The following is a 230686-nucleotide window of genomic DNA, read 5'->3' as shown; positions in this document are numbered from 1 at the left end:
TTTTTTGATTAACTGTTCCTGCAAGGTGATGGTATTGGTAGAGATCACCACGCGGCGCCCGTTTTGCCACGCCCATAACGCCGCCGGGATTAAGTAGGCGAACGACTTTCCTGTACCGGTGCCGGCCTCCACCAGCAGATGATACCCTTCCGAAAGCGCTTGTGCCACAGCTCGCAGCATGGCGACCTGTTCAGAACGGTGCTCAAACCCGGGCATAAGACGTGAAAAGACGCCCCCTGGTTCTAATAAAGCCGCCGCTTCCTCGACATCTAATGGGACGGGTGACTCACGAGGTTCCAAAGGACGCGCCAACCACTCCGCATTAAGCGGTTGAAACCATCCACGCCCATCATCAGGTATCACCTTCGCCCGGATACCCTCACGCGCGCGCTGCTGAAGCACCTCGCTGAAGAACCAGTATCCTTTCCAGTCCAACCTTTCACTTAACCGCACCAATTCCTGCACAATGTCATCAGGAAGAGAGAGCGCCTTCTCATACAAACGATGATAAACCGCATGGGTCAGGCGTGCATCGTCCAGCGCTCGGTGTGAATTGGGCAGAGGAATGCCGAGCAACTGTCCTAATGATCCTAGGTTATACCGGCTGGCAGAGGGCATGAGAATCGCCGCCAGTTCATAGGTGTCCACCGCTTCGACCAGCATCAAGGCCCCCTGCCGCTGTAAGAATCCAAGATCAAACCCAATATTATGCCCCACAACGATGGCATCCCCCACAAACCGTTCCAGGCGCGGCAATACCGCATGCAACGGCGGCGCATCACGCACCATTAGGTCATTGATTCCGGTCAGTTGGGTGATAGCGGGAGGAATCGGTCGCCCGGGATTGACCAGAGTGCTCCAGGTCTCCTCCACCCGCGGACCGTTAAACCGCACGACGCCAATCTCAATAATGGCGTCGCGCGCCGGATCGGTGCCGGTCGTTTCCAAATCTAAAGCAACTAGTGCGGCCATCGCTTGGGATTATACCATCCCCCTTACGTGATGATCTCTTAAGCCATGGGTAGATTTTTCAAACATAAATTTTACATCTATTTTATGTCTATCTAACAGTGTTTTTATTTAAAGAGCAGAAACGTCATTTAATACTAAAAAGCAGATAAGAGATAGAGGCAAATATGGAGCTGAGACGTATCTCTTCTCCATCCTTATGGCGTCTTTTGCGTTGGGTTGACTGGTACTTCTGGATTCCCCTTTTCGTGAGCGCCTACATGATTTTCTACCTTGCCTGGCGTGCCATCGAAACCATCAATCCCGAGGTGCCTTTCCTTTCCTGGTTACTGTGGGGAGCCGAGGCGTTTAGCGTGGTCAATTACCTTCTCTTCTCCTGGATGACCCGCCGCATTGATCCCCCTGTCCCTTACCGCCCACCGCGTCCGGGGTTAAAAGTAGATGTCTTTATCCCTACTTACAATGAAGACGTGGAGATTTTAGAGGCAACCCTCACCGGTTGCCGTCTGATGACCTATCCTCATCGCACCTACCTGCTCGATGATGGGCGGCGCGAGGAAGTGCGTCAACTGGCAGAGCGGTTTGGCGTAGGCTACATCACCCGCCCGGATAACCGCCATGCCAAGGCTGGCAATCTTAACCACGCCCTCAAGCACACCGATGGAGATTTCATCGTCGTGCTGGATGCCGACATGGTACCACAGCCGGACTTCTTGGAACGCACGCTGGGTTATTTCGAGGATGAACGGCTGGCTTTTGTCCAACTGCCGCAGGAATTTTATAACCTCGACTCGATACAACACGACCAGAGCAAACCCACCTGGCACGAACAATCGCTTTTCTTCCACGTCATCCAGCCGGGTAAAAATTACACCAACAGCGCCTTTTGGTGCGGCAGTCCCTCGGTCATCCGTCGCAAGGCGTTGGAAGAGGTGGGTGGTGTCGCGACCGAAACGATCACCGAAGATATCCATACCTCAGTCCGCCTACATAGCCGCGGCTGGAAATCCCTGTTTGTTAACGAGTTCCTGGCTTTTGGCATTGCCCCACAGACCATCACCGCCTACTTGCTCCAACGCTTACGCTGGGCGCAAGGCACCATGCAACTTTACCGCAGTAAAGAGAGCCCGCTTTGGATCCCCGGGTTAACGCTTAAACAACGCCTTTCCTATTTGGCCAGTTTTTTGGCGTACATTGAATCGGTGCAGAAATTCATCTTCCTGATGATGCCGGTCGTGATCCTGCTCTTTAATGTGCTTCCAATGCGGGTTGAACTGCCGCGCTTTCTGCTCTTCTGGACGCCCTATTTCATCCTGAATATCGTTGCCAACCAGTTGGGAGGACGAGGCTATTTCCGTTATTTCAAGAGCGAAATCTACGCCTTTTTACGCATGGTCGTTTTTATTCAGTCCCTTCTGGTGCTGCTGGTCAACAAACCACTCAAATTCCAGGTCACACCCAAGTCGGTAGACCGCTCGGTGTACGAAAAAGAACGCAATGCCCTGCGCTGGCACTTTGCCCTGCTGGGCGCCATGATCGGGGCGCTTTTGTTCGGCAGTTTTCGCCTCCTGTTTTCAGGAATCACCGGCCTGAGTCGCGAGGCTTTCTGGATTGTGGTGTTCTGGGGGGGTTACAACGCCACCGTGGTTTATCTGGGGGTACGAGAAATACTCAGCCGCCGGCACGAACGCCGTCATTATCGCTTCTCAGTAAATCTTCAGGGGTGCCTGGAGCATGATAGCCACAAGTATCCTGCGAAAATCTACAATCTTTCCCTCAGCGGAGCAGGCTTTCGGGTTCAAGCGCCTTTTACTGCCCAAACAACCCTGTCAAGCGGCCGCTTGACCTTTAGCACCCCATACCATCGCCGCATTGATGTCATCCTGAAATCGGTGATGTTGCGCCGTGCCGATAAACAAGGATGGCTCGAAGGCGGCGCCGCATTTGATACCTTGGAACCCAAAGCGCGAGATTCCCTCTTGGAGTACCTCTTTGTTTATCGCCCGGGCGAACTTTTGCGAAAAGAGTTCAGCGCAGCCCAATCCGTTCGCACGCCCTCATTCCGGTCGCAAGGTTTCCCTGCTCCATCTCAAGAGGCCCAGTGAGTATCAAAGGATTAGAAAGGTTTCAACCATCTCGACGTTCAAGGTATAATACAGCCCGTCTCGATGGAAGGGAAACCCTCACTCACAAACGCTTCCTGGCACGCCTGGGTTTTGGCCAGCCGTCCAAGGACGCTCCCTGCCGCGGCGTCGCCGGTCATTGCCGCCACCGCACTGGCATGGGCGGAAGGGCACTTTCATTGGGGAGCAGCGTTGGCCGCGCTAGCAGGTGCGTTATTGCTACAAATTGGCGCTAACTTGGCGAATGATTACTTCGATTACCAAAAAGGCGCCGATACCGCGGAGCGCCTGGGGCCATTGCGCGTTACCCAAGCCGGGTTACTAAAACCACGCCATGTCCTGGCCGGCACCATGGTCGTGTTTGGCCTGGCGAGTCTGGTAGGTATTTACCTGATCGCGCTGGCTGGTTGGCCGGTACTGCTGATCGGTTTAGCGTCCATCCTGGCCGCCCTGGCCTATACCGGTGGGCCGCGCCCTTATGGTTACAGCGGATGGGGAGAGGTGGCCGTCTTCGTCTTCTTTGGCTTGGCCGCAGTTATAGGCACTTACTACGTTCAAGCGCGGCAGGTGAGCGCTGGGGCCGTAGCGTTGTCTATTCCCATCGGGCTCTTGATTGTCAACATCCTCGTCGTTAACAATCTCCGTGATATCCCCACCGACCGCGCCAGCGGTAAACATACCTTAGCCGTTCGCTTCGGTGAAGCCTGGACGCGGCGGGAATATCTCGTTTTATTGATCTTCACGTACCTGGTTACCATTGCTGCAAGTATAACCGGGGTCCTCCCTCTGGGTGCACTGCTTGCTCTGGCTTCACTGCCGCTAGCCGTTCGGGTCACCCGCGGGGTCTGGTCAAACCGGGGACGGGCACTCAATCATTCTCTGGCCGGGAGTGCACAGTTGGTACTGGTATTTAGCCTGCTGTTTTCCCTTGGAATCGTGCTCGAAAAAATCCTGTTTCTCTAGCATTTGTGAAGCAGATCAAGCGGCCGTCTGCCAGCGGCACCAGCGTTTCTCCATCCCATCCACCAAAAAATACAACCCTAACCCCAACACGCTCATGGCCACCACACCCGCATACATAGCGGGGTAGTTCAAAAGCGCGCTGCCGTTGAGGTAGATGTAATATCCCAGACCCTTCTGCGTCGCAAAGAGCTCAGCAACATAAAGCACGGCCACCGCTGTGCCAATGGATTGGCGCAAAGCCGTTAGAATTGCGGGCAAACTGGCCGGAAGATAGACAAAGCGAAACAGTGCTAGACGGCCTGCCCCCAGGCTGCGCACACTCAAAATTAGTTCCGGGCGTAAACCTGCCGCCTGATCGCGTACCAGCACCAAAATCTGGAAAAATAAAATTAAAAAGATCACCACGATCTTGGAAAGATCCCCAATACCGAGGAAAAGCAATACCACCGGAACAAAGACCACTTTTGGAATGGGGTAGAGAAGGTAAATAACCGGCGCAAAAAAAGCATTTAAGCGCCGCGACTGCCCCAAAATCAAGCCCACTGGCGCCGCGGTAAAAATGGCCAGCAGTGTACTGGCTACCACCCGCCATAGGCTGGCTAAAAAATGCCCGCCCAGCGAACCGTTCCGAATTTCTTGCCATAACGCCACTCCGACCTCTGTCGGGGGTGGCAAAACGGGTTGACGAACTAACATCGCCACTCCCTGCCAAAGCGCCAGCAACGCTAATCCGGCCAGAAGTAGATGACGCCGGCTCATACTTCCTCCAACCGGGCACGCAATTGACGGCAGAGGTCTTGATATGCCGATGAATCCCGGTAGCCAGACTGAAGCACTCCGGGATTTTCAATCACCCGGGCTGAGTGGTTAGGCATCCTCCCCAAAAGCAAGATGTTCTGCCCCATCAGCGCCGCCTCTTCGATGGAATGGGTAACCAAGACCAATGTTAAACCACGTTCTTGCCACAGATCCAGTACCAGTCGCTGTAGATTTTCGCGCGTTGGTGCATCCAATGAGGCAAAGGGTTCATCCATCAGCAAGATATCCGGATTCAAGACCAGGGTGCGAGCAATTGCCGTGCGCTGGCGTTGACCACCAGAAATCTGGCCAGGATAGTGCTCAGCGACCGAAAGCAACCTCAAACGTTCCAGCCAGGGTTCCACATCCAGCGTTGGGCGATAATCGCGGGGAGCGTGAACACCATCGGCACCATAGAAATTACGAATGCGTAAACCCAACCGCACGTTTTCGCGCACCGTTGCCCAGGGTAGTAATCCATAATCTTGGATGATTAACCCGGTCTGCGGACGTGGGCGGGTCAGTACTTGGCCATCAATGCGAACCACACCCCGCTGGGGGCGGAGTAAACCGGCTAGCAAGGAAAGCAAGGTGCTCTTGCCACAGCCCGATGGCCCCAGAATGACCCAGGATTCATTGCGCCCGGCGCGCCAGGTAAAATCCTCAAAGATAGGCGTACCGGGAGTATAGCCAAACGTGATGGATTCGACCTCGATCATCCTCTCAGGGCAGCAATTTTGGATTGACGCAATCGCTATAGGTCAGGTCTTTATCCAGATAGCCCTTCGCCTTCGCCCATGCCAGCGCATCGGTAAATTGCGCTTCGGTTGGCACCCCCTTCAAGGGGTAGGTGGGCACGCGAAAACTCTCGGCCAGGGGGGCGGGCACCATCTTTTGTTCGACCATCAGCCCACTGTATTTCTGGGGATCGGCATTGATGTGTTGGGTGGCTTCTTCTATGGCCGCCAAGAACCCTTTTACCGCTTGCGGATGCTGATCAATGAGTGCCTTGCGTACAGAAATCACACTGAAGGAATACCCCGGGGCAAGCCTATCATCAAAGAGCGGAACTGCACCTTGCTGCTCCGCCAGGGTAGCAAACGGTTCCGGCAACATAGCAGCTTTCAGTTCCCCACTGGCCAAAAGCGCCATGCGATCGGGAATTTTCGGCACCGAAATCGTCTGGATCTCGTCTGGCTGGAAGCCTTGAACTTCTAACAGGCGCTGGGTCAGATATTCGATGACTGTCGCTTGCGATACCCCAATCGGAACGCCCTTCAGATCCGCTGCCTTTTGAATATTAGCCCCCTTAGCCGCCAAAACACGAAAGAGAGCTTGCTCTGCTGTTGCCGTACGGGCAAACCGTACCGCCTGCACCTGTGGGGTTTCCTTATTGAAGAACATCACCGACGTTAACTCATTGATCATTGCATCTGCCTGCCCAGCAGCCACCAATTGATCCCGCTCAGGCCCCGAACTGACCGGAAGAATCTCAACTTTGACGTTGTATTTCTCAAACAAACCCTCTTGTTGAGCGACCACAATGGGCAGTCCATCCAAAATGGGAAGAAGAGCAACCCGAATGGTCACCGCCTCGGCTGGTTTAGTCGGTGCGCATGCGCTTAGGAAGAATAAGACAAATAAGAATAAACCCATCCACTTTTTCATACTTGATCTCTCCACAGAAGATTCCGCGCCTAAAGTATAACCCAAATGTCAGCCCTAACCATCGGTCAGGCAAAAAATAGTCGCCTGCCCGATAGACCGAACAGGCGACCAGAAGGATTAACCAGCCAGACCTAGGAAGAAAACTGGCGCAACATCCGTGAGATAGGTTTTTGCTGGAATAACCATGTATCCGTTCCGCGATAAGCCAAGAGGCGCAACCCATTTAGGACCACAATCACCGTGCTCCCCTCATGGCCCAGAACCCCTAAAGGCAATGGCAGGGTAGCACCAAACGTGCTCACCACCAGCACGACGATCATGACCAACGCAAACGAGAGATTTTGCCAAACCACCTGTTGCGCGCGCCGCGCCAATCCCAACGCATAGGGGATCTTGCGCAAATCATCCGACATCAGGATTACATCAGCCGTTTCAATCGCTACATCAGTACCTGCGCCCCCCATCGCAATCCCCAAATCGGCAGCCGCCAATGAAGGCGCATCATTGACACCATCCCCTACCATCGCCACCGAGCCATAAGTCTCACGTAATTCTCGCAAGACACGCACCTTGTCCTGCGGCAAGAGATTGGCATAATATGCATCCACACCAGTACGCGCCGCGATCCGCGCAGCAACGCGCTCATTATCTCCGGTCAGCATGACCACACGCTCAATGCCAACTTTCTTAAGCGCCTGGACGACCAAGGCTGCCTCAGGACGAAGGGCGTCGGCTACGGTCAAAAGCCCGACAAAACGGCCCACCCCGGCCTCGGGCCCGGAAAGGTTACTGGTGTAAGCCAGCATCACTGTCTGCCCCTCAGCCTCGAGTTGCTGAATCCGGGTTTGGAGTTCCGTAGGGATGGGAAGATTACGTTCGGCAAAAAAGCGGACATTTCCCACCAGCCAGTGACGTTCTTCAACCTGGGCTTCGACACCTCGCCCCGGAAAAGCACGGAAATTCAATGCCGTGGGCAAGGACAAGCCACGTTCCTGAGCCGCGCGCACAATGGCGGCCCCAAGGGGATGCTCTGAACGGGCTTCTACAGCGGCCACCTGTTTTAAGAGGGTATTTTCATCCAGGTTCTCCAAAGGATAAACACCTGTTAACTGAGGCACCCCATGGGTCAGCGTACCGGTTTTATCAAAGGCCACCACTTTGAGTCTGGCCGCTCGCTCCAAATGCACACCCCCTTTGAAAAGCACCCCGTTGCGCGCGCCGTTCGCAATGGCCGAAAGGATACTGGCAGGGGTCGAGATCACCAAGGCACAAGGCGATGCAACCACCAACCAGGTCATAGCTCGGTAGAACGTAGGGTAAAAGGGCTGCCCCAGGACAAAATAAGGGATCACAATCAACAGAACCGCAGCACCAAGCACGAAAAAGGCATAATACTGCTCAAACGTATCCAGCACCCGTTGCGTCTTAGCCTTATTGGCCTGTGCCTCTTCGACCATCTGGACAATGCGCGCCAAGGTGGTATCGTGTGCCAGGCGTGTTACCCGCACTTCCAGGCTGCCGTTGCCGTTAACAGTGCCGGCAAAGACCAAATCTCCTACCTGTTTGCTCACTGGCATGGATTCACCAGTAATGGTCGCCTGATTAACTTCTGACGCACCGCTGATGACCTCGCCGTCAATCGGGAAACGCTCCCCGGGGCGCACCACGATGATATCCCCGGGTACCAATTTTTCTACCGGTAGCGCGACTAAACGTGAACCCCGTCTCACGGTGGCTACTTTGGGACGCAAGTCCAGCAATTTCTCAATGGCCTTACGGCTGCGATCCATGGCATAGGCCTGAAGGGTATTAGAAAGCGAGAACAGGAAGAGAAGCGCGGCCCCCTCAGCGGGTGAACCAATAAATGCTGCCCCTAACGCCGCCAGGATCATGAGCAAATCCACATTGAGGGTTTTTTCCCGCAGAGCCTCCAAACTCGCCAACAGCCCAAACCAGCCCCCGGTGAGATATGCCAGAGCAAATAACCCGTTGACAATGGGTGCAGGCGTATCCCAACGTTGGAGCAACAACGCCGTTAATGTAAGAAATGCCGTGAGAATTGTGAATAGGCCCTGTATACGCCGCTCATCCAGGCGAGGGGGGGTGATCTCCCGCCCGGGTAAATGGGCCGAAAGTTCCTCTACCTCTGCCACAGGCTGAACCGCCTCAGTCCATGTCACCTCTAGGATACCGTTGCGAAATGCCACCCGTTCTGGATCTAACCCTAGCCCTTGTCCCAACTGCAGAGCACATAATGCACATGCCGCTGCGCCGTTTTCGCGGCGGGCAGCACATTGATTAGCACGCCCCGCCGCTAACCGGCCAGCTTCATTGACCAGGCTGAGGGCACGTTCGGGCGAGATCACCTCGGGGTCATAAATCAGACGCAGGCGCCCCTGGTTGTAGTCATAATGGACGGCTTTAACTCCAGCATATCCTCTCAAAGTATCGGCGAAAACATCGGTGCAACGCAAGCCCGAAGGGGGTACATTGGAGAAACGTTGCTCAGGCGTTGTCTCGGCGGTGATCATAATCGGTTTCCCTCCGTGCGATGGATGTCTTTTGCTGACATTCAGGGCAAAGCCCGTAGTACAACACGCGCGCTCCCAGCACCCGATAGCCCGAAGCGGCGCTGATCTCTTCGTCTAAAAACTGCACATATTGGCTTGGGAAATCCACAATCTTGTGGCAGGAGACACACGCCAGGTTAATGTGCGGATCGGTGTCGGCGTCATAATGCGCCATGCCATCCCCGGCATTTCCTAATACATTGACTGCACCGAGCCGCACCAAGACTTCTAAGGTGTTATAGACCGTTGCCAGGCTCAAGGATGGAAAGCGCGGCTTTAGGGTCTCATAGATCATGGTCGCGGTCGGATGGTCATGGCTGGTCGCCAGAAGTTCACAAATTGCCTGGCGTTGCGGGGTAATTCGCAAGCCTGCTTTACGTAGGGAGTCGAGAAGAATGGTTGTCTCCATTTTATTTTGTATTCACTCCAAAGTAATACTCTTTATAAATTTATAATCATTATAATTATCTGCCGCAAATTGTCAATCCCCCAACCCTCCCATCTCTTCATGAAATTGTCAATCATGCTAAAATAAGTCGAATTTTGCTGCCAAAGGAGGTATCCATCATGCTCAAACCCGGGTCTTTATGGGTTCTTCTTGTGGGATTGGTCGTGCTCGGATTACCTGCTCTGGCCTGTGGACTCCCAGGCCAAGTCGCTCCTACGGCTACGCGGCAGGTTGAGATCCTGTTCCAAGACGATTTCTCCGACCCGGATAGCGGATGGGATCGTCGCCAAGATAGCGACGGCGTGACCGATTACACTGGCGATGGGGCCTACCGCATTCGCGTGGACACCCCTAACCTGGAAGTATGGGCGAATCCCGGTCGGAATTTCAAAGATGTGCAAATTGAAGTGGATGCCACCAAGGTTGCCGGTCCGGATGACAACGACTTTGGGGTTCTCTGCCGGTATGTGGACACCCAGAACTTCTACTTCTTCCTTATCAGCAGCGATGGTTATTTTGGCATCGGCAAAAAGGTTAATGGTGAAACCCAGGTCATCGGGGCTGAAAACTTAGAATCACACACTGCTATTCGGCAGGGAACGACCACCAACCATATTCGAGCCGATTGCGTAGGCAATACCCTAAGCCTCCATGTTAACGGCACCTTGCTGCGCACCGTTAATGATGAGGCTTTAAAAGAAGGTGATGTCGGCCTGATAGCAGGTGCATATGCCGAGCCGGGGGTCGAGATCTTCTTTGATAACTTCATGGTGTATAAGCCTTAATTTGTCCTGCGCTTAACACCCAAATAACACTTTTGATCCAATCCCCCATCCACAGATGGGGGTATTTTTATATTCAGCATCTTGACCATCAACGGAGGTGATTCATGACGACAAAAATCTCAACCACAACTTCCTCCACGCCTTCGCGCCGCCTTACTCTGCTAACCAATCGAGTGGTGGAATTAGCTCCCTTACTGGCGCGCAGCCAAACCACTCGTCATTGGATTGTGCGTACTATCGAGAGCCAAATTCATGAACAATTCAACGCCCAGCGGCTAGCCGGGAATGACTTGCCCGGCCTGATTGCTGATCAAGAAGCCTTTGCTCTGGCTCTATTACGGGTTGCAGAGCGTGCACTCACCGAGTACCACCTTTCCAAGCCCTGGCTGCAAGGGCTGTTCAACACGCTGATCCGGGATCTGTTTCTGGAAAAACAACGCCGTCGCGAAGCGGCAAAAGCCTTCCGCGCACAATATGGTTATGATCAACCCTCTTTCCTCACCATCAGCCCCTTCAAAGGATGCAACCTACGTTGTGTGGGATGTTATGCCGATTCTGGCGCCAATTCCCAAAAATTAGAGTGGGAAATCGTAGACCGCCTGGTCACCGAAGCTGAAACACTGTGGGGAGCACAGTTTATTGTCATCAGCGGCGGCGAGCCTTTAGCATATCGTTCCCAAGGTAAGACCATCCTGGATCTAGCCGCCGCTCACCCTGAAACCTTCTTTTTGATGTACACCAACGGCACATTGATCTCCGACAAAGTCGCCCAACGCCTAAGTGAATTGGGTAACCTCACCCCGGCCATCTCGCTCGAAGGCTGGCGTGAGCAGACCGATCAACGCCGTGGTCATGGGGTCTTCGACAACGTCATGGCGGCTATGGACCGCCTCTATCAGGCTGGCGTTCCGTTTGGGGTTTCGCTCACAGCAACGCGACATAATGCCGAGATCATCCTCTCAGAAGAATTCATTGATTACATCTTCTTTGAGCGACACGCCCTCTACGGCTGGATTTTCCAGTACATGCCCATTGGGCGTTCTTTCACTCTGGATTTGATGCCCACCCCTCAGCAACGGTTGTGGATGTGGCAACAATCCTGGCGTCTCATCCGCGAAAAGCGCATCCTCCTGGCCGATTTCTGGAACCACGGCACGCTAGTCGGAGGGTGCATCTCCGCAGGAGGCTACGGTAAAGGCGGGTACTTTTACGTGGATTGGAATGGCAACATTAGTCCGTGCGTGTTTGTGCCGTATGCCGCGGTCAACATCAAGGACGTTTACGCGCGGGGCGGTAATCTTAATGATGTTTACCGCGAACCGTTTTTTGCCGGCATACGACGGTGGCAAGCAAGTTACCAGCACCAGAACCTTCTCGCCCCGTGCTTGATTCGTGATCATCATGATGTCCTGCGTCGGCTCATCAAAGAACACGAGCCCGAACCCAGTGATGAGAATGCCCGTGCTGCTCTACTTGACCCATCCTATGCAGAGGGTTTAATGAATTACGCACGAACGTACCAGGAAATGGCTGATCGTGTTTGGCAGCACACCTATGTCGAAGGTCATGCGCCAGAAACTACGGATATCCAAAACGCTCAACCCCACGTTCCAGAGGTGATTTCAACCCCATGACGCCCGGTTTCCTGGGTTATCGCTGGTTACGCCGGTTATTTAGCACTTCATCCCCCTCCACCCGCGGGCGGTTGCGAAGCATTCGCCTGCGGGTGGAAAACCCGTCCATGCATCGCACCCTCTTCACCGAGGGATTGGGATTGCCGTTGGTCTCCACCCCTTCAGACCAACAGGTCGTATTTTCGGTTGGAGAAGGTCTGGATTTAATTCTGCAAGATGCTTCAGCCTCATCTCATACCGAAATCGAACTCACGTTTGAAGTCCCCGACCTTGAATTTGCTCGAACCCATCTGCGACACAACGGCTATAATAATTTAGAGGAGCCCGAAGGGGATGATTGCTGGTGCCACCCCCAAAGCAAAATTGCCGTGCGGTTGAAGCCCATGACTAATAAGTCCTTGGGTGAAGGAGAGGGACAATGACATGTGTGTGGGTGGTACTTACAGGCTACCTGATTGGCTCACTATCGGGGGCTATTTTGGTCAGCCGTTGGTGGAGCGGGCGGGATATCCGCACCTTAGGTGACGCCAACGCCGGTACCGCCAATGTTGCCCGTCACTTGGGGATTAAACCGGCGGCCTTCGTGGCGATTGTGGATATTGCCAAGGGAAGCCTTGCTATCCTGGTGGCACGCGCTTCGCTTGCACCCGAGGTTTGCACGGTTTTTGCCGGTGTTGCCGCTGTGTTGGGCCATCGTTTCCCTCTCTACTTCCGCTTCCGCGGCGGCCGCGGGTTGGCCACCACGTTAGGTGTATTGCTCGCCCTCACCCCCAGGCAAACGCTGATGGCCCTTCCACTTTATGGGATGATTTACCTGGGCAGCGGTGGCAGTGGCATCCTAGCCACCTTACTGGGGTTTCCGGTGCTCATGTTGCTCATTTATTGGGATGGCTATGATCCCTGGATCATCGCCGCGCCGATGATCCTCGCACTCACCACCGCCGTATGCTCCCTACCCGAGATCTTAGCACGTTGGCGTCAGACCCGCAATGCACGTCGCTTGCTCTATGAACTACTTCATCCCCGCATCACTCCCCTACCCAAACCCACCACAGTGGTGCTCACCGACAGCGTGGCGTCCTTGCCCCCCGACCTTTGCCAACGCGAAGGCATCCATATATTGCCTTTGGCGCTTATCTTGCCCCAGGGGGTTGCCCGCGATGGTCTCGATGTGGACACCCGTGATTATTACCAGCGTTTACGCAGCGACGGTCTACTGCCGAAGACTTCTGCCCCAGCACCCGGAGAATTTCTGCAAGCCATCCGCCAGGCGGTTGGCTCAGACCAAACGGCTCTGATTCTAACTCCCCCGGCAGAACTCACCCAATGTTTCTTCAGTGCCAGCCTGGCTGCCCAAATGGCAGCCGAAGAAGGTTTGCAGGCTCGCGTGGTGGATACGCGCCTGGCCGGACCGGCGCAAGGGCTGCTGGCACTCGCCGCAGCCAGGATGGCCGCTAGCGGTGCTAGTGCCGAGCAGATCATTGACACCTTGCCCGCCCTGATCCCCCGCATCGGCATCATTGGCGTCCTGGATACTCTCAACTTCATCGCTCACAGCGGTCGGGTAAATGTGATTACTCCTCTTTTAGAATCGGCGCTCCGCCTGTATCCGGTGCTCTCACTCTATCAGGGGCATATCCGCCTGGAAAGCGTTGAGCGCACCCGCCGCAGAGCCATTGAGCGGATGGTTGACTGGATGCAAAAACATTTGAGCGGAAAAATTGTGGCTCTTATCTGTTTTCACGCCGATGCCTTGGAAGAGGGCGAGACACTTTACCAACGCCTCGTTGAACTCCTCCAACCCCATGAGCACTACTTTACGGAATTGACGCCCGTGATTGGAGCCCACGCTGGTCCAGGTGTCCTGGGTGCCGCATGGTGGCAGGAGGACGAGTAAGGCAAATTAACCTCTGTTTTATGGAATGCGAACAGATTTTTAGGATAATTTATAAGTAAAGAGAGACGAATCAGGGAGAGCAAAATAATGTTTGAGTGGAACTCCATCTACAGTATTGGGGTAGCACAGTATGACGACCAGCACAAACGCCTGTTCGCCATTGCCCAGAAACTCTATGAGGCAATGAGTTCCGGCCAAGGTCGCGCCGTTCTCAACGACATCTTTGATGAATTGGTAGAGTATACCCGCACCCATTTTGCCTCTGAAGAAGCACTAATGGTGCGCTACGGCTATCCTGATTACGCCATCCACCGTCAGCAACATGAAGAATTGACCCAACAGGTACTGGAGTTACGGGAAAAGTACCGCAGTGGCCAAATCGCCCTCTCCATTACAGTCATGAATTTTCTCAAAGATTGGCTGAGAAACCATATCTACGATAGCGATAAGCGGTATGGACAATTTTTAAACACCAAAGGCGTGCGCTAATATCACACGCCTTTGGTTCATTCAGTTTCGGAATATCTACCGAGACCATCCTAAGGGGTGTTTCCGCGCTCACGTTCAAGCAAGAGGCGAGTGGCGCGGGTGTTTTCTTCCACCGCGATCAATAGATCCAGCACTTCTCCAATGCCATAGAGAAAGACCGCACTGATCGCGCCCCAAAGCAGGATCCACAAGCTGCCCAACACCCCCAAGCCACGCATCATGAAACGCCAATCGCCCGGACCAAGCATGCGGGCCGCCCCGCCAACCAAAGCCGCCACCGCCGCAATCAGGGCTATCAGGAAAACAATCACCCCCAAAACCTTAAAGATAATTCCAATCACACGCAAAGCCCCAAAACGCTTCTCCATAGGTTTGACACCTCCATAACTAGGGATAGACATTCGACGTTCAAATAACTATAATCCCTTCTAGTCATGGCTGCCAAGGGTTAATCATGCACATCTTCTACTCAGACCATTGCGAGTTTCCCCTTCCTCCAGGGCATCGCTTCCCGGCGGAAAAATACCGCCTTTTGCGCGAGGCCCTGCTTCAGCAAGACATTATCCCCCCCGCAAGGTTCCATCCGGCGGAACCGATTCCGCTGGATCTTCTGGCTTTGGCCCACACACCGGCCTATATCCAGGCGGTCTTAGAAGGCACTCTCCCATCCCAAATTGAACGCCAAATTGGATTGCCCTGGAGCCCCGAACTGGCCCAGCGCTCGTTATTGAGCGTCGGAGGCACCTGGCAAGCAGCTCAACACGCCTTACGCGATGGCCTTAGCGGAAACCTGGCCGGTGGAACTCACCACGCCCTGGCCGACCAGGGGATGGGATTTTGCGTGTTTAACGATGCGGCAGTTACAGCGATAGCCTTACTCGAACACGGGTGGGTACACCGGATTGCGGTGGTAGACCTGGATGTGCACCAAGGCAACGGCACTGCTGCCATCCTGGGGCCATACTCACAAATTTTCACCCTTAGCCTACACGGGGAAAAGAACTACCCTTTTCGCAAGGTGCCTTCTACCCTCGATATCGGTTTACCTGACCATTGCGATGACGCTACCTACTTGGCTGCACTGGACGAGGGCATAAAAGCCGTGCTGAACTTTCGCCCTCAAATCGTGCTTTACCTCGCCGGCGCAGATCCTCTTGCTGCGGATCGCTTAGGACGTTTGGATTTAACGCTGGAAGGATTAGCCCAACGCGACCGCATGGTGCTAGACGCCTGTTCGGCACACAACATCCCGGTGGTCTTGGTCATGGCCGGGGGTTATGCACAACCGATAGAGCTCACGGTTGAGGCCCACCTCCAAACCTATGTTCTGGCACAAAATATCGTGGGCATGGCGTAAGGTCACCTCAGTTGCCGTAGGGTCGGACGGTATAAGGCCACCAGCCCACTAAACAGCAGTGAAACCAACGCGCCTATCCCAATCGCGGCGGGAGCGCCGACACGGTCTGCCATCAATCCTGCCTGCAAGCCGCCCAAACGCATCATTCCTTGAACGGTCATCGAATAAACAGCCATTACCCGCCCACGGAAGGCATCTGGGGTATGCAATTGAAGCAGGGTATTCGCCAATGCGTTTTGGAGGACGAAGAACCACCCGACTAAAAACATCAGACTCAATGAGAGCACAAACGATCGTGAAAAGGAGAAGGCAATCAGCGCACTTGGGAAACCAAGGCTACCTAAAGTTAGCCACATTCCCCGGCGAGTACGCGCCGGGAACGACGAAACCGTTAGTGCCGCCAGCACCGCCCCCACACCCACAGCCGTCAACAGCAACCCCAGCGGCAATGCCTCAGGCGCACGGCACGAAAAGGCATCCAGAGGCCCTTCACACATGGCTGCTATGATTGGACGCGCGCTTTCCAACAATATTCGCTGGGCAAAAACTGGCATCAAGGTAGTATAAGGCATGGAAAGTAAAGCGCTTAAAGCCACGAGGGCGATGAGTAAGCGGGGAACTTCCTGCCCTAAGGCGAAGCGCAAACCCTGCCATAGGTACTTCCCATCTTGCGCGCCCGAAGGATCTGCTTCGGGGATAGGCAAATCCCGCATAGCCAACAAACTGGCGATAACCGCTACAAACGTCAATCCATTAATCAAAAATGCGGTTGCCTCACCCGTTGTCGCCACCAGGCCACCCGCCAACGCCGGACCAACGGCGCGGGCCAGGTTGAACATGGCTGAGTTTAGGCCAATAGCATTGGTAAGATCCTCTTTGCCTTCCACCAACTCCACCGTCATCGCTTGGCGCGCTGGCATATCCACGGCGTTAGCGGCTCCCAGGATAAAAGCCAACACATACACATACCCGATACGAATCCAACCGCTCCAAGTTAGTCCGGCCAGGATGAACGCCTGCACCATCATCACAATTTGTGCTATCAACACCACTTGGCGCTTGGGCAAACGATCCGCAACCGCCCCTCCCCAAAGCGAAAACGGCACCAATGGAATCAAGGCCACAAAATTAACCATGCCCAGCGCCACCGCTGAGCCGGTCAGACGATAGACCAACACCTGCTGGGCAACTGATTGCATCCAGGTGCCGATCAACGAGATGGACTGCCCTGTAAACCAGAGGCGATAATTCCGATGGCGTAAAGCCCGAAACGTGCGATAAAAAACCCGCTGCACGCGATCTCGGTGACGTAGTGCCGTTATGGTCATTGTGGTACCCCAGGTTCAAAGCAGGCTCAATTCACCCCAAAATATCACGGCGTTGCCAAGGTGTTCCTTCAGCGCACCCGCCGCTTCCATTCCTCTTTGAGCTGTAACTGGCGTGGGCTCTCCCCGGACGGAAGGGCCAAAAAATCATTGGTCAAGCGGTTAAATTTGCTACTATCATCCAACATCGGAAAATGCCCAGCATTCTCAAAGTAGACCAGGTGCATGTTCTCGGGCATTGAATTAATCTGCTCATTGGAAGCTGGCTCGATCAAAGGATCATCCAACCCATAGACCAGCAAGCAAGGCAAACGGAACTCCTGCCAGAGGCTCACCAGATTTAACTCCCTTAAGTCATCCAATGAGGTGAGCACGGCTTGGGGATCGGTCTTAATCGCATCCGTCAACACGGGCTCAGTGAGAGGAGAGCCGCTGAGCAACCAGTGCGCCAAATCATCCGGGCTGGTGTTCCGCAGCCGATGACTGACCTGATCCCGGCCCAATGGCAGGCTAACCGCCATTAGACGATCCACTGCCTCGGGATAGCGCGCCGCAAAGCGCATTCCGACTAAAGCCCCTAGTCCATGCCCAATAAGTGCAATTTTGAGAATCCCGATTTTCTCCATAAAAGCGACCAGGAGTTCAACCTGATCATCCAACCGATAGCACCGGTTCTTGGCCGTGTCCCCAAAACCCCATAAATCCAGCGCATAGGCGCGATAATTCAATGAAACTGCCTGCATCATCGGAATCCAATAACGCCATGAACCTACCCAGCCATGCAGAAAGATGACCGGGCGGCCTCGCCCAAGGACTTCATAATGGACAATAGCGTCTTCCAGCAGGATCGCGCTCATGTTCCCATCGTTGGTGGACGTTTCTCCAACAATTCGCGCACACGCCGGGTCAGTTCATCCGGAGCAAATGGTTTAAGCAGATAATCTGTTGCCCCAGCAGCCAGCCCGGCTTGAATCTCAGATTCTTGACCTTTGGCCGAGAGAAAAACCACCGGGATGTCTTTCAGCACCGGGTCGGCCTTGAGAGCCTGGCAGGCCTGATAGCCGTCCATGCGCGGCATGCGCACATCCATAAGAATTAAAGACGGATGAAGCTGCGCCGCCGCCTGCACGGCCTCCTCGCCGTTGCTCACGGTTGTAACCTCATACCCGGCAAAGCGCAGGGTAAATGCAATCAGTTCCCGGATATCACGTTCGTCTTCAGCCACTAGGATGTGGGTCATTGAACTCCCTCAACGCTCCGCAATCGGTAAAGTAAACGAGAAGGTGCTCCCCTCTCCCGGAATACCACTGCTGGTGAACCAGATTCGTCCGCCCTGCATCTCGACCAGGATTTTTGCCAGAGCTAACCCTAAGCCGGTGCCGGCTTTCGCCATCACCAAGGGGTTATTACCGCGGTAGAAACGTTCAAAAATGCGCGGCTGATCTTCAATGGGGATGCCAATCCCGGTATCTCGCACATCCACTTGCACCTCGTGTTCGCTTATTGGGTAAACTCTGAGCATGATGCGCCCCTGATCCGGGGTGTAATGATAACTGTTGGACAGCAGGCTTTCCACAATTTGGCGCACCCGTTCTCGGTCGCCATAAACTGGCGGTAAAGTAGGCGCCAGGTCGAGTTCAAAAATCAGGTTACGGGATTCTTCCCGAGCACGCGCTTGCATCGCCTGCAAACCCTCTCTCACCACTTCAGCCAAATCAAAAGCCGCCCGATTGAGTTCCACGCGCCCAGCCTCAATGCGCGAAACATCCAGCAGGTCATTCACCACTCGAATCAGTCGCTCTGCATTCTCTTTGACGATGCGCAGGAATCGCTGTTGAGATTCGGTAATGGTTCCCGCCGCGCCCATCAGCATGACATCCACATAGCCTTTGATCGCGGTGAGAGGAGTGCGCAATTCGTGACTAACATTAGCCAGGAATTCTGACTTTAGACGATCCACCTGTACCTGATACGTCACATCACGGAAAATCGAAACCGTGCCCAAGAAGTGATCACGCCAGAAGACCGGGGCAACGTGTATGGCCACCACCCGCTGGTCTTCCAGCACCATTTGACCGGCAAACGTTTCGCTGGCATCTGCCGCCTCAGCCTGCTCCGACCAACGTTGAATCGTCTGCACCCAGGCATGGCCAGCTTCACCAAAAAGGCCGCTAAAACGCTCCAGGGATTGATTGAGCACCAGGTTTGCCTGCAAGCCCAATATACGCTCCGCCGAAGCGTTAAACAGCGTAATACGCAGATCAGCATCAGTCACCATGACCCCATCAGCCACGGCTTCGAGAATTGCCCGCGAGCGACTGGCTTCAATTTGCTGTTCGCGCACCATCTGCCCCAAACTCTCTGCCTGATCGCGGATCAGCCCAAAGAGTTCAGCATTGCTCAGGGTGATGCTCATCTGGCGCGCAATGGCCTGAGCTAAATGGATGTGCATTTCCCGGAAGTGTCCTGGTTGGCGGTGAATCAGGAACAGTGAACCAAGCACCTCTTCACCCAAAATCAGAGGGACGCTCAAAACGGCCTGCACGCCAATAGCGCGTAAAACGTTGGTCTCCTCATCCTCGCGCGCGCCAAGATTATCCCAATACAGAGGCGAGCGTTGATTCACCACACGCTGGTGTAGCGGTTTGACGGCCTCAATTAGGGCCTTCGGCTCCAGGCCCAGGTCAGGCACCATGCGCAGGAAACCTTCACCTTGCATCAACTGAACCAGGCTGGCCTCCACATCGAGGGCTTGATTGAGCACCTCTAGGGCCCGGGTCAACACCTGATGGATATCCAGGCTGGCCGAGAGTTCTGTGATCACACGCAAGAGAGTTTGCGTCTCCAGGTTCGCCTGTTGCAGTTCGGCCGTACGCAAGGCGACTCGTTGCTCTAGATCCTCTTTGAGGGCACGTGTTTCGGCAAACAAGCGGGCGTTTTGCAAAGCCACCGCGGCTTGATTGCAAATCGTTCGCGCCAGTTCCAATTCTGGCGAGGCAAAGCGATGCTCCTGAGCATAAGTCAACACGACCCATCCCTGCATCACCTGAGCACTCGCCAGGGGCACCATGATAAGAGAACGCATTGTTGCCAGTGTCGGCCATGCGCGAATCAACTCAATCATCTCCATCTCGCCGTGAATGTCCCCCACAATATATATCCCACGCGTTTCCTGCAAGCGTTCAAAAAGCAGGAGGTTGGGTAAGGGTTGAGGTAATGTCGCTTCCTCCGGCGGGGTAAGTAGCGCCAAAGAGACTTTTCCCTCCTCCCAAGTCAGCACTGCCCCCATGTCGGCGCCCAACGCATCTCGTAAGCGTTGCATGGTAAGGCTCAGGATGTGCGCCGAATCCAGGGAAGCCCCTAATTCATTGGAGAGGTTATACAGCAGTGCCAAACGTTCTGAACGTTGGTCTAATTCCACGGCGCGCCGCCGGCTATCTTCTAGCAGGCGCGCCTTCGCCAACGCCAACGCCGCTTGGCTGGCAAAGGTTGCCCCCACCTGCACATCTTCAGAGGAGTAATAACCCGCTTCAGCCTTCTCCAAAGCCAATACACCGATAAAGTCGGCCTGAACCAGAAGAGGCAATCCCAACCAACATAAACGCTCCGGCTCCAGAAAGCGCGGAAAGCGTTCGTCTCGACGAATATCTGCCACTAAAATTGGCTGCCCCTGCTCGCGCATCGCCTGGAATAGACGGCTATCTTCCAGCCGCACTTCCAAACCCACGCGTTGCTCATGATCAGCAAAACCCTGTGCCGCGACCAAGCGCAAAACATCACCCTCGCGTAGCCAGAGAGCAGCAGTATCATATGTGATCACGTCTCCCAATGCGTTCATCAGAGCCGAGATTGCCTCTTCTTCATTGAGACTGGCCGAGAGACGTGCCGAAGCCTGAGTGAGCGCCTGAAGTTGCTCTAAACGCCGCCCCGCTGCCTGGAACAGACGGGCATTTTCCAAAGCCAGAAGCGTTTGCTGCGCCAGGGAATGAGCTAACGTCTGATGCTCCGGGGTAAAAACCGCATTTTGGCTGAAGTTCTCAACGACCAGTACCCCTAACACTCGCTCTCCGCTACCTAAAGGTAACACCAGCGTGGATAACGGCAGTTTTCCCTGGTTGGCATGCCGATAGAGTAACAAATCCTCCCCGCTCAAGGCATAATCTCGGACAAAGTTAACCTCATCAATACACACCGCTTGCCCCTGCTGAAAGGCTTGGGTCAGGATGGCATCATTTTGATATTCAACCGCAAAGCGAACCTGCCTTAAGGCGGTCTCATCGGCATAACCACACACTGCGCGAGGGATTAACACCTCTTCCCGCGGCTCCCATAGCGCCACCCAAGCCGCCTCGGCTTCTGGAATGACCTCCAATACGGTTGTACATAGTGCCTGCAGTAAATCGGTTTCGCTTAGACTCCCCAATTTTCGGCTGTAATCCAAGAGCAAGTTAACCTCATGCAGACGACGACGCGCCCCTTCCAATAGTTCAAGATTTTGCAACGTAATGCTAATCTGGCGCGAGAATTGGGTGTAAAAGCCAATATCCTCTCCCTCAAAGGATGGCAATGGATGATCTATCAACACCAACACCCCTATTCGTCGCCCCGCGCTAGGTTCAAATACCAGCGTTAGAAAGGCTTGTGCCCCCCACCCCTGCAATAGTGGACTATTTTGCCACGCCGGTTCCTCGTGAACATCTGCTACCATTAATGGTATTCCTTCGTTCAAAGCCTGAAGGAGGGGATTGCGCTGACCTAACAGGGCTTGCGGATTCAAATTTGGTGGCTGAGTGCCAATGACCTCCCATAAATGGGGGCCAGAAGGGCGCTGTTCGGCAATTAAGGCTGCCATTCCCTCTAAACGCTCCAACCACTGATGAGCAACGCTACGCAATACGCCCTCAACGCTACTCTGACGAGAGGCCTCTTCCATAACCGTAAAGCCCTCTCGCACACGCCGCCATCGCAGGCTCTCACGCCGACGCGTTTCTTCAATTTGCAATGCCTCATAATGGGCCAAGCGTTGTTGTAAATCTTGAAGATGACGATGACGTGCGATCACTAATGCAGCCTGGGCGGCGAAAAGGCTCAAGGTGTCCAGAGCGGCGCGATCCGGGCGGCGACCATCACTAGGGTCATCCACACTGATTAAGCCCAACGGCTGGCCTGTGTCATCATAGAGCGGCGCCAAAAGCAAATCATCCGGGTGCCACATATCTTCCGTTACGGGCAACTCATCCTCAGGGCGCATAACATTGACCCAGTGAATAGAGTCGGGCAAGACCGGGGTTCTATCTGCCGGGATGTAGTAAAGTGTATCTAAACGAAACTCAGGACGGAGCACTGCCTCCAACGCCGACCAGGGCAAGGTGCGCTGACGAACTTCTTCCCACTGCTCTGGGGTAAGTCCACGGCTAATCTTGCGCACCAAATGTGCTTTCTCAGGATCATAGACGCTGATCAACACCGCACGGAAAGGCGTGGCTTGCGTAATCGCCCGCGCAATTGCTGCCAATGCATCTTCCAGAGATTGATCGGGCCAGAGAAACGACGATACTCGATAAAGTTCGGCAAAGGTCTCCAATTGCCGTCGCACCAACTCACTGCGCTGCACCTGTTCTTCGTATTGCAAGGCATTTGAGAGAACCACGCTGGCCTGTGCGGCCAACGATTGCACAACCTCAGTGACGGCGGATCCAAAATGATTAACCTGGCGGGCATGTAAATGGATCAAACCGGCTGGATATTGGCGATAGAAGATGGGCACAATCAACAGTGAAGTTATTCCCTCATGAAGAAGAGCAACCGTATCTGAGGAGATTTCTTCCCCATTTACATTAACTGGAAGTCCAGTTTGCAGTGCTTGTCGCTCCAATGCCCCCAGTTCCGTTGGTATCGGTTCACCCAGGTTCAAGCGTAACGGCCATTTATTGCCCTGAGATGCCCGCTGTAAATCAAACAATATCAGACTACCACAGTCAGCGCGCGTAATGCGCAAGGCTTCCTCATAAACAATTTCCATCAAGTGCTCAAGGTCAAGTGATGTGCTCAGTTCGCGTGTAATGCGATTGAGAGCAGTCAACTGCTCCAGCCGCTGGCGTAGGGTCTCATCGGTTTGAGCCCGCAGAGTGGCCTGCTCAACGACACCGGCTAACTGCCCCGCTGCCGTAAACATCAGTTGAAGATCCGCATGATCAAACTGCTCAGGACGCCGACTACCCACCCAGATTTCACCAATCCCTTCATTGCGCACCACCAGGGGCACAACCACAACCGATTCGACCTCCCAAGTCTGGCGCAGATGTTGATAGTAAGGGATTAAGGTGGTTTCAAAGGATAAGCGACCGCTGTGGAGTGCATCTTGACTACCCGTTACGGTAAAAGGAAACTGCGGATCATCTACCAACAGGCGCGGGATCACCCCTCCATCCCGTACAACTTCGCCGAAATATGAAAAGCGGTGTAATTCGAGTGCTGTGCGGTTGGTATTGAGCAAAAAGATAGCAGCGCAATCGGCACGAAGTAGACGCACTAGTTCCTGCAAGGAATACTTTAAAATCTCATCCAGCGTCGCGGCAGAACTGGCCAAACTGGCAATCCGACGCAACGCCTCAGCCCGTTGTGCTCGTTGACGGCTCTGCTGAACGAGAGTGGCATTTTCAATAATTGGTGCCGCTTGATTGGCAATAATCATCATTAAACGAATTTCATCCTGGGTGAACATTCCTCCGTTGAGGCGGTTGGATGCCTGCATATATCCTAAGATCCGCCCCACCGAAGCCAACGGCACCAGCACGGTCTCACGCAACCCAGCCGCCACCGCCAAATGGTGTAATCCCAATTCGTGCCAGCGTGAATCCTCCACAGCATTTTCGGTAATCAGAACATCTTGCTCCAGCAAAGCCCTCTCCAGGGGGGAGTTCGCTCCGACCGGCACTCGATACATGTCCAGGAATTCAGGTGGTAGCCCAATAAACGGTGCCTGGGCTTCCAAACGCCGCGTATTTTCATTGAACACCAGAAATCCCAAGATGTTGACCGGAAGCAAGGGGAGAATGCTGTTGATCAACCGCTCGAAAAGTTCCCGGGGATCGCGCACCGACCCAAACGCTTGAGCGAACTGCGCCAGCCCGGCCAGCTCTGTCGCTCGCCGCTGTTCCTGGCGATAAAGCAAGGCATGATGAATGGCAATTGCCGCCTGCCCCGAAATTAACCGCAGTAATTCAAGATCCGGGGGTTGAAAATGATCTGGCGTGAGAGAACCCAGTTCCAACGTCCCAATTAGTTCTTTGCCGACAATCAGCGGCACTCCCATATAAGAACGTAGAGGGTAAGACTGCCGATCAATGGCCTGATGCAAGTCAGAACGTTCCTCAACCCGTGAGAGAAGAAGAGGACGCCGGGTGCGTGCCAAATAGCCAGAATAGCCCTCATCCAGAGCATAGCCGCGAGGTACCCGCTCCAATCGATGTCCTGCCAGGCGCCGATAAGGCCACAGCACGCCTGCTTCTGCATCCCACAGGGTAATTTCCCAAATATCGGCCGGTAACAAGCGTTCCAGGCTGTCCAGAACGGCTTGTAACGTCTCATTTAAGTCCAGGCTAGCCGCAATCGCCTGGGTGAGTTGTAAAAATGTTTGCAAAGTCTGCGCCGGCAGAGCCGATTCGCGCGCAAGTTCACTAGCCAAGTTGGCTTCTCGCAACCACACCAGACGGTAGGCCTGCCCATCCAGAGGGGTGGCCAAAACGCGCACCTCAACCGTGCGTCCCCCCAAGGTTACCAAATCTTGCCCACCATGGGCACACAAGCCGAGGAAAAGTTCCGGCGGGCGCACTTTGCGCGCCAGCATTTCCAAGTTAGGATGAGTGTCCGCAGGGAGATCAAATAACGTTCGGGCAGACTCATTCAACCAAGTTACCCGACCACCGGGTTGGATCACGATGACCGCCTCGCTTAGGCCGTCACCACGCTCGTTTTCTATCGCAACAACAGACCTTGAAGTGAGTCGCGCTCCCGGCAACGTCCGCATTAACCAACGCGTTGCCCCCCAGGCTACTGCGCCTACAAGGACGAAGAGCACACCCCAAAACAAAGTCGCTGGTGACATGATCCGCCAAACCGCCTATCCGGCGGCAAGCAGAGCATCGCGACGACGCTCTTCAGCCGCGACCTCAGTGATCTCGCGAATATCGGTAAATGAATGCGTTGCAGGGGTCACCACACCAATAGCCAGGCTCATAAAAGGGGTCTTGACCATTTCGCCCCCCCGACCTGGGGCCAAGATATACCCCTGTTGGCGATCAATAAAGTTGTAATGGCTGAGAACAGCCTCGCCAAAGCGTTGTTTCAAGGCTTCTTTCAAGCGTGGGGCGACTTGGCTGGCCGTGAAGATGACAAAGTTATCTCCGCCTGCGTGTCCGATGAAGTCATTGGGAGTCCCCACGGCATCTACCACTTCGCTCAGCAACATTGCCGTGAAACGCACCACATCGTTGGCCGCAATTAAGCCGTAAACATCGCGGAAGGCATCAAAGTAGTTGATGCGAATATCCATAAACGCCCAATCGGGTTGGCGAATGACCTTGCGCAGTTGATCCTCGATCAGACGCCCGGACGGCAAGCCCGACTGCGGGTCGGTAAGGCTTTCGCGCTCTGCCCGCGCCAGGGCGTTTTGTACCCGAAGTTTAAGTTCCTCGATATCAAACGGCTTGGTAATATAATCATCCGCTCCCAATTCCAGGCCCTTGAGTTTATCACTACGTTCGTCTTTTTGGGTCAGAAAGAGAATGGGAATGTGACTGGTGCGGATGTTGGTACGCAAAGCACGGCACACCTCATAACCGTCAATATCGGGCAACATAATATCCAACACCAGCAAATGCGGCAGGCCCTGGCGGGTTTTTTCTAACGCCTCACTGCCGCGCATCGCCACATCCACATCATACCCCTGGCTTTTGAAGAAGAGCCGGAGCATATTTGCAATATCTACATCATCTTCCACAATGAGTAATCGGGCTTTGCTCATTCCGCCTCCTTAACAGGTGCGTGCTTCAGGTTATTAACGCACCAGGGATCACGATTCCCGCCTGCTCTCCACAGCGCCTGAACCGGTTGCTTAAATCTTATGTGAAAGATGATATTCTGACAATAGTCTGCCTGCCGTTTTGCCCCGAATTTGAGTTTACAAAATGGTAAGCCCCATATGATATAATGCCGCTTACCTCGTCATTTCCTGCCACTCCGTGGCCTGGTTCTTGCAACCTGACAGATACATGATGCCGTCCTTTACGGAAAATCCGATCCAACGCTTGAGGGCGCTTGCCCTGATTGTCTTTTTACTCAGCCTTTTCGTGTTTGTGCCGCTGACTCAGCCCATCCCGTCTCAAGCCCAAAGTGCAAGCGCTACATCGCGCCTCTTTTTACCCGTGATCTACCGCGATTACCAACCCACACCGTTGTTTGCCACCAGTTACTACATTCAAGATGAAACACCCGCCCGCATGTATGACCTGGGGTGTGCCCTGGGCAATCGTGATCGTACCCTCCCCGGCGCCCAGGACAGCCTGGTGGTGTTGAATTTCGGTCAGGGGTGGTTTGACGGGGGAGATCTTAGCAAACCCGGCGCCGGCCTTTTCAGTCCCTATTGGCACTATGTGCCGATCAACGCCATCGAAGCTGCCGTCAAAGCCTACATCCAGGGCTATTGGGTTTGCAGTGCTGAGGATCAGGAATCGCAGGTTATGGTTGCCATTGGTACAAATAACTACGGCGGCTATGGTTCTAACACCACCAATCAGAACACCCGCCGCACCTATGCCTATGAACACGGCAAAACCTGGGCCCAAATGGTAGTACGCCTCATCCAATGGGTATGGGACAGTGGCTACAGCCGTCAGGTAAGAATCGCCGGTGCCATAGATATCGAATGGGACTCTCAACTCACCGGTTGGAACACCCCTTATGTTACGTATGGGTGGGTAAGCGGGTTTGACGACAATGATAATAAACAAGCCATTTATTACAACTTTGGTGCTTGCGTTGGTTGTCCCACGAGTGTTAATTCCAATTGGGTTTATTCTTCAACCAACAACTGGACGCAATTCGATGTTTATTACGTTTCGTACGGTGCACCGCCCGCCTGGCCGTTGCCCGAAATCTACGCGACCAGCGGGGTTAATGCTCGACAGTGGCAAGCCATCAGCCGCTACGGCGCGATTACGTTCAATTTGCCGATGGAATTCGCAGGAGTGATGACACAATACCAAGCCTGTCAACAGCGCGGTGGCTGTTCTGGGATCAATAACCCCCCTGAATCCGGATGGAAGCAACTTTTCGACGCCTTGAATGCCGATCCGCTCACCCGCCAACCCATCTTGCGTTGGATCACCGATATTCGCTGGCAGATCCGATAAAACCTAATCCATAAAAATGGCGTAAAAAACTGCTGTCTAGGCATTGCACTTGCGATTAAATTCGCTATAATGAAAAGTATGCGGGGAGTTACACGCTATGCCGCCGCTTTAGTCTTGCTACTCTACCTGGCGATACTGACCAGCAGTGGGTATGCCCAAACGCCGACGCCCGAGTTTGAGTATCTCAATGGGCATGTGGTACGGGGGGCGTTTCTGGCGCAATATCGCAGCGTCGCCGATCCCCTGCGCCTGTATGGGTATCCCATCACGGGCGAATTTCAGATGCTCACCGAGCACGGCTGGGGTACAGTACAGTATTTCCAGCGCGCCCGCTTTGATCTTGTCCTCGAACCTAACGGGGTAGAACGGGTTAAGGTTGCCAATCTAGGCAGTTTGCTCTATGCAGGGCCGGGTCCCCTGGCGCCTGTGCCCACCGATCCACTGGCTTGCCGCCGCTTTGAGAATGGCAAATCCGTTTGTTATGCCTTCCGTCAGTTCTATGATGCAAATGACGGCCTGACCAATTTCGGCTTGCCCATATCCGATTTGGAAATCGCCGAGCGCCGCTACGTGCAATACTTTGAACGGGCCCGCTTTGAGTGGTGGCCTGAAAACCCACCCGGCGAACGGGTTGTCCTGACCGACTTGGGTAAACGTCATTTCGATCTGATCGTCCGTGATCCCGAACTCACCCGCCCCGAACTCCCTCCCAGCGCTATAATCGCTCAACTGATCCCCCACGCCCAGGCCTTTGTGACGCAAGCGTTAATCCCTTCTGGCGACCAGCAGACACTTTACGTGATCGTGCGCGATCAGTATAACCGCCCCATCGCCAACGCCAGTGTTTCAGTGACCTTGATCGGGCCAGAGGGGCTACGATTGACCTACCGCGCCGCCGAGACCAATGCCGACGGCATCACTCAACTAACGTTCTTCGCCGGACGTTTTGAACCGCAAACCGTGATCACATTAAAAATCAACGTGCAGGCGTTGGGTCAGGAAACCGAAACCCAAACCTGGTATCGCATCTGGTACTGAACAACCCAAGGATCAAAACATCCCCCCACCCGCTAACACCGATGGGGGGATGTTCTATTTGTTTGCTCAAGAATTGGCTGTCGCGGCCCGCAGATCGGCAGCACGCGCATGGGCTTCTAATCCTTCGGCGCGCGCCAATTGTGCCGAGACCCGTCCCACCTCTGCGGCGGTACGTGGATCTAGTGCTACCAGGCTAATCAGGCGCACAAAATCCCACACATTTAACGGTGAAGCAAAACGCGCCGATCCTCCGGTCGGCATGACGTGGCTGGGACCGGCAGCATAATCGCCCAGAACCTCATACGAATGTTCACCCACAAAAATTCCCCCCGCGGACTCAATTTTCTCCACCCAGCGCCAGGGATCGGCCACTACCAGATTCAAGTGCTCAGGCGCATACGCATTAGAGAGTGCGATTGCTTCCTCCAAGTCGCGGGTTAGCACAATACCCGAACGCCCAACCAAAGAAAGCGCCAGAATGTCCTTCCGCGGCAGTTGGGCCACCTGGCGCGCTACTGCCTGCTGCACCTGATACGCCAGGGTTTCGCTGGGGGTTAACATAATGGCTGCCGCCAGTACATCATGCTCTGCTTGCGCCAGCAAGTCCGCCGCTACCCACTCGGGATTGGCGGTTTCATCCGCAATCACTACTGTTTCGGTTGGGCCGGCCAAACCATCAATCCCTACCACACCAAAAACCTGCTGTTTAGCCAAGGTAACAAATAGGTTGCCCGGGCCGACAATTTTATCCACCCGCGGGATGGTTTCGGTGCCATAGGCCAGCGCCGCAATCGCTTGTGCTCCACCTATTACATACACCTCGCTAACCCCGGCAAGTGCCGCTGCTGCCAGAATGATCTCCGCTGGGCGGTCGCTCCCGCGCTGAGGTGGAGTGACCAGCACAATTTCGCGCACCCCGGCCACCCGCGCCGGAATGGCGCTCATCAACACCGTAGAGGGTAGAGGTGCCGAGCCACCCGGGACATAAATTCCCACCCGTCGCAAAGGACGCACCAGTTGTCCTAATGTGCCGCCTAAATCCTGCGTGATCCACGAGGTCAGAGGTTGGCGGCGGTGAAATGCCTCGATTCGTTCTGCTGCGGATTCCAACGCCTCCCGGAGGTCAGAGGAAAGATGAGCAAGGGCTCTTTGAAGTTCCGTTGGTGGCAAACGAAAATCCGAGGCAGTCCACCCATCAAGGTGCTGGCTCCAACGCCGTAAAGCCGCATCACCACCTGTACGCACATCGGCCAGGATGCGCGCCACTGCCTGAGCCGGCGTCAACGGTTCTCCGAAAAGCGCCTGGATTCGTTCGCGCACTGCGGCAGGAACGTCCTGCACATCCGGCGGTTGGCGCTGTAACAGAGTCTTTCGTGCTGTCTCGGGATCATAGATGCGCAAATTCATGGCTCCTCCATCCAAGTAAAATAACAAAACCCCCGCCGGTGGCGGGGGTTGGTTCTCAGTCAACATCGTGGTCGTTCAGGAAAGGGGCAGTGCCACCCGCTCCGGCTAGGGAGATAGGATGCGATGATGACGATGATGGTTATAAGCACGTCGTGGGAGCATGCCCCAAGTGTAGCATGGGCCACCTCCACTCGTCAAGTTTCTAGGGTAAAATTCACATTGTCCAAGACTCCCATCCTGTGAGGACGACATGCAAATCGAAATTGCCCGTGCTGTAACCGATGATATGGTCGAAGCCTTTGCACGCCTGATTCCCCAACTCTCCAGTTCCAGCCTGCCCCCCACGCGTCAAGAACTCGAAGAGATGGTCAACTCGGACGCCAGCATCCTCTTCCTTGCCCGTGATGAGGACGGGCAAATCGTCGGCACCCTGACCCTCGTGGTTTTTCGCATCCCCACCGGGCGCCGTGCCTGGATTGAAGATGTGGTCGTAGATGAAGCCGCACGCGGTCGCGGCATTGGCGAAGCGCTGACACGGGCAGCCCTCGAACACGCGGCGCAGTTAGGGGTCAAAACCGTAGATTTAACCTCCCGCCCCTCGCGTGAAGCCGCCAACCGCCTCTACCAGAAAATCGGTTTCGTACGTCGTGAGACCAATTTATACCGCTACACGCTTTAAACCCGCTTCATTCGCGCGTAGTGACTTTACCGATATACCTGAATTGACCCGGTTCACGTCCACTGGCTTCGGCCAAAACAACCGAAAGGGCTTGAACCGGCAGGATCTCCACTAAGGGTAGCGCAAGTTCTGGTACCGATGGCAAGGGCACCCAGGTTAATCCTTCAACCGGTTGCGTGCCAACCCAAGCGACTTCGCCACCGTACTGCTTGATCTCCAGACCCAGCGTACGGTTGAGTTCCACAGTTGGCTGCGCACCACCGAAAAGCCATACCGCAATACCCGTCTCAACGATCTCCAATGGACCGTGACGGAACTGTGCCGCACCCATCCCTTCGGCGGCAAATTTAGCCGCTTCCTTGAGCACTAAGGCGCCTTCTTGAGCGCTGGCGAAGGAGGCTCCACGTCCCAAAAGGAAAAGATGGCGCAACCGGTCGGCCATTTCGCGAATCGTATCCAGATGGTGAGACCACGCCTTAAGATAATCCGCCATCGCCATCTGCCCTTGCCACAGCGCCTCTTTACAGGCGGAAACCGGTTCATCCCGCAACACTGCTGCTGCCATTAAGGTCACGGCGAGGGTATTGATATAAGTGCGGGTTGAAACCGTGTGCTCGGCCCCCGCATGTAACGGAAGGACTACCTCCGCTGCCTTTCCCAGAGTGCTGGACGGATTATTCGTGACCCCAATCAGCAGTTTAGGGCGTTTCGATGCCAGTCGTTCTAGCAAGCGATGAACTTCTGCGCTTTCCCCCGATTGTGAGATTACCCACACTAGGGTGCGTGAAGTCACTTGACCCAGGGCATAGTGCAGCAATTCCGCCGTATCCCATAATACCACCGGCAGATCTAAGCCACACAACCTCAGCCAGGCCGGGTAAGCCCCGTAATATGAGGCGCCCATACCGGTCAAGATAATGCGATCACATTGGCCGGCGGTGACCACTTGGTGAACGACCTCTAATGCCCGCGGGTCAAAATTTTCTAAAGCATCCCTCAACCCTTCCGATTGGGACAGAATATCCTTCACGTAAGGCACCATCATTCGTAACTATCCCTCCACAATCAGTTTCGAAGCCGCGTAGGCCGCTCCCACAACGCCGGCTTGCCCACCCAGGCGTGCCATCACCAAGCGCACCGATTGTAAGGGGGCGACTACGCTATGCTGCTGAATGACCTGATGAATATAAGGGGCAAAAACTGGGTAAGCCCGCATTACCCCACCCCCCAGGATGACTACATCGGGTAAGTAAGCGATCATGAGATTGACCATGCCCAATCCCAGGTAGAAGGCCGTTTCCTCGATAATCTGCTGTGCCAGGACATCACCCGCTTGAGCCGCAGCCACCACCACTCGCGCATCAATGGCTTCCAAATTTCCCTGAGCCAATTCCACCATCAGGGTGGACGTGTCACGGGCTAAGGACTGCGCGCGGCGCGCAATCGCCGGACCGGAAGCCAGACTTTCCCAACAACCATGCGCACCACAATAACACAACGGCCCCCTCGGATCCACCACGATATGCCCGGCCTCGGGATGGGCCCCTTCTATCCCACGATAAATCTCACCACGATACACAAACGCGGTACCAATCCCAGTGCCCACGGTCACCATGAGCACCCGCTCATGATCCCGCCCAGCTCCTACCCATGCCTCACCCAGAGCCGCCGCATCGGCGTCATTTTCCAGTGCTACCGGTACCCCAAACCGTTCCTGCAACAACTGGACGACCGGCACATCTTCCCAGGTAGGCAGGGTGTAGGGGTTTTGAATGCTACCACGTTGGCGATCTATCGGCCCGGTCGCCCCCATGCCAATCGCTAGAGGCATGACCATTCCAACCGTGCCCAGGACCTGCTCAATCAGGGCCCCTATTCGCGCCAACCCAACCTGTGGCCCCCGTGAGGCTTCGATGGGTGCTTCGGCCCAGGCTAAGACGTCACCCTGTAGGTTAACGGCGCCCACGCGAACATTCGTGCCCCCCAAATCAATGCCAACTAACACCCCGGTTTTCATCCCTTTACCGCTCCTGCAGAAAGCCCGCTGACGATATAACGTTGAAAGACGAGCGCCAGCAGCACCGGCGGTAGCGCCGCCAAAACCCCACCGGTCATCATTGCTGTAATATCTACGGCATAGCGCCCGGTAAATTCAGCAATGGCTACCGGCACGGTTTTTGCCGCAATCGTGCTGGTAAATATCAAGGCAAAGAAAAATTCGTCCCAAGCCAGCAGGAAAGTGAACAACGCCGTTGAAACAATGCCCGGCGCCGCTACCGGTAACACTACCCGAAACAGCGTGCCCAGGCGAGAACTGCCGTCAATCAAGGCAGCATCCTCTAATTCCCGCGGAACGCTTTCAAAAAAGGTGCTCAGCATCCAGATAGCAAAGGGAAGCGCAAAGGATAGATAGGTAATGATCAGAATAATTGGCTTATTGAGCAAAGCCAAGCGAGCAGCAATGATATACAATGGCACAACCAGCGAAATCTCGGGCACCATGCGCACCCCTAGGATGCTCATAAACAAGGCATTGCGAAAGGGTAACCGTAACCGGGCCAAGGCATAGCCAGCCAACGAGCCGGTCACCAGGCAGATCAGCGTGGTTGAACCAGCCACAATGAAAGAATTGCGCAACGTCACGCTGAAAGTTCGCGCCACTTCTGAGACGGCGGTGCCCGGGATCAGGATATCCCGATAATTTTTGAGCGTAGGATGCTCAGGGATCCAGTGCGGCGGCACCGCAAGCAATTCCGCCCGCGTAGATATTGAAGAAAGCACCAGCCAGGCAATCGGTGCATAGATGAATAGCAGCACCAATGCCATCAATCCCAGCAGAATTGCCGTTGACACCACACGTCGCCACCGCTTCATCCTTGCGCCTCCGGGCGATAGAGCAATCGAATATACGCCAATGCCATGACCAGGGTAAAAAGCGTAATCAGGAATGACAATGCCGCACCGCTTCCCAGGTGACCATAAGAGAAAGATTCCAAATAGGTCAAATAAGAGATCGTTACTGTACCGAAGGCCGGCCCGCCTTGCGTGATAACATAAATAATATCGAAGACACGGAAAGCTTCGACCGTGCGGATCACCAGGGCCACAAGGATGGCCGGGCGGAGCAGCGGCAGGCGGATGAACCAGAAACGCTGCCAGGCATTCGCCCCATCCACCGCCGCGGCCTCATCCAGTTCCAGGGGCAAGGTGGCCAACGCGGCCTGCAGAATCAGTGCAATGAAAGGTACACTATGCCAGATATCGGCCAAGATGACTAAATTGAGCGCCCGCATCGGCTCAGTGAGCCAGGGACGGTACTTCTCAATCAATCCCAGGCTATAAAGTAAACCGTTCAAAGCCCCGTAATCCGCATTGTAGATCCAGCGCCACAGCGCGCCATTGACAATCGTGGGCACAGCCCAGGGAATAATCAGACTGGTGCGTAAAAATGCCCAGCCCGGCGGACGGGCGTGAATGAGTAACGCAATGCCTAATCCCAATAACAACTCCACCCCCACCGAGACTACGGTAAAGTAAACCGTACGCCAGATGGCTTGCCAGAATTGGGCACTGCGCAGGAACGCCAGGTAATTACTTAGACCCACAAAATTCTGAGGGGAAGGATTTGAGAGCGGGGTATCGGTGAAACTCAGGACAAACGTGAACAGGATAGGAAATAATGTAATGCCAAAGATCAATATCATCGCCGGCAAGAGGAATAAAATCCCCTCGCGGATCTCATACTGCAAGAGCGAATAGGATTTAGGCGGACGCAAGGTTGCCTGAGCCATGAACTTTACACCATGTTATAAGTCTGGCAGGGGGAAACTCCCCCTGCCAGAGAAGAATATTCGGATGAACTTACTTGGACTGCAACTCCACCCACTTGGCAGCGGCATCATTGAGGGCCTGGGCAGCCGTCTTCTGTTTGGTCAGGGCTTCCTGAAGCGCTAGTTGGAGGGCCTTGGAACCTTCCAGGTAATACGGCACCTTGGGACGCACATGCGCGTATGGGAATTGCTCTTTGAACATCGGCACAGTCACCGGGGTGGCCGGGTTGAGCGCTTTCAGAGCTTCCAACGCCTCGCCCTCATAGTTGGCACTCCAAATCGGCAGCAGGTGGGCGGCATAGCGCTTCTGCACGTCTTCACTGGTCAGGTATTTAACGTACTCCCACGCCGCCTCGCGGTTAGGCGATTTGTCCACCACCGAGAAGCCCATTGAGCCATTGATGGTCGCACTCTTCAGGCCCTGTTGAGCCATGGATTGAAATACCGGTACCAGGCTCATCTTCACCTGGCCGACGACCTGGGATTCCTGTTCGTTCAACGCCGCCAGGTCATACATGTAGAGCCAGTTGAGGGCAAAGGCTGCCTTGCCCTGAGAGAAAACGTTGCGCACATCCTCTTCTACGTAGGATACCGAAGCCGGATTGGAGATACCTTCGTCAATTGTCTTGACCATCCACTCTAATACCTGGACGCCCTTCTCATCGTTGAACGCTGGTTTGCCCTGATCATCTACAAAGCGGCCACCGTTGCCATAGAGCAAGGCCACGAAATCACAGATGGCAGCCTCAGCCTGCGCCCACGACCAGGCAATGGGATACTCAACCAACCCCTTTTCTTTAATCACCCGTGCCTGCTCCACCAGTTCTTCCCAGGTTGCGGGCGGATGGTCAAACCCAGCCTCTTTGAGGATCTTCTCGTTGTAGTAGAAGTATTTCGCATCCAGCAGCCAGGGCATACCGTAAATGCGCCCATTTACCGTAGTGATATCCCAAGCTGTAGCGAAAACCTTTTCTTTGGTCTGAGCATCAATTTTATCGGTCACATCCCACAGATAACCCGCCTTGGCAAATTCCGCATACCAAATATCATCCACCAGGATCACATCATAGGAAGGTGGGGTTGTCGCCATGGCGGTGACAATCTTATCGTGCAACGCATCATAGGAGACATATTCAATTTCGACTTTGATGTTCGGGTTCTTCTGGTTGAATTCATTCACGATCGCGTTCATTTCTTCAGGGGTTGGGCCGGCTTGCTGCATGGCCAGCACCTTGACCACCTTCGGGCCGGTCGCGGCTTGCCCCCCACAGCCAGCCAACGCCAGCACCAGAGCGACCAGCACCATCAACATCAGAAAACGACTTGAACTACGCATAGAACACCTCCTGACAAAAATTTGGAATGGGTTGGATGAGATGAAGGCACTACCTGATTTCAATTGCCGATATACTGGCGGCCAACATAGAACGTGAACCGCTTGCCACAATAGATGGATTTCACAAACTCAATAATTTCAAAACGCTCAGTATAGGTTTGGCGATAAGCGACCAGCACCGGCTCGCCGATTTTCATCCCCAGATGATGGGCTACTTCAGGCGAGGCAGCGCTAGCCTCGATTTCCGCCTCAGCCCAAGTTGGAAAAACACGATAGTGCTCCCGTAACACCGCATAAAGTGACGCATTGCTGAAATCAAACCGTTCCAGATCCGGGCATAACCGCACCGGTAGATAAGCGATCTCAAACGCAACCGGTTGGTCATTCGCCAGGCGTACCCGCTGCAGACAGTAAACCGGCTCTCCCACCTCCACACCTAACCGTTGGGCAACCCCTTCATCCGCTGGCAGGCGGCTGAAATCCACCACCCGCGAACTCGGCGTTAATCCACGCGCCCGGATATCATCACTAAACGAACGAAAGCCCGAAATTTCGCGAATGCGCGCCTGAGCAACGAACGTCCCTTTCCCCTGACGCGAATAGATAATGCCTTGCTGGCTGAGATCCTTTAGAGCACGTCGGATCGTGATACGGCTGACGCCAAACCGGCGCGAGAGTTCCGGTTCCGAGGGCAAACGATCCCCTGGTTTCAAGCGGCCCTGATGGATTTCTTCCAGAATTTGTTGTTCAATTTGATAGTACAGGGGAGTAAATGGTTGTGGATGGGGAATGATCATCTTCACCCTCACAACAAGGGGTTTTAATCATTATAACGATATAACAAGTTAAATGCAATACCTCAAAGTCCGGAATTTTCGCGCCCGGCGCGGTAATTTTCCCCCACTGATCTATTCGTGGAATTCTTCAACCTGATAGACAAAAACGTCCAGTTTTTTGGTGCGCCATAGATTACGAGGTGCTCCCATCTTCATACACAAATTATCCAGAAAGCGCACCGGATCGGGCAATTTTTCCCACACTTGGGGTAAGAAGGTAGCCCGCCGAAAGCCATCTCGGATGACCACCCCATCCACCCCGGGGCGCAGTTTGCGCACGAGTTCCTCAGGAGTTTCGTACTCCAAGGGCCGTAATGGGGTTAGCCGCGAGATTTCGATCTTTAACTCAGGTACTTCCTCCGGGCGCACTGGGGGAAAGCGAAAATCTTCAAGCGCCGCGGCAATAGCATGCTCGCGCACATCTTCAGCCAGTGGTTGATAAGCCTCCAACGCCCCAATACAACCGCGTAACTGACCCCGCCGTGTCAGGGTCACAAAGGTCGCTCCAGGCTCGCGCAGGCGTGGCGGTAACGTCTCCCAATCCAGGGGCGGCAACGGACGACGGTTGACCGCCGCCTCGATGGCTTCGCGCGCCAACCGTAACAACAGACGCTTCTCTTCGTCACTCAATGGTGCATCGGTCATCGCCGCAACTGGTAATAAGCCCGATTGTGATAGACCAATGGCCATCCCGGTTCACCCGTTTGGATCGCCAGAACTTCAGCAATGTAGAGCACCGAATCCGGCATGGGGTACTCAAACACAACCCGGCAGTCCAATCCAACCAACCCCGCTTTAAGCAACGGCACGCCCGTCACCAAGCTAAAAGTTTCCAACCCTGCCAAGCGATTTTCGGCCTCGAACTGGCGACCCGCAAAGCGTTCGGAGATGGCTTCCTGCCCTTCAGATAATATTGTAACACCAAAAACTCGGGATTTTGCTACCAGAGCCTGGGTGCGTGTTTGCTTGTTAAGAGTAACAGTAACTAGCGGGGGTTCTAACGAAACCGAGGTAAACGAGTTTACAGTCATCCCATGGCAAATCCCATCGGCACAACTGGTCACCACGCTCACCCCGGTCGTCCAATGACGCATGGCTTGACGAAGTAAATCGGCTGTGACTGGCATTGTGATTGCAACCTCCATAATACCGCTAATCCCTGCCGGCGGCATCACCGGCAGGCTCGGTTATAATCACTTACCACCACCGCGTCAAGAGGATACAACCGGATAATGTTTCTATCCATAAACCCTCGCCTCAAAATCAGAGGTGAATGGCCCGATTGCAGATATAATCATCTTAACCATGGTTCCAGGTGATTTACTTTATGGATGAAAATGCATTTGACGAGATTCCAGAATCCTCTACCTCGCCATCTCAACCAGCCTTCCTTTCAATTATCTGGACGGTGGTCAGCGTCGGGTTGATTATGGCGACCCTGCTGACGTTGTTCACACCGACCGGTTTATTCTCCAACCGCTCCCTGGAAGCCATGTTCCAGGCGCTCCAGGCCAATCCGGGGGCAGCCTATCCCACACCTACCCCACGCCCCATGCCGCGGGTGGGAATTGTTGCCGGCCATGCCGGGAATGACTCGGGTGCCGTCTGCCCGGATGGCTTGACCGAAGCCCAGGTTAATTTGGAAATTGCGTTACGAGTGCAACAACGCCTGCTCGCCGTTGGCTATCAGGTAGATCTGCTCAACGAGTTTGATGAACGCCTGGCCGGCTACCAGGCCCAGGTTCTGGTCTCAATTCACAATGACTCCTGTAATTACATCAACGATGAAGCCACCGGGTTCAAAGTAGCCGCGGCGTCCTCGAGCCTTTTTCCAGAGAAGGCTGAACGCCTCACCGCCTGCCTGGTGGATCGCTACGCCAAAGCGACCGGATTGCGCTATCATCCTAACACTATTACCCGTGACATGACCGAATACCACACCTTTAGCGAGATTAACAGCGAGACCACCGCCGCCATAATTGAGACCGGTTTCCTCAACCTCGACCGTCGTATTCTCACCGAGGAACCCGACCGGGTGGCACAAGGGGTTGCCGACGGGATTTTGTGCTTCCTGCGTAACGAACCCATTGGACAGAACGGAACGTCACCATGACCTCTACCGCGCGCAGCCTGCCTTCGGATTGGTTGGAGCGGGTTCGTCAGGCCTTACACCAAGGCCGTGCCGACGAAGCCAAGTCACTAGCTGAAGCCGCTGCACGCGAGTATCCTGATTTAGAAACGCCCTGGTTAATTCTGGCCGCCCTGTCTGAGCCGCAACAGAGCATTGCCTACCTAGAACGTGCGCTGGCCATCAACCCTCACAGCCGCGCTGCACGCCAAGGAATGCATTGGGCGGTGCGTCGTCTGCGCCAGACTCAAATCAAGCCGTCTTCCGCCTCGACTTACACATTTAACGCCCCCATAGCCGAAGCGTTGGCGCAAACCCAACCCGTGCCGATACGTCGGCCACGCCCCGCCGTTCGGACTACACCAACCGCACAGGCACAACCCCGCATTGGCTCGCGCTGGCGTCCCTGGCTCTGGTTAGCCTTGTCGGTTTTTGTCATTTCCGGTCTGGCGTTGGCCGCGTGGTCAATAAGCCCCCAACTGCGCATCGTTTTTGCCCGCAGTCCCTCATTGGCACGCCCGGCGGCGGCTTTGCCCAAACCCACCCTCACCCCAACTGCAACGGCCACTCCCACCCCGACACCGACCGCCACCCCGACACCGACCGCAACCCCCAGCCCTACCCCAACCGATACGCCCACCCCACTCCCTACAGACACCCCCACCACGCCGCCCCGCGCAGATGTAGCCACCTGGCCTGAAGTTGAAGGTGATGAGCGCTGGATTGATGTGGATTTGAGCGAGCAAATGGTCTATGCTTACGAAGGGCAAACCCTGGTCAACCAGTTTCTGGTTTCCACTGGTACCTGGCGCTACCCTACCGTTACCGGCCAGTACCGTATCTACGTCAAATACCGCTACGCGGACATGCGTGGGCCGGGGTATTACCTGCCCGATGTCCCTTACGTGATGTACTTCTACAAAGGCTATGGACTTCACGGTACCTATTGGCACAACAACTTTGGCACCCCGATGAGCCACGGCTGCATCAACCTGCGCACCGAGGACGCCGCCTGGCTGTTCAACTGGGCTTCCGTAGGCACACTGGTCAATATTCATGATTGAGGCATGCCGCCGTTGGATCTGCCTTCCCTCACACGTCGCGAATTTCTGCGCTGGTGCGCGGCAGGCTTATTGGCGCTGATCGGCAGACCGACCCCATCTTTTTCTCTCCTGACCGGAAAAATTTCTGATCCCCACACCTTCGGGCTTTCACTGGGACGAATTATCCCACCTAAAACTGAGGGGTACGACCGTCCCTCGTTTTCCGCCAACATCCGCAAAACCTACTGGCGTGACCTCGTTCTACCGATCACCGGGGTCACTTTGGGAGATGAAAACCCCAATCATAACCGCGTCTGGTATCTTCTCAGCGACGAGGCCTTTGTGCATTCTGGTGAAGTCCAGCCGGTGGCGTTACAACCTCAACCGCCCCAGACCGAGATCTCCTCCCAGGGCCGTTTATTTGAGGTGACAGTGCCTTACACCGACGCTTTATGGCATCCACGCCTGACGTGGAGCGTAGCCTATCGCCTTTACTATGGCTCCACCTTTTGGGTCACCCAGGCCGTGCAAGACGAACAAGGAGAGTGGTGGTATCGCATCGCTGATGATAAATGGCCGGTAGTCTTCTTTGCACGGGCGATCCACTTGCGCCTTGTCCAACCGGAAGACGTTTCCCCGCTCTCTCCACAGGTGCCGGCGAATGAAAAATGGATCGAAGTGCGTTTGAATTCACAAGTGGTCATTGCATGGGAAAGCGATAAACCGGTCTTTGCCGCTCGTGCCGCCACCGGCGCACGCTTTCGCGACGGAGATTTTCGCACCCCGCCCGGACGTTACCAGACCAACCGCAAGCGCCCCTCGCGCCATATGGCAGCCGGCGACCGCGCTGCTCCCAATTCGTATGACTTGCCCGGCGTGCCTTGGGTCAGTTACCTGATGGACAACGGTATTTCTTTTCACGGCACTTATTGGCACAATGACTTTGGGCGCCCCCGCAGCCACGGATGCATCAACCTGAGCCCACAAGATGCATTATGGATTTACCGCTGGACGCATCCCACCGTACCGCTGGACGCCAACTATGTAACAGCCGAGCGCGGAACCGCCGTCATTGTTGTAGAATAGTAACAGAGGAGTGCTCATGATGGAGTCTATTTTTGGTTATACCCACTACTTGCTCAGGCGCCAGGTACTTGCCCTGACCGGGACTGTGCGCATTTACACTCCCCAGGGTGAGATGGCACTTTTTTGTCGCCAACGTATGTTCCGCCTCAAGGAAGACATCCGTGTTTATCGCGACGAGAGCATGGCCCAAGAGGTACTCCAGATACGCGCCCGCCAGGTATTGGATTTCTCCGCCGCGTATGATGTGGTAGAAAGCGCCAGCGGGATGAAAGTGGGTGCGTTGCGCCGCCGTGGGTGGCAATCGCTGGCAAGGGATGAGTGGCAAATCCTGAACGCCAGCGATGAAATCATTGGCACGGTACAAGAAGACTCCCTGGGGCGCGCCTTACTACGGCGTTTTCTGCTTGGCTCTTTATTGCCCCAGCACTACCTTGCCACCTTGGGAACCACCCTCGTAGCCGAATACCGTCAGCGGTTTCACCTCTTCGGTTACGTCATGGAGATTGACTTCTCTACCGATCCAGCGCGGCAGTTTGATCGCCGTTTGGGGTTAGCGGTGGCCATCCTGCTTGCCATCATTGAGGGCAAACAAAGCAGTTAGATTCGGGAGAAACACTATGCGTCAACCTTTGTTTGCGGGTTTAGTTGTAGATGAGAACGATCAACCGGTTGAAGTGGCGTACGTCGGGGACGAACCCTGCTATGTCGTCAACGACCGCGGCTTCCGGCGACATATTCCTTCGGAACAGGTGGATCGCCAAGTACTGGATATCATGCGTCAACAAATCGAAGGGCACGAGGACCTGCTCAGTGAGCAAACCGCCAAGATGCTGGGCCAGGAAGATCCCTTCTCGCGTGCCATGATCTATACCCAACTGCGTAACCTGGATAAGCAATTTGAGCAATTACTGCAAACCGGCATCCCTGAAGAGGGTCGGGCTTACCTGGGCATGATGGGCTTTCGCATTGTCATCAATTTGCACGGCGAGGTGGTACGAGTTGAGCAACCCGGTATCGCGAGTGATGAGGGAGACGATGAGGGATGAATCAACATATTCCGACAAAAAATTAACAAAGGATGGGTACAATTTTGGATGTAAGCCAAAGGTAAAAAAAAACCCTGGGTAAAAAAAATAAGGAGTAGCCGATGATGAGCCCAGATTACATTGTGGACGTTAGTGAAGCCGATTTCGAATATGAAGTATTGGCCTTTTCGCAGAATGTTCCGGTGGTGGTAGATTTTTGGGCGGCATGGTGCCGTCCCTGCCGCGACCTGGGAGCCCTATTGGTGCGTTTAGCCGACGAAGCACAAGGGCGCTTCCGCCTGGCACGGGTTAACGTGGACGAAAATCCCAACCTGGCGTTGCGCTATGGGGTGCGCAGCCTACCCACGGTTAAGGCTTTCGTCAACGGGCAGGTGGTAGCCGAGTTTGTGGGGGCCATTCCCGAACCCCGTCTACGCGAGTTTTTGGAGCGATTGCAGCCACCCAGCCCAACCGCGCTGAAACTGGAAAAAGCCGAAAGTCTGCTCAGCGAGGGTGAGTGGGCGGAAGCCGAGAACCTCTTCCGCGAGGTTCTGGACGATGAAGGTGAAGACCCACGCGCCCTGCTTGGCTTGGTCAAGGCCCTGCTGGCTCAAGGTAAAGGCTATGAAGGATTGGCCATCTTAGAGGCCTTCCCACCCAGCCGCCAGTACGCCCAAGCCATGTTGCTCAAACCCTATGCCGAGGCATTGGTTGAATTGCGCCAGCATCGGGGCATCGAAGATGAAGGGGATGAGTTAGCCGCTGCCTACTGGAATGCCATCCGCCTGGCCAGCCGTGGCAATATCCTGGCTGCATTAGACGGCTTGCTGGATATCTTGCGCCAGGATAAGCGCTACCGCGAGGATCAAGCCCGCCAGGTGGTATTGAGCCTGCTCGAGATATTAGGTGAAGAAAATCCGCTCACCCGCCAGTACCGCAACGAACTGGCGTTGATCCTGTTCTAACCCCATCCGTTGGGCGTAAAAACGCACCGGGAGGCCGGCATGACCTCCCGGTGTTTTGTTACCGCGTCAGGGTCAGGATGCCCCAGGTTGTGGGATCGGTCAGACGGCGGAACGGCGCGCTGGAGACCATGCTCTGCTGCACTTTCTCGCCCGGCTTATCATTATCCGAGGCCGAAACGGCAAACCCAAATTGCTGATTTGTCGCCGGCTTGACTCCAAAGAGGCCCCAAGGCACGGCCACTTCCACGCGATAGAGCCCTTCCTGGGCGGCTACGGCGACCTTCACATCATCGCGGCTACCAGCCTTGGCGCGCGGGAACCATAAATAAACATCCTTGGTGCCCTCTGGATCCGGGCGGCCTAGTGAGATGCCCAACTGATAATCATCCCCGCTGAGCACCTGGGAGTTCCAATCGCCGTAGAGGTCGGCATCCAAAAGGATCTCCACGCTATCCCCTTTATAGAGGTCGGCGCCGCTGGCTTCTTGGACATAGGTATCATCGTAAATCTTATAGGCTACATAGAGGTAGGTGCTATCCCAGCCCACTCGGAACGAGCAACCCAAATCTTCGCGATTCTTACGTTCTTTGGCCCCAAACACCACATTCTCACAAGAGTAGGCACTTCCCGGCCACTCATCCCACACCCCATCCAGTTTGGGCGGCGTGCTGAAATAGACGGCCTTGAAACTGCCGCCGGTGCGTAGGAGCGGGGTGGCAGTGAGGGTGGGTTGGGGCAGGGTTGCGGTAGGTGAAGCCACCGCAGTAGTGGGGGTCGGTGGAACCGCCGTGGGTGGGGCAGCAGTCGGACTGGCAATTACCGGGGGTGGCGTCGTGGCTACCGGGGTCAACAGGGCAAAGAGCGCGGTTAATGTGGCGTTCGGCGTGGGTTGGGCCGTGGGTTGGCCACCACCTACCGGCAGGTTGCATGCCAAAGCCACCAGGATCAGAACACTCATCCCCACCCATAAGGAAATTTTATGCTTCATAGTTTTCTCCTCCTCCACAAGAAAAATCCAGGCCCAAGCCTCCGGCTCTGCAAGCCTGAAATAAAGACGCTCTCTCTTTATTCAAAGTTCCTCACTTATCTTTGCGAGTGGCGTCGCAATAATCGTGCCAGAACAAGAGCACGGCAAGGCTCTGGATATATAATATCACAGGACGATCTGTATCCATCTGCCATGGGGCTATCGGATCATGAGCACCGAGGTTCGCCTTGAAGTTCTGCTCGTTATCTTTACCCTTAAGGACGAAACGCTCCAGGTTTGGCTGCAGCCACCAGCCCACATTGATCTGGGCGGTTGGGTGTTGCCCTCTGCGCCGATGGATGCGTCCTGCTCGCTGACGCAAGCGGCTTACAAATGCCTGGAAGCCTGTTTGGGACTGCGCGAGGCCTACTTAGAACAGTTATATACCTACGGCGAAAGCGGGCGACATCCCGCCGGGTGCGTGATCTCGGTGGCCTATTTTGCCCTCATTGCCATGGATGCGCTTGCACAAATCGCCCCCGACGCCCAACATGGAGCCTGGTTCCCCCTCAACGCCCTGCCGCCCCTCGCCCTGGATCACGCCGACATCCTCGCCTATGCCTTGCGCCGCTTACGCTATAAACTGGAATATACGGCGGTGGGCTTTGAATTGCTCCCCGAACTCTTTACCCTGAGTGAGATCCAGCACACCTACGAACTAATTCTGGGCGAACGCCTGGACAAGCGCAACTTCCGGCGCCGCCTGCTCCAGGCTGGGGTGATCGAACCCACGCCTTATGTGCGCAGCGGCGAAGGTCGCCCGGCCCGTCTTTACCGTTACCGTCCGGACGCTATCGCAGAGATTAAGGCACGGCGTCTATTCCCTTAAACCCTCTTAGCGTTGAGGAGACACCATGAGCGAGACCCCACCCCTGATCACCTGGGATGACTTTGCCAAAGTGGATATGCGTGTGGGTAAAGTCATCCGCGTGGAAGATCATCCCAAAGCGCGCAAACCGGCCTACAAATTGTGGATTGACTTTGGTCCCTTGGGGGTGAAGACCTCCAGCGCACAACTAACGCGGCGCTACCGCAAGGAAGATTTAGTAGGACGGCTGGTGGTGGCGGTGGTCAACTTTCCTCCCCGCCGCATCGCCGATTTTATCTCCGAAGTGCTGGTGCTGGGCGCCATAGGCCCTGATAACGACGTCATCCTGCTCCAGCCGGACCAACCTACCCCGCTGGGCTGGCCGATTGGATAACCACCGGATTAGACCATCCACAAAGAGAAAAACCGGTCTATGCACCTCGCACAGCCCCGGGGTATGGAAGGCTCAGGCCGCCGGTTGAGGCGCGGGCGCCAACACTTGCGCCAGGAGCGGCGCGAGTTCGGGCAGATCAACCTCTTCGATCCGCCCGGCATCCCCTAACAGGGTCAGGTCCGGGCGGATGGGCAGGCGTACGATCACCTCACACCCTGCTGCCGCGGCCACTTCTGCGGCGTGGCTGGGGCCAAAAATCTCATGTGGCTCACCCGTTTGCGGGCACGGGTAATAAGCCAGGTTCTCGACCACACCTAACACCGGCACGCTCAAGTTCTTGAGTAGGTTGACCGCCTTACGCACGACCAGCGCCGCCAATTGTTGGGGAGAAGTCACCAGCACTGCACCGCGCAAAGGCATTTGACGCACTACCGTGAGCAAGGGATCCGAGGTGCCCGGCGGCAGGTCCACCAGAAGGGTATCCAGTTGTCCCCACAACACTTGCCCCCAGAACTGCTGAATCAGCCCTGTAATCAACGGGCCACGCCACGCCACTGCCGCGTCCTCTTCCGGCAGCATCAGGTTCGCCGAAACAACACGGATGCCAGTGCGGGTAATGGCCGGCAAAATGCCCAGGTCATTCCCACGTAAACCGCCCGCCGGCAGCCCAAACAATTTTGGGATGCTCGGACCGGTTATATCAGCATCCAGGACACCCACCTTCTGACCCTGGCGACGCAACGCCACCGCCAGCAATGCCGTCAGCGAGGACTTCCCCACACCCCCCTTGCCGCTCACCACCGCAATCACCTGCCGAATGCGGTTAAGTCCAGCCAGTTTAGGCGGTTGCGAAACCCCTGACCCCAGCACAGCCCGGCGCTCCTCTTCACTCATAACGCCCAACGTCACTTCAACGTCCCGGATGCCCGGCAGGCGCAGCAGGGCCGCTCGCGCCTCTTCGACCAGGCGATGACGCAGAGGACACGCCGCCGTGGTCAGTGCCAGGGTGAAGCGCACTCGTTCTTCCTGCGGATCAAAGGTCAAATCGCGCACCATGCCCAGATCTATGATATTGCGCCCCAGTTCAGGGTCAATGACCTGGCGTAGCACCTCACGCAAGATTGCGTCGTCAATAGCCATGATTTACTCCTGTACCGCGATGGAGCCGGCACCAGAGACAGATGCTGTCAGCGGCTGACGAAGCAGGGTCGCCCGTACCACATAGCGGTTGATGGCCCCAAAACGATATTTATAGTCCTCATCCCCGCGCATAAAATCGAACTCCAGCCTCCGCTGGTGGTTAGCCCACTGCAAAAGGTAAGAGAGCAACACCCAGCCTGGCGAGATCTCATTGAAGCGACGGTTGAACCCGGTGTTATAGACATAAATGCGGTTACCATAGTCGAAGTTGAAATATGCCGCTGCTTTTTCACCCTCAACATCGAGAAACGCCAGTTGTAGATAACCATGAGCCGCCGCAGCCAGCGCGATACGGCGCAGGGTCTGGCGCATCAGGGGGGTCAGGAAGGCCGCTTTATCCTTATCTTGCGCCATCAGGTCGAGGAATGCATCCACCTCCGCCTCAACATTGTCCTGAGCACAGTACCAACAGACCATGGACGTATGTCCCTCCGCCCGACGCAATTTACGGCGGATTTCATGGCGCTGCTTTTTATCTAAACTGGCCAGATATGCTTCCCAATCGCCCGGTAGTGGGACGTAAGGTGAAGGCTGCAGGTGCTCAACCTGAAACGATAAGGAATATTCACTGGCCAGTGCTGCGAGCATCGTCAGTGTCGGCGAGGTTTCGATCAGGTTGTAGAGATCCAAGGCCTGCCACTCCCAGGTCACCCCTCGCCCTAGAAACGACCACAGCCCACGCCCAAAGCGATCTAAATCTGCAGGACGAACGATGAAATCCAGGTAGTCGGAGATTTCGATACTGCCCAAGAAGAGCAAAGCCGGTCGCCCGTGATGGTTTGGGGTAAAGAAGAGCGGCGCAATCCCCACCAGTCGGTCCCCTTCATGAGCGGTTATAAGGGTTAATTGGGCTTGCGGCCATTCCCCGCCACCGCGCGTTTCCCACCAGGCCTCCAGGTACTCATAACGCAAAAAAGGCACATTGGTGATAGCCTCATCCAGGAGGGCGTTCCAGGCCTCCTTCAGGTGATATGGGAACTCGGTATGTAAGGTCCACTTCATCCTCAGCACCTCAACGGTGCGGATTATACACCACATAACTCTTTTATGGCACGCTCTATATAAGGCTATAGTTTTTGGGCAAAGCGAACTTAAATATTTCTCACACGATATTACGATTTATTGAATACCACTTGACAAATTTAAAAGAGTGACTACAATAAAATTGTAACACCGTGTTCGCCCTGCTGTCTTACAGCCGGGAAATGCATTTACAGGAGTGCGTTATGAATCCAATGCTTGAGCGCTGCCCGGTTTGCCGCAGCGAATTAGTGGTCACTCGCCTCCACTGTCCCAACTGTCAAACAACTATCGAGGGGAATTTTTACCCCGCCAGCAATCCTTTTGCGGCGCTTACCCCCGAGCAGGTTCAGTTTTTACTCACTTTTATCCGTTGCGAGGGACGCTTTACGCGTATGGAAGAGGAACTCGACCTCTCATATCCCACCCTACGCAACCGTCTAAATGAGGTCATTCGCGCGTTGGGATTGGAACCCGGACGCGAAGAAACCCCGCCTCGCCCGGGGAGCGAAGAACGTTTACGCATCCTGGAAGAACTTGCCCAGGGGTTAATAACCCCCGAGGAAGCACGGCGCCGTCTGCTGGGTAAACGCGAAGAAACGCCTTAGGAGCAGCTAGCTTATGATCTCACGGGAAGAACGCCTTAAAGTGTTGGAGATGTTGCAAGAGGGCAAGATCACCGCTGAAGAAGCAGCCCGCTTACTCGAAGCCCTGGAAGCCGCCCCTGGTCCTAAAGCCCCACCCCCGCCCCCACCGCCCCCGCCCGGTGGAAGCGGGCGTTGGCTACGCGTGCGCATCACCGATACCGATACTGGTAAAGTGCGCGCCAACATCCGCCTGCCGCTAAACCTGGTTTCGGCCGGGATCAAGATGGGGATGCGGTTCACCCCCGAAGTGGAAGGTTTGGACGTTAATCGCCTGATGGAGTTTATTCGCTCCGGTGAAACCGGCACCCTGGTAGATGTCTTCGACGAAGAAGACGGCGAGCACGTCGAGGTCTTTATTGAGTAACCGCTGAGGCTCAGCGCCTCGTTCATTGCCAAAAGCCCGGCCATTTGTGTGGTGCGGGAGAGTGATCCTTTTGCTGAGTTGAGGTCCAATGAGTATTCCCTCTCCTTCCCCTGATGCAGATCGCTACTGGTTGCGTCGTTTTGCTCCCATCTGGATTGGGCAGGTCTTTTCTCTTTTTGGCAGCGGATTAGCGCACTTTGCGCTGATCTGGTGGCTCACCCAAACCACCGGTTCAGCCGTCGTGCTCGCAACCGCCTCCCTTTTCGGCTTGCTCCCTCAAGTCCTCTTAGGACCGTTCGCCGGGGCCTTGGTGGATCGCTGGAATCGCCGCCGGGTAATGATGCTCGCCGATAGCGCCATTGCCATGGCTACGCTGGGGCTGGTCATCCTGTTTGCTTTTGAGCGCGCCCAACCCTGGCATGTTTATGTCGTGTTGTTTTTACGCAGTCTAGGCAACGCATTCCACTGGCCGGCGATGCAGGCATCCACGTCGCTAATGGTACCGGAACGTCACCTCTCGCGCATCGCCGGTGCCAACCAGGCCCTCAACGGCCTGATCAACATCGCCGCCCCACCGATCGGTGCCTTCTTGTTAGCCCTGTGGCCCCTGCCACACATCCTTGCCATTGACATCCTCACGGCTTTGATTGCCGTCAACTTGCTCTGGCTAGTCCACATTCCCCAGCCTCAACGCACGGATGCGGAATCGGCCGTGACGCCACGCTTGGTAGTGCGAGATGTACGAGATGGCCTGCGTTATATCGCCGCCTGGCCCGGTTTACTGGCTATTTTGCTCATGGCCACCCTGATCAACTTCTTACTCAACCCCGCTTTTGCACTCTTGCCCTTGCTCGTAACCCGCCATTTTCGTGGGGAAGCCATCCATCTTGGTTGGCTCGAATCCGGATATGGTATCGGTGTGGTCCTAGGCGGGTTACTTCTTAGTGTGTGGGGTGGTTTCCGGCGCAAATTATGGACCTCAATGACGGGCCTGTTTGCCACCGGCTTAGGCGCGATGGGGATGGGGTTTTTGCCACCATCAGCCTATCCCATAGCGCTGGGGTTGATGTTCTGGTTAGGGATAGCCAACCCTATCACCAACGGGCCGCTCTTCGCACTGGTGCAGGCACGAGTCGCACCGGAAATGCAAGGGCGCGTATTTACCGTGATCCACAGCCTGGCTTCAGCCATGACACCCCTGGGAATGCTTTTTGCCGGCCCTATTGCCGATTGGTTGGGGTTACAAACATGGTATATCATCGGCGGCTTGGGATGCAGTGCGATGAGCCTTATCGCCTTATTCTGGCCGGTCACCGCTAACCTGGAAAGTCAGCCTCTCTCCAAGGTTGCGTCTGCCGAACCCTCTTCGTAATGATCTGCTTGTCCCTGACATGCCATAAATCTAAATCCGCCTTCTTCTCACCCCCCGGATGATGGGTTTTTCATCCCATTGTTAACCTGAATCAGGCTAGACAAAACCCTCTAATTCCATAAAATTCAAATAGTCAATTTTGACTATTTTGAACACCTTGGTGATCTGCCATGCCCCTGCCTGAAGATGAGGCCAATGAATTGCTCTTGCTTGGATTACTCCGTCGCGGCCCTACGCACGGCTATGCCCTCAATGTTCTCATCGCTCATGATTGGGATACCTGCGCAGCCCTAAAGAAACCAACCGCCTACTATTTACTAAAGCGCATGGCCCAAAAAGGTTGGGTCACTTGGAACAAAGATCACCCCGCCCGCGGTCTCCAGCGGCGCATCTACCGTCTAACCCCCGAGGGCGAACATGCCTTCTGGCAGTTGCTACGCAAGAACTTGAGCGATTACCACCCCATCTATTTCGCGGGGGACATAGGCCTGAGTTTCCTGGATGCCTTATCCCCTCACGAAGCTCGTGACCTGCTTCAAAAGCGCCTCGCCCAGATCCAGGCCCGGCGCCTGGCGTTGGAAAACGCCCCAGCACATGCCGGGGCAGCTGCACTGGCCCTGGAACACCAACGCTATCACCTGGCCGCCGAGGCGCACTGGTTAGAACACGTGTTGGAAACCTTAACCACTTACATCTCTTCTCAGGAGGACATTCATGGATACCCTCAACCTGATTCTATTGAGCCTGCATAACCTGACACGCTGGGCGGTTTTAATCCTGGGCGGTGTGGCTTTCGTCCGTTCCATGGGTGGTTGGATCGGTCACCGCCCCTTTACCCCTGGGGATGGACGCGCCGGGATGCTCTTCACCCTGGCATTCGATTTGCAAATATTACTCGGACTCATCCTGTATCTAACCCGCGGCTGGGGCAGTGTGTTGATTGGTGACCTTGGCGCCGCCATGCGGGAAGCAGCACTGCGCTTTTTCGCCGTGGAACACATTTTCCTCATGCTGATTGCGCTCGGGATCGCCCACATGGCACGCACCTTGAGCAAGAAAGCCCCAACTGATGCACAAAAGCACCGCCGAGCCGCACTTGGTTTCGGTCTGGCCTTACTATTAACCCTGGCCGCCATCCCCTGGCCCTTCCTGGCCCAAAATGCGCGCCCTTGGCTCAGGTTATTCGGGTTTCAGATATAAATCTCAGCCGGGCGTGATCAGCGTATAGCCGCCATCCACCACAATCACCTGGCCGCGTATCATTGCCGCTTCCGGTGAGCACAGGAACCCCACCACCCCGGCCACATCCTCCGGTGTCACCAAGCGGCCGGCGGGGGTGTTGACAATTGCCCGCTCGATAACCTGGGGGTCACTGAGAGCGGCAAAATGCTTGAGCGCATCGGTCAGTACAATGCCAGGGGCGACAGCGTTGACGATAATATTCTTGGGTGCCAGTTCTACTGCCAAGTAACGGGTAAGTGCCTCAAGGGCGGCTTTGCTGGCCCCTACGGCAATGTAATCGGGCAGAACTCGTTGCGAGCCGGGGCTGGTGATCGCCACCATGTGCCCACCGCCGCGTTTTTCCATCAAGGGAACCGCTTTTTGGGCTGCAAAGAGGAAGGCGCGCGCGTTGACGTTCATGGTGTAATCCCACCCGCTCACCTTCTGCTGCATCCCAGGACGGTTAAAGCCGGTGGCAGCATTGCTGATAAAGATATCCAGAACCTCGAACGTTTCAGCAATGCGGGCAAACAGTTTTTCGATTTCCTCCGGATATCCGACGTTGGCTCGTACCATCAGCGCCCGCTGTCCCAGTGCTTCAACCTGAGCTGCCACCTCTTCGGCATGTTCCTGGTTGCGCACAAAGTTGATCACCACATCGGCACCTCGCGCGGCAAAATAAAGGGCGATGGCTCGCCCAATCCCGCGCCCTCCGCCAGTAACCAGAACAACCTTACCCGCAAACGGCTTAGATTCCATGTTATGTTCTCTCCCGCGCTACTCAGAGCTGATCATCGGAACAGGCTTGAGCAATTTACGATCCAGTTCATGGATGCGTGCCTCACCCAGTGCCCGTAACGCCACTTCTACCCGCCGCGCATCTTCCCGTAACTGTGGCACATCCACCCCCGAACACGGGCGCTCAAACGCTTCCAAGTTCGCCTGCGCCCGGGCAAACATTTTCAGCGCACCGGTGTAATTTCCCTGAAGGATGTGATAATAAGCCACCCCCACCTGTAAGATCCCCTGATAGAGCGCTCGCTGCGGGCCCTGGCTTTCACGCCAGGCTTCTTCCAAAGCCTCGTGGGCCTCAAAATACCGTCCCTCGGCAAAAAGCGCCAATCCCACGCGAGCCTGAGGGTGCAATTCTTGCTGACAAGGATCTGAGAAATTCTCTAGCGAAAAGGCAGAGAAATCAAAACACATTGTGCACTCCGTAAGCCAAGGTCGAGGGGATTATAGCATACCCACAACTTTTCTTAACAATTCTTTGGTAAAACGTTTACCTAAACTTAAGCCAATTTTGACCCTTAGGGTAACGTTTTTAATCCTGTTTTTAGTATAAAATAAAAATATCCCCCAAATTCAACCCTAAATAAGGAGGAAAAGAATTATGAAAGCCCTCACGTTGTCCCGCCTTTTCCGCTGGGTGAGTTTGCTTGTCCTGGTAGCCTTTCTGGCCGCCTGTGCGGGCACACCTACCGCGGCTCCCACCCAACCGCCAGCCTCATCCGGGGGTGAGAGCGGTGCGCTGGCCGACCTGATCGCTGCCGCCAAGCAAGAGGGCATGCTTACCACCATCGCGTTACCGCACGATTGGTGCAATTACGGTGAAGCCATTGAGACCTTTAAGCAAAAGTACGGGATCCAGGTCAATGAACTCAATCCCGATGCCAGTTCTGCCGAGGAAATTGAAGCCATTAAAGCCAATAAAGACAGCAAGGGCCCCCAAGCCCCGGATGTAATTGACGTGGGATATGCCTTTGGTCCGCAATTGGTGGACGAAAAACTGGCTATGCCTTACAAGGTGTCTACCTGGGACACCATCCCCGACAACCTCAAGCATCCAGATGGCTATTGGTATGGGGATTACTACGGCGTCATGGCCTTTGAAGTCAACAAAGACGTCGTTAAAAACGTGCCCCAAGATTGGGCTGACCTGCTGAAGCCGGAATACAAGAATCAGGTTGCCTTGGCCGGCGACCCGCGTCTCTCCGCTCAGGCGCAGATGAGCGTGTATGCCGCCGCCCTTGCTAACGGTGGTTCGCTGGATAACGTCCAACCCGGCCTGGAATACTTCAAGAAACTGAACGAAGTCGGTAATTTCGTTCCGGTGATCGCGAAGCAGTCCACCATTGCCAAAGGCGAAACCCCAGTGGTCTTCCGCTGGGACTACAACGCCCTGGCCGATAAGAAAGCCCTGGAAGGCAACCCCGAGATTGAGGTGGTCATCCCCAAGAGCGGTATCATCGCGGGCGTATACATCCAGGCGATCAGTGCCTATGCTCCCCATCCCAACGCTGCCAAGTTGTGGATGGAGTTCCTCTATTCCGACGAGGGACAATTGATCTGGCTCAAGGGCGGTTGCCACCCCATCCGCTTTGATGATTTGGTCAAACGCAACGCCATCCCGGCAGACCTCTTGGCTGAACTACCCCCGGCGGAATTGTATGCCAAGGCCGTTTTCCCCACCATTGAGCAACTGAACGCGGCCAAAGCCTACATTGCCGAAAATTGGGATAAGGTCGTCGGCGCCGAAGTCAAGTAAAATTAACCCAATGAGCGAAATCCGCCCCCCCGTCTCGACAATTCAATCACCTTCAGGAGGGAGGGCTGCCACAGTGCAGCCCTCCCCAGAATCACCTTTGCGCCGCACTCGTACTGGCACCGGATGGATGGTGTGGATCGGCGTAGCCCCTTTTTTCATCTTTGCGGCTTTGTTCATGCTATTGCCCTCATTGTCACTCTTGGTGGGCTCATTCCGAGATACCCAAGGGCATTTCACCCTCGATAACATCCGCAGTTTATTTACTCCCTCAATCCTGAGCGCTTATTCCATTAGCATTCGCATCAGCCTAGCCACGGCTCTGGGTGGCGGGCTGTTTGGCTTCCTGTTGGCTTATGCGGTTACCCTGGGCGGTCTGCCCCGTTGGGCGCGGGATGCCCTGCTCACCTTCTCCGGTGTGGCTTCGAACTTTGCCGGTGTGCCCTTAGCGTTTGCCTTTGTGGCCACGCTCGGGCGCCTGGGCATGGTCACGGTGTTGCTCAAAACCTTGGGGGTAGATATCTACGAGATTGGTTTTAACCTGTATTCGTTCTGGGGCTTAAGCCTGACTTACATGTATTTCCAGTTCCCGCTGATGGTCTTGATCATTGCCCCGGCCCTGGAAGGGCTTAAACGCGAGTGGCGCGAAGCTGCCGAGAACTTGGGCGCCAGCACCTGGGACTATTGGCGTATGGTTGCCCTGCCCATCCTGACCCCCTCAATCCTAGGTGCGATCATCTTGCTTTTTGGGAACGCCTTCGGCGCTTACGCCACCGCGCTTTCACTCACCGGTGGATTGATTAACCTGATCACCATTCTCATCGGCGCTCAAATCATGGGAGACGTGCTATACAATCCCGGGTTGGGATATGCCCTTTCGTTCGGGATGATTGTGATCATGGCGATCAATATGGCTATTTATTATGTGTTGCGACGGCGCAGTGAGCGCTGGTTACGCCGCTAAACCCTCTGGAGGCTGATATGGACCGCAATGCCCACGCCCCCCTGCGCCAGCGCTTGCTCTCCTGGTTCATCCTCTTTTTAGGAGGACTCTACTTTTTCGTCCCCCTTATCGCGACCATAGACTTCTCACTGCGAGCGCGCAAGGGTGTACTAAGTGCACTGGCATACCAGCGCGTGCTCAGCGATCCTCGTTTCGCTAGCGCCTTTACCTTTTCGCTTGAGATGGCATTACTCACGGTGGTGGTAGGAGTCGTTTTAGTTGTTCCCACTGCCTATTGGATCCGCCTCCGCCTGCCTCAACTGCGCCCGGTGGTGGAATTCATCACCCTGATGCCATTTGTTGTCCCAGCCATTGTGTTGGTCTTTGGGCTGATCCGCGTTTTCAGCCGCCCTCCTTTCTTGCTGACCAACTCATTCACCGGTACACAGATCCTGTTAGTGGCGGGGTACGTGGTACTGGTGCTCCCCTATCTTTATCGTGCCGTGGATACTGGCCTTCAAGCCATAGATATCCGCACCTTGACCGAAGCTGCCCAAAGCCTGGGTGCCGGTTGGTGGGTGATTATCACTCAAATCATCTTCCCCAACCTGCGCAGTGCTATTCTCAGTGGTGCCTTTTTGACCATTACCATTGTGATGGGAGAATTAACCATGGCCAGTTTCCTGGTCGGGCTGAAGGCTTTTGGGCCTTACATGTCACAGGTGGGACAAAATCGCGCCTATGAGGGTGCGGCGTTAGCCGTCATCAGTTTCGCCCTTACCTGGGCGTTCACGATGCTCTTCCAATTTGTGGGACGGCGCGCCCTGGGTGGTGATCAAGCGTTCGGTGCACGCTAAACTCATTCGCGGTGAAAGGACATATGGCCTATCTGAGTCTGCAAAACCTCTCCAAACGCTTCGGGCCGACTCTGGCCGTTCGGGACTTCAATTTGGAAGTAGAGCGGGGGGAATTTGTATCCTTCTTGGGTCCAAGCGGCTGCGGTAAAACGACCACCCTGCGCATGATCGCCGGATTTGAATTGCCTACTAGTGGCAAGATCATCCTGGATGGCAACGACATTACCACCCTACCCCCTAACCGCCGCCACATCGGCATGGTGTTCCAATCCTATGCTCTTTTTCCCAACCTCACCGTGGCTGACAACATCGCCTTCGGGCTCAAGGTAGCCAAGCGCCCGCCGGAAGAGATTCGCAAGACCATCAGCGAGATGCTCGATTTGATTCGCCTAACCGGTTTTGAAAACCGCTACCCCTATCAACTTTCGGGCGGGCAACAACAGCGGGTTGCATTAGCACGGGCACTGGCCATCCGCCCGCGCGTCTTACTGCTGGATGAACCCCTTTCAGCCCTGGATGCTAAAATTCGCGTCGAACTGCGCGCTGAAATCCGCCGCATTCAGCAAACTTTGGGCATTACTGCCATCTACGTTACTCATGACCAGGAAGAGGCGCTCTCGCTTTCGGACCGCGTCGTAGTCATGTACGAAGGACGAATCGAGCAGGTTGGAACCCCCTTTGAGGTTTACAACTACCCCAAGACCCGCTTCGTGGCCTCGTTCATCGGCCAACTCAATCTCATTCCAGTGATCGTTGAGGACCCCCAGCAGGGTAAAGTGCGTTTTGATAACAACGTGTTACAGGTTGAACCGCTACCTCACTTAAATCGCGGTCAAGTCGTTACCCTGGCTCTACGCCCGGAGGAGATGAACCTCGGCACGGTGGAAGGCCGCAATCATTTACAGGGACGCGTCCTGGATGTGATGTTCCTTGGCGCCATTGTGCGGGTGCGGGTGGATTTGCAGGGACGCGAAGTTTTGGCTGATCTCTTCAACGAGCGTCAGTTGACCTTGCCTCGCCCTGGGGATCAAGTCATCATCAACTTTCCCCCTCATGCCTGTTGGGTGATCAACGAAGCCTGATCAAATCCGTTCGTTACCCTTTAATCAACGCCCCGGGGTTTTCTCACACCGGGGCGTTGGTTTTTATGTCACGATTCATATAGAACGCTGATATTTTGTTTGCCAAATTCCTATACACCGCGCCTAAGATAAAAGCATCCAACATCCAAAGAGGCAGAATAGCCCAACGATTACAGGAGGTTGATTATGATGATGTACATGCGCATGCCCTACGGTCGCTGGATGATGCGGCGCTGGTTGGATCGTGCTCTCAACGAGGAATGGCCCGAAGAATCACCCACGGTCTGGGTGCCGGTGGACGTTCGCGTTAATGACGAAGGCTATGAGATCACGGCGTTAGTGCCCGGTGTGAAACCCGAAGAACTTCAAATCCAGATCCAGGACAATACGGTGACTCTCCAGGGCGAGCTCAAACCCGAGCATGACGAAAAAGCCACTTACATCCTCCAAGAACTCCCGCGCGGTCGCTTCATGCGGGTGATTCACCTGCCAGATGAACTGGACTCCGCGGCAGCCGACGCCAGCCTCAAGGACGGTGTGTTGACTCTACGGGTACCCAAAGCCGCTGCAGCCCGTCCGCGCACGATCAAAGTTGTAGCGCGCTAATCTAAACGCTACGTCCCCTACCCCTCCCACAGTTACCTGTGGGAGTTTTTTATTTTTCACCTAAACCCAACCTCTGCACCCACGGCTTGGGGGTAACAAGTATAATTACCTCATGATGGAATCTGCTGCACTTGAACATTGGTTGCGCGACCTAAATCTGCCTGCCTGGCAGTATTATGAAGAGGTGGGATCAACCAACGATATCGCTTTAGCCTGGTTGGATCAGGGTGCACCGGATGGGGCTTTGGTGGTGGCGGGTCACCAAACTCAAGGGCGGGGGCGGTTAGGCCGCACCTGGATCACCGTGCCTGAAGCAGGGTTAGCGTTTACCCTCATTGTGCGGCCTAATGCGCAGTTGCCGTTCCCGGTTGAACGTCTAACAGCGTTGGGTGCACTGGCCGTTGCCCAGGCTTTCAAGGTTGGTTTTGGAGTGGACGCCCACATCAAATGGCCTAACGACGTATTAATTGACAAACGCAAAGTGTGCGGCATTTTGGTCGAACTGGCCTGGCAGGAAGAGCAGTTGCAAGGGGCCGTGGTGGGCATCGGAATCAACGTGGGACGCGCCGCCGTACCCCCAGCCGAAGGGCTACACTATCCGGCAATCAGCCTGGAAGAGGTCCTGGGACACCCCATAAACCGTTGGGATGTGCTCCGGCGCGTCCTTGAGGCCTTTTTTGCCTGGCGCCATCGCCTGACCAGCCCTGAATTTATGATCGCCTGGGAAGACCACCTGGCGTTTCGCGGTGAATGGGTTCAGGCCAGCGATGGACACAATCCCCCCCTGATCGGACGCGTGAAGGGATTAAGTCCAGAAGGACATTTACGCTTGCGGTTAGAAGACGGCACTGAATATCGGCTAAACGCAGGGGAGATTCGCCCTCTCGCTGCGCCGTTTGCCGGATCCTCAGGAGGTGAGGATGCTTGACGATTTACGCAGTTCGATTGACGTATCGTTTTCCGAAGAAGAACCTAAGCCTTCCGCGACGCGCCGGCGACGTCGGCGACGGGAGTTTCTGGGGATGACGGCTGCCCAGCGGTTTGTGCTCTCGTTATTGCTGTTCTTGATGACCGTCGTCCTGGGGATGCTGTGCTTGGTGGTCACCGGGCGGATGATGTTGTTCTAATCACCCGCCTACACGTAGATCGGCGGCAGCGATACGCGCCACCGAGGCTACGGTATCACCTTTATCCAGTTCCATCAAGCGCACCCCGCGGGCTACGCGCGTCATGCGCCGAATATCCTTCACCTTGAGCCGCAGCATCACGCCACCGGCGGAAATGAGCGTGATCTCGTCATCTTCCTGCACTACCCGCGCCGCCGCCACCACGCCGCTGGTCTTCAATGAAGTTGCCGGCAATGCTGCCACGCCAGATTTGGCGCGCGAGTGGCGTGGAAAATCTTTGAGCGCGGTGCGCTTTCCATACCCCTGTTCGGTGACGATCAGCAAATCGGCGTTGGGATGTACCACATCCATGGAAGCCACGCGGTCACCAGCCTGTAATTTGATCGCAATCACTCCCGCCGCCTGGCGTCCCATTGGTCGGACTTCTTCCTCTTTGAAGCGCAAGGCCTGACCTTTCGCCGTCACCAGGATTAACTCATCCTTGCCGCTGGTTAGATGCACCCAGCCAAGTTCATCACCTTCTTCCAAGGTAATCGCTATCAGTCCCGAGGCGCGAACGTTGGAAAATTCTTCCAAAGCCACCCGCTTAATCTTGCCGCGCACCGTGGTCATGGTGCAGTACTGTGCCGCCGTAAAATCGGGTACGGCCACTGCCGCCGTGATGCGTTCACCGCTGTCCAATGAAAGCACATTGGTGATCGGCAAGCCGCGATCGGTGCGTCCAGCATCCGGGATTTGATAGACCTTCTCGGCATAGACCTTACCCCGGTCGGAGAAGAAAAGGATGGTGTGCAACGTGCGGGCAGCCAACAACATCAGCGTCTCATCTTCATCCTTTAAAGACTGACCGGTAACACCGCGCCCGCCACGGTTCTGGGTGCGAAACACCGAGGGTGACACCCGCTTGATGTAATTTTTCTGCGTCAGGATGATCAACACCGGCTCATCCTGTACCAGATCCTCTTCCTCAAAGTCCTCTTTTTCACCGACCACAATGCGTGTGCGGCGCTGATCACCATATTTCTCGGTCAGTTCTTGTAAATCGGATTTGATGGCTTTGAGCACTTTCTTGGGTGAGGCGAGCAAATCTTCCAAAGCCGCAATCTGCTTGAGCAGGGATTTATGCTCATCCTCAATTTTCTTGCGTTCCAGCGCAGCCAATCGCCGCAAGGGCATTTCCAAGATCGCCTGGGCCTGGGCTTCGCTGAGTTTGAAACGGTTTATCAGGCGCTTACGCGCCACATCGGCATCCGAGGACTGGCGGATCAGTTGTATGACTTCATCCAGGTTCGCCAGAGCAATCAGCAACCCTTCCAAAATATGGGCTCGCTGGCGCGCTTTTTCCAATTCAAAGCGCGATCGGCGGACGATCACCTCGCGACGGTGCTCAATGTAGATTTGCAGGGCACGCTTGAGCGAAAGCACTCGCGGCTCGTTGTCCACCAGCGCCAGAAGGTGCGCCCCAAAGGTGATTTGCAAAGGCGTGAACTTGTACAACTGGTTGAGCACCTTGCGGGGTTGTGCACCGCGTTTTAATTCGATGACAATGCTCATGCCACGCCGGTCTGATTCATCGCGTAAATCGGCGATGGCGTCAATACGTCCCTCACGCACCAATTCGGCAATACGTTCGATTAAACTGGCTTTATTCACCTGGAAGGGGATCTCGGTGATGATGATGGCGTAACGCCCACCGCGAATCTCTTCGATATGCGCCTGTCCGCGCACCGTCAGCCGCGCCCGCCCGGTTGAATACATCTGGCGGATGGCTTCTTGCCCCACGATCACCCCACCGGTAGGAAAATCCGGGCCTGGGAGATGTTTCATCAAGTCGTCTACGGTAATTTCGTCAATCTGATCGTAGTGGTCAATGACATAGGCAATCGCCGCACTTAACTCATTCAGGTTGTGCGGGGGAATGTTGGTCGCCATGCCCACAGCGATCCCTGACGCGCCGTTGAGTAGTAAATTGGGTAGGCGCGCAGGCAAGACCACCGGCTCTTTGAGCGAGCCATCGAAGTTATCGGTGAAATCCACCGTGTCTTTGTCAATATCGGCCAGCATCTCTTCGGCCAGGGCGTTCAGGCGCGCCTCGGTATAACGCATGGCCGCCGGGGCATCGCCATCCACTGAGCCAAAGTTACCCTGACCATCAACCAAAGGATAGCGCATCGAGAAATCTTGTGCCATGCGCGCCATGGCATCATACACTGCCATATCGCCATGAGGGTGATACTTACCTAAAACCTCGCCCACGATGCGGGCAGATTTCTTATACGGGGCATTCGAACGCAAGCCCAATTCATGCATGGCGTAGAGGATGCGACGGTGAACCGGCTTGAGGCCATCCCGCGCATCGGGCAGTGCCCGCGCCACAATAACGCTCATGGCGTAATCGAGATATGCCGAGCGCATTTGTTCATCAATATCTACCGGAAAAACAGTACCAACTTCCATGACCTTTTCTCATTCCAAAAAGTGAACCCAGTTTCAGGCAACGTTAGGATTATACCGCACCCTGGCCCAAAGCCGGAGCGGCAAAAAGATCTCCCGCGGACAAATGTCCACGAGAGATCTTCGCCTCAATGTCCGAATACGGCTAGGATGTGATCAACTTTCCAGCACCCGCCGGAAGAACTCCGGCAAGGCAAAGGCCGCGCGGTGCACGTCGGGGTTGAGGTAATTCATCTGCCCTGGCGGATAGGGTTTATTCAAACCATTCGTCCAGGGCACATCTGACATATACATGAACCCAATTCCGCCGCCGGGGTAGGTCGGCACCAGGGTATAGTAATATGCTGGGGCGCGGAAAAGCGTCTTGGCAAAGCGATAAATGTCACGAATCAAAGCCTGATCGAAGAACATCTGCTCGCTTTGGATTGCAATCGCGCCGCCCGGGTTGAGCGCTGCCGCCAGGCGACGGAAGAAATCAGGGCTAAAGAGTTTCTCCGCCGGCCCAATGGGATCAGTGGTATCTGAGACGATGACATCGAACTTGAGAGGCGGGTTTTCTAGATAGGTAAAGGCATCCTGGAAGACCACCTCTGCCCGCGGGTCACGATAAGGATCGCCAAAGGCCGGGAAGTGTTCGCGGCACACTTCCACCACACGCCGATCCAATTCGCAAACCACGGCCCGTTCCACCGAGGGGTAACGCAAGACCTGTTGCAGGCTACCACCATCACCGCCACCCACGATCAGAACTGTACGCGGGTTTTCTACCGCCAGCATGGGGATATGGGTGATCATCTCGTGGTAGCCGGCGTTATCATACTCGGTGAGCTGGATGATTCCATCCAGGATAAGCACCTTGCCGAAAAACTCGGCTTCCACCACCTGAAGGTGCTGGTAAGGCGTTTGCTCGTCCACCAGCACCTTCTTCACCCGCAGTGACTGGCGATAAAACGAATGTAGTTGCTCGGTAACCCAGGTCTCAGCCACGGTTAATGAACACTCCACTGAATTTTTTCGCGCGGAAGGTTTCCACGCAAAAACGGGTGGCAACTTCTGGATCAAATTCTTTGCACGAGAAAATATCCAGATAGGCCGCGTTGGACTGATTGGCAAAGTGCCCGGTGATGTTGCTGGTCTCGATGAGTTGCACCAGAGAATAACCGGTGACGCGCGGATCTTCACCAAAGTTGACGATCAGAGGCTCACCAAAGCGGCGCATGTGGATCAAATCACACAGGTCAATGACGAACTGCCGGATAACCTCCGCCGAAGTGATGCGCTCTGGATCGCACTCATACAGGTTCAACACCAGATGCCAGCCCCACGGCTTTTCACCCGTGGCGGGCACGCCGGGTTCTTCCATGATGTAACGCACCAGAGTGGGGGATTCCAATGAGGCGTTCATGCTGGGCACTCCTCCCGGCAAACCGCAGTGCGGCTGACTACGCGAATTTGGGCGTCTTGCGCCCCAAACAGGCTAATCAGTTTGTCCACCAATGGCTTGATATCAAGGTCCAGGTTACAGGTGAACAGGTCGATAGCGCAGTAACCATATTCCGGCCACGCATGCAAACTCGCATGGGACTCGGCCAACAAGAGGAAACAAGTGAAACCATGCGGGCTGAAAGGATAGTAGCCCTCGCTGACAATGGTTAACCCACTATCTCTCACTGCCTGGAAGAACAAATCGCGGGAACGCTCGCTATCGTAGAGCAGTTCTCGGTTGCAGTTTGAGAGATCACAAATATAGTGTTCCCCCAAGCGCAGCTGCCCGTCCAACTGTCCATAAACCTCCTTCTTTTTGGGATAGATGTGCTGCAACGTTCGGGGTGGTCAGCCAGCAGGTACCTCCACGCTCCCGGCAAGGCGGATAAAAGATAGAGGGGGCCTCAGCAGGTCAAGAACCCACCAAAACCCCTTCCCCTTGCCCCGCCGCTGCCCGAGCGGGGAGTGGGCAGCAGTGAGGTGAAATCACCCCTTATCGTCTGCAGTCAGTGGTTTATTTTCAACGATTTTGCCCAAAATGTCAATATTTTGGGGGCATTTTTTCACGGATTTAACCTTACCCTAACCCATTGTTTGATTTTTCTTAATTTAAACTGGTTAAAATCAAACTAGATCACGATAGAATTAAGATGATGACCAAAAGACGTGTTCTCTTCTTATGCACCGGCAATTCCGCCCGTAGCCAAATGGCCGAAGCGCTTTTACGCCACTATGGCGGCGATTGGTTCGAGGTTCACAGCGCTGGCATTGAACCTAAGGGGGTCAACCCGTTTGCCCTTCAAGTCCTGGCCGAAATTGGCATTGACGCCAGCCATCAGACCTCCAAGTCCTTAGATGTATACCGGGGTAAGATGACGTTCGACTACCTGATCACAGTATGCGCCGATGCCGAAAAGAACTGTCCCTTCTTCCCCGGCCAGGGTATCCGACTGCATTGGCCGTTTGAGGACCCGGCGGCATTTGAAGGCGAGGATGAGGCCAAACGAGCAAAATTCCGCCAGGTTCGGGATCAAATTTCCGCGCGTATCCGGGCCTGGTTGGATGAATTAGGGCTCCCGTCTCACCACCTCTGATTCCCTCCTAACCCAAATTCGCGTTGCCACAGGCTCGACAGCCCCACGCTCACTGCTCCAAATCGTGGTAAACTTACCCTGCGAGAATCTAGTGGTAGTGAGAGAGGCAGATCAATATGCCGGTGATTTATCCCTTTACAGCCATTGTGGGTCAGGAGCAGATGAAACGCGCCCTGATCCTGAATGCCATTGACCCGCGCATCGGCGGGGTTTTGATCCGCGGCGAGCGTGGCACCGCCAAATCCACAGCGGCGCGCGCCCTGGCGGCGTTGTTACCGCATATCAAGGTCATTGCGGACTGCCGCTTTGGCTGCGATCCCGATACGCCTGCCACCTGGTGCACCGAATGCCGCGAACGGGCCGCCCGAGGTGAGAATCTCCCGGTCACCACCCGCCCAATCCCGTTTGTCAACCTGCCCATCTCGGCGACTGAGGACCGCGTGGTGGGCACCCTGGATATCGAAAAGGCCATTCAGAAAGGGGAACGTCACTTCGAGCCGGGCGTGTTGGCTTCCGCCAACCGCGGTTTGCTTTATATTGACGAAGTAAACTTGCTTGATGACCATGTAGTGGATATTTTGCTCGATTCCGCCGCCATGGGTGTGAACATCATCGAGCGCGAGGGCATCTCATTCAGCCACCCGGCGCGCTTCATCTTGGTTGGCACCATGAACCCCGAGGAAGGTGAACTACGCCCGCAATTGCTCGACCGTTTTGCCCTCTCGGTTGAAATTCGGGGCATTCGCGATCCCCGCGAACGGGTGCTGATCATCGAACGCAATCTGGCCTTTGAAGCCAATCCCGAAGCCTTTCGCCAGGAATGGTTACCTAAGGAGCAAGAACTTTCACGCCAGATTGAGCAGGCGCGTCAGTTGCTGCCCCAGGTGACTTATACCTCGCGCGATTTACTCTCCATTGCCTCCCTAACCGCTTCTTTGAATGTGGATGGTCACCGCGCCGACATGGTCATCCTCAAAGCTGCGCGTGCCCACGCCGCTTTTGAGGGCCGCACCAGCGTAACCGGGCGCGATATCGCATTGGCCGCCGAACTCGCGTTGCCGCATCGGCTCAAACGCGCTCCCTTCCAGCAAGCCGAGATGACCATGGAAGAATTGCAGGACCGCATTGAGCAATTGCAAGGCGCCAGCAGCACCGGCAAACACACCGAACCGGTGCCCACCCGCGAGGAAGAAGCCGCCCGGCAAAAAAAAATTTAACTGATCAGACCCTCAGCCAAGAGACGCAAGAGCAGGCCCCACCTCAACCCACCCAACGCGAGGATATCTTCCGTCAAGATGGTGCTATGTGGTGGGACGGCGGTCAGGTGGTCCAAGCCACACAGCCTTTTGAACCGCGTCGCCTGGATACGCCGCTGGATAAGATGATGCGCCGCTTCGCCGGTCGCCGCTCACGCACCCACACCGAACGCAAACGCGGGCGTTACATACAGGCTCGACCTGCCCAGGGGCCAACAGATGATTTGGCTTTTGATGCTACCCTGCGCGCAGCAGCGCCTTTCCAGAAGGAACGTAGTGAAGAACGGCGCCATCTGGCCTTCGCCATTCATCGTAGTGATCTTATGCGCAAAGTGCGGGTGCGTCGTGCTGCCAACCTGATCCTCTTCGTGGTAGATGCTTCCTGGTCTATGGCTGTGGCCGAACGCATGCAGGCCACCAAGGGCGCCATCCTCTCCCTGCTCAACGACGCCTATCAGCGGCGCGACCGCGTCGGTCTGATCGTCTTCCAAAAAGACCGTGCCTCACTCGTGCTACCTCCAACGAACTCAGTCACCTTGGCCCAGACGGCGCTGGCCGATATCCCGGTTGGGGGTAAAACCCCCCTTTCTGCCGGGCTCAAGTTGGCTTTAGAGGTGCTCCAGCGCGAACGCCTCCGTCATCCCGACGTAATGCCGTTATTGATCGTGCTCACTGACGGTGCGGGCAACGTCTCGATTAGCCACCTCCCCCCCTTGGAAGAAGCCTATCTCTATGCCGATGAAATTGCCCGGGAAGGGGTACACAGCATTGTCATCAACATGGAACACATAGCCTTTGATCAGGGATTGGCCCAGGCTTTAGCCGATCACCTCAAAGCACCGTGCTACACCGCAGGCGACATTCGCGCTGAAAGTTTATATTACACGGTACGCCGGGAACTGAACGCGCGCACTCCACCCGCAACCCTGGAGGATCGCCGCTAAACGGCGCGCCCAACCCGGCATTTGACATTCGGGGTAGAATTGAAGGTATGAAGACCACAACAACCCTTCACATTCCCATGTCGTCGCCGGATCTAACCAACCTGGAACGCGAAGCCGTTGCCCAGGTCCTGCGCACCCCCCACTTAAGCATGGGGGATCAAATCGAAGCCTTTGAAGCCGCTTTTTGCCGTTATCTTGGTGTCAAACACGCGATTGGCGTTAACTCCGGCACTGCGGCCTTGCATTTATGTGTTTTAGCCGCCGGCGTTGAAGCGGGTGATTGGGTGCTTACCACACCCTTCTCTTTCGTGGCATCCACTAACGTGATCCTCTACGCCGGTGCCATACCGGTGTTTGTTGATGTGGATCCCCAAACCGGCAACCTGGATCTCCAACAGGCCATGCAGGCAGTCCATGACCTGACCACAGGTGGAAAAGCGGCTCAACGCTGGCTGCCACGCCGCGGTCAAGGGCAGCATCGCGGGCAATTGAAAGCCATTCTTGCTGTGGACGTCTTCGGTCAACCGGCGGATTGGGACGCCCTGCGTGAACTGGCCGACCAATACCATCTGAAACTAATCGAAGATTCTTGTGAAGCCCTGGGTGCCGAATACAAAGGGCGTAAAGCCGGTGTTTTAGGCGACTACGGGACGTTTGGCTTCTACCCCAACAAACAGATCACAACGGGTGAAGGGGGAATGATCGTCACCGATGATGATGCAGCCGCAGCATTCATGCGGGCCCTGCGCAATCAGGGACGTGCGCCGGGCGATACCTGGTTGCAGCATACCTACCTGGGTTATAACTATCGCCTGGATGAACTCAGCGCCGCGCTGGGGCTGGCCCAAATGCAACGGCTTGAGGAACTTCTGCGCCGGCGTGAACAGGTCGCTGCCTGGTATAACCAGCGCCTCAAAGTCCTCGATGGGGTTGAAATTCCCTATATCGCTCCAACAACCACACGTATGTCCTGGTTTGTCTATGTCATCCGCCTGGCGGCGGGCATAGATCGCGGACAGGTGGCAGCCCGCCTGGCCGAATTTGGGGTGCCGGTGCGCCCGTATTTCTTACCTATCCACCTCCAGCCGTATATGCAAGAGCGGTTTGGCTACCGCCGCGGTGACTACCCGGTCACCGAAGACCTGGGAGAACGCGGCTTAGCACTGCCCTTCTCCGGGGTCATGTCCGAAGAGCAGGTAGATTACGTTTGCCACGCCTTGCAAATGGTCTTGAAATCACTCTGATGGAAGAAAGTTCTCTCTGGATCTTTCATCCCCCGCGGCAGCGCGGAATCTGGATCAACGGAGCAGCCCTGATCGTAAGCCTGGCCGTGCTGGGGATAGCGCTGGTCCAATTAACCGAGCAGCGCCCTGGCCCGCGTTGGTTGTTATGGCTGGTCTTGGCGCTCCTGGGAGGTATCGCCAGCCTAGGGAGCGGTTACCGCCTGGCAGCACTTTGGCGCGCTACCTATACCATAGACCGTGATGGCTTACGCCTACGCTGGGGATTGCGTGTAGAGCACCTGCCCCTGGAATCCATCGAATGGATTCGCCCCGGCAATGAGGCGGGATTCCCCTTACCTCTTCCCCCTTTCGCCTGGCCAGGGGCCATCCTTGGCAGTCGCAAGGTACCCGAATTGGGCGATATCGAATTTCTGGCGGCGGAAACCACCACGCTGCTCCTTATTGCCACCCCCCAACGCGTGTTTGCCATCTCACCGGAAGATCCATCCGCCTTTTCGCGTGCCTTTCGCCAAGCCCTGGAATTGGGCAGTCTAAACCCGCTCCCCCCTTATTCAGCCCGCCCGGTAGCCTTCGTCGCCCATCTATGGCAAGACAGGATCGCTCGCGCCATGGTGATCGGCGGTATCCTTCTCCTGTTGGGGTTACTCAGCCTTGGCAGTCTACTGGCAGCCTCTCGTGCAACCATTGTCTTGGGTTATTCCCCCCCTGTTCAACCCACGTCCCCCTTACCAGCCCAACGCTTAATGCTCCTTCCTATTTTAGGCGCGCTAACTTATGGCAGCGGCTTGATCCTGGGTCTCTATTTTTACCGCCAGAAAGAAGGACAAGCCAAATCCTACTTGCTTTGGGGCGGAGGAGACTTGGCGTTGATTTTACTCACCATTGCCTGCGTACTGGCCGGTTTGAGATAAAAAACCAAACGTAAGATTTAGAACACGGTTTTTCCTAAGGAAACGAATATCATGGCAACGCCAGTGATAAATTCTTTACAAATTGGGCTGGGATTGGGCTTGGCTCTGATCATTAGCCTGCTGGCCTACCGCTTAGGCAGCCTGAGTGGGAGCGGCGCCATCGCTGCAACCTGCTTGGGCGGGCTCGTCTTTGGTCTGGGGGGCTTGCCCTGGGCAACCTTACTCCTGGGTTTCTTCATTACCTCAACCTTTTTCTCACGCCTGGCAAAAACACGTAAGACGAGCCCGGGAGAGAAGTATGCCAAAGATGATCGCCGGGATGCCTGGCAGGTGCTGGCCAATGGTGGGGTAGCCGCGCTGGCGGTTATCTGGCAGGCCACACAGCCAACCTCCCTGCTGCCTTGGCTGGTCGGTGCCGCTGCCTTGGCAGCGGCCAACGCCGATACGTGGGCAACCGAATTGGGCGTTCTGTCATCTCAATCCCCCCGGCGTATCTTGGGAGGGGAGCGCGTTGAGCCGGGTAGCGCTGGCGGTATCACCGCACTAGGTACCCTAGCTGCCCTGTGTGGGGCAATGTGGATTGCGTTGCTAGCCGCACTATTTCCACCCCCTCTGTTGCGGCCCCACTTTTCGGCGCTGGCAGTCTTGCTCGTGGTCACCCTGAGCGGGTTCGTGGGTAGCCTGGTTGATTCACTCCTGGGCGCCAGCGCTCAAGTGATGTATTACTGTCCCTCCTGTCACAAAGAAACGGAGCGCCACCCGCAACACCGCTGCGGTGGTACCACTACCTACCTGCGAGGCTATCGCTGGTTGAACAATGACGGCGTGAACGCTTTATGCACTCTCAGCGCAGCACTGCTGGCCGGGATCGCGGGGAACTTCCTTATCCCAACGCCACCCTTGCGCTCGGTATCACTGGTCACCCCCCAACCGGTAGGGTTCTCCCTCACCAGTCCGGCCTTCTCAGCGGGCGAAATGATCCCCTCCCAATACACCTGTGAGGGCGCTGACCGTTCCCCGGCGTTGGCCTGGGAAACAACTGCGCCCGAAGTAACCAGTTATGCGCTGATCATGGACGATCCGGATGCCCCCTTAGGCACATTCACCCATTGGGTGCTCTATAACATTCCCGCCGAACGGCGAGATTTACCCGAGGGGATACCCAATCAAGAGAACGTGCCAGGAATCGGTACGCAGGGACGGAACGACTTCGGGCGCGTGGGTTATGGTGGCCCGTGTCCCCCGCCGGGTAAGGCTCATCGCTACCGCTTTACCCTCTATGCATTAAACCTGCCCCCAACCTTACCCGCTGGGCTGGACAAAACCGCCTTACTCCAGGCCATCCACGACCATGTGCTTTTTGCGATGTCGCTGGAGGGACAATACGGACGCTGAGGAGAAAGCGTGACGAACCTCACGCTGCTCATAGTCGTTTGTCACCCCATAACACCCACAGAATCCTTATAAACGTCACCCGGTGCAGGGGCGATCACTCTATCTTTTTCACTATCGAGGAGCCAGCCTTGCCCCGTATAATAATCTTGCCAACCTTGTAATGGGAGAGAGGACTACCATGCCGGAAGAAGATCCTCGGATTTTGGAATTGCGCGCCATGCGGGAAAAGGTGCGCCTGGCTGGGGGCGAAGAGCGGATTGCCCGCCAGCATGCACGGGGAAAACTTACTGCGCGGGAACGAATTGAATTGTTATTTGACCCCGGTACCTTCCATGAACTAGAACCCTACGTTCAGCAACGGGACGACGTTCTGACTGGTCAGGCCGACAAGACCTATGGCGATGGTGTCATCACCGGCTTTGGGCAAATTGGAGGCCGGGTAGTTTATGCCTACGCCCAGGATTTCACGGTTCAAGGTGGTTCATTGGGCGAGATGCACGGGCATAAAATTGCGCGGGTGATGGATTTGGCTGCCGCCGCCGGCGCACCCATCGTGGGGCTGATTGACTCTGGTGGTGCGCGCATTCAGGAGGGGGTGCGCAGTTTAGGGGGCTATGCCCAGGTTTTTTTGCGCAATGCCCGTTACTCCGGCGTCATCCCCCAAATCAGCCTGATCATGGGGCCATGTGCCGGCGGCGCTTCTTACTCTCCCGCCGTCACCGACCTGATTATTATGGTCGAAAAACAATCCTACATGTTCCTTACTGGGCCAGATGTTATTAAAGCCGTGACCGGTGAAGTTGTGGATTTTGAAACTCTCGGCGGCGCCGACGTGCACCTGGGCATCAGTGGATTGGCCCATCTCAAGGCCGCTCATGATCAAGAGGCCATCGCCCTCTGCCGCCGCGTGCTATCTTATTTGCCCGCCAACAGCCTGGAAAACCCACCCTACGTTCCGCCCGAAGATGACCCTAACCGCATGGATGAAGCCCTCAACAGTATGGTGCCACTGGATCCCACCGTACCTTACAGCATGCATGAGGTCATTGCCCGCATCGTGGACCACGGCACCTTCATCGAACTACAACCGACCTTCGCTCAAAATGCCATCATTGGCTTAGCCCGTTTGGGTGGGAATGTGATCGGAATCGTAGCTCAGGAACCCGCAGTCATGGCAGGCGTGCTAGACATTGACTCTTCCGACAAAATCGCCCGCTTTGTCCGTTTCTGCGACGCCTTCAACATCCCCCTGATTACATTTGTGGATTCTCCCGGCTTCTTACCCGGCACCGACCAAGAGCACCGCGGTGTTATTCGCCATGGCGCCAAGGTTCTTTATGCGTATTCGGTCGCCACGGTTCCCAAAATCAGCGTCATTACCCGCAAAGCTTATGGCGGTGCTTATGTGGTGTTGAGCAGCAAATTTATGGGTGGAGATCTGGCCTTTGCCTGGCCTAGCGCCGAAATTGCTGTGATGGGTCCTGAAGGTGCAGTGAATATCCTTTTCCGTAAGCAAATCGAATCCGCCGACGATCCGGCTCAGGAACGTGCGCGCTTGGTGGAAGAGTATCGGCAGCGCTTTCTCACGCCCTACGCCGCAGCCAGCGCCGGTTATGTGGATGATGTGATTGAGCCGCGTGAAACCCGCCCTAAATTGATCGCTGCCCTTCAGGCACTACGTGAAAAGAGCACATCCCCGCTGCGCAAGCACGGCAATCTCCCGCTCTAAAGGAAAGGTTTCGTCGCTATGGAGACCCCGTTGAGCCAAGGATTACTGATCACGCTGGTCGGCATGGGATTAGTCTTTTTAGCCTTGATCATGCTATGGCTACTGATAGACGTTATGGTGCGCCTGTTTACTACAAAACACCACCCTACCAACAGCGAAACCCCCGAAATCACATCGCCATCCCCTTCCTTACCCTCGGAAGAAAGCGAGAATTTAGGCCGCCGCCGACGCGCCGCGGCTGCCGCCGTGGCGATAGCGCTGGGCTTGCAATCTCACCGCATTACACCGATTAAACCGCCCTCAAGCGCCCCAACCCCTTGGCAAATGGCTGACCGTTTAAACCGCTTTACCCTCATTGATGATGCGCGTGTGCGCAAACTACGAGGTGCTGCCCGATGAAATTCCGCATCAAGATAGAGGATCAAATCTTCACCGTCACAATAGACGACCTCACCTCCCGCCCGATCCGCGTTCAGGTGGACGGAGAGCTGTTTGAGGTTTGGCCAGAGGGTGAAACCGAATCACCCACCGTTCCAGTCGCCTTGCCGGTACCTCCCCCGCCCCCCATTACCACACCCTGCACATCGCCCCCCTCTCGCCCCACCGTTTCGACCAACCAAGGAGGTAGGCATTGTGTCAAAGCGCCACTCCCCGGGGTCATTACCGCTATCGCGGTACGCCCTGGCGACCAGGTGGAATACGGACAAGACCTGCTTACCCTAGAAGCGATGAAGATGAAAAATGCAATCCGCGCCACCCGCGCCGGCACCATTGCCGCCGTTCACGTCAATGTGGGGGACCAGGTTCAGCACGGGCAAGTGTTGCTGGAATTTACGGACTGAGGGAAAATTATGGACTTCAGCGAAATAGTTGCCCAGATTACGCGCGGATTTGCCGGGTTCACCTGGGGCAATGCGATCATGATCGCCGCTGGCCTGGGTTTGATGACCCTGGCGGTCGTCAAAGAATACGAGCCGGTCCTGCTACTACCCATTGGTTTTGGGTGCGTGCTGGCCAATGTGGGAATGTCCACCCAGCATGGCATCTTCAAGGTACTATATGACGCCGGTATTGCGTCTGAACTTTTTCCGCTGTTAATTTTTATCGGGGTTGGCGCCATGATTGACTTTCGCCCCCTCTTGGCAATGCCCCAAATGGCTTTGCTTGGCGCCGCCGGGCAGTTTGGCATTTATGGCACGCTGTTGCTGGCCTTGGCATTGGGTTTCCCGCTAAATCAGGCGGCTTCAATCGGTGTCATTGGGGCCATTGATGGACCAACCGCGATTTTTGTCACCACCAAATTGGCGCCCGAAATTCTCGCCCCGGTAGCAGTGGCAGCGTATTCCTACATGAGCCTGATCCCGATCATTCAAGTCCCGGTAATGAAATGGCTCACCACGCGCAAAGAGCGACTGATCCGCATGGAGTATGCCCCGCGCCCGGTTCCGCGCAGTGTGGTTATCGTTTTCCCCATTGCGGTGACTGTTGCCGTGAGTCTCATCGCCCCAGACGCGGCCCCACTCATTGCAACCTTGATGCTGGGCAACCTATTGCGGGAAAGCGGTGTGGTTGAACGGCTGAGTAAAGCCGCCCAAAATGAAATAATCAATGTAGCAACGCTCTTCTTGGGGTTGACCATTGGCGCCACGATGACAGCGCAATCCTTTCTCAATGCCCGCACGTTGATGATCTTGGGATTGGGTTTCATGGCCTTCGTTTTAGACACGGTTGCCGGATTGCTCTTCGGAAAGTTAATGGCTTTTATCACCCGCGGTAAGGTTAACCCCTTGATCGGGGCGTGTGGCATTAGCGCGTTTCCCATGGCCGGGCGCCTGGCCGCTCAGGTAGCCAAAGAAGAAGATTTCGACAATTTCATCCTGATGCACGCCATGGGCGCCAACACCGCTGGGCAACTAGGCAGTGTCATCGCCGGTGGGTTGTTATTGGCGCTGACGCTGGGCTTTTTACACTAAGAGAGCGCTTCATCTAAGGGCGCCCATTAGGGTCTTGGCCGTTTAATTGCACTGGATGAAGCACTTCAAGCGGGCGCGTATCCGGTTCGATATCCAGGCGATAGCCGATGCCGCGAATTGTCTTCAGGTAGCGTGGATTACGCGGATCGGCTTCAATGGCGCGGCGTAACCACGAGATGTGCACGTCCAGGGTGCGAGTGTCGCCCATATACTGGGTGTCCCAGGCCTGGGTGAAGAGCGTCTCGCGATCCACCACCTGACCGGGGCGCTCCATAAGCAAACGCAGCAAGGTCACTAACCGCGGGGTCAAGGGCGATTGGCGATCCTCACACCGCACAACCCGTTTTTCCAAATCCAGCGAAATCGGTCCCGCACGCAGAACCTTGCGTGGTTCGTGAGGCAAAAAAGGCCGAATCCGGTTGATTAGTTTTTGAAGCGTAAAGGGTAACTTGAGGACCACATTTGCGTCCGGAATCGGCTCATCGGATGCGTTTTCTTCCGCGATCAGGATAATTGGAATATCGGGGGCACTCTTGCGCAATGTTGCACAAATGCGCCGCCCACTGGTACGCATAGAAGCCGCATCCACGATGATCAAATGCGGCAAACTCTTGGCTAGGTAGGAAAGCGCTGCCGATCCATTGGCGACGCACTCGACCAGGAACTTCTTTTTCGTCAACCCCCCCGCAAATGAGGTCCGGTCGGAGCGTTTGCCTTCAATTAATAAGATCTTGACTTCGCTTGACGACATCACCACCGTAATCTCTCAAGCGCAGGAATTTTAACCCGTTAAGATACCTGGGAAAACACTAATCCGGATTGCCGGCATACATCTTCGGCCCGCATCTCTGGGTCGGGGAATCCGCCGCGACCATCCACACCTTGCTCCGCGATAGATGGTTCAATAAAGTAAAGAATAAAAAATAAATCCTCAGAACAGCGCCTCATCGCATTCCAGGCATTACCTAACGGCTTTATGGCATTGAACCGGCTTAACCTGCAGAGCACCCACCTTATCGCCGGCGTTAATACCCAATTCTATGCTGTAGGTGGGAGTCTAACCCTCGGTGCGAGATTTATTATACCAAGAGTCAGCCATCGCGCCACTTTTTAAGGGGATGAGTTTTTTAAGTTTTTATCCCGTTTTTATTCTCATAAGCGTGCCAGAGCCTGGTCAAAATCCGCGATGAGATCTTCCACTTCTTCAATACCCACCGAGAGGCGCACCAACCCATCACTGATCCCGCTCTTGCGACGATCTTCCGGCGACATGGCCGCATGGGTCATGCTGGCCGGATGCTGTATCAAGGTATCTACACTGCCCAGGCTAACCGCTAGGGTCATCACCCGCACATTGTTCAGCAACGCCTTACCCGCTTCCAGCCCGCCCGCCAATTCAAACGCGATCATGCCACCAAATGCACTCATTTGTTTCTGCGCCAACGCATAATCTGGATGCGAAGGCAGTCCCGGATAGTAAACCCGTGCCACCTTGGGGTGCGCTTCGAGGTAACGTGCTAGCGCCAATGCATTTTGGCAGTGTCGTTCCATACGCAACGCAAACGTCCGCAATCCTAAATCGGCCAGCCAGGCATCAAAAGGCGACGGGCTTGGGCCTAACCAGGTATAGAGGCGGTGCAAATCACCCCGCACCCAATTCACATGCCGGCTCACCACCACACCCCCCACGATGACTCCGTGCCCACCCAAATATTTAGTCGTGGAATGGATAACGACATCGGCTCCCAAGGTAAGCGGACGCTGACAATAGGGGGTGGCAAAGGTGTTATCCACAAAGAGCCAAGCCCCAAAACGATGGGCAATCTCGGCCAAAGCCTGTAAATCCACTAAGTTAAGCGTCGGATTAGCGGGAGACTCGGCATAAGCTACACGCGCCTGAGGATGGGCCTGAAACGCCTTTTCCCATTCCTCTGGGCGCAGATCATCCACCCAAACAATGCGAACGCCCCATTGCGTCGCAAACTGTTGCAAAAAAACGTAGGAAGCCGCATACAGCGTCCGCTGGGCAATCACCGTATCCCCCGGATGCACATAGGCTAAGAGAGCAGTAGTGACCGCCGCCATGCCTGAGGCGAAAATTTGCGCGGCTACAATGTCCTCCGGCGAAGAATCAGAAGCCTCCCTCAGGAGATCAAACCCCTCCAAGGCAGCATATTTCTGCGCCAGTAATTCGTGATTGGGGTTGCTCAAACGGGTGTAAATGTGGCCCTGGGCCTCACCTTTGAACAACGCCGCACCGGTGTCCACATCCGGAAAGCGGAAGGTTGAAGTCTGGTAAATGGGAAGCACATGCGCACCATAAGGATCATCATGCTCCCCCCAATGATTGACCAGCGTATTGAGACCCCAGGTGAAATCTTGAGTAGTCATTGTCACACCTCTTTGTGAAATTCATCTCGATTATAAACGGTTTTGGGACACCCTTATCTCCGATATAAAATTGACACAACTTCCATAAAATGAAATTATCAGGCTATTGTACAATTAGGAAAATTGAAAGGAGGTTAGCAATGTTAGTAGGCGAACGCATGTCTCACCCTGTCATTACCATTCCCCCCACCATGCCCGTCCAAGATGCTCTTGCCCAGATGCGCCGTGACCGCGTTAGCCGCTATCCGGTGGTCAATTCACGGGGCAAATTGGTTGGCATCGTGTCCAAATTGGACTTAATGAATGCCTCACCTTCTAAGGCCACCACGCTGAGTGTTTGGGAGATCAATTACTTACTGAGCAAAATCACAGTTGAACAGGTCATGACCACCAAAGTCATCACCGTCACTGAAGACACACCACTTGAAGAAGCCGCGCGCATTATGGCCGATAATAAGATTGGAGGGCTACCAGTCATGCGCGGCGATCGGCTGGTGGGGATCATCACCGAAACGGACCTCTTCCGTATTTTCCTGGAAATGCTTGGGGCACGGATCCCGGGAGTTCGCCTGACAGTAGAATTACGTGAAATGCCAGGCAAACTGCATGAATTAACCGGCGCCATCCAAAACACCGGAGGCAATATCATTGCCCTGGGCACATTTTTAGGGGAATCCACCGAAACACGCCGTGTGACGGTCAAGGTCAGCGGGGTGGGTTTGGAGGATCTCCAAAAAGCGGTGCAACCTGTGGTCGAAAAAGTCGTGGATATTCGCGAAATGAAGCCCGTATAAGTGTGATAGGCTACACCCGGTGCCTTGCAGTTTCCTTACAGGTGCCGGGCAATCTTTCACTTTTAGGGTATATTTTCAAGTGGTGCGTCAGTCCGAGTTTCCTTACCTCGCCGATTGGATTGCCATTCTACTGCGATGGGTGATGCTCATTGCCGCCACGTTAATGCTGGCCTTCAGCATTGGCGGCAATTGGGCCTTTGTCGTGCTGATCGCCCTGGGCGTGGGTTGGAATCTGGCCTCATCCTCACTGGCTATTAACAATCGCCGCCTGGTCTTTCACCGCCCCATCAATGTAACGGTAGATCTCTTAATCAGTTTGGGCATGTTCCTGGCTAGTGGGGGCGAACGTGGGCCTTTATTCTGGATCGGCCTCTATGCCCTGCTCTCAGGGGCGATTTATTATGAATGGCGGGGTAGCCTGGGAGTGGCGCTGCTGTTGAGCTTGCTTCAAGGCGGCGCATATTACTCTCACAGCGGTGGAAACCTGGAGGGTCTGCTGCTTTTGGGGCGCACGGTAGCCTTTAACCTTCTCACTGGCGCGCTGCTGGGGATGTTGAGCACACGCTTGATTGGAGCAGTGCGTAAACGCTATCAAGCCCAACTTGCGATCCGCCGTGAGGCTGAACGCAAAGCCCAACAGCGCGAACGGCGCCGTATCCAAACGTTTTATGATATGGTAGAAACCTTGGGAGGCACGCTGAATCACCAGGTGGTCCTGGATGCCGCGCTGGATCTGAGCCTAGCCGCCCTCAGTGAAGAAGCCGACATCCTATCATTAGTCAGCGTGGTTTTAATGTTTCGCGAGGAAGGGTTAGCCATCGCCACCGCCCGTGGGTTACCCCCGGTTGATCAGAATCTTGTCCTGCAAGCACGCGAGGGAACCCTGGCAGAGATTCTGCAGCGCGGCGAACCCCAGATTTTAACTCAGCCGGCGCAAGACCCGCAGTTGGGTCGCCTGGTCGCCCTGCAAAATTGTCGTTCCGCCTTCTGTCTGCCCCTGGTACGCGGGATGCAGGTCTTCGGCGCCATGCTCTTTGCTCACCCTGATCCTAACTTCTTCACCCCAGACCGTTGCGAACTCCTGGAAATCATCAGCCACCAAGTGACCATCGCGCTCCAAAATGCGCGCCTATTCCAACAACTGGAAGAGGAACGCCAGCGTCTAATTGAAACCACCGAAGAAGCCCACAAAAAACTCGCGCGTGACCTGCACGATGGCCCCACGCAATCCATTTCGGCCATCGCGATGCGCCTGAGTATTTTGCGCAAAACCCTGGAAAAAAGCCATATCAACGGCCAGGTTGCCGAAGAACTTCAACAGATTGAAGCCCTGGCCCGCCGCACCACAGAAGAGATTCGGCACATGCTGTTTACTCTACGCCCACTCATCCTGGAATCCGAGGGACTCATCCCGGCCCTGAAAGTCATGTGTGAAAAAATGTGGGCGTTGTATCAGCAGAAAGTGACCCTCGATGCCGACCCCGACGTAGTTAAGCACCTGGATCCTAATCGTCAGACCATTGTGTTTTACATCATCGAAGAGGCGGTTAACAACGCACGTAAACACGCTGAAGCGAGTGAGATCCGTGTGCGCATCCGTTTCTTGCCCCGTGAACAAGAGATCGCCTTTGTGGAGATCGCCGACAACGGCAAAGGCTTCGATCCCAAAGAGGTTAGCACGAATTACGAGCACCGCGGCAGTCTGGGCATGGTTAACCTGCGCGAACGCACCGAACTCCTCAACGGTTTGCTCTATATTGACTCTGCCCCGGGTAAAGGCACACGGGTCTATGTTGTCATTCCACTGACCGAAACCGCGGCCGAACGGCTTCACCGCGGGCTCATCGGCACCCGCGAGAAAGTTTAGAATCTCTTACATTGGAAGGAGGCATGCCCCTGACGAACACACTCCACTTCCTGTACTTTGAAGGGGGCGACCATCTCCATCCTATTCCAGTGCTTCTCATCCACGGTATCGGTCAAGAGGCCAGCATCTGGCCACCGGCACTACGCCGGCTGGTGGGTTTCCGCGTGATGGCCATTGACCTGCCCGGACATGGTCGTTCTGCCGGCACAGGGTTGCAGATGGTGGAGGCTTACGCCCAACAAATCATCGAATTCATGGCTAGCCTGAAAATACCGCGCGCAATCCTGGTCGGCACCTCATTGGGGGGAGCCATCGCCCTACACCTTGGCCTGGAATACCCAGACCTGGTGCGAGCCTTGGGCCTTATCAGTTGCTTCCCTTCCATCACCCTCCCGCCAATCTGGCTTGACGGTCTGGAAAATCCACAAACGCGGCCAAGCGTCTTGGAAAGCCTGGAACAACACCTTTTACCCCCGAGCACACCTCGCACGATCGCCGAAACGGTAAAGAAAACCTTAGCCCGTCAGCGCCCCGAAGTGCGCTACGCAGATTGGAAAGCACTTTCCCGCTTTGATGCCCGTGAGCGCTTGAAAAGCCTACAGGTGCCGGCGTTGTGGATCTGCGGCGCCAAAGACCCACTACTAACCCCTTCATCACTGCGCCTTTTGCGTCATCTAGCCTCTGACCGGCTCAGTGTCATGATTATGCCGGATGTCGGCCACTGGGCAATTTTGGAAAAGCCGATCGAAATCTGTACACATCTGCAAGCATTTCTTGCCCAAACCCTGGCCCCGGAACCCCCAACGGTAAAAACCCCCTGGCCCCAAAACGCCATTGCGCCCGATCACAATAACACAAACCCCTGAAGCCTTATAGGTATTCCTTCAATTGGCGAGAGCGTCGCGGATGACGCAGGCGGTGTAGGGCTTTACTCTCTATCTGACGAATGCGCTCGCGGGTCAGACCAAATTTTTGCCCTACCTCTTCCAGGGTGTAGGTGTGCCCATTTTCAAGGCCAAAACGCAAACGCAAAATACGTGCTTCACGCGGCGGCAGGGTGTCTAATACCGCTTCCACTTTCTCGCGCAAGAGTTTATCATATGCGCTCTGCATCGGCGAAGGGGTGTTTTGATCTTCCACGAACATCGCCAATTCGGTATCTTCTTCATCTTCCTCTACCGGGCTGTCCAGAGAGAGCGGAAGCCACGAGACACGCAGCATCCAATCCACCTTCTCCGGTGGGACGTTGAGCTCTTCGGCCAGTTCGGCCTGTGTAGGCGCCCGTCCGAGACGCTGTTCCAACTCATGTGCCACGCGATATAAATTGCGAATACGGTCTACCATGTGGACGGGGACGCGAATCGTGCGCCCCTGATCAGCAATGGCACGTGTAATGGTCTGGCGGATCCACCAGGTCGCATAGGTAGAGAAGCGGAAACCACGTTGATACTCGTACTTTTCCACGGCCTTCATCAGGCCCAAATTCCCCTCTTGAATCAGATCCAAAAATGGCACCCCTCGCCCAATGTAGCGTTTAGCAATAGAGACCACCAGACGTGTATTGGCCTTAATGAGATGCTCACGTGCCTGGATACCTTCTAAAACTTGCTGTTCGAGTTCCTGGCGCTGTTGAGGAGTAGCCTGGCCGTTCAGGTGCTCCAGAACACGCCGCGCTTGCCGTCCTCGCTCGATCCGCTGGGCCAGTTCTCGCTCTTCCTCGGCCGTCAGCAACGGCACGCGCGCCATTTCCTTGAGGTAAAGCCCCACCGTATCATCGCTGGTGATCCAGTCCACATCCAAAGGAATATCAGCGGCTTCAGGGGCGTCAAAGAGCGTTTCACTGTCCAGGGGCTCGCTCTCGCGATCAAAGAATTCAATTCCCTGACGTCGTAAAAGCCCCATAAGATTTTCCAGGCGTTCGGCATCCTGTTCCAGTTCAGGGCACACCTCGAGCATATCTTCGATGGTTAAGTACCCCTGGACCTCGGCCTTCTCCAGCAATAAATCCAGAATCTCTGCACTACGCTTGGGCCTGCCCGAATTAATCACACTTTCCCTCCTGCCTTTGCCTGGGCTGAGGTGAATTCCACGCTAATGTCAAGAACCCCCTTCGCCAAATCGCCATTTATCCATCTAACATGACCTGCATCTGATGCTCACACGTAGCCAGGTTAAGGTTCGTACCGCAATACATACATAGCCCGCGACAATCTGGGCGACAAATCGGTTTGATCGGCAGTTCCAAGATCAAATAATCTCGCACCAGAGGGGCAAGGTCAATATACCCATCATCGGGAACATAAAGATCGGTCGGGGCATTACGCCGATGGCGAAACGAGTAAAGTTCGGAAAAATGGGTCGTCAACGGCTGAGCATAGGTTTCCAGGCAGCGCACACACTCCAACGTCACAAACCCACTAAATTCGGATTCCACCAGAAGACCCTGTTGGGTACGGCTGATGTGCGCCGTGCCCTGAAAGGTCGTTAGTTCAAAATCCGCACCAAGTTGAATCAGTGGGAAATCAAACGTAAAATCGCGATTTGCCCCCACCGTTTGATGAACGAGGAAACCGACGTTAATGCGGAGCGGGAAACGTGGATGGGTCACAGTGGCTTCTTAACAATGCTATAATTTCAAGACAACTTGATTATAGCATCCTCAAATGGACAAGTCAAGTTATCTTCATTAATATGATATATTTGATAAAAACTATGCCCACATCGCTCTTAATCGCCACCAATAATCCCGGTAAGCGCCTTGAAATTCAGGCCATTCTGGCCGATTTGCCCCTCAAACTCGTCCTACCGGTTGAACTTGGGCTTAATCTCGAGGTCGAAGAAACCGGGCACACCTACCAGGAAAATGCTGTGCTGAAGGCAGTGGCGTTCTCTCGCGCCAGTGGTCTACCTAGTTTGGCCGATGATTCTGGGCTGGAAGTTGATGTGCTCGGGGGAGAGCCCGGCGTGCATTCCGCGCGCTACGCCCCTATTCCAAACGCCACTGATGCCGACCGCCGCCACTACTTGCTCGAACGCCTACGTCCCCATCCTGTGCCCGATGGCCTTCCGGGTTGGCCGGCGCGTTTTCGCTGCGTGGTTGCGTTAGCCCTGCCCGCGGGAGAAATTTATCTTGCTGAAGGCACTTGCCCTGGCTTTATCATTACCCATGAACGCGGACAGCACGGGTTTGGCTATGACCCAATTTTCTACCTGCCGGATTACAATAAAACCATGGCCGAATTACCACCTGAGGTCAAAAACCGCATCAGTCACCGTGCCCGCGCCCTTCAGGCAGCGCGTCCTTTCCTCCAGCGAGTCCTAAACCTCGCTCCCGACGATCCTCTTCCTTAACCATTCCGAACCGTGTCACCATCCTATCAAGCGAGGAAAAAAGAATGCGCATCTATATTACCGGCATCAGTGGCTTTTTGGGGATCAATCTGGTGCGCTACTTGTTGCAACAGGGTTACACCGAAATCGCAGGGATTGACCTGGTGGATTTCACTTACCCCGAACGTCCATTGATTCAATTCTTCCAGGGGGATATTCGCGATCCTGAGGCAGTGCGTCAAAGTATGGCTGGGGCGCAAATCGTGATTCACACTGCCGCCGCACTTCCCCTTTACACACCCGCCGACATTTTCAGCACCGATGTGGAAGGCACGCGACTGTTGCTTGAACATGCTCAACGCTTTGGGGTCGAACGGTTTATCCACATTTCCAGTACCGCGGTCTATGGCGTTCCGGACCATCACCCCATCTACGAAGACGACCCTCTGAGCGGTGTTGGGCCTTACGGGCAGGCAAAGGTTCAAGCCGAAGCCGTTTGCCTCGAATTTCGCCAGCGCGGCATGTGCGTGCCCATCCTGCGCCCCAAATCCTTCGTTGGCCCGGAACGATTAGGGGTCTTTGCTATTCTATACGAATGGGCTAGCGAAGGCCGCAATTTTCCGCTGATCGGTTCAGGCAAGAACCGCTACCAGTTACTGGATGTGGAAGATTTATGTCAAGCCATATTGGCCTGCATGACTCTGGACAAAGAAATCGTTAACGACACCTTCAACATCGGAGCCGCGGAATTCGGCACCATGCGTGAGGACTTTCAAGCCGTCCTGGATGAAGCCGGTTTTGGCAAACGGATTGTTCTCTTCCCGGCTGGCCCGGCCATCTTGGCATTGAAAGTGCTCGAAGCGCTCAAACTCTCCCCGCTCTATCCCTGGATCTATGAAACAGCCGCACGGGATTCGTTTGTTGCCATTGAAAAGGCCCAACAGCGCTTGGGGTTCCAGCCGCGCTATTCCAACCGCGAAGCCCTGATACGCAACTACCGCTGGTATCTGGCCAACAAAGCGCGCTTCAGCGGGAAAGCGGGAGTGACGCATCGCGTTCCCTGGCATCAGAAGGCGCTAAGATGGGTGAAGTGGCTCTTCTAGCAAGTAAACATTGTTTTGACAATCTTGATATTGTATGCTAAAATTCAATCAATGAATTTTGAGAAATTCGCCGGATTTCCGGCCACGTCTGGGGGTAGGCTGGTTGTGGTTGCCCATGGTAATTCAGCTTGCCCTCATGCGGCCCCGGTGAAAGGATAACCGGGGTTTTCGCTTGAATCTTAGACGCTTTGATTAGCGTTTGGAAAATTTTTAGGAAATTGGAGTAAGGTTTAGCAATGAAACATTCAAAGTTGCGCATCATTCCTCTCGGCGGTCTCGGTGAGGTCGGGCGGAATATGATGGTGTACGAGTACGAGCGCTCGATCCTCATCGTGGATACGGGGCTAATGTTCCCCAACGACGATATGTTGGGGATTGACTACATTATCCCGGACATCACCTACCTGCTGGACAAGCGGGATTGGGTTAAAGGGATTATTATCACCCATGGTCACGAAGACCATACCGGCGCCATTCGCCACGTTTTAGAGAACATACAAGCCCCCGTCTACGCCACCCCACTCACCAGAGGGTTGATCGAGGTCAAACTGGCCAAAGGCGGGCTGTTGCAACGCAGCGACTTGCACACCGTTCAGGCCGGCGAGACGATTCACATTGGGCCGTTTAAGGTTAAGTTCTACCACGTCTGCCATTCCATTCCCGATGCCGTAGGATTGGGCATCGAGACACCGGTTGGGTTGATTGTGCATGCCAGCGACTATAAATTCGATCAGACGCCGGTGGATAACTGGCCCACCGATTACGCCACCCTGGCCGAGTTCTCCCAGCGGGGTGTTTTAGCACTCCTGGCCGATTCGACCAACGTCGAACGCCCGGGCTGGACACCTTCGGAACGGGTGGTAGATGCGGCACTGGATCAAGTCTTCGCTGAAGCTCCGGGACGCATCATCCTGGCCAGTTTCGCCTCCCTGATCTCGCGCATGCAACAGGTAGCCAATGCTGCACAACGCCATAATCGTAAACTAGCCTTTGTGGGTACCAGTATGGTGGACAATATGCGCATGGCGCGGAAACTTGGTTACCTGGACTTGCCCGATGACCTTGTCGTCCCATTAGAGCAAGCCCTAGCCTTGCCACCGGAGCGCGTGGTTATCATGTGCACCGGGTCGCAAGGTGAGCCTACCTCAATCATGGGACGGCTTTCGCGTGGTACGAACCGCCAATTCGACATCATTCCCGGCGATACGGTGGTGCTCTCTTCCCATCCCATCCCGGGCAACGAGGAAAACGTCTATCAGACCATTAACCGCCTCTTCCAGTTAGGGGCGAATGTGATCTACGAGGCCATTGCCCCGGTGCATGTCTCCGGGCATGCCAGCCAGGAAGAAATGAAATTGCTCATCCACCTGACGCGCCCCAAGTACCTGGTACCGATACACGGCGAACCGCGCCACCTTTATCGGCATGCCATCCTGGCCCAGCAAATGGGCATTCCACGCGAGAACGTTGCCATCCTTGAAAACGGTCAGGTGCTCGAATTCGTCAATGGGCAAATGCGTCTGGGTGAGCGGGTACCCACGTCCTACGTCTTTGTGGATGGCTCCGGTGTGGGTGAAGTTGATGAAGAGGTGCTGCGCGAACGCGAAGCTCTCGCTCGCGATGGGATTGTCATGGTGCACTTGGTGTTGGACCGCTTCAGCGGCAGTCTGCGCCGTGAACCGGTGATCACCAGCCGCGGTTTCCTGACCGCCGGTGATGCAGATGAGGTCCTGGCGCGCGCCCGTAAGCGCGTGGCCGAGGTGGCAGCACGTGCCAACGGGAACCTCAATCGCGATGTTGAGCAGGCGCTCAGCAACTTCCTTTACAATGAAACCCGCCGCCGCCCGCTGATTTACGTCACCTCCGCCCGTGAGTAATCCCCAGGTGGATCTACGGCTTGACGCATAATTAAAAGCGGCTCTTCCACCCCGGCGTTCACCAGGGTCGTCACCTCAGGGCGGAAGAGCCGCCTTAAACTACGGGCGCTGAGCGGTGAGCCCATCCCGATCAGATCATATTCCCCGTTCCGGATCTCAGATCGAATCTCACGTACAACTGGCCCATAGCGCACCTTCAACTCACATGGCACGCCCAATTGGGCGGCTCTGTCTAATAACGCCTCAAAATGACGCGCTTGTGGGGTGTGAGTCTCAAGCAAGCGCAATTGGTGACGCTGGACATCCTGAGCCAAGGGATAATTCAATGTAATCGGCTCAACGACATGCAACACCGTCAGATGCGCGCCCAGGATTAGGCCCAGATCCAGCATGAAACGTTCCAACGGCACAGTATAATCCAGCCCCCCACTACAAACAAGCAAGTGCCGCCACGGCCAATTTACTCGCCGTACCCGTAGCAATGGGCCCGGCCAGGCCGCTTGCAATTGGCGAAAGCGCCCCGAATGCGCCCACCGCCGCCAGCGTGGACGATGGGTATCGCTGAAAATGAGGAGGATATCCACTTGAGGACGAGCCTGACCCAGAACGGCTTCCACAAACGGCTCCCGCCCCCAGATAAGATTCCCCATCAGTCCCGCCGCACTCAAATCGTTCGTATTACGATCCAAGTGCGCAACGAATGTCTTTTCAGAAGTGGGGTGGCCAATACACAAAATATCCACCGGCCAGCGGAGAGATTCGGCCAGGAGAACACCCAAATCTAACGCTGGAAAACTCGGCGTTTGTACTTCAATTGCAATCAGGATGCGTGCCTGGTCCATTCAACCGGGTATCCTGCTACTATAATAGCGCAGATACCCCACCCCCACAATATACTTGAAGCCACAACCGACACCTATGGGGCCACTTTTTGTCCCGCGCATTCACCCTCTCGGTGGAGGGGTGAAATCCGCTTCCAGACGCAAAAAAATTTCAACCACATGGGGGTCAAAGAGCTTGCCTGCCTGTTCACGGATATAATCACGGACCCGCTCCCGCGGCCAAGGGGGACGGTAGGGGCGCTGCGAGAGCAGTGCATCCCAGACATCCACAACTGCAAAGATGCGCGCCGCCAATGGAATCTGCTCCCCCTTTAGCCCGCGAGGATAACCACTGCCATCCCAGCGCTCGTGGTGGCAATAGGGGATGTCCAAAGCCGGACGCAGGAAGGGGATTTTGGAAAGAATGTCAAACGCCATAACCGGGTGCCGTTGCATGACTGCCCATTCTTCCGCGGTAAGGGGGCCCTTTTTGAGCAGGATAGCATCTGGCACACCTACCTTGCCGATATCGTGCAGCAAGGCCCCACGCCGGATGTGCACCAATTGTTCCTCACTCATCCCCATCTCGCGGGCAATCCGCAGGGTGAACTCCGCCACGCGGCGGCTGTGTCCTTCGGTTTCATCATCGCGCAACTCTAATAAACCGATCAGGCTTTCCAGAGTCTGGTCATAGGCTTGACGAAGTTGCCGGTTTACCGCGTGCAGTTCGCGTAAGATATGGACATTCTCGACCGCAATCGCCCCTTGTTGCGCCAGCATCACTAAAAATTCACTCTGGTCGCCGGTGAGGGTCAGCGGCGCACGGTGATAGATCTCTAACACACCACGCGGCTCACCTTGTACCAGTAAAGGCAAACCATAATAAGCCACAAACCCTTCTTCTTGCGCTGGGAAGGGGCAAGCCATCCCACGCAGCCTCTTGCTCAGATCTGCGTCAATGCGGAGCGGTTCACGCCGTTCAACGACCGCACCGGCCAGCCCTTCTCCTGGGCGACAGGTTAATTCCACCGGTAGGGGAGCCTGAAAGCCACTCCCGGCGCTCAAGCGCAGGACCTGCTCCTCGGGCCAGTAAATCCACACGCTGACCGCATCCACGGCAATGTGCTCGCGCGTCTCACGCGCCAGGACTTGCATAGATTCCGGGTTAAGGCCCTGGGAAAGAATGGCCAGGTCAATCTGACGCAGGGCATTCAACCGCCCTAATGCCTGCTGTAAGGCATGATAATGTAACCCCCGGTGCAAAGCGCTAGCAGCAAATTCGCTCAGGCTGATCAACATCATTTGATCAGCGGGCCTAAAACGCCGTTCTCTTCCTACCGTGATCGCACCAATGCGGTGCTCTCCTGCTACCAACGGCACGACCGCCATGCAAGAGGGATAACGTATCCGCGGATCTGGAAGGCGGTGGGGATCATCTAGAACATGGTCTAAATAAAAAGGTTCGCCATGAATGAACGCGTGACCCGTGATACCCTCGCCGGAACGAATGTCTCGCCCGGCCAGATCCTGCCATAAGCCAAAGGCATAACGCACCACCAGGACATCACGGTCAGCGTCATAGAGCGAAAGAGTCACGGCCGAGGCTTCCAGGGCATGCACAATTGTCTCACCGATGATCGGGAGCATGGTCTCCAGCACCTCGGTCCCGCGCAGGGCATTTGCCAAACTCAAGAGAGCCTCGCGTTGCTGTTCGTGATGTTTTTGCTCCGTGATCTCCCAAGCAACGACGGCGATATGACTGATCTCGCCCTGGGGACCCTCCACCGGTGAGATACTCACTCGGGCGATAAAGGGTTCGCCGCCTTTACGTAGCCCGCTACATTCGCCTTCCCAAGCCTCACCACGCTCTCTGACTTGCGTAAAAGCCAGTCCAATTTGCTGGGGTTGCCCACAGTAACGCAATAACGGCGTGCCCATTGCTTCTGACAAGGTATATCCGGTCAGACGGGTGAACGCCGGGTTCGCCCAGGTTAACCGACCGTCCAAATCGGCCAGCATGAGCACCACATCGGCTTGCTCCAACGCCCGAGTGAGCAAGCGCTGCATTTGTTCTGCTTGTACCCGGGCCGAAATATCGCTGAAAAACGTAGCAAATTGCCCCCGCCGCGGACTGATGACCGTGACCTCAAACCAACGCCCCAGATCACGGCTGAATTCTTCGAAATGGGCCGGCTGCCCTGTGAGCGCCACTCGACCATAGACCTGAATCCAATTAGGCTCCAGGTTTGGCAGAAGTTCACGCGCTGTGCGGCCGATCACCTGCCCTGCGCTCAGCCCGGTCAAACGCTCAAACGCCGGATTGACCTGCAAAAAGCGATAGTCATAAGGGTCACCCTGTTCATCCAGGATGATCTCATGCAGGGCAAAACCATCCAGCATCGTTTCAAAGAGCGTGCGGTAGCGTTCTTCACTAACGCGCAACTGCTGCTCCCACCGTTTACGCTCGGTAATGTCGCGATGAATAGCAATGATATGAGGACGCCCCGCAAAAGGCACGGTGAGGAAGGTGCTCTCGGTGGTCTTGTGCTGACCATCCGGGCGCAAGAACGTCAATTCCAACCGCCGACTGGAGTCAAGTTCAGCCCGGCCGGGAGGGATTTCTGTCTCCACCAGGGCGCGCGATTCAGGGCTAAGGTATGCCTGCCAATCTTTGCCTATCAGGGCCTGCGGCGCAGCCAACCCCAGCAGATGAGCCATCGCTGCGTTGGCTACAATGATCCGTCCATAACGGAGAATGGTCACTCCATCCTCCAGGCTGGTCATCAAACTCTCGAAAGTGGCTTCGCTATGGCGCAGGGCTTCGGCTAAGACGTGGGGCTCGGTATTTTCTTCGATATAAGCCAAAAAAGTAGTCGCCGAATCGAGTAAGGGCATCAATGACCAAGTCGTCCATACGATGCGCCCCAACTTGCTACGGCAGGCCAGAGCCAGCGTCGCAGGATCGCCCGACTCACGTGGCTGGTGAACAACCTCGCGCAGGCGTGCGACATCATCCTCTGAGGCTAGCAAAAGAGAATACACAGACTGCCCCTGGATGGCTTCGCGTTCCCATCCAAAGAGACGCTCCGCGGCGCGATTCCAGGCGATAACCTCAGCCCCCGCTTCCCCTTCCCGCCATACCACAACCGCCAGCGGTGAGGCATCCCACAGCGCTTCAGCCCATCCCATGAGGGCATTTCCCATTTTGATTCGGTCTGCTCTTGCCACAACCACCCCTAATCAACAATGAATCAACCCACCTACCAATATGTCTCTGATTGTACATGAATGCATAAAATACCGACCTTACAATCTCCCGAGTTTACAAAATTGTAAGGTTAAAAGATGCGCCTAGGGGGACAATGTTCGTTCCCCCGGGCTATTTTTTACCCCAGTTTAAGCCAGCGATACTGATAGGGTTCCAGGCAAACCGGAAATCCCGTGACGGGAACTTGACCGCTGCCGCTTTCGTTGAGCACCCCTTCCCAGTGCCAACCCTGGAAATCAGATAAAGGCAAGGTAAAGGCCAAGGGTCTTCCACTCAGGTTGTGCAAAGCCAAAATGGTTTCCTTCCCGTTCTGACGCAGCACACCCAGGAAAGACGGCAATGTCTCCCATTGGATCAGACGATAATCCCCTTGTCCCAGCGTGGGGTGGGCTTTGCGCACCGCAATCATGCGGCGCAGTGTGTGCCACAACGAGTCGGGATCTGCCTTTTGCGCTGCCAGGTTAACGCGGCGATAGTCAAACGGCCCTTCCTGGATCAACGGGGCATAAAAACGTTCTGGTGGCGCAGTAGAAAATCCCGCCCCGAGACCGGCGTCCCATTGCATGGGAGTGCGTACGCCATTGCGATCCGGTAGCCAGATGTTATCCCCCATCCCGATCTCATCCCCGTAATAAAGCACTGGCGAGCCAGGTAGGCTGAATAAGAGAGAGTGGAGCAAAGTAATCTTACGAATGTCGCCATCCAACAATGGGGCCAAACGCCGTCGAATACCCAAATTTAGGCGCATGCGGGGATGAGGGGCATAATAATTCCACAAAAACTCCCGCTCTTCAGGAGTAACCATCTCCAAGGTTAATTCGTCGTGGTTGCGCAGGAAGGTGCACCACTGGCAATTATCGGGAATGGGAGGGGTCTGAGCCAGAATGTTGACAATCGGCGTCGCATCCTCTTTGGCAAGCGCCAGATAAAGGCGTGGCATTAGGGGGAAATGAAACGCTAGGTGGAATTCATCCCCTTCACCAAAATACGGACGCAAGTCCCACGGCCACTGATTGGCCTCGGCGAGCAGAATCGCGCCTGGAAAATTCTCTTCCACAAAGTGGCGCATTCGTTTGAGGTAGGCGTGCGTTTCCGGTAAGTTTTCACAATTGGTTCCCTCGCGCTCAAAGAGATAGGGCACCGCGTCCACGCGAAAGCCATCCAACCCCATCTCCAACCAAAAGCGCATTACATTGAGCATCTCCTCCTGCACCGCCGGGTTGTCATAATTCAAATCCGGCTGATGAGAATAAAAGCGGTGCCAGTAGTACTGACCAGCCTGTTCATCCCACGCCCAGTTTGAGCGCTCGGTGTCCAGGAAGATAATGCGGGTGCCCTGATATTTTTGATCGGTATCGCTCCAAACGTAATAATCGCGATACGGTGAATTGCGATCCGAGCGCGCCGCTTGGAACCAGGGATGCTGATCAGAAGTATGGTTAATGACCAGATCGGCGATCACGCGTAAACCCCGCGCGTGGGCTTCGCGCAAAAAGACCTTGAAATCCTCTAAGGTGCCGTAATCCGGGTGGATGTTGTAATAGTCGGCAATATCATAGCCATCGTCTTTCAACGGGGAGGGATACATCGGTAACAGCCACAGACAATCCACCCCCAGTTCTTGGAAATAATCCAGCCGTTGCGTCAGGCCAATAAAATCGCCATGCCCATCCCCATTACCATCGGCGAAGGCACGGATATAAACCTCGTAAAAGATCGCGTTTTTATACCAATAGGATTCGCTCATGCAACCCTCGATGATAAATTTAGCCTTTGATCGCGCCTGCCAGCATCCCCCGCACAAAATAGCGCTGGAAGGCAAAGAATACCAGCATTGGTAGGATCATGGAAATGAACGCTGCTGCGGTGAGCAAATGCCAACCGCCACCCAACGAGGTCACCAAGTTACTTATCTGATAGGTTAACACCGGCTTGGTGCCTCCTAAAAACACCAAGGCCACTAAAAGGTCATTCCATACCCACAGGAATTGGAAAATAGCGAGCGAGGCAATGGCCGGCACGGTTAGCGGGATCGCTAGGCGGGTGAAGACCGTCCAATGCGAAGCACCATCGAGAAACGCCGATTCGAAAAGTTCTCGCGGAAGCGAGCCCATGAAGTTACGGGTCAGGAAAATGGCATAAGGCAGTCCGAAACCAGTGTGGAACATCCAGATGCCCGGGAAGGTGCCATTGAGGCCTAATTGAGCATACAAGCGTGAGACAGGAATCAAAGCCATCTGTAAAGGCACAATCTGTACTCCCACCAGCAAAGCAAACAGCCACTGCCGCCCGGGAAATTCCATCCATGAGAAGGCGTAGGCCGCAAAGGCCGCCACCAAAATAGGCAGGATGGTAGCCGGAATGGTCACAATTAGGCTGTTGATCAAAGCCCGTCCCATCCCGCGCGGGTTGCCCAAATCGCGCCAGTCACAGTAAAGATCCACCGATTGCACCCCTTCAGCACAGTCGGTGCGATAATTGCGCGTGCCACGATAACCTACAATCGCATCAATGTAGTTATCCAGGGTGAAGCGCGGGCGTACCTCAATCCCGGAGAGACGGCGCAGGTAAGTGGCGATCAGGGCAGCTTGGTTCTCGTTTGGGAGCGGCTTTTCGCCCAGGTGAGGTTGGCCGTTAATGTCCTGGTTCAAGACCGCCATCAGGGTAAACGAACGTCGGTAGCGCTGCACCAGATCGGGGTTGCTTAAGTCGGCATTAGGTAGGGCATCGCCGTGGGCCCCGTGGCAAGCGGCACAAAATTGCTGATACTCGCGGGCCCCTTTCGGTGGATCAAATACCTGCCACCACCCGGTTTCGTTAACATCCTGAAAGGGACGAAATGAGGTTACCAGCAACCCCAGCGTGGGCAATAGCCAGATGAAACACAGGCCCAACAGGACCACATGCACGGGAAGACTTCCCAGCCAGTGCTTGAAGCGTTCCAGGTTCATCGCATCGCCTCCTGTGCCCGAAAGCGGCGAATGTTGAAAACGATGGCCGGGATGATGATCACCGTGAGTACCATTGCAATGGCCGCTGCACGTCCGGTGTTGTAACTGGTGTACATTTCGATATATAGGCGATTGGCGATGACCTCGGTACCGTAGTTGCCCCCGGTCATCACGTACACAATATCGAAAATCTTGAGTACGTTGATGATCATCGTCGTGATCACCACTGCAATGGTGGGTAGGATGAGCGGCACCCGTATCTTCCAAAAGACCGTCCACTCATTAGCGCCATCCACTCGCGCCGCCTCAAGCAACTCAGCCGGAACGCCTTTGATCGCCGCCGAGAGCACGGTCATGCAGAACCCCGTCCACATCCAGATGCCAACTACGATCAGGGCTAAGGTATTAATCTGCGGTTCGGTCAACCAGGAAACTGGCCGCCCACCCAGGGCAGTGATAAGCGCATTCAGTAAGCCGATTTGCACCTGGCTGGAGCCGTAATCGTAGACAAACTTCCAGATCACGCCAGCGCCAACAAATGAGATTGCCATGGGCATAAAGATGATGGCTTTTGCCAGCGCTTCATAGCGCACCCGATCCGCCAGGGTTGCGATGAGCAATCCCAACAGGACAGTGCCGCTGACCATGAAGACAATCCATTTAAGATTATTCCCGAATGCCGTGCGCATGATGGAGGAGGTCAGCGCATAGCGATAATTTTCAAAGATGCCCCAGCACGGCTGGCCAGCCAGGCAAGTGGTATAGGCCCAGTCACTCCCGTTCTGATTCCGAAAACTGAGGTAAAGGGTATTCAGGCCGGGGTAAAGGATGAATATGCTCATCAGCACCAGGGCTGGCCCAAGATATAGCCAGGGCACCCAACGCCCCTGGCGGAGAATATTGGGAACGTAAGCCGCTTCCTTTGCCATGTCCACCTCTCGCGGGCAACTTCCCCGTGCCCCCCACTCGCGTGAGGGGCAACGGGGAAAAGCAAACGGTCAACGGTTAGGTTCGGCCCACATTACTTCCCGAGGGCTTCAGCCTGCACTTTGGCAATATCTGCCAGAACAGTGTCCAGGTCTTTGGTGCCGTTGATAAACTCAATGATCCCGGTCCACTCGGCTTTACCGAAACCGCCGGGGATGGTATCCCCGATATCGGGGGTGAAGCCCTGGGTATTCGCCAGCATCTCGCCCTTCTTCAGCAGCGCCGGATCGGTGTAGTTACCGGTCGCGCCCTTATTGGGTGAGAGATCAAAGCCAGCCTTCGCCCAGTTCGCTCCACCCAGCTCCGAAGAGAGGTAAGCCACCAACGCGCGCACGGCAGGAGTATCGCGGAACGCCATCATCCAGTCCGCACCACCCTGCAAGCCCTGAGCGCCCGGGACCATGAAGAAGTCATAATCTTCGCCATAGACAAGGTCGGGGTACTTGCGAGCAATCTCACCGCCGGCAAAACCGGATTGGCGCACCATCATGGCCTCGGGCGGATCCGAGAAGACCTTGTAAATGGCATCCAGGAAGCCGGTAGAGAGCGTACCCTGGGCACCACCCACGGTGTACTTCGGGTCCTTTGCCCATTTACCGTAAATCTCATAGGCCTCTTTTACGCCTGCATCATTGTAGGGCACCTTGCCATCAATGATATCCAGTACGTACTGAGGACCTCGTTTGACCAGCAAGATATCCTGAATGAAGTCAGATCCGGTCCAGCCGGTGGCATCGCCAGATTCGAAGCCCATGCTCCAGGGCACATCCCCATTGGCGACCATCTTCTCTACCAGGGCATCCAACTCCTCCCAGGTGGTGGGAACGGTGTAACCCTTGGCCTTGAAGACAGCCGGGCTGTACCAAATGATGGTCTTGATATCCGCTTTGACCGGCAGGCCCAGCCATTTGCCGTTGATGGTGCCGGGCTGGACGAAGAAATCGGCATAATTTTCACGATGCGCACCCAGTACGTCCATGGGTACCAGTTTGTCCTGGTACTGCACCAACTGGGCGACATTCCAGAACGCCACATCTGGGGGTGTGCCGGCCTGTACCTTGGTATCCAGGAGCGCCTGATCGCGGGTGGATTCGGGCTTGATCACAATACCGCAGGCATCCACCAAAGGCTTGAGAATCTCATTCAGGCGTGCTTCCTCTTGCCCTGACCATTGATAGAGCATGGTCAGTTCGTCACCGGGTTTTGCACCCATGCAGTCAATCCCACCCGTTGGCGCCTGGGTGGGTTCCGCCGGGGGTTGGGTAGGTTGCGCCGGCGGTTGAGTCGGTTCTGCAGGGGGTTGGGTGGGCGCCTGAGTGGGCGTTGACGCTGGCGCGCAAGCGGCAATCAGCAGCGCCAGACCCACCAGGACGACCATAACTTTCCAGATACGCTTTGACATCTCTTCCTCCTAGGTGTTGTTAGGATAGACAGACGAATCGAACAGCGACAAGCGAAAGAGCCACGATACTCATCAACCTGCACATCACCTCCTTTCAGAGTTGTACCTAGGATTTCCTGGGCGGAGCGCACGATTCGCGTTCCACCAGGTGGGTCGCCAATAGCCGATAAGGTGGGGTTGCCTCCTCGGCACTCAAACGTTGTAGAAGCATCTCAGCTGCTTCCCAGCCCAGGTTGAACGCCGGTAAGTGGATGGTGGTCAGTGGTGGATCCAAAAAGCCGGCCAGGGGGATATCATCAAAACCGATCAGAGAGATATCGGAGGGAATGCGTAATCCTGCATGGCGGATGGCCTGCAGTGCTCCCAGGGCAACCGTATCCGAAGCCACGAAGACCGCTGTGGGTAAGGGACGCACCTGAAGCAGCGCTGCCATAGCTTGATAACCGCTGTGAGGGGTGAAATTCCCGTAACGCACCAGAGTTTCATCAAAAGCTAACCCTGCCGCTTCCAGCGCCTGGCGATAACCGGAGAGGCGTTCCGCGCTTGCGGTGTAGGACAAAGGCGCGTTGGTGATCAGTCCGATGCGACGGTGCCCTTTTTGGATTAAATACTCGGTGGCCATACGGGCGCCGCCGATGTTGTCTACATCCACGTAGGGAATCTCCACATCTGGCAGTCGTCCAATCAGCACTAACGGTGCCCCTTCGCGATGCAGGCGCAATAAATCCTCATCATCAAAGCGCGGACCAGAAAGGATGATCCCATCTACATGGCGCTCATTGACCAAGCGAGAATACATCGTATTGGGTTGGTCGGGGGGAATGGGCTCAAACAGGACTTGGTAACCCTGGCGCGCTGCTGCTTGACTGAGACCGTTCAGTACCTGAGGCAGAAAGAGGTCAGCAAAGGCTTGCTCAGGGCTTTGGCGCAGTACAAACCCCACCACGCGCGTCCGTCCGGTAACCATGCGCCGCGCCACGGCATCGGGGTGATAGTTCAGCAAGCGCGCCGCCTCGAGCACTTTCTGGCGCGTTTCTTCGCTGATGCGCATGTCGGTCACGTTGTTTAATACGAAGGAAACGGTCGTTCGTGATACCCCCGCTAACCTGGCTACATCTTGCGCTGTCACCCGTTTTCGCGTGGCCATCGCACCTCCAGACGCTTGCTAACACGTGTTAGCAATTTCATCATACAGAAATTTCTTTCCGAAGTCAAGAGCCACTTTCGGAAATAAATGTTGCCGATTATTGCATCACGGCCTTTGTTAACCTCTTGTTAAACTCTGCTATAATCAATCCACATCGTCCGCACACCCAATCTGCGAATTCACCCCTCAGGACGCGAGCACATGAATCTGCGCAAGATTTTCACCCCCAAACCCGATAAATTCTTGCAATTATTGATGACTCAAACCGAACTGACGGTCAAAGGACTCCAATTACTGCGCAATTACATGGAGAAGCGCAACACCGAATTGGCGCGTAAGGTGGCTGAAGTTGAAAAAGAGGCCGATGAAGTGCGCCGCATTCTGATTGAAGAATTAATGCGCACCTTTATCACCCCCTTTGATCGCGAGGACATCTTTGCTCTTTCGCGCGAAATTGACGACGTCCTGGATTATGCTTACACCACCGTGGACGAAATGGAAATCCTGGATGTCCCCACCACCCCCTATATGATCCGCATGGTGTCATTGCTGCATGATGCGGCCCAGGAAATTGATCTGGCCATGCAGCGCCTGGGCACACGCCACTACGGCGTCGCCAGTGACCATGCCCAGCGCGCCAAAGCCCTGGAAAATCGGGTGGAAACCGTTTACCGCGAAGCCCTGGCCAGTTTATTCCGCGAGCCCAAGAACCTCAAACAGATGATGACCATTCTCAAGGTGCGCGAAATTTACCGCCACCTGAGTAATGCCGCTGACCGCGAGGATGCTGCAGCGAACGTTATCGCCGATGTCATCATGAAGATCTCCTAACTCCCATGGACTGGCTTACCCTTCTCATCGTCCTGGCGCTGGTCTTTGGCTTCCTGAATGGCTTCCACGACTCGAGCAACGTTGTGGCGACCATCATCTTTTCGCGGGTGATGAACCCACGCTGGGTACTTCTGCTCACCGCTCTGGCCGAATTTGCAGGACCGTTCCTTTTTGGGTATGCTGTTGCGAAAACTATTGGCGCCGATGTCATCCAAGCAGAAGCCATTCGCCCCCAAGTTCTTGCTGCCGCCCTGCTAGCAGGTATTGTGTGGAATGTGTTTACTTGGTATTTTGGCCTCCCCAGCAGCTCCTCCCACGCCCTGGTCGGCGGTTTGATCGGCGCCACCCTGCTTGCTGCAGGAGCCTCCGCGATCCGCGGCGTTGGCTTGATTAAAATCCTGGTAGCGTTATTCCTTTCCCCTTTAGTCGGGCTGGTTGTGGGGTTTTTAATCACCCGCCTGGTGTTTTACCTTGCCCGAAACGCCACCCTACGCATCAACTGGTTCTTCAAGAACGCCCAAATTCTGACCGGGGTTGCACTGGCACTCAGCCATGGCACGAATGATGCCCAGAAGACCATGGGAGTGATCGTCTTAGGATTGCTGGCGCAAGGTAGCCTGGCGCGTTTTGAGGTGCCGCTGTGGGTCGTCGCAGCTAGTGCGGGGGTCATGGCGTTGGGCACCTCAATTGGTGGATGGCGTCTGATTCGCACCCTGGGGCGGCGGTTCTACAAAATTCGCCCGGTGGATGGGTTTTGCACCCAGGTAGCTTCCGCCCTGGTCATCCTGGGCGCTGCGCTGTGGGGCGGGCCATTGAGCACCACCCAGGTGGTCAGCGCAACCATTCTGGGCGTTGGCTCAGCCCACCGCGTGAGCAAGGTTCGCTGGAACGTGGCGGGACAAATCGCCCTCGCCTGGGTGCTGACCATTCCGGTTACCGCGCTGCTCGCCGCAGTACTCTATATGGCATTTGGGCGAATTTAAACCAACGCGACCGCCGATGAGGCGGTCTTTATTAGCTTCTGGTGCCCCCAGGGGAATTCGAATCCCCGTTTTGGCCTTGAGAGGGCCACGTCCTAGGCCGCTAGACGATGGGGGCCTATTGGAATTCCGAGCGTGGCAAATTTTATCATGGGTGGAGGGGGTTGTCAACGAAAATTGAATCTGACCCTCAGCCAAACCCTTTTACAACCCGAAGGTTATGACCACCCACATAGAAAATGAAGGATCTCGATTTACCCCTTTAGGAAGTTTGGGGAACCAGAGCGACTGGTTCCCCAAACTCTTATAAGATTATTTTGTCCCACCCCATGCTTCGGGATATGTGGGCATTTCTTCGCATCCGCACATCGAGTAATGCTGGGGTGGCATATTATAGCGGATGTACTTATCCAGCGTTTCAGCAGTGATCGTAGGTTGAGGCAACACCCAGCGGTGAGGCACTTTTTCGCCCTTGAGGATCTTCAGGGCAGCGATAATGGCCGTTCGCCACTGGAAGGTGGGATAAGTGGGCGCAATAGCTTTCATGCCGGTTTCCTTCCACTTCACCAGGAAGTCCTGCTGATCTTCACCGGTGATGATCGGGATAGGCAACCCGCGCTCCTCAAAGGCTTCAATGACGGCCACCGACGTCGCACCCGCATCCATCCACACCGCGTCAATCGAGCCATAGCGATCGAGATAGTCGTTGACAATGCTTTTGGCCTTGGCGCGGTCATCTCCGGTGAACTCCACACCGATTACATTGATATTGTTAGCCTTGAAGATTTGTTCCGCGGCCGCCCAACGGGTTTCCAACACATCCACACCTGGAGAAATGCGCAGAGCCAAAACCTTCCCGTCTTTTGGCAGGTTTTGGACGATAAAATTCGCCGCCTGAGCACCAAAGGCATAACCACCAATGGGCGCAATGAAGGTAATGGGAGCATCCGTTGCTACACCCCGATCAAAGACAATGGTCGGAACCTGCTTGCTAGCCTTTTCCACAATCGGGGTCAAGGCTTCGGTTGTCATCGGGGACACGATTAAAATATCGCACTTCCCAGAGGCCAGCGCGTCTTCGATGTCGGCGATTTGCTTTTCATCTTTGCCGCCTGCATCATAAACGATAAAGTCCTTTATATCGCTATGCAGCTTGACCTCTTCCTTCATGGTAGTGAAACCCACCACGCGCCAAGGGTTAAACAAACCCGCGTTCGAGAAACATATGGTGTATGGACCATCCTTTTTGTAGGCCGAGGTGTCTACCCAATCCGGTGCAATGGCCTGTTCCCATGGTTTGTCGGCGGGACCTTCAGGCGGGATCGTTAGCAATTCCATTTGTCGCCGAAATTCATCCGCATTGAAGAAAGAGGATGTAGATGGGAAAATCGTGGGAATGGTAAAAACCGATTCCGTCGCTGCGGGTGCTGCTGGTTCTGTTGCGGCGGGCGCTGCCGGTTCGGTCGCAGCAGGAGCGGCGGCCTCAGTCGCTGCTGGAGCCGCAGGTTCTGTGACTGCCGGCGTATTGGTACCAGCCTGACTACAAGCGCTAAGGAGCAGACTGGCAGTCAAAACAACAAACAAAAATGTGTACAGTGACTTCCGAAACATATTTCCTCCCAATTCTGGAAAATTTGTGGTCACGATCTTGGCATTGTTCATTTCAAAAAAGTATCTATCTTTGCCGCAAACCACCTCCTTCCAGAGATAGATTTACTGATTACTGCTGCCTCATGAATTGTCGGATTGACGACTACGGAAAGCAGAATAAGTTGCGGCCCCAATAATGATTAATCCCTCCACGGCATCACGCAACGGTTTAGGCAAACCAAGCAAGTTCAGCAAGGTGAACAAGGCCTGCAATGATAAAGCGCCGGCCATAACCGCCGGAACGGACCCCTGCCCTCCCCCTAAACGCGCTCCACCCAGCACAACCGCTGCGATTGCCTGCAACTCATATCCCTGCCCAGCATCGCGAGAAGTGCCGGAAAAGCCCCCATAGAGAATGCCGGCAATCACGGCTGCTATTGCTGATAGGATAAAGGCTAAGATTCGCACTTGGGGGACACGTACGCCTGACAATGCCGCTGCTCGCGGATTATCCCCCACGGCTAATATTTGCTTTCCTAAATTAGACCGTTGCATCAGAAAAATATCCCCCGCCGCCACAATAACCAATACAATAAGCGCCCATGGAATTTGAACTTCCCCAACCCCCAAGATATTTCCACGCCCAAAAACGCGGAAATTATCTGGTAGATATCCGCTAGGAGCACCACCCGAAGCCAATAAAATAGCACCACGAACCACCAGTTGCATACCAAGTGTAGTGATAAATGAGGGAATTCTGAGAAAACTGGTAATCGCGCCGTTCAAGAAACCAATTATGCTTCCCAGACCAAGCAACGTCAGGATGGACCACCACGTTCGATTAGGATCGTTGTTAGTCAAAAGGGCACCACCTAGAACTACCATCAGGATAATTGCGCCCATGGATAGATCAAAACCCCCAGTGGCGATCACGAATAGTTGACCCGCAGCTAAAATCATGACCGGGGCTGAGCGTTTGAGGAAACCCAAAAAAACATTTGGATCAAAAAAGTTAGGGTTAACCACTCTGACCAAGAGCAGTAAAACAATCAGCACAATGTATATCGGGGCAGTATTGACCACGGTTTTTATCAGAACGTTATTTTGAAATCCCGATTTTGAGGGACGGGTTTTGGAACCTGGTTCTGCCATGGGCATGCTCCTAAGCAACTTCGTGTTTCGATCGAATTGCGTAACTGGCTACTGCAACAATGATGATGACGCCCCGTAGTACTAACTTTAGAAAAGCTCCTACACCCAATAAATTGAACATAGTGTCCAGAACACCGAAAATCAGCACCCCCGCAACTGTCCCAGCCACATTACCCCGGCCTCCAGAAAGTGCTGTACCACCAACCACAACAGCGGCGATGGATTCCAGATCATAGGCCCCATCTGGTCCCACCCAGGGCGCTCCGGAGCCCAAACGGCTAACAATAAAAATCCCGCTCAATACCGCTGTAAGGCTGACCAAAACATGAACACCCATTAGGATGCGGGTAGTGCGAATTCCAGAAAGTCGGGCCACTTCTCGATTGCCACCCACCGCATAAACGTGAGAACCGAAACGAGTGCGCCGCAAGATGAATTCACCCACAACTGCCACAGCCAGGAATAGAAGCACCGAATAAGGAATAGGCCCCCACCCGTCATATGCCAAGGCTTGAAAACTTTTTGGCACTGAACCAGCGAAATTCTGGAATCCGGTATCCAATAACCCCTTCATCATCAGGCTGGTACTAAGCGTTGCAATGAAGGGATGGATTTTCAAACGCGTGATGATAAAACCATTTATCAAGCCGACTAGGATACCAATGCATAAAACCACCATTAATGCAAGGGGCACAAGCTGCGAATTACCCTGCATAATAAAAGAAGACATCACCGCAGTCACCGAGATGAGGTAAGCCACCGATAGATCCAAAGATCCAGAGAGAATAGCAAAGGTTTGTCCAACCGCAACAATACCAAGAGCCACCGAACGGACCAGGATGTTGGTAAGGGTATCGGGATTGGTAAAACTGCCCGTTCCGAACAGTTCCACAATCAACCAGGCCACTAGGAAAATGCCTAAAAGGATAGCGTATGCAGGAGGGATAATCCGAAGGCGAGCCAGATTAACTTTCACTGATGGCTTCGTTTTTCTCATATCTTTTCTTCCTCAAAATGGGTTTCTCTTCCTCCTGTGGCCGCCAGCATGATCTCGGTTTCGCTGGCTCCAGCCGGCAATTCGGTCACCAACCTCCCCTCATGCATGACCAAAATTCGATCGCTCATGCCAATAATTTCGGGCAACTCAGACGAAATCATCAGGATGGCCGCTCCGCTTTTAGCCAGGTCGCGAAGCAAATTATGAATACCGGCTTTAGCACTCACATCAATTCCACGAGTGGGCTCGTCAAAGATTAATATATTAGCCCCACTGGCCAACCAGCGAGCCAGAATCGCTTTTTGTTGGTTACCACCGCTAAGGTAGCGAATCTGTGTCTCATATGAGGGAGCACGAAGATCCACTCGCCTTCCGAGTTCTGTTACGTTAGGTGTTCCCCTCACCCCATCACGGTAATTGATGGAGAGCACACCCCGTAACGCGCGAAAGGCCAGCAATACATTATCACGAATAGATTGAGAAGGCAGGATACCCTCGCGCTTGCGGTCTTCGGTTAAAAACCCGATCCCACAGCGGATAGCATCTATTGGGCTATCCAGACGCACTTCCTTGCCATCCACCTCGACCTTTCCACTCGTAAATGGTTCTACACCAAAGAGTGCTTTGGCTAAGGCCGTACGACCAGATCCCTGTAACCCGGCCACACCCACGATTTCTCCGCGCCGAAGAACGAAATTTATCTTATTCAATCGCTCATTTGCACCATTAATCACCCTTAGTGCCACTTCCTTTACATCCGATGGTGTGGCTTTAGGGGGATAATATTCATTAAGTTCCCGCCCCACCATCATGCGGACAACATCACCGGTGGTCACATCCGCGGTCGGTAATGTCGCGACTACACTGCCATCCTTCAGCACAGTGATTCTCTGGGTTAAGTCAAAAATTTCGCGCAACCGATGAGAAATATAAATAACTGCTAAGCCTCGCTCGAGCGTGAGATTGCGGATCAGGTTGAAAAGGATTTCAACCTCGGTCTCAGAGAGAGCCGAAGTAGGTTCGTCCATAACCAATACTCGCGAATCGAGCGATAATGCCCGCACGATTTCAACCATCTGTTGCTGGGCAACCGAGAGATCTCGAATGTACATTTCGGGATGGATTATGTGATGGACATCGAGTTGCCGCAGCAATGCCATGGTTTGGGCGTTCATTTGGCGATAATCCACCAGACCACGGTGCAAGGGTTCTCGCCCCAGGAACACATTTTCAGCCACAGTTCGATCGGGAAGCAAATTAAACTCCTGATAGATGATGCTCAGACCTTTTTCCTGAGCTTCCCGTGGGTGACTGAAATTAACTTTTTCTCCGTCCAGATAAATTTCCCCTTCATCTGGCTGATAAGCACCCACCAGAACTTTCATTAAGGTGGACTTCCCCGCCCCATTTTCACCAACCAAACCATGGATTTCGCCCGGATAAACTTCCAGCGAGACCCGATTTAAAGCCACAACGCCGGGAAACCTCTTGGTAATTCCCAACATTCGGACAATAGGTTTCTGTTCGTTACGCATGTTCACCAGCGCGTTCATGGCACTATTCCATGCCTAAGCATCGGTCAAAAGGCGTTTGAGAAACTTAAGGCCATCCCGAGCAAGGGTGTCCTGGCTAGGAGCAATCTCGCGCCAAATGCAGACAGCTCGGGCAATCTCTTTAACCTGAGGGGTGAAGGACTCAATAACCACAGCCCCATCGTATTTAATATCCTTCAATGCCTTTGCAATATCCTCCCAACGAACCTGTCCTGTTCCTGGGATACCCCGATCGTTTTCACAGGCATGGAAGTGAAAAAGCCTTTTTCCCGCAGACCGAATGGCATCCCCACTGTTTTTTTCCTCAAGGTGCATATGAAAAGAATCCAGATGTAAGCCAACGTTTTCCATGCCTGTTTCTTCACAAAACTTCAGCCCCTGCGCAACCACGTTGATCATGTCGTTCTCAAAACGATTTAATGGCTCCAGGGCAAGTTTGATTCCCTTTTGTTTTGCATAGATTGCTTTTTCGCGGATTCCTTCAACGGCTTTCTTCCACTCGTTGTAACGTGCCGCTTCTTCTTCAAGGTGCTCTTTTCCCACTGCCGAATACATGGGCCCACAGACCACGGGCGAGCCAATCTCCGCTGCAGCATCAATCAACCAACGAAGGTACCTTTTTGCATTTTCCACAATAGCCGCATCCTGACTGCATATATTTCTATCCGGTCCAAACACTCCACAAATAATCCCCTGCAGACCATTCTCATCTAACACTTCTTTTACCTGCACGGGATCAATCAAGTCAGGGTTCTCACAAGCCACTTCTAAAACATCGAATCCCATGTCCCTCACTTTGGGTGCAAGTTCTTTAACCGCAGCTGTGGTACATGGGGAAACCCAAACGAAGGTATTAATTCCGAATCTCATTGTTCTTCCTCCTGTAGGTTATTGAAGTGGGTGCGGATTACCCTCGACGACGAAAAGATGCTCTAGCGCCAATGCTATAGCGCCGACAATACCCGCGTCTGCACCTGCGCGTGAAAAATTTATTGACAAGTTAGTGGTTGCCAGCGGTAAGGAGCGTTTTAATACAGTACGTCGAATTGCCACTAAGAGATGATTTCCAAAATTTGAGATCCCTCCACCGACAAAAATATGACTTGGATTGAAGAAATTGACCAGCCCAGCCAGGACCTCGCCAATCATCTGGCCGCTAGCACGAATAATTTCAAGCGCTGCCTCATCGCCTTCGCGACAGGCAATATTTACATCTTCAGGAGTCAGTAAACCACCTCTTTCATTCATCATCTTGCGCAACAATTCGCTTTTACCTTCTCGGGCGATTTGCATGGCTTTCTCTGCAATTGCAGGCCCAGCAGCCATGGCCTCCAAACAGCCTCGATTACCACAACGGCAGATTGGCCCTTGTTTATCGACACAGATATGGCCAACATCCCCGGCGCAGCCATCATTACCTCGATGAACCTTTCCACCCACTACAATGCCACACCCGATACCTGTGCCAATTTTTATAAACAAAAAATGCTCAATCCTGGCTGCATCTCCCGAGCGCTGTTCACCCAAAGCCATAATGTTGACATCATTGTCAACTACCACAACGGCGGCAGGGAACGTTTCTTCGAAAAAGATTCGAATTGGATAGTTTTCCCAATTCGGCATTAAAGGAGGAGCCACCAAAACGCCTCTTGAAAAATTCACTGGACCCGGCACCCCAACCCCAATCCCAATAATCTGCTCCGGTTGGATACCGTGTTCAGCCGCCATCTCAAGGATGAGCACATTGCATCGGCTTAATAATTCCTCAGGTGGACGACGGATATCGGTTGGTTCGGCTCTGCGGTTGAGGATAGTCCCGTTTGTATCAGCAAGGGCGATATCCAGGCTGGTGGCACCAAAATCAACCCCAACAACATAACCCAATTGGCTATTAAAGCGCAAAAGGCGTGGCTTTCGCCCGCCTTTTGACCGACCTACACCAGTCTCAACCAGATAACCCTTTTCAATCAATGAATTGATTTCTTGAGAAGTCTTGGCCCGCGACCAACCAGTTATGTCTGTGATCTCAGTCCGTGAGGCTTGTCCGGTTTGCCTAAGCACCTGGATCACTTCGGCCTGGGTTGCACTTAACAAAAAAGGAGCTTTATGAAGCATTGTTCCCTTGTAAGCAGAAACGATGTTTTTTTTTCATTTGTAAGTTAGCCAATAGGGGAATTCGTTCGAATTATTACATATTTTTATTATACAATAATTACTTTGTTAATTCAAGAGCATTCTTTTGCTATTTTTTAAATAAAGTTTCAGATATTCTCAGGCCAATTAGTTAAAATTGACAAATCCTTATGGCTCTTCATTTCAAAGGAGTATTCGATTTCATTCCGTTATGGACCGTCCGGCTTATATCCCAAACTCCCAATTCTCACAACACTCCCGCCATCCTCAATGTGGAACTATCATCAAAGGGTGTTCGTCTTAATATTGTCGAAAAGAGACCAGTAAAAGGAGGAGATCCCTATGTCTACCTGGAAATCCAGCCTGCTGATCATCATTTTGTTCGCTTTGCTCATCACCGCCTGCGCTCCATTGACCCCACAACCTACCCCCACCTCACCCTCACCTTCGGATGAGATCATCCCGGTACGTTCCGATAAACCCTATCGCAGCCCCGCCAACGTGCCAGAAACCGACCTGCAAACCCTGATTGAGGGTAATACCGCCTTTGCCCTTGATCTCTATCAGCATTTACGGGATGAAGCGGGAAACCTGTTTTACTCACCCTACAGCATTACCCTTGCCCTGGCCATGACTTATGCCGGCGCCGCTGGTCAAACGGCTGAAGCCATGGCCCAAACGCTTCATTTTACCCTACCCCCGGAGCAACTTCATTCCGCCTTAAATGCCCTTAACCAACGTCTGACAACGCCACCCACGCCCCCAAATCCCGAAGAACCCCCATTTGAACTTCACATTGCCAATGCGTTATGGGGCCAAAAAGATGAACCCTTCCGCAGTGCATTTCTCGACCTATTAGCCGAGAATTACAACGCCGGCTTGCAGACCTTGGATTTTACCGCCAATCCCGAGGGAGCACGTCAACGCATCAACGCCTGGGTGGCCGAACAAACCCGCGATAAAATTCGTGACCTGTTACAAAAAGGGGATATCACGCCCCAAACCCGCCTGGTTCTAACCAACGCCATCTACTTCAAAGCTGCCTGGCGCTATCCGTTCAAACCTGAGGAGACTCAGGAGGGAGAGTTTACCCTTCTAAACGGGCAGAAAGTGCGTGTTCCTATGATGCATCTCAACAAGGAACTCGCCTATGCCGAAGGCAAGGGGTACCAGGCGGCAGCCCTGCCCTATGCCGGTGGTGATTACGAAATGGTGCTGATCGTGCCTACCACAGGGCAATTCAAGGCGTTCGAACAAGCTCTCACTCCATCCTATCTGAACGAAATCCTAGCCCGTCTTGAACCCACCCAACTCGATTTATCCATGCCCCGCTTTACCTATGACGCCCGTCTAAGCCTCAGGACAACCCTCAAAGACATGGGGATGAAAATTGCCTTCGATCCCGAACAGGCCGATTTCACCGCCATGAGCGAATACCCTGGCCTCTATATTGGAAACGTGGTGCACAAGGGATTTGTGGCCGTGGATGAAGCCGGTACCGAAGCCGCTGCAGCCACAGCAGTCATCATGGAACGCACCTCCATGCCCGCGCGTTCGGCTACCCTGCGGGTTGATCGTCCTTTCATCTTCCTCATCCGCGATCACCAGAGCGGGAGCATCCTCTTTATCGGACGCGTGCTTCAACCCTAGGCACTTCCATCTTTCTCTATCCAAGGCGGTAAAATTCAACCGCCTTGGGTAGACGCCGGTGGAGGCCAAATAGTACCAGCGCGCACTACACCGCCGGGGGGCACATCCGCCTTGACCGTGGCGCCGTTTCCGATCCGCGCGCCACGGCCAACCGTGATGCCAATGTTAACCGTCGCCCCCATACCGATCTGCACAAAATCCTCCACCAGTACCCCGCCTGCAAGCAATGCTCCTGGTGAGAGATTAACACACTGCCCGAGCACACAGTCATGAGAAACCACTGCCCCCGCGTTAATAACCGTGCCAAACCCTATCTTGACCGCACTGCTGATATACGCTTGGGGCAGCACCTGCACACCACCTTCCAACCGAGCGCTCCGCTCAACATACGCCGCCGGATGCACCAATGTCGGGCAGGTCAAACCCGCTGAAAGAAGGGTCTCAAACACCCGCCACCGCACCTCAGGGTGACCAATTCCCCCAACCCCGTTTACAGCCAAGCGCACCCCTTGTTGATACAATTGCGGCAAAACCTCCGCCCCTCCCAGTACCGGCACACCCAACACGTGCTCGCCCGCGGTCAATCCATCATCTACGATTCCAACCAAACGATACAACCCCAAGGCTTGGATCAATTCAATCAAGACCTTGCCGTGGCCACCGCCACCGTAAAGCACCACCGCTGTTGGGTCAAAATCAGCCCTCAGATCAGGTAAAACCGGAACGCCCATCTCTCTTTTTATATCACAAAAGCCCACACCCTATGTTATATTTGAAACACCAAGCCCACTTTGCCCAATCAGGCCGATTAACCCGATATGTCGGTTATTGACGAGATTAAAGCCCGTATTGATATTGTGGATCTGGTCGGCGAGACGGTCAAATTGCGCCGCACAGGTAAAAATTATATTGGCTTCTGCCCGTTTCATCCTAATACCCGCACACCTTCATTTGTGGTCTTTCCCGAAACGGGCACTTGGCGGTGCTTTGGCCAATGCAACGAAGGGGGAGATATCTTCCGCTTCGTCATGAAGAAAGAGAACTGGGATTTTAGCGAAGCGCTACGTTACCTAGCCGAACGCGCCGGCGTAACATTGCGCCCAATAGAGGCCGCACCACCCGAGGAAGAACAGGCACTGGAACGCCTACGCGATTTGCTCGAAAACGCGGTCACCTTTTATCAACATCACCTTACCCAGACCCCCGAAGGACGGTTAGCCCTTGATTATCTCCACCAACGCGGCTTACGAGATGAGACAATCTTACAGTTTGGCCTTGGCTATGCACCCAATCGTTGGGATGCCGCCCTCAATTACTTCCTGGGCAAGGGATACGGCGTCGAGGATCTGCTTCAAGTCGGTTTGGTTGTGCAACGCGAAGATGGCCAGGGTGTTTATGATCGTTTTCGCCACCGCATCATGTTCCCCATCCGCGACCCCCAAGGACGCATGGCCGGTTTTGGCGCCCGCGTGCTCAATCCCGAGGATGTGCCTAAGTTTATTAACACCCCCCAGACACCACTCTTCGATAAAGGCAAATTGCTCTATGCCCTGGATCAGGCGCGCAAGGCGATTCGTGCTCAGGATCAGGCGGTCATCGTTGAAGGCTATCTTGATGTCATTGCTTTGCACCAAGCCGGCTTTACCAATGTCGTCTCACCCATGGGCACCGCTCTCACCGAGGATCAATTGCGCTTGCTCAAACGCTACACCCGCCATATTGTCCTGGCTCTGGATGCCGATGCCGCTGGCCAAAAAGCCACATTGCGGGGATTAGAGGTCGCCCGTCAAGCCATGGATCACGCGGATGAACTGGTTTTTGATGCCCGCGGTCTGTTGCACCATGAGGCTCGCCTACAGGCCGATTTGCGGGTAACCACCTTGCCCCCCGGTCAAGATCCGGATGAAGTCGTGCTGAGCAACCCTCAGGCCTGGGTGGACCTGGTTGCGCATGCCAAGCCCATCGTGATCCACGTCATGGAAACGCTGGCGGCCGAACGCGATCTAAATGACCCCAAAGCCAAACGTGAGATTGCCGCTCAGGTATTGCCGTTGATCGAAGACGTGCCCGATGCCGTTGAGCGCGAAGATTATCGTCAGCGTCTGGCACGCCTGCTGCGGGTGGATGAACGCGCCCTCTTACGGGCCACTCCCACCCGATTCGCCCCATCCCGGCCGCGCGGCACGACCCCCGCAGCCGCACGGATTGTCTCTCCACTGATCAACACCCAACCCCCACTCCATGATATGGAGACCCACTGCCTACGCCTGCTTCTGCGCCACCCCGAGAACCTTTACCTGCTCAATCGCATCTTACAACAAGCCGGGCTAAGCCGCTTTTCGCCGCAGGATTTTGAGCAAGCCCCACACCAGACTTTAGCCCAGGCGCTTCTTCAAGCTCTAGACCAGGATGACATGGAAGTACTACCTTACCTGCAACAACACACCGGGGAGGCACTTCAGGAATTTCTGCAAGCCCTTCTCGCCCCCCTCCCCCATGGCGAACCGACCCCCGAGCAGCAACTAGAAGACATTGCCCGCACCTTGATCAAAATGCGCCTTGCCCGGGTCAACGCTGCGCTTCAGCAATATCGCTTTTTCCATGAGAACCTATCGGAGGAGGACGCTCAGGTTGGCAATGAGATTGCACCCCTGATCCCTCAATTGATTCAACTGCGTGCCCTTCTTGAAAAAGCCTTAGCCCAACCCTTGCAACCGGATTGACCCATATGGACATCCTAAAAGCCCTTCTAGATTTTCTGCGTTCCCTCTTTGGCACCCCCACACCATCGCCTCCTCCCTCTCCCCCCTCTGAACCGGTTGGAGAAACTCCAACGCCCATCCGCCGCCGGGTTTTGACGATTGTCTTTAACCCTCAAATTCCCTCACAAGGTGGGCAGCGGCTCATCGAAGCCCTGGGCTGGAACTCGCCCGAAAATCTGATTGCAACCTTCATCGCAGATATTCAAGCGGTCAGTTATGGTTATCTCAATTACCAAATCGCTGAGCGCGTGACCGTGGACGGTATACCCGCCAAAGTGGATGGGTTTATCTATACCCCCGAGGCGTATTTGGACGCCTTACACCGCGGTCAGGGGCATCAGCCCGACACAGTGGACTATACCCGTCTGTTTTCAACCTACCGTATTTTAGAGAAGGTGCGCGATGGAATCATTGACGAGGTCTGGTGCTTTGGTGGACCTTTCTTTGGGTTTTACGAATCGGTTATGGCCGGTCCAAACCCCTTTTTTTGCAACGCTCCACCCTTAACGAACGGGCAAATCGCAGGACGGCGTTTTTTGATCATGGGGTTTAACTATCAGCGTGGCGTGGGCGAGATGTTAGAAGCCTTTGCTCATCGGGCAGAGTTTATCCTTCACCGCGTCTTCCAACGCACTAGCGGTGATGCCAACCTCTGGGAACGCTTTACTCGCTGTGAAAAAACCCATCCTGGCCAGGCTGAATGCGGCACCGTCCATTACGCGCCCAACAGTCGCACTGATTACGATTGGGGCAACCCCACCCCGGTGCTCAGTCGCTGTCGCAACTGGCGCAATTTTCCCGATCTGAGTGGCGCACCTCAATGGGTGGATTGCAGTGAATGGGGCAACGGCGATATGCGGTTGCATCACCTGTGGTGGCTAAGTTTGTTTCCTCATGTTACCGGTCAGCGCGATGGGATCGCCTTCAATTGGTGGCAGTATGTGGCCGATCCCAACCTAGCCCCTTAGGGTATAATGCCTGCACTCGGCATATCCGAACGGTAAAAACCTTGGAGGTGAATCCATGTTTCGCAAACCTTCCCCCCCACCTGCGGCTGGCATTACGCCCACCGAACGCATCACCTCTGTGCTTGGCCCTGGCCTGACCTGGACGGGCAGTTTACGCGGCAGTGGCGGCGTACGTATTGAGGGCATATTTGAGGGTGAAATTCACCTCCGCGGCCTCTTAGTGATTGGCGAAAGCGGTCGGGTTACATGTGAAGCATTGCGCGCTAATACCGTGGTCGTGGCCGGAACGCTTTATGGGAACGTGATTGCCGAAAAATTGGAAATCCGCTCCACCGGCCGCGTGTGGGGCGATGTCACGGTCGTGACGTTTACCACAGAAGAAGGTGCCTTTCTGCGCGGGCAGGTGCGCATGGAAGAGAAAGTAGATTTGCAACTCGAACCGCCCGAAGGTCAACCCACCCCCGACAAATCCACCGAAGGGACGGACAATTCATCAGCATGACCTGGCGCGAAGGGCTGTTGTTCCTGATCGAAGTAATGGGCGTGGTGGCCGTCACCTTGTTGCTCACCCTCAGCCCGCGCTTCCGCCACCCCCCGTTGGTCTTTCGTTACCCCCGCCGCGAAGGTGGCATCGCATCGGCATTGTTTGGGTTGACACTGGCCGGTACCTTTCTTTACCTCCGCACCGGTGGAATGGCAGTTTCCCCGCTCTCCGCCGCTCAAGTCAACATCATGGGGATGACGCTCTTGCTCTATCTCGGGGCGTTGGTAGCCCGCGGGCAACCCCTACGGAGTGCCGGTTGGGGGCGGGCAACCCTTCTGCCGGCACTCCAGTTAGGGTTAGGGCTGATTTTCATCACCCTTTTCCTGCGCGGGCAATTCATGCATCTCCTGAAGGGCATTTCCCACGAACAGGGGCAAGCCTTAATAATGAGCCTGATCTTGGCAGTGGGGGAAGAAAGCATCTTCCGTGGCTATTTACTGCCCCGCTGGTCAGCCTGGCTGGGTTCACGCACCGGGCTAGTCGTGAATGGCTTGGCCTTTGCGTTATGGCGGTTGCCCTGGGTACTCACCGCTCCCATCGCCACAATGATCACAACCTTAGGAATCGCCTTTGCCCAGGGTCTATTGCTCGGCTGGATCATGCAAAAGAGCCACCACGTTCTGGCCGGGGCACTTTACCGGGGCTTTTCTGACTGGTTGCGTGCTCTCTAAATGATGACATTTTCAGGCCGATTTTTATGACAAATGGCCCATACCCTCGGATTGACAGGGATCTTTTCTTTGTGCTATCCTTCACTCAGCAATTGGATACATTAATCGGATTAATTCAATCCCAAGGAGACTAACTATGGCGTATGTGATTAATGCGGATGATTGCATTGCCTGTGGTGCATGCGAAACCGAGTGCGAACACGGCGCAATTTTCGAGAAAGACGGCGTGTACGTGATTGATGCCGCGAAATGCCAGGACTGTGGCAACTGCGCTGAGGTCTGCCCTAACGGGGCTATTCACCAGGCTTAATGGTTTTTGCCCTCCGGCGCTAACGCACTCGCCCCTTTGCGGGGCGAGTGTTTTTTTCTTTCCATTTCGCTTCAGGCCTGGCGCGCGCGCCGTGTACTGCGCCCCCCTTTGCTCTCAGGGGACACCGGCATGACCCGATAGGCCGGCGCCAAGATGGCGTGAATACGGCACAATCGCAAATCCAGCATGCGGCTACGGATACGCGGATCCAAATCCTCTAACGTGCTGGACGTTGTGATCACCGTGGGAAGGCGGGCATTGTAACGATGATTAAAGATCTGATAAAGTTTTTCCCGGGCCCAAGGGGTGGCACTCTGGGTACCCAGATCGTCCAGAATCAACAGCGGGGCATTACGCACCTGCTCAAAGAGACGATCATACGAGATGGTACTGGCAGGGCCAAAGGTCGCCCGGAGATGATCCAGTAAATCGGGAACGACAACAAACAAGGGGGCTTCCCCCAAGCCCTTGCGGTAATTTCCAATTGCCGCCGCTAGATGTGTTTTTCCGCACCCATAATCGCCCATCAGCACCAGCCACCCCTGCGGGGATTCGGCAAAAGCCATGGCCGCTTCATAAGCCTTTTGCAAACTCTCCAACACCTCTCGAGAAAGGGGTTCATTTTCTCGTAGGCTGAAATTGCCAAAGGTGCGATCCGCCAGCAGATCCAGCGAGGAAAACGGCGAAGGCGCCTCTTCACTGAGTGGAACACGATAATCTGGCGCCTGAATTTCCACCCGTGTGACCAAATCGGCGTCCATCAAACGTGAACGTATGCGACCATCCAGGTCATCCAGGGTCAGGTTGGTGGTAATTACGGTGGGTAAGCGCAAGAGATAGCGATAATTGATGATCTGGTAAAGTTTTTCCGCCGCCCAAGGGGTGCTATTTTGAGTACCCAAATCATCCAGCACCAGCAAGCGGATGTGGCGAATCTCCTCAAAACGGGCCTCAAAGTTTTCATCCGTGCTTTCAAACGCGAAGCGTAGCCAATCCAGCAAGTCAGGTACGGTGAGAAAGAGTACCGGCACCCCTTGCTCAACCGCAAAATTTGCAATGGCCGCCGCCAAATGGGTCTTGCCACAGCCATAGCCGCCCATCAACAGCAGCCACCCCTGCAACGTTTGGGCAAAATGGCGACTGACTTGATAGGCTTGTTCCAGGGACTGAATTTGACGATCCCCCAATCCACGCCGTCCCTGAGTCTGAAAGGTTTCAAACCGCATATTGCGGAAGGCTTCCAGGTTACTCAGGCGATACAAGGCTTCCCGTTCACTCCGCACAACCTCGGTTTGCCGACAAACACACAACTGCAACTTGCCAAAATCCGGATGCCCCACCGGCAAGTCCTGCCGAACAAAGCCCACGCCGTGACAAATAGGGCAGTTGGGATCCCCGGGCAGATTCGACTGTCGTGGTGGCAAACTCTCAGTGCCGGACGTATTGTCCATACTCGCCTTCGATATATTTGCGGCGATTCGTTTCAGGGTCTCTCCAATCGGCTCCATGACCTTCTCGCTCCATCCGGGCTCGCAAAATGGCCTCAATATAGCGCCAACGACGCACGTTATTCTCAACCGCAATGCGGATCGCCTCTTCAATCCATGCCATAGGATACGTGCGCTCCGCATCGCGCAGGGCTTCTGCCAACATCGGCGTCAATGGCCCAATGTTCTGTTCATAAAGACGGAAGATGTTCGGTCGTTCAATTTCTAGGGCTACCTCGGGATGATTCAACTGTTCGGGTCGCCATTCACCTCGCTTCAATGCCTCGACCGCAGCGCGTCCTCGCGGTGTGTTAAGGAAATATAGCATGCTTTCGCGTTGCCCCTCTTTATAGTGGACACATAAGAAAGTTCCGCGTTGCACCGCCCGTTCCAGCGCTTCGCGCAGTGCTTCGCCGGCGCTGGCTTCGTCCGCGCCAAAGCACTGCAACAACCGCCGGTCGGTGGCAAAATCCTCATAAGAGAGATACCGCACTGCCCCTTCTAGATGCTCCAGAAACCAGAAAGCATATAAGGTCACTTTCAGTTCGCCCAAATGGTCAATCTCGGGCAATAAATCGGTGAAGAAAGGGTTAGGGATGCGCGTCAGTCCGACCTTTCCCGCCGGAAAACCCGTAAAACTCGCCATCGTCTCTCACCTCTATCCAAATTAGCCCGGCATACGAACGGTGGCGGCGTTATCGAAACGAGCCAGGTTGCTGAGGAACACCACTTCAATCCCACCATGGGTCGGGCCATTGCGATGCTTGGCCACAATGATCTCGGCCAGGTTCCGCCGCGGGCTCTCTTTTTCCAAGCCTTCCGGGCGATGAATAAACATGACCACATCCGCATCCTGTTCCAGGCTGCCCGACTCGCGCAAGTCAGAAAGCATGGGGCGCTTATCCGCACGCTGCTCCACGGCCCGCGAAAGTTGGGCAGCTGCCAGCACCGGCACATTTAGCTCACGGGCTAGAATTTTGAGATTGCGCGAAATATATGACACTTCCTGAACGCGATTTTCCGAGCGCGTATCTCCGGCCATCAATTGCAAGTAATCCACGATAATGAGATCCAATTCATACTCCAGGTGCAAGCGGCGGCACTTGGTGCGCAACTGCAATGGCGTGATCGCCGGCGTGTCATCCAGCCAGATATGGGTATCGCTGAGCACTTCAATAGCATGGGTAAAAAGCGGCCATTCCTCATCGGTCAACTTACCGGTACGCAGGCGTTGGGTGTCAATCCCGGTTTCCTGGGCAATTAGACGTTGCACTAACTGTTCCGCCGACATCTCTAACGAAAAGATGGCCACCCGCTTGCGATGACGCTGAGCAGCATTTTTGGCGACTGAGAGCAGAAAACCGGTCTTTCCTGAGCCGGGACGCCCGGCTACGATCAATAAATCCGAGCGCTGCATCCCGCCCAACAAGCGATCCAGGTCTATCAATCCAGTGGGTACGCCGTAGATTTCATCACTGCGTTGCGAGAGTTGATCAATGCGGTCATAATAGGCGCTAAGGACAGTTTGGATCGGCTGCACATCGCGCTGCAAGCGGCGTTCGCTCAGACCGAAAACCGCCTTCTCTGCTTCGTCTATGATGGTATCCACAGAGCGACGTGGGTCAAACGCCAGACGCGCCAGTTCATTCGCCGCGGCTAACATCCGCCGCCGGATCGCACTTTCCTGCACCAGACGAGCATAGGCTTCAGCATGGAGTGAGGTTGGTGTCTGGTTAATCAACGCCAGCAGGTAAGCCTGTCCCCCTACTTCGGTGAGGTGGCCCTTTTCTTCCAAGACCTGGCAAACCGTCAGGTAGTCAATGGGGATGCGATGCTCGGTTAAATGGACAAAGGCTTCCCAAACCCAGCGGTTGCGGGCGATGTAGAAATCCTCCGGGCGCAGGATCTGCGCCAAGTCGAAATATACCTCTGGGTTGATCAGCACCGCCCCTAATACCGCTTCTTCGGCTTCACGGTGATGAGGTTGAGCCTGCTCAAGCGCAGAAGACGTTTCTTCTACCAGTGGGGGAAATTCGCCCATCGTCCTTTGTTCTCCTTATCGGTCTCGCTGCCACACCAATATTTTTTATAATGATACCCTGAAAACCCTCTCTCGGTAAAATAAAAAACCGGGGTCATGCAGACCCCGGATTATTGATCCATCCATCAGGGTTTTTCGGGTGGCTCTTCATCGGGGTTCTCTTCATCTCCTTCCTCGTCGCTTTCGGAGTTATCGAGATCCCCAATGTTCAATTTCTGCAAGAAATCCTCAAATACTGAGAGGCGCTCGTCCGTCACCTCATCGAGATTCTCAGTCTTTGATGTGGGTTCGGTCGGTTCTTCAGAGACTTGGAGGTCTTTCTCGGGGGTGATGCTAGCGGCGTCCATCACTTCGCGTGCCACCAGAATGGGCACGTGCGCCCGAACAGCCAAAGCCAGCGCATCTGAGGGTCGCGAGTCAATATTAAGGACCTCGCCGTTGTGCTCCACCACCAGATTACCGTAGAACACGTCATCACGCAGAGCAACGACTTCCACCCGCAACAGCCGTGCATTCAGGGTATTCAATACGTTCTTGAGCAGATCATGTGTTTGAGGACGCGCCACTTCGATTTCTTGCAGGGCAATGGTAATCGCCTCGGCCTCATACGGGCCAATCCAGATCGGCAAATAGCGCTCGGCATTGATCTCACGTAAGACAACAATCCGCTGCTGGTTGGTGAGGCTGACGCGAACGCTATCAATAACAACTTCAACCATTTTGGGCATACCAGACCTCGACACGTGGGTAACCCGGATAAACCACCGTTGTTCATATTTTAACACGGTGAGAGTGAGGATGCAAATGCGACTTGGTCAGGGAGGCGCTCATTTCTCACCCCAACCGGGTAAACTCGCGGAGATGGATTGGACGCCATAATACCTGGAAGCACATTGGTTATACCAATATCCAGGATCAGGGGAGAGATCGCCGACATTAGGGATGATATGATCAATCTCAATCACCTGAACTTCATGGACATTTTGGCGAGCCAAGTCTCGTAGTTGAGCGTCCCGACGATCCCAAAATGCGGCCCACTTTTGATACCGAGGTAAATCATTATATATTTGTCTTGATTCCCAAACTGGAAACAGGCATAAAAACAGTAGAACTAGGAAGGAGAGGTTATAGAGAAAATTGGTTTTCCCTTTAAGATTGGATAATAGAACCTGTTTGAGCCATCCTCCAGTCCACCAACCTGACAGTGACACTATCACAGTGGCAATCCATTGCATAATGATCACAGCCCGAGGCTCAGGATAAGATTGCTGTACATAGGCAAAAGGAAGCATAGATAGAAAGGTGATCGCCGCACCTATAATCCACGCTAAAAATACATTCCTTATAGACAGCCAATTTTTATCCATTTGTGGAGCCCAAGACAATCCTAAAAACATAAACAATCCCAGATTGAGTAACATGGGCAGTGTCTTTCGTCGAAGCATTAGGTAATAAAACAAAAACGTATTCCACCCCGCCATTGAAAGGCTCTTTGATATTCGGCTCAAAACTGGGGAAGGCAAATTTCGATCTTGAAGCGTAGGAGAAAACGCCAATGTGATTGCCGCAATGATTGTTCCAACCAATACAGCAATTACTAAAGGCATTATTTGTGAAATATACCGCATGCGCCCTGCACGATTACGATTAAACCAAATAATGACAAATATAGCCCCCCAAAGCCCTGCTTGAAACATCACACCAGTCTCCGAAAAACCACCACTTAGCCATGAAAAGAAAAACGCTAAAATTCCAGCGCTCCATAGACTCCAAGATCGAAGCGCACTTTGAGACACCCCTAAGAGAAGCAATACATTCGCAACAACAGGAGCAAAATAGGGTAGCATCCCCGACCGCCAATATAATGACTGTGCAATGTCAGGAGTCTGATAAAGGGTAAAGAAAGCAAGGATTTCAGCCAACCAAAAAGCAAACACGGGCTTGGAAAGAACCCGAACTGAAAAGACCTCAAAACTTGTCTTCAGCAAAAAAGCTAGCCCCAACAGCCATAGGACAAGCATGATACCTGGCAAGAAGCCATTAAACCTTGGTCCAAGTAAATCAGCCAGGTTTGAGAAAAGAGTTAATGCATATCTATTACCGTTGTAGGTAAGAATTTGTGTATAAGATAACCACTGAGACTTCCAAAAACCAAACTGAATAAGCGAAGCTGCATAGCAATAATCATCCCCACTGTAACGCATAAAAGTTGAGGTTACAAAATAACCAAGTAGAGGAACAGAGAAAGCGCCTATCCCAACCAAACCCAAAGCTAACCATTTTCCTGAAAGAGAAGAATCTTCATTGATCCCCACAGTGTATCCCTCGAGCCAATGTATTTGAAGAAATTATAATCTACGCCTTAAAAGAGCCGTCAGGCATGGGGGGGACATGCCTGACGCCCTTCAGGGAGGGAATGCCACCATCTACCTTTTTCCCAGCGTGGGGGGGACACGCTGGCTTGCAGTTCTGGTGGGACACCAACTACCGTTAAATAACTTTTTCGGTGTCTGTGGATAATATACACCATTTTTGTCAACTTTGCATTAAAACAATTTAAGAATTTTAGGGCGATTCTTCTAGAAGACCACCGGCAACTCTAAGTGAATAGCTGTGCCACCGCCGGGAACCGAAACCGCCCAGACCCGTCCCTTATGCGCTTCTACAATGGCTTTAACAATCGCCAACCCCAGGCCACTCTCGCCGTCTTCGGTATGCCGTGACTTATCGGCGCGATAAAAGCGTTCAAAAATCTTGGGAATTTCCTCCGGCGGAATTCCTTCGCCACTATCACGTACAATGAATTCCACTCCGTGCTCCGAGGATTTCGCCTCTAAAATCACCTCACCCCCTTCCGGGGTATGCCGTAACGCATTACTCAATAAGTTGTCCATCACCTGCATCATACGATCTTCATCCACCCAAACAGGGGGTAAGTTCTCATTCCCGTTGACTCGTAACGTGATGCCTTTCTGTGTGGCCCGGTGTTGAAAAAGGCTTGCCGCTCGCTCCAGGATCACTCCAGGATGCACAGCCTGACAATTTAAACGTAATTCACCTGCATCGGCTTGGGAGAGAAGGCGCAAATCTTCCACCATCTTTTGCAACCGCTCAATCTCAGTATAAATCATAGCAAAGCGCTCCGGTGTAGGGGCTAAGATTCCATCCCGCATGGATTCGATATATCCGGCAATCACCGTCAGCGGCGTACGCAGGTCATGCGCAATATCGGCGGTCATCTGCCGCCGCATTTGGTTTGCCCGCGCCACTTCACGGCTCATTTGATTAAAGGCCTGCGCCAGTTGGCCGATTTCATCCCTCGAGGCAACTGTAACCTCCTGTTCCAGATTTCCTTGAGCAATTTCCTGGGCTGCCTCCGTCAAAGCCCTTAAGGGACGAGTAAGCCGGCGCGCCAGCCACACACCGATCAAGGCGGCTACGATTAAAGCCCCTCCTAATGCCAGGGCTAATGCTTGGTACGTCCGGCGCAAAAAGAGCGCTTCAGCCGGATTAAAGGCCGGCACACGTGCAGCCCTGAGCAGGTAACCAATTGGGGCGTTGCCCACGCTAAGTTTAATACCATCGCGTTGGAGACGCTCCAGCGGAATATAACTACCCGGCGGATAAGCCGGGTCTACACTTATAAGAACCTTTCCTTCAGCATCGGCCAGACCAAAGAGGTTTCGCCGGTCACGATCGAAGCCGAGGCGCTCCTGAGGTTCAACCGGTGTGACTGAAGCCTCATCCGTCCCTCGAATCACCGGTGTAGGGACCATCCTCGCTTCCAATCGCCACCACGCTTGCTCGATGCCCTCCCATGAGCCACGCGTCACGTAGTAGTTAACCAGTAATTGCTTAAGCGTCTCCTGTTGTTGTTCAATAATCAGACGGCTCAAGCGATCTGGACTACTTGCCCGTACGACCAGTGTCACCAATGCCGCCGAGATGAACGCCACCAAGATAAAGGCCAGGGTAATCTTCCAATACAATGATTGACGCATCATTTCACTCCGGTTTACGCAACCGATAACCCACCCCAAAAACGGTTTCAATCCATTCGGGGTGACCGGGGTCTTTCTCAATCTTGCACCGCAAGTTGCGGATATGAACATTTAGGGTGCTGCTCACACCCGCAAACCCGCTATCTGCGAGCCGGTTGGCCAGCTCATCACGCGTAAAGACACGTCCTGGCGCCCGCATCAATGTGACCAACAAGTCAAATTCCAAAGGGGTCAGATAGACCTCCTTCTCGCGCACCTTTACCGCATGGGCTTGCACGTCCACCCAAAGATCGCCCACATGGAGCGTTTTTGTTCGCTCGGCTTCCTCTGAAACCCGCCGCAGCGTAGCCCGAATGCGGGCTACCAGTTCGCGCAAACGAAAGGGCTTGACTACATAATCATCTGCACCTAATTCCAAACCCAAAACCGCATCCGATTCTTCTTCGCGTGCGGTGACGATAATGATTGGGGTTTGGCGCTCCTGACGAAACTGCTTAATAAACTGATAGCCGTCCATATGGGGCATCATCAGATCAAGAAGGATCAAATCCGGATTCTCGCGCCGCGCCGTATAAAGCGCACTTTGGCCGTCTGAGGCCGTAATAACACGAAACCCGTGTTCGCTCAGATACTCGTGCAGCAACTGCCGGACACTGGCCTGATCATCCACCACCAGGATTGTCGTTGGCATGATTCCGTTCCTCCATACCGGGTTACTTATAGCGTAACACAGAATGATTTAAATCTGATTTAGAAGGGGTTGAGAATTTGAACGACAAGATTGCAAAAAATTCATGCAATCTAAACGAAAACTGAATAGGGCGAGGTTAGGATATAGAGTGAATCCAAACTATATGTTCAGGGAGTGTCACATGGGAACAACCGTTAAATCCTTGTTCCAAGTTCCAAGGAAAATCTACCTTCCCTTGTTGGCCTTGCTTCTCATACTCATCATCAGCCTTGGTTTTGTAATCCAGAGCAAGGCTGCCCAAACCTCTGCTACCCCCACTCCCGGATTTAAAACGGCTGTTGTACGTCGGGGCAATATTGTGCTCTCTGCCACGGGCAGCGGCACGCTAGTTGCCGGTCAGGAAGCTCAACTTTCGTTTCCGGTTGCGGGCAAGGTTGCCAAAATCAACGTTCAAGTGGGGGATAAAGTAACTGCAGGACAGGTATTGGCCGAACTTGCCGATTTGACCTCACTCCAAGCAGCGGTGAAAGACGCTGAATTGCAAGTGACCTTGGCTGAAAATGATCTCCAGAGCCTTTATGATAACGCAGCCGCAAACCTGGCCAATGCCAAACTGGCATTGGCCGAGGCTCAAAAGGCCTATGACGATGCCAAGTCCAAAGTCAAACAAAAAGGTTACACCCGCTGCGATAAAGACACCATCCAAGCCTATTACGATCAATATGTGCGTCTGAAAGAGAAACTCGATGAATTCAGCGGACAATATGATTCGGATTTCTATCTAACGCGCATTTTGCCGCTAAAAAATCAAGTGGCAACAGCCTATGCCAACTATACCTATTGCCTGGGATATACCGATTATGAGATTGAGACCTCTCAAGCCAATCTGGCCATTGCCGAAGCCAACCTAAAGCAGGCTCAGGCTAAAGTGGATACCCTGGAGAAAAACAACGGCATTGATCCGGTAGAACTGGCTAAGGCTCAAAGCAACCTCGAAAACACTAAATTAGCCCTGGAAAAAGCGCGCCAGAACCTCGATGGGGCGGTGATGAAAGCGCCTTTTGATGGGGTGATCACGGCAATCAACGGGCAAGTGGGTGACTCGGTCAACGCTGGGGCCACGTTTATCACACTGGCCGACCTCTTCCATCCCATTGTGGAATTCGCAATTGACGAAACCGATATGGATAAAGCGGTGATCGGCGCCGAGGCCGAGATCACCTTCGATGCCCTTCCTGATCGGGTTTTCAAAGGTACCGTGATCCGCCTCAATCCAACCCTTGAGACGGTTAACGGCTATCAGGTGCTGAAAGGCGCTATCAGGCTGGAGATGGATGCCAACAACCAAGAAACCCTTCTAGAAGGCCTGAATGCAACCGTGACGATCATCACCGCACGCGCCGAGAATGTTCTGGTTGTTCCAATTGAGGCACTCCGAGATCTTGGAGACGGGCAATATGCCGTCTTCGTGGTTGGCGCCGACGGTCAACCTCGACTAACAGTTGTAGAAGTTGGGTTAAAAGACAGCACCTATGCCGAGATCAAATCCGGTCTCAATTTAGGAGATGTGGTCACAACCGGTAACGTGGAGACACAAGAATGAGTCAGGATCTCATGATTATCCGCACCGAAAATCTGAAAAAGGTTTACGGCACCGGTGAGGCACAAGTAATGGCCCTGGATAGCATTACCCTCACCATTCGTCAGGGCGAGTTTGTGGCCATCATGGGGCCAAGCGGTTCAGGAAAAAGCACCCTGCTCAACATCCTGGCCTGTCTGGATCGTCCCACTGAGGGCCGTTACTTCCTGGATGGTATTGAAGTGAGTCAGTACAGCCGCCGTGAATTAGCTTTAATCCGGGGGCGCAAGATTGGTATGGTTTTTCAATCCTACAATCTGTTGCCCCGTTTGACGGCTTTGGAAAATGTTCTCTTGCCCATCTTCTATCGCCGGGACCAACGCCTTTCTGCAGACCAGGCCCGTCGGCACGCCTTAGCCATGCTGGAAAGCGTTGGATTGGTTGACCGAGCCCATCACTACCCCAACCAACTCTCAGGTGGGCAGCAGCAACGCGTTGCCATCGCCCGCGCCTTGATCAACGACCCTGCGTTGATCCTAGCGGATGAGCCAACTGGCAATCTGGATTCCCACGCCTCTCAAGAGATTCTGGCTCTTTTGCAACGCCTTAACGAGCAAGGACGCACCATCGTCCTGGTTACCCATGACCCAGAGATTGCGGCATACACCGAACGCATCCTGCTGATACGCGACGGCCATCTGATATCCGATCAGTCCAATGGTCACAGGCGTCTATTAACCACCACGCCCCCTTCGGATTCACGCACCGAACTTGCTGTGGAGGCACACCATGATCAATGAAATCATAAAAGAAGCGTGGCGTAGCCTGCGCGCAAATAAATTGCGGTCTTTGCTGACCACTCTGGGAGTTATTATCGGGGTAGCAGCGGTCATTGTCATGATGGCCATCAGCGCCGGCACCGAGGCTGCCATTTCCGAATCCATCTATAGCCTGGGCTCCAACTTGATTTTCATCTCATCTACCTTTAGCCGCGTGGGACCGGGTGAGCGCCCTCAGAACGCAGGCGGACTAGTGTACGATGACGTGACGGCTATCCGCGAGAAAATCAAAGGAGTGGCCGGGGTAACCGTGGATCAACAAGCCAGCGTCACTGTACGCCGAAGTGATGTGACCTTGGAGGGTGTAACTTTGCTGGGTACTACGTCGGACTATCCCGTCGTACGCGGGTTAAGTGTGGCCAATGGACGTTACTTCACGGCCACCGAGGTAGAACGAGCACAAAAGGTCGCCGTCTTGGGAAAGACCTTAGCCGAGAAGTTGTTCGGCGATGAAGATCCGATTGGTCAAGTAATTACGGTCAATAAAACACAACTGACGGTCATCGGCGTTCTGGCCGAAAAGGGGTTAGTTGCCGGCACTGACTTTGACCAGATCATTTACACCCCGATCAAGGTGGTCTTTCAGAAATTCACCCCCTCACAATTTGCCCGCTTCATGGGTAATCGAGTGCGCCAGATCACCGTGGCAGTGGAACCCACAGCCAACATTGATCAGGTTGTAGAGCAAATTACACTCCTCTTGGTCAATCGCCACAAGGTTAGCGCAGATAGCCCCGATTTCAATATTCGCACCCAAGCCGATATTATCAAAGCCCGCGAATCCACCACGGCCACCTTCCGCAATCTTCTCATCTGGGTGGCCAGCGTCTCCCTATTGGTTGGCGGTATCGGGATTATGAACATCATGTTGGTCAGCGTGACGGAACGAACCCGGGAGATCGGTTTGCGGCAGGCGGTTGGCGCCACTCCCGAGGACGTCCAGATTCAATTTCTGACCGAGGCTCTTTTGCTCAGCCTTCTGGGAGGAGTTATCGGCATTGGCATAGGAATCGCCGGATCTTACCTATTCGGCATGGTCAGTGGAATGCGCACCGTCATCGTGCCTTATGCTATCGGTGTTTCTTTCACTTCCGCGGCATTAGTGGGCATTCTCTTCGGTTACTTACCCGCCCGTAGAGCGGCTAACTTAGATCCAATCATCGCTTTACGTTACGAATAACCTCTGCCCAAGGAGTAGTCTATGAAGAAACAAACCTTCTGGTTAATCCTGATGTTGCTCATGACAATCGGGTTAGGCGCCTGCGCCAGCGGTAACGCCAATGCCAGCGCGCCAAGCACTGCTTCCTCAAATGTAGCCCGGCGAGGCACCCCCCAACCGTTTAACTTCGCTAACCTGCCTTTGGAAAGTAAATTGGCAATTGGTATCCTGAAACTAGAAGAGACCAATTTGGCCATTACCCCTGACCAAGCCAGGACCTTGCTCCCGTTTTGGAAAGCCGTCAAAACTCTCAGCACCAGCGCAACCACCTCTCCGGATGAACTCAATGCGGTTTACCGCCAAATCGAGGAAGCCTTGACCACTGAACAGCGCAATTACATCCAAACCTTGCAAATGACCCAAGAAGACCTCCAGAACCTGATGGATTCCCTTGGCATCCAAAGCACTTTTGAGGGTGGAAACGGGAACTTCGCCAACCTTAGCGAGTCGGAGCGTGCCACCCGGATCGCCCAGTTTCAGGCTCAGCGTTCTGCCGGAGGTGGTGAGCCTGTTGGACCCGGTGCTCCCGGCGGGGAATTCGGTTTTGGTCCCCCTGCTAATGCCACTACCACCACTCAACGCACCCCCAACCCCACTCAAGCCGCCATGCGTCGCAATTTTGGCCTGAATCGCCTGTTCCTCGACCCGTTGATTCAAATGCTGGAAAAGAAAGCCAGCGGATGATCCACACCGGAGGCTGAGACCACCACCAGGGGGTGACAATGATCACCCCTTGGTGATTTAAAAACCATTGATCACCAAAATTATCCACATATATATCAGGTCTAAACCCAATCTGAATGATGACCTTGCAAAATATGGAACGCAAGATTTGAAAATTATGGAGTGTCTCGTATGCACAAGACAAATCTGTTCCTGGATCTGACCCTGCTGACCGTATTTTTGGTGATTATGTCACCCCCGCTCACCGGGATTCCATGGCACGAGTGGCTGGCCATCGGGTTGAGCGCGGCAGTAATCATTCACCTTCTGCTCCATTGGGAGTGGATCACCCATGTCGGGGCATCCTTCTTCAAAAAAGTTTTTCACCGTTCTCGGCTGAAGTTCATTGTGGATGCCTTATTATTCGTGGCATTTACCCTGGCCATGTCTAGCGGGCTCCTAATCTCGCGCAGCGTCCTACCAACTCTGGGCTTGCATATCGCTCGCAATACCATCTGGCGTGGCCTGCACAATCTCACCGCCAATCTGACCTTGTTCCTGGTGAGCCTGCACTTCGCTCTCAATTGGGATTGGGTTACCGGAATGATAAGGCGCTATGTGCTCAAACCCCTCTTGAATCTCAGATCAGCGCGTAAGCCAGTTGTTTCGATTGAACCGAACCCACCACAGCAATCAACCCATTAAAGTTCAGGAGGTTCCACCATGCTCAAGATTATTTGGCGTACCTTACTGATCCTAGGAACGGCTATCGGCCTCTCCGTTCTTTTCTACCATGCCGTCAATGCCGGTTGGTTGCCAGGGATTGGCTTGCAACCCGTTTTTGAGGAGGATCGTCGGCTTAACTTTGTCTTCGCAGACCAGTCTGGCCTCCGCGATCCGGCTGGTACAAATCGCAATGTATTCCCTTTCAGGTCTGAATTCAACGGCCGAGATTTCAACCGACGTGACTTTGATCGCGACTTTCGCACAGAAGGCACTTTCATCCAGGGACTGGCCGAGGTGGTGCGCAACCTAGGGCTCATTGCCCTCACGGTTATTGGGGTCACACTGATCAACGCAATGTTCCGTCTTAGACAGCGGAAAGCCACACCCCAGACTTAAACGGGACTTTCGTTGGCATCCCCTTCTCCTCTTTGCTTGTCCTCGCTTCTACGTGCATTGGAAGCGAGGGCTTTTATTTGGGCTTAGACGACGAACGACGGTTGGTCTTTTTTTCTCCGAATAGACGCAGCCAGTAGTCCACTTCTTCCGGCGAAAGCGGCGCTTCTTTGGAACTCGGCTTTGCCGGTGCAGACGAGTCAGTCGCCTGAAGCCATCGGGCAAATTCTTCTGCGGATACCACGCGTGCGCCATGGGCTCGCGCTTCAGCCTGGACGCGGTGGTCGGAGGACACTACCGTCCAGTTACGCGCCTCTCCCCCCAGCGACCTAAGGCGGCGCGCAATCGCCTCATCCGCCGTCAAACCCTGGCGCACAAAATGCACCAAAACCCACCCTGAACGGTGTGAACCCGCCATGCCCGGTGGCGCTTGATCGAAGAAAACTTCTGCCCGCTTGCGCTGGTGCCGGCACAGGGCCTGCACCACCTCAACCAATCGCATCTCATCATCCGGATCTGCCAGGCTCAGTCCCGGAATCTTGGGGATCAGGTTGTGCCCATCAATCAGGTAAGCCATCGCACTCTCAACCCTCATTTTAGCCCAATTTATGCTATTATTCAGCACAGGATATCTATGCTCAAACGTCTACTTCCCTATATCCTGCTTAACATCCTGGTCTCAGCGCTGACGACCCTAATCGTACTCACTTTGTGGGATCGGGCACAGCGTCCGGCGCCGTTGGCAGGTCAATCCCTCTCTACCTCTCCGGCAATGCTTCTCGCGCCAACGCAGACACTGCTCTCGGCATCACCTTTTCTGCCCTCACCCACCCCTACCCTTCCCTCCTTAGACCAGGCTTGGATCACCATTGCTGAGGTGCTTGCCCCGGGCGATGTGGCGCACGAAGCCATCCTCCTCAAGCGATTAGGTGAAGGCGATTTATGGCTAAAAGGATGGCGTTTGGTTAACCCCCGTGGGCAAGCGTTTGAATTCCCTAACCTTACCCTGAGCCCTAATGGATCGGTGCGTATCTACACCCGGCGGGGCAATAATACCGTTATTGAACTCTATTGGGGTCTGGAAACCTCCGCCTGGCAACGTGGCGACAAAGTACGCCTGTTAGATCCCGAGGGCAACCTGCGGGCAGAGTACATCATTCCGTGAAGGAAGGACCCTATGGACGTGTTAGAACGTCTGGCTGAAGAAAAAATCCGTGCCGCGATGGAAGCCGGCGCATTCGATCATTTACCCGGGCGTGGTAAACCTCTCAACCTTAATGACAATCCTTACGAACCACCTGAATGGCGGCTGGCGTTCCATCTTCTCCGCACCCATGGCTTTACTTTACCTTGGATTGAGATTCGCCGCGAGATTGAGGCCGACCTGCAAGCCGCGCGGGCCGAATTAGCCCTGGCCGCTAACCAGCCCAATTGGGAAAAGGCTCAGGCACACTTTCGCGCCCGATTGACCATGCTAAATAAACGCATTTTCAATTACAATTTACACGTCCCGTTGGAGCAGTTTCAGTTACCGCTCTTGAACCTTGATGCGGAAATTGAGCGGGTTTTCCAGCAGGTCCGTCCGTGCCAATCCTCAGAAGAGGGAGAGCATGCCCCAAGCGCTTTATCGTAAATGGCGCCCCCGTCTATGGGAACAGGTAATCGGCCAGGAGCACGTGGTGCAGACCTTGCGCAATGCCGTGCGCAGTGGGCGCATTGCCCACGCTTACCTCTTTGCTGGGCCCCGTGGCACTGGTAAAACCACCACTGCGCGCCTGCTTGCCAAAGCCCTTAATTGTCTTGACCCCGATCCTGCCCACCGTCCTTGTGATCAATGTGGACCATGCCAGGCCATCAATGAGGGTCGTTTTTTGGATCTGATTGAGATTGATGCCGCTTCCAACACCAGCGTTGAGGATGTGCGCGACCTGCGCGACAAGATCAACCTGGCCCCGGGAGAAGGGCGGTATAAGGTCTACATTATAGACGAAGTGCATATGCTCTCCACCGCCGCCTTCAACGCGCTGCTCAAAACTCTGGAAGAACCACCCCCACACGCCATCTTCATCCTTGCTACCACCGAGATTCACAAAATTCCTCCCACCGTTCTCTCGCGCTGCCAACGGTTCGAATTCCGGCGCATTCCTTTGTTTCAAATCGTCGCGCATCTCAAATCATTGGCGCAACAAGAAGGGATCGAGGCCGAGGAGTCGGCCCTGGCACTGATTGCCCGCCAAGCGACTGGTAGTCTGCGCGATGCCATTTCTCTCTTCGATCAATTGGCCGCCAGTGACCAACCCCTGACACTGGCCGCGGCACAAGCCCTTTTAGGTACAGCGACCGATCAGCGCGTAGTGGATTTGACCGAAGCGATCCTGCAACGTGACGCTGCCCGAGGCCTGCATTGCATCCATCAAGCGCTAGAAAGCGGCGCTGATGCCCGCCAATTTGCCCGCCAGACGGTAGATTATCTGCGCAACCTGATGCTGATCCTGATGGGCAACGCCGATCACATCGAAGCCACCCCTGAACAACGCAGCCAAATGGCCGAACAAGCGCACCGCTTCACCCTGTCTTATTTGATAGAAGCAATTCAGCAGTTCAATCAGGCGGCTACTGAAGTCCGCTCTGCATGGCACCCCGCTTTACTGCTGGAATTAGCCCTGGCCCAAACCTTGGCCTTTGAACCTCAACCCCAACCAGAGGCCGTCCAAGTATCCTCCCCACACCCTGGACCTGTTGTGACTGCACCTGAGGTTAAATCTACGCTCACACCACCCTCTCCATCCAAAGCAACTTCCGCACCGGTGCACACAGCCAAAAGCGCCCCCTCCACACCGCATCCTACGCCTCCCCCTCCGACCCCGGTGGAAACTCCACCCTCAATCACCGCCGAGAGTGCCAGCACCTCTGCACCCACCGAAAACTTGCCGGATACAAAAAAAGTGCTTCAACATTGGGCGCGCATTCGTGCTCTTATCAAAGGACGTCGCACCCAAACCGAAGCCCTTTTAAACTCTTGCAAGGTCGTTCAAGTGCACAATGGCGCCTTAATTCTGGGATTCGCCACCGAAATCCTTAAATCAAAAATGGAGGCGGGTGAGAATATTGCGCTTACCCGGGCAGCCATTCGGCAAGTTCTGGGCGTGGATTTACCCATCGTTTGCACCGTGGTCGGCAATAAAGCCACCACGCTACCGGAAGAATTCGGCATCGAGCCTGATGGCATGGTCAGCACCGCCCTCAACTTGGGGGCAAAAATCGTTAAACGCGAACCAAATCCAACCCATGATCAGGAGTGAACAACACATGGCGAAAGGTAAAGGTATTCCGCGCGGTTTCGGCGGCCTCCCGACTCAAGGCGGGGGCATGATGGCCCAAATCAAGCGCTTACAAGAACAAATGGAAGCTCTGCAAGCCCAACTCGCCGAAGAAACGGTGACCGCTTCAGTTGGAGGTGGCGCCGTCAAAGTGACCATGACCGGCGCCCAGGTCTGTCGGGGCGTCGAAATTGACCCCGAGTTGCTCAAAGACCTGGATGTGGAGATGCTTCAGGATTTACTGGTAAGCGGGATTAATTTAGCCCTGGAACAATCGCGCAAGTTGGCCGAAGAGCGGTTGGGACCGCTCAGCGCTGCGTTGGGCAACCTGGGTCTCTAGCCCCAGGGATGAGCGGAGGATACCATGGCGGTCTTGCCCGAACCGGTGCAAAATCTCGCTCTGGCGTTTGAGCGTCTGCCGGGGATCGGCCCTAAAACGGCAGCACGGCTGACCTTCTATCTCCTACGTGCCCCGGAAGAGATTTCACGGCAATTGGCTGAAGCATTGCTCGCCCTCAAAAGCCAGACAGCGTTATGTGAAAATTGCTTCAATATTACCCGCGCCGGTCAGTCATTATGCGAGATATGCGCCGACCCAGAACGGGACGAAAGCCTGATTTGCGTCGTGGAGGAGCCGCTGGATGCCCTGGCCATCGAACGCACGGCCGCCTTCAAGGGCCGCTATCACGTTCTGCATGGTGTGCTCTCACCCATCGAGGGCATTGGCCCCGATGATCTGAAAATCCGTCCGCTGCTAGAACGGGTACAGCGCGGGGGTGTGCGTGAGATAATCCTGGCTACCAACCCCAGCCTGGAAGGGGATGCCACCGCGCTCTACCTTCGTCAGCAACTCCTGCCCCTGGGTGTGCGTGTCACCCGCCTGGCGCGCGGCTTGCCGGTGGGGGGCGATCTGGAATACGCCGACCAGAACACGCTGTTGCGCGCCCTGGCCGGGCGTCAGGAGATGGACTGACCCTCGCCCTTAGGGTTGCGTGGGCAAGCGATACAAGGCATGTGCGCCCCAGTCCTGCTCTAAGATCAACAAGGGAAGCGTTTGTTCCAGTCCATCCAAAATACTAAGCGGATAAGGGCGATTATTATCGTGTCGTAAAAAGTCCACCCCCGCCCGATAGACCAAGACATGCGTGAATCCCATCTCACGCCAAGTGCGCAGAATCGCCTCAGGGGAACTATAAGCCATCCAATCCAACGGCCAGCGATCTAACGACTCATCCGGTAAACACTGCGGCCAGCAATAGAACCCACGGGGTTCGTAGAGCGATAACACCCGACTCCCTTGAGGTAGGGTTGGCAGCGTCTGCATGGCAAGCCCGAAACTCCCCAAATTGGTGCGGAGATAGGCCTCGTTAGAAATTCTCCCGGTGACCGCCTCGACCACCCGGCTATCCAGAGTCACGATGACAGCTTGATAAACCCCCAGCGCCAAAACAACCCCAATCGCTGTCATGACCAGGCGCCGCACTCGCACCCCCAACCATACTTGAGTCCGACTACCCCATTCGCCCATTGCCGCCAACCCTGCCCAGGCCGGCAGTATCCCAAAGTAAAAGCGCGTCTGTTGAAGCAGGCTGGATATGCGTCCCCCGACCGCCCAGATAGCCCAGCCGCTTACAAATAAGACTGCCATAACCACGAATGCCAACCGCTGGGTTGGATTCGCCTGACGCCAGGCCAATCCGGCCAATCCGCTCAGCAGCAAGAGTAAGGGGCCGATGTCGGCACTGTAACCCTCTGCCCCTTCTAGCCCCAAGTAGGTCGCGCGCACCGGCAAAAACAACGTGTCCCCAACAGGGTGGCCGAAAACCTGAGCGTGCTGCAACAAACGGAGCCGAAACGACGTTACCACACCACTCGAAAAAAGCAAGGGATAAACAGGGTTACCGGTCAGGATGAGGTTCTTGAGCAACCACGGTAAAACGGCAATAACTGCCGGGAGAACAAAACGCACGAATGCCGCAAGAATAGGTTGTTTATGACGCCGAGCACGGATCAGAATAACGGCCATGCCCCCCACTCCCAACACGCCGGCGGTATATTTCACGCCCAAACCCAACCCCACCATGACTCCGGCCAGGCTCAACCAATGGGGATCGCGGTGCTGGCACCAGGCATGTAAGGCGATCAAAGTACCCACACCGTAAAGTAATACCAGCCAATCCACATAGCCCCAGGCCATCCCCTGCCACACGCTTTGCCCAATCAGCAAAGCGCTGATCCCCACCCACGCAGCACGTGCATCTAGAATGCGGCTCAGCCACCCCAAGAGACCAACCAGCGCCACTCCACTCAACACCCAACCAAGCGCTGTTGCCGCTTCCGTGCCCGCCCAGGCCATGGCCCAGGTGTAGAGCATCTCCCCATTCTGGGGCAGACCGCTACGCAAAATCCAGGGCACATCCCCAATTCGTCCCGCGCTGAGATAAACCCGGGGTAAGAGCAGATGATATATCAGGGCATCCCATTTCAAGGGCGGCGCTAGTGCAAACATTAAGGCGATGAACATCAAAGCGCCGCTGCTTAGAGCCAGCACCTGGCCAGCACGGGTGGCCGAAGCCCATAAAGGCTTAAGCGCACGCCATTCCCCTAACCAAGACCAGATGTCCCGCCGCAACACGATCAGAAGCGCCACCCCGCTCAACCTAAACAGCCAGGGACTTATCCCCAGTGTTACTCCTATCACCAAAGTCGCCAAGGCTAACAAACCCGCCCCTAGCGCAGCCTGGAGCGCTACTTGTTCCAGGGGGGAAAGTATGCTCAATGGAAATAAGCGCCGCCCCAGGCCTCCCATTAGCGCTACCAGCACCACTGCACAGCCCAACTGTCCTGCCGCCTGCAGTAGCCTCAACCCTTCGGACGAGGTAAAAGGCTTGTGCACGGCGTAATATAACCCCAGACTGAGGGATAACCACAAAAGAAGCAAGGTTAAACTCATTATCTGTCGACGTGACGGCATCGTCTCTAAACCATCCCTGAAAATGAGGTCATTTCAATTATAGGGGAAACGACAAAACCTTCGACCCAAGCAAGATCGAAGGTTTTATAGTAAATAAAACGAGGGTTAAATCGTAGCGAGCCGGAGACGCCGACTCCGGCTCGCTATTTAAGGAGGAGAAGAAGAGAAGTCGCCCTTGCCTGTATATTAGCACAAATCAGATCAGTTTTCTTGACGCAAAACCTACGCTTAACCTACGCACACCTTACAATTACCTGACAAATTCTCCTCACCACCTGGATTTAATGGGATTTCCTGTCCATCAGTTCTAGTGCAACCAAGGCCCCAAAAAGGCATTGACGATACGTGTCAAGCCAAAAGATAATGTTACCGAACGGCTATTGTTCTGCCAAAAGATAATGTTACCCAAGCGGCCACTCCTTTCAGGGAAGGTGGGATGGAAAAGCTGAATGTCAAAGAACAATCTGGCCAGTTGGCCTTCGGGGGTGCCACACAAGCGCTGATAGCCAACGACCAGCCGATCAGACATGTGAATGCTCTGGCTGTTGTAAGGTCAGGCGGACATCCTCCACCTGACCCTCTGGAGCACAGGGCAGGTGGGCGAGGCGGTCAACCAGCGCCTGGATCTCTTCACGCAAGCGCATGGGATTGGTTTGCTCACGCAGGGCCAGGCAGGCCGCCTGTTTCTCCGGGGAGAGTGCACCGGCCTGGATGAGCCGTTCGAGAGGCGGGATGGCAGGAGCGTACATACGTTTGACTTTGGCAGGCGTTTGTTCGGAGCGGATGCGTTTTTCTTGCAGGCGCAGGACGGGCTGGAAGAAGTTATGGTATAGCCAGAGTTTGTCATAGAGTTGGTTGAGCAAATGGGTCTGTTCCACCGTGTCCAGCCGACCATAGCCGACATAGGCGCGCACCAGCGAGAAGTTGTTTTCTTCCACAAAGCGATTGTCGTTCTTGTGAAAGGGACGGCTGCGCGAAACGTCTGCTTTCACTTTGTCCTTCCAGTAACGCAGGAGATGGGCGTTCAGGAACTCGCTGCCGTTATCCGGGTGCAATTCGCGGATTGCGAAGGGTAAACGCTGGCGAATGCGCTCAAAGCCGTCCTGCATGACCAGCCAGGAGCGTCCCAGCACTGCCACACACTCACTCCAGCCACTGGCCACGTCCACCAGTTGCAGGGTGTGGACGTATTGTCCCTGGGAGCTTAAGCCGCAGTGGTGCACCAGGTCGACTTCCAGGTGCCCGGGCTGACGTTCCTCCCAGGCAATGCGCCGCATCGGGATGAACGACTTCACGCTGGAAGTCGGGGCCGGGCGTCCCACCCGATGCGCCAGGCGCTGGGCAGCCCGTTGCGAAGCCGGCAAGCGCCGCCGCACACTGGAAATGCTGATCTTTCCCAGCAATTCCAGCGTTGTCTCGCTCAGGAGCAATTCACCGTGCGCTTGCAAGTGCCTGGCCATCCAGACCAGGTTCGGTTGCAGACGTTCGGCACAGGGATAATCCAGACTGCGAGCGATCACCGCAATCGCCGCATCTACCTCCGGCCCATACCTCTTGCCGCGCTCCCGCTTACGCCGCTTGCGTCCTAGCTCCCCATTCAGCAAACGGATCAGCGATTTGCGGTGCAGGCCGGTCACGGCCTGGGCTTCATCCAGCAGACGGCTGCGCTCTTTGCGCCCTTCCGCCCGCCAGTACCGCAGCCGTATCTTGTGTAAGTACTTGCGACGCTCATCTACGGTCATTGGATCGGTTTCGGCCATCTCGTTCACTCCGGTAACATTTTCTTTTGAGTGAACGATCATACCTCGGTAACATTTTATTTGATAGAATGCGCGATATTGAACATTCCTTCTACAATCAAACCCTGGAGGTCTGGATAAACGTGAACATCGAATCGCCCCTCAACACGCTTGCCATCAAAACCGAAGCATTAACCCGCATCTACAAGATTCGCGGGGCTAAAAAGGGTGAATTACGCGAACGTGTTGCCCTCGAAGAGGTTAACCTCAGCGTACCCCGAGGTGAACTCTTCGGGCTTTTAGGGCCAAACGGCGCCGGAAAAACCACCCTGATCAAAATATTAACCACCCTGCTTGCCCCAACCCGGGGTCAAGCCTGGGTCGCTGGCTACGATGTCGTGCGGGAAGCGGATAAGGTGCGTCCGCGCATCAATATGGTCTCTGGAGGCGAAACCTCCGGCTATGGGTTGCTCACCGTGCGTGAGAATCTCTGGATGTTTGCCCAGTTCTATGGCATTCCCAGCCGCCTTGCGCACCAACGCATTCAAATGCTATTGGAGATGATCGGCTTGGCCGACCGTGCCAACACCAAATCATCCGATCTTTCGACCGGGTTGCGCCAGAAGATGAACATCGTGCGCGGCTTTATGACCGATCCCGAGGTACTTTTCCTGGACGAACCCACGCTTGGCCTGGACGTTCAGGCTGCACGCGAGGTCCGCGCGTTCATCCGCCACTGGATGGACGAAAACCCCCAACGCACTATTCTACTCACCACCCATTACATGCAAGAAGCAGAGGAGTTGTGTGATCGTGTGGCCATCATCCACAACGGACGGATTCTGGCCTGCGATACCCCGGAACATCTCAAGCAACAGGTTCAACACGAGGCCATCTTCCAACTCGTGGTTGATCCTGATCAAGCCCTAAACCTTCCAGCCCTGGAAACTTTGCCGGGGGTTTTGCGACTGCACCAACAATGGCACAATGGCGGACTGGAGATTGAAATCTCCCTGGCCGAGGAAAGCGTGCTACCCCAGGTCATCGGCGAACTTGAACGCCAGCAGGCACACCTGCGCAGCCTGCAAAAACGCCAGCCTTCATTGGAAGACGTTTTCGTGCAACTGGTCGGGTTACGCATGGAGGAGGTAGAGCGTGAGCGCGGTAACGGTTACCACGCCGATCCGCAAGAATAGCGGCTGGCGTCTGTTTCTGCAAACGGTCATCGGCCGGGCTTACCCCCGAGTTATCGGGCAACAGCGCGAGAAATCCTGGCTGATCTTTGAGGTGCTTCTGCCCCTGATTAACGTGGCGGCTTACGTGTACGTCTATCGGGCGATCGGGGCCCCTGAAGACTATGTCGGCTTTGTCGTCATCGGCGGGGCGATGATTGCCTTTTGGATGAACGTACTGTGGAGCATGTCAAGCCAGTTGTACTGGGAAAAAGAGCAGGGCAACCTGGCACTTTACATTATTGCCCCAACCTCGCTGATGGCAATTTTGCTGGGCATGGCGATCGGGGGCATGATCGCTACCCTGCTCCGCGCCGGTGCCATTATTGCCTTAGGCACCCTGCTGTTTAACGTGCACTACGTAATCATCAACCCCTGGCAACTACTGGCCGTGTTTGCCCTTACCATGATTGCCCTTTACGGGCTAGGGATGATGACCGCTTCGGTCTTCTTGCTCTTCAGCCGCGAGGCCTGGCACTACGTGAATCTGGCCATGGAGCCGGTCTACTTACTCTCAGGGTTCTATTTCCCCCTGAAAAACCTGGGGTTTTGGGTGGCTTTAGGGGCTTCGGTTATTCCCCTCTCGCTCGGTCTGGATGCCATGCGCCAATTGGCCTTCCGCAGTGGCCCCAGTTTGGGCTTCTTAAGTGTGCCACTGGAAATTGCCATATTGGCAGTGCTCTCGGTCATTTTTCTGATTGCCGCCCGCTGGCTTCTGGCTACGCTGGAGCGCCTGGCGCGCGAGGAAGCCCGACTAACCGAAAATCGGCGTTAAAATACCCTCATAAGGTTTATTTATGCTCCGTTCCTCAGCACTACGTTCATTCCGAATGGCCGCCTGGTTGGGTTGGCAAATCGAATCCAACTGGACAGATCCTTTCTTATTTGCCATCTATTCAATCATCAAGCCCTTGGCCGCGGCGGGCATTTTGGTCATCATGTATCGCGTGGTCTCCCAACAAGCCTTTGACACCCCTATGTTTGCCTATCTCTATCTGGGCAATGCCTTCTATCAGTATGTCAGCGCGGTGACCACGGGTGTTTCCTGGGCAGTGATCGATGATCGCGAGCATTATCGCACCTTGAAATATATCTATGTTGCGCCCCTGAATATCCCACTTTATCTCTTTGGGCGCGGGATTGCCCGTTTTCTCACGACCACCTTCGCCGTTCTGATTATCATTGCCTTTGGGGTGTGGCTGCTCAAAATGCCCCTCTCGTTGGCCAGTATAGACTGGCCGTTATTTCTGGTCAGTTTACTACTGGGTACCGTCATGCTGGCACTGGTCGGCTTGCTCCTAGCCGGAGTAACGTTGCTCACAGCACGCCATTCCTATTACATTGGGGATGCCGTTGCCGGAGCGCTTTTTCTCTTCACCGGCGCCATCTTTCCCCTGGAGGTCTTGCCGGCTTATCTGCGTCCCATCGGCTACGCCCTTCCAATTACCTACTGGCTAGAACTGATGCGCCGCGCGCTGGTCGGTCAGGTCGCTCAAGCCTTTCCAACGTTTAGCAACGTCAGTAGTGCTCAATTGTTGGGTTGGCTGGCTCTGATGACCCTGGCATTGGGAGTCGTCAGTTGGGCCGTTTTTCGCTGGTGTGAACGGGTAGCTCGTGAACAAGGGCTCATTGACTATACCTCGAATTACTAACCTTCCCGAAAGCGAGGCTTATTCATGTCTAAAACTCGTTTGAGCACCTCTCAGTACCTCCTGGAAGATGGATTTCCCCTGGCAACAGGTTACCTAGAAACTTCTCCCATTGGACCTGTCAGTATCTGGACAAGCCCCCGCGGTGTCGTACGCCTGATCATTGGGCAGGTCCAAGTCACCACCCACCCCAACGACGACCGAACCGCGCCGACCATTCTTGATCAAGCCTTGAACGAGGTGGCCGCCTATCTGGCGGGCCAACTGCGCCAATTCACGGTGGCGATTGACTGGCAGGTGATCTCGCCCAAGTCTCGCCCGATTCTAGAATACACCTACACGATTCCCTACGGCGAAATACGCACCTACGGGGAGATTGCGTTACACCTGGGCCGCCCCAACGCCGCCCGCGCCGTCGGGAGCGCCATGGCTCATAACCCTATCCCGCTCATCATTCCTTGTCACCGTGTCATCGGCAGCGACCGTTCTCTACACGGCTACGGTGGTGGCGCAGGACTTCCCACCAAGGCATGGCTCTTACAATTGGAGGGACATACCATTGTCAATCAGAGAGTGGTTTAAGTTCATTTTACTGGGATTGATTTGGGGCTCTTCGTTTCTGTGGATCAAAATTGGGGTGCAGGAACTAGGACCATTTACCCTGGTCGCTCTGCGCGTATTTTTCGCGACTCTGGGATTGATGATCGTTGCTCGCCTACACCGGGCACACCTCCCTTGGCGTGAATTCCTACCTGCGTTCTTCATCCTGGGGTTGCTCAACATGGCTTTACCGTTTGTCCTGATCTCATGGAGCGAGCAATATATTTCTTCCGGCATGGCCGCCATCCTCAACAGCACCGTGCCTCTCTTTACCCTTTTAATCGCTCCACTTTTTCTGGCCGATGACCCATGGACGCTTCCCAAGGGATTGGGGTTGCTGGTCGGATTCTTGGGTGTGGTGGTGCTGATGGCCAATCAGGTCCAGGGCGATCTCACCCGCCCCAAACTGGGACAACTGACCATGCTATTGGCCGCCGTCTCTTATGCCACAGCCGCCGTCTATGCGCGCCGAAAAGTGCGCAACTTGACCCCCGAAGTGCAGTCGTTGGGGCAATCCTTTATGGCCACCCTGGTCATGCTCCCCCTGGCGCTTACCATCGAAGCGCCTTTTACCCTACCCCATCAACCCATCACCTGGGTGGCCGCCCTCTGGCTGGGCCTGATGGGCTCGTGCGTGGCAACCTTGCTTTATTATTCCCTCCTCCAATCCATCGGCCCTACCCGCACCACCCTGGTGACCTATATCTTTCCTCTGGTCGGGGTGATCCTGGGCGCCATCTTTCTCCACGAGCGCCCCGATTGGCATCTGCTGGCCGGGGGCTCCCTGATTATCAGTGGTGTGGCCGTCGTCAATTTTCTACGCCCAATGCCGCGTACTCTTCCCGAAATCAAAAAGGATTTTTGAACCATGGACCAAGACCTTTCAACCTACAAAGCCGGTTTTGTGGCCTTGATCGGGCGGCCAAACGTGGGCAAATCTACTCTGCTCAATGCCTACCTCGGGCAAAAAATCGCCGCCGTCTCACCCAAACCCCAGACCACGCGCCGCCGTCAGTTGGGCATCTTAACCCTGGAAAATGCCCAAATCATTTTTATGGATACCCCTGGGCTTCATATCCCCGTTCATAAACTGGGCGAATACATGAACCGCGTCGCTGAAGAGACCCTGGAGGATGCTGACGTCCTGGTTTGGCTGGTGGAAGCTCACCGCCTGCCCGGCGAAGAGGACCGCCTGATCGCCCAGCGCCTGCGCCAGTTACGCCATGCCCCACCTCTCATTCTCGCTCTCAATAAGGTGGACCTGGTCAGCGGTGAAGACTTACCCGCCCAACACGCCGCCTATGCCGAATTGGCCCCACAAGCGGTGCGCACCATCCTGCTTTCAGCCACCACCGGGCAAGGCCGGGATGACCTGCTCCAAGCCATCCTGGAATTCCTTCCCGTGCACCCGCCTTACTATGAACCTGATCAAATCACCGATTATTACGAGCGCGACATTGCCGCTGAATTGATCCGTGAAGCAGCGCTGCTGCACTTGCGCGACGAAGTTCCCCATGCGATTGCCGTCCGTATTGACGAGTACGAAGAACGGGATGAAAACACCGCTTACATTCACGCCACCCTCTTTGTGGAAAAAGAAAGCCAGAAACCCATTGTCATCGGCAAAGGGGGCGAGATGCTTAAAAAAATCGGCACCACCGCCCGCATGGAGATTGAAGCCATGAGCGGCCGCAAGATATTTTTGGATTTGCACGTCAAGGTCAATAAAAATTGGCGTAACCAGCCGGAAGCTCTGCGCTGGCTGGGTTATACCCTGAAACGATGAGGAAGCAACTATGATTTGGTTTGGGGTGATGGCCATCTTCGCTGTTATTGACTGGTGGGCCGTGAGCCGCCAACGCCTGGCGATTCGATATTGGGCGAAACCGGGGGCGTTGCTGGCGCTGATCCTGGCGTTTACCACCCTGGGGGGATGGCAAGAAGCCACCCGCTGGTTTGGAATCGGATTGCTGTTCGCTTTATTCGGTGACGTCGCCTTGCTGATGCCACGTCGCTATTTTCTGTTTGGTTTACTGGCTTTTTTGCTTGCCCATGTCGCCTATATCATCGGCTTCAACCCGACCCCGCCACCGGTGCGGGTTGAAACGCTGGTTGCCACCGCTATTCTGGGCGTTATTACCGCAATGGGCTTCCGCCAACTCGCCCGCGGCCTGAGCCAACGGCCCGAAACGACGGTGTTGCTCCCGGCGGTGATGATTTATACCTTAGCCATCGGGATCATGACTCTCTCGGCCTGGCTGACGTTATGGCGCCCCAACTGGCCGCTTTCGTCCGCCCTGCTGGTAGGCCTGGGGGCTACTCTCTTTTTCATTTCTGATTGGACCCTTGCCAATCACCGCTTAATTGCACCGGTCAAACTTGGCGGGATCATTGTCATTGTCACTTACCATCTTGGGCAAGCCCTGCTCATCGCAGGTGTCTTGCATCAGGCCGGCCTACTCTAACCTCATTGCACGAGTGGCCGAAAACCTTCACCCAAAGCATCATGCGCCTGCCCGATGACCATAAAGGCCCGCGGATCCACCTCGCGCACTAACTCTTTCAATTGATTGACCTCAGACCGGGTGATGACACAATACAACACCGGGCGGGGCGCACCGGTATAACCACCGGTGCCGGGTAAAATAGTGACCCCCCGCTCTAATACGCTCATGATGCGTTGGGTAATTGCTTCAGGGTGATTGGTAACGATCAGCGCCATGCGAAATACGCCCGAGCCTTCCGAAACGGCCTCAGCCGCCACCCCGCTGACGTAGATGACCAACAAGCCATACAGGGCGCGTTCCCAATTGAAAGCAAAGCCCCCTCCAAGCACCACTAAGGTATCGGTGATCAGGTAAGCCTGGGAAATTGAGATGCCCAGGCGATGGTTGAGGATACGCCCCAGGATATCGCTACCGCCACTGGTGCCCTGTCCGCGATAGACCATGCCCAAGCCAATGCCCAGCAAAATGCCGCCGTAAAGGCAATCCAGCACCAGGTCTTGAGTCACTCCCTGGGGAGGGATGAACAAGACTAGAAAATCGGTGAAAAACGAGAAGGTCACAATAGCCAGCGCCGTGCGCCAGGCAAAGCGCATGCCACCCAGGTAGCGCCAGCCCAGGATGAACAGTGGCACATTACCGATGAAGACCATTAACCCAATTGGCCATTGGGTAAAGTGGTTAATAATCTGGGCTGCGCCGCTCACCCCACCACTGACGAGTTGTGCTGGCACCAGGAACAGGCGCATCGCCAAGGCCTGCACCAACCCGCCCAGGATGACAAACCCATGTTCCTGAACCGTCTTCCATGAAAAGTCCAAACCTTTCACCCAGGACTGCAGGGACCAGTCCGGGGGCAAAGGTAGCCAGGGAGCCCGTTGAACACCCATCCCAAAACCTCCAACCGCAAGAATGCCAGCCTATTATACGGAACTCCCCCCAGTTTGGGTAGCCGTTCGGCCAGCGAACACGTGCCATTCAAAGGATTAATCAAATCTGATGAAATTCTTACAAATTTGTAAAGTAACTCTAAGCCGTGACAAACGACTTTACCTATAGACTAATAAAGTGCCGACATCCCATACATCGAGGTATGCTTTGACCCTCGGTCAGCGCGTCTTTCTCATCCTGGTCATCGTTTTATTTTTCACTACCGCGGTGGCTTTCGCCATTTCCCGCGCGATATTTCTCCCTCAGTTTGATCGCCTGGATCATGACTATTTGCATCATCGTATCGAACGTGTGCTCGCAGCATTAGCCGCGGAACAAAATCGCATCAGCGCCTCCACCGCCGATTGGGCCTATTGGAGCGATACCTACGAGTTCATCCAGGGCAGTTATCCCGAATATGTGAATGAGAATCTATCGCCTGAAACGTTCCAAGGACTTCAACTTAACCTGATGCTTTTCTATGATGCCCAGGGCCGTTTGGCTTTTGCCCGCGCCGTGGATCTGGCGAGCCTCACCGAGAGCCCCATCACCCCCAGCCTCGCGGAGCAAATCGGGAGTGTGCGCTACCGGCTCTCGCCCTCCGATCCGCTTTCGGAAGTACAGGGTATCGTGCTCACGGAGGCAGGAGCAATCTTGGTCTCGGCGCGCTACGTTCTACACAGTGACCGCAGCGGGCCCAGCGGCGGTGTTTATATCGCCGGGCGCTGGTTAGATGCCACCGAATGGGATCGGATCGCCGCCTGGAGCGGGCAGAATTTTAACGTCTGGACCCTGCGCGACAACCTCCCCGCCGAGGTCAGCCAGATCTTGACCGGAGTTAAAGACACCTCGCAACCTCATGTTCACCTTGCTCCCAGCCCGGCTCCGCTGGTTCCACCCGCCGAATTGTGGGCATATTTGCCCTTAAATGACCTGTGGGGCGAGCCGGCGTTGGTGCTCAAAATTGTGCATCCGCGCGATGTTTACCTTCAAGGGGTTACCAGCCTGCGCACATTGGGCTTCCTGCTGCTCATCCTCGAGATCCTGCTGGGTGGGGTTATTCTTGTATACCTTCAAACCCGTTACGGTCGCCGCCTGAACCGGTTGATGAACGACGTGGAAGCCATGCGCCGCGAAGGCGACCTCAATCGTCGTTTGGAAGTTACAGGTAGCGATGAACTGGCAACCTTAGCGAGTACCATCAACAACCTGGCCAAAGACCTGGCCGTCGCCCAGTTCTCCCTCCAGGAGAGTAACCGCAGTCTGCAGCAGAGCCTGGCTATCACCCAAACCAGCCTGGAGCGGCTCAATGTGCTGCGCCAGATTGATCAAACCATCGCCAGCGACATCCGTCTAAGGGACAAATTGGTCACCATCCTGAACCTGATTCGCGATGCGTTGCACGTGGGTGGTGTTGCTTTGCTACCAGGGCCCCATGGTTCGTTAGCCTTACCGGCGCCGGTGCTGTCCGAGGGTTTCCCCTTGCCTCATGTGCCCTGGCTTTACCACCTTCCCTCCGCTTGGCTCGAGGCTACAATAACCCAACGGCGTGTTCAGGTGATTCAAAGAGAAGACCTGCTGAGCCTTTCCCACCTCGCCGATTTGAATCCCCATTGGCTCGCTTTAGCGCCCTTGCAAGCGCGCGACCACGATTATGGAATGATGCTCGTCCTGGTCTCACGCCAGGATAAAAGCCCTGAGCCCGATGACGAGTGGTGCACTTTTCTTCAATCCCTGGCGTTGCAAACCGCTATTGCGCTAGAAAATGCCCAACTTTTGCTCACCACTGAGGGTCTCAATGCCGAACTTAAAGCCGCCATTGAAGCCACCCTGTTAGGATGGTCACGGGCACTCGAACTGCGCGACCGCGAAACTCAAGGGCATTCCGAACGGGTGGTACGCCTCTCCCTCGCCCTGGGACGGCGCTTGGGTTTACAAGGGCAGGCTTTGGATGACCTGCGCTACGGGGCTTTACTTCACGATATCGGTAAAATTGGCATTCCGGATAGTATTCTGCTCAAGCCCGGCCCACTTACTCCTGAGGAATGGGCGATCATGCGTCAGCATCCCCAAACCGCTTACGACTTACTTAAAGATATTCCCTTCTTGCGCCGGGCGGTTGAAATCCTGTATGCTCATCATGAGCGCTGGGAGGGTAGCGGCTACCCGCGGGGGCTAAAGGGGGAAGAAATCCCCCTGGGAGCACGCATCTTTGCCGTGGTGGATGTGTGGGATGCTCTCACCAGTGAACGTCCTTACCGCCCCGCCTGGCCGCCTCAACAAGCACGGGCTTATCTCCAAGAACAGGCCGGTGTGCTCTTCGACCCCCAAGTGGTAGCGGTTTTCCTGAGCCTGTTGGATGAAGAATTACCCCCTGAGGAACAACCCACAGTGACCACCCCGGCCTAAAATTATAGGGAGATGAACCCTATCCGCACTTTCAGCACCGATGGCGTGCCAGCACTTATAACACGTCAGGGAGGTGGAGGTTGGGTTACTTCATTAGGGCCAGGTGCGTGGCGCTTATCTTTGACCGCCACCTCTTCTAGCACCTATGCCCTGGCCCAACTGGATGATTACCTGCACCTCCCCCGATCTCGCTTTCGCTGGCAAGCCCCCCTCCAACTCAACTTGGAAGCCCGTGCCTCGGCCTCTGATCTCCCAGGCACCTGGGGATTCGGGCTGTGGAATGATCCGTTCGCCATGCCGTTAGGGGTGCGTGGCAGTGCACGGCGCTGGCCCGCCCTTCCCAACGCTGTCTGGTTCTTTTACGCCTCACCCCAGAATGCTCTGACTCTGTATGACGGATTACCGCCGAATGGTTTTCTGGCCGCCACATTTTCATCCCCCACATGGCCCAGTTTGGCCCTGCTGCCTGCCATGCCCATCCTTGCAGGCCTGCTCTGGCCACCCACGGCACGTTGGCTACGCCGTTTACTACGACATTTCATTCGTCAAGATACCCGGCGCCTGGATCACGATGTAACGACCTGGCACCACTATTCCATTCACTGGCAACCGAACCATGTCAGATTCAGTGCGGATGGCAACATTGTCTTTGAAACCACAATTGTCCCCCAGGGACGCTTGGGGCTGGTAATCTGGATAGACAACCAATATGCCGCTTACACCCCTCAGGGGCAGGTGCGCTTTGGGTTGGAAGCCATGCCGCCTGCTTGGCTGGAAATTCGCGGATTGCGCATCGCCGGCGAATAAAAAAGCCCTGCCAATGAAAGGCAGGGCTATCTTTTTCATGCACCGGTAGAAGGGTTTAGCGCACAATCAACTGCAGAATCAACCCCAGCATAAAGAACAAGCCATAGGCACGGCTCTGGTAGAACGAAGCCGCTACAAAATACAACGGCCAGGCACTGCGCGCCGGTTCTTCCTTGGGAGGCTCACTCGGACGCGGATGGCGATAAACCGTCAGTGCCGGACGCAGCCAATAGAGGGCACCTAACACCACCAGCATCACTGGCGAGAAGTACCCACTGACCACCAAAGCAATCACGCCCAGATACTGCAACGCCATCATCGTCAATACAACATAACGCGAGGCCGTCTCACCGAGAATGACCGGCAGGGTGCGAATCCCCTTGGCTGCATCTTCTGCCCGCTTATCAATGTGTTTTCCGAAAATCACCGTGGTCGGCCCTAAGGCATAGACCAAACCCGCCAGTGCCACATTCCAATCCCATTGGCCGGTGATCACATAATAACCCCCACCGATCATTAGCGGCCCCCATACCAGAAGCACCGCCAATTCGCCCAAACCGATGTATTTGAGCGGGTAGGTGTAAAAAAGGACAAAAAACGCACCGATCAGGAGTAACCCCAACGCCAGCCATCCGTTCACGGCTACCAGATACGCCCCAGCCGCCAGCGCAATCAAGCCGGTCACTGCCGCATAGGTCAAGTGCTCACGCTTGGTCATCAATCCCTGCTCCAAGGGCTGTGGGCCGTATTGGGTGCGGAAATAATTGTTGGCATCCACCCCACGTGAATAATCGGTGTAATCGTTGAGCAGGTTGTTGGTAGCGTGGGCAAGCACCAGCCCCAGCGCCAATAAAATCCAGCGCCAAAGATCAAATTTACCGGCATGGGCAGCCAGCAGCCCAGCAATACCAGCCGAGGTAAAAGTCATAATTAATACTGCGGCGCGGGTTGAAATCAACCACCGCGAGATGATATCCAGTTGCTGCCATTCCTCGCGGCTGATGCGGGGGATCACGCGCAGCGCTTGAATCCACATACGGACATTCATAGCCGACCAACCTCCACAACAAGAGTTATTAGGTCAAACAAGGCTTATTATACCGCTGACTTAATGAAAAGAGGCGCAGCGTGTCTATCGTCTGCGCCTTTTCCAAGAGAAGAAGACCCATGCCAATATCAATTAGTCAAATTTCTGCTTGAGCCGCGCGCTCTTGCCGGTGCGGTTGCGCAGGTAATACAGGCGGGCCCGACGCACCTTGCTGTGGCGCTCTACCACCACTTTCTCAATGCGCGGCGATGTGAAGAGGAACGTACGTTCCACCCCAATACCGTTGCTGGCAATTCGGCGTACCGTGAAAGTTGAGCCAGCCCCATTATTGTGAATGGCCAGCACGGTACCCTTAAATTCCTGCACCCGTTCACGGCCGCCTTCGACGATCTTCACATGCACCGAAACCTGGTCCCCCGGTCGCAGCGGCGGGATGTTCGGATTTGGCGCGGGCTCAATGGCTTTGAGCAATTCGTTCATCGTAACACCCTCAATTCACAGGCTCTGCCAGGCACCCCGTTATCCTGGTCAAGGCGAAGGCAAATTATACCACATTCTCTATATTGGGAAGGTGCCATTTTAAATTCCCTTCACCGCTACTGCCAGCGGTCAAATCAGGTAAAATGAGGATATCCGATTTTCTTGTGCTTATTTCTCAGGAGAAAACGTGCTTATTTTCCTTAGTCTTATCGGCGGTCTGATTATCGCTTTGGGTTTGTTCAGTGCCTATTTGTGTTGGCGAGCGTTACACCCTCGCGTTATCCCTCTATTAAAAACCTACCAGATTGAAGTTGAGCATGGACGGCTGGATGAGCACGCCTACCGCACTTGGCCCAAACAAGAGGTTAAAATCCGCTCGCCGTGGGGCTACTACTTGGCTGCCACCTACTTCCCCCAACCCGGCGCCAAACGCACCCTGATCTTCGCGCATGGACATGGCTATAGTCGCTTTGGTGGGGCCAAAGTAATCCCCTTCTTCCATCGCCATGGTTTTAATGTCTTGCTGTTTGATCAGCGTGGCCACGGGCTGAGCGGAGGAAGCACCTGCACCTACGGTTATTACGAACGCTACGACCTGAAAGCCCTTACCACATGGGCTCTGGCCCAATTGGGGCCGGGCGGAATTGTCGGTACATTGGGTGAGTCGCTGGGGGCTGCCACCTGCCTGCTCCACGCGGCCCTGGATCCACGGGTCGCCTTTGTCATCGCTGATAGCCCTTACGCTCGCCTGGATGATGTGTTCAAGCGACGCTTGCATGAAGATTATCATCTCCCCGAAATCCCCTTTTATTACACCACCACTTGGCTCTGCCGCTTGATCGCCGGGTTTATGCCCCACCAGGTTGCCCCCATTGACGTCATGCCTTCTGTGCAAGCCCCGGTGCTGCTGATCCATGGAAGTGCGGATACCTTAATCCCGGTAGAGACAGCCCAAGAACTCTATCACGCTGCACCCGAAGGGAAGTGCATCCTTTACATTGCCGAAAGTGCCGAGCATGTGGGAGTCTTTGACCTCAATCCCACGGCTTATTTTGATCACATCACGGCTTTTTTGCGCAGGTTTGGCTTCATCGAACCCTCGCCGGAACACACCGCCCCTGTGACGGCTCCTGCCCATCCCCGTCGGCGCCGCCGCAATGCTCAAACCTCAGGTCAAGAAGCCGTTTCTTCTAACGCCCAAAGATGGGAGCCCTCAGATCAACCTTTATCCTCGCCGATTCAAGAGCCACGCGCACAAGATGATGTTCCACCACCCTCTTCCGAACCGGAAAAATTAGAGACGCCCGCGGCTGCTCGTCGTAAGCGCGGGCGCCCCCCCAAGACAGCGTCAAATTTGCCCCATCCCCGTTAGGCTGGCGGCATGCCGTGCACCGTACCCCTCGCCGTTCCGGCACGCCGGGCAGTTTTGGTTTTGGCCCGGCGGCGTTCCTTGCGCGCGGCTGCCACAGCCTTTTTCTCGCGCGCCAAATCATCCTGACGCGCCAGTTCGGTTCCGGTTTGCACTGCTACAATGGCCGAGAAGACCAATAACAATGTGCCGACAAAGACCACAATTACATCATATAAGGTGAACAGGCCTAAGGGAGTCGTTAGAACGGGGTTACCGATAAAGAAGATGATCGCATTGGCCAAGATCGCCATAGCCCGCACCTCGGTTGGCCCAATCTTGGCAAACGAGATGCGAAAAACCCCCTTGGTGATCATCAGCAGGTAAACTACAATCGAGGTTTGGAGATAGGATATCGCCCCCAGCAAGGCAATGGTCAGGTTGACATAGGGTGAAAGCCCCAGACCGATAAAAATCAGCACCACACTAGCCGTGTCTACAAGGTGGTCAATAAAAAAGCCGTAATGAGGCCGCTCAATCTTACGGTAGCGCGCCAGCGTGCCATCCAGGCTATCCCCAAACCAGTTCAGGATAAATCCCACCGATGCCAGCCACAGAAACGCCGGATGCACTGAGGTTAATCCATAACTTACGGCGATCAAAATGCTGGAAAGGAAACCGATGGCCGTCAACATATCCGGGGTCACCCAGGCCGGCATCATGCGCGCCAGCCAAGCCAGTGCCGGACGCTCCAGGGGCCCCAGCAGAATATCATTGATGCGTTGATGGTCTTTCAAATTGGGTTGATCCATAGGCGAACTCCTGGACAGGTGGTCTACCCCCATTATAGAACGAAACCAGGGCAAAAACCAGTCCTCATTTTTGATGATTTGATGAAGGAATCCTTAGAGGGTCTTAGGTAAACCCCTTGCAATCTCATGACAAACAATACAACCCCATCGCCCTAGAAAGGTAACGCTGTTGCGACTTCCGGCCATACCGGGTAAAACATCGCCCACTGATGTGGCACCTGCCGGATGAGCACTTCGGCTTCACGCAAAACGGCCTCAGTATTCTGGATTAACGCCTGCTCTAAATCTTCGGCGGGCTGCATGATAACGGGTGGCCGAGAAACGACGGAATAACGCCCCTCCCCTACACTAATGCAAGCCACGACGATAACGGGAAGGTTGAGTTGTAGCGCTAAACGCACATGAAAGACCGGTAGGGGTGCCGGGCGACCGAAAAAGCGGGGATAATAACGCGTCTCACTCAGCGGGCGATCAATCCCGGTCAGCACAATCCCCCCTTTTTGTAAGCGTGCCCGTGCCTGTTGCAAGGCGCTCATGGAGATTGGGGTAACCTCAATACCGCTATCGCGGCGCAGGCGATTCTGCCAGCGATAAGCTCCCGGCGGCTGGGGGTAAGACAATACCTGGAAACGCAATCCACGTAAGGCCAGTGCGCGTCCAGCCAGGTCAAAATTACTCAGATGGGGAGTTACGAAAAACGCTGGACCACCCTCATGTAGCAAGTGATCAAAAAGGTCCTGAAACTCAGGGGAAAACGTTACCCGCTCCAAAACCTCTTGAGGCCGGTTGAGAGTATGGAAGTAAACGTAAAGGTTACGGGCGTGGGTGCGTAAAACCTCCCTGACGATTTGCCGCATTTGCTGGCGGGTCAGATTTTCGCCGCGAATGACCCATTGGTTGACGCAAATCGCCCGCACAATGGCCGACCGAGTGCGCGACGCAACCAACGCTGCACCCAGGTCAGCAATATGGTATCCCAACCAGGGAGGCGCGGCCTGGCTTATTCCCAGGCCAAGCGCAACAGCGAAGCGGCTGTAGAGCAAGGACTGCAGTAGGTTCATGGATGAATTCCTCCCGCTTTGATTTTAACGGGTTTGGCGGATGAGCCCAATTTTTAGTTTCTCGAAAATTCGTTCCAAGAATCACCCGATTACCCCTTGAAATAGAACAAATGTTCTGTTATACTAAAATGGCCATTCAAAAGAAAAGGCCAGAAAAATGAAAAAGGAGAGAAAATAATGGCCCTCTTAACTCAAAAATACCGATTGGATCTGGTCACAAAACCCATTTCCAACGCATCAGACCTGGATATTTCACCCCTCACCCTACAGTTTGCCCAACGCCCCACTCTGGAGGAGATCATCTCTGGGTTACCTTTGCTTACCCATGAAACAGCCGTTTTAGGGGTTTGTGAGGATGGTGTCCCATTGTTGCTAGACCTCCACAATCCTTCTCCGGGCGCTCTATTGGTCATTGGTCATGAACTCACAACCCCCCTCAACCTTCTTGAGGTTGTGCACCAGTCCCTATGGATGGCAAATGATCCACAATTTTTGCAACTCTTCCTGGTGAGCGACAAAGCCTTTTCCGCCTCCCACCCTGTTGAACGTTGGATCAACCCACACCACCGTGACCTTGAACAAACCCTGGTTCAATTATCCGACGTGACGAACGCAAGACAACAAGGTAAATTACGGGGGCCCTCTATTGTTCTCTTAATTGAAGATCTGGAATGGGTTTTACGGGCTGATCCCGAAGCGATTTGGGCTTTGGAATACCTACTCCACTACGGGCCGAACCAAAAAATCTGGCCAATTGTAGCAACGACCCTCAAGAATGAAACCATTCGCCTGCGTTGGTTGCGCCGATTCAAAACCCTGATCTGGGCGGCAGATTTAAGTTTAGAAACGAAACAAAAGTTCAGCCTCCCCACACACCCTTTCAGTACGACCTTACCCGCTTCCTCCTGTTTCAGTCTTAGGAGCCAGGGGCAATGGCTGCACATTTGGGTTCCTGAACGATAAGATCCTGAGGTGGAACAATGAAAATGGGAATGCTTTGGTATGATGATGACCCAAAAGCCGATTTACACGCTAAAGTTCACCGTGCGGCGGAATACTATCACAAGAAATACGGCGTTCGACCCAACCTTTGCTTTGTACATCCCAGCATGTTGGATCAAGAACGCCTACAACTCAACGGTATTGAAGTGCGTACGAACCGACGCATTCTACGCAACCATTTATGGCTTGGTTTGCTCGAACTCGGCGACCCAGCCCCTTCGTTGCAAGGAAGTTAACGGATCAACTCAAAGGACTTTTACCCCTTCGGTTCGGCCTCACGATCAGAATGCGCTATCAACCCTTGGAAGAGGCGGCGCAATATCCCGAGCAACGAAGATGACTTCACGCCGGCGAATTGTTCGCGAAAATGATTTGCCGCCTCTTCGGGGGTCACCTCACGCCGATACTGTTCGCGCAAGTACCATAGGTGCTCAATAATCCATAAATAAAGGTCGGCTACGGTTCGGCCTGGAAAATCCTTGAGCAAGTCACTGGCTTCAATGACCCGCGCCAGGGGTAGATAAACCTCATCATACCAGGACGTCACCGCCTCTTCATACGGCACTTCCTCCCCGCGCTCCAAACCCATAAAGTAACGATGCACATCAATGTGTTCCAGCAGTTTGGCGTACTGCCCTGGTAGCGTCAGGTCTATCTTCGCCCCAGGACGCAGTTGATCCAACCGCGTTTTAGCATAAAATTCACCTTTCTCATGCAATGTGATCAACTCGTCAATATCCGTGTGCTCATCAATCGGCACCGGGGTTTCAATTTCAATGACGTAGGCGTCAATGAATTTCTGCCCCCGTTCGCGCGCTACCGAGACGCGGTGATTGCCATCCTTCACAAAATACGCCTCGCCGATCTTGTAAAGTTCCACTGGCGGCAGGTCAATATCCTGCAAATGGGCCACGTCAATGCTGATCCAACGTGAGGCTGTACGAGAATGCCGGGGCAGAAAGGCGCGGTCAAAATCCTGATAACGTCCTACGCTCCCGATAATTTTCTCAATCGGCACCTCTTGCAGGCCAATATAGTGTTGTCCACGCATTGGGAGCCGCGCCTTCACCTCGTCGAAGGGTAAAAGGCGATTTGAGGACTGGGTAAACCACGAGAAAACCGAACGCCAGAAACCTTTGCGTAATGCCGCCTCAAAATCAGCCTTGGCAAGGCGTTCAAGAAAACTTTCATCCCGAGGGGAAATTTCGTTCACGCATAACCTCCCGTGCCTTGCGCCGTGGCCAGAAAGCCGGTCGCGATTCAGGCACTTCATACACAATTTCGCGGTAACCGTAAGTATTCATGACAATCGTCTTACCCACGCGGGTGATGGTTGGGATGTCATTGCGATAGACATGAACGTGCCCATGCAGATGGTAAGCGGGTTGAAACGTTTCAATCAACCAGCGAAATGCTTTAATCCCGCGATGGGGGCGGTCATCCAGATCATGGATTTTCCAGGGTGGCGCGTGGCTCACAAAGATATCCAGGTAGCGCCCATAGAACAGATGATTGAGCAGCAGACGGGGCACTAATCCCAGCACCATGAGCCACATCTCTGCCTGGGAGTACTGGTGCGGGCCGTAATTATACTGCAGGCACCCCTCCACGCCGGCCAGGAGTAAACCCTCCGGTGTACGCACCACCCGTCGGTGGAGGTTAACGGCTCCCCACGGGGCATGCGGATCACGTCCTGTCCCCAGTTCAACCTTATCCACATGATTCCCTTCCACATAATAAAGCGGGCGGTCTAGCATACTGATAATAAACTCAAGATAGTAATGGGGCAGATCACCACAACTGATCACCAGATCAATGTGGCGAAAGCGGTTAACAATGTTGGCGTCATAGATAAAACCCAATTCCACATCACTGACCGCCAGGATATTCATGTGCTCCATCCCACGCTCATCATAGCATCCTGAGCGGTCTTGTTCAAGCCCCGTTCTCTCCCTCTGAGGGACCTAACGCAACCACCATGGCCATGGCCAGCGTACGGGTATGGGTAATGCTCACCGACCATTCCCGCAGATGAAGTGCCGCCGCACGTTCCGCCGCCCGACCGTGAAGATGGAGCAAAGGTTGGCCTTCCGGGCCGCGCCGCACTTCAATCTCTTGCCAGGAAATGGGGCCAATACCGCACCCCAAGGCCTTCGCCACGGCTTCCTTGACCGCAAATCGCCCCGCTAACACCGCCAGATCCTCGTTCGCCTCCTCAAGCTCCAGGGGAGTAAAGACGCGGCGCAAAAACCGCTGACGAATTTGCGGATCGAGCCGCTCAAGGCGTTGAATCTCGACCAAATCAACCCCGCACTGCAGTGCCATGGCATTAACTTTCTAAAGGTGGGCCTGCGCTCACAACGATCAAGCGCTCGGGATCGAGGTAGCGACGCGCCACCTCAAGAATTTGCTCCCGCGTCACCGCGAGCACCTGCTGAGGATAGCGTTGCAGATAGTCCAATCCAAGGTTAAACCGCTCCATATTCAGAATCGCGCCGGCCACCCCAGGATTGGATTCCAAAGAGAGAGGCAACCGTCCAATAAAATGGGATTGGCTATCGCTCAGTTCCTCTTCACTCACCGGCTCGCTGACGAAACGGCGAATCTCCTCCTGAATGAGTGCGATCGCCCGCTCCAAGTTGGCCGGGTTGACCCCCGCATTGACCTCCCAAGAACCTGCCACCATCCAGGCATTCAGGCTGCTCATGGCATAATAGGCCAGACCTGCTTTTTCTCGAACAACTTCGCCAATCCGTCCCATCATGCCAAATTGACCAAGGATATTATTGCCCAGCGAGGCCGGCAGATAATCGGGGTGATTCCGCTTTGGCCCCAGGGTGCCGATGATCAATTCGGTCTGGACTTTGTCGGGCAATGGCACATGTTGACGAACGCTCTGCGCTGGCGGCTTCACGGCTGGAAAATTTTCCTCATTTGTGAGAGGAGCGGCTAACCAATCGCCTAAGGCAGTGTTAACCTGAGCAATCACCTCCTCGGCAGTTACCGCTCCCACCACCACCAACACCATCCCCTGCGGACGGAAATGCTCCTGATGAAACGCCATCAAATCCTCACGGGTAATTTTCTGAATGGTTTCAGGATAGCCGTCTTCAGAACGCCCATAAGGATGGTCCGGGAAGAGCAACGCATCAAAGGTCAGTTCGGCCATTTCTGCCGGATCCTGGGCACGGATGGCCAGGCTTGTCAGCAGTTGCGCTCGCAGTCGTTCCACTTGTTCAGTGGGGAACGTGGGCTCACGGACACACGATGAAAGCAGATTCAGCAACAGCGGCAAATCTTCAGCCAAGGCGCGCCCGCCAAACGTAATAGTATGAACATTGGCGCTAAAACCCAGGCTTGCCCCGGCTGACTCCAACATATCGTGAAGAGTGTGAAAATCATAACGGGCGGTGCCGCGCATTAGCGCCCGCGCCGTGAAGCCGGCCAAACCCAATTTGTCCAAAGGATCATACTGGCTACCACAAGGTAAATAACCATTTAGGACCACCGAGGCACTGTTGAAATTACTCCGTGTTAAAACCACAATACCATTAGGGAGTTCTACCCGGGTGATATCCTCCGGCCCGGGGAGTGAGCGCCACATCTCAGATGAGGGGATTGCTGTCATGCCATTGCCTCCTCGCCAGTAGGTTGATATATGCCTACTACCCGCCGTTGGGGTTGGAGATAAGTTTGAGCAATGCGCTGAACATCCTCAGCCTGCACCGCCGAGAGCCGCTCAACGTAATGCGCAAACCACTCGTAGGTCGCAAACATTTCCGAGAACCCCAACCAGAAGCCCTGGTTGGTAATATTTTCGCTCCCATAAGCAAAGAGCGCGCGGGCTTGTTTGAGCGCGCGCTGGATCTCCTCCTCGCGCACCGGCTCTTCTTGCAAGTGCCGAATCTCCGCATCAACAGCGTTCAACACGGCTTCAGGTGTGCTTTTAGGGTGAACGGTGATTACCAAATCGTAGAGATAAGGGTCAATGGTGGCGTGCAAACCACCCCCAATGCTCACCGCCAATTCGCGTTCAACCAGGGCTTGGTAGAGGCGTGATGTCTTGTTGGAAATGCCCCCACCGCCGAACATATTCAGGCTACTCGGCCCCGATAACAAACTATCTAAAACCGTGAAGGCAAAGAAATCGGGATGGTTGGCCGCCGGAGCCCGATAGGCCAGATGCATAAACACCGTTGTTCCCGGCCCTTTCACCTCCACTCGTCGCTCCTGAGCCAGCGGCGGCTCTTGAGGGATCTCTTTGCGGATGACCTCACCGGGCGGCAAATGTCCGAAATTTTGCTCAATCTTCTTGAGCATCACGTCAGTCTCAAAATCGCCCGCCACGGCGATCAGGGCATTCGCCGGTGTGTAATAGCGGCGATAATGATGATACAAATCCTCACGGGTGATCTGGCGCAGATCCTCCTTAAGTCCGACCACCTCATAGCGATAAGGATGATGGTCAAACGCCGCCATTTGCACTGCCTCGCCCAAAAGGAAGAGCGGTTCGTTCTCGCTCCCCTCGCGTTCGGAAAGGATCACCGTGCGCTCCGCTTCCACATCTTCGGGATCAAAACGGCTGTTGACCATGCGGTCGGCTTCCAGGTCAAGCGCAAGGTCAATCTTATTCGCCGGAAGGGTTTCAAAGTAAGTTGTCCAATCCAGGTACGTGAAGGCGTTCCACATCCCGCCCTCGCGCGAAATCCAACGATCCAGCACGCCAGGCGGGAAGCGCGGCGTCCCCTTGAACTGCATGTGCTCAACCCAATGAGAGAGGCCAGTCTTTCCGCGCACTTCATCCCGCGAACCCACCCGATACCAAACCCAAAAACTGATCAGTGGCGCAGCGTGAATCTCTTTCAGTAGCACGGTCAACCCATTAGACAATTGGGTACGTGTTATAGGTATCTCATTAACCATGATGCTCAGAGCCTCCTTTTTTATAAATCATGCCTAAGTTACCCGGTATTATCAATTCGAAGTTCATTTATAATAAAATCGGAATGCCACAACTGACCCCCAGGAGAACGCGATGAGCCTCGAAAATCGCTATTGGGTTGCTATTGCTGGTGCCGGCCCAGCCGGCCTTTACGCCGCGCAGCATCTGGCCGAAAACGGGGTACAGGTCGTTTTGTTCAACCGTGATATCCGCCCCGGTGGATTGGCTGAATATGGCATCTACCCGGATAAATTGCGTCTCAAAAACGGCCTGCGCGCTCAATTTCAGCAGATCCTTTCGTTACCCGAAGTCCATTACTATGGCAACGTCCGCATCGGACGTGAGGGTGATTTTACACTAGATGACCTACGCCAGTTAGGCTTCCAGGCCATTTTGGTCGCCGTTGGCGCTCAAGGCACCAAATGGTTGGGGTTACCCGGCGAAACTCTGGAAGGGGTCTATCACGCCAAGGACATCGTGTATCATTATAACAAACTCCCCCCTTATAGCCAGCGCACTTATAAGATCGGTAAAAAAGTAGCCATTGTCGGGGGCGGCAACGTCATGGTAGATGTCGCCCACTACTTGATTGACGTTTGCCGCGTGGATGAGGTGGTCGCTATTGTACGGCGCGGGCCTAAAGAGGTGAAATTCGATCGTCGTGAGCTGGAAATGGTGGCCGCTAATCTGGATTGGGATGCGTTCGAAGCCGAACTGGAACGAGTTGCCCCCGTTATGCGTGCACTAGGGCAAGACCCTGAAACCTCACGAGAATTGGTACGCAATGCCATAACCAAAGCTGGCCCCAAGCGTTCGCCGACACGGTTATGGATTCGCTTCCTGGCTTCCCCCCGTCGCATTCTGGACAATGGCCAAGGCGCCGTGGGGGGGATCGAACTTGAAGATAACACCCTGGTGCTCCAAAACGGTGAGGTTGTCGCTAAGGGCCTGGGACATACCTGGGTTATGCCGGTGGATACGGTCATCTTTGCCATTGGGGATCGGGTAGATGAGACCCTGGGTCTTCCCGTCCACCGTTACGAGTACGATAAAAATCCCCATCCGCGTTTTCCAATTGAGGGCGAATCCTACGAGGCATATGACAGCGAACGCAATGAACCCATCAAAGGGGTTTTTGTAGCCGGCTGGTCGCGCAAGGCCAGTAGCGGATTGGTAGGCACGGCGCGCAAAGATGGTGTCAATGCCGCACGTGCCATTTTGAGCTATCTCGCCACCCTTTCCCCTTTATCCGAGTCCCTTCTGCCGCACATCGAACAAGCCATCCACATGCTATCTCACCCCGTGGTCACCAAAGAGCATCTCGAACGCCTTTATCAGGCCGAAGCCGAACGCGCGCGGGCACTGGGTCTAGACGACTATCGCTTTGCGACCAATGAGGAAATGCTTGAGGCTATGGGGCTGTTGGGTGTCGCCCACTAAACGCGCTTGATGCTATAATAAGTTTTAGCCCACCCCTTGCGAGGTTCAATGCGTTTTTTGGTTACTGGAGCCGCCGGTTTCCTGGGTTCAGCACTGGCTAACCGCTTGGTCGCAGAAGGTCATACCGTCGTCGGCCTGGACGATTGTTCCACCGGTGACCCAGCCACCTTATCCCCCGAGGTTCACTTCACCCGGGGCGATATCAATGACCGTCCCAAGTTATGGACATTGCTCCAAGAGGTGGACTGTGTCTATCACTTGGCAGCGCGGGTCCTGGTTCCAGAATCCATCCTTTACCCCCGCGAATACAATCACGTCAATGTTGGGGGGACGGTCACCTTAATGGAAGCCATGCGCGACGTGGGCGTGCGGCGGGTAGTATTCATTTCCTCAGGGGCGGTCTACGGTTATCAAGAACAACAGCCAGTGCGTGAGGATGCGGTTCCTAACCCTCGTTCACCTTACGCTGTTTCTAAACTGGCTGCAGAGTACTACGTGCGCACCATCGGCGCCCTGTGGGGAATCGAAACGGTGTGCCTGCGCGTCTTCAATGCTTACGGACCGGGTCAGCATCTCCCCCCGGTGCACGCCCCGGTGGTGCCGAACTTCCTGCGTCAAGCGGTTCAGGAAGGCACGTTGGTTGTCCATGGCGATGGCTCGCAAACGCGCGACTATGTCTATGTGGACGATGTGGTCGAAGCCATGCTCGCAGCAGCCACCGCTAATGGGGTAGATCAAACCATTATCAATGTGGGCAGTGGACGTGAGACCAGCGTACGCGAATTGGTGCGCCTGGTGCTTGAGATTACCGGTACACAGCCCGAGGTGGTCTATAATCCGCGTGCCGATAGCGGCCCCGCCCGCCTGTGTGCCGACATCCGCCTAGCGGCTGAAAAACTCGGCTACCGCCCACGAGTAAGCCTTGAAGAAGGGTTGCGCCTTACCCTAGAACGAGATCCCCGCCTGAAGCGACGCAATGGGAATGGGAAAGGGGGCGAACGGGAGGCGGCGCGATGATCCAGAAATCCTCTTCATCATTCCTGGGTTGAGTGGATAGGGGAGCAATGAGCGGGGAGAATCAACCAACAATTCGCATGAAGCGCGCGTTTCGTATGTTACCGTTTCTCGCTGTCCTGGTTTTGGTTGCCTGTGCTCCAACCCAACCTCAACCTACACCCCAACCCGGGGTATTTGAGGTTGACCCGGTGTTTCGCGAGTTTTACCGGATGCTGGGTGGCGAACCCTTACTTGGGCCGGCGATCACCCGCGCATTTCGCTTCGAGGCTAACCTGTGCCAATACACCCAAAATGTCCTGATGTGCTTTAACCCCTACGCCGAGGACCGCAAACGTTTTTACCTCTTTCCCTTGGGGCAAGTGCTCAATTTGCGCGAAGACCCCGGCCTGGTCTCCGGTGATGGCACCATTATCAACGGCTATTTGATCTATGAAGAGTTTGTGCCTTTATATGATCGTTTGGGCGGTTCGCTCTACGCCGGCCACCCTCTCACTCAACCCCGTTATAATGCCACCCACAATCGCATCGAGCAATACTTCGAGAATGTGGGCTTTTATCGCAATTTAGATGAGCCTCCCGGAAATGTGCACTTATTGGCGTATGGAGTATTTGCTTGTGATGCCCATTGCCGCTACCAAGCACCCCTCAACGGTATTGTAACTTCACAGGCGAACGAGGTTTCCCAGCCGTTCCTTTCGCGCTTAGCACGCCTGGGGGGAGTGGCCGCTTTCGGGCAACCGCTCAGCGAGCCTTATCAGGCGCCCGATGGTGCCATTGAGCAAATCTACGAAGCGGTCGTCCTCTACGCCCCCGCCGATAACCTGAACGCCATGCGCCTGCGCCCGCTCAGCCGCATGCTCGGGTTCCCGGATTATCCGCCCGGGCCACAAATTTACGGCGAAGTGGATGGTATGGTCTTCTACCCGGTTCATGAAGATCTGGGGTTTCATGTTCCAAAAGTGTTTGATGAGTTCATCGCCCTGCACGGTGGGCGGGAAATCTCCGGTAATCCACTGGAAGAGATCGCCGCCGTGGGGAATAACCGTTACCGCCAGTGTTTTGAGAATTATTGCCTGCTGTACGATCACACCGCCGCCCCTAGTCTGCGAGTGCGCTTGTTACCCTTGGGGTTGGAATACCTGCGCCGTCTCCAACCCGAAAGCAACGATCTCCCATTGGTTTATACGCCCCAGAGCATTCGCCTCCTTGTCAGCACCGCGGCAACTCGCCTGCCTGCTGATCAGCCGCAGTCGTTTGAGATCGTCGTTTTAGATGCACGCAATAACCATCCGTTAGCAGGGATCGAATCACGGCTGTGGCTCACCCTGGCCGATGGCACGCGGCTGGAATACCGCCTTCCGCCTACCGATGCACAAGGGCGTGCCCGTCTGAGCATTGCCCCGATCACCCCTGAACAACCTAACGGCAGTGTTATTGCCTATCAGGTCTGCCTCTCCCTCCCCTCCGACCAACCCATCTGCACCAGTGACAGTTATCTGATCTGGAACTATCAATAAGCCGGAGTGGAATGGGTTTAGTGGTAAAATCACGCGAAAGCCGGCTTCAGAAAGTCGGGATCAAGGTCATCCAGGGTGAGGAATAACATGGAATTCGAGCCTGTCATCGGATTGGAAGTTCATGCCGAACTTCAAACCCGTTCCAAGATGTTTTGCGCCTGTCCGGTCGTGGATGCCACCCAGGCTGAACCCAACACCGCGGTCTGTCCGGTGTGCGCCGGAATGCCGGGCGTCCTGCCAGTGATCAACCAGCGCGCGGTAGAATACGCCCTGCGGGTGGCGCTAGCCCTGGATTGTGAGATCGCGACCCACAGCCTTTTCGCGCGCAAAAATTATTTCTACCCCGATTTGCCCAAGGGCTACCAGATATCGCAATACGAATATCCCCTGGCTCAGCACGGTCGCTTACCCATCTTTACCAGCACCGGTGAACGGGTGGTGAGCATTCGGCGGGTGCATCTAGAAGAGGATACCGGCAAACTGACGCATGTCACCGCCACAGACGGCACAACCTATTCGCTGGTGGATCTCAACCGCGCCGGCGTGCCGCTCTTAGAAATCGTCTCCGAACCCGACCTGTTCAGTGTGGAAGAAGTGCGGGCTTATGCGATGGCATTGCGCACCCTCTTGCGCTACCTGGGAGTCAATTCCGGTGACATGGAAAAGGGCGTTATCCGCTTCGAAGCCAACGTCTCGGTGCGCCCCAAAGGAAGTCAGCAGTTGGGAACACGGGTCGAGATCAAGAACCTGAACAGTTTCCGCGCTTTGGAACGGGCTGTGGCATACGAGATTGAACGCCAAAGCCGCCTGCTCGACCAGGGAGAGCGTGTAGAGCAAGAAACCTTGGGATGGGATGAAACAAAAGGGTGCACCTATTCCCAACGGAGCAAAGAAGAAGCCCACGATTACCGCTACTTCCCCGAGCCAGATCTGCCGCCCCTGGTTATCGAAGAATCCTGGATCACCGAGGTGCGTGCTGCACTCCCCGAACTGCCCCACGTGCGCCGAAGGCGTTTTATCGAGATTTATGAACTACCCCCGGCGGATGCGGCACTTTTGGTCAACGAACGTGCTGTTGCAGACTATTTTGAAACCGCCGTCCGGGCCGCCCCTTCTCTCTCACCCCGTACGATTGCCAATTGGATCCTGGGCGAACTGTTTGCCTGGATGAACGAGAGCGGCGAGAGTATTGAGCAACTCAAGGTCACCCCAGAAGCACTGGTCGAATTAATCGGCCATCTCCAAGCGGGGGAGATAAATCAGACCACCGCAAAAGCCGTGTTGCTGGAGATGCTCCAAAGCGGAGCGCGAGCCGGCGCGATCATTGCCTCACGGGGTCTGCGCCAGGTTTCCGACGCCGACGCCTTGCGCGCCTTGGTGGCCCAGGTGCTGGCAGAAAATCCCACCGAAGTCCAATCCTATCTAAGGGGAAAAGAAACCCTGGTCAACTGGTTCTTTGGTCAGGTCATGCGCGCGGTAGGGGGCAAAGCCAACCCCCAGGTGCTGCGCGCCGAGTTGGAACGACAGTTAAGCGAGTTAAAGACACGCCAATCAAATTGAACGACAGGCCGGCCACAGAATTCTTAACCCTTTATAGCGCCACTACTTTTGGGGCCTGAGTGAGGGCTTCTATGATGTCGGCCATACTCCCGACCACACCCACCTGCACCTGGTCGAGTAGGCCAAAATAACTCAAGCAAGTATGGCAGAGCACCAGTTCAATTCCACGCTTTTCCAATTCGCGTAATTGATCTAACACCGGAGAACCGTGGCAGGCCAGGCGTACCCCTTCCGTGTAGAAGATCACCTTAGCCGGTAGTTTTCCACCCTCCAACGCCAAGGTGAGATACTTGACCGCCAGTTGCTGTTGTAATTCCGCCGGGCCCTCTCCCAAGCCAAAGCGGGTAAAGAGCCAAACCGTATCGCGTTCAGACATCGGTCACCTCCTGCCTAAAAGACTGGATTAATCTTTGTGTAGAGCAGCCCATCCTGGCACCACCGGGCTGCTCTACGGGCAGGAGGTTATAACCATCCAGATTTCACCCCAAGCCCACGGGCCGCCACGGAATGGACTGCACATAGGGCACGCTCCCGTGCCCATCCATTTGACATTCAGCGTTTCAATATGTTCACCGTGGCCGGCCTCCACAACGTGTGGGATGTCTTGATTATATCCAGATTTTCACCATCTGCCCCCAAGCACTCCAGTTTTCGGTATAATGGCGGCGCATGGAAAAGTTCGCCCAGGATGTCCAAAACCTGCTTGGGATCAAACTAACGCCGCGTCAAATCGCGGCCTTTGCCACATACGAGCGCGAACTATTGGCCTGGAACGCGCGCTTCAACCTCACTGCTATTCGTGATCCCGAAGGCATCCGCACCAAACATTTTTTGGACTCACTGACCTGCATCCTCGCCTGGCGCAATAGCCCCCCGCCCCAGACTCTGATTGATATCGGCACAGGCGCCGGCTTCCCAGGTCTTCCGCTAAAAATCCTGTTCCCTCATCTCGAAGTGACCCTGGTGGACTCGGTTGGTAAGAAATTGGCTTTCTGTCGTCATATTGTGGAGACGCTAAAACTGGAAAAAGTTACTCTTATTCAAGGGCGCGCTGAGGAATTGGGACAAAACTCTGCCCACCGCGAGCGTTACGATTGGGCGGTTGCCCGCGCCGTTGCCAACATGCCGGTTTTGGTGGAATACCTCTTACCTCTGGTGCGGGTCGGCGGGGCCATGCTGGCCCAAAAAGGTGCCAGCGGCCCGGCGGAAACCCAAAGTGCAGAACGCGCTATTCGCATCCTTGGCGGGCAACTCCACCAGGTGCTTCCGGTCTATCTTCCCGGCGTGGCCGAGGAACGGTATCTGATCGTTATTCGCAAACAAAGTGCGACACCACCCGGCTACCCTCGCCGCGTGGGGCTACCGGCAAAAAAACCTATTCAGTGACATCGCTCACGGACGCAATAGGCGTCATGCTCGCCGGTTGAGCCGCGCTTAGGGTGCGGCGCAACCATCCAGCCATCCCAACTGCCAGCAATAACACAATCCCCGGAATAACCACCATAAAAAAGCGAAACGCCGCATCCGGGTTGGGGCCGGGCTGTTCGCCGCTCACATAGCCGAACAACCAGGTCAGCAGGACAAAACTTTGGGCGTTGAGTAAGCCTGAAAGCCGCGCCAACACTGCCGCCAAGCCGTAGAACATGGCCTCTCGCGGCTGACCATGGCGGCGCGCATCGTCATCAATGATTTGCCCGAGCACAACATCCCCCAACACCATACCACCGCTCAATCCCAGGCCGATCACTGCCGCCGTCAAGAGACTCCCCCACAGTGAGCGAACCGCGCTCAGAGGCAGTAATGCCAGCATCAACCAGGCTAAGGCGATCTGCCAGGCTCGGGCGGCACGCCAACGCCTGGTGAGGTAAATCCAAAGCGCTACGCCAGGGATGGCCGTCACAAAGACGGCACCGAACAAAAGCGAGGTCTGCCCTTCGGCAAGATCCAGGGCATATTTGGCATAGAACGGCATCCCGGCCATCAGTAGGGTATTAGCCAGGGTCGAGAGCATAAAAATACCCAGATAGAGGCGGTAGGCAGGGTTTTTGAGCAAGTCCCCAACATTGCGCCAGAAATTTGGCACGGCTTCGGCAACAGGAACTTCTTGTTCCTCCCGAAAATCGAGTAGGAAAAGCAAGAAAGCCAGACTTCCAATCCCGGCCCACACCGCGCCCATACCGGCAAAGCCCCATCGGCTGTAGAGCAAGGGGCTAAGCGCAATTCCACCAATCAAAGCCACCTGACCTAGTGCTTTGCGAATCGCATTGGCACGTACCCGCTGTGCTTCGGTCGTAAAGACACGGGGAAAAAGGGCATTGTAATTGACCCAACTCATGGTCGCTACCGTCTCCGAGAACAACAGAAAGACCAAAAACCAGGCAAAAAGGGCCTGGGCATCCAAAGACCGGGGCGGTGCCCATATCGCCAGCCAGGCAATCAGGTTCAAAGGTAACACCACCCACAACCAGGGGCGGCGGCGCCCCCAGCGCGTGCGGGTGCGATCCGAAAGATGGGCAAAAATTGGGTCGTTAAGACCATCCCACACCGAGTTAATCGCCCGCGCAATCGCCACCAGGGTGACCGGCAACGCCAACACATCCGAATAGAAGAACACCAAATAGGTACCAATCGCAAAACCGGGCAGGCTTAACCCAAATTCCCCTAATGCATATCGCCAGGGATTGGCACGGGGTAAAACCGATGGGGTTTTCTGACTCATGAACACCTCCGGAGGGCATCGCGCACCTGGCGATAGGTGAGCAAGACAAACTCACCAATGACCTGGCGCACCGTAGAATCTTGCAAAGCCTCATAATCTGAACGACGGATCTCCCAATCGGGCAATGATTGGGCTTCGGGGGTGGGCAATGCAGCGTGGTGAATCAGGTGATAAACCCCAGGGCTGGCTTGGCGCAGCGTCTCGATGAACCAATCCCGCTTTTGGGCGGGTGGAACGGGATAACTATCCAGCCAACGTACCTTGGGCAAAGGTGCCCGCACCAGTAAACCTTCGATCGGTTGACGCAACCATTTTGGGATCTTTATTGCCTCCAATGATTCCGGGATAAAGGCGGGCAGGCGAAATTCCATTGCCAGTTTGACGTAAATCTCAGCAAGGTCCGGACGCAAAACGGCTCCCATATGGGTGTCTATGTGGGTTACGTCAAGGCCCATCGTCAAAGCAGCATGAATTTGCGCCCGCAGTTCGGCCTCCACCTCCTCGGTTTTGACATGTAGCCAGGCTTCTTCCACCGTGGGCCAGAAATAACCGCTTGGATCGCGCAGGCTAGCCCCGGACGTGAGTGGGCGTAGGCGCGGCGCCCGCCATTCGCTGGTCAGGGTCAGGTGCACCCCGAGGTCAGCCTGGGCATGCTTGGCCAGTTGTGGCGCCCAACTTCCCGGGATCATGACCGAGCCAGTTGGAAAGCCGAGCGCCTCATAGGCGGCGTTCTGCGCTTGCAACAGCCCCAAATCGTCGTGATGCAAAATCAACACCCTTTTTTCATTTAAACCCAAGGTGTCCCAAAGCGTGTCGCTCACCATGCACCCTCCATTGGCACGATAGGTGGTAGATAATGGATGTCTAACGTGCTTGTGGCCAGGAGCCTGTCATCTTCCCACACCTCACCAACCACACGATAATCCCCGGGGGTTAAGGCGCGTAAAAATTGCGCCACCTGTGCCAGCCATTCGCCCTCACCCGGGGGGGCTTCATAGCCTTCCATCAGGTTGAACAGGCAATGTGTCGCCTGTGCGTCTACATGTGCTTGCAAATCGCCCAGCACCCCATTGACCGGCCCTTCTAAGCGCAACGTTACCCGCACTCTTAATGAGCGTTCCAGGTCATTAATCAGCCAGACCTCACTGAGCGGCGGCTGCCCGATTTCAGTTACCTCACGATATGGCACCAACGATAGCAGTACCGGGCTCGAGGCTTCTTTCAAAGCATAGTAACCGGCTTTGGGCGTGCGGTCGGCCTCGACCACGGCCCATGTGATTCCCTCCCAGGGCTCGACGAACATAAATTGAAAGTACCCGGTGATTTTTCCCTTGGCGCGGCGGTAATTTTCAATGGCAAAGCGCAACAACCGCGCCTGATAGGCTTGTGAATTCGCCACAAATGTCTCCAGGCTGTTACCCATCTCCACCCCGGCCACGCGGAAGGTTTGCTCAGCCTGGAAATTATGATACGCCCACACCTCCCAGCGCGGTGGCCAGGCCGCCTCACCCAACACCCGCCGTAATGTCTCGGCGCGCGGCAATGCTTGTGCCCCAAATTCCGAAGGCAGCGGCGCCGCCGGCAGGGCTAGAAAATCACGCAGGTGCCCCCAATACCACCCTGGGTAGGTGTGCTCACGGAAATCTGACGCCTCTTTGATCAGGCGGGTTGGATCGCTCCCACGCAACGCGGCGGCAACCATTGGTACCGTGGTGTAACGGTTATGGGTTGGCTCATTGCTGGCACACCACAGGAAGATACTGGGATGATTACCCAACACCCAGGTCAGCGCCTCGGCCTGGCGCACCGCCTCTTGAGCAAAGGCGTCATCCAGGGCATAACCCCACTGCAGCGGCATATCCTGCCAGACCAGCACACCTTCGCGGTCACATACCTCATAAAATGCAGGATGAGTCACATGTGCATGCACCCGCACTGCATTTAGATGTGCCTCTTTGAGCAAACGCACATCGGCCTCGGCTTGGGCCAGTGAATAGCCCGCCAACCATTGCGTTGGGATAATGTTCGTGCCGCGCAGGAAGAGTTTACGTTCATTCAGACACACCCAATCGCCTTCGCGCGTTACAGTGCGAAAACCCAAGCGCGTAGAAAGTTCCTCATCCCCCACCTGCAAGGTTAAACGATAGAGATGAGGAAAACCCCGTTCCCACACTTCCCACAGCGACATCTCTGGCAACAGCCAATAGAAACGCACGCGCTGTCGTCCCGATGGGAGGTGAATGGGACGTTCCGCGCGCAGTTCTTCGCCTTCGAAATTTTCCGGGGTAAGGTTTAGGGCAACAACGGCTTCGCGTGACCGAGCACTATCGCACTCTATCTCGACCTGTAAGCGCCATCCACCGGCAACCCGCAGCGGGAGCGCACGCACTCCCAGCAAGGCCACATCGCCGCTGGTCCAAACTTCCATCCCGCCCCATAGTCCACCGGTACCCCGTTCCTGCCCACGTGGACTGGTGCTGCCAGGACGGCAATCATGTTGCCCAAAGACCCCTTTGATTTGACGCTTGAAACGCGGCCATACCTCGCCAAACGGCTCTTTAGGCGCCGCCACTCGCAGCCACAAGGTCTGCCCCGCAGTAGGCAGAGAGATAATCCAGGGCTCAAAGTACCCCTCATGGCGTCCCAAATATTCCCCCTCCAACCAAGCCTCGGCATAATAATCCGCCCACAGGCGTAACCAACGCCGCCGTTCAGACTCAGCCAAAGGGAGTGATAACCGATACCACCCCACCTCGGCCTCAAGCCCATCCAGAGTCCACTGGTGAGGTAAGTCAACTTCACGCCACCCCGTGGCCGGAAGGTCCTGGGGGTGCATTGCGGGATGAGGGATAAATTCAGCCCGGTTCATCTATTTACCTCCTGGGGGACAAATTTGACACCCTCAAATTATGCGATAATTCGAGTATAGCCAATCCAAATGTCGCTCGCAACTCGCCCGGTGAGAAAAATTTCATGCTTTCTTCACATCTTGCCCTTAAAATCATTGAGGTATGGAGATGAAGAAAATTCTGGTCGTAGATGATGAACCGCAGATTGTCCGCGTGATTCGGGTTTACCTGGAACGGGCTGGTTTTCAGGTTATTCCCGCTGCCAACGGCGAAGAAGCGCTGAGCCTCTTTCGTCGCGAGCGCCCTGATTTTGTCATCCTTGATCTAAATCTGCCAGGCATGGATGGGCTGGACGTGGCACGGGCAATCCGGCGCGAATCCAATGTGCCGATTCTCATGTTGACCGCTCGCGTAGAAGAAGTGGATCGCATCACCGGCCTGGAATTGGGCGCCGATGATTATGTGACGAAACCTTTCAGTCCCCGTGAGATTGTCGCTCGGGTGCGCGCCATTTTCCGCCGTGCCGCCGAAACGCCCACCGAGACCGAACGGCTACGCGTAGGAAACCTTGAGATTGATCTGGTGCAACATACCGTCACCGTGGATGGTAAGCCGGTGAACCTGACCCCCACCGAATTCGCCCTGCTGGTGACCTTAGCGCGTCATCCGCGGCGCGTGTTCACCCGCTTGCAGTTGCTGGAAAACGCCCTTGGCACCGATTACCCGGGTTATGAACGCACCATAGATGCCCACATTAAAAACCTGCGCGCCAAGATCGAGCCCAACCCGCGTCGTCCCACCTACATTCAGACCGTCTTCGGTGTCGGCTACAAACTGGAGGTCGCCGAGGATGCCTAGTCGTCTGTATTTGAAGTTAGTGGCCGCCTTTTTAGGGGTTTTGCTCTTGGTCGCGATACTTACCGTCGTGCTCACCCGCCGCGCCACCCGCCTGGCTTTCGGCACCTACACCGAACGCAGTGCACAGGCCTGGGCACAGCGGCTGGCGCCGGTCTTAGCCGATTACTACCAGCGCACCGGTTCCTGGGAGGGGATTGACATGTTTCTGCACATGGCCGAGATGTGGCCGCGAGGGCGCATGGGCCAGGGCATGATGGGCAACAATGGTGGTCACATGACACCTCTCCAAACCACCTTGCTCGGGCGTGTGTTAGCCCAGCGCCTGGTGCTGGTGGATGCTAACGGACGCGTGGTTCTCGACACCCAGGGGCTGTGGGAAGGCCAAACCGCTCCAGCCGAGGCAATGGGGCTGGGCGCGCCGATTCGCGTTGGGAACACTCAGGTCGGCACACTCCTGGTCTTACCGGCCGGTGTAGCGGGGGTGGTAACCCTGGAAAGCGAGTTCTTAAACGCAGTCAACCGTGCCGTGCTTGGAGCCGTGATTATCGCCAGTGTCGTGGCACTGATTCTGGTGGCACTCATTGTCTATCGCATCATTGCCCCCCTGCGCCGCCTTCAACAGGCCGCTCAAGCGATTGCCGAAGGTGATCTCTCCCAGCGCGTCCCGGTTGCTACCCAGGATGAGATCGGCGCAGTCTCGATGGCATTTAATGAGATGGCCACCAGTCTGGAACGGGCGGAAAAAGCCCGCCGCCAGATGGTTGCCGATGTGGCCCATGAACTGCGCACCCCTCTGGCTGTGCTCCAGGCTAATCTAGAAGCCATGCAAGACGGCGTTCTTCCGATGGATTTGGAGCAGGTTCAAGTGCTCTATGACCAGGTACAGTTGCTCAACCGCCTGGTGGCCGATCTGCGCCTGCTCTCGCTGGCCGAATCCGGTCACCTCACATTAGAAAAACAACTTACCGAATTGTTCCCCCTAGTGCAGAAAGTCGTCGGGCAGTTTGAGGCCGCCGCAGCCCAAAAAGCCGTTCGCCTGACGATAACCGCACCGGATAACCTGCCTGCCCTCCCCCTCGATGCACAGCGCATTCAACAGGTACTTGCTAACTTGCTCGATAATGCCCTGCGCTACACCCCGGAGGGTGGGGAAATCCGCATTGAAATCACCCCAGACCAAAACCAGCACAGGATTGTGGTCGCTGTTAGCGATACTGGCCCGGGCATCCCGCGTGAGGATTTGTCCCACGTGTTTGAGCGCTTCTACCGCGCCGATAAATCCCGCGCCCGCAGTAGCGGCGGTTCCGGCTTGGGATTGGCCATTGTTAAACAACTCGTCCAATTGCATGGGGGCGAGGTACACGCCGTCAGCCCTATTTACACCGACTCGCAGGGGCGGGGTTATGGCACGCGCCTGGAATTTACCTTGCCCTTTTAGTGCTCCGGGCACAAACGGCAAACTCAGATTCGTCTTGGTACCCAGGCATATCTTTAAGGCGGTTTCGGCGTCTAATCCATAGAAAAAAAATGGCTTCGCCAAGCGAACAAGAATGGTTGCAGTCAGCACAACGCTTTGACCCCGAGACGTTGGGGGCAATTTATGATTTTTACAGCCCCCGCCTCTATGCCTATGCCATGCGCCTTTTGGGCAACCGCGATTTGGCCGAAGAATGCGTTGCTGAAACATTCGCCCGCTTTCTGCACGCCCTTCATATCGGGCGTGGGCCGCAGCAGCACCTTCAGGCTTATCTTTACCGCACCGCCCACAACTGGATTACCGACCGTTATCGCCGCCAACCACCGCCGACCCTCAATGCCGATGACGTGGATCTGAGCACAAGCACGCCCAACCCCGAAGCCGACCTGGAAGCCGCCTGGATGCGCCAGCGTCTGCGCCGTGCCCTGTGGCAGTTAACACCCGACCAACGCCAGGTCATTCTGCTGCGCTTTGTTGAAGATCTGGATAACGAAACCGTGGCGGCCGCTCTGCAAAAACCGGTCGGCGCGGTTAAAGCCCTCCAACATCGTGCCCTGGCTGCCTTGCGGCGAATTTTAGAGCGAGAGGTGGAAAATGTCCCCAGTCCATCCTGATCCTCAACCTGATCCCGAAGTACGGGCTCATCTGGACACATTGCGCACCATCCCCCCACGCGATCCTGCAGTCGCCGCGCATGCCCGCCAGGCTTTTCTGGAACAAGCGCGCCAACTATCCGTATCTGCGCGCCCCGAACGGCGTCTGAATCGGTGGAATGTCTTTTGGAGTGGCTTACTCTATCCCAAAAAGGAGGTATCCCCGATGTTCAGCGCCTTAACCACTATCTTGCTCGTTGTGTCCTTGCTACTGGGCGGTAGCGGAATCACTGTGGCAGCAGCCCAAGCCAGTTTACCCGATGACCCGCTCTACCCGGTCAAAACCTGGAGCGAAGATTTGCGCAGCGAAATCACGCGTGATCCGCAGGCGCGCCTCAACCTCAGCCTGGAACTGGCCGAGCGCCGCACTGCCGAAATCGCCCAAATGGTGGCTCGGGATGAGGTTCCTCCCGAACCCGTCCTACTGCGGTTGCAAACCCACCTCCAAACAGCCCTGCAGTTAGCTGCTGCCCAGAACGATGCCCAAGCCATTCAGGCCCTGGAGCGCATCCGCCAACGCCTGGAAGTACAATATCAGCGTTTGTTGCAACAGGCCAATGTGACCAATCCTATGGCTCAAGCCGTGCTGGCACGCACCCGCGCCATGATTCAGACTCATTTGCAAGCCGTGCAAGAAGGCTTGCAAGATCCGCAAACCCTGCGCCAACGCCTGCGCCAGGGCATGCCCGAGACCGTGCCACCCCGAAATCAACGACCGGGCGGTAACCCCTGGACCCAGGATACCCCCACCCCCGGCAGCGGCTACGGCAGCGGGCAAGGTGGCAACCCCTGGACCCAGGACACCCCCACCCCCGGCAGTGGCTATGGCAGCGGACAGGGTGGCAACCCCTGGACGCAGGATACCCCCACCCCCAGCAGCGGTTATGGCGGTGGGCAAGGTGGCAACCCATGGACGCAATATACCCCCACTCCCGGTAGTGGGTATGGACCTGGCCCCGGTCCCGAGGCCACCTGCACTCCAGGCAGCGGGCCAATGATACCAACCGCTCAGCCACCGCGCCAGGGAAATGGCCCCGCACGCCCTTGATTTAACGGTTTAGTTTTCCCAAATCACCAACGCCGCCCCGTTTCTCCATGCCCGGGGCGGCGTTGACGTTGAATGCTATAATCTTTACGATGCTACGCGCGCGCTATCGTCGCATTTTGCGTTTCTTTGCCGGGGTCATCCTCCACATCCTGGCCTGGGATATCCTACTTCCCCGCTTGGGGCTGGGAAAACTGGCGCGCACGTCCCGCTCGCAACGTTTTCGCCACCTTGCCGCCACGTTCCGCCAATTGGCCATCCAATTGGGTGGGGTGATGATCAAAGTCGGGCAGTTTCTTTCTACCCGGATTGATGTCCTACCCCCCGAAATCACCGAAGAACTCAGTGGCCTGCAAGACGAAGTGGCGCCGGAACCTTTCGAGGCCATTCGCAAGATGGTTGAGGGCGAATTTGGGACGGCATTAGAAGCACAATTTCTGGCCTTCGAGGAGACCCCACTGGCTGCCGCGTCCATCGGGCAAGTGCACCGCGCTCTGCTTAACCCACCCGCTACAGCCCCTGATCCAACACCGCTGGCTGTGGTGGTCAAAGTGCAGCGCCCCAACATCCCAATGTTGGTCGAAACGGATCTACGAGCGCTTAAAGTGGTTGCACGCTGGGTCAATTGGTTTCCACCGGTCAGGCGGCGGGCCAATGTGCCTGCGTTGGTCGAGGAATTCAGCCGCATATTACATGAAGAAATAGATTATCTGAGTGAGGCACGCCATGCCGAAATTTTTGCGGCCAACTTTGCCGGACACACTGAGGTGCGCATTCCCAAGGTCTACTGGGAATATACCACCCGCCGCGTCTTGACCCTGGAAGATGTTGGGGACATCAAAATCACGGATTACATGGCCATTGAGGCGGCGGGGATTGATCGCGCCCAAGTCGCCAAGCGTCTGATCGCCACCTACCTCAAACAAATCTTTGAAGACGGCTTCTTCCATGCCGATCCGCATCCCGGTAATCTCTTCGTCCATCCCCTGCCGGTAGAGGCTGAGGATGGCGAGCCAACCCAACCGGCCTGGCAACTGGTGTTTGTTGATTTTGGCATGACCGGCACCGTCCCACCCGACCTGATGGACGCGCTGCGTGAGGTATTGATCGGGGTGGCCAGCCGAGACGCAGCCCGCCTGGTGCAAGCCTACCAAAGGATGGGGATTCTGCTCCCCTCCGCCGATCTAAGACTGATCGAAAAAGCCACCCAAGAGGTCTTTGACCGCTTTTGGGGCAAGACGCTGGCGGAAATCAGCATGAGCCAAGACGAGGTGTTAACCCTCCTGGTAGAATTCCGCCAATTACTCTACCAGATGCCGTTCCAGCTCCCTCAAAACCTGCTTCTCTTAGGACGCTGCCTCTCGATTTTAAACGGAATCTGCCTGGGGCTGGATCCGCAATTCAATGTGTGGGAAAGCGTTGTCCCCTATGCCGAACGGCTGATGCGCGCCGAGCAAGAGAGCTTGCTGCGCCCCCTACTCAAAACCTCGCTGCAAATGCTGCGCACCCTGGTCAGTTTGCCTCAGCGCGCCGATGCTGTCCTCACCCGACTTGCCCAGGGACGTCTGGAGGTCAGCGACCCCACCGCGCAAAGGCAGTTGGAGCGCCTGGAACGGTCAACTCGTCAGATCAGCACAGCATTAATCTTCATGGCCCTTATGCTCAGTGCGACCCAACTGGCACTCCATGACCGCTACCTCGTTGCAGCGCTAGCCGGATTGGGTGCTCTGATTGCCCTGGTTTTAGCCTTGCTTCCGCGCTAAGGGGATCCCCTTACGAACCAAACATGTCCTGCACCATGGGACGAATCACCTCCCAATTGGGCAAGAGCACGTTGGCACCACCGCTAGTGGTAAAGGGTGTCACCATTTCTCGCCCCAACACATGGGTTTCGATGCCGTCCGGACCAGCGCGTAATAGGGCCAGCGCCAGCCGCGGCCATAACCAGGTCGGGACGTTCGTATCCACCACCTGGGTTGCTGCCAATAACACCGCCGGGATGCGTGGCCAGGAGGACGGTTTGAGCATTTGGCGAAAAGCGGCTTTGAGCAACAACTGTCCATGTGCCATGCGGAAGAAATCATCACTGCCGGTGCGATTGCGCACAAAGGCCAACGCCTGTTCACCATTCAAGTGGTGCTGCCCGGCATCCAAGCCTGCCATGGGTTCCGGAAGGTCTAGCGTGATCCCGCCCATCGCATCCACCAGCGCCACAAAGCCCTCAAAACGCACTCGGGCATAAAAAGGAACGTTGAGGCCAAAGTTGTAACGCAGCGTTTCCTGTAATGCCCGAGGGCCACTGCCGGGCACTTTGGCCTCGGCAAAGAAATGCGCCGTATTGATGCGATTCTCGCCCTCACCGGGGATCGTGACCCACAAATCGCGCGGTATGGAAAGCAGGCGCACGCGTGGTTGCAACGGTTCAATTCCAACCAGGATAATCGTATCGGTGCGGGCGACCATGCTTCCTTCCGGAGCGCGATCAATGCCCATCAACAGGATGCGCGTCTGGAACGGGGTCAGGAAATAGGCCGCAAAAAAAGCCACCACCGGGATCAGAAGCAAAGCCAGACACCCCAACCCGCGTTGGCGGCGCTTTTTTAGCGGCACCGGCTGAAAACGTGCCATGGGTTCGGTCAGACGCGGCCGTGTTTTTTCACTCGCCGGCTCGCGCCCCGGAACCGGTTGAGTTAAGTCAGGGTCGTGCCAATTTTCTATCATAGCGGTGTGCAATTTTACCCCAAATTGTTTCTCGGCACAAACCTTATGTTTTGCCAGGACATCCACGTCATCCCCCCACACACCCCAAGTCCAGGGATGGCGGTCTATGTTTTCCTCCTCCTGCGAATTGTAATTTCTCTAAAATCCACCAGCATCGCGAGCCTTTTCCTAACCTGGTCATCCTTTCTTGGGCTATAATCGGCACGGAATTATTTCAACCCCAGGAACGTCGTATGACTACTTCCCGCATCATCAATGCCTTGCTGGCCGATTTGCCCGCTTCACCCATCCCGGTGCGCGGGGTATATGTCGGTGTGCACTGGACCATGGTCTGTTCACGGCGTTGCGGCTTAGCCGCCACGATGACCGCAACCGAGGCCCCGCACGGCAGTTATCGCGTGCGCGATGTCGGGCGGCTGCACACCAAGAGCGCCCAGGAACTAGCCACCTGGTTGACCTCTGCAAATCCCCTCGAGGCCAGCATCGGCCTGGCCGCCTATAATTCCCTCTTATCCCTGGAGGGACTGCCGTTTCAAGAGCTCAACGCTGCCGAGGTGCTCAAGCACCGCGGCGCCGGGCGTAATGTAGCCATCATCGGGCACTTTCCATTTGTCAATGACCTGCGCCCTTTAGCCCGCAACCTGTGGGTGCTGGAACGCCATCCTGCCCCCGGTGATTTGCCGGCCAGCGCAGCCCCCGAGGTCTTACCTCACGCCGAGGTGATCGCCATCACCGCCACTACCCTGATTAACCACACCCTGGAAGACTTGCTGGCATTATGCCCTCCCCAGGCCTGGATGATGCTGCTTGGTCCAAGTACCCCTTTGACCCCACGCCTGTTTGAATTCGGCTTCGCCATGCTTTCCGGCGCCCGCGTCGAGGATGAAGCCGCTGCCTTGCTCACCATTCAGCAAGGGGCCGCCTTCCCTCAGGTGCAGGGGGTACGCTTGCTCACCCTATCCAGCGAAAACGTGAATTCTGACCCCCATGGTTCTGGGGTAAAATCGGGGACGACACCTCCCTAGCCAAGGATTTTCTTTATGTCAACCCCCCTAGTGTTGAGCATTGACCTGGACGGCACGCTTCTAATTGAAGAGCGCGAGGTACACCCCAAGGATGCTGACTTGCTTCGCCGGCCTTTACCTGTCACCTTGGTGTTTGCGACCGGTCGCTCGCTGGAAAGCGCACGGCGGGTGTTAGAACGCGCCGGTCTCTACCGGGATGAACCCCTGCCCTTCCCCCTGGTATTGCAAAACGGGGCTGCCATCTACCGCCCCGGCGAAGTCCTGGAAGACTATTTCCCCATCCCTCCCGAGGCTGAGGCCTATTTACACGCGCTGGTGCCTCAATTCCCGGGGGCTGCTTTCCTGTGGCAAGGACTGGATGGGGCGTATCTGGAAGAGATTACGCCGTTTGGCTTGCAGGCCGCCGAGCGTTTTGGTTTCCTTCCTCGCCCGCTGAGCGAAGCGCCAAAAGGGCCGGGCTTCGGTAAACTGATGTGCCTCTCCGATCAGCCCGAGGTATTAGCCGCATTTGCCAAAGCCACCCGTGATCTGCCGGTTGAAGGTAGTTATAGTCTGGATGTCATCTACGAGGTCACCCGCCAGGGCGTCAATAAGGGTTTTGGGTTACGGGCTCTGTTACCCCGCCTGGGCCTGAAACAGGTCAAAATTGTGGCTGTCGGCGATGGTGACAATGACGTCCCCATGTTTGCCTGTGCCGACCTGGCTATTGCGCCTCTTAATGCTTCGCCCCTGGCCCGGGCTCATGCGCACCACCTTATAGATCGTCAACCCCAGGGTCTGCTTGCACCTATCTTTGACCTGCTACATGCTAAGGGATGGCTAAACGCTTAGCCTTCACGCTCTGTAGGCGATCTCCGGAGATGATCTAAACGGTGGCGTAAGGCGTCCAGGAATTGAGCAGGGGTACAAACCGTTTGCTCAAACCCCAACCGCATCCCCAAGCGGGTCAACTGGGGTGGCTCGACATAGGTTTGCGCCAGGACATCCACTTTTCCCAGCACGATTTCTTTGGGCCCATCGGCCAGCACCCGCCCTTGCCCCATCACCACCACTCGCTCAAAGTTCTCGGCACAGAAATCAATATCATGGGTGATAGTGATAATCGTCTTCTGGCGCTGGACAAGGGCCTCAAGAATATGTTCTATCCGGTGGATGGTTCGCGCATCCTGCCCAGTGGTCGGCTCATCAAAGATGACAATCGGGGTATCCATCGCGATCACCGAAGCCAAAGCAACCATCTTACGCCAGGAAGGTGAAAGATCATAGGGATTCACCTCGGCCTTGTCGGTTAATTCAGCCAAGCGCAATGCATCCTCCACCAACTGCTTGACCCGCTCCAAGGGATACCCCAAGTTACGTGGGCCAAACGCCACCTCCTCGGCTACGGTGCGGCAAAAGAGTTGATCGTCCGGATTTTGAAAGACATAACCCACTCGTTGGGCTAAACGATGTACCTCCACCTGAGAAGTATCCCAATCTCCGATCAGCACGCGCCCCTGAGTAGGACGTAGCAAGCCGTTGAGATGCTTGACCAGAGTCGTCTTACCAGCACCATTCTGCCCCACGATCGCCACCCGTTCGCCGGGTTCAATGGTCAAAGAGACCCCGCGCAGCGCTTCGACCCCGCTGGGATAGGTGAAATGCAGATCCTCAACGCTGATGCGCATGGGCTTCCTCCAAAGCGCTAAAACCGACTGCGGCTTCTTCCAGCGTTACCGGCAGGCGTCGTTGCGGCGGCCAGAGCCCTTCCTCGGCGGCGCGGCGAGCGACAGCGGTATAACGTGAGATCCCTATCCCATATTCCGGTAAACGCGGATCGGTAAGTACCTCCGTCGGTTTGCCACTGGCGATCACCTCGCCGTCAGCAAGCGCGATGACCCGATCGGCATACTCCGCAATCCATTCCACCTTGTGTTCCGCCATCACGATGGTCACACCCTGGTGTGCTAAGCGACGAATGACCTGAAAAACCTCGCGGGAACCGATGGGATCCAGTTGAGAGGTGGGTTCGTCTAGGACCAGCACCTCCGGCTGCATCACCAGGATCGAAGCCAAGGCCACCCGTTGTTGTTGCCCGCCCGAAAGGGCATAGGGCGAACGATTGGCTAAATCGGTGATGCCAGTCAGTGCCATCACTTCCTCCACCCGCCGCCGCATTTCTTCGCGAGGCACGCCGATGTTTTCCAAGCCAAAAGCAATTTCCTCATAAACCGTAAATTTTGCCCCCGAAATCTGGTTGAACGGATTCTGGAACACCAATCCTACCTTGAGCACCCAATCTTCCAATCGTACCTGACGGATATCCTGTCCGGTCACCCGAACCTCACCTTGTAAATCGCCCTTAAAAAAGTGAGGCACAAATCCGGCCAGGGTGTAACAGAGGGTGGATTTACCCGCCCCATTCGGCCCTATGAGTGCTACGAACTCCCCGGCTTCGACGTCCAGGCTGACCCCGCGCAAGGCAGGATGATCACTGGCCGGGTAGGTATAGGTCAGGTGATGGATTTCAATTACGGCCATAGCCACTGACTCCCAACTGCCAGGATAAGCGCGACCAGGCATAACCAGCGCAACGCCCGCTCCAACGGGCGGTCTTCGATCTCGACCAAACTGGTCTTAGGACGCGAGGAACGGAAACCCCGTGCCTCAATCGCAATGGCACGTTCCTCGACATCCACCAGGGAACCGAAGACCAGCGGTCCCACAAGGGGTAAAAGCGCTCGAATACGCCGCCCCAAACTACCGCTGGTATCCAGCCCACGCGAGCGCTGGGCATCAAGTATGGTCGCGGCCTTGGCCTGCATTTGCGGGATGATCTGCAGAGTCGAGGCCAGGATATAGGCTACCGAAGCCGGTAACCCGCGCTGGGTAAGATCTAGTAGCAGCACTCCGGGATGGGTGGTGAGAAGGAGCAAGAGGAACGAAGAGACCATCACCAAAACCCGTGTCGCGGTGAGAAAGGCAAAGCGTACCCCCTCTAATTTGACGGCAAAGATCCAGAAGCCAAAGAGCACTGTTTTGCCTCCGGGGTAAAACAGGCTTTGCATGACAAAGAGGAACGCAAACAGTGGCAAGAGCAGATTCAGCGTCGTGCGCAGAAACTCCCGCCCCACCTGCCCTAAAAAGGACAACGGCAATAAGATAAGCACGAAGATTAAACTGGGGAGGAATAGCCCGCGCCCTAGAAAGGCCACCAGAATCAGCGTGAATGCCACCACCAGTTTGGTGGTTGGATTCAAACGATGGAGCGGGCTATTCCGTTCCAAATAAAACGAGAGGCGCTCAACCATGCTTCAGCCAGGCCTTGAAAACGTAAATGATGAAGCCCAAGGTAAACACTAGGGCTTCGCTTAGGCTTGTTTGGGCATGACGTTCTCAGCCCGCGGAAAGCGCATCAGGTAACGGCGAGACAGGCCACGGATGATGGCATAGGCGAGCAGCGCCGTCGCAATCTTATCCACCGGTTCCACCAGGAAGTTGGTGCTTAACACCGCGCTGACTAAATCGCGCCCGGTCTGGAGTAAGAACGCGGTAATAAACGAGGAGCCGCTGGCTGTGATCCCACCATAAAGATATACCGCGATAGGCGTTGAGACGATCGCAGCCGTGATCGCAACCAGAAAGCCCGTGATCACCACGCCCCACCAGGTGCGGAAAAGTCCAAAATGGGCACACCAACCTGAAACAAATCCGATGAACAGGGCTACCGGGAACCAGGGGAACGCATTGGGATCAATAAGCAAGCCCCAGATGATGTTGGAAAGCGTCCCTGTCAGTGCACCAGCCCACGGCCCGCAAATCGCCCCGACCAGCACTGTGCCAATGGAATCCAGATAAACCGGTAGTCGGAGCAGGACCACAATTTGCCCAATGACCACATTGATGGCGATCGCGACCGGGATAAGAACCAGGGTCATGGTATTGAAATCCTTCTTGATCGAATCAATCAGTTTCATCGTGTCCTCCTTGGGGGATGGTAAGACCAGGATTAAGCCGGGATGGACCGACAAAGGTAGGCCATCCGCTCTACAAACAGATTGATAAAGCGCGCATGATCAACAGTTAGTGCCACCTCCATATTGGATGATTTGCCGGTCATGCGGTAAAAGTCAGCAAAGGTCTTGCCCATGCTGACCCCACCGCTGATGTCCACATCCACAAAATGAGCCTCCGTACCGACCAGATCCGGCGCAAAGGCTACTGCCAGCGCCAGCGGATCATTAATCACACACCCCTCAATCTGCTGATAGGCGTCATGAAATTCCATGTAGAACCGCGTCGCATCCGCAATGAACTGCGCGACCGGAGACTCAAACGACAGCAAATAATTCACATGTTCTGGTTTGAGCACCACCTGATAAGTGACGTCCAGTGGCACCAGGGTGATGGGCAGGCCGGAGTGATACACAATGTGAGCCGCGTGCGGATCACAATAGACGTTAAACTCAGCCAGAGGAGTAGTATTGCCCTGGTGGCGAATCGCACCCCCCATGATGATCACGCGCCGTAACCAGTGTACGAGGCGTGGCTCCCGCCGCAATGCCATCGCCAGATTGGTCAACGGCCCCAAGGCCACCAACGTGATCTCACCCGGTGCAGAGCGCGCCGTCTCGATGATTAAATCCATGCCATGGCGCGGGTCGGGTTGCCGGGTTGGTTCTGGCAAGCGGGCATAACCCAGCCCAGTGTCGCCGTGTGTTTCTGGGGCTAAAAGTAGGGGCTGCACCAGCGGGCGTTCCATGCCGCGCGCCACCGGGATCTGCGGTGCGTGCACCAGATCCAGCACAGCCAGAGCATTGCGTACTCCTTGATCCACAGCACAGTTACCAAACACCACACTGATACCCTCAACCTGCACCTCGGGGGAAGCCAGCGCCAATAAAATTGCCAGCGCATCATCAATGCCAGGGTCGGTATCTATCAGAATGCGCACGGGTTCAGCCATTGTCTCAATCTCCCTCGCTCACCACAAAGAGTTCGTCATAGCCGCTCTCAGGGTCAAAACGGCGCTCAAACCTTACCCCTGGTAAGATACCCAGGGCAATTTCCGCGGTGGTGTACACCAGACTGCCCTCCATGAGGTGACCGCCCAGGGTTTGACCTAAGGAATCGGAAATTGCAATATGATAATGTGACCCATGAACGGAAAGGGTGCCGGTCAGGGAAACAATCTCAAATTTACCTTCGTACACCGTGGGACCGGGCTGGTTGGCCAGACGCAGTGCGGCGCGCTGTAAACTCCCCACACACGTCAAGACCACAGCCGCCTGAATGGCGTTTTCATGCGCCCAGGAATCAAGGGACTGTTTGAGATCCTGGCCCGGGCGTAACCGCAAGGCGACGACTTGAAGCGGAACGGTATTCATGCTGGCAATGTCCAATCCACGGGGGTAATAAGAAAGGCAAAACCAGGAAAACCAACTGTGACTATAATTATACCAACGCTATCCATACGACCAGTTTTTAGGGAGTGAAATTCCCCCGGCGAGGATGTTCATGAAACGATTCGATCGGTCCGTATTGCAAGCTCTCTCCCCCACCCTGGTTCTCTTTATGTTTGCAATGATCCTGGCGAACATTGCCTCACGCATGGAATCCCCCATGCTGTCGCTCTATTTACGCAACCTCGGTGCCAGCGTGGAGCAGGTCGGGCTGTTCTTTACCATCGGCATGTTTGCCCCTCTCCTTTTGCAGGTCTTCGGCGGTTGGATCTCGGACTCGCTGGGTTACTTGCGCACCATCGCCATCGGAAGCCTGATCGGTTTGATTGGCTCACTGTGGCTGCCGTTTGTCCCCTCGTGGGAATGGGCTCTGGTGGCAATCATTGCAGCGGCCATCTCTAGTGCGCTGATCACCCCCACCTTCCGCGCCTTCATCGCCGAGCATACGAGCGAAAATAACCGCGGCAAGGTATATGGGTTATTCGATGGTGTTTTCGGCATTGTTAACATCCTCGGACCGTTCCTGGGGGGCTTTCTGGCGGACCGATTAAGTTTCCGCGGGATGCTGTTGGTTGCAGCGGGGTTTTACGTGGTGGCGACCATCATCCGCGTGAGCATGAGCCGCCGCGCCCGCGCCGCAGCCCAAGAGCCGGAGGGACGCCTTAACTTCAGCCAACTCAAGTCCAACCTGGCGCAGATGATCAGCCTGGCTACCGCCGGCACCCTGATGACCTGGATTCTCGTCTTCGACGGGCTGCAGGATTTCAGTTTTCGCCTCAGCGATCAGTTCTACCCGATCTACCTAAAAGATCTCTACGGCTATACAACCACCAGCGTCGGCTCGCTCTATACCATTATGGGCATCGCCGCGGCGTTATTTAATACCGCCGGTGGCTGGATTTCTGACCGCTTCGGCGAACGTTGGGGCCTGGTGGGTGGATTGGGTATCTTTGCCGCCGCGACCGTCCTCTTCCTGGGCGGGCCAGCGTTCCCCCTCCAAGCCTTGGTTTGGGGCATGTTTGGTTTAGGGCAAGCGCTCTATGCCCCGGCCTTCAATGCCCTGATCTCCAAAGTTGCCCCACGCCATCTACGCGGCCTGGCCTTCGGATTGCTCTCAACCACTTTAGGTCTCTTTTCCCTTCCGGCACCCTACCTCGGCGGCCTGATGTGGGAAAACTGGAGCCCTTACTGGCCATTCATCATCAACGCCGTTATGTTGGTGATCACCCTACCGATCATATGGATTACCGTCCGCCCGCAACGCATCCAACAGGAACAAAGCCGCGCTACGGCGTTGCTAAAAGAACGCGCTTGAGCCTAAACAAAAAGACCGCTTTCCAGCCCCTTGCTGATATGTGACATTTTGCACCGAGCAAGGGGATAAACCACACTTCATTCCTAGGGGGAGAATCACCTAAAATTAGGGCGATCTTGTTGCAAATCATTTGCAATAAAAGGCAACCCAATGGACTGGATCGCTCAAGTTACCGAACGTTTGCGCGCCACCGGCGGGCGTATGACCTCCCAGCGCCGCCTGATCCTGGAAACTCTGGCTCAGTGCACTGATCATCCCACGGCAGAAGAAGTCTACCGACGCGCCCGCCAGCGTGCCCCAGACCTAAATCTTTCAACCGTTTACCGCACGTTACGCTGGCTGGAAGAATTGGGCGTGGTCGGTTCTCAGCGCTTTGAAGGCGAACGCCCGCAGGACCGGTTTGATCCGGCCATTTCTGCTAATCCCGATCACCATCACTTTCGCTGTCGCCTGTGCAATACCATCATTGAATTTCCGGCGCCGCTATTAGAAATACTCAAGCGCGATTTCATCGCCCATTATGGGGGGAGTATTGAAAGCGCCTCGTTGATTTTTTATGGGTTGTGTCAATCTTGTTTACAAAAGGTGGAATCTTATGGCCCATTGTCATTCAACCCCGATGCCATCCTCGATCACACGCGATGACCATGCGCGCATTTTGCTGGTCGGTAACCCGAATGTTGGTAAGTCGGTTCTTTTCCACCAATTAACCGGGCAATATGTAACGGTTTCGAATTACCCCGGCACCACGGTTGAGGTTGCCCAGGGTAACTTGCGCCATCACCCCGAGTGGTTAGTCATAGATACCCCTGGAATCGTCACATTTCCGGCACGCAGTGAAGATGAAGAAGTTACCGTGCGCGCCCTACTGGATGAACACGTTGGTGCCGTGATCCAGGTGGGGGACGCCAAGAATCTACAGCGCACCCTGCACTTAACTTTACAACTGGCTGAACTCGGGTTGCCCCTCGTACTGGCGCTCAACATGCTGGACGAAGCTCAGGCGTTCGGGGTTAAGTTGGATTTGGAACCGCTCAGCCGTACTTTAGGCGTGCCAGTGGTAACCACCGTTGCTACCCGCGGTCAAGGGGTGGATGATCTGCTCCACGCCCTGGAGCGAGTTCAACCGGCATTAATTCATCTCACCTATTCCCCCGCGGTTGAAGAAGCCGTACAAGCCGTTATACCCCTTCTCCCCACCGCCCCCATCTCTGCCCGGGGATTAGCCCTGCTTTTCCTGAGCGGAGAAAACGGTGTCCTCGCCTGGTTGCGAGCCCACCTTGATCCTGCCTCATTTGAACGCCTGGAAGGCATCCGCCAGGATTTACAATCTCGCCTGTCAGAACCGGTTGCCAGTGTGCTCCAGAGGACGCGTGATCAGGTCATTCGCGGTTTGATCAATCAGGTTTGGCACCAGGACCAACCTCAACACGAGCCATTCAATGTGCGCCTGGGGCGCTTAGCCACCCACCCCCTGTGGGGCATCCCCATCCTGGCGCTGGTGCTCTACGGTCTCTACTGGTTTGTAGGCGTGTTCGGCGCCGGTACCCTGGTGGGGTTTTTGGAAGAAACGCTCTTTGGTCAGATCATCAACCCCTGGATCGTCAGCCATCTAACGCGTTGGATGCCCTGGCCGTTCTTACAACAAATGCTGATCGGTGAATACGGCCTATGGACCATGGGCGTAACCTATGCCCTGGCGCTGCTTTTGCCGATTGTGGTCACCTTTTTTATCGCGTTCGGAGTCCTTGAGGATTCAGGATATCTACCGCGCCTGGCAGTGCTGACCAATCAGTTTTTCAGCCGCATCGGCCTGAATGGCCAGGCTGTGCTCCCCATGGTACTCGGGCTGGGTTGCGTAACCATGGCAACCATGACTACGCGCATCCTCAGCCGCCCCCGTGAGCGCATCCTGGTGACCTTCTTGCTCGCTCTTGCCATCCCCTGCTCAGCCCAATTGGGCGTGGTGATGGGCATGCTGGCCGGCATCTCATTTGGTGCTACTCTGATCTGGGCAACGGTGGTGGTGATCGTCTTGCTCATTGTTGGCTGGCTGGCAGCACAGGTCTTACCCGGTGAACGCACTCCCTTGATCGTGGAACTCCCGCCTTTGCGCTGGCCGGTGCTCTCCAATGTGCTGATCAAAACCCTGGCACGTCTGGAATGGTATATCAAAGAGGCGGTGCCCCTGTTCCTGCTGGGAACTTTCCTGCTCTTCCTGTTGGACTGGTTCCACCTTTTACCCGGCATTATTCACCTCGCCGAACCGGTGGTAACCCACTGGTTGGGTCTTCCACCCGAAGCTGCTGCGGCCTTTTTGGTCGGATTTTTGCGCCGCGATTTTGCTGCCACCAATCTTTTCGTCATGGAATCCCGCGGTTTGCTCTCCCCGATTCAGGTCGTAGTCGCCATGGTAACAATTACCCTCTTTGTGCCCTGCATCGCCAGCGTGTTTATGATGATTAAAGAGCGCGGGTTAAAGACGGCGCTGGGGATGCTGGCTTTTATTTTTCCCTTCGCGTTATTCGTGGGCGGTGCGTTGTACCGCTTGCTTACCCTGGTAGGATGGCATGGCTGATCCTCTTCCCGCCCCACAGCTCACCGAAGAGACCTGGCTGACATGCCCGGTGTGCGGCACCCGCTTCACGGCCGGGGAACGCCCTGCATGCGCACAATGCCCTCTGCATGCTGGATGTCAAATGGCGTGTTGCCCGAATTGCGGCACCAGCGTGATCAATCCCCAAACGTCACGCTGGGCCCGTTGGGCCGAGCGCTTGCTAAAGCGCCCGCAGACCCCTTCTAAGGATAAGACTTCATGAAAAGGAGATTGCGCCCCATGCTTATTCCTCACCTCCGCTTCCACCGCGCCCGCTACCGTCACGGACAGGGCAAACATCCCCTTCGACCAACGTTGTGGCACGTGTCACCGGGTCAGGAGGTAACCATCCTGGGCTTCGAGGCGTTGCCCCTGGATTATCAACACTATCTACAAGCCTATGGTGTGATGCCCGGGCGAACCGTGCGCGTGCTTGCCCAACGTCCGGTCACCATCATCCAGGTCGAACATACGGAGTTAGCCTTTGAGCCACAGATTGCGCGATGTATTTTAGTGGGCATCGCGGGAGAGAATGGGTCGGCCAACCCGAACGAACGCCTCTCGTCCTAAACGATGACACGCGGGTAGAGCCGTGCCGCCACAGCCACCAGGATGAGCGTGGTCAGACTCATGATCGCGAAATCCAGCCCCAAAGGAAAACCAGGGGTAGCACCTGTGATCATCAGAGCGCGCAGGGCATCCACAATGTAGGTGAGAGGGTTAATTTTAGCCAATACCTGCAACCAAGACGGCATGATGGCAAGGGGGTAAATGGCATTACTGGCAAAAAAGAGTGGCATGGTAAGCACCTGCCCAATCCCCATAAAGCGCTCACGGGTCTTGACCAGGCAGGCAATGATGAGCGAGAAGAGAGAGAAATTGGCCGCGCCGAGGATCACCGCCACCACTACTCCTAATAACGCCTGGGGTTGCCAGTTTAAGTCCACCCCCAACAACGCCGCCAGGGCATAAATGATCACCGCTTGGGTCAGGCCACGGATGCCCGCCGAAAGGGCTTTACCGCTGACCAACGCCGCACGTGGTGCCGGGCTGGCCATAATTTTATGCAATACGCCTAAATCGCGTTCCCAAATCACTGAAATGCCGTAGAAGATGGCGATAAACAAAACGCTCTGGGCCAGAATGCCCGGCGCCATAAAATCCAGGTAGGAAAGATTCCCGGTCGGGATCGCGCGCACACGGGCAAATACCTGCCCGAAGATGAGCAGCCACAGCGCCGGCTGTACTGCACGGGTAAAGAGTTCAGTAGGATCATGGCGCAATTTGCGCGCTTCTAATTCCGCAATGACCCAGGTTTTAACAACCATCTCGCGTAGCATCGCCCAGGGCTGCCAAGCCTGCCGGGCCGAAGGCGAGGGAGAAGGTCTAGCCAAGACGGCGGGCGACACGCCGGGTTCGAGCGGTTTCACGGTAACCTCCCATAGTCGTTTGAAGTTGATTGCCGGTAAAGTGGATAAAAACCTCGTCTAAGGTAGCCTCGGGTTTTCCAATCGCCACCTTGAGGGCTTGCGGTGCATCACAGGCAACCAGGCGTCCCAGGTGCATAATACCGACCCGGTCACATAAGAGATCTGCCTCATCCATTAGGTGGGTGGTCAGTAGAATCGTTGTGCCCAGATTTTGGCGAATTTGGCGGATGTAATCCCATACCAGATGACGTGCTACCGGATCAAGACCAACCGTGGGTTCGTCCAGGAAAAGGACGCGCGGGCGGTGAAGGATAGCCTGGGCAATCTCCAGGCGCCGAATCATCCCGCCGGAATATTCTCGCACCAGACGATGCGCCACGTCACTCAGCCCCATGAAGTCCAACGCTGCGGCAATCCGTTGGTCGCGCTCTGTTCGTGGAATGTCGTAAAGTTTGGCTGCAATCAACAGGTTCTCATAACCGCTTAACGCCCCATCGGCCGAGATCAACTGGGGCACATAACCGATTACCCGGCGCACCTGGGCAGCTTGATGACGGATATCAAAGCCGGCCACTATTGCACTGCCTTCACTTGGTGGAAGCAACGTGGTAAGCATTTTCAAGGTAGTGGACTTTCCGGCACCGTTAGGCCCCAGCAAGCCGAATACCTCTCCCTCTTGCAGAGACAGATTCAGATGATCTACGGCAACTAATGAGCCATAACGTCGGGTAAGGTTGCTGGTTTGTAAGATCATTGTTCCGACCTTTCTTGAGATGATCCTTCGCTTGGAGTTCGCTCCAATATATGACAACGCAGGATGTACATGGCCTGACTCACGCATTCCCGTTCAGTAGGAGAGAGCCCGGCCAACAGCGCCCGGAAATGGGCCTGGGTTTGAGCCTGAGCAGATTCTAGGATCGCCTCACCCGCTGCTGTCAGGCGCAGACGCACACGGCGACGATCCTGGTCATCTCCGGTTCGCTCCACCCATCCCATACGTACCAGGTTGTCCACGAGGGTGGTGGTGCTCGAGCGCGTCAGCCCTAGATGCTCGGCCAATTCTGAGGCCGTGGCAGTGGCCTGGCGGCGAATGAAGATCAGCGCCCGAAACTGCGGCACGCTCATGCGCGGATCGCGGTGACGGCGCATCTGGCTGCGAATGGTGCGGCTTACCCCCATCACCACCTCTAAAACATCTTGTACACACGCATCAAGATCTTCGTTCATGATTCGAATCTCTAATTATTCGATAATCGAACTATATGACAAACCACCTATCGTGTCAAGGGTGACAGGCTTCCCCATAAACCTTAAAAAACTTTCCTCAATGCTGATTCACCACGCCGGCCTTAACGCATGCACCAAGCCCTACCCAAGACTATGAGAATCTTTTGATTTCCTGGTTAGGATGCCCCCAATGATTATTCACCCCCTATATATGGGGGTATATGTATAGGATCCAAGGAAGCATGGCAAGAACAAATGTTTCTATATTCCACTCAAATGCCGCAATTTTACCCAAGACTCTTTAAGGTGGCTCGACTTTAAAGATCGCCAATTTTTTAGGTCAGCGTAGGTTTTCCGACTTGTGAGTCAGGGTCAGATTTGCTAGAATAATTCACGCACCGATCATTCAGGGCGGACACCTGTCCCCCTTTTCCTGGTCAACACCCAAACGAAAACTGCTTTGGGTAAACCCTCTGCAAGTTGCAGGGGGTCATCTTGGCTATTGCGCCGCGGCGGGGTGTACGAATCCTATGCGGAGTGGAGGAGAAACCATGGACGCTGAACATGCCTGGCAGGTCGTCTTGGGCCAACTGCAAATGGAAATGTCCAAAGCCGCGTTCGATACCTGGGTGAAAAATGCAGAATTGGTCGGTTGGAAGGAAGGGTGTTTTACCATCGGGGTACGCAATGCCTACGCCCGCGATTGGCTAGAAAGTCGCCTATCCGGTACGGTTACCCGCCTTTTGAGCGGACTGATGGGCTCACCTCAGCAGGTGGAGTTTATCGTCTGGCACAAAGAAGCCCCGCTGAACCCCTCGCCCGATGTTCCAACCTTCCTGCCCTCCAACGGACGCAATGACTCCGCACAACCGCGTACCGTGATCCCGCGCTACCGCTTTGAAAATTTCGTCGTTGGCGCCAGCAATCGCCTTGCCCATGCCGCATCACAGGCTGTTGCTGAGAACCCCGCTCGCGCCTATAATCCCCTTTTCATTTACGGCGGGGTCGGATTAGGCAAGACCCACCTGCTCCACGCCATCGGCAATGCCACCCTGGAGCGCGGTTTGCACGTTCTCTATGTCTCCGCCGAAGAATTCACCAATGACCTCATCAACGCCATTCGCACCCACACCACCACCGCTTTCCGCGAACGCTACCGCAACATTGATGTGCTTTTGATTGACGATATCCAATTTATTGCCAGCAAGGAATCAACCCAGGAAGAATTTTTCCACACCTTCAACACCCTCTATGGCCAGGAAAAGCAACTGGTGATCTCCTCAGACCGCCCACCTAAAGCCATGATGACGCTAGAAGAGCGCCTGCGTTCCCGCTTTGAGTGGGGGCTTACCGTGGATATTCAACCACCCGACCTGGAAACGCGCATCGCCATTCTACGCTCCAAGGCCGAACGCGCCGGGCGGGATGTGCCTGTCGAAATCCTTTATGCCATCGCGCGTCAAATCCAATCTAACATCCGCGAACTGGAAGGGGCGTTGACCCGCGTGCTGGCTTACGCAGATTTGAGTGGGCGCCCGCTGACCCCAGCCCTGGTGGACATTGCCCTCGCCGATCTCATTCCTCAACGCAGCCGCGTTGAACCGGCTCAGGTGGTGAACGCCGTCGCTCAGGTGTTCGGTATCCCTCGCGAACGCTTGCTCGGCCGGGAACGCTCGCGAGAGGTAGCCCTTCCGCGCCAGGTCGCAATGTACTTGCTGCGCGAGGAAGCCAACGTCTCCCTACCTCAAATCGGTGAAGTGTTGGGAGGGCGTGATCACACCACCGTCCTTTATGCCTGCGAAAAAGTGGCCGATATGATCGAACGCGATGACCATCTGCGGCGTCGCGTCTCCCAGGTGCGCGAGGCGCTCTACGGGCGCAGCGTTGCCGCGTGAACGTGCACGTTCCACCTGGCCATGGCACCCGCCCGCAAAATTGGGGCGGGTTTTCTTTTGCTCAATTTATAGCCTCATGGTATGATTTTAAACATGCCACGCACAAAGAAGGCATCCCCCGAATCGGAAAACAAGATCACCAAGGCCAAAGGTACGCGCAAGTCCGCTGCCGGCACGCCTTCACCTCGGCACATCGCCCCACGAGACGAGTCCGACTTGCCTGAGACCCTCGCCGAAGGCGAAGAAGAAGGTCTCACTGCGGAATTGGAAGAACCCGTCGCCGCACCCTCCAGCGAGGACTGGTCTGATCTGGCGCTCGAAGATCCGCTGGAGATTTTAGAAGACCCGGCCCTGGCAGCCGAGCTCTCCGAAGACCCGGTGCGGCTTTACCTGCGTGAAATCGGGCAGATCAGCCTGTTGGATGCAGACAGTGAATTCCGCCTGGCGGCCTGTATTGAGGCGGATCGCCGCCTGGATGCTCTGCAAAAGCACATTGACTCACGGGGCAATGGCAACGGACGTTATAAAGCGTTATTCCTGGCCGTGTGTGAAGACCTGCTCACCTCATGGGAACGGGTCAAGCAGGACGCAGCGCGCCTGGAACACACTGCTCCTCCTGATTTGCAACTTGTGCTGGCCGAAGCACGCCTTTTACGCCAGACCTGGCAGAGCAAGTCCCCCTCATACGTCCGTTCGTATATGGATAGCGGTCCTTGGGGGCACGACACGTTCTGGGACGGACTGGTGCGGAACGTTTTCAACCTCTTCCTCGACCTTTACCTCCTGCCCGAAGCTGCCGCCCAGGCGTTAACCCAATGGACGGAAACAGAACTGGAGCTACCTGAACTGGCTTTCTTCACCCCTTATCTGAACGATGAAGAGGCATTGCGCAAAGAACGTGAGGACATCCACCAGCACGCCGAAGAGGCCAACAATGTGCTGATTCGCGCCAACTTGCGCCTCGTGGTCAGCATTGCCAAGCGCTATCTGGGGCGAGGGGTTTCCTTCCTCGATTTGATCCAGGAAGGCAACCTGGGATTGCTGCGCGCAGTGGCCAAATTCGATCCTACCCGCGGTTATAAGTTTAGCACCTACGCTACCTGGTGGATTCGTCAGTCCATTAGCCGTTATATTGCCGAACAAGCGCGCACCATCCGCATCCCCGTGCACCTCTTTGAGGCCATTACGCGCCTGTTGCGTGTCCAGCGTTCCTTAATGCAACAATTGGGACGCGAACCGACCTACGAGGAACTTGCTTTGGAGTCGGGTTTGCTCAGCGAAGAAGACGTCCAAGCCATCTTGCTGGCCCGCTCCCGCAATCAACCCCTGGATCCTGAACTACAACGGCGCTGGGAGGCCGCCACGGCCAAGGTGCAACGCATTCTCCAATCGGCGGAGGAGCCGGTCTCGTTAGAACGCCCGGTCGGCGATGAGGAAAGCAGCCAGTTAGGGGATTTCATCGAAGACGAGGAAGCCCTGGAACCGATGGACGCTGCGGCGCGTGAGATGTTGCGCCAGCAGGTGCAAAACGCCCTTGGTGCACTGACCGAACGTGAACGCCAGGTGTTGGAATTGCGCTTCGGGCTGATTGACGGCAAAGACCACACCCTGGAAGAGGTCAGCCGCTACTTCAATGTGACCCGAGAACGCATTCGCCAAATCGAAGCCAAAGCCTTGCGCAAACTGCGCCACCCCACCCGCAGCCGCCACCTACGCGAATACCTGACCTGAGCCCTTACCTTTCTTGGAGAAGCGTGTGCGCATCCTGCTCCTGCAAAGTGATCTCCGCACCTGTGAGGGGCTGATTCGCTACCTGCGCAGCCGCGGCCACCAGGTTTGGGAAAGTACCCAACCCACCGAGGTACGCGCACAGTGGGCAACTTTGAACCCCGATTTGGTTTTCCTAGATCTGCATCTTCCGGGCGAGGCATGGCTGGAAACACTGCGCTACCTGCGCCAGCAACATCCACAAGTGCGCGTTATTCTCACCAGTCGCTACCCCGACTTGCAGCGCGAGATGCAGGCACGGGCATTTGGTGTAAACAACTTTCTTCGCCACCCTTTCACGCCCCGCTGGATTGCCCTGGCGCTGCGCCGCGCCGAAGGGGTCGGGGCCGCCACTCAGCCTTCAACGCGTCTTGTTCAGACTCAACTGCACACCGGCATACGGATGCCGGTGCGCCTGAAAATTGTCCTTCCTTACCTCGTCCTGGCGTTCCTGTTCTCCCTGGCTGCCGCTTATATCGTGAGCCGGGTGGTCTTTGAATCGGTGCAGGAACGTTTCTATAATCAATTGATTAGCGTGGCCCAACAAGCCCAAAATTGGTTAGTCGGCGAGGAAGAACGACTATTGGGTACGCTGCGCCTGGTTGCCAATAGCGAAGGGATTGCCACCGCGTTAGAAAATCAAGACGCCGAAACACTTCGCCTGCGCCTGTTGCCCCTGGCAATCAACACCAATGAACAAATCATCGCCCTGATTGATCCCCAAGGACTGGCAACGCTTGTGCTTTACCGACCCGAAGGGAGCTCAGCAGGGCTGTATCAGGCCGTGCGCGAGGATCCCACCTTCCAACCGGCCAACTTTGTGCAGAAAGTTTTGCAAGGTGTAGTAGATGCCCAGGGCGATAAGTTTGCCGGCACCCTCGTCACCCCTTGGGGACACTATTTCTTCGTCAGCGGACCGATTTACAACGCCGCCAACCAACGGGTGGGCGCGGTGGTGGTCGGCAAATCTATCCCTACCCTGGCCCGCGAGATGCGCGAAGACCTTTTCGGCGAAATCACCTTTTACGATTTCAACGGCCAACCCCTCAGCACCACCTTATTCGATGCCCCTTCGGTCCAGCCGTTAACTCTGGAACAAGTCGCCCAGGTGCTGGTCAACCAGGATCAACAGACCCTGATCCGCACCTTGAATTTAGGGAATCTGACCTACGGCGAAATTTTGCGCCCATGGGAGGCGCGTGGCGGGGAGGATCAGGGACTGATCGGGATTGCCCTACCTCAGGCCTTTGTCATCCGTGCCAGTCAGGCCACGCGCCTCCAGGTGATGGGATTAGTCATCGCGGCCATCCTGCTGGTGATTCTGATCGGGTTTTACCTGGCTAACCGCATCACCCAACCCCTGGTGCAACTTGTACAGGCTTCGACGCAGGTCGCCCAGGGCAACCTGGAAGTCAAAGTCAATTTACCGGGGAACGATGAACTGGCGGTCTTGGGGCATGCATTCAACGCCATGGTCGCAGGTTTACAGGAAGGTTCCATCTACCGCGACTTACTTGGTCGCACCGTCTCGCCCGAAGTGCGGGAGCAGTTGCGCCAAACCTTCACCTCCGGCAGCCTGCGCCTGGAAGGTCAAGAAGCCATCGCCACCGTCTTGATGACCGATATTCGTGGTTTCACTACCCTTTCGGAACACGTTGAGCCGGCGCGTGTCCTGGCCTGGTTGAACGAATATTATGACCGCCTTGTGCCTATCATTGTCGAAGAAGGCGGTGTGGTTAACAAATTCGATGGGGACGCGCTGCTGGCCTTCTTTGGCATCCTGCCTCGTATCCTCAGTCCCAAAAAGAGCGCACTGGCCGCCTGCCGTGCCGCCGCGCGGATGCTCTTGGCGCTCGAAGCACTTAATACCGCCCGTATTGCGCGGGGTGATCCACCTTTGGTTACCGGCATCGGGATCAACACCGGTGGTGTGATCGCTGGCGGCCTGGGGGCGCGAGATCGCCTGCACTATACCATTATCGGCGATACCGTAAACACCGCTCAGCGCATTGAAGCCTTGACGCGGGATTTGATCGAAGGCAGTGGGGCCCTGGTCAGCCACACCACGTATGCCGCGCTAGCCGAGCAAGTGCGAGAATTCAACTTACAACCGCTGGGGCGGCACCACGTGCGAGGCAAGCAAGAGCCGATTGAGATCTATCGCCTGCTGCCAAAATCCCCCCTTCCCCCAACCCCAGATCTGACCTTATGAAGGTCCTCTCCCTGGCGAGATCAGGGGCGGGCGCGTATAATCGTGTCCATGACCCCAGCACGACCCGCTGATATACCCTCAAAGTCCCACCATCGCCCCTGGTTACCTTATTTAGCGCTTTTGAGCGGCATTCTTGCCCTTAGTTTATCTTCGCTCTTCGTGCGCTGGGCCAATGATGCACCAGGGCCAGTGACCGCCTTTTATCGTATGGCTGTGGCCACTGTGGCGTTCGCTCCGCTATTCATGCGCGAAGTGCGCCGGCATGGGTTAGGGAATACCCCCCGATGGTTGTTCCTGCCCCTCTTGGGTGGATGCTTCACCGCCCTCGATCACACCACCTGGAGCATCGCGCTCCACGAAACACGGATTGCCACTGCCACCTTGATGAACAACCTGGCCCCGCTGTGGGTGGGGCTCTTTGCCGCGTTGATCTGGCGTGAAAGCCTGCGCGGACGCTTCTGGCTGGGGCTTGCTCTAACCCTGAGCGGTGCTACATTGGTACTGGGAAGCGACTTCATCTACCGTCCACAACTCAACCGCGGCAATTTTTTGGCGTTGGGTTCCAGCCTCTTCTATGCCGCTTATTTTTTGACCACCCAGCGCGGGCGCGAGCGCTTCCCGGCCTTGGTTTATATCTTCATGGTAACCGCAACAGCCTCGCTGGTATTGCTGGGGATTAACCTGGCCAGTGCTCAGCCCCTGAGCGGTTTTGCCCCCAGCACCTACTTGGCCTTCCTGGGCGCTGGGCTGATCTCACAGGTAATTGGCTACTTTTCGGTCGCATACGCCCTCGGTCATCTGCCGGCCTCGGTTGTAGCCCCCACTATGGTCGCCCAACCGGTATTGACGGCGCTCATGGCCATCCCGCTAGCCGGCGAGCCGCTTAACCTAACCCAAATCCTAGGCGGGATCGTGGTATTGAGCGGAATCTATCTGGTCAATCTGAGCACCCCCCAAGCCAAACACCAGCCCGCCGCGGCGGAATCTCAACCCGAAATCCCGATCCACTCATCTAATCTGGAGCGTCAGCCCTAGCCCCTGCGTTTCCTTTTAGCCCTAAACGGGCACAAGCCTGCTCCAAAGAAGGCCTGTCTGTCAGCACCAACAGTGTATCACCACCCTGCAACACAGTACCACCGCTGGGGATAATAAACGCCTTGCCCCGCGCGATAAGAACAATCAGGAATTCCGGCGGCAAGCCCAATTCCACAATGGCTTTGCCTACTGCTGGTGAATCCGCGGGCAGGGTGAGTTCTTTGAGTTCTCCCTCAATACCATGCATAGGCGTGAATTCAATCGGATAGGCACGCCGAGGTTGGGCGGGAGTGTCTAACCCTAACCACCGTGCCACCATCGGAATGGACGTGCCCTGCAGTAAAACAGAGGTCAGGACAACAAAGAAAATAACGTTGAAGATCAAATCGGCGTGAGGCACGCGTGCTAAAAGCGGAAACGTCGCCAGGATGATTGGCACTGCACCGCGCAGTCCCACCCAGGAAACAAACATTTTCTCCCGCCAACTTAATCCGCTCGGTAACAGACTGATCAATACGCCCACCGGGCGGGCGAGAAACATCAGAATCAGCGCAATAACCATCCCAATCCCGGCGATTGGAACCAAACGCGAAGGGAAAACCAGCAAGCCCAGGGTGAGGAACATGGTGATCTGCATTAACCAGGCCAACCCATCGTGAAAGCGCATCAGACTGCGCTTATGGATAAAATCCTGTTGGCCCAGCACGATCCCTGCCAGATAGACGGCCAGGAAGCCACTCCCGCCCAACACCGAGGTCAATCCAAAGGTGAGAAAAACCGACGCCAGGGTCAGCACAGGATACAGCCCCTCATACCCCAATCGAAGGCGATTGATGAGGAACCCGATGGCTTTGCCCATGCCGTAGCCCAGAATGGCGCCAATGCCCATTTGCCGCACAAACAGCACAAGCCAATCACCGAGGGATGTGGATGGCTGGGTCAACCATTGGATCAACCCCAGGGTTAGGAAAATCGCCATGGGATCGTTACTACCCGATTCGAGTTCAAGCAAGGGCTTTAACTTTCCTTTTAGGCTTATCCCCCGTGAGCGCAGAACGCTAAACACCGCGGCGGCATCGGTAGAGGACACAATCGCACCCAGCAAAAGCCCTTCCTTCCAGGTGAGGTTTATGAGCGGCGTGGCACAGATCCCTAAGACCACTGCGGTCATCAAAACCCCAAGCGTCGCAAGAAGTATGCCTTCTTTCAGCACCGGTTTGACCTGCGTCCATTCGGTATCTAATCCTCCCGAAAAGAGGATCAACACCAATGCCACCACGCCGATGGTCTGAGCCAAAGCCGGGTCATCGAAGTAGATCCCGCCCGGCCCATCCGAACCCGCCAGCATGCCTAAGATCAAGAACAATAGCAGGGCCGGCACTCCGAAGCGATCTGAGATCTTGCTCACCAGAACACTGGTGAGCAACAACAGTGCAACCCCGATCATGATCCACTCATTCATGCTTCATCTCACGCCTAAAAATTTTTGGGGCCAATCTCACCCGTAACAAGGTGATACCCAAACCTTAATCCTTAGCCTAGTGGCCTCAGGCGGTTTATGCCAATTATATAGGTCAAAGGGAAAAAGGCATTAAGACGAATAAAACCGCGGTAACATTCGTTAATAGGGTGAATGGACTCTATAAGCCAAAAGGATCAGGCGTGGAGAGCGCTTTACTGGCTTCATCCGAGGCAGAACTGGTGCAACAGGCCCAGCGCGGCGATCGAAGTGCTTTTGCCGAACTGGTGCGCCGCTATCACCTTGGTGTGATTGGGGTCGTGTACCGCCTGTGCGGCGACCCTTACCTGGCCGAGGATGCTGCCCAAGAAGCCTTTGTGCGCGCCTGGCTGAACCTTAACACCTACCGCCCCCTCATGCCCTGGCGCAACTGGCTCTACCGCATCGCCGTCAATGCTGCTCTGGATATGCTTCGCCGCGAGCGCCCCACCCTTGCACTGGATGATGACTCATCTCTTCACGGCGACTCACCCGACCCGCACGCCACCTTGGAGCAGAAAGAACGCGAAGACCTGGTGCGCCGGGCGATTTTAACCCTTCCGTCAGCCACTCGCGCCGTGCTGGTACTGCGCGAATATGGCGGGCTTTCTTACCGTGAAATTGCCGAAGCACTCGATATTCCGCTCGGCACGGTGATGTCGCGTCTCAACGCCGCCCGTCAACACCTACGTGAGCAACTGACGCCCTGGCTCACCCCACAGGAGGTCAACTCATGAGCGATCACGTCACCCATTTACTAGACGCTTATCTGGATGACGAACTGGGCCCGACCGATCGCCAACGCGTAACGCAACACCTGGCTGTTTGCGCCGCCTGCCATAGCGATCTGCTGGCCCGCCAAACTCTCAGCACTTGGATTCGCAGCCTGCCGGAGGATCTCCCATTCACGCCCGGTGAGCGATTCACTGCACAAGTGATGCTCCGCCTCCCACCACGCCGAACTACGACTGCACAATCTGCTCACGCGTTGGTCTGGAGCGCACCTCTGGTGCTGCTGATCCTTTGGTCGGCGCTGCAAGTTGTGTGGGGGGTGATCACGTGGCTCCGGTTAGGCGCCCAAAGTGGTTTACTTGCCAACGGCGCACCGGACATGCTCACCACGGGCACCCGTAGTCTATGGCTATCATTGCTCACATTGCTGGGAAGCGCTGCACCATCCCCCAGCCTGCAGGTGATATTGCAATGGCTTCAGCAGGCCGACCGCTGGCTCGGGGAATGGCTGGGGGTGTTGATCTGGCAGGCGCAAATCGCATTGTTGTACTTGATCTGGTTGGTGCTTTGGGGATGGCGACAGTTTTGGGCGACCACCTCAACCCCAGAAAGAACCAACGCCATGAAATCGGCGTAGCCTATCTATCTCAAGGAGATTAACCATGATGATTGACCCCTTAAAAATCCTCAAACGTTCCTGGCATATCCTTTGGCATTACCGTACCCTCTGGCTCTTTGGTCTGATTCTGGCGCTGACGGCCTCCGGCGGGGGTGGGATGGGGAATGTGAATAACCTCTTCTCCTACCGTATGGAAGGGAATGGGGGTGCGCCCAGTGGCGTGTTTGAACGCTGGTTGGAAGAATTCTTCCGTCCCCTGGCACAGGTACCAGAGCACCAACTCCTGCCCACCCTGGTCGGCTTGGTGATCGTCCTGATCTGCATCTTCGGAATCGTAGGGATCACGTTGGCCATTGCACATTACGTGAGTCAGGTTGCCCTGATCCGCCTGGTGGATGATTATGAGGCACAAGGTGTTCGAGCCTCGTTTCGGCAAGGATGGCGACTGGGCTGGTCGCGTAAAGCCTGGCAACTCTTTCTCATTGACCTCTTGCTTGGCCTTCCCATCGTCATCCTGGTGCTACTGATCATCCCGCTCATCGGTTTGTTCATCGTCGGTGCCTCGGCGCAGACCCCGGCCATCACCGCCCCGGCCGTGATCATCGGAATTGGGTTGGCACTGCTGTGGTTCGTAGTGCTGATCCTGGTAAGTATCCTCATCGGCATCGTCGGTGAAATTGCCCGCCGCGCCTGTGTGTTGCAGGAGATGGGCGTCATTGAAGCCTTGCGTCATGCCCTAGGTCTACTCCGTCGTCAATGGAAAAACGCTGGCCTGATGTGGTTGGTGGTGTTGGGGATCGGAATCGGCTGGGGTATTGCAACGTTGATTCTTTTCTTCCTGCTTATTCCGCTTTACCTCTTTATGATTATCCCCGCCCTGGTTATCGTCGGTCTTCCCGGTCTGGTGATCTTCGGCTTGGCCTCACTCTTCCTGGCACAGCCGCTGGCCGTCCTGACCGCGCTGATCTTAGTTTTGCCGCCGTTCTTCTTGATCGTCTTTTCGCCTCTGGTGCTCTTGGGTGCTTGGGAACAGGTCTTCCTCTCTAGCCTGTGGACCCTGACCTACCGCGAGATTATGGCGCTCGAAAGCGTCAACCTTACAAATGATCTCACCCTAGCGGGTTAAGTGTGGTAATAATTAGAACAAACCTGGCTTCATGGAGCACAAGGGAGCATACCGATGAAACGCAAATGGATCCTTTATCTGGTCATCGCCATTTTGGTCATTGCCGCTTTTCTGGGCTTGCGTGCCTGGCAATCGGCCCGTGCCGCGCTCAACACGAACTTTCAAACTGAACCCCTTCAGCGCGGCACTTTGACGGCCACGGTTGGCGCCACCGGCACCGTTCGAGCTAATCAGACCGCCATATTGGCCTGGCAAACCAGCGGCCAAATCGGCAAGATCACAGTTGCCGTGGGAGATACGGTCAAAGCCGGGCAAGTGCTGGCCGAACTTGAGAAATCCTCGCTGGCCCAGAATATCATTTTGGCCGAGGCTGATCTGGTCACCGCCAAGCGCAATTTGGATAACCTGCTCCATTCTGATCTAGCCCGTGCCCAGGCCCAACTGGCGCTGGCGCAAGCTCAAAAGAACCTGAAAGAGGCACAAAAGCGCCGCCAGAGCAAGGATTACGCCCGCGCCAGCCAGGCGACAATTGACGAAGCCCGTGCCAATTACATCCTGGCCCAGAACGAATACGAACGACAAAAAGAGATATACGAGAGCGTGGCTGGCCTCCCCGAGGATGACCCGCGCCGCGCCCTGGCCCTTTCCAACCTAGCTAACGCCCAACGCGCGCGGGATCGCGCCCTGGCTAACCTGAACTACCTGTTAGGTAAACCGGATGAATTAGAAATCGCCGAGGCGGATGCCAATGTCGCACTGGCCGAAGCCCAACTCAAAGATGCCCAACGCGAATGGGAACGGCTCAAGAACGGTCCTGATCCACTGGATATCCAAGCCGCTCAAGCCCGCATTGCTGCCCTCGAAGCCACCCTCAAACTGGCACGCTTGGAAGCGCCCTTCAACGGCACCGTAACCGAGGTGCGTTCCAAAGTTGGGGATCAGGTGACGCCGGGTACCGTTTCTTTCCGCATTGACGACCTCAGCCGCTTGCTGGTGGACGTGCAAGTGCCCGAAGTGGATATCAACCGCATCCAGGTCGGCCAATCGGCTCGGCTAACGTTTGACGCCATCCCGGGCAAGGAATATATGGGCAAAGTGGTAGAAGTTGGTCGAGTAGGTACACCGGTCGGCGGTGTGGTCAACTTCACTGTCACCTTAGAATTGAGCGATGCCGATGAACAGGTCAAACCCGGCATGACCGCTGCCGTGACCATCCTGGTGCAACAGCTTGAAGATGTCCTGTTGGTGCCCAATCGCGCCGTGCGCTTGCGTGAAGGTCAACGGGTGGTCTATGTCCTGCGCAACGGCCTACCCGAGGCAGTCACCATTCGCCTGGGTGCCACCTCCGAGACTTATAGCCAGGTGTTGGAAGGTGACCTACGCGAAGGAGACCTGGTCATCTTAAACCCGCCTGCACAAATCACCTCGTTTACCGGGGGGCGTCCGCCCTTTGCGGGAGGTCGGTAGGTATGACCGAAGACAATGATTGGGTCATTGAAGCCCATGATCTGACCAAGGTTTACAAGATGGGGCAAGTTGAGGTACATGCCCTGCGCGGGGTCAGCGTGCGCATCCGCCGCGGGGAGGTCGTTGCCATCATGGGGCCGTCCGGTTCGGGTAAGTCTACCTTGATGAACATCCTGGGCTGTCTAGATAAACCCACCAGCGGAACCTATATTCTGGATGGTGAGGACGTCTCACGGCTCAAGGATGACGATTTGGCGCGCATTCGCAACCGCAAAGTGGGATTTGTCTTTCAGAATTTCAACCTGCTACCACGTGCGACAGCTCTGGCTAACGTGGAGTTACCTTTGCGTTACGCCGGCTACAATGGTGATCGCCGTGAACGCGCACGGCAGGCGCTGGAAGCCGTGGGGCTGGGCGACCGTCTGTACCATCGCCCGACCGAACTATCTGGCGGACAGCAGCAACGGGTCGCTATCGCACGGGCGCTGGTCAACAACCCGGCCATTATCCTGGCAGATGAGCCCACCGGCAACCTGGATTCCAAATCCGGTAAGGAAATTCTGGAATTGATTCTGCGCCTGAACCGCGATTTTGGCACCACGGTGATTATTGTGACTCACGACCCCACCGTAGCTCAACAGACTCAACGTATTATCCGGATTCAGGATGGCCTCGTCGTGGAGGATGGCCTATGAACCTAGGACAAGCCATTTTAGAAGCCCTGGAAAGCCTTAGCGCTAACAAACTCCGCTCGGGGTTGACCATCCTGGGCATTGTGATCGGCGTGGCAGCGGTGATCGCCATGTTGGCCGTGGGCACCGGCGCGCAAGATGTCATCACCGGCTCGATCAGCGGGCTGGGGAGCAACCTGCTCTTCATCTTCCCCGGCAACTTTACCGAGCAAGTGCGTAATCCCCAACCCCTCACGCTCGCCGACGCTCAAGCCCTGGCGGACCCGTTCCAGGCGCCTTCGCTGACCGCAGTCGCACCAGTGCTTAGTGCGACCCGCGAGGTGAGTTATGGGAGTGAGCGCACCAGCGTGCAAATCTCCGGTGTAACCCCGAATTACGCCGCCGTGCGCAACTACACCCTGCTGGAAGGCGAGTTTATTAGCGAAGAACACCTGCTGGGGCAGGCCTCAGTTGCCGTGATTGGCCCTGAGGTAGCCGATCGTCTTTTCGGGCGGCGCGAAGGCTTGATCGGTGAGGTCATCCGCATTGAGGGGCAACCCTTCCGCATTATCGGCGTGACGGCACCCAAGGGCGGGAGCAGTTTTGGCAGCCAGGATGATATTGTGCTCATTCCCCTCAGCACCGCCCAGGCGCGCATCATTCGCCGCGACCGCAACCGCGTGGACTTGATCTTGGCGCAGGTCAGCAGCCCGGAATTGGTTCCCCAGGCCATTGAAGAGGTTTCTCAGGTCCTGCGCACCCGCCACCGGACCGAACTGGGGGTAGATGACTTTACCATCTTCTCCCAGCAGGATTTCGTTGCCACTGCCCAGACCATTACCGGTGTGCTGACCATTTTCCTGGGTGGCATTGCCGCGATCTCGTTGCTGGTAGGCGGGATCGGGATCATGAACATCATGCTGGTCTCGGTCACTGAGCGCACACGGGAGATTGGTCTACGCAAGGCCATCGGCGCCCGCAAACGCGATATTTTGATCCAGTTCCTCACTGAATCATCCCTGCTCAGCCTCTTCGGTGGACTGATCGGGATCGGCTTCGGCTGGTTAATTGCCTTTGTGGTTGGGCAGATTGCCGCAGCCAGCAATACCCCACTCAATCCTAAAGTGGGCCTTGACGCTATCTTGCTGGCCACGCTGTTCTCAACCGCCGTGGGGTTATTCTTTGGCCTTTACCCCGCTAACCGCGCCGCCAACCTGGAACCGGTGGAAGCCCTACGCTACGAATGAGCAACCTACCCCCTTGAGGAATGCCCGGGGGAATCAACGCTCCCGGGCTTTTTTTGACCTCGCCTCAGGCCTAAGGAAGGCGGGAATTTCCCAGGTTGCATAAGCCTCAACCGGCAAGTGAGCGATAAACCGCCAGGGCATTGAACGCCAGGGCTCGGGGGCATAGGCAATGCCCACTCGCGCGCCCACCTGTATCCAATCCTGCGGGACATTAATGCCGGGTTCAATCACCAATGGGCTATCGGCGGCAGTGAGATCACACCCGTTCAGCCGACCATCAATCTGGAGGGCCTGACAGACTTTGGCTGGACCGTTTGTCCATTCTGCTGGTGGATGCCCAGCACGGTTCTGCGCAATTTGCTCCAGGCCTTCGCAGGGCAGGATCGCGCGGATCAACACTGCCGCGGGTTGACCCTCCGGTCCCACCACCGCGTTTAAGCACCAGTGCATCCCATAGGTGAAATACACATAAGCCCGTCCCGGCGGCCCGAACATGACGGCATTACGGGGCGTGCGCCCACGGCTAGCATGACAGGCCTTATCCTCTTCGCCATCATAGGCTTCGGTTTCGACAATGTAACCGGCCAGGCGTCGCCCATCTTCCAAACGGCGCACCAGACGCTGGCCCAATAGCGCCCTGGCCACGTGGGTAACGGGATCTAAATAAAATTCAGGGGGTAATGGGCGCATTTTTTTGGCCTCTTTGGGGTTGATATAGGTGGACGTATTATAATGAAAACGCCAAAAAATGCTTGTGAGGAACGTATGAATCTGCGGCCTGATCCCGGTTTAACCTTCGATGACGTTCTGTTGGTGCCCAAGTATTCCGATATTCGCAGCCGCAAAGATGTGGACACCAGCACCTGGCTGGCGCCAGGGATCCGCCTCCACATCCCCATTCTATCCGCCAATATGGATACGGTCACCGAGTCCAATATGGCCATCGCGATGGCGCAAGAGGGCGGTTTGGGGGTGTTGCACCGCTTTATGAGCATTGAACGCATGGTTGAAATGGTGCGCAAAGTCAAGCGCGCCGAGAGCATGGTGGTGCTTACCCCACTGACCATCCTCCCCTCTGCCACGGTCGCCGAAGCTCGTCGCATCATGGCCGAGGAAGAAATTGGCGGCTTGGTCGTCGTGGATGACACTCACCATCTTTTAGGCCTGGTAACCACACGCGATGTCTTGCTTGCCCCCGACGCCAATGCGCCGGTCAGCACCGTCATGACCCCACGCGAGCGCCTGATCGTCGCCAGCGAGAACGAATCGCTGGAAGCGGCGCGAGAAAAACTATATACTCACCGCATTGAAAAACTTCCCCTGGTGGATGGCGAGAATCGTCTGGCCGGCCTGATCACGGTCCAGGATATCGTCAAAATTCAACAGCACCCTCATGCCACCAAAGACGCCTTGGGGCGGCTACGGGTGGGGGTGGCCATCGGGGTAAAACCGGAAGAGATTGACCGCGCCGCTGCCTGTGTGGAGGCCGGGGCGGATATTTTGGTGCTGGATATTGCGCACGGCCATTCTGAAAATGCCCTGCGTATGGTTCGTGCGCTGAAACAGAAATTTCCCGCTATTCCCCTTATTGCCGGCAATGTCGCTACCTCTGAAGGTGTGCGCGATCTGGTCAAGGCCGGTGCGGATGCGGTGAAGGTCGGAGTCGGCGCAGGCTCAATCTGCACGACCCGTATTGTGACCGGGTGCGGCGTGCCACAACTGACCGCCATCGCGGAGTGCGCTGCTGAAGGCCGACGCCTGAATGTTCCGATCATCGCCGACGGCGGCATGCGCACCTCCGGGGATGTGACCAAGGCCCTGGCCGCAGGTGCCAGTGCGGTGATGTTGGGCAACATGCTCGCTGGCACCGAAGAGAGCCCAGGCCCTGAAGTCGTGCGCCAGGGACGCCGCTACAAGGTGGTGCGTGGCATGGCTTCACTCACCGCCAATGTGGAACGCCGCCGCCTAGAACGCCGCGACGATGACCTGGAAGAAGAAGAATGGAGTGAAGTCGTCCCAGAAGGTGTAGAAGCGCTGGTCCCTTACCGCGGCAAGGTCAAGGACATCTTGCATCAGATTGTAGGCGGATTGCGCTCCGGGATGAGTTATGTCGGTGCGCATAACCTGCCCGAATTATGGGAACGCGCCGAATTCATCCGCATCACCCCTGCCGGGAAAGCCGAATCTGGCGCGCATGATGTGGAATTAATCTAAATCTAAAAAGGAATTACCATGACCTTCTTGCGCCGTCTGCTACTCGTAGGTTGGGTTATTGGTACGACCGCCTGCCTGCCACAGGTCATCCCACCCACGCCCACGCCGTTACCTTCCACCCCCACTCCAACCTCTACCCCTACTTATGCCCCTCTGAGCGCCACCGATGTGCTAAACGCCGAATATCTACTGCTCGATTTCGGTGGCAACCTGCGCACCATCCGCCTAAGCGATGGCACTTATCAATCCGGCAATGATCCAACGCAGCCTGATTTTTGGTCGGTGCGCCTGGGTGAGATGATGGCATTTGGCGACCTGAACGGCGACGGCCTGGGAGATGCTGTGGCTACCATCGCCGAGAACTACGGTGGAACCGGCGTTTTTGTCAACCTGGTTGCGCTTCTGAATGAAAATGGCTTGCCGCGTCATGTGGCTTCGTACTTTATTGATGACCGCCCCATTCTCAATTCGTTAACCATTCAGGAAGAGGTTGTTCATCTGGCAGCCACGATTCACGGCCCGAATGACCCCGGCTGCTGTCCGACCCAACCGGTGACCCGTGACCTTCGCCTGGTGAACAACAACCTGATGCTGATTCGTGCCACCTCGCAAACGCCGGGCGGTCAAGAACGGCGAATTGATTTGGAGGAACCCACCGATAACTCGACCCTGAGCACAAAGACCCTCCGCTTGCGTGGTCGGGTAAGCATTGCGCCGTTTGAAAACACCCTGCGCTATCGCCTCACCACCGCTCAGGGCACCACCCTGTTGGTCGGACCGCTCATGGTCGAAGCGCCTGATCCAGGTGCACCAGGCACATTCGAGGCCACGCTGGACCTCCAAAATCTGCCTGGCGGTTTATACTATTTAGAGATTGCCGACCTGAGCGCTGCCGATGGCAGCATTCTGGCCCTGATCATGGTGCGTCTCAACCTTCCATAAAAATCACCCTGATTTAGATCAACGCCCTGCGGAGGATTACTCTATGCCTGTTCCTGTCATCGTGGATGCGATTCGCACCCCCATCGGCAACCTGGGGGGCGCCCTGGCTGCCGTGCGTCCAGATGATCTGGCCGCGCTAGTCATTCGCACCTTGGTTAACCGCAACCACCTCGACCCCACCATGATCGAAGAGGTCTATTTTGGCTGTGCCAATCAGGCTGGGGAAGATAACCGCAACGTCGCCCGCATGGCAGCACTCCTGGCCGGCCTGCCGGTCGAGGTAGCGGGAGTGACCTTTAACCGCCTGTGCGCCTCTGGCCTGACCGCCGTTAACATGGCGGCGCGTTCCATCCGTGTGGGCGAAGGTGAGGTGTTTATCGCCGGTGGCGTTGAAAGCATGTCCCGTGCCCCTTATTCCATCCCTAAGGCCGAAAAACCCTTTCCCTACGGCAACCTGACGGCGTGGGATACCGCGCTGGGGTGGCGCTATCCCCACCCCCGTATGATCGAGATGTACGGTATCGAGTCTATGGGCGAAACGGCAGAAAACATCGCCGAGATGACCGGAATCACCCGCGAGGACCAGGATCGCTTCGCCCTGCGCAGTCACCAGCGTGCCATCGCCGCCATGGATTCGGGACGTTTTGCCGAAGAAATCATCCCGGTGCCCGTGCCACAACCCAAAGGCGAGCCAATTTTCGTCACCTCGGATGAACGTCCGCGTCGCGACACCTCGCTGGAGGCGCTAGCACGGCTAAAACCGGCCTTCCGTCCCGGCGGGACGGTGACCGCCGGCAATTCCTCCGGGATGAACGACGGCGCCGCCGCCTTGCTGGTTATGAGCGAGGAGCGTGCCCGTGCTTTGGGATTGCGCCCGCTGGTGCGCATCCTTGCCAGCGCCGCCGCCGGCGTTGTGCCACGGCTGATGGGATTGGGACCAATTCCGGCCACACGTAAGGTCTTGGCCCGGGCCGGGTTAAGCCTGGAACAAATCGGCTTGATCGAGATCAATGAAGCCTTCGCCGTGCAAACCCTAGCCGTGATCCGTGAATTGGGATTAAACGAAGACATTGTCAATGTCAATGGGGGTGCAATTGCCTTGGGCCACCCACTGGGATGCTCGGGCGCGCGCATCCTGACCACCTTGATCCACGAAATGCGTCGCCGCGCGCCGCAGATGCCCCGTCCATTCTACGGCCTGGCGACCCTGTGCGTGGGAGTTGGTCAGGGTGAAGCCACCCTGGTGGAGTGGGTGGACTGAGGTATGTTGATCCTGGTCACTGGTGCCAGTGGGTTTATAGGCGGTCATCTCTGCCGCGCCCTTATCGCACAGGGGCACCGCGTGCGCGCTTTCCACCGCCCCACCAGTTCCTTGCGGGCTCTGACCGATTTGCCGGTTGAACACGCGCTGGGTGACCTGACACGGCCTGAGACGCTGGAAACGGCATTAGAAGGGGTAGACGTTGTTTTTCATGCCGCCGCTCTTCTAGGTGAGCGGGCTACCCCGGCTCAGCATTATGCCGTAACCGTAGAAGGCACTCGCGCCTTGCTCACCGCAGCATTGCGCGCCGGGGTACAGCGAGTAGTCCATACCAGTTCCGCGGTTGCGTTGGGCATCCCTCCCCTGCCCGGCGACATCAACGTCCCCTATATCATGGATGAAACCCACACCTGGAATTACCCCCCGGAACGGTGGCCCTACGCATATGCCAAATACCTGGCTGAACTGGAAGTGCAGCGGGCGGTGGCATTGGGGTTGGATGCGGTAATCGTCAACCCCACCCTGGTCATTGGGGCAGGCGATCACTACCGGCGGACGCGCTCGATCGTCGTCCAGGTGGCGAAGCGGCGCCTGCCGTTCATCACCGCTGGTGGGCTGAACGCCGTGCACATCGAGGACGTGGTGCAAGGGCATCTACTGACCCTGGAACGGGGACAATGCGGTGAACGCTACATTCTGGGTGGCGAAAACCTCACCCTGAGCGCCTTGGCAGAAAAGATCGCCGCGGTGTGCGGGGTACCTGGGCCGGGCCCGGAATGGCCGGCGGGGCTGGTGCGCGCTCTCAGCCGACCGCTATCCCTGCTCGAGGCCTATCTGAACCTGCCGGTAGATGCAAGCACCCTGGCATTGGCCGGATATTACTTTTACTACACGCACGCTAAAGCCCAGGCGTACCTGGGCTACACCCCACACCATACCGTAGAGGACGCCATCCGCGAAGCCTGGGAGTGGTTTAGCGGAGAGACACAAACGCCGGTTTCGGCTTGAACCGTTAGTGGCAACGGGTGATCTCGGTAATCGCGGGCCTCATCTGAAAACAGATATTAGGTTCCGTTTGACTCGCATCAATATGTACCACCTGAACATATCTGATGGGTTTCCTCTCTCCCTCGTCGAGATGTGCGGATATAGTAGGGCAAGTTCCTGTCACCCGGCTTAGGATAGGCAATGACCTCTTGCCAAAATCCGGGCGAAAATAATGCCTGGTGGGATAAAACCACAACCAACCCACGGCGTGTCACTTTATTAGGGATAATAGCTTCGGTAGAGACTACATCAACCTCGCTGAAATGGCCTGTTGTGCGCTCTGTTATCGTACCTGCGCTATTCCTTGTCACCACGTTTAACGGATATATTTTCCTGTAGAAAGTATCCTCAACCCTGAATTTTGCAAAGCGTTAGAGTTGCAAACGGAGATATAAAGATGAAACCCCAACTTCTTTCAATCGTGCTTCTGCTCGGGGCGGCTCTGATCACGGGGTGTCAATCCACTTAATCCCTTGCCGTCTCCGGCGGCATCACCAGCGAAGCTCCTGCCACCCTCTCCAACTTTGGCCCCAGCAGCTTTACCTTCTACCCCCATTCCCGAAACAACCTTTGATATCAAACCACCCCCAACTGAAACGGTTACCCCATCATCAACCCCGACCCCCATCCTGGGCCAGGTTGAACGGGTGACCTCGGGCCGCTATGCTGGTTGGAATCGCTACATCTACCCTAAATACAGCTTCGCCTTTTCCTTTCCACCCGATTGGAATATCAGCGTTGAGGATGCTCATTTCGTAGCTCTTGCCAGTCCCACGATACCGGAGCTTGAACTCCATATCGGGTTTAAGTTCACTTATGAAACGGAGGCCTCGATCACACGTACCGGGATCGGCGAGGGTGAGATGCTGGACCAGGGCTATATTAACTTTTTGGGCAAGATCATTCCTCGCCAAGTATTGGTCTACCAAAGCGAGGTCACCACGGTGCTCTATAACTGGGCTTGTGAAACCCGTGGAGGCGATATGATCTTCACCATTAGCTTGGATTCCCTAGATACCGTTCAGCGTGCCATACCGCCCAAGCTTCAGACCGTTGCTGATCAGATTGTAGAGTCATTTGAGTGGGTTAAACTGAGATGACCAGACTCCAGTCGGCCCAGCTGATCTGACAACAACAAGGGCAGGATAATGGGAGTAGTCCTCTCATCCAAATTCTTGAGGTAGAGACGCATAACTATTCACTGCGATAGATCAAAACATAATCTTAGATTCGGAAATCCACAATTGAAAATTCTCCATCGCTGGTTTTACCATACTCATTGAAAAGGAAGATCCAGAAAACCAATATGGAGGTAAAAAATTATGATAAGACGTCTCGTTTTTCTGTTGATGGTTTTAGCGTTATTGTTATCTCTAAACCTGGTGACTGCCAACGCAAACGGACTGGAGGCAAACACCCATAACTGGAAGCGATCACCCCAGGGCACCTATTACATTGCCATCCCGTTTGAGAGCGTCTCAGAGAGCCAGCCGCCTAAAGACATTTACACGATTTCTGCTGGTGGATGCAAAATATTCACCAAGGGCATTGATATTTACAATTCTCTACAAATCAAGGTGGCCACTTATGCTCAAGAGATTAGCTGGTGTTATGATGGTCAAAAGATCACCAGCCTGTCACACACGCGTTGGGGCACGGTTAATTTCCCCATATATCAGTTTAACGGGAACATTGGAAACACCGAGTCAGGCGGGAAGGGTCAAGCCCTATATCGTGCCTGGACTCAAGGTTCATTTTGCGAGATTGCACCCGGAATGGGCTGTGTATGGAATTTTTACCCCTGGGTGGATCAGTATGTTTTCTCAGATGGTTCCTATTGGGGAAACGCAGGATGGTAAAGAAGTCATTTTTCTCCCTACTTCAGCAACCATCATTTGCTTGGATTGGAGTAACACTCACGTTACTAATAACATTCGGCATAGTGTTCTTGATATCCAAGCAACCATGGCCGTTGGTCGTTATCTTTGGAGTCTTGGTATGGTCGAGTCTAGCCATGTATCTAACAACTAAACGCGGGTGGGCAAAAGGGCTTTCCTTGCTGATCCTCATCTTCAGCCTCTCTGGACTTTGCCTATCACCAGCTCTATTGATGACGGCTTCTCATGAGATGCCTTCGGACAATCTTCGCATCCTTCTAGAAAAACTGATCCAAACCAGACAATGGCTTGGCCAATAATGCATGAAATTGCCTTCGCCAGCCCCCGACTTTTGGTCACTTATACGCGTGCTAGAAATGGACTAAGAGTTGTTGTTTGTTAAGGGTTTTCCGAAAAAACTGTCTTGATAACGCAACAGTTAGTAATGCATTCCACACCCACGTTGCCAAAACAGCCATCACCAGATATCTAAGAGGAGGTAAACTTAAACCATGTATTGACATTAAGCACTGTGGTCCGGGCATAACAAGAGCTCATGGAACAATATCCTGATCCAATGTTTAGCAACCGCGAAATTGAAGTCTTGGCCTTACTGCTCCAGGGAAAAAGCAACAAAGAAATTGCCCACACCCTGGGTGTCTCAAATCGTACCATTGAAGCCCACTTGAGTTCCATATATTCCAAGCTGGCCGTAACCTCTCGAACCGAAGCGGTCATCAAATTAACCCAAATGGGATGGAGTAGCGCCACTGACAAAACACTGCCTAAAGAAGCCAGCAAGGCCCCTGCGCTCGACAACCGAACCGCGCAAGTTAAGGATACACTTGCAAAACCGTTACGATTTTCTGCCGGAAAGTGGGCGGTGATGACGCTCTTAACAGCTTTAGGACTTATTTGGATCTTCACAAAACAAAATTGGCTTCTGGTACCCGTGCTGGGTTTCATGGCGTGGATTGGTCTGGCGGAGTACCTCACAGCGACCAGTGTTTGGAAAAAATGGATATCACTTTTGATTTTTATACTGGGATTTTCTCTGCTGTGCATCTCCCCTGCTTGGTTGATTTCTGCAACTCCTTTAGCAAAGGATAATGCCGTTCTGGATTTACTCCAAAAGATCTTCCATGCCACATCGGGGCAATAATGCTCCACAAAGACATTACCCAATTGGTGAGTTTCTACGATACCCCACTTATATCTCCAATTTGCCCCTGTAAACCCAAGGAGGCGACCAGGTTCGGAAAGAGTATATCCAAAATGATGGTTTTTTGCTTTACTAGCAAAAAACCAGCGCATTTAGCAGCCATACTCATTCAACTGCCCGTGGTAGTAGCGGTTATAACCCGACGACCAATTTTGAGACCAACACAAAAATTCCTATTCTATTGACAGCGCCGCAACAAACTCATGTGACAAGACAATCGAGTTCGGAGTTCAGCACTGGATCATTCAATCTGATGGCGGTTAACCACGCCGATCATTAAAGCAGACCCACAAGAGGAGATTGAGTTTTAGCGGGATGATCTATTGTATTCCAACTTCACCACCCCCCGGCCACGTCCGCCAAGGTTACATCCAGTTCGGCCAGGATATCCGGCAAGGCCGTGCGCGGGGTGGTGCCCTGCAAGGCCTGCGCAAAGGCATCCTGCACTACCCATTGTGCCTGCCGCCAGGTCGGTACATTCGGCGGAATTTGGGCAATGGGAATAAAGGTCAGTGCTTCCCCCCATTGAGGATTTCCAGCACGATAGTCCTCAAGGCGCGCCAGCGTTGATGGCCCCATCGGGTAAGCCCCGCTGGCGCGCACCAGCGCAGCCTGCGGCTCGGGCTCTTGCAGCCAACGGATGAACAACCAGGTCGCCAGTTCTTGCGCGGGCGTACTGCGCAAGACACCATAGGAAAGACCGCTCACCAGTACTAAGGGCTTGCTTTTTCCCGGATATGGGCGCACCGTCCACACATCCTGGCTACGATTGCGCTGCATCGCCTCACGTTGAGCCATCAGATCCAGAACCTGCCCGCTGTAAAAGAGTGCCCGCCGTTGGGCAAAGTAATCGTAAGGCGTGGGTTCGCGTCCCACCCAGGCACATCCCTCATCCACCAAATCACGTAAAAAAGTCCAAGCCTCCAGCGCATCCGGCTGGTTGAAATGCCACCCCCCACCGGTTGGGTCAAATTCCTCCCGCAGGCCAAACGCGCGTAACCAAGCCAGGGCGGTCAGCGGATCGGTTGCCACCAGCCAACCGCCGGTGCCATCGTTGGTACGGTCGGCATCGCGGCGATTAGCCGCTGCCGCCGCGCAGACCTGGGTACGCCATTCCTCTAGGGTTTGGGGTGGGGCGCGAAAGCCCAATTCTGCCGCCCAGGTCAGGTTGTAGAAAAGCACCGTGGCGCTGCGCAGCACCGGCAAGCCAATTTGCCAGCCATCCACCTGATCACTTTGCCAGAAAACCAGCGGAATCTCGGCCCGGCGCGCTTCGCTCAAACCCCACTCACCGTCATTCAGCCAATCGTTGAGCGGGCGCATGCGTCCATCGCGCACGTGCCAGGTCAGCAGGGTTGCCGGTGGCGCCACTACGCCCTGAGCTACTAAGCCATCAGGGTGCCCTTGCTCCACCCAATCGGCCAGTACCATACTGCTGCCCGCCGAGGTGACCTTCACTTCAATTCCCCAGGGATTCTCGCGGTTGAACTGGGCGGTCAAATCATTGAGGGTGTTACCGACAGCCCCTACCCAGGGATGCCAGAGGTTAATGGCAACCCCTCGTAGGGACTCGGCAGACCAGGGCGGAGTTTCGGTGGGTTGTTCGGGTGTCGGTATAGCAGGTTGGGTTGGGGTAGATGAAGGAGACAAGTCTGGGGTCATCTCGGATCGCGGTGCCACCTGGCAAGCCACGAATAGCCACAGCAGCCCTAGGATGATCCCGCGTTTCAAACGACCAAGCAGTTGCATGTCTCAATCGAAGTCAGCAGGCCATTCGGGATGGCGATAATGCTCAAACATGCGCTGAATCTCGTCCGGGGTTGTGCGCGCCAGCGAGAGCGGCGGGATGGCATCTGCGGTAAAAAATCCCACGCCATCCGTCTCCAGACTGGTTTGGGGTTCACCTCCCAGCAACTCACACCGCATGAAAATCTTATAGAGGTGGAAGAGATAAGGTGGATGGCCGTGAAAGTTGCGATCATATAACGCTAATAATTTGATCGCGCGCACGCGGTAGCCCGATTCCTCCCACACCTCACGTTCAACCGCCTGGCTGGGAGGCTCCCCTACATCTACCCACCCGCCGGGCAAGGTCCACCCCCCATCCACACGTTCCTTGACCAGAAGTAACCGTCCCTGGGCATCAAAAACCACCCCGCGGATATCCACTTTAGGGGTGGCATAGCCGGCTTCGCGCATCAGCACCTCGGCAACGACATCGGCGCCTACATCACTATGGGCAGCGATGATCTCAGCCGCTATCGCTTGCAGGGCACGATAGCGCTCGGCGTCGTAAGGATTAGGGGTATAAGCCAGGCCAGATTGGGCCAGCGCCTGCAGGCGCTGTGCCCATTCCAGCCATTTGGGTTGAGTCATAGGCCTCCGCTAACTGCGCAAACGCGCACCCAGAGTTTGCTCCAGGCGGCGGATAATCTTTTGCCGAATTTGCGCGGCTTCAGCATCAGTGAGGGTGTGATCCGGCGCCTGATAGGTCAAATTATACGCCAGGCTCTTCTTCCCGGCCCCAATTTGCTCACCCCGGAAGACATCGAACAACTGCACCCGCGTCAACCATTTACCGCCACCCTGGCGGATCACCGCCTCGACCTGAGCCGCCGGTATGCTCTCGTCAACCACCACGGCGATGTCCTCGATCACCGGCGGATAAACCGGCACCGCGTTCACCTCAAAGCGCTGCGGTACCAGGGCCAGCAACGCCTGCGCATCTAATTCGGCCACCAGCACCGGCGCCGGGCCAAAGTCATAGCGTTCCTTGACCAACGGATGCACCTCGCCCAAATAGCCCAGTTCCTGATCGCCACTAAAGAGGCGGGCACATTTACCTGGATGCAGGTTGGGTTGCTGTCCTGGTTCCACCCGCCATTGAGGCAGGTGCAACGCTTCAGCCAGGGCTTCAAGAATCCCCTTGAGATCAAAGAAATCCGCCATAGGGGGCTCCGCACGATCCCAGGCCGGCAGGTGACGCATTCCGCTCATTACGATGGCCAGGCGCATCGGTTCGGCGGGTAAATCCTGCCCTTCCTGAGGCAGGAAGATCGGCCCAATTTCAAAAAACGCCAGGCGATCGGTCAGGCGGGCATTACGTTCAGCGATTTCTAACACCCCGGCCAGCAAACTCCGACGCATCACACTGCGTTCCGGTGCAATCGGATTGGTAAGGCGGACGTACTCCGGTGGTGTATAGTCGCCTTCCGCTGGCGCCAGCCAGCGCGCTTCGCGCTCCGGCGAGGTCAAACGGTAGGTTACGACCTCTTGCAATCCCAACCCGACCAACACATCTCGCAGGGCTTCCTCGGCATCCAGCAAGGGCTGGTTGCGCTGCCGCGGTAGGGGATCGGCGGGTAATGTCTCCGGCAAGCGATCGTATCCGTAAAGGCGGGCAATCTCCTCGATCAAATCCGCCTTACCGATGACCCCTTCGCTAATATCCAAGCGGTGCGGGGGCACTTTGGCGATGATCGTGTCCCCTTCCAAACGGCAGGTGAACTCCAGACGCTGTAAAAGATCCGCAACCGCTGCAGCGGAGAGCGGGATCCCTAACCAACGTCGCACCTCGCCCTCACTCAGCCGGATCTCCGGATCCACATGGGGCTTGGGATAGGCGTCAATCAAACCTTCAGCCACCTTTCCGCCGCTCCAGGCCGCCATATAAGCCAGGCACACCTGCACCGCTTGCGGCGCTAACGCCGGGTGCACCCCGCGTGCAAAGCGATAGCCTGCCTCGGAGTTAATACGCAACGTGGAAGCGGTGCGGCGGACGTTTATCGGGTTCCAGGTCGCGCCTTCAAGCAATACGTTACGCGTGCTTTCGGTGACCTCGCTCTCCAAGCCGCCCATAATGCCAGCCAAGGAGAGTGGGCCGGCGGTATCAGTGACCAGAATCATAAAGGGTTCTAATTCGCGTTCTACCCCATCCAACGTCGTCAGACGCTCACCCTCGCGCGCTGCCCGGGTGATAATCGTTGGGGATTGACCGCCAGCACGCACCTTAAGCACGTCATAATCGAAGGCATGCAACGGTTCGCCCAGCATTAACATGACGTAGTTGGTCGCATCCACCACGCTGTTGATCGGGCGCATCCCGGCCAGGCGCAACCGGCGTTGCACCCAATACGGACTGGGGCGCGGGGTTACTCCTTCGATCAGGCCCAATACAAAACGCGGATTTAAGTCCGGGTCGGTAATCTCAATGGCCGCGCGCCCGTCAATGGGAGCACCGGTCTCGAAAGGAGGTAAGGCGGGCTGGCGGAGCGGCTTTCCCGTTAACGCCGCCAACTCACGTGCCACCCCCAGGATACTGGCTGCACGGATCATATTGGGCAGGATGGCGATTTCCAGCACTGCATCGCCCATGTAATCCACCAGCGGCACACCAACCGGGGCGTCGTCATCCAGAACGATGATTCCCTCGTGTTCTTCCGAAATGCCTAATTCCTTCTCCGAACACACCATAGAGAAAGACTCAACACCGCGAATTTTGGTGCGCTTGAGCGTGGTCAGGACAAAGCCCGGCTGGTGTCCATCGTAAAGGCGCGCCCCTTCACGGGCATAGGCCACTTTAAGCGGCTTGGGGAGCGGCCCTTGTCCTTTGTAGGGGAACAAGTTGGGCGCACCGGTCAGTACGGTCAAGGTCTCGCGCCCATCATAGAGACGGCATAGAACCAACCGATCCGCGTTGGGGTGGGGCATAACCTCTTCAATCTGCGCCACCACAATTTTTTCGGGATCCCAGGAAAGGCCTTCGATCTTAAACTCGTGGCTCCCTTCGGGCATCGGTAGGCCCACCAGGCGAATTTCCTCTACTTCCAGCCCCGCCATGGTCAGGCGGTAGGCCAGTTCGGGCAAGGGAAGATCAATATCCACAAATTCCTTCAACCATGAAAGCGGTACCTTCATCTTACCTCCATGTGTTCAACGCGTCTTGGCCTAGAATTGACTCAGAAAACGGACATCGTTCGCCCAGAAGTAGCGGATATCTTCAATGCGATGGAGCAGCATGGTGATTCGCTCCACCCCCATACCAGCCGCAAAACCGCTGAATTCCTCGGGATCGTAACCACCGTTGCGCAAAACGGTCGGATGCACCATACCACAGCCCAAGATCTCCAACCAGCCGGAACCTTTGCACACCGTACAGCCCTTGCCGCCGCAGACAAAACACTCCACGTCCATCTCTGCACTGGGTTCGGTGAAAGGGAAGTAGGAAGGACGCAAGCGAGTACGGGCCTGTTCGCCAAAGAGGCGGCGGGCAAAGGTGTTCAGTGTGCCTTTCAGATCACTGAAGGTGATATTGTGCCCGACTGCTAACACTTCCACCTGGTTAAACTGGATCTCCGAGCGAGCGCTGATTTGCTCATAGCGGTAGCACATACCCGGCAAGATGACCCGAATGGGCTCCGGCGCACGCTCGCGCATGACGTGAATCTGCCCCGGGGAGGTATGAGTACGCAACAACACACCGGGGGTCGTGGTATAAAACGTGTCCCATAAATCCCGCGCCGGGTGGTGTGCCGGCATATTCAGCAGTTCAAAATTGTAGGCATCGCTCTCAACCTCGCGGCTGCGATAGACCTGAAAACCCATCTCGGCAAAGATGTGCACAATGCGCCGCAAGGTGCGGGTAGTGGGGTGCAAACCGCCCAATTCAGGACGGCGCCCAGGCAGGGTGACATCCAGTCGCTCGCTTTCCAAGGCCCGACGCAGGGCTTCAGCGCGCAAAGCCGCCTGACGCTCTTCGAACGCGGCTTCCAGGGCTTGTTTGACCTGGTTGGCGCGCTGACCTACTTGAGGGCGCACATCTTTGGGTAGTTGCCCCAAGCGCGAAAAAATCTGCATCAACGGCGCATTGCGTCCCAAGTAGGCAACCCGCCAGGCCTGCAAAGCGACTTCGTCTGCGACATTCCGCAAATCTTCCAGTGCTTTTGCCTGCAAGACCTCTAACTCTTGAATTTCGGGAATTTCACCCATCGTGCAACCTCCACAAAATAAAAAATCCCGTCCCGGCCAGGGACGGGGTTTCAGCCCGCGGTACCACCCTGATTGGCTGTGTCTCCACAGCCCACTCGACCAACAGCCATCCACAACACGGCGATTGGCGTGCCCGCTAACGGGGGCCAGGCGGCTCAGACTACTTACCTGCGCGGTTTTAGGCTAGCGTAAGGCAGGTTTCCCCTGAGCGGCTCGGGAGGGAACTTCGACCGGGTTCCGGCGAGTTGGGGTTCCAGCCTATGCCCCAACCTCTCTGGCGCCTTCCGCCGACCTACTTTCCTCCGTCAGCGCCATTGTGCTATGTTCAGGAGCAGCACAAACCTGGCTTTATTATCGGCAAAAGCAGGGGGTTGTCAAGGGCGTTGCCATAATTCCCTGCTTGGGCTAAAATCCTAAGCATCATGGGCTGGGAGATTTGGGGTCACACCGGGGCAGTCAATCTGCTCCAAGGGCATTTAAAACAGGGGCGCGTCCGTCACGCTTATCTTTTCTGTGGGCCAAACGGCGTAGGACGGCGTACCCTGGCTCTGCGCTTTGCCCAAGCCCTTAACTGCCCCCAACCCATCGCTCCAGGAGAACCCTGTGGTACCTGCCGCACCTGCCGCCAGATCGCCCAAATGACCCATCCCGATTTACTCCTAGTGCAGGTGGAAAGCGGTAGTACCCTGAAAGTTGATCAGGTACGTGCCTTGCAGCATGACCTACAATTAGCGCCTTACGAAAGCCGCTACCGCGTGGCGCTTCTGTTAAATATGGAGCGCGCCACGATCAGTGCCCAAAATGCCCTGTTAAAGACTTTGGAAGAGCCTCCCGGCCAAGCCGTCTTACTGCTCACCGCTGATACACCCGAAAGCCTGCTCCCAACCATCGTCTCACGTTGTGAAGTGGTACGCTTACGCCCACTCCCCCTTGCGGATCTCGCCCTCATCCTAGAACAAGAACGAGGGCTTCCCCCCGATTGGGCACGCGAACTGGCTCACCTTTCCGGGGGGTGCCCGGGCTTGGCACTTCACTATGACTCTGAACCCGAGCGTTACCAGGAACACCAGCGCTGGCTTCAAGACGCTCTCTATTTGCTCGGACAGAAACGGGTGGAACGCTTTCAATATATTGAGAATCTGAGTAAAGACCGGGATCAATTCCGGGCTGTGCTGCGAGCCTGGATCACCCTCTGGCGCGACCTTTTGCTCTGCACCACGAATGCGGATGTTCCCCTGACCAACCTGGCATTTGAATCTGCTCTCCGCGCTCTGGCTCGCTCTTTGGATTCGCGGCAGGTCACCCGCTGTCTGGCCGCCCTGGAACAAGGGATGGCCTATTTGGATGCGAATCTCAATGCCCGCTTGCTGGGGGAAATGCTCCTTTTGGGCTGGCCCTACTTAAACCCGGAACTGACCAGCGCTTCGGGATAAAATCACCCCCAAGATTCACCCGAATCATGCTATAATTACGACAAATATAGTCATATTATCTTCCTCCAAGGAGTGGCCCCATGTACCCCGAAGCCGAATTTGATGCCTGTGGTTGCGGTGGGCAGTGCGGTTGCAGTAGCGAGCACGGCTCGATGATCGCCCTGACCCGTGAGGAATACATTCAGCGCCTGGAAGCCTATCTCCGGGAACTGCGAGCAGAGATCGAGGCAGTGGAGCGTGAATTGGCCGAACTTCGTCAGGTGGCCTAGTTCATCTCTGATCCCCTTCAGCCCGCCCCATAAAAAGAGGATGCGGGTCATAAATCACCACGTATCTATGATAAACGGCGCTTGACAAAGCGCCGTTTGGGTTTAAAATTGCATTCGTTATGTTGAATATAGAAGACAGCAATACCTTAACTGAGATTTACAACCCACTGGCAGAGGTTTTTCGCGCCCTCGCACACCCGGCCCGCCTGGCTATTTTAGACCTGCTGCGTGAGGGAGAAGCCTGTGTTTGCCATATTGAGGCAATGTTGGGATTGCGGCAGGCATATGTCTCGCAACAACTTATGCTCTTGCGCCAAAGTGGGCTGGTGAGTATGCGCCGCCAGGGGTGGAATGTCTTTTATCGCGTCAGTGATCCCCGTATCTTCGAGGTGCTGGAGCAAGCGCGTTCGCTACTGCCCGCTCCCCTGCCCGCCCTTCCTCGAACCGAAACGCTCCAATGCACCTGTCCAAGGTGTCGCGTCGGGTCTAAACCGGCCTAAGAGGCATCTTTTTCATTCCATTATGGCTCACGGAGGACCTCAATGCTGGACATCAAAGTGCTTGGCCCCGGTTGCACAAACTGCAAACGCCTGGAAGCTCTGACCCGTGCCGTTGTGACTGAATTGGGCTTGCAGGCCAATATCGAAAAAGTTGAGGATTTTGACGCCATCTTGAAATACCCCATTTTGGCAACCCCGGCCCTGGTCATCAACGGGCGAGTGGTGTGCTCTGGCCGTGTCCCATCTCGGGCTGAGATTGCTAAATGGTTAACCGTAACCGTAAGCGTGTGAGGCTCCCTTCAGCGGGCTAATTCGCCCGCTTTTATTTAGCAAATTAGTATTCTAATTTTTGAATAAATCGAGAGGTTACAGATGGACTGGTTTTCAACCCTACAATCTTTGCTCTGGTCCGGGTGGGTCAGCTTGCTGGACTACCTGGCTGCCCACGTGCTCTTATGCCTTTTGCCGGCCTTTATCATCGCCGGCTACATGAGTGCGATGATCCCCAAAGAAGCCATCACCCGTTATTTAGGCCCAAAAGCGCCGAAGTGGATCAGTTACCCCGCCGCCGCCTTCGGTGGATTCATTCTAGCCGTTTGCTCCTGCACCATTCTGCCGCTTTTTGCCGGCATTTGGAAGCGCGGTGCCGGGCTCGGCCCAGCGGTAACGTTCCTGTTCGTCGGGCCCGCCATCAACATCCTTGCCCTGACCTACACGGGAGCGGCCATCGGTTTCGATATCGCCCTCGCTCGTTTGATTCTGTCCATTTTCTTTGGCATCGTCATCGGTCTGCTGATGGCCTGGATTTTTCGCCGCGAGGAATCAGCCATTGCCGCCAATGCCGATCTCTTTGCCACGGAGGTTAAGGTCCGACCCGCGGTATGGGTGACCTTTGGGCTCCTGATTGCTATCCTGATCGCCGGTACCTTGCAGATCCCCGCTCTGACCAATGTCTATGTCACGTTACACCTGCCCTGGCAAATACCCTCAGGCCTCCTTACCGCTCTCACTCAAGCCAATCTAACTCTACAAGGTGCCACGTTAATCGGCTTGCTTGTGATCATCGCTTTTCTAGCCTGGAAAGGATTTGAATCCATTTTCGATGGCATTTCAGGCTGGACGGTCGCCGCGGTGATCGCCATAGCCATGACCATCTTGCTGGCGGCACCGCTGACCCAAAGCGGTAGCCTGATCATCGGTCTCAACGGACGTTTCTTTGCCATCTTCATCCTCCTCGTTGCGACGGGTTGGGTGGCGACACGTGCTTTTGATCAGGACGATTTGATCAACTGGATTGCCGAAACCTGGAAATTTGTCAAGCAAATCTTCCCCTTATTGATCGTGGGCGTCTTCCTCGCCGGGATAGCGAAAGGCCTGATCCCTGAGGCTTGGGTGCGCGCTGTGGCCGGACAAAATACCCTCTGGGCAAACCTGGCTGGTGTACTCTTCGGCGTCTTCATGTACTTCCCCACCCTGGTAGAAGTGCCGGTAGCGCGCATGTTCCTGGATTTAGGCATGGCACGCGGGCCGTTGTTGGCTTACCTGTTGGCAGATCCTGAACTTTCACTGCAATCCATCTTGGTGCTAAACGGTGTTATGGGCCGCAAAAAAACCGCCACCTATGTCACCCTGGTCGCGATTTTGAGCACCCTGGCTGGATATCTCTTTGGCGCCTTCCTGGCCCATTAGGACTAAAACCATAACCCTGGAGCAATGTGAAATGAGCCAATTCGTGATCATCCTGGGCATATTACTGCTTTCGTTCGTCTCGGGAATGCTGGGCCTGGGCGTAGCCTTCGCAGCCATTCCCTTTCTGGGGCTCTTCTTCAACGATCTGGTACATCAAATCCAGCCTCTGAGCCTGTTGCTTAACGGCCTGACGGCTTCGTTTGCCGCCGCTGGTTTCGCGCGCAGCAAACTCATTGATTGGCCCAAAGCCCTAACCTTGAGCCTGATAACGACCGCCTCCGCCCCGATTGGCGGATATCTGGCGCGCTTTATTCCTCAGTTTTACCTGTGGGCCATTTACGTGGGCGCTGTTTCCTTCCTGGCTTACCGGCTGTTTCGACCTGTTCAGGGCAGCAGCAGCGGCGCCCCCAATATAAGGCTTGCCTATGCCTTGGCCATCCCCATATCCATTCTGAGCGGATTGTTAGGCGTGGGACCGGGATTCTTACTCATGCCCACCTTGATCCTGGTGGGATTGGATAGCAAACAGGCCGCGGGCGTCAATGCCATCGCCGTCATCCCACCCTCGTTCTCGGCGCTCATCCCACGCTTGAACGGTGCCCAATGGTCTCCCGAATTAGCCATTCCTTTGCTGATTGCCGGTGGAGTTGGAGCGTTCCTGGGCGCACGAGTGACCAGTCTTTATGTCCCCAGCCACCGTTTGCGCCAGATTTTCGCCGTAATGATCGTTTTGGTAACCCTCTACAAGTTATATACGCTCATGGCTTGATTTTTGAGGGGGGTGAGCGGAAACTGACCGCTCGCGCAGGGCCTCATAGGCCGCATCCCCCAGCAGATAGCGCAACTCCTCAGCAAATAAATCCAGGAGGGGTTGCGCTTTTTCGGCCCAGCGCAAACAACTGGCCGCCTCTTCCGCCAGGAGCGCTGCCTCGTCTAAAGTAATACGCCCCTCTTCATCCAGGTCCAACGGGTGTAAGATGCAATAAAACGGCTTGAAACGCCAAGGGTGATAGCCGGCCGCCTCCCCAGCGACCTGGAGGGCACATTTATAATCCGAGCGTAAAAAGACACAAGCGCTGCCGGCATAGTGGGTTGGATCGGGATAGACTCGCGTATGCACCACCCGCCCACTGGGGACAAAAGGATCCTCTTCGCAGCGGCCATCCACCCAGCGCACAGGATCACGGCGCTCTATTGGCAAATAAGGTAAGATTAAGTTAACATGGGCTAAAATATCGCGCCATTCGGCCTCATCCAGCCACACCCCATAGGCGCAACAGGCTGCCTGACATTGAGGCCAGCCACAACGCTGGAGGGGTTCACGCATCAAAAGCCGTGGGTTAACTTGTTTGATCATGGCAATCATTTTATCCTATTATGAAAAAAACAGGAGGTTGCGATGAAACTGGCTGTGGGCGCCGATGAACGCACCTATGTTGTAGAAGAAGTGCTGAAATATCTTGAAGCCGAGGGGCACCAGGTCACGTATTATGGCCCTGCCGTAGGCGAAAGTTACACCACCCCCGAGACCTATTGGCCGGCTGTGGCGCGCCGCGTCGCTGAGGCGTTGGTCAAAGGCGAGGCCGATGAGGGCATCCTATTCTGCTGGACTGGCACCGGGGTTAGCATTGCCGCCAACAAAGTCCGCGGCATTCGAGCCGCGCTGTGCGTGGATGCTGAAACCGCCCGCGGCGCCCGCCTGTGGAATAACGCCAACGTGCTTTGCCTCTCTTTGCGCTTGACATCGTGGCCGGTTGCCAAAGAGATCCTAACGGCCTGGTTCAAAACCCGCTATCAGCCTAACCCCACTGATGATACTTGTCTGGCACAAATTGCAGAATTGGAGAGGACATCCACCTTATCGCTATGAATTTTCTAGTGTATTGGTGCGTGCATTGGGGCAGAAAAATCTGTAAAATAGGTTTAAACGTGTGAAAAGGAGGCCCCATGCCAACATTAGATGAGGTATTAGCCGTCATTTTAGGAGGTGGTCGAGGGACGCGCCTTTTTCCTCTGACGCTTTTACGGTCTAAGCCCGCCGTGCCAATCGCCGGAAAGTACCGCCTGATTGACATCCCCATCAGTAACTGCATCAACTCCGGCATCTTTCGCATTGCTGTACTGACGCAGTACAACTCGGTCTCCTTACACCGCCACATTACCAATACCTATCAATTCGACAATTTTCACCGCGGCTGGGTGCAGATTTGGGCCGCCGAACAGACCCTTTCCAGCAGCGATTGGTATCAAGGCACCGCCGATGCCGTACGTAAGCAACTCTTCGAAATTCGCGCCACCCGTGCCCGCTACGTGCTCATCCTGGCCGGCGATCATCTTTACCGCATGAACTACGCCCCGATGTTCCGCCAGCACCTGGAAAGCGGTGCCGAGATCACCGTTGCGGTGAAGCCCGTTCCCACGTCCGAAGCCCCTCGCTTTGGCATTCTCAAGCGCGACCTCACCGGGCGCATCGTCCGCTTCGCCGAAAAGCCCAAGGATCCTGACTTGCTAGCCGAAATGGTCAGTCGCGATGACCCCGAACGCCCTTACATCGGTTCGATGGGAATCTATCTCTTCAACATTGAAACCCTGATTAAACTTCTGGAAGAACATCCCGAATTTGATGACTTCGGTGGCGAGGTTATTCCCTACGCCATCAACTATCATCACGTATATTCCTACGATTTTGATGGCTATTGGGAAGACATTGGAACCATCCGTTCGTTTTACGAGACCAACCTCGCCCTGACCGATCCGAATCCACCCTTCAATTTCTTCGATCCCGAGTTTCCCATTTACTCGCACCCCCGCTTTCTGCCCGGCTCCACCATTGAGCGCAGCGTCTTGGAAAACGTTCTGCTCGCCGAAGGGTGCTGTATCCGCAATGCCGAGATTCGCCGCTCGGTGATTGGGCTACGCAGCCGCATCCGCAACGGTGCGCGTATCGAGAACACGGTGCTGATGGGCGCTGATTATTACGAAAAAGTGGGTTGTGAAGATTACGATGAGACCATGCTGGGCACGGTACCGATTGGCATTGGGCCGGGTTGCGAGATTTCCGGCGCCATCATTGATAAAAATGCCCGCATTGGCCGTGGCGTGATCATCCGCCCCTTCCCGCGCGGCACCGACCTGGATGGCAATGGCTGGGTGGTGCGCGATGGCATCGTGGTCATCCCTAAAGACGGGATCATTCAGCCGGGCACGTACATTGGCCCGGAGTTGAAGCCTCCGGAACCTAAGGCACAGGTGGTGGAAACGGAAAAAATTTAGCCCGTACCAGGGCCCAAAACTACTCTTATTCCTGATACGACCCGAGGGGGCGGGGAATTTGTGCTTCCTTTGGCAGAGAGGGGTAGAATTAAGCAGGGACTGCCCGGGCGGGGTTTTTATCCCCTCACCGGGATAACTTGTGTCCCTTTAACGTCATTTCAGGGAGCTATTGCATGACAGTTTCGATCGCCAAAACCACCGAACCACCCTCCGCAACCTTACCGCCTTCGGATTTGAATATCGCCTGGCATGCCCTCAACGCTCATGAGACCGTCCGACGCCTGCGCACACCTCTAGAAACCGGCCTGACCAGCGAAGAAGCCCAGCGTCGTCTGGCGCAATTTGGACCAAATCAACTGGTTGAGCCCAAACGTCGCACCTTCCTGCAAATGGTGATCGGGCAATTAAATAATTTCGTGGTCATCTTGCTGATTGTGGCAGCCATCATATCCGGCGCCATCAGCCTTTCTCAAGGTGAACCGTTGGTGGATTCCGCCGCCATTATCGCCATTGTCGTCTTGAACGCTGTGCTCGGCGTCATCCAAGAAAGTCGCGCGGAGCAGGCCCTGGCTGCCTTGCGGCAGTTAGCAGCCCCCGAAGCCCAGGTACTACGGGATGGACGGCGCCAAACCATCCCCGCGCGGGACCTGGTGCCCGGTGATATCGTCTTTCTAGAGGCTGGCAACTACGTCCCGGCCGACCTGCGCTTGCTCGAGGCTGTCAACCTGCGCATCGAAGAAGCCGCTCTGACCGGTGAGTCGGTGGCGGTTGAGAAAGACGCTACCAGCCTGCTCCAAGAGGATGCGCCCCTGGGTGACCGCAAGAATACGGCGTTTATGGGCACTCTGGTGGTCTATGGCCGCGGACGCGGGGTGGTGGTCAGCACCGGTATGCGCACGCAACTGGGTATGATTGCCACCATGCTTCAGACCATGGAAGAAGAAGAGACGCCCCTCCAGCGGAAACTCGACCAACTAGGTAAAACCCTGGGCATCGCTGCCCTGGTCATTTGTGGGCTGGTTTTCCTCACAGGCATCCTGCAGGGCGGGAATGTTTTGGAGATGTTCATGGTCGCCGTTAGTCTGGCCATCGCTGCCGTGCCCGAGGGGTTACCCGCCATTGTCACCATCAGCCTGGCATTAGGCATGCGCGAGATGATTCGCCGCCATGCCCTGATCCGCCGCCTTTCGTCGGTTGAAACCCTGGGTTCGGCTACGGTGATCTGCTCGGACAAAACCGGCACCCTCACCCAAAATGCCATGACCGTCAGGCGTTTGTGGGTGGATGGCACCTTCATTGACGTGAGCGGACATGGCTATAGCCCCCAAGGTGAGTTCAGCATCCATGGGCAGCCGTTGGATTTTAACCAATACCCCGCAGTTCTCACCGCGCTGTGGATCGGCGCGCTCAACAACGACGCCGTTCTCGAAGTGAACACCAACAATGGTGAAAACGCCTACCGCATCGTGGGGGATCCTACCGAAGGGGCATTGTTGGTCGCGGCAGCTAAAGCCGGCGCCCTCCCCGAACAACTCCAAATGGCCTATCCCCGCGAAGAGGAGGTGCCCTTTGATTCGGTGCGCAAACGCATGGTCACCGTTCACGCCGTGCGCGCCCCTCGCCCCGAGGACGCCTCACCGTTCGGCGCAGAGGTGGCACCTGATCTGCACGTCGTCACCGTCAAGGGCGCACCAGATGAGGTACTCCGTCTGTGCCGCTATTATCAGGATCGTTACGATCAACCTCAACCGCTCGATGACGCCGCTCGCCAGCGCATTTTAGCCGCTAACGATGCAATGACCCGTGAGGCGCTGCGAGTCCTGGGCGTTGCCTACCGCGTCATTCCGGCGCTCCCGGAGCAAGCGGATCCTGAAGCCTTGGAACGCGACCTCGTCTTTGTAGGCTTAATCGGCATGATAGATCCGGCCCGCCCCGAGGTGATCCCTGCGTTGCAAAAAGCCGCCCGTGCCGGCATTCGCACAATCATGATTACCGGCGATTACCCGAACACCGCACGCGCCATTGCCGAAACAATTGGGCTGTTACGGCCTCAGCATCAGGTCTTAACCGGTGCTCAGTTGGATGCCATGGATGACGCTACGCTGCAGGCCGAAGTTCAGCGCACCGATGTTTTTGCCCGCGTTTCGCCCCAACATAAATTGCGCATTGTAGAAGCCCTCAAAGCCAACGGCGAGATCGTGGCCATGACCGGGGATGGCGTCAATGACGCCCCCGCCATCAAACGCGCCGATATCGGCATTGCTATGGGCATCACCGGCACCGATGTGGCGAAAGAGACCGCTGACATGGTGTTGACAGATGATAACTATGCCAGCATCGTTGCCGCCGTCGAGCAAGGGCGCATCATTTACAGCAATATTCGCAAGTTCGTCTATTACCTGATCTCATGTAACCTCGCGGAAATCTTTATTATCTTTCTTCCCACCGCCTTCGGGCGCTGGCTCTTTCCAGCCCTCGGGCGCGTCCTCTCGCCCCTTTTGCCGATCCAGTTGCTCTGGCTTAATTTGATTACCGATGGCGCGCCGGCATTGGCCTTGGGCACCGAAAAAGGCGACCCCGATATTATGCAGCACCCGCCACGTCCACCCAAGGAACCCATTATTAACCGGTTCATGCAAATTGGCGTGGCCGTGCAAACCGTAGCCATCACGGCGGCTACCCTCATCGCCTTCAGCCTGGGCTTGCGTGAGGATACCACCCTGGCCGGCACGCTGGCCTTCGTCACCCTTTCCAGTTCTGAATTGCTTCGGGCTTACACCGCGCGCTCCGAACGCTATCCCCTGCTCAAAATCGGTTTATTCAGCAATCGCTGGATGAATCTGGCCGTGCTCAGTTCGCTGGCTTTGTTGCTCATGGTCGTGTATGTGCCGTTCTTCAACCCCATCTTCGCTACCGTCCCGCTCTCATGGGCGCAGTGGAAACTCATCCTGCCCTTGATCTTCCTGCCCGCGGTGGTAGCCGAGATGACCAAGGTTGTGTTAAGCATGCGTAAGGCGTAGTCTGAGTTAGCAATGATACAATTATGGTGAGAGACTCAATCCATCATCCTATGGAGGCAGGCTTGACGCACACGCTCACCATCGCGATCCCTATGGCCGGCTGGGGCACGCGCATGCGCCCCCATACCTGGAGCAAGCCCAAACCCCTACTCCCTCTGGCAGGTAAAACCGTTTTAGATTACGTCTTGGCACAATTCAACAGCGTGCCCGCCTCTTTCAAAATCGAGTATGTTTTCATCGTCGGACCTGGGCAGCAAACCGCCATCGAAGCGCATATGCAACAGCACCATCCCGACCTCACCGTGCATTACGTGGTGCAAGAGGTCATGCGTGGACAATCGGATGCGCTCCATCTGGCTCGGGAGTATCTACACGGCCCCATGCTCATGGCATTTTCAGACACGCTGATCGAAACCGACCTCTCATTCCTCGCCCACACCGACGTAGACGGTATTGCCTGGGTCAAACCGGTGCCAGATCCGCGGCGCTTTGGGGTCGCCGAGGTGAACGCTGAGGGCTGGGTGACCCGCCTGATTGAAAAGCCCCAAGACCTTTCTAACAACCTGGTAGTGGTGGGTTTTTATTATTTCCGCAGTGGCGAAGCCCTGGTGGCAGCCATTGAAGAGCAGATGCAACGAGGGCTGGCATTGCGCGGCGAGTACTTTCTGGCCGATGCCATCAACATCTTACTCGAACGCGGCGCCCGCTTCCGCACCCAAAAGGTGGACATCTGGCTGGATGCTGGGATCCCCGAGGCCCTTTTAGAAACCAACCGATACTTGCTAGAACACGGACACGATAACAGCGCCGAAGTTATCCAGCGCGCCGGTGTCGCTGTGATACCGCCGGTTTACGTCCACCCCGATGCCCAATTGAACAATGTCGTGATCGGACCGCATGTGTCTGTTGGGCGGGGCTGCGTCTTGGAATCCTGCGTGATTAGTGACAGCGTGCTGGATGAAGGATCCCACATCCGTAATACGGTGCTAACGGGGTCTCTGGTAGGGCGGCGGGTGCGCTTTGAGGGAACGCCCCATCGCCTGAATCTGGGAGATGACGCATGGGTGAAATGAAACCCGATCCGGTTGAATGCCACTCCGGATATGAGTACGCCGAACGCCCGCTGGCGATTCATTGGGAGGGAGAGCGCCTTGAAATCGAGGCCATCGAAGACCGGTGGCGCATTCCCGGCGGTAAATGCTTTCGCGTCCGCGTGCGTGATGGACGGCGCTTTGAGTTGTTTTATGGCGAACTTTATGACGAATGGCGGGTTAACCTGTTATAAGATCTTATTGTAAGAAGGAGCCAGAGCCTATGACCTCCACCTCTTCTACCCTCCCTACTCCGTCTACCCGCACCACATACCTCTCGCAACGGGTGGTCAGCCTCAAGCCCTCCGGCATTCGGCGCTTCTTTGACATTGCCGCTACTATGAAGGATGTCATCTCCTTGGGCATCGGTGAGCCCGATTTCGACACCCCACCCTCCGTCATCGAAGCCGGCATCCAGGCGCTGCGCAACGGCCAGACCCACTACACATCGAACGCAGGCATCCTCGAATTGCGCCAGGCCCTGGCCGCACACCTGGAACGGCTCTACGGCGTGAGTTATGACCCCCAAACCGAGATCATCATCACCGTGGGTGGTTCGGAAGCCCTCTACCTGGCGGCAACGGCGTTGCTCGACCCCGGTGATGAAGTGATCATCCCTACCCCGTGTTTCGTTTCTTATCAGGCTCAGGTCTATCTGGCTGGCGGGGTACCAATCGAGATCCCCTGCCGTATGGAAGACAACTTTGATGTCAACCCCCAGGCGATTGAAGCCGCCATCACACCCCGTACCAAAGCCATCTTGATCGGCTTTCCCAATAACCCTACCGGCGCCGTGGCTACCCGCGAGCGCCTGTTAGAAATCGCCCGCCTGGCCGAGAAACACGATTTGATTGTGATCTCGGATGAAATCTATGACCGCCTGGTATACGGCGGGCACCAACATGTGTGCTTCCCCTCCCTGCCGGGGATGAAGGGACGTTCTTTGCTCTTGGGTGGATTCTCTAAAGACTACGCCATGACCGGTTGGCGCATCGGCTATGCCTGCGGGCCCCAGCACCTGATGCAAGGATTGCTGCGCGTGCACCAGTATACCGTGATGTCGGCACCAACTATGTCCCAGATTGCTGCCCTTACCGCGCTTTACGATCGTGATGAGGCGGTGCAGATGATGGTTGAGGAATACGACCGCCGCCGCCGTCTAATCGTCAGCGAATTAAATCGGATGGGATTACCTACCTTTGAACCCAAAGGGGCTTTCTATGCCTTTCCTAAGGTAAGCGTTACCGGTCTGGATGATGAAACCTTTGCCCAGCGTCTGCTCCAGGAAGAGCACGTCGCCGTGGTGCCCGGATCGGCATTCGGTGCCGGTGGTGAGGGGTTTGTGCGTTGTTCCTACGCCACTGCCTACGAGAAAATCGAGGAAGCCTTGCGCCGAATTGAACGCTTTTTGAAGCGGCTGTAAGCGTGGCCTGCGCCATTATTCCCAATCCGACCCCATAAGGCGTGATATAATCCGCCGATAATCACGGCCTTGGAGGAGACACCATGACCTATCAATTGATTCAGATTCCCCAGGGTGGGGAGGCGATTCGTTTTGCTGAAGGGCGCTTACAGGTGCCCGATAATCCAATTATCCCCTATGTTGAAGGGGACGGCACCGGGCGCGATATCTGGCGCGCGGCGGTGCGCGTTTTTGATGCCGCCGTTGCCCGTGCTTACGGAAGCCGCCGTAAAATTTTCTGGATGGAGGTTTATGCCGGAGAGAAATCCTTCCGCCAATTCAACACCTGGCTGCCGGATGAAACGCTTCGGGCCTTCGAGGAGTTCCGCGTCGGCATAAAGGGCCCTTTAACCACGCCTATCGGTGGGGGCATTCGCTCGCTCAACGTCGCGTTACGTAAAGCCCTGGATCTCTACGTTTGCCTGCGCCCGGTGCGCTATTTTAAGGGCGTGCCCTCACCCGTACGTCAGCCCGAATTGGTGGATATGGTCATTTTTCGCGAGAACACCGAGGATATTTACACCGGGATTGAGTTTCAGCACGGCACACCGGAGGCCGAGCGCTTCAAGGCTTTACTACGCGAACACTTCCCGGATCAGTTTGCCAAGATCCGCTTTCCGGAGACCGCTGGATTCAGCCTCAAGCCCATCTCAGTGCAGGGCACTGAGCGCCTGGTGCGTGCCGCCGTCCGCTGGGCATTAGAGAACCGCCGCCGCAGCGTGACCCTGGTGCACAAAGGCAACATCATGAAATTCACCGAGGGCGCTTTCCGCGATTGGGGCTATGCGTTGGCTAAGCGCGAGTTTCGCCACCAAATCGTCACCGAACGGGAATCATGGATACTGGCTAATCGCGAGCAAAACCCTGACCTGAGCATTGAAGAAAACGCCCGTTTGATCGAACCGGGCTACGACATGCTCCCACCAGAGCAGCAAGCCAAGGTGCGCGCCGAGGTTGAAGACACCCTGGCCACACTCTGGTCCACCCATGGTAACGGGCAGTGGAAACGCCTCTTGCTGGTCAAGGATACGATTGCCGATGTGACTTTCCAGCATGTACTTACTCGTCCGCGCGACTTTGACGTCCTCGCCACTCCCAACCTCAATGGCGATTATCTCTCCGATGCGTTGGCCGCCCAGGTCGGGGGAATTGGCATCGCTCCTGGCGCGAACATTAATTTTGAGAGCGGGCACGCTATTTTCGAAGCCACCCATGGCACCGCCCCTAAATATGCCGACCTGGATAAGGTTAATCCGGGCTCGGTGATCCTCTCCGGTGAAATGATGTTGCGTTTTCTCGGCTGGCATGAAGCGGCGGATCTGATCATCAAGGGTATGGAAGGCGCCATCGCTGCCCGCACCGTCACTTACGACTTCGCCCGCCTGATGCCCGATGCCACCGAGGTGCGCTGTTCTGAATTCGGGGATGCGATTATCCGCCACATGGACGATTGAATTGACCGCCCATCGCTCCAAAGTCTATCTGCCTTTTGCCCGCTGAAAATTCCTGCGCAATTTGACTTGAATGCACAAATTATTTTCGCTACAATGAAATACACAATTAATTATCATGCAGGGAGCATGTTGCACGTGGGCTAAACACCGTGGAAAAGGAGCGCGCAATGGACGTCATCAAGGTCAAGGCTAATTCCCGCACCGCAGCCGTAGCAGGAGCCATCGCCGGCGTAGTCCGCGAGCACAAACGGGCCGAGGTGCAGGCCATCGGCGCCGGCGCCGTCAATCAAGCCATCAAAGCGTTGGTGCTGGCCAGGGGGTATTTGATGGAGGACGGAATCTCCATCGTATGCATCCCCGAGTTTGTGGATGTGGACATCGAGGGCAAAATTCGCACCGCGATCAAATTGATCGTCGAACCACGCTAAACCTGAGCGCTCCACACAAAGGTGCAGGGGTCAGGCCACTTCTGCGGGGTCAAAACGGACTTCTTCTTTACCAGTCAGTTTTTCCTGCACCTTTTGCAGGACTAATTCAAAGTGGCGTGGGCGCGCGACATAGTCCAGGTCGTCGGCAGGCACTGTCAGGACCGGACATAGGGTGAACCCTGCCACCCACGCCTCATATAATGAATTGAGTCGTTCCAAATACATCAAAGGAATTTCGCGCTCGTAGGGACGGCGACGCTGAGCAATGCGCCGCTGGAGTGTCGCTGTCGAGGCCCGCAAGTAAATCATCAGATCCGGCGGGGTCAGGCAATCGCACGCGGCCTGGTAAAGCGCGCGGTAGGTGGCATAATCCCGTTCGCTTAGAGCACCTTGCAGATAAAGGCCCTGGGCAAAGATCTCGGCGTCCTCGTATAAACTGCGATCCTGCACCGCCGAATTGGGACTGCGCTGGATTTGAAGATGGATGCGCAGGCGGTGCGCCAGGAAAAAGACCTGCGAATGAAACGCCCAGGCCTGCATATCGCGATAAAAGTCCCCCAGATAGGGGTTTTCCACCTCAGGTTCGTAGTACGGTTGCCAACCCAGGCGTTCGCACAACAAACGCACCAGGGTAGATTTGCCCACCCCGATGTTACCCGCCACAATAATGTATTTTTTCATTTGCTGAGTTTCCCCGCCAGTTCCAGATCAATGACTTGTTGGAAAACCTCAAACGGCTGTGCGCCAATGAGGGCAATGCCGTTGATAAAGAATGTCGGGGTGGAGTTGATCCCCAGGTCAGCGGCATAGGTGTAATCGCCCTCAACCTCGGCCTGGTAACGCCGTTCATCCAGACAGGTGGTGAACTGATCGAGGTTCAGGTTCAGGCGCTTGGCATATGCTAAATACGTCTCTCGCCCCAATTCTTGCCTACCACTAAAAAGCAAATCGTGAAACTCCCAGAACTTACCCTGTTCGTGGGCACAATCAGCCGCCTCAGCCGCCGGGGCCGCTTCGGGATGAATGCTGTAAAGCGGAAAATCACGGTACACCAGGCGCACCTTGTCACCATAAGCGGCCTGGATTTTCGGCCAGACCTGCACATGCCAGCGCTGGCAATACGGGCATTGAAAATCGCTGAACTCAATGATCGTGATGGGAGCATTTTCCGGACCCAGCACCGGATCATCATCCACTGGCACGTCGTAACGCGTCACCTGGCGCGGGGCATCGGCTTCAGTCTGCTGTGCCACCAGTTGCGCTTTTAAATCGGCCACCTGGCGACCCCAAATGCCGTAACCCGCGGCTAAACCCAGCAGAAAAACAACTAGACCAAGGCCTAAAACTCCCCACCAGGGTAAAGGTTTACGCGAAATTACCGCCGATGACGTTGCAGGGGATGACGTAGTCTCAAGAGGTAAGGGCGATTCATTCATTGTCATTCTCAGTTGATTCCTCGGCTTCAGAATCGGGCGCTAAACCTAAACGGCGCGCTTCCTCATAGGTGAGGGCTTCAGGGGTAAGCAAAGAAACCGCCTCGTCTTTCACGGCGGCTTCCCAAAAGGCATCAATCGCCTGCGGATCGGCAGGAAGTGACGGTTGTTCCAGGCTTTCTACCAAGGGTTGAAGTTCGGTGGCTTCTACTGGTAGCACCTCGACCGGCACAACTTCAGCGTCCACGCCGGGGGGCAGTGTCAAGGGCAGTTCTGGAGGCGGCGGCGCCGTAGTGACGGTGAGGTAGCCCACCCCCATCTCATCCAAAATGCGCGCGACTTCTTGCGCCGCTTGGAGCACGGCTTCAAACGCCAACGGCAATCTCACCACACTCTCATTCGCGGGAACGACCAACACCAACGCAAACACCCCCACTGGCGCAAAGAGCAGGTCCACCTCGGCACCTTTTAACGCTGTAACCCCTTGCGGCGGGCCAGGGCGAATCAGGCGCGAGACTTTAATCCCAGCGCTGAGCGCCGCCATTAAGGGTGGAATCCATTCGTGTTCAAAATAAGCCGGCAGCCACTCACCGGCCTGGGCGACAATGTGCCCTCGATCATCCAGTAAAAAGACCGCATGGGCGTTCAAGGTCTGACGTAGACGCCCCAGGCGCGCTGCCAGCCGGGGTGTTTCCTCCCCCGTACTGGATGCAGTATCAGCGGGCGGAGGTGGTGCAGTAGGCATCCCCAGCACCTCAGCCACCGCATCCAGAAAGGTATTCATACTGAGGGGCTTACGCAGAAAACGCACTGCGCCAACTTCCTGTGCGCGCTGCGCCAATCCTTCCTCAGTAAGCGCCGTGATTAAGATGCAGGGCGTCTGAGGAAAGCGCTGGTGCAACTTCTTGACCAGGTCAAAGCCCGACATCCCTGGCAAGCGAATGTCGGCAATCATCAGGTCAGCACCCTGGCGGGAAACATCCAGCAGGGCTTCCTCGGCCGAAGGTACTACATGGATCTCCAACGCTGGATCAAGGGTCAACAGGGCGCTGCGTAACATGCGCCCTAATTCCAGTGTATCCTCAACAATCAATACCCGCCGCGCGGCCATCGGCTTTCACCTGATTGGTTTCAGTTGAGGCTATTATACAGGATTTTGCCACCTTCAATCGGGTCTGAAAGACCTTTTACCCTCTGCTTTAAGCAGGGTACGACGACCGCGAGGATGCCGAGGAAAGCCACTGCTCTGCCCCAAGCCCGGGGGCCGTGGTCATACCATCCTCGTCCGGTGGGAGCGGAATGAACAAAGGATAACCATCCGGTGCGGCCTCGGTCATCACAATAGTGACACCAAACGCCCGGCTCAGCACCTCCGGCTGGAGCACCTCTTGCGGCGTGCCCCATGCCCACAAACGCCCTGCCACCAAAAGCGCCACCCGATCCGCATAACGAACGGCGTGGTTAAGATCATGCAGTACCATCAATACCCCCCGCCGTGGGAACGATGAGGTGGCGCCATTGTCGGCCAAGTGACGCAGATGCGCCAGCAGGGTCACCTGATACTGCCAATCCAAGTGGGTGGTAGGTTCATCCAAGAGCAGAAACGGCGTCTGTTGCGCCAGCGCGCGCGCCAACAGGACCCGTTGCACCTCACCGCCGGAGAGTTCATCCAGACGGCGTTCAGATAAGTGGGTGGCTTCCACCTGCGCTAGGGCTTGGCGGGCAATACTTTCGTCCTGGGGTGATGTCTGTCCCAGGATATTCAGGTAGGGCGTGCGCCCTAATAGCACCGTCTGCCAAACGGTAAAGACAGTAGGCAATTGGCTGATCTGCGGCACTA

General features: G+C 55.3%; 219 protein-coding genes, 1 tRNA gene and 1 other annotated feature (2 of these 221 only partly in view). Of the genes, 125 read left to right on the top strand and 95 right to left on the bottom strand.

The window, feature by feature from the left end; all coding sequences use genetic code 11:
* Window positions 1-972, bottom strand: the 5' portion of a protein-coding gene (locus tag QYE77_RS12225) for a helicase C-terminal domain-containing protein (protein ID WP_315625710.1). Its footprint begins 1827 nt before the window's first position; 972 of the gene's 2799 nt are visible here — the first part of the coding sequence; the start codon lies at window positions 970-972; its stop codon lies off the left edge, out of view.
* 164 nt (window positions 973-1136) lie between these two features.
* Here QYE77_RS12225 and QYE77_RS12220 point away from each other — a divergent pair, with 164 nt between their 5' ends.
* Together QYE77_RS12220 and QYE77_RS12215 are read left to right on the top strand one after the other, a co-directional pair.
* A complete protein-coding gene (locus QYE77_RS12220) occupies window positions 1137-3074 on the top strand; it encodes a glycosyltransferase (RefSeq protein WP_315625709.1) in 1938 nt (645 codons plus the stop codon).
* A 63-nt stretch (window positions 3075-3137) separates the two neighbouring features.
* Window positions 3138-4055, top strand: coding sequence for a 1,4-dihydroxy-2-naphthoate polyprenyltransferase (locus tag QYE77_RS12215; protein ID WP_315625708.1), 918 nt, complete (start codon window positions 3138-3140; stop codon window positions 4053-4055).
* Window positions 4056-4070: 15 nt separating this feature from the next.
* Here QYE77_RS12215 and QYE77_RS12210 read toward each other — a convergent pair whose 3' ends face one another.
* The 5 genes from QYE77_RS12210 to QYE77_RS12190 all read right to left on the bottom strand — a co-directional run bounded on the left by QYE77_RS12210 (window position 4071) and on the right by QYE77_RS12190 (window position 9500).
* Complete coding sequence (locus tag QYE77_RS12210; RefSeq protein WP_315625707.1) at window positions 4071-4814, bottom strand: ABC transporter permease; 744 nt, start codon at window positions 4812-4814, stop codon at window positions 4071-4073.
* Entirely contained in the window at window positions 4811-5572 is a 762-nt protein-coding gene (locus tag QYE77_RS12205; protein ID WP_315625706.1) for an ABC transporter ATP-binding protein, read from the bottom strand. The genes QYE77_RS12210 and QYE77_RS12205 overlap by 4 nt, the downstream gene beginning before the upstream one ends.
* 4 nt (window positions 5573-5576) lie before the next feature.
* Complete coding sequence (locus tag QYE77_RS12200) at window positions 5577-6521, bottom strand: ABC transporter substrate-binding protein (protein WP_315625704.1); 945 nt, start codon at window positions 6519-6521, stop codon at window positions 5577-5579.
* Window positions 6522-6652: 131 nt separating this feature from the next.
* Window positions 6653-9052, bottom strand: a complete 2400-nt coding sequence (locus QYE77_RS12195; protein WP_315625703.1) for a heavy metal translocating P-type ATPase — start codon at window positions 9050-9052, stop codon at window positions 6653-6655.
* Window positions 9027-9500 carry a Fur family transcriptional regulator gene (locus QYE77_RS12190; protein WP_315625702.1) on the bottom strand — a complete coding sequence of 158 codons (474 nt, stop codon included), beginning with the start codon at window positions 9498-9500 and terminating at the stop codon, window positions 9027-9029. The genes QYE77_RS12195 and QYE77_RS12190 overlap by 26 nt, the downstream gene beginning before the upstream one ends.
* 158 nt (window positions 9501-9658) lie before the next feature.
* Between QYE77_RS12190 and QYE77_RS12185 the strand changes: the two genes are divergently transcribed.
* From QYE77_RS12185 to QYE77_RS12165, 5 genes are all read left to right on the top strand, one after another.
* Window positions 9659-10324, top strand: a complete 666-nt coding sequence (locus QYE77_RS12185; RefSeq protein ID WP_315625700.1) for a hypothetical protein — start codon at window positions 9659-9661, stop codon at window positions 10322-10324.
* 104 nt (window positions 10325-10428) lie between these two features.
* Window positions 10429-11958 (top strand): radical SAM protein, encoded by a 1530-nt coding sequence (locus tag QYE77_RS12180; protein WP_315625699.1) that lies wholly within the window; start codon window positions 10429-10431, stop codon window positions 11956-11958.
* Entirely contained in the window at window positions 11955-12380 is a 426-nt protein-coding gene (locus QYE77_RS12175) for a VOC family protein (RefSeq protein WP_315625698.1), read from the top strand. Before QYE77_RS12180 ends, QYE77_RS12175 begins: the two co-directional genes overlap by 4 nt.
* Window positions 12377-13855, top strand: a complete 1479-nt coding sequence (locus QYE77_RS12170; protein WP_315625697.1) for a glycerol-3-phosphate acyltransferase — start codon at window positions 12377-12379, stop codon at window positions 13853-13855. Before QYE77_RS12175 ends, QYE77_RS12170 begins: the two co-directional genes overlap by 4 nt.
* A gap of 87 nt (window positions 13856-13942) precedes the next feature.
* Complete coding sequence (locus QYE77_RS12165) at window positions 13943-14344, top strand: bacteriohemerythrin (RefSeq protein WP_315625696.1); 402 nt, start codon at window positions 13943-13945, stop codon at window positions 14342-14344.
* A gap of 50 nt (window positions 14345-14394) precedes the next feature.
* On the opposite strand, the gene QYE77_RS12160 is transcribed toward QYE77_RS12165, so the two are convergent.
* Window positions 14395-14712 (bottom strand): hypothetical protein, encoded by a 318-nt coding sequence (locus tag QYE77_RS12160; protein WP_315625694.1) that lies wholly within the window; start codon window positions 14710-14712, stop codon window positions 14395-14397.
* Window positions 14713-14798: 86 nt separating this feature from the next.
* On the opposite strand from QYE77_RS12160, the gene QYE77_RS12155 reads away from it, so the two are divergent.
* The gene (locus QYE77_RS12155; RefSeq protein ID WP_315625693.1) at window positions 14799-15701 is read left to right on the top strand and encodes a histone deacetylase family protein; all 903 of its coding nucleotides are present in this window, start codon (window positions 14799-14801) and stop codon (window positions 15699-15701) included.
* A gap of 2 nt (window positions 15702-15703) precedes the next feature.
* Here the strand turns inward: QYE77_RS12155 and QYE77_RS12150 are convergent, their stop codons facing one another.
* The 5 genes from QYE77_RS12150 to QYE77_RS12130 all read right to left on the bottom strand — a co-directional run bounded on the left by QYE77_RS12150 (window position 15704) and on the right by QYE77_RS12130 (window position 26051).
* Window positions 15704-17029, bottom strand: a complete 1326-nt coding sequence (locus tag QYE77_RS12150) for an MFS transporter (protein WP_315625692.1) — start codon at window positions 17027-17029, stop codon at window positions 15704-15706.
* Between the two features lie 68 nt (window positions 17030-17097).
* Window positions 17098-17883 carry an alpha/beta fold hydrolase gene (locus QYE77_RS12145; RefSeq protein WP_315625691.1) on the bottom strand — a complete coding sequence of 262 codons (786 nt, stop codon included), beginning with the start codon at window positions 17881-17883 and terminating at the stop codon, window positions 17098-17100.
* On the bottom strand, window positions 17880-18266 hold the full coding sequence (locus QYE77_RS12140; protein ID WP_315625690.1) for a response regulator transcription factor: 387 nt from the start codon (window positions 18264-18266) through the stop codon (window positions 17880-17882). Before QYE77_RS12140 ends, QYE77_RS12145 begins: the two co-directional genes overlap by 4 nt.
* 9 nt (window positions 18267-18275) lie before the next feature.
* Window positions 18276-25133, bottom strand: coding sequence for a GAF domain-containing protein (locus QYE77_RS12135; protein WP_315625689.1), 6858 nt, complete (start codon window positions 25131-25133; stop codon window positions 18276-18278).
* A gap of 15 nt (window positions 25134-25148) precedes the next feature.
* Window positions 25149-26051 (bottom strand): GGDEF domain-containing response regulator, encoded by a 903-nt coding sequence (locus tag QYE77_RS12130; RefSeq protein WP_315625688.1) that lies wholly within the window; start codon window positions 26049-26051, stop codon window positions 25149-25151.
* 250 nt (window positions 26052-26301) lie between these two features.
* Between QYE77_RS12130 and QYE77_RS12125 the strand changes: the two genes are divergently transcribed.
* Both QYE77_RS12125 and QYE77_RS12120 read left to right on the top strand, forming a co-directional pair.
* On the top strand, window positions 26302-27438 hold the full coding sequence (locus tag QYE77_RS12125) for a hypothetical protein (RefSeq protein ID WP_315625687.1): 1137 nt from the start codon (window positions 26302-26304) through the stop codon (window positions 27436-27438).
* A 78-nt stretch (window positions 27439-27516) separates the two neighbouring features.
* A complete protein-coding gene (locus QYE77_RS12120) occupies window positions 27517-28476 on the top strand; it encodes an Ig-like domain-containing protein (protein WP_315625686.1) in 960 nt (319 codons plus the stop codon).
* Window positions 28477-28542: 66 nt separating this feature from the next.
* Here QYE77_RS12120 and hisD read toward each other — a convergent pair whose 3' ends face one another.
* Window positions 28543-29883 carry a histidinol dehydrogenase gene (hisD, locus tag QYE77_RS12115; protein ID WP_315625685.1) on the bottom strand — a complete coding sequence of 447 codons (1341 nt, stop codon included), beginning with the start codon at window positions 29881-29883 and terminating at the stop codon, window positions 28543-28545.
* 250 nt (window positions 29884-30133) lie between these two features.
* Here hisD and QYE77_RS12110 point away from each other — a divergent pair, with 250 nt between their 5' ends.
* Window positions 30134-30562: a GNAT family N-acetyltransferase gene (locus QYE77_RS12110; protein ID WP_315625684.1), complete on the top strand. Its 429-nt coding sequence runs from the start codon at window positions 30134-30136 to the stop codon at window positions 30560-30562.
* Window positions 30563-30569: 7 nt separating this feature from the next.
* On the opposite strand, the gene QYE77_RS12105 is transcribed toward QYE77_RS12110, so the two are convergent.
* The 8 genes from QYE77_RS12105 to QYE77_RS12070 all read right to left on the bottom strand — a co-directional run bounded on the left by QYE77_RS12105 (window position 30570) and on the right by QYE77_RS12070 (window position 37691).
* Window positions 30570-31607 carry an SIS domain-containing protein gene (locus QYE77_RS12105; RefSeq protein WP_315625683.1) on the bottom strand — a complete coding sequence of 346 codons (1038 nt, stop codon included), beginning with the start codon at window positions 31605-31607 and terminating at the stop codon, window positions 30570-30572.
* A gap of 6 nt (window positions 31608-31613) precedes the next feature.
* Window positions 31614-32579 (bottom strand): ROK family protein, encoded by a 966-nt coding sequence (locus tag QYE77_RS12100; protein ID WP_315625682.1) that lies wholly within the window; start codon window positions 32577-32579, stop codon window positions 31614-31616.
* Window positions 32576-33436 carry a carbohydrate ABC transporter permease gene (locus QYE77_RS12095; protein ID WP_315625681.1) on the bottom strand — a complete coding sequence of 287 codons (861 nt, stop codon included), beginning with the start codon at window positions 33434-33436 and terminating at the stop codon, window positions 32576-32578. The genes QYE77_RS12100 and QYE77_RS12095 overlap by 4 nt, the downstream gene beginning before the upstream one ends.
* A complete protein-coding gene (locus QYE77_RS12090) occupies window positions 33433-34353 on the bottom strand; it encodes a carbohydrate ABC transporter permease (protein ID WP_315625680.1) in 921 nt (306 codons plus the stop codon). Before QYE77_RS12090 ends, QYE77_RS12095 begins: the two co-directional genes overlap by 4 nt.
* Before the next feature lie 70 nt (window positions 34354-34423).
* A complete protein-coding gene (locus tag QYE77_RS12085; RefSeq protein WP_315625679.1) occupies window positions 34424-35728 on the bottom strand; it encodes an extracellular solute-binding protein in 1305 nt (434 codons plus the stop codon).
* Window positions 35729-35787: 59 nt separating this feature from the next.
* Window positions 35788-36525, bottom strand: a complete 738-nt coding sequence (locus QYE77_RS12080; protein WP_315625678.1) for a GntR family transcriptional regulator — start codon at window positions 36523-36525, stop codon at window positions 35788-35790.
* Between the two features lie 111 nt (window positions 36526-36636).
* Window positions 36637-37254, bottom strand: a complete 618-nt coding sequence (gene amrA / locus QYE77_RS12075) for an AmmeMemoRadiSam system protein A (RefSeq protein WP_315625677.1) — start codon at window positions 37252-37254, stop codon at window positions 36637-36639.
* Entirely contained in the window at window positions 37206-37691 is a 486-nt protein-coding gene (locus QYE77_RS12070; RefSeq protein ID WP_315625676.1) for a flavin reductase family protein, read from the bottom strand. Before QYE77_RS12070 ends, amrA begins: the two co-directional genes overlap by 49 nt.
* Window positions 37692-37891: 200 nt before the next feature.
* On the opposite strand from QYE77_RS12070, the gene QYE77_RS12065 reads away from it, so the two are divergent.
* From QYE77_RS12065 to QYE77_RS12040, 6 genes are all read left to right on the top strand, one after another.
* Window positions 37892-38677 carry an N-acetylmuramoyl-L-alanine amidase family protein gene (locus QYE77_RS12065; protein WP_315625675.1) on the top strand — a complete coding sequence of 262 codons (786 nt, stop codon included), beginning with the start codon at window positions 37892-37894 and terminating at the stop codon, window positions 38675-38677.
* On the top strand, window positions 38674-39756 hold the full coding sequence (locus tag QYE77_RS12060) for a L,D-transpeptidase (protein WP_315625674.1): 1083 nt from the start codon (window positions 38674-38676) through the stop codon (window positions 39754-39756). The genes QYE77_RS12065 and QYE77_RS12060 overlap by 4 nt, the downstream gene beginning before the upstream one ends.
* A gap of 3 nt (window positions 39757-39759) precedes the next feature.
* On the top strand, window positions 39760-40821 hold the full coding sequence (locus QYE77_RS12055; protein WP_315625673.1) for a L,D-transpeptidase: 1062 nt from the start codon (window positions 39760-39762) through the stop codon (window positions 40819-40821).
* A gap of 16 nt (window positions 40822-40837) precedes the next feature.
* A complete protein-coding gene (locus QYE77_RS12050; RefSeq protein WP_315625672.1) occupies window positions 40838-41422 on the top strand; it encodes a hypothetical protein in 585 nt (194 codons plus the stop codon).
* 16 nt (window positions 41423-41438) lie between these two features.
* Window positions 41439-41867 (top strand): hypothetical protein, encoded by a 429-nt coding sequence (locus QYE77_RS12045; RefSeq protein WP_315625671.1) that lies wholly within the window; start codon window positions 41439-41441, stop codon window positions 41865-41867.
* Between the two features lie 101 nt (window positions 41868-41968).
* Complete coding sequence (locus tag QYE77_RS12040) at window positions 41969-42811, top strand: tetratricopeptide repeat protein (protein WP_315625670.1); 843 nt, start codon at window positions 41969-41971, stop codon at window positions 42809-42811.
* A gap of 58 nt (window positions 42812-42869) precedes the next feature.
* Here QYE77_RS12040 and QYE77_RS12035 read toward each other — a convergent pair whose 3' ends face one another.
* Complete coding sequence (locus QYE77_RS12035; protein WP_315625669.1) at window positions 42870-43799, bottom strand: sugar-binding protein; 930 nt, start codon at window positions 43797-43799, stop codon at window positions 42870-42872.
* 208 nt (window positions 43800-44007) lie between these two features.
* Between QYE77_RS12035 and QYE77_RS12030 the strand changes: the two genes are divergently transcribed.
* Together QYE77_RS12030 and QYE77_RS12025 are read left to right on the top strand one after the other, a co-directional pair.
* Window positions 44008-44667: an NUDIX hydrolase gene (locus tag QYE77_RS12030; RefSeq protein ID WP_315625668.1), complete on the top strand. Its 660-nt coding sequence runs from the start codon at window positions 44008-44010 to the stop codon at window positions 44665-44667.
* A 25-nt stretch (window positions 44668-44692) separates the two neighbouring features.
* A complete protein-coding gene (locus tag QYE77_RS12025) occupies window positions 44693-45040 on the top strand; it encodes a tRNA-binding protein (RefSeq protein ID WP_315625667.1) in 348 nt (115 codons plus the stop codon).
* A 72-nt stretch (window positions 45041-45112) separates the two neighbouring features.
* Here QYE77_RS12025 and QYE77_RS12020 read toward each other — a convergent pair whose 3' ends face one another.
* Window positions 45113-46180: an Mrp/NBP35 family ATP-binding protein gene (locus QYE77_RS12020; protein WP_315625666.1), complete on the bottom strand. Its 1068-nt coding sequence runs from the start codon at window positions 46178-46180 to the stop codon at window positions 45113-45115.
* 3 nt (window positions 46181-46183) lie between these two features.
* Window positions 46184-47242, bottom strand: coding sequence for a GNAT family N-acetyltransferase (locus tag QYE77_RS12015; protein ID WP_315625665.1), 1059 nt, complete (start codon window positions 47240-47242; stop codon window positions 46184-46186).
* Window positions 47243-47466: 224 nt separating this feature from the next.
* Here QYE77_RS12015 and QYE77_RS12010 point away from each other — a divergent pair, with 224 nt between their 5' ends.
* The 5 genes from QYE77_RS12010 (at window position 47467) to QYE77_RS11990 (ending at window position 50843) form a co-directional block, all read left to right on the top strand.
* Window positions 47467-47868, top strand: a complete 402-nt coding sequence (locus QYE77_RS12010) for a DUF2089 domain-containing protein (protein ID WP_315625664.1) — start codon at window positions 47467-47469, stop codon at window positions 47866-47868.
* Window positions 47869-47881: 13 nt separating this feature from the next.
* Window positions 47882-48271: an SHOCT-like domain-containing protein gene (locus QYE77_RS12005; protein ID WP_315625662.1), complete on the top strand. Its 390-nt coding sequence runs from the start codon at window positions 47882-47884 to the stop codon at window positions 48269-48271.
* 88 nt (window positions 48272-48359) lie between these two features.
* Window positions 48360-49643, top strand: coding sequence for an MFS transporter (locus QYE77_RS12000; protein WP_315625661.1), 1284 nt, complete (start codon window positions 48360-48362; stop codon window positions 49641-49643).
* A 170-nt stretch (window positions 49644-49813) separates the two neighbouring features.
* On the top strand, window positions 49814-50395 hold the full coding sequence (locus QYE77_RS11995) for a PadR family transcriptional regulator (RefSeq protein ID WP_315625660.1): 582 nt from the start codon (window positions 49814-49816) through the stop codon (window positions 50393-50395).
* Window positions 50358-50843: a hypothetical protein gene (locus tag QYE77_RS11990; protein ID WP_315625659.1), complete on the top strand. Its 486-nt coding sequence runs from the start codon at window positions 50358-50360 to the stop codon at window positions 50841-50843. The genes QYE77_RS11995 and QYE77_RS11990 overlap by 38 nt, the downstream gene beginning before the upstream one ends.
* A gap of 3 nt (window positions 50844-50846) precedes the next feature.
* Here the strand turns inward: QYE77_RS11990 and fabL are convergent, their stop codons facing one another.
* Window positions 50847-51623, bottom strand: a complete 777-nt coding sequence (gene fabL, locus QYE77_RS11985) for an enoyl-[acyl-carrier-protein] reductase FabL (protein WP_315625657.1) — start codon at window positions 51621-51623, stop codon at window positions 50847-50849.
* Between the two features lie 18 nt (window positions 51624-51641).
* A complete protein-coding gene (locus QYE77_RS11980) occupies window positions 51642-52070 on the bottom strand; it encodes a DUF309 domain-containing protein (RefSeq protein WP_315625656.1) in 429 nt (142 codons plus the stop codon).
* 187 nt (window positions 52071-52257) lie between these two features.
* Between QYE77_RS11980 and QYE77_RS11975 the strand changes: the two genes are divergently transcribed.
* The 7 genes from QYE77_RS11975 (at window position 52258) to QYE77_RS11945 (ending at window position 58024) form a co-directional block, all read left to right on the top strand.
* On the top strand, window positions 52258-53412 hold the full coding sequence (locus QYE77_RS11975) for an ABC transporter substrate-binding protein (RefSeq protein ID WP_315625655.1): 1155 nt from the start codon (window positions 52258-52260) through the stop codon (window positions 53410-53412).
* Between the two features lie 127 nt (window positions 53413-53539).
* Complete coding sequence (locus QYE77_RS11970) at window positions 53540-54373, top strand: ABC transporter permease (RefSeq protein WP_399390599.1); 834 nt, start codon at window positions 53540-53542, stop codon at window positions 54371-54373.
* A gap of 17 nt (window positions 54374-54390) precedes the next feature.
* Window positions 54391-55209: an ABC transporter permease gene (locus QYE77_RS11965; RefSeq protein WP_315625653.1), complete on the top strand. Its 819-nt coding sequence runs from the start codon at window positions 54391-54393 to the stop codon at window positions 55207-55209.
* A 23-nt stretch (window positions 55210-55232) separates the two neighbouring features.
* A complete protein-coding gene (locus QYE77_RS11960) occupies window positions 55233-56291 on the top strand; it encodes an ABC transporter ATP-binding protein (protein ID WP_315625652.1) in 1059 nt (352 codons plus the stop codon).
* A gap of 186 nt (window positions 56292-56477) precedes the next feature.
* Window positions 56478-56897, top strand: coding sequence for an Hsp20/alpha crystallin family protein (locus QYE77_RS11955; RefSeq protein ID WP_315625651.1), 420 nt, complete (start codon window positions 56478-56480; stop codon window positions 56895-56897).
* Window positions 56898-57009: 112 nt separating this feature from the next.
* Window positions 57010-57825, top strand: a complete 816-nt coding sequence (locus tag QYE77_RS11950) for a biotin--[acetyl-CoA-carboxylase] ligase (RefSeq protein WP_315625650.1) — start codon at window positions 57010-57012, stop codon at window positions 57823-57825.
* The gene (locus QYE77_RS11945; RefSeq protein WP_315625649.1) at window positions 57818-58024 is read left to right on the top strand and encodes a hypothetical protein; all 207 of its coding nucleotides are present in this window, start codon (window positions 57818-57820) and stop codon (window positions 58022-58024) included. The genes QYE77_RS11950 and QYE77_RS11945 overlap by 8 nt, the downstream gene beginning before the upstream one ends.
* Here the strand turns inward: QYE77_RS11945 and gyrA are convergent, their stop codons facing one another.
* From gyrA to speD (QYE77_RS11925), 4 genes are all read right to left on the bottom strand, one after another.
* Window positions 58025-60481, bottom strand: coding sequence for a DNA gyrase subunit A (gyrA, locus tag QYE77_RS11940; protein WP_315625648.1), 2457 nt, complete (start codon window positions 60479-60481; stop codon window positions 58025-58027).
* 153 nt (window positions 60482-60634) lie between these two features.
* A complete protein-coding gene (gene speE / locus QYE77_RS11935) occupies window positions 60635-61465 on the bottom strand; it encodes a polyamine aminopropyltransferase (RefSeq protein ID WP_315625647.1) in 831 nt (276 codons plus the stop codon).
* Complete coding sequence (speD, locus tag QYE77_RS11930; protein ID WP_315625645.1) at window positions 61458-61883, bottom strand: S-adenosylmethionine decarboxylase; 426 nt, start codon at window positions 61881-61883, stop codon at window positions 61458-61460. Before speD (QYE77_RS11930) ends, speE begins: the two co-directional genes overlap by 8 nt.
* A complete protein-coding gene (gene speD / locus QYE77_RS11925) occupies window positions 61880-62257 on the bottom strand; it encodes an adenosylmethionine decarboxylase (protein WP_315625644.1) in 378 nt (125 codons plus the stop codon). Before speD (QYE77_RS11925) ends, speD (QYE77_RS11930) begins: the two co-directional genes overlap by 4 nt.
* Window positions 62258-62616: 359 nt before the next feature.
* Between speD (QYE77_RS11925) and QYE77_RS11920 the strand changes: the two genes are divergently transcribed.
* The 10 genes from QYE77_RS11920 (at window position 62617) to QYE77_RS11875 (ending at window position 72509) form a co-directional block, all read left to right on the top strand.
* The gene (locus tag QYE77_RS11920; protein ID WP_315626133.1) at window positions 62617-63057 is read left to right on the top strand and encodes an arsenate reductase ArsC; all 441 of its coding nucleotides are present in this window, start codon (window positions 62617-62619) and stop codon (window positions 63055-63057) included.
* Window positions 63058-63179: 122 nt separating this feature from the next.
* Window positions 63180-64274, top strand: coding sequence for an ATP-binding protein (locus QYE77_RS11915; protein WP_399390596.1), 1095 nt, complete (start codon window positions 63180-63182; stop codon window positions 64272-64274).
* Window positions 64275-64360: 86 nt separating this feature from the next.
* A complete protein-coding gene (locus tag QYE77_RS11910; protein WP_315625642.1) occupies window positions 64361-65257 on the top strand; it encodes a vWA domain-containing protein in 897 nt (298 codons plus the stop codon).
* A 47-nt stretch (window positions 65258-65304) separates the two neighbouring features.
* A complete protein-coding gene (locus QYE77_RS11905; protein WP_315625641.1) occupies window positions 65305-66501 on the top strand; it encodes a DegT/DnrJ/EryC1/StrS family aminotransferase in 1197 nt (398 codons plus the stop codon).
* Window positions 66501-67412 (top strand): PH domain-containing protein, encoded by a 912-nt coding sequence (locus QYE77_RS11900; protein WP_315625640.1) that lies wholly within the window; start codon window positions 66501-66503, stop codon window positions 67410-67412. The genes QYE77_RS11905 and QYE77_RS11900 overlap by 1 nt, the downstream gene beginning before the upstream one ends.
* A gap of 51 nt (window positions 67413-67463) precedes the next feature.
* On the top strand, window positions 67464-68807 hold the full coding sequence (locus tag QYE77_RS11895; protein ID WP_315625639.1) for a YbhB/YbcL family Raf kinase inhibitor-like protein: 1344 nt from the start codon (window positions 67464-67466) through the stop codon (window positions 68805-68807).
* 178 nt (window positions 68808-68985) lie between these two features.
* Window positions 68986-70536, top strand: coding sequence for an acyl-CoA carboxylase subunit beta (locus tag QYE77_RS11890; RefSeq protein WP_315625638.1), 1551 nt, complete (start codon window positions 68986-68988; stop codon window positions 70534-70536).
* A 30-nt stretch (window positions 70537-70566) separates the two neighbouring features.
* Window positions 70567-70935, top strand: coding sequence for an OadG family protein (locus QYE77_RS11885; protein ID WP_315625637.1), 369 nt, complete (start codon window positions 70567-70569; stop codon window positions 70933-70935).
* Window positions 70932-71378, top strand: coding sequence for an acyl-CoA carboxylase biotin carboxyl carrier protein subunit (locus QYE77_RS11880; RefSeq protein ID WP_315625636.1), 447 nt, complete (start codon window positions 70932-70934; stop codon window positions 71376-71378). The genes QYE77_RS11885 and QYE77_RS11880 overlap by 4 nt, the downstream gene beginning before the upstream one ends.
* Window positions 71379-71387: 9 nt before the next feature.
* The gene (locus tag QYE77_RS11875) at window positions 71388-72509 is read left to right on the top strand and encodes a sodium ion-translocating decarboxylase subunit beta (RefSeq protein ID WP_315625635.1); all 1122 of its coding nucleotides are present in this window, start codon (window positions 71388-71390) and stop codon (window positions 72507-72509) included.
* Window positions 72510-72522: 13 nt separating this feature from the next.
* Here QYE77_RS11875 and QYE77_RS11870 read toward each other — a convergent pair whose 3' ends face one another.
* Window positions 72523-73260: a response regulator transcription factor gene (locus tag QYE77_RS11870; RefSeq protein ID WP_315625634.1), complete on the bottom strand. Its 738-nt coding sequence runs from the start codon at window positions 73258-73260 to the stop codon at window positions 72523-72525.
* Window positions 73261-73661: 401 nt separating this feature from the next.
* The gene (locus QYE77_RS11865; RefSeq protein ID WP_315625633.1) at window positions 73662-74900 is read right to left on the bottom strand and encodes a trans-sulfuration enzyme family protein; all 1239 of its coding nucleotides are present in this window, start codon (window positions 74898-74900) and stop codon (window positions 73662-73664) included.
* A 140-nt stretch (window positions 74901-75040) separates the two neighbouring features.
* On the opposite strand from QYE77_RS11865, the gene QYE77_RS11860 reads away from it, so the two are divergent.
* From QYE77_RS11860 to QYE77_RS11850, 3 genes are all read left to right on the top strand, one after another.
* On the top strand, window positions 75041-75694 hold the full coding sequence (locus tag QYE77_RS11860; protein ID WP_315625632.1) for a CBS domain-containing protein: 654 nt from the start codon (window positions 75041-75043) through the stop codon (window positions 75692-75694).
* 79 nt (window positions 75695-75773) lie between these two features.
* On the top strand, window positions 75774-77561 hold the full coding sequence (locus QYE77_RS11855; RefSeq protein WP_315625631.1) for a GAF domain-containing sensor histidine kinase: 1788 nt from the start codon (window positions 75774-75776) through the stop codon (window positions 77559-77561).
* A gap of 23 nt (window positions 77562-77584) precedes the next feature.
* Entirely contained in the window at window positions 77585-78427 is an 843-nt protein-coding gene (locus tag QYE77_RS11850; RefSeq protein ID WP_315625630.1) for an alpha/beta fold hydrolase, read from the top strand.
* A gap of 4 nt (window positions 78428-78431) precedes the next feature.
* Here the strand turns inward: QYE77_RS11850 and QYE77_RS11845 are convergent, their stop codons facing one another.
* Entirely contained in the window at window positions 78432-79610 is a 1179-nt protein-coding gene (locus tag QYE77_RS11845; RefSeq protein ID WP_315625629.1) for a sigma-70 family RNA polymerase sigma factor, read from the bottom strand.
* A gap of 76 nt (window positions 79611-79686) precedes the next feature.
* Complete coding sequence (locus QYE77_RS11840) at window positions 79687-80169, bottom strand: YceD family protein (protein WP_315625628.1); 483 nt, start codon at window positions 80167-80169, stop codon at window positions 79687-79689.
* A gap of 104 nt (window positions 80170-80273) precedes the next feature.
* Between QYE77_RS11840 and rdgB the strand changes: the two genes are divergently transcribed.
* The 3 genes from rdgB (at window position 80274) to QYE77_RS11825 (ending at window position 83871) form a co-directional block, all read left to right on the top strand.
* The gene (gene rdgB / locus QYE77_RS11835; protein WP_315625627.1) at window positions 80274-80912 is read left to right on the top strand and encodes an RdgB/HAM1 family non-canonical purine NTP pyrophosphatase; all 639 of its coding nucleotides are present in this window, start codon (window positions 80274-80276) and stop codon (window positions 80910-80912) included.
* A gap of 44 nt (window positions 80913-80956) precedes the next feature.
* Window positions 80957-81994, top strand: a complete 1038-nt coding sequence (locus QYE77_RS11830; protein WP_315625626.1) for an NAD-dependent epimerase/dehydratase family protein — start codon at window positions 80957-80959, stop codon at window positions 81992-81994.
* Between the two features lie 236 nt (window positions 81995-82230).
* Complete coding sequence (locus QYE77_RS11825; protein WP_315625625.1) at window positions 82231-83871, top strand: ribonuclease J; 1641 nt, start codon at window positions 82231-82233, stop codon at window positions 83869-83871.
* Here QYE77_RS11825 and QYE77_RS11820 read toward each other — a convergent pair.
* The 7 genes from QYE77_RS11820 to QYE77_RS11790 form a co-directional block, all read right to left on the bottom strand.
* Window positions 83847-84713: a universal stress protein gene (locus QYE77_RS11820; protein WP_315625624.1), complete on the bottom strand. Its 867-nt coding sequence runs from the start codon at window positions 84711-84713 to the stop codon at window positions 83847-83849. The two genes, QYE77_RS11825 and QYE77_RS11820, sit on opposite strands and share 25 nt — an antisense overlap.
* A gap of 102 nt (window positions 84714-84815) precedes the next feature.
* Window positions 84816-87896, bottom strand: coding sequence for a PAS domain S-box protein (locus QYE77_RS11815; RefSeq protein ID WP_315625623.1), 3081 nt, complete (start codon window positions 87894-87896; stop codon window positions 84816-84818).
* Window positions 87897-88078: 182 nt separating this feature from the next.
* On the bottom strand, window positions 88079-89707 hold the full coding sequence (treS, locus tag QYE77_RS11810; RefSeq protein WP_315625622.1) for a maltose alpha-D-glucosyltransferase: 1629 nt from the start codon (window positions 89705-89707) through the stop codon (window positions 88079-88081).
* Between the two features lie 19 nt (window positions 89708-89726).
* Window positions 89727-90911, bottom strand: coding sequence for an ABC transporter permease subunit (locus QYE77_RS11805; RefSeq protein ID WP_315625621.1), 1185 nt, complete (start codon window positions 90909-90911; stop codon window positions 89727-89729).
* Complete coding sequence (locus tag QYE77_RS11800) at window positions 90908-91840, bottom strand: carbohydrate ABC transporter permease (RefSeq protein WP_315625620.1); 933 nt, start codon at window positions 91838-91840, stop codon at window positions 90908-90910. Before QYE77_RS11800 ends, QYE77_RS11805 begins: the two co-directional genes overlap by 4 nt.
* A gap of 92 nt (window positions 91841-91932) precedes the next feature.
* A complete protein-coding gene (locus QYE77_RS11795; RefSeq protein ID WP_315625619.1) occupies window positions 91933-93300 on the bottom strand; it encodes an ABC transporter substrate-binding protein in 1368 nt (455 codons plus the stop codon).
* Window positions 93301-93406: 106 nt separating this feature from the next.
* Entirely contained in the window at window positions 93407-94447 is a 1041-nt protein-coding gene (locus QYE77_RS11790) for a LacI family DNA-binding transcriptional regulator (RefSeq protein ID WP_315625618.1), read from the bottom strand.
* Between the two features lie 201 nt (window positions 94448-94648).
* On the opposite strand from QYE77_RS11790, the gene QYE77_RS11785 reads away from it, so the two are divergent.
* Together QYE77_RS11785 and QYE77_RS11780 are read left to right on the top strand one after the other, a co-directional pair.
* Window positions 94649-95278, top strand: coding sequence for a DUF47 domain-containing protein (locus QYE77_RS11785; RefSeq protein WP_315625617.1), 630 nt, complete (start codon window positions 94649-94651; stop codon window positions 95276-95278).
* 5 nt (window positions 95279-95283) lie between these two features.
* A complete protein-coding gene (locus QYE77_RS11780) occupies window positions 95284-96261 on the top strand; it encodes an inorganic phosphate transporter (protein WP_315625616.1) in 978 nt (325 codons plus the stop codon).
* A 39-nt stretch (window positions 96262-96300) separates the two neighbouring features.
* Here the strand turns inward: QYE77_RS11780 and QYE77_RS11775 are convergent.
* The 7 genes from QYE77_RS11775 to QYE77_RS11745 form a co-directional block, all read right to left on the bottom strand.
* Window positions 96301-96376: transfer RNA gene (locus tag QYE77_RS11775), tRNA-Glu, on the bottom strand.
* A 194-nt stretch (window positions 96377-96570) separates the two neighbouring features.
* Window positions 96571-97869, bottom strand: coding sequence for an ABC transporter substrate-binding protein (locus QYE77_RS11770; RefSeq protein ID WP_315625615.1), 1299 nt, complete (start codon window positions 97867-97869; stop codon window positions 96571-96573).
* A gap of 120 nt (window positions 97870-97989) precedes the next feature.
* The gene (locus QYE77_RS11765; RefSeq protein WP_315625613.1) at window positions 97990-99000 is read right to left on the bottom strand and encodes an ABC transporter permease; all 1011 of its coding nucleotides are present in this window, start codon (window positions 98998-99000) and stop codon (window positions 97990-97992) included.
* 10 nt (window positions 99001-99010) lie between these two features.
* Window positions 99011-99997, bottom strand: a complete 987-nt coding sequence (locus QYE77_RS11760; protein ID WP_315625612.1) for an ABC transporter permease — start codon at window positions 99995-99997, stop codon at window positions 99011-99013.
* A complete protein-coding gene (locus tag QYE77_RS11755) occupies window positions 99994-101550 on the bottom strand; it encodes a sugar ABC transporter ATP-binding protein (RefSeq protein ID WP_315625611.1) in 1557 nt (518 codons plus the stop codon). Before QYE77_RS11755 ends, QYE77_RS11760 begins: the two co-directional genes overlap by 4 nt.
* Before the next feature lie 15 nt (window positions 101551-101565).
* Window positions 101566-102420 carry a sugar phosphate isomerase/epimerase family protein gene (locus QYE77_RS11750; protein WP_315625610.1) on the bottom strand — a complete coding sequence of 285 codons (855 nt, stop codon included), beginning with the start codon at window positions 102418-102420 and terminating at the stop codon, window positions 101566-101568.
* Between the two features lie 18 nt (window positions 102421-102438).
* On the bottom strand, window positions 102439-103665 hold the full coding sequence (locus QYE77_RS11745) for an ROK family transcriptional regulator (protein WP_315625609.1): 1227 nt from the start codon (window positions 103663-103665) through the stop codon (window positions 102439-102441).
* A 360-nt stretch (window positions 103666-104025) separates the two neighbouring features.
* Between QYE77_RS11745 and QYE77_RS11740 the strand changes: the two genes are divergently transcribed.
* Window positions 104026-105333 (top strand): serpin family protein, encoded by a 1308-nt coding sequence (locus QYE77_RS11740; RefSeq protein ID WP_315625608.1) that lies wholly within the window; start codon window positions 104026-104028, stop codon window positions 105331-105333.
* A gap of 35 nt (window positions 105334-105368) precedes the next feature.
* Here the strand turns inward: QYE77_RS11740 and QYE77_RS11735 are convergent, their stop codons facing one another.
* Entirely contained in the window at window positions 105369-106064 is a 696-nt protein-coding gene (locus QYE77_RS11735; protein ID WP_315625607.1) for an acetyltransferase, read from the bottom strand.
* An 87-nt stretch (window positions 106065-106151) separates the two neighbouring features.
* Between QYE77_RS11735 and dnaG the strand changes: the two genes are divergently transcribed.
* The 5 genes from dnaG (at window position 106152) to QYE77_RS11710 (ending at window position 110588) form a co-directional block, all read left to right on the top strand.
* Window positions 106152-108056: a DNA primase gene (dnaG, locus tag QYE77_RS11730; protein WP_315625606.1), complete on the top strand. Its 1905-nt coding sequence runs from the start codon at window positions 106152-106154 to the stop codon at window positions 108054-108056.
* A 5-nt stretch (window positions 108057-108061) separates the two neighbouring features.
* A complete protein-coding gene (locus tag QYE77_RS11725; RefSeq protein WP_315625605.1) occupies window positions 108062-109063 on the top strand; it encodes a hypothetical protein in 1002 nt (333 codons plus the stop codon).
* A 55-nt stretch (window positions 109064-109118) separates the two neighbouring features.
* Window positions 109119-109565: a bactofilin family protein gene (locus tag QYE77_RS11720; protein ID WP_315625604.1), complete on the top strand. Its 447-nt coding sequence runs from the start codon at window positions 109119-109121 to the stop codon at window positions 109563-109565.
* Window positions 109562-110278 (top strand): CPBP family intramembrane glutamic endopeptidase, encoded by a 717-nt coding sequence (locus QYE77_RS11715; protein WP_315625603.1) that lies wholly within the window; start codon window positions 109562-109564, stop codon window positions 110276-110278. The genes QYE77_RS11720 and QYE77_RS11715 overlap by 4 nt, the downstream gene beginning before the upstream one ends.
* A 136-nt stretch (window positions 110279-110414) precedes the next feature.
* Window positions 110415-110588 carry a 4Fe-4S binding protein gene (locus QYE77_RS11710; RefSeq protein WP_315625602.1) on the top strand — a complete coding sequence of 58 codons (174 nt, stop codon included), beginning with the start codon at window positions 110415-110417 and terminating at the stop codon, window positions 110586-110588.
* Between the two features lie 71 nt (window positions 110589-110659).
* Here the strand turns inward: QYE77_RS11710 and QYE77_RS11705 are convergent, their stop codons facing one another.
* From QYE77_RS11705 to QYE77_RS11675, 7 genes are all read right to left on the bottom strand, one after another.
* Window positions 110660-112039 (bottom strand): ATP-binding protein, encoded by a 1380-nt coding sequence (locus tag QYE77_RS11705; protein WP_315625601.1) that lies wholly within the window; start codon window positions 112037-112039, stop codon window positions 110660-110662.
* Entirely contained in the window at window positions 112017-112721 is a 705-nt protein-coding gene (locus tag QYE77_RS11700) for a DnaD domain-containing protein (protein WP_315625600.1), read from the bottom strand. The genes QYE77_RS11705 and QYE77_RS11700 overlap by 23 nt, the downstream gene beginning before the upstream one ends.
* Before the next feature lie 21 nt (window positions 112722-112742).
* On the bottom strand, window positions 112743-114116 hold the full coding sequence (gene dnaB / locus QYE77_RS11695; protein ID WP_315625599.1) for a replicative DNA helicase: 1374 nt from the start codon (window positions 114114-114116) through the stop codon (window positions 112743-112745).
* A 125-nt stretch (window positions 114117-114241) separates the two neighbouring features.
* Window positions 114242-114844 carry a bifunctional nuclease family protein gene (locus QYE77_RS11690; RefSeq protein WP_315625598.1) on the bottom strand — a complete coding sequence of 201 codons (603 nt, stop codon included), beginning with the start codon at window positions 114842-114844 and terminating at the stop codon, window positions 114242-114244.
* Between the two features lie 99 nt (window positions 114845-114943).
* Window positions 114944-116431: a hypothetical protein gene (locus QYE77_RS11685; RefSeq protein ID WP_315625597.1), complete on the bottom strand. Its 1488-nt coding sequence runs from the start codon at window positions 116429-116431 to the stop codon at window positions 114944-114946.
* A gap of 264 nt (window positions 116432-116695) precedes the next feature.
* On the bottom strand, window positions 116696-118117 hold the full coding sequence (locus QYE77_RS11680) for a sensor histidine kinase (protein ID WP_315625596.1): 1422 nt from the start codon (window positions 118115-118117) through the stop codon (window positions 116696-116698).
* Window positions 118118-118121: 4 nt separating this feature from the next.
* Complete coding sequence (locus QYE77_RS11675) at window positions 118122-118808, bottom strand: response regulator transcription factor (protein ID WP_315625595.1); 687 nt, start codon at window positions 118806-118808, stop codon at window positions 118122-118124.
* A 181-nt stretch (window positions 118809-118989) separates the two neighbouring features.
* Between QYE77_RS11675 and QYE77_RS11670 the strand changes: the two genes are divergently transcribed.
* The 6 genes from QYE77_RS11670 (at window position 118990) to QYE77_RS11645 (ending at window position 124230) form a co-directional block, all read left to right on the top strand.
* Window positions 118990-120411 (top strand): efflux RND transporter periplasmic adaptor subunit, encoded by a 1422-nt coding sequence (locus QYE77_RS11670; protein WP_315625594.1) that lies wholly within the window; start codon window positions 118990-118992, stop codon window positions 120409-120411.
* On the top strand, window positions 120408-121187 hold the full coding sequence (locus QYE77_RS11665; protein ID WP_315625593.1) for an ABC transporter ATP-binding protein: 780 nt from the start codon (window positions 120408-120410) through the stop codon (window positions 121185-121187). Before QYE77_RS11670 ends, QYE77_RS11665 begins: the two co-directional genes overlap by 4 nt.
* Window positions 121177-122406, top strand: coding sequence for an ABC transporter permease (locus QYE77_RS11660; RefSeq protein WP_315625592.1), 1230 nt, complete (start codon window positions 121177-121179; stop codon window positions 122404-122406). Before QYE77_RS11665 ends, QYE77_RS11660 begins: the two co-directional genes overlap by 11 nt.
* Before the next feature lie 21 nt (window positions 122407-122427).
* The gene (locus QYE77_RS11655) at window positions 122428-123129 is read left to right on the top strand and encodes a hypothetical protein (RefSeq protein WP_315625591.1); all 702 of its coding nucleotides are present in this window, start codon (window positions 122428-122430) and stop codon (window positions 123127-123129) included.
* Window positions 123130-123300: 171 nt separating this feature from the next.
* Window positions 123301-123813 carry a DUF4405 domain-containing protein gene (locus QYE77_RS11650; protein WP_315625590.1) on the top strand — a complete coding sequence of 171 codons (513 nt, stop codon included), beginning with the start codon at window positions 123301-123303 and terminating at the stop codon, window positions 123811-123813.
* An 18-nt stretch (window positions 123814-123831) separates the two neighbouring features.
* Window positions 123832-124230, top strand: coding sequence for a hypothetical protein (locus QYE77_RS11645; protein ID WP_315625589.1), 399 nt, complete (start codon window positions 123832-123834; stop codon window positions 124228-124230).
* A 73-nt stretch (window positions 124231-124303) separates the two neighbouring features.
* On the opposite strand, the gene QYE77_RS11640 is transcribed toward QYE77_RS11645, so the two are convergent.
* The gene (locus QYE77_RS11640) at window positions 124304-124804 is read right to left on the bottom strand and encodes an NYN domain-containing protein (RefSeq protein ID WP_315625588.1); all 501 of its coding nucleotides are present in this window, start codon (window positions 124802-124804) and stop codon (window positions 124304-124306) included.
* Window positions 124805-124861: 57 nt separating this feature from the next.
* Here QYE77_RS11640 and QYE77_RS11635 point away from each other — a divergent pair, with 57 nt between their 5' ends.
* Genes QYE77_RS11635 through recR form a run of 5 tightly spaced genes read left to right on the top strand, consistent with a single transcriptional unit; the run spans window position 124862 to window position 128520 of the window.
* Window positions 124862-125392 (top strand): lamin tail domain-containing protein, encoded by a 531-nt coding sequence (locus tag QYE77_RS11635; RefSeq protein WP_315625586.1) that lies wholly within the window; start codon window positions 124862-124864, stop codon window positions 125390-125392.
* 12 nt (window positions 125393-125404) lie between these two features.
* On the top strand, window positions 125405-125860 hold the full coding sequence (locus QYE77_RS11630) for a DnaJ family domain-containing protein (RefSeq protein WP_315625585.1): 456 nt from the start codon (window positions 125405-125407) through the stop codon (window positions 125858-125860).
* A complete protein-coding gene (gene dnaX, locus QYE77_RS11625) occupies window positions 125838-127529 on the top strand; it encodes a DNA polymerase III subunit gamma/tau (protein WP_315625584.1) in 1692 nt (563 codons plus the stop codon). Before QYE77_RS11630 ends, dnaX begins: the two co-directional genes overlap by 23 nt.
* A 7-nt stretch (window positions 127530-127536) precedes the next feature.
* Complete coding sequence (locus QYE77_RS11620; RefSeq protein ID WP_315625582.1) at window positions 127537-127887, top strand: YbaB/EbfC family nucleoid-associated protein; 351 nt, start codon at window positions 127537-127539, stop codon at window positions 127885-127887.
* 24 nt (window positions 127888-127911) lie between these two features.
* Window positions 127912-128520, top strand: coding sequence for a recombination mediator RecR (gene recR, locus QYE77_RS11615; RefSeq protein WP_315625581.1), 609 nt, complete (start codon window positions 127912-127914; stop codon window positions 128518-128520).
* Window positions 128521-128529: 9 nt separating this feature from the next.
* On the opposite strand, the gene QYE77_RS11610 is transcribed toward recR, so the two are convergent.
* From QYE77_RS11610 to QYE77_RS11600, 3 genes are all read right to left on the bottom strand, one after another.
* Window positions 128530-130521, bottom strand: a complete 1992-nt coding sequence (locus QYE77_RS11610) for an ArnT family glycosyltransferase (protein ID WP_315625580.1) — start codon at window positions 130519-130521, stop codon at window positions 128530-128532.
* Window positions 130522-130828: 307 nt separating this feature from the next.
* On the bottom strand, window positions 130829-131050 hold the full coding sequence (locus tag QYE77_RS11605) for a hypothetical protein (RefSeq protein ID WP_315625579.1): 222 nt from the start codon (window positions 131048-131050) through the stop codon (window positions 130829-130831).
* Window positions 131043-132323 carry a hypothetical protein gene (locus QYE77_RS11600; RefSeq protein WP_315625578.1) on the bottom strand — a complete coding sequence of 427 codons (1281 nt, stop codon included), beginning with the start codon at window positions 132321-132323 and terminating at the stop codon, window positions 131043-131045. The genes QYE77_RS11605 and QYE77_RS11600 overlap by 8 nt, the downstream gene beginning before the upstream one ends.
* 80 nt (window positions 132324-132403) lie before the next feature.
* On the opposite strand from QYE77_RS11600, the gene QYE77_RS11595 reads away from it, so the two are divergent.
* From QYE77_RS11595 to QYE77_RS11565, 7 genes are read left to right on the top strand one after another with little or no spacing between them, the layout of a single operon-like run.
* Window positions 132404-133456: an ABC transporter ATP-binding protein gene (locus QYE77_RS11595; RefSeq protein WP_315625577.1), complete on the top strand. Its 1053-nt coding sequence runs from the start codon at window positions 132404-132406 to the stop codon at window positions 133454-133456.
* Window positions 133416-134267, top strand: coding sequence for an ABC transporter permease (locus QYE77_RS11590; protein ID WP_315625576.1), 852 nt, complete (start codon window positions 133416-133418; stop codon window positions 134265-134267). The genes QYE77_RS11595 and QYE77_RS11590 overlap by 41 nt, the downstream gene beginning before the upstream one ends.
* Before the next feature lie 22 nt (window positions 134268-134289).
* Window positions 134290-135144, top strand: coding sequence for an ABC transporter permease (locus tag QYE77_RS11585; protein ID WP_315625575.1), 855 nt, complete (start codon window positions 134290-134292; stop codon window positions 135142-135144).
* 24 nt (window positions 135145-135168) lie between these two features.
* Window positions 135169-135723 (top strand): methylated-DNA--[protein]-cysteine S-methyltransferase, encoded by a 555-nt coding sequence (locus QYE77_RS11580; protein ID WP_315625574.1) that lies wholly within the window; start codon window positions 135169-135171, stop codon window positions 135721-135723.
* Window positions 135701-136606: a DMT family transporter gene (locus tag QYE77_RS11575; protein WP_315625573.1), complete on the top strand. Its 906-nt coding sequence runs from the start codon at window positions 135701-135703 to the stop codon at window positions 136604-136606. The genes QYE77_RS11580 and QYE77_RS11575 overlap by 23 nt, the downstream gene beginning before the upstream one ends.
* A 3-nt stretch (window positions 136607-136609) precedes the next feature.
* Complete coding sequence (gene era, locus QYE77_RS11570) at window positions 136610-137527, top strand: GTPase Era (RefSeq protein WP_315625571.1); 918 nt, start codon at window positions 136610-136612, stop codon at window positions 137525-137527.
* Between the two features lie 10 nt (window positions 137528-137537).
* A complete protein-coding gene (locus tag QYE77_RS11565) occupies window positions 137538-138206 on the top strand; it encodes a lysoplasmalogenase (RefSeq protein WP_315625570.1) in 669 nt (222 codons plus the stop codon).
* A gap of 2 nt (window positions 138207-138208) precedes the next feature.
* Here the strand turns inward: QYE77_RS11565 and QYE77_RS11560 are convergent, their stop codons facing one another.
* Entirely contained in the window at window positions 138209-139135 is a 927-nt protein-coding gene (locus tag QYE77_RS11560; protein WP_315625569.1) for a YitT family protein, read from the bottom strand.
* A 208-nt stretch (window positions 139136-139343) separates the two neighbouring features.
* On the opposite strand from QYE77_RS11560, the gene QYE77_RS11555 reads away from it, so the two are divergent.
* Together QYE77_RS11555 and QYE77_RS11550 are read left to right on the top strand one after the other, a co-directional pair.
* Window positions 139344-141584, top strand: coding sequence for an HD domain-containing phosphohydrolase (locus QYE77_RS11555; protein WP_315625567.1), 2241 nt, complete (start codon window positions 139344-139346; stop codon window positions 141582-141584).
* A gap of 12 nt (window positions 141585-141596) precedes the next feature.
* Window positions 141597-142391 carry a hypothetical protein gene (locus QYE77_RS11550; RefSeq protein ID WP_315625566.1) on the top strand — a complete coding sequence of 265 codons (795 nt, stop codon included), beginning with the start codon at window positions 141597-141599 and terminating at the stop codon, window positions 142389-142391.
* A gap of 55 nt (window positions 142392-142446) precedes the next feature.
* Here QYE77_RS11550 and QYE77_RS11545 read toward each other — a convergent pair whose 3' ends face one another.
* Window positions 142447-143439, bottom strand: a complete 993-nt coding sequence (locus QYE77_RS11545; protein ID WP_315625564.1) for a prenyltransferase — start codon at window positions 143437-143439, stop codon at window positions 142447-142449.
* A gap of 132 nt (window positions 143440-143571) precedes the next feature.
* Window positions 143572-143919 (bottom strand): 50S ribosomal protein L19, encoded by a 348-nt coding sequence (rplS, locus tag QYE77_RS11540; RefSeq protein WP_315625563.1) that lies wholly within the window; start codon window positions 143917-143919, stop codon window positions 143572-143574.
* Between the two features lie 187 nt (window positions 143920-144106).
* On the opposite strand from rplS, the gene QYE77_RS11535 reads away from it, so the two are divergent.
* On the top strand, window positions 144107-145291 hold the full coding sequence (locus QYE77_RS11535; RefSeq protein ID WP_315625562.1) for an alpha/beta fold hydrolase: 1185 nt from the start codon (window positions 144107-144109) through the stop codon (window positions 145289-145291).
* On the opposite strand, the gene QYE77_RS11530 is transcribed toward QYE77_RS11535, so the two are convergent.
* On the bottom strand, window positions 145288-146079 hold the full coding sequence (locus QYE77_RS11530) for a CDP-alcohol phosphatidyltransferase family protein (RefSeq protein WP_315625561.1): 792 nt from the start codon (window positions 146077-146079) through the stop codon (window positions 145288-145290). The two genes, QYE77_RS11535 and QYE77_RS11530, sit on opposite strands and share 4 nt — an antisense overlap.
* 152 nt (window positions 146080-146231) lie before the next feature.
* Window positions 146232-147140 carry a lysophospholipid acyltransferase family protein gene (locus tag QYE77_RS11525; protein ID WP_315625560.1) on the bottom strand — a complete coding sequence of 303 codons (909 nt, stop codon included), beginning with the start codon at window positions 147138-147140 and terminating at the stop codon, window positions 146232-146234.
* A 177-nt stretch (window positions 147141-147317) separates the two neighbouring features.
* On the opposite strand from QYE77_RS11525, the gene QYE77_RS11520 reads away from it, so the two are divergent.
* A complete protein-coding gene (locus tag QYE77_RS11520; protein WP_315625558.1) occupies window positions 147318-148103 on the top strand; it encodes a hypothetical protein in 786 nt (261 codons plus the stop codon).
* A gap of 17 nt (window positions 148104-148120) precedes the next feature.
* Window positions 148121-148378: a hypothetical protein gene (locus QYE77_RS11515; RefSeq protein ID WP_315625557.1), complete on the top strand. Its 258-nt coding sequence runs from the start codon at window positions 148121-148123 to the stop codon at window positions 148376-148378.
* 20 nt (window positions 148379-148398) lie between these two features.
* On the opposite strand, the gene QYE77_RS11510 is transcribed toward QYE77_RS11515, so the two are convergent.
* The 5 genes from QYE77_RS11510 to QYE77_RS11490 are packed head-to-tail and all read right to left on the bottom strand — an operon-like array spanning window position 148399 to window position 153065.
* On the bottom strand, window positions 148399-149355 hold the full coding sequence (locus tag QYE77_RS11510) for a DUF4032 domain-containing protein (protein ID WP_315625556.1): 957 nt from the start codon (window positions 149353-149355) through the stop codon (window positions 148399-148401).
* Window positions 149330-150034, bottom strand: a complete 705-nt coding sequence (locus QYE77_RS11505; RefSeq protein ID WP_315625555.1) for a metallophosphoesterase family protein — start codon at window positions 150032-150034, stop codon at window positions 149330-149332. Before QYE77_RS11505 ends, QYE77_RS11510 begins: the two co-directional genes overlap by 26 nt.
* Before the next feature lie 43 nt (window positions 150035-150077).
* Complete coding sequence (gene acpS, locus QYE77_RS11500; protein ID WP_315625554.1) at window positions 150078-150467, bottom strand: holo-ACP synthase; 390 nt, start codon at window positions 150465-150467, stop codon at window positions 150078-150080.
* A 4-nt stretch (window positions 150468-150471) separates the two neighbouring features.
* A complete protein-coding gene (locus QYE77_RS11495) occupies window positions 150472-151770 on the bottom strand; it encodes a M16 family metallopeptidase (protein ID WP_315625552.1) in 1299 nt (432 codons plus the stop codon).
* Window positions 151767-153065: a M16 family metallopeptidase gene (locus QYE77_RS11490; protein ID WP_315625551.1), complete on the bottom strand. Its 1299-nt coding sequence runs from the start codon at window positions 153063-153065 to the stop codon at window positions 151767-151769. The genes QYE77_RS11495 and QYE77_RS11490 overlap by 4 nt, the downstream gene beginning before the upstream one ends.
* 112 nt (window positions 153066-153177) lie before the next feature.
* Between QYE77_RS11490 and QYE77_RS11485 the strand changes: the two genes are divergently transcribed.
* The 4 genes from QYE77_RS11485 to gatB all read left to right on the top strand — a co-directional run bounded on the left by QYE77_RS11485 (window position 153178) and on the right by gatB (window position 158618).
* The gene (locus QYE77_RS11485) at window positions 153178-154524 is read left to right on the top strand and encodes an FAD-dependent oxidoreductase (RefSeq protein WP_315625550.1); all 1347 of its coding nucleotides are present in this window, start codon (window positions 153178-153180) and stop codon (window positions 154522-154524) included.
* A 48-nt stretch (window positions 154525-154572) separates the two neighbouring features.
* Window positions 154573-155541: an NAD-dependent epimerase/dehydratase family protein gene (locus tag QYE77_RS11480; RefSeq protein WP_315625549.1), complete on the top strand. Its 969-nt coding sequence runs from the start codon at window positions 154573-154575 to the stop codon at window positions 155539-155541.
* A gap of 47 nt (window positions 155542-155588) precedes the next feature.
* Window positions 155589-157058, top strand: a complete 1470-nt coding sequence (locus QYE77_RS11475) for a hypothetical protein (protein ID WP_315625548.1) — start codon at window positions 155589-155591, stop codon at window positions 157056-157058.
* An 87-nt stretch (window positions 157059-157145) separates the two neighbouring features.
* A complete protein-coding gene (gatB, locus tag QYE77_RS11470; protein WP_315625547.1) occupies window positions 157146-158618 on the top strand; it encodes an Asp-tRNA(Asn)/Glu-tRNA(Gln) amidotransferase subunit GatB in 1473 nt (490 codons plus the stop codon).
* 31 nt (window positions 158619-158649) lie between these two features.
* On the opposite strand, the gene QYE77_RS11465 is transcribed toward gatB, so the two are convergent.
* Window positions 158650-158994, bottom strand: a complete 345-nt coding sequence (locus QYE77_RS11465) for a DsrE family protein (protein ID WP_315625545.1) — start codon at window positions 158992-158994, stop codon at window positions 158650-158652.
* A 293-nt stretch (window positions 158995-159287) separates the two neighbouring features.
* Between QYE77_RS11465 and rsmG the strand changes: the two genes are divergently transcribed.
* Window positions 159288-160004 carry a 16S rRNA (guanine(527)-N(7))-methyltransferase RsmG gene (gene rsmG, locus QYE77_RS11460; RefSeq protein ID WP_315625544.1) on the top strand — a complete coding sequence of 239 codons (717 nt, stop codon included), beginning with the start codon at window positions 159288-159290 and terminating at the stop codon, window positions 160002-160004.
* Here rsmG and QYE77_RS11455 read toward each other — a convergent pair.
* From QYE77_RS11455 to QYE77_RS11445, 3 genes are read right to left on the bottom strand one after another with little or no spacing between them, the layout of a single operon-like run.
* Complete coding sequence (locus tag QYE77_RS11455) at window positions 159994-161337, bottom strand: MFS transporter (RefSeq protein WP_315625543.1); 1344 nt, start codon at window positions 161335-161337, stop codon at window positions 159994-159996. The genes rsmG and QYE77_RS11455 overlap by 11 nt on opposite strands.
* Window positions 161334-162161, bottom strand: coding sequence for a carbohydrate deacetylase (locus QYE77_RS11450; protein ID WP_315625542.1), 828 nt, complete (start codon window positions 162159-162161; stop codon window positions 161334-161336). The genes QYE77_RS11455 and QYE77_RS11450 overlap by 4 nt, the downstream gene beginning before the upstream one ends.
* Window positions 162155-164206, bottom strand: coding sequence for a glycoside hydrolase family 2 TIM barrel-domain containing protein (locus QYE77_RS11445; protein ID WP_315625541.1), 2052 nt, complete (start codon window positions 164204-164206; stop codon window positions 162155-162157). The genes QYE77_RS11450 and QYE77_RS11445 overlap by 7 nt, the downstream gene beginning before the upstream one ends.
* A gap of 148 nt (window positions 164207-164354) precedes the next feature.
* Here QYE77_RS11445 and QYE77_RS11440 point away from each other — a divergent pair, with 148 nt between their 5' ends.
* The 5 genes from QYE77_RS11440 to QYE77_RS11420 all read left to right on the top strand — a co-directional run bounded on the left by QYE77_RS11440 (window position 164355) and on the right by QYE77_RS11420 (window position 169982).
* Window positions 164355-165044 carry a response regulator transcription factor gene (locus tag QYE77_RS11440; RefSeq protein WP_315625540.1) on the top strand — a complete coding sequence of 230 codons (690 nt, stop codon included), beginning with the start codon at window positions 164355-164357 and terminating at the stop codon, window positions 165042-165044.
* Window positions 165037-166482: a sensor histidine kinase gene (locus QYE77_RS11435; protein ID WP_315625539.1), complete on the top strand. Its 1446-nt coding sequence runs from the start codon at window positions 165037-165039 to the stop codon at window positions 166480-166482. The genes QYE77_RS11440 and QYE77_RS11435 overlap by 8 nt, the downstream gene beginning before the upstream one ends.
* A gap of 89 nt (window positions 166483-166571) precedes the next feature.
* On the top strand, window positions 166572-167135 hold the full coding sequence (locus QYE77_RS11430) for an RNA polymerase sigma factor (RefSeq protein WP_315625538.1): 564 nt from the start codon (window positions 166572-166574) through the stop codon (window positions 167133-167135).
* Entirely contained in the window at window positions 167116-168222 is a 1107-nt protein-coding gene (locus QYE77_RS11425) for a DUF5667 domain-containing protein (protein WP_315625537.1), read from the top strand. Before QYE77_RS11430 ends, QYE77_RS11425 begins: the two co-directional genes overlap by 20 nt.
* Window positions 168223-168290: 68 nt before the next feature.
* The gene (locus QYE77_RS11420; protein WP_315625536.1) at window positions 168291-169982 is read left to right on the top strand and encodes an ABC1 kinase family protein; all 1692 of its coding nucleotides are present in this window, start codon (window positions 168291-168293) and stop codon (window positions 169980-169982) included.
* A gap of 10 nt (window positions 169983-169992) precedes the next feature.
* Here QYE77_RS11420 and QYE77_RS11415 read toward each other — a convergent pair whose 3' ends face one another.
* A complete protein-coding gene (locus tag QYE77_RS11415) occupies window positions 169993-171006 on the bottom strand; it encodes an LCP family protein (protein WP_315625535.1) in 1014 nt (337 codons plus the stop codon).
* A 167-nt stretch (window positions 171007-171173) separates the two neighbouring features.
* On the opposite strand from QYE77_RS11415, the gene QYE77_RS11410 reads away from it, so the two are divergent.
* The gene (locus tag QYE77_RS11410) at window positions 171174-171965 is read left to right on the top strand and encodes a DUF364 domain-containing protein (protein WP_315625534.1); all 792 of its coding nucleotides are present in this window, start codon (window positions 171174-171176) and stop codon (window positions 171963-171965) included.
* A gap of 15 nt (window positions 171966-171980) precedes the next feature.
* Entirely contained in the window at window positions 171981-172796 is an 816-nt protein-coding gene (locus QYE77_RS11405) for an HAD family hydrolase (protein WP_315625533.1), read from the top strand.
* On the opposite strand, the gene QYE77_RS11400 is transcribed toward QYE77_RS11405, so the two are convergent.
* From QYE77_RS11400 to QYE77_RS11375, 6 genes are read right to left on the bottom strand one after another with little or no spacing between them, the layout of a single operon-like run.
* On the bottom strand, window positions 172793-173632 hold the full coding sequence (locus tag QYE77_RS11400) for an energy-coupling factor ABC transporter ATP-binding protein (protein ID WP_315625532.1): 840 nt from the start codon (window positions 173630-173632) through the stop codon (window positions 172793-172795). The two genes, QYE77_RS11405 and QYE77_RS11400, sit on opposite strands and share 4 nt — an antisense overlap.
* Window positions 173616-174485 (bottom strand): energy-coupling factor ABC transporter ATP-binding protein, encoded by an 870-nt coding sequence (locus tag QYE77_RS11395; RefSeq protein ID WP_315625531.1) that lies wholly within the window; start codon window positions 174483-174485, stop codon window positions 173616-173618. Before QYE77_RS11395 ends, QYE77_RS11400 begins: the two co-directional genes overlap by 17 nt.
* On the bottom strand, window positions 174476-175255 hold the full coding sequence (locus tag QYE77_RS11390) for an energy-coupling factor transporter transmembrane component T family protein (RefSeq protein ID WP_315625530.1): 780 nt from the start codon (window positions 175253-175255) through the stop codon (window positions 174476-174478). The genes QYE77_RS11395 and QYE77_RS11390 overlap by 10 nt, the downstream gene beginning before the upstream one ends.
* A 60-nt stretch (window positions 175256-175315) precedes the next feature.
* Complete coding sequence (locus QYE77_RS11385) at window positions 175316-175921, bottom strand: ECF transporter S component (RefSeq protein WP_315625528.1); 606 nt, start codon at window positions 175919-175921, stop codon at window positions 175316-175318.
* A 32-nt stretch (window positions 175922-175953) separates the two neighbouring features.
* Window positions 175954-176910 (bottom strand): nucleoside hydrolase, encoded by a 957-nt coding sequence (locus QYE77_RS11380; RefSeq protein ID WP_315625527.1) that lies wholly within the window; start codon window positions 176908-176910, stop codon window positions 175954-175956.
* 4 nt (window positions 176911-176914) lie between these two features.
* On the bottom strand, window positions 176915-177331 hold the full coding sequence (locus QYE77_RS11375; RefSeq protein ID WP_315625526.1) for a PPC domain-containing DNA-binding protein: 417 nt from the start codon (window positions 177329-177331) through the stop codon (window positions 176915-176917).
* 130 nt (window positions 177332-177461) lie between these two features.
* Between QYE77_RS11375 and QYE77_RS11370 the strand changes: the two genes are divergently transcribed.
* The 4 genes from QYE77_RS11370 (at window position 177462) to QYE77_RS11355 (ending at window position 181887) form a co-directional block, all read left to right on the top strand.
* Window positions 177462-178721 carry an MFS transporter gene (locus tag QYE77_RS11370; protein WP_315625525.1) on the top strand — a complete coding sequence of 420 codons (1260 nt, stop codon included), beginning with the start codon at window positions 177462-177464 and terminating at the stop codon, window positions 178719-178721.
* Window positions 178722-178871: 150 nt separating this feature from the next.
* Window positions 178872-179366: a Fur family transcriptional regulator gene (locus QYE77_RS11365; RefSeq protein WP_315625524.1), complete on the top strand. Its 495-nt coding sequence runs from the start codon at window positions 178872-178874 to the stop codon at window positions 179364-179366.
* Window positions 179317-181299, top strand: a complete 1983-nt coding sequence (gene feoB / locus QYE77_RS11360) for a ferrous iron transport protein B (protein WP_315625523.1) — start codon at window positions 179317-179319, stop codon at window positions 181297-181299. The genes QYE77_RS11365 and feoB overlap by 50 nt, the downstream gene beginning before the upstream one ends.
* A 258-nt stretch (window positions 181300-181557) precedes the next feature.
* Window positions 181558-181887, top strand: coding sequence for a FeoA family protein (locus QYE77_RS11355; protein WP_315625522.1), 330 nt, complete (start codon window positions 181558-181560; stop codon window positions 181885-181887).
* On the opposite strand, the gene QYE77_RS11350 is transcribed toward QYE77_RS11355, so the two are convergent.
* Genes QYE77_RS11350 through QYE77_RS11340 form a run of 3 tightly spaced genes read right to left on the bottom strand, consistent with a single transcriptional unit; the run spans window position 181884 to window position 183974 of the window.
* Complete coding sequence (locus QYE77_RS11350) at window positions 181884-182747, bottom strand: ABC transporter permease (protein WP_315625521.1); 864 nt, start codon at window positions 182745-182747, stop codon at window positions 181884-181886. The two genes, QYE77_RS11355 and QYE77_RS11350, sit on opposite strands and share 4 nt — an antisense overlap.
* Window positions 182704-183501 carry an ATP-binding cassette domain-containing protein gene (locus tag QYE77_RS11345; protein WP_315625519.1) on the bottom strand — a complete coding sequence of 266 codons (798 nt, stop codon included), beginning with the start codon at window positions 183499-183501 and terminating at the stop codon, window positions 182704-182706. The genes QYE77_RS11350 and QYE77_RS11345 overlap by 44 nt, the downstream gene beginning before the upstream one ends.
* Window positions 183498-183974: a MarR family winged helix-turn-helix transcriptional regulator gene (locus QYE77_RS11340; RefSeq protein WP_315625518.1), complete on the bottom strand. Its 477-nt coding sequence runs from the start codon at window positions 183972-183974 to the stop codon at window positions 183498-183500. Before QYE77_RS11340 ends, QYE77_RS11345 begins: the two co-directional genes overlap by 4 nt.
* 551 nt (window positions 183975-184525) lie before the next feature.
* On the opposite strand from QYE77_RS11340, the gene dnaA reads away from it, so the two are divergent.
* From dnaA to QYE77_RS11320, 4 genes are all read left to right on the top strand, one after another.
* Window positions 184526-185869: a chromosomal replication initiator protein DnaA gene (dnaA, locus tag QYE77_RS11335; protein WP_315625517.1), complete on the top strand. Its 1344-nt coding sequence runs from the start codon at window positions 184526-184528 to the stop codon at window positions 185867-185869.
* 93 nt (window positions 185870-185962) lie between these two features.
* A complete protein-coding gene (locus QYE77_RS15420; RefSeq protein ID WP_315625516.1) occupies window positions 185963-187600 on the top strand; it encodes an RNA polymerase sigma factor RpoD/SigA in 1638 nt (545 codons plus the stop codon).
* A 25-nt stretch (window positions 187601-187625) separates the two neighbouring features.
* Window positions 187626-189848: a cache domain-containing protein gene (locus QYE77_RS11325; protein ID WP_315625515.1), complete on the top strand. Its 2223-nt coding sequence runs from the start codon at window positions 187626-187628 to the stop codon at window positions 189846-189848.
* 48 nt (window positions 189849-189896) lie between these two features.
* Window positions 189897-190883 (top strand): DMT family transporter, encoded by a 987-nt coding sequence (locus QYE77_RS11320; RefSeq protein WP_315625514.1) that lies wholly within the window; start codon window positions 189897-189899, stop codon window positions 190881-190883.
* On the opposite strand, the gene QYE77_RS11315 is transcribed toward QYE77_RS11320, so the two are convergent.
* Window positions 190861-192345: a potassium/proton antiporter gene (locus QYE77_RS11315; RefSeq protein ID WP_315625513.1), complete on the bottom strand. Its 1485-nt coding sequence runs from the start codon at window positions 192343-192345 to the stop codon at window positions 190861-190863. The genes QYE77_RS11320 and QYE77_RS11315 overlap by 23 nt on opposite strands.
* Before the next feature lie 200 nt (window positions 192346-192545).
* On the opposite strand from QYE77_RS11315, the gene QYE77_RS11310 reads away from it, so the two are divergent.
* The 6 genes from QYE77_RS11310 to QYE77_RS11285 are packed head-to-tail and all read left to right on the top strand — an operon-like array spanning window position 192546 to window position 198243.
* Window positions 192546-193118: an RNA polymerase sigma factor gene (locus tag QYE77_RS11310; RefSeq protein WP_315625512.1), complete on the top strand. Its 573-nt coding sequence runs from the start codon at window positions 192546-192548 to the stop codon at window positions 193116-193118.
* Entirely contained in the window at window positions 193115-193750 is a 636-nt protein-coding gene (locus tag QYE77_RS11305; protein WP_315625511.1) for an anti-sigma factor family protein, read from the top strand. The genes QYE77_RS11310 and QYE77_RS11305 overlap by 4 nt, the downstream gene beginning before the upstream one ends.
* Before the next feature lie 25 nt (window positions 193751-193775).
* The gene (locus QYE77_RS11300; protein WP_315625510.1) at window positions 193776-194858 is read left to right on the top strand and encodes a DUF7544 domain-containing protein; all 1083 of its coding nucleotides are present in this window, start codon (window positions 193776-193778) and stop codon (window positions 194856-194858) included.
* Between the two features lie 54 nt (window positions 194859-194912).
* Entirely contained in the window at window positions 194913-196325 is a 1413-nt protein-coding gene (locus QYE77_RS11295) for an efflux RND transporter periplasmic adaptor subunit (RefSeq protein ID WP_315625509.1), read from the top strand.
* A gap of 2 nt (window positions 196326-196327) precedes the next feature.
* Window positions 196328-197020, top strand: a complete 693-nt coding sequence (locus tag QYE77_RS11290; RefSeq protein WP_315625508.1) for an ABC transporter ATP-binding protein — start codon at window positions 196328-196330, stop codon at window positions 197018-197020.
* Complete coding sequence (locus QYE77_RS11285; RefSeq protein ID WP_315625507.1) at window positions 197017-198243, top strand: ABC transporter permease; 1227 nt, start codon at window positions 197017-197019, stop codon at window positions 198241-198243. Before QYE77_RS11290 ends, QYE77_RS11285 begins: the two co-directional genes overlap by 4 nt.
* Before the next feature lie 33 nt (window positions 198244-198276).
* On the opposite strand, the gene QYE77_RS11280 is transcribed toward QYE77_RS11285, so the two are convergent.
* The gene (locus tag QYE77_RS11280) at window positions 198277-198933 is read right to left on the bottom strand and encodes a DNA-3-methyladenine glycosylase (protein ID WP_315625506.1); all 657 of its coding nucleotides are present in this window, start codon (window positions 198931-198933) and stop codon (window positions 198277-198279) included.
* Between the two features lie 75 nt (window positions 198934-199008).
* On the opposite strand from QYE77_RS11280, the gene guaB reads away from it, so the two are divergent.
* The 7 genes from guaB (at window position 199009) to QYE77_RS11245 (ending at window position 206746) form a co-directional block, all read left to right on the top strand.
* Window positions 199009-200457: an IMP dehydrogenase gene (gene guaB / locus QYE77_RS11275; protein ID WP_315625505.1), complete on the top strand. Its 1449-nt coding sequence runs from the start codon at window positions 199009-199011 to the stop codon at window positions 200455-200457.
* 18 nt (window positions 200458-200475) lie between these two features.
* Window positions 200476-201399, top strand: coding sequence for a Gmad2 immunoglobulin-like domain-containing protein (locus QYE77_RS11270; protein ID WP_315625504.1), 924 nt, complete (start codon window positions 200476-200478; stop codon window positions 201397-201399).
* Between the two features lie 43 nt (window positions 201400-201442).
* Window positions 201443-202660 (top strand): thiolase family protein, encoded by a 1218-nt coding sequence (locus QYE77_RS11265; protein WP_315625503.1) that lies wholly within the window; start codon window positions 201443-201445, stop codon window positions 202658-202660.
* Window positions 202661-202663: 3 nt separating this feature from the next.
* Window positions 202664-203668 carry an NAD-dependent epimerase/dehydratase family protein gene (locus QYE77_RS11260; protein WP_315625502.1) on the top strand — a complete coding sequence of 335 codons (1005 nt, stop codon included), beginning with the start codon at window positions 202664-202666 and terminating at the stop codon, window positions 203666-203668.
* A gap of 563 nt (window positions 203669-204231) precedes the next feature.
* Window positions 204232-204807, top strand: coding sequence for a hypothetical protein (locus QYE77_RS11255; RefSeq protein WP_315625501.1), 576 nt, complete (start codon window positions 204232-204234; stop codon window positions 204805-204807).
* Between the two features lie 222 nt (window positions 204808-205029).
* Window positions 205030-205566, top strand: a complete 537-nt coding sequence (locus QYE77_RS11250; protein ID WP_315625500.1) for a hypothetical protein — start codon at window positions 205030-205032, stop codon at window positions 205564-205566.
* Window positions 205567-206140: 574 nt separating this feature from the next.
* The gene (locus QYE77_RS11245) at window positions 206141-206746 is read left to right on the top strand and encodes a response regulator transcription factor (protein WP_315625499.1); all 606 of its coding nucleotides are present in this window, start codon (window positions 206141-206143) and stop codon (window positions 206744-206746) included.
* Between the two features lie 396 nt (window positions 206747-207142).
* Here QYE77_RS11245 and QYE77_RS11240 read toward each other — a convergent pair whose 3' ends face one another.
* From QYE77_RS11240 to QYE77_RS11225, 4 genes are read right to left on the bottom strand one after another with little or no spacing between them, the layout of a single operon-like run.
* The gene (locus tag QYE77_RS11240) at window positions 207143-208555 is read right to left on the bottom strand and encodes an extracellular solute-binding protein (RefSeq protein ID WP_315625498.1); all 1413 of its coding nucleotides are present in this window, start codon (window positions 208553-208555) and stop codon (window positions 207143-207145) included.
* A gap of 3 nt (window positions 208556-208558) precedes the next feature.
* Window positions 208559-209182 (bottom strand): NUDIX hydrolase, encoded by a 624-nt coding sequence (locus QYE77_RS11235; protein WP_315625497.1) that lies wholly within the window; start codon window positions 209180-209182, stop codon window positions 208559-208561.
* A gap of 9 nt (window positions 209183-209191) precedes the next feature.
* Window positions 209192-211723: a phenylalanine--tRNA ligase subunit beta gene (gene pheT, locus QYE77_RS11230; RefSeq protein WP_315625496.1), complete on the bottom strand. Its 2532-nt coding sequence runs from the start codon at window positions 211721-211723 to the stop codon at window positions 209192-209194.
* 30 nt (window positions 211724-211753) lie between these two features.
* Window positions 211754-212785 carry a phenylalanine--tRNA ligase subunit alpha gene (locus QYE77_RS11225; RefSeq protein WP_399390593.1) on the bottom strand — a complete coding sequence of 344 codons (1032 nt, stop codon included), beginning with the start codon at window positions 212783-212785 and terminating at the stop codon, window positions 211754-211756.
* 44 nt (window positions 212786-212829) lie between these two features.
* Window positions 212830-213112 (bottom strand) — a binding site (T-box leader).
* Between the two features lie 104 nt (window positions 213113-213216).
* Here QYE77_RS11225 and holB point away from each other — a divergent pair.
* The 6 genes from holB (at window position 213217) to QYE77_RS11195 (ending at window position 217454) form a co-directional block, all read left to right on the top strand.
* A complete protein-coding gene (gene holB, locus QYE77_RS11220; protein ID WP_315625494.1) occupies window positions 213217-214227 on the top strand; it encodes a DNA polymerase III subunit delta' in 1011 nt (336 codons plus the stop codon).
* 80 nt (window positions 214228-214307) lie between these two features.
* A complete protein-coding gene (locus tag QYE77_RS11215; protein WP_315625493.1) occupies window positions 214308-214496 on the top strand; it encodes a hypothetical protein in 189 nt (62 codons plus the stop codon).
* 119 nt (window positions 214497-214615) lie between these two features.
* Window positions 214616-214996: an ArsR/SmtB family transcription factor gene (locus tag QYE77_RS11210; protein ID WP_315625492.1), complete on the top strand. Its 381-nt coding sequence runs from the start codon at window positions 214616-214618 to the stop codon at window positions 214994-214996.
* Window positions 214997-215038: 42 nt separating this feature from the next.
* Window positions 215039-215287 (top strand): thioredoxin family protein, encoded by a 249-nt coding sequence (locus QYE77_RS11205; RefSeq protein WP_315625491.1) that lies wholly within the window; start codon window positions 215039-215041, stop codon window positions 215285-215287.
* 81 nt (window positions 215288-215368) lie between these two features.
* Entirely contained in the window at window positions 215369-216685 is a 1317-nt protein-coding gene (locus tag QYE77_RS11200; RefSeq protein ID WP_315625490.1) for a permease, read from the top strand.
* Window positions 216686-216716: 31 nt separating this feature from the next.
* Complete coding sequence (locus QYE77_RS11195; protein ID WP_315625489.1) at window positions 216717-217454, top strand: sulfite exporter TauE/SafE family protein; 738 nt, start codon at window positions 216717-216719, stop codon at window positions 217452-217454.
* On the opposite strand, the gene QYE77_RS11190 is transcribed toward QYE77_RS11195, so the two are convergent.
* Window positions 217434-218042: a hypothetical protein gene (locus QYE77_RS11190; protein ID WP_315625488.1), complete on the bottom strand. Its 609-nt coding sequence runs from the start codon at window positions 218040-218042 to the stop codon at window positions 217434-217436. The two genes, QYE77_RS11195 and QYE77_RS11190, sit on opposite strands and share 21 nt — an antisense overlap.
* Window positions 218043-218084: 42 nt before the next feature.
* Between QYE77_RS11190 and QYE77_RS11185 the strand changes: the two genes are divergently transcribed.
* The 8 genes from QYE77_RS11185 (at window position 218085) to QYE77_RS11150 (ending at window position 227413) form a co-directional block, all read left to right on the top strand.
* Window positions 218085-218555: an RpiB/LacA/LacB family sugar-phosphate isomerase gene (locus tag QYE77_RS11185; protein WP_315625487.1), complete on the top strand. Its 471-nt coding sequence runs from the start codon at window positions 218085-218087 to the stop codon at window positions 218553-218555.
* A gap of 77 nt (window positions 218556-218632) precedes the next feature.
* Window positions 218633-219958 (top strand): glucose-1-phosphate adenylyltransferase, encoded by a 1326-nt coding sequence (locus tag QYE77_RS11180; protein WP_315625486.1) that lies wholly within the window; start codon window positions 218633-218635, stop codon window positions 219956-219958.
* Window positions 219959-220131: 173 nt separating this feature from the next.
* On the top strand, window positions 220132-222978 hold the full coding sequence (locus tag QYE77_RS11175; RefSeq protein WP_315625485.1) for a cation-translocating P-type ATPase: 2847 nt from the start codon (window positions 220132-220134) through the stop codon (window positions 222976-222978).
* A gap of 23 nt (window positions 222979-223001) precedes the next feature.
* Window positions 223002-224051, top strand: coding sequence for a sugar nucleotidyltransferase (locus QYE77_RS11170; RefSeq protein ID WP_315625484.1), 1050 nt, complete (start codon window positions 223002-223004; stop codon window positions 224049-224051).
* Complete coding sequence (locus tag QYE77_RS11165) at window positions 224039-224263, top strand: hypothetical protein (protein ID WP_315625483.1); 225 nt, start codon at window positions 224039-224041, stop codon at window positions 224261-224263. The genes QYE77_RS11170 and QYE77_RS11165 overlap by 13 nt, the downstream gene beginning before the upstream one ends.
* A 29-nt stretch (window positions 224264-224292) precedes the next feature.
* A complete protein-coding gene (locus QYE77_RS11160) occupies window positions 224293-225492 on the top strand; it encodes a pyridoxal phosphate-dependent aminotransferase (protein WP_315625482.1) in 1200 nt (399 codons plus the stop codon).
* 83 nt (window positions 225493-225575) lie between these two features.
* Entirely contained in the window at window positions 225576-226985 is a 1410-nt protein-coding gene (icd, locus tag QYE77_RS11155; protein ID WP_315625481.1) for an NADP-dependent isocitrate dehydrogenase, read from the top strand.
* A 167-nt stretch (window positions 226986-227152) separates the two neighbouring features.
* Window positions 227153-227413, top strand: a complete 261-nt coding sequence (locus QYE77_RS11150) for a stage V sporulation protein S (RefSeq protein WP_054520204.1) — start codon at window positions 227153-227155, stop codon at window positions 227411-227413.
* A 30-nt stretch (window positions 227414-227443) separates the two neighbouring features.
* On the opposite strand, the gene QYE77_RS11145 is transcribed toward QYE77_RS11150, so the two are convergent.
* From QYE77_RS11145 to QYE77_RS11130, 4 genes are all read right to left on the bottom strand, one after another.
* Window positions 227444-228094: a deoxynucleoside kinase gene (locus tag QYE77_RS11145; RefSeq protein ID WP_315625480.1), complete on the bottom strand. Its 651-nt coding sequence runs from the start codon at window positions 228092-228094 to the stop codon at window positions 227444-227446.
* Window positions 228091-228849: a DsbA family protein gene (locus QYE77_RS11140; RefSeq protein WP_315625479.1), complete on the bottom strand. Its 759-nt coding sequence runs from the start codon at window positions 228847-228849 to the stop codon at window positions 228091-228093. The genes QYE77_RS11145 and QYE77_RS11140 overlap by 4 nt, the downstream gene beginning before the upstream one ends.
* The gene (locus QYE77_RS11135; protein WP_315625478.1) at window positions 228842-229957 is read right to left on the bottom strand and encodes a response regulator; all 1116 of its coding nucleotides are present in this window, start codon (window positions 229955-229957) and stop codon (window positions 228842-228844) included. The genes QYE77_RS11140 and QYE77_RS11135 overlap by 8 nt, the downstream gene beginning before the upstream one ends.
* An 88-nt stretch (window positions 229958-230045) precedes the next feature.
* Window positions 230046-230686, bottom strand: partial view of an ABC transporter ATP-binding protein gene (locus tag QYE77_RS11130; RefSeq protein ID WP_315625477.1) — the 3' portion only. 292 nt of this gene lie beyond the right edge of the window; 641 of the gene's 933 nt are visible here — the last part of the coding sequence; its start codon lies off the right edge, out of view; its stop codon occupies window positions 230046-230048.

It is taken from the genome of Thermanaerothrix solaris (assembly GCF_032334255.1).
In the GTDB taxonomy this organism is placed as follows: Bacteria; Chloroflexota; Anaerolineae; order Anaerolineales; family Anaerolineaceae; genus Thermanaerothrix; species Thermanaerothrix solaris.
Note: the sequence above shows the minus strand (reverse complement) of the source record. Positions and strands in the feature narration are given on the sequence as shown.

What these genes read in the sequence shown, in the direction of transcription:
- QYE77_RS12220 (WP_315625709.1), top strand. Translation starts at nt 1,137, where the DNA reads ATGGAGCTGAGACGTATCTCTTCTCCATCCTTATGGCGTCTTTTGCGT.
- QYE77_RS12215 (WP_315625708.1), top strand. Translation starts at nt 3,138, where the DNA reads ATGGAAGGGAAACCCTCACTCACAAACGCTTCCTGGCACGCCTGGGTT.
- QYE77_RS12210 (WP_315625707.1), bottom strand. Translation starts at nt 4,814, where the DNA reads ATGAGCCGGCGTCATCTACTTCTGGCCGGATTAGCGTTGCTGGCGCTT.
- QYE77_RS12205 (WP_315625706.1), bottom strand. Translation starts at nt 5,572, where the DNA reads ATGATCGAGGTCGAATCCATCACGTTTGGCTATACTCCCGGTACGCCT.
- QYE77_RS12200 (WP_315625704.1), bottom strand. Translation starts at nt 6,521, where the DNA reads ATGAAAAAGTGGATGGGTTTATTCTTATTTGTCTTATTCTTCCTAAGC.
- QYE77_RS12195 (WP_315625703.1), bottom strand. Translation starts at nt 9,052, where the DNA reads ATGATCACCGCCGAGACAACGCCTGAGCAACGTTTCTCCAATGTACCC.
- QYE77_RS12190 (WP_315625702.1), bottom strand. Translation starts at nt 9,500, where the DNA reads ATGGAGACAACCATTCTTCTCGACTCCCTACGTAAAGCAGGCTTGCGA.
- QYE77_RS12185 (WP_315625700.1), top strand. Translation starts at nt 9,659, where the DNA reads ATGCTCAAACCCGGGTCTTTATGGGTTCTTCTTGTGGGATTGGTCGTG.
- QYE77_RS12180 (WP_315625699.1), top strand. Translation starts at nt 10,429, where the DNA reads ATGACGACAAAAATCTCAACCACAACTTCCTCCACGCCTTCGCGCCGC.
- QYE77_RS12175 (WP_315625698.1), top strand. Translation starts at nt 11,955, where the DNA reads ATGACGCCCGGTTTCCTGGGTTATCGCTGGTTACGCCGGTTATTTAGC.
- QYE77_RS12170 (WP_315625697.1), top strand. Translation starts at nt 12,377, where the DNA reads ATGACATGTGTGTGGGTGGTACTTACAGGCTACCTGATTGGCTCACTA.
- QYE77_RS12165 (WP_315625696.1), top strand. Translation starts at nt 13,943, where the DNA reads ATGTTTGAGTGGAACTCCATCTACAGTATTGGGGTAGCACAGTATGAC.
- QYE77_RS12160 (WP_315625694.1), bottom strand. Translation starts at nt 14,712, where the DNA reads ATGGAGAAGCGTTTTGGGGCTTTGCGTGTGATTGGAATTATCTTTAAG.
- QYE77_RS12155 (WP_315625693.1), top strand. Translation starts at nt 14,799, where the DNA reads ATGCACATCTTCTACTCAGACCATTGCGAGTTTCCCCTTCCTCCAGGG.
- QYE77_RS12150 (WP_315625692.1), bottom strand. Translation starts at nt 17,029, where the DNA reads ATGACCATAACGGCACTACGTCACCGAGATCGCGTGCAGCGGGTTTTT.
- QYE77_RS12145 (WP_315625691.1), bottom strand. Translation starts at nt 17,883, where the DNA reads ATGAGCGCGATCCTGCTGGAAGACGCTATTGTCCATTATGAAGTCCTT.
- QYE77_RS12140 (WP_315625690.1), bottom strand. Translation starts at nt 18,266, where the DNA reads ATGACCCACATCCTAGTGGCTGAAGACGAACGTGATATCCGGGAACTG.
- QYE77_RS12135 (WP_315625689.1), bottom strand. Translation starts at nt 25,133, where the DNA reads ATGTCACCAGCGACTTTGTTTTGGGGTGTGCTCTTCGTCCTTGTAGGC.
- QYE77_RS12130 (WP_315625688.1), bottom strand. Translation starts at nt 26,051, where the DNA reads ATGAGCAAAGCCCGATTACTCATTGTGGAAGATGATGTAGATATTGCA.
- QYE77_RS12125 (WP_315625687.1), top strand. Translation starts at nt 26,302, where the DNA reads ATGCCGTCCTTTACGGAAAATCCGATCCAACGCTTGAGGGCGCTTGCC.
- QYE77_RS12120 (WP_315625686.1), top strand. Translation starts at nt 27,517, where the DNA reads ATGCGGGGAGTTACACGCTATGCCGCCGCTTTAGTCTTGCTACTCTAC.
- hisD (WP_315625685.1), bottom strand. Translation starts at nt 29,883, where the DNA reads ATGAATTTGCGCATCTATGATCCCGAGACAGCACGAAAGACTCTGTTA.
- QYE77_RS12110 (WP_315625684.1), top strand. Translation starts at nt 30,134, where the DNA reads ATGCAAATCGAAATTGCCCGTGCTGTAACCGATGATATGGTCGAAGCC.
- QYE77_RS12105 (WP_315625683.1), bottom strand. Translation starts at nt 31,607, where the DNA reads ATGATGGTGCCTTACGTGAAGGATATTCTGTCCCAATCGGAAGGGTTG.
- QYE77_RS12100 (WP_315625682.1), bottom strand. Translation starts at nt 32,579, where the DNA reads ATGAAAACCGGGGTGTTAGTTGGCATTGATTTGGGGGGCACGAATGTT.
- QYE77_RS12095 (WP_315625681.1), bottom strand. Translation starts at nt 33,436, where the DNA reads ATGAAGCGGTGGCGACGTGTGGTGTCAACGGCAATTCTGCTGGGATTG.
- QYE77_RS12090 (WP_315625680.1), bottom strand. Translation starts at nt 34,353, where the DNA reads ATGGCTCAGGCAACCTTGCGTCCGCCTAAATCCTATTCGCTCTTGCAG.
- QYE77_RS12085 (WP_315625679.1), bottom strand. Translation starts at nt 35,728, where the DNA reads ATGCGTAGTTCAAGTCGTTTTCTGATGTTGATGGTGCTGGTCGCTCTG.
- QYE77_RS12080 (WP_315625678.1), bottom strand. Translation starts at nt 36,525, where the DNA reads ATGATCATTCCCCATCCACAACCATTTACTCCCCTGTACTATCAAATT.
- amrA (WP_315625677.1), bottom strand. Translation starts at nt 37,254, where the DNA reads ATGGCCATTGGTCTATCACAATCGGGCTTATTACCAGTTGCGGCGATG.
- QYE77_RS12070 (WP_315625676.1), bottom strand. Translation starts at nt 37,691, where the DNA reads ATGCCAGTCACAGCCGATTTACTTCGTCAAGCCATGCGTCATTGGACG.
- QYE77_RS12065 (WP_315625675.1), top strand. Translation starts at nt 37,892, where the DNA reads ATGGATGAAAATGCATTTGACGAGATTCCAGAATCCTCTACCTCGCCA.
- QYE77_RS12060 (WP_315625674.1), top strand. Translation starts at nt 38,674, where the DNA reads ATGACCTCTACCGCGCGCAGCCTGCCTTCGGATTGGTTGGAGCGGGTT.
- QYE77_RS12055 (WP_315625673.1), top strand. Translation starts at nt 39,760, where the DNA reads ATGCCGCCGTTGGATCTGCCTTCCCTCACACGTCGCGAATTTCTGCGC.
- QYE77_RS12050 (WP_315625672.1), top strand. Translation starts at nt 40,838, where the DNA reads ATGATGGAGTCTATTTTTGGTTATACCCACTACTTGCTCAGGCGCCAG.
- QYE77_RS12045 (WP_315625671.1), top strand. Translation starts at nt 41,439, where the DNA reads ATGCGTCAACCTTTGTTTGCGGGTTTAGTTGTAGATGAGAACGATCAA.
- QYE77_RS12040 (WP_315625670.1), top strand. Translation starts at nt 41,969, where the DNA reads ATGATGAGCCCAGATTACATTGTGGACGTTAGTGAAGCCGATTTCGAA.
- QYE77_RS12035 (WP_315625669.1), bottom strand. Translation starts at nt 43,799, where the DNA reads ATGAAGCATAAAATTTCCTTATGGGTGGGGATGAGTGTTCTGATCCTG.
- QYE77_RS12030 (WP_315625668.1), top strand. Translation starts at nt 44,008, where the DNA reads ATGAGCACCGAGGTTCGCCTTGAAGTTCTGCTCGTTATCTTTACCCTT.
- QYE77_RS12025 (WP_315625667.1), top strand. Translation starts at nt 44,693, where the DNA reads ATGAGCGAGACCCCACCCCTGATCACCTGGGATGACTTTGCCAAAGTG.
- QYE77_RS12020 (WP_315625666.1), bottom strand. Translation starts at nt 46,180, where the DNA reads ATGGCTATTGACGACGCAATCTTGCGTGAGGTGCTACGCCAGGTCATT.
- QYE77_RS12015 (WP_315625665.1), bottom strand. Translation starts at nt 47,242, where the DNA reads ATGAAGTGGACCTTACATACCGAGTTCCCATATCACCTGAAGGAGGCC.
- QYE77_RS12010 (WP_315625664.1), top strand. Translation starts at nt 47,467, where the DNA reads ATGAATCCAATGCTTGAGCGCTGCCCGGTTTGCCGCAGCGAATTAGTG.
- QYE77_RS12005 (WP_315625662.1), top strand. Translation starts at nt 47,882, where the DNA reads ATGATCTCACGGGAAGAACGCCTTAAAGTGTTGGAGATGTTGCAAGAG.
- QYE77_RS12000 (WP_315625661.1), top strand. Translation starts at nt 48,360, where the DNA reads ATGAGTATTCCCTCTCCTTCCCCTGATGCAGATCGCTACTGGTTGCGT.
- QYE77_RS11995 (WP_315625660.1), top strand. Translation starts at nt 49,814, where the DNA reads ATGCCCCTGCCTGAAGATGAGGCCAATGAATTGCTCTTGCTTGGATTA.
- QYE77_RS11990 (WP_315625659.1), top strand. Translation starts at nt 50,358, where the DNA reads ATGGATACCCTCAACCTGATTCTATTGAGCCTGCATAACCTGACACGC.
- fabL (WP_315625657.1), bottom strand. Translation starts at nt 51,623, where the DNA reads ATGGAATCTAAGCCGTTTGCGGGTAAGGTTGTTCTGGTTACTGGCGGA.
- QYE77_RS11980 (WP_315625656.1), bottom strand. Translation starts at nt 52,070, where the DNA reads ATGTGTTTTGATTTCTCTGCCTTTTCGCTAGAGAATTTCTCAGATCCT.
- QYE77_RS11975 (WP_315625655.1), top strand. Translation starts at nt 52,258, where the DNA reads ATGAAAGCCCTCACGTTGTCCCGCCTTTTCCGCTGGGTGAGTTTGCTT.
- QYE77_RS11970 (WP_399390599.1), top strand. Translation starts at nt 53,540, where the DNA reads ATGGTGTGGATCGGCGTAGCCCCTTTTTTCATCTTTGCGGCTTTGTTC.
- QYE77_RS11965 (WP_315625653.1), top strand. Translation starts at nt 54,391, where the DNA reads ATGGACCGCAATGCCCACGCCCCCCTGCGCCAGCGCTTGCTCTCCTGG.
- QYE77_RS11960 (WP_315625652.1), top strand. Translation starts at nt 55,233, where the DNA reads ATGGCCTATCTGAGTCTGCAAAACCTCTCCAAACGCTTCGGGCCGACT.
- QYE77_RS11955 (WP_315625651.1), top strand. Translation starts at nt 56,478, where the DNA reads ATGATGATGTACATGCGCATGCCCTACGGTCGCTGGATGATGCGGCGC.
- QYE77_RS11950 (WP_315625650.1), top strand. Translation starts at nt 57,010, where the DNA reads ATGATGGAATCTGCTGCACTTGAACATTGGTTGCGCGACCTAAATCTG.
- QYE77_RS11945 (WP_315625649.1), top strand. Translation starts at nt 57,818, where the DNA reads ATGCTTGACGATTTACGCAGTTCGATTGACGTATCGTTTTCCGAAGAA.
- gyrA (WP_315625648.1), bottom strand. Translation starts at nt 60,481, where the DNA reads ATGGAAGTTGGTACTGTTTTTCCGGTAGATATTGATGAACAAATGCGC.
- speD (WP_315625645.1), bottom strand. Translation starts at nt 61,883, where the DNA reads ATGAACGCCTCATTGGAATCCCCCACTCTGGTGCGTTACATCATGGAA.
- QYE77_RS11920 (WP_315626133.1), top strand. Translation starts at nt 62,617, where the DNA reads ATGACCAAAAGACGTGTTCTCTTCTTATGCACCGGCAATTCCGCCCGT.
- QYE77_RS11910 (WP_315625642.1), top strand. Translation starts at nt 64,361, where the DNA reads ATGTGGTGGGACGGCGGTCAGGTGGTCCAAGCCACACAGCCTTTTGAA.
- QYE77_RS11905 (WP_315625641.1), top strand. Translation starts at nt 65,305, where the DNA reads ATGAAGACCACAACAACCCTTCACATTCCCATGTCGTCGCCGGATCTA.
- QYE77_RS11900 (WP_315625640.1), top strand. Translation starts at nt 66,501, where the DNA reads ATGGAAGAAAGTTCTCTCTGGATCTTTCATCCCCCGCGGCAGCGCGGA.
- QYE77_RS11895 (WP_315625639.1), top strand. Translation starts at nt 67,464, where the DNA reads ATGGCAACGCCAGTGATAAATTCTTTACAAATTGGGCTGGGATTGGGC.
- QYE77_RS11890 (WP_315625638.1), top strand. Translation starts at nt 68,986, where the DNA reads ATGCCGGAAGAAGATCCTCGGATTTTGGAATTGCGCGCCATGCGGGAA.
- QYE77_RS11880 (WP_315625636.1), top strand. Translation starts at nt 70,932, where the DNA reads ATGAAATTCCGCATCAAGATAGAGGATCAAATCTTCACCGTCACAATA.
- QYE77_RS11875 (WP_315625635.1), top strand. Translation starts at nt 71,388, where the DNA reads ATGGACTTCAGCGAAATAGTTGCCCAGATTACGCGCGGATTTGCCGGG.
- QYE77_RS11870 (WP_315625634.1), bottom strand. Translation starts at nt 73,260, where the DNA reads ATGTCGTCAAGCGAAGTCAAGATCTTATTAATTGAAGGCAAACGCTCC.
- QYE77_RS11865 (WP_315625633.1), bottom strand. Translation starts at nt 74,900, where the DNA reads ATGACTACTCAAGATTTCACCTGGGGTCTCAATACGCTGGTCAATCAT.
- QYE77_RS11860 (WP_315625632.1), top strand. Translation starts at nt 75,041, where the DNA reads ATGTTAGTAGGCGAACGCATGTCTCACCCTGTCATTACCATTCCCCCC.
- QYE77_RS11850 (WP_315625630.1), top strand. Translation starts at nt 77,585, where the DNA reads ATGCCCCTGACGAACACACTCCACTTCCTGTACTTTGAAGGGGGCGAC.
- rdgB (WP_315625627.1), top strand. Translation starts at nt 80,274, where the DNA reads ATGCCCACATCGCTCTTAATCGCCACCAATAATCCCGGTAAGCGCCTT.
- QYE77_RS11830 (WP_315625626.1), top strand. Translation starts at nt 80,957, where the DNA reads ATGCGCATCTATATTACCGGCATCAGTGGCTTTTTGGGGATCAATCTG.
- QYE77_RS11825 (WP_315625625.1), top strand. Translation starts at nt 82,231, where the DNA reads ATGAAACATTCAAAGTTGCGCATCATTCCTCTCGGCGGTCTCGGTGAG.
- QYE77_RS11820 (WP_315625624.1), bottom strand. Translation starts at nt 84,713, where the DNA reads ATGGACCAGGCACGCATCCTGATTGCAATTGAAGTACAAACGCCGAGT.
- QYE77_RS11815 (WP_315625623.1), bottom strand. Translation starts at nt 87,896, where the DNA reads ATGGGAAATGCCCTCATGGGATGGGCTGAAGCGCTGTGGGATGCCTCA.
- treS (WP_315625622.1), bottom strand. Translation starts at nt 89,707, where the DNA reads ATGAGCGAATCCTATTGGTATAAAAACGCGATCTTTTACGAGGTTTAT.
- QYE77_RS11805 (WP_315625621.1), bottom strand. Translation starts at nt 90,911, where the DNA reads ATGAACCTGGAACGCTTCAAGCACTGGCTGGGAAGTCTTCCCGTGCAT.
- QYE77_RS11800 (WP_315625620.1), bottom strand. Translation starts at nt 91,840, where the DNA reads ATGGCAAAGGAAGCGGCTTACGTTCCCAATATTCTCCGCCAGGGGCGT.
- QYE77_RS11795 (WP_315625619.1), bottom strand. Translation starts at nt 93,300, where the DNA reads ATGTCAAAGCGTATCTGGAAAGTTATGGTCGTCCTGGTGGGTCTGGCG.
- QYE77_RS11790 (WP_315625618.1), bottom strand. Translation starts at nt 94,447, where the DNA reads ATGGCCACGCGAAAACGGGTGACAGCGCAAGATGTAGCCAGGTTAGCG.
- QYE77_RS11785 (WP_315625617.1), top strand. Translation starts at nt 94,649, where the DNA reads ATGAATCTGCGCAAGATTTTCACCCCCAAACCCGATAAATTCTTGCAA.
- QYE77_RS11780 (WP_315625616.1), top strand. Translation starts at nt 95,284, where the DNA reads ATGGACTGGCTTACCCTTCTCATCGTCCTGGCGCTGGTCTTTGGCTTC.
- QYE77_RS11770 (WP_315625615.1), bottom strand. Translation starts at nt 97,869, where the DNA reads ATGTTTCGGAAGTCACTGTACACATTTTTGTTTGTTGTTTTGACTGCC.
- QYE77_RS11765 (WP_315625613.1), bottom strand. Translation starts at nt 99,000, where the DNA reads ATGGCAGAACCAGGTTCCAAAACCCGTCCCTCAAAATCGGGATTTCAA.
- QYE77_RS11760 (WP_315625612.1), bottom strand. Translation starts at nt 99,997, where the DNA reads ATGAGAAAAACGAAGCCATCAGTGAAAGTTAATCTGGCTCGCCTTCGG.
- QYE77_RS11755 (WP_315625611.1), bottom strand. Translation starts at nt 101,550, where the DNA reads ATGAACGCGCTGGTGAACATGCGTAACGAACAGAAACCTATTGTCCGA.
- QYE77_RS11750 (WP_315625610.1), bottom strand. Translation starts at nt 102,420, where the DNA reads ATGAGATTCGGAATTAATACCTTCGTTTGGGTTTCCCCATGTACCACA.
- QYE77_RS11745 (WP_315625609.1), bottom strand. Translation starts at nt 103,665, where the DNA reads ATGCTTCATAAAGCTCCTTTTTTGTTAAGTGCAACCCAGGCCGAAGTG.
- QYE77_RS11740 (WP_315625608.1), top strand. Translation starts at nt 104,026, where the DNA reads ATGTCTACCTGGAAATCCAGCCTGCTGATCATCATTTTGTTCGCTTTG.
- QYE77_RS11735 (WP_315625607.1), bottom strand. Translation starts at nt 106,064, where the DNA reads ATGGGCGTTCCGGTTTTACCTGATCTGAGGGCTGATTTTGACCCAACA.
- dnaG (WP_315625606.1), top strand. Translation starts at nt 106,152, where the DNA reads ATGTCGGTTATTGACGAGATTAAAGCCCGTATTGATATTGTGGATCTG.
- QYE77_RS11725 (WP_315625605.1), top strand. Translation starts at nt 108,062, where the DNA reads ATGGACATCCTAAAAGCCCTTCTAGATTTTCTGCGTTCCCTCTTTGGC.
- QYE77_RS11720 (WP_315625604.1), top strand. Translation starts at nt 109,119, where the DNA reads ATGTTTCGCAAACCTTCCCCCCCACCTGCGGCTGGCATTACGCCCACC.
- QYE77_RS11715 (WP_315625603.1), top strand. Translation starts at nt 109,562, where the DNA reads ATGACCTGGCGCGAAGGGCTGTTGTTCCTGATCGAAGTAATGGGCGTG.
- QYE77_RS11710 (WP_315625602.1), top strand. Translation starts at nt 110,415, where the DNA reads ATGGCGTATGTGATTAATGCGGATGATTGCATTGCCTGTGGTGCATGC.
- QYE77_RS11705 (WP_315625601.1), bottom strand. Translation starts at nt 112,039, where the DNA reads ATGGACAATACGTCCGGCACTGAGAGTTTGCCACCACGACAGTCGAAT.
- QYE77_RS11700 (WP_315625600.1), bottom strand. Translation starts at nt 112,721, where the DNA reads ATGGCGAGTTTTACGGGTTTTCCGGCGGGAAAGGTCGGACTGACGCGC.
- dnaB (WP_315625599.1), bottom strand. Translation starts at nt 114,116, where the DNA reads ATGGGCGAATTTCCCCCACTGGTAGAAGAAACGTCTTCTGCGCTTGAG.
- QYE77_RS11690 (WP_315625598.1), bottom strand. Translation starts at nt 114,844, where the DNA reads ATGCCCAAAATGGTTGAAGTTGTTATTGATAGCGTTCGCGTCAGCCTC.
- QYE77_RS11680 (WP_315625596.1), bottom strand. Translation starts at nt 118,117, where the DNA reads ATGCGTCAATCATTGTATTGGAAGATTACCCTGGCCTTTATCTTGGTG.
- QYE77_RS11675 (WP_315625595.1), bottom strand. Translation starts at nt 118,808, where the DNA reads ATGCCAACGACAATCCTGGTGGTGGATGATCAGGCCAGTGTCCGGCAG.
- QYE77_RS11670 (WP_315625594.1), top strand. Translation starts at nt 118,990, where the DNA reads ATGGGAACAACCGTTAAATCCTTGTTCCAAGTTCCAAGGAAAATCTAC.
- QYE77_RS11665 (WP_315625593.1), top strand. Translation starts at nt 120,408, where the DNA reads ATGAGTCAGGATCTCATGATTATCCGCACCGAAAATCTGAAAAAGGTT.
- QYE77_RS11660 (WP_315625592.1), top strand. Translation starts at nt 121,177, where the DNA reads ATGATCAATGAAATCATAAAAGAAGCGTGGCGTAGCCTGCGCGCAAAT.
- QYE77_RS11655 (WP_315625591.1), top strand. Translation starts at nt 122,428, where the DNA reads ATGAAGAAACAAACCTTCTGGTTAATCCTGATGTTGCTCATGACAATC.
- QYE77_RS11650 (WP_315625590.1), top strand. Translation starts at nt 123,301, where the DNA reads ATGCACAAGACAAATCTGTTCCTGGATCTGACCCTGCTGACCGTATTT.
- QYE77_RS11645 (WP_315625589.1), top strand. Translation starts at nt 123,832, where the DNA reads ATGCTCAAGATTATTTGGCGTACCTTACTGATCCTAGGAACGGCTATC.
- QYE77_RS11640 (WP_315625588.1), bottom strand. Translation starts at nt 124,804, where the DNA reads ATGGCTTACCTGATTGATGGGCACAACCTGATCCCCAAGATTCCGGGA.
- QYE77_RS11635 (WP_315625586.1), top strand. Translation starts at nt 124,862, where the DNA reads ATGCTCAAACGTCTACTTCCCTATATCCTGCTTAACATCCTGGTCTCA.
- QYE77_RS11630 (WP_315625585.1), top strand. Translation starts at nt 125,405, where the DNA reads ATGGACGTGTTAGAACGTCTGGCTGAAGAAAAAATCCGTGCCGCGATG.
- dnaX (WP_315625584.1), top strand. Translation starts at nt 125,838, where the DNA reads ATGCCCCAAGCGCTTTATCGTAAATGGCGCCCCCGTCTATGGGAACAG.
- QYE77_RS11620 (WP_315625582.1), top strand. Translation starts at nt 127,537, where the DNA reads ATGGCGAAAGGTAAAGGTATTCCGCGCGGTTTCGGCGGCCTCCCGACT.
- recR (WP_315625581.1), top strand. Translation starts at nt 127,912, where the DNA reads ATGGCGGTCTTGCCCGAACCGGTGCAAAATCTCGCTCTGGCGTTTGAG.
- QYE77_RS11610 (WP_315625580.1), bottom strand. Translation starts at nt 130,521, where the DNA reads ATGCCGTCACGTCGACAGATAATGAGTTTAACCTTGCTTCTTTTGTGG.
- QYE77_RS11605 (WP_315625579.1), bottom strand. Translation starts at nt 131,050, where the DNA reads ATGTCTGATCGGCTGGTCGTTGGCTATCAGCGCTTGTGTGGCACCCCC.
- QYE77_RS11600 (WP_315625578.1), bottom strand. Translation starts at nt 132,323, where the DNA reads ATGATCGTTCACTCAAAAGAAAATGTTACCGGAGTGAACGAGATGGCC.
- QYE77_RS11585 (WP_315625575.1), top strand. Translation starts at nt 134,290, where the DNA reads ATGCTCCGTTCCTCAGCACTACGTTCATTCCGAATGGCCGCCTGGTTG.
- QYE77_RS11580 (WP_315625574.1), top strand. Translation starts at nt 135,169, where the DNA reads ATGTCTAAAACTCGTTTGAGCACCTCTCAGTACCTCCTGGAAGATGGA.
- era (WP_315625571.1), top strand. Translation starts at nt 136,610, where the DNA reads ATGGACCAAGACCTTTCAACCTACAAAGCCGGTTTTGTGGCCTTGATC.
- QYE77_RS11565 (WP_315625570.1), top strand. Translation starts at nt 137,538, where the DNA reads ATGATTTGGTTTGGGGTGATGGCCATCTTCGCTGTTATTGACTGGTGG.
- QYE77_RS11560 (WP_315625569.1), bottom strand. Translation starts at nt 139,135, where the DNA reads ATGGGTGTTCAACGGGCTCCCTGGCTACCTTTGCCCCCGGACTGGTCC.
- QYE77_RS11550 (WP_315625566.1), top strand. Translation starts at nt 141,597, where the DNA reads ATGAACCCTATCCGCACTTTCAGCACCGATGGCGTGCCAGCACTTATA.
- QYE77_RS11545 (WP_315625564.1), bottom strand. Translation starts at nt 143,439, where the DNA reads ATGAATGTCCGTATGTGGATTCAAGCGCTGCGCGTGATCCCCCGCATC.
- rplS (WP_315625563.1), bottom strand. Translation starts at nt 143,919, where the DNA reads ATGAACGAATTGCTCAAAGCCATTGAGCCCGCGCCAAATCCGAACATC.
- QYE77_RS11530 (WP_315625561.1), bottom strand. Translation starts at nt 146,079, where the DNA reads ATGGATCAACCCAATTTGAAAGACCATCAACGCATCAATGATATTCTG.
- QYE77_RS11525 (WP_315625560.1), bottom strand. Translation starts at nt 147,140, where the DNA reads ATGAACCTACTGCAGTCCTTGCTCTACAGCCGCTTCGCTGTTGCGCTT.
- QYE77_RS11520 (WP_315625558.1), top strand. Translation starts at nt 147,318, where the DNA reads ATGGCCCTCTTAACTCAAAAATACCGATTGGATCTGGTCACAAAACCC.
- QYE77_RS11515 (WP_315625557.1), top strand. Translation starts at nt 148,121, where the DNA reads ATGAAAATGGGAATGCTTTGGTATGATGATGACCCAAAAGCCGATTTA.
- QYE77_RS11505 (WP_315625555.1), bottom strand. Translation starts at nt 150,034, where the DNA reads ATGAATATCCTGGCGGTCAGTGATGTGGAATTGGGTTTTATCTATGAC.
- acpS (WP_315625554.1), bottom strand. Translation starts at nt 150,467, where the DNA reads ATGGCACTGCAGTGCGGGGTTGATTTGGTCGAGATTCAACGCCTTGAG.
- QYE77_RS11495 (WP_315625552.1), bottom strand. Translation starts at nt 151,770, where the DNA reads ATGACAGCAATCCCCTCATCTGAGATGTGGCGCTCACTCCCCGGGCCG.
- QYE77_RS11490 (WP_315625551.1), bottom strand. Translation starts at nt 153,065, where the DNA reads ATGGTTAATGAGATACCTATAACACGTACCCAATTGTCTAATGGGTTG.
- QYE77_RS11485 (WP_315625550.1), top strand. Translation starts at nt 153,178, where the DNA reads ATGAGCCTCGAAAATCGCTATTGGGTTGCTATTGCTGGTGCCGGCCCA.
- QYE77_RS11480 (WP_315625549.1), top strand. Translation starts at nt 154,573, where the DNA reads ATGCGTTTTTTGGTTACTGGAGCCGCCGGTTTCCTGGGTTCAGCACTG.
- QYE77_RS11475 (WP_315625548.1), top strand. Translation starts at nt 155,589, where the DNA reads ATGAGCGGGGAGAATCAACCAACAATTCGCATGAAGCGCGCGTTTCGT.
- gatB (WP_315625547.1), top strand. Translation starts at nt 157,146, where the DNA reads ATGGAATTCGAGCCTGTCATCGGATTGGAAGTTCATGCCGAACTTCAA.
- QYE77_RS11465 (WP_315625545.1), bottom strand. Translation starts at nt 158,994, where the DNA reads ATGTCTGAACGCGATACGGTTTGGCTCTTTACCCGCTTTGGCTTGGGA.
- rsmG (WP_315625544.1), top strand. Translation starts at nt 159,288, where the DNA reads ATGGAAAAGTTCGCCCAGGATGTCCAAAACCTGCTTGGGATCAAACTA.
- QYE77_RS11455 (WP_315625543.1), bottom strand. Translation starts at nt 161,337, where the DNA reads ATGAGTCAGAAAACCCCATCGGTTTTACCCCGTGCCAATCCCTGGCGA.
- QYE77_RS11450 (WP_315625542.1), bottom strand. Translation starts at nt 162,161, where the DNA reads ATGGTGAGCGACACGCTTTGGGACACCTTGGGTTTAAATGAAAAAAGG.
- QYE77_RS11445 (WP_315625541.1), bottom strand. Translation starts at nt 164,206, where the DNA reads ATGAACCGGGCTGAATTTATCCCTCATCCCGCAATGCACCCCCAGGAC.
- QYE77_RS11440 (WP_315625540.1), top strand. Translation starts at nt 164,355, where the DNA reads ATGAAGAAAATTCTGGTCGTAGATGATGAACCGCAGATTGTCCGCGTG.
- QYE77_RS11435 (WP_315625539.1), top strand. Translation starts at nt 165,037, where the DNA reads ATGCCTAGTCGTCTGTATTTGAAGTTAGTGGCCGCCTTTTTAGGGGTT.
- QYE77_RS11430 (WP_315625538.1), top strand. Translation starts at nt 166,572, where the DNA reads ATGGCTTCGCCAAGCGAACAAGAATGGTTGCAGTCAGCACAACGCTTT.
- QYE77_RS11425 (WP_315625537.1), top strand. Translation starts at nt 167,116, where the DNA reads ATGTCCCCAGTCCATCCTGATCCTCAACCTGATCCCGAAGTACGGGCT.
- QYE77_RS11410 (WP_315625534.1), top strand. Translation starts at nt 171,174, where the DNA reads ATGACTACTTCCCGCATCATCAATGCCTTGCTGGCCGATTTGCCCGCT.
- QYE77_RS11405 (WP_315625533.1), top strand. Translation starts at nt 171,981, where the DNA reads ATGTCAACCCCCCTAGTGTTGAGCATTGACCTGGACGGCACGCTTCTA.
- QYE77_RS11400 (WP_315625532.1), bottom strand. Translation starts at nt 173,632, where the DNA reads ATGCGCATCAGCGTTGAGGATCTGCATTTCACCTATCCCAGCGGGGTC.
- QYE77_RS11395 (WP_315625531.1), bottom strand. Translation starts at nt 174,485, where the DNA reads ATGGCCGTAATTGAAATCCATCACCTGACCTATACCTACCCGGCCAGT.
- QYE77_RS11390 (WP_315625530.1), bottom strand. Translation starts at nt 175,255, where the DNA reads ATGGTTGAGCGCCTCTCGTTTTATTTGGAACGGAATAGCCCGCTCCAT.
- QYE77_RS11385 (WP_315625528.1), bottom strand. Translation starts at nt 175,921, where the DNA reads ATGAAACTGATTGATTCGATCAAGAAGGATTTCAATACCATGACCCTG.
- QYE77_RS11380 (WP_315625527.1), bottom strand. Translation starts at nt 176,910, where the DNA reads ATGGCTGAACCCGTGCGCATTCTGATAGATACCGACCCTGGCATTGAT.
- QYE77_RS11375 (WP_315625526.1), bottom strand. Translation starts at nt 177,331, where the DNA reads ATGAATACCGTTCCGCTTCAAGTCGTCGCCTTGCGGTTACGCCCGGGC.
- QYE77_RS11370 (WP_315625525.1), top strand. Translation starts at nt 177,462, where the DNA reads ATGAAACGATTCGATCGGTCCGTATTGCAAGCTCTCTCCCCCACCCTG.
- QYE77_RS11365 (WP_315625524.1), top strand. Translation starts at nt 178,872, where the DNA reads ATGGACTGGATCGCTCAAGTTACCGAACGTTTGCGCGCCACCGGCGGG.
- feoB (WP_315625523.1), top strand. Translation starts at nt 179,317, where the DNA reads ATGGCCCATTGTCATTCAACCCCGATGCCATCCTCGATCACACGCGAT.
- QYE77_RS11355 (WP_315625522.1), top strand. Translation starts at nt 181,558, where the DNA reads ATGCTTATTCCTCACCTCCGCTTCCACCGCGCCCGCTACCGTCACGGA.
- QYE77_RS11345 (WP_315625519.1), bottom strand. Translation starts at nt 183,501, where the DNA reads ATGATCTTACAAACCAGCAACCTTACCCGACGTTATGGCTCATTAGTT.
- QYE77_RS11340 (WP_315625518.1), bottom strand. Translation starts at nt 183,974, where the DNA reads ATGAACGAAGATCTTGATGCGTGTGTACAAGATGTTTTAGAGGTGGTG.
- dnaA (WP_315625517.1), top strand. Translation starts at nt 184,526, where the DNA reads ATGGACGCTGAACATGCCTGGCAGGTCGTCTTGGGCCAACTGCAAATG.
- QYE77_RS15420 (WP_315625516.1), top strand. Translation starts at nt 185,963, where the DNA reads ATGCCACGCACAAAGAAGGCATCCCCCGAATCGGAAAACAAGATCACC.
- QYE77_RS11320 (WP_315625514.1), top strand. Translation starts at nt 189,897, where the DNA reads ATGACCCCAGCACGACCCGCTGATATACCCTCAAAGTCCCACCATCGC.
- QYE77_RS11315 (WP_315625513.1), bottom strand. Translation starts at nt 192,345, where the DNA reads ATGAATGAGTGGATCATGATCGGGGTTGCACTGTTGTTGCTCACCAGT.
- QYE77_RS11305 (WP_315625511.1), top strand. Translation starts at nt 193,115, where the DNA reads ATGAGCGATCACGTCACCCATTTACTAGACGCTTATCTGGATGACGAA.
- QYE77_RS11300 (WP_315625510.1), top strand. Translation starts at nt 193,776, where the DNA reads ATGATGATTGACCCCTTAAAAATCCTCAAACGTTCCTGGCATATCCTT.
- QYE77_RS11295 (WP_315625509.1), top strand. Translation starts at nt 194,913, where the DNA reads ATGAAACGCAAATGGATCCTTTATCTGGTCATCGCCATTTTGGTCATT.
- QYE77_RS11290 (WP_315625508.1), top strand. Translation starts at nt 196,328, where the DNA reads ATGACCGAAGACAATGATTGGGTCATTGAAGCCCATGATCTGACCAAG.
- QYE77_RS11285 (WP_315625507.1), top strand. Translation starts at nt 197,017, where the DNA reads ATGAACCTAGGACAAGCCATTTTAGAAGCCCTGGAAAGCCTTAGCGCT.
- QYE77_RS11280 (WP_315625506.1), bottom strand. Translation starts at nt 198,933, where the DNA reads ATGCGCCCATTACCCCCTGAATTTTATTTAGATCCCGTTACCCACGTG.
- guaB (WP_315625505.1), top strand. Translation starts at nt 199,009, where the DNA reads ATGAATCTGCGGCCTGATCCCGGTTTAACCTTCGATGACGTTCTGTTG.
- QYE77_RS11270 (WP_315625504.1), top strand. Translation starts at nt 200,476, where the DNA reads ATGACCTTCTTGCGCCGTCTGCTACTCGTAGGTTGGGTTATTGGTACG.
- QYE77_RS11265 (WP_315625503.1), top strand. Translation starts at nt 201,443, where the DNA reads ATGCCTGTTCCTGTCATCGTGGATGCGATTCGCACCCCCATCGGCAAC.
- QYE77_RS11260 (WP_315625502.1), top strand. Translation starts at nt 202,664, where the DNA reads ATGTTGATCCTGGTCACTGGTGCCAGTGGGTTTATAGGCGGTCATCTC.
- QYE77_RS11250 (WP_315625500.1), top strand. Translation starts at nt 205,030, where the DNA reads ATGATAAGACGTCTCGTTTTTCTGTTGATGGTTTTAGCGTTATTGTTA.
- QYE77_RS11245 (WP_315625499.1), top strand. Translation starts at nt 206,141, where the DNA reads ATGGAACAATATCCTGATCCAATGTTTAGCAACCGCGAAATTGAAGTC.
- QYE77_RS11240 (WP_315625498.1), bottom strand. Translation starts at nt 208,555, where the DNA reads ATGCAACTGCTTGGTCGTTTGAAACGCGGGATCATCCTAGGGCTGCTG.
- QYE77_RS11235 (WP_315625497.1), bottom strand. Translation starts at nt 209,182, where the DNA reads ATGACTCAACCCAAATGGCTGGAATGGGCACAGCGCCTGCAGGCGCTG.
- pheT (WP_315625496.1), bottom strand. Translation starts at nt 211,723, where the DNA reads ATGAAGGTACCGCTTTCATGGTTGAAGGAATTTGTGGATATTGATCTT.
- holB (WP_315625494.1), top strand. Translation starts at nt 213,217, where the DNA reads ATGGGCTGGGAGATTTGGGGTCACACCGGGGCAGTCAATCTGCTCCAA.
- QYE77_RS11215 (WP_315625493.1), top strand. Translation starts at nt 214,308, where the DNA reads ATGTACCCCGAAGCCGAATTTGATGCCTGTGGTTGCGGTGGGCAGTGC.
- QYE77_RS11210 (WP_315625492.1), top strand. Translation starts at nt 214,616, where the DNA reads ATGTTGAATATAGAAGACAGCAATACCTTAACTGAGATTTACAACCCA.
- QYE77_RS11205 (WP_315625491.1), top strand. Translation starts at nt 215,039, where the DNA reads ATGCTGGACATCAAAGTGCTTGGCCCCGGTTGCACAAACTGCAAACGC.
- QYE77_RS11200 (WP_315625490.1), top strand. Translation starts at nt 215,369, where the DNA reads ATGGACTGGTTTTCAACCCTACAATCTTTGCTCTGGTCCGGGTGGGTC.
- QYE77_RS11195 (WP_315625489.1), top strand. Translation starts at nt 216,717, where the DNA reads ATGAGCCAATTCGTGATCATCCTGGGCATATTACTGCTTTCGTTCGTC.
- QYE77_RS11190 (WP_315625488.1), bottom strand. Translation starts at nt 218,042, where the DNA reads ATGATCAAACAAGTTAACCCACGGCTTTTGATGCGTGAACCCCTCCAG.
- QYE77_RS11185 (WP_315625487.1), top strand. Translation starts at nt 218,085, where the DNA reads ATGAAACTGGCTGTGGGCGCCGATGAACGCACCTATGTTGTAGAAGAA.
- QYE77_RS11180 (WP_315625486.1), top strand. Translation starts at nt 218,633, where the DNA reads ATGCCAACATTAGATGAGGTATTAGCCGTCATTTTAGGAGGTGGTCGA.
- QYE77_RS11175 (WP_315625485.1), top strand. Translation starts at nt 220,132, where the DNA reads ATGACAGTTTCGATCGCCAAAACCACCGAACCACCCTCCGCAACCTTA.
- QYE77_RS11170 (WP_315625484.1), top strand. Translation starts at nt 223,002, where the DNA reads ATGGTGAGAGACTCAATCCATCATCCTATGGAGGCAGGCTTGACGCAC.
- QYE77_RS11165 (WP_315625483.1), top strand. Translation starts at nt 224,039, where the DNA reads ATGGGTGAAATGAAACCCGATCCGGTTGAATGCCACTCCGGATATGAG.
- QYE77_RS11160 (WP_315625482.1), top strand. Translation starts at nt 224,293, where the DNA reads ATGACCTCCACCTCTTCTACCCTCCCTACTCCGTCTACCCGCACCACA.
- icd (WP_315625481.1), top strand. Translation starts at nt 225,576, where the DNA reads ATGACCTATCAATTGATTCAGATTCCCCAGGGTGGGGAGGCGATTCGT.
- QYE77_RS11150 (WP_054520204.1), top strand. Translation starts at nt 227,153, where the DNA reads ATGGACGTCATCAAGGTCAAGGCTAATTCCCGCACCGCAGCCGTAGCA.
- QYE77_RS11145 (WP_315625480.1), bottom strand. Translation starts at nt 228,094, where the DNA reads ATGAAAAAATACATTATTGTGGCGGGTAACATCGGGGTGGGCAAATCT.
- QYE77_RS11140 (WP_315625479.1), bottom strand. Translation starts at nt 228,849, where the DNA reads ATGAATGAATCGCCCTTACCTCTTGAGACTACGTCATCCCCTGCAACG.
- QYE77_RS11135 (WP_315625478.1), bottom strand. Translation starts at nt 229,957, where the DNA reads ATGGCCGCGCGGCGGGTATTGATTGTTGAGGATACACTGGAATTAGGG.